Source organism: Acinetobacter sp. A2, assembly GCF_048537555.1.
Classification (GTDB): domain Bacteria; phylum Pseudomonadota; class Gammaproteobacteria; order Pseudomonadales; family Moraxellaceae; genus Acinetobacter.
This window is the reverse complement of the sequence record NZ_CP183239.1, coordinates 1,672,470-1,903,155: the sequence shown is the minus strand read 5'-3', so window position 1 is coordinate 1,903,155 and position 230,686 is coordinate 1,672,470. Positions and strand designations below refer to the sequence as shown.

The following is a 230,686-nucleotide window of genomic DNA, read 5'->3' as shown; positions in this document are numbered from 1 at the left end:
GAGGCGACTACCAACAATGGTGATCAGTTTAGACACAAACTCAGGGAAACTGCGGTCTTGCAATAACACGTGTTTGTTTAAATTGACAATCAGTTTGGCTTCAGGATATTGAGTAATAAAGTTATGTAATTGTTTACATGCCTCTACCAAAATCCAGCGATCTAGCTTAATCGAAAGCTCAGGATCTTCTGCCAACTCAATCAGTCCTGCTAAGCTTTTCCATTCACTATTAAAAATAAAGCCACTGGTCACTTCATAAGTGTAAAGGTTGGTATCTTGCTTATCATACAATTGCTGATATTTCAGGTGGATTTCACCACGATCCAAACTTTGACGTAATGCAGTAATAATCGCAGGTTCATTAAATGACTGTGGAACTACAGCAGATTCAATCGCATTTAAATTAGATTCACCAAATGACAAGTCTAATGCTAAACCTGAATTATTTTGATCTTGTGGGTTTGGTAAAGCATTGGCGAACCCTTGACTAATTAGCTGTTCAAAATTAGTTTCATCTCGAATATCTTGATTTAGCAAGATATAGCCAATTCGTAAATTTAAAGGATAGGTGTGCTGATCTACCGTGAGTAATTGCGGCTTGGTCAGTGAATTCAGGCCAATCAGTTTAGACTCTAAAATTGCAGTAGATTCAGCTTGGAATAACCCGACAACCAAACCATTACCCACTGTAAATAATGGCACATTGGTTTGTTCTTTTAAGAAGGTCTGAATATTGGCAAAGTAGTTTTTTGTGGTCAGCCAATCTGCTTGGAAAATAGCTTCAGGACAATTGGCCAAAGAGAACACGACCAAAGCATTTGCAATGGAGGGTTGTTTTGCCAAGGTGCGATTGACCAATTGATAGGTACTTTGCTTTGCTGCAGGCTTTTCACTTGTAGATGCCGCAGACGATGCAACATTTGCCGTAGAGGTTTCATTGTCTATGGTAATTTGCAAAGCATCGTCATCTGTTGCGGCAATAAACTCTACTTTAAGTGGATTTTGCTTGGCCAATAATGGATTTTGACTGTGAATGTCAAAACGACCATGGTCAAACTGCCCTTGACTGACTTTCTTAAAACGGAATTTAAAGTCGGTTACATCTTCAGGCTGTAACAGATCGAGTAGGGGTAAGCCGATAATGTCATCTTCAGTTTTTAAACCAAACAGTTGTAAATATTCTGCATTGGCTTGTACGTGAATACCTTCTTGAATAATCGCAACAGCTTTGTTGCTGTCTTCCACCAAAGCCTGTGCCTGAATCTGTGCATTTTCAAGCTCAGTCATCAGTTGTTCTTGTGACTGCTGTAAGCGGCTAAAAGATAAGGCGCGAATTAAACCAAAATAGAAGCGTTCTGGAAAATCTAGATTGACGATGTCATAAATGCCTTTACGAATATAGCTTGTATATTGCGTAGTATCATAGTCATCTGGTCTGAGCAGCAAAAGGGGCAGATTAGGTTGTTGAGAAGCACGAATTAAAGTCAGTGCCTGATCAACTTTAAGGTCATAAGCACGACCGAAAATGACTAAATCCCAAGTCAAATGTAGCTGTTTTTCAAAATTTTTAATGTCATCTAAAAGAATAGCCTGAACACGGTGCTCATTGGCAGTGAGTTGTTCACAAATTTGGTTAAAACGTATCTGGTTGTCATCGATTATGAGCAAACGCGTTTCAGTACGTTTTAACTTTTTAGACAAGAGTGGATTTCTCACTTTAATGCTTCCCATAAATCGTTATTTTTAACTTCATTCACTTGCTTTTGAATAAAACTATCTAAGACAGGCTGTCGTTGGTCATTCAACAACTCAAAATCAAAGCGCATAAAACTTTGGGTAATCAGGAGAGGTTTGATTAAGAAAACTTTGAGTTCTTCTTCCCCTAAGCGTAATTGTACGGTTTGTTTATCGCGCAATAGTTGAATACCTGGCAAAACTAGGCTGGTGCTGACATCTTCAGCATCTGTACTTTGTACCAGTAATGCTGGATGGTAATGTCCTGTGTGTCGATCGGTTTTTACAAAAACAGCACAAGGGAATAGCTCTTGGGTTAAAATTTCCAAGCCAAGTTCTAAACTTTTTTCGGCAGATTGTTTAATCCAACGAATTACACCGCCACGCCATGGACTCTGATTATTTTCTTGAACTAAAATGAATTCGCCTGTTTTTAAATTTTTTGGTGTTTCGCCAGTCCATTTGATTCGGTAACCATTCACGCTAATGTCCAAAACATCGGCATTGTAAATTTGTTTGGTTTCACGATCTAAAGTTTTGATTGAGCTAATGTCTACCGATGAATTGGTGTGCATAGCATTGACAAAATGGCTTTCATTTTGGAATTGGTAGTTATCACCCAATACCAGTGTTTCGTTAAAATTCTTACCATTAGACAAATAAAAATGTGCAACGGTTAAACCAAAACAAATTTTAATCTGTGCAGAATATTCATAACGCTCATGCACACGCTCTGCAGTATTGGTCAAAATATTGTGCAGATGGAAATGCAAGGCAGGAGTGAGGAATAACCTCTCATTGCGTGAAAAATGTTCACCTTTGCGTCCCTGATTTTCATTTAAATGATCAAGTAAGGCTTGGGTAGAGATATAAATATCAGCGTTAAAACCATTGTTTTGGTGGCTGTTATATATTGGCGGATGATCTTTGCTTGAATCTACCACATAACGCGAAAGCGTGGTTTCTTTGGGTAAAATCTGAACCAATTTGGCCCAATCAAAACTGCATAAATACAAGCCTTGAATTTCTGCCGGACGAATTTGATGTGTATTAAAAATTTCCAACAAAATCAGTTGGGCATAGGCCTGAGCAATACTTACAAGTTGGTGCTGTGTACCTTGTAATTGATTAATATTATTTAAATAATAATGTTGTTGAATTGCAGTATCTAAAAGTTGATGTGCAATAACCCATTGATTAGGCAATGAGGGGCTATACAACATGTGTTGTTGGTAGCGTAGCAAAGCCAATTGTTGCAGTGCATAGTAGGTTGCTAAAATCCGAGCTGTTTGTAAGTTTTTCTTTAAGTTAAAGGCGAATAATGAAAATTTTTGCTGAGTGAGTTGTTGATGGCTGCGTCGCGCAATATCAATATACACTTTGGAAAAATGGCTACGTAATAACAAGGCCAATTCAATAATATGATCATTACGATCACTGCTAATCAAAGCTTGATTGAAAAAGTGTTTTTCCAAGCTAGTCAGCACATTTTCAAGTGTCGGATGAATAGCTTGAATTAAATCAAAACGTAAAGTTTCCTGACATTTCAGTTCAGAAATTTCTAAAAGGGCATTGAACAGGGCCTGAGAAGAATCCCCCAATTGTAAAATGGATAGGTCTGCTGCCCACGCCTGAATGCTTTTAACCGTATTTTGACAAAAACTCAATTGCTCCAGCTTTAGTTCGCTGGGAACCTGAAAAAGATCTGAAGTATTCATGTTCATGGTTGTTATTTAACTCAATAAGTTGAAACCCCAAAAAGCGGTGTCTTGTTTTTTTCGCCCGCAATTTCCCTAACGAGTTTAGGAACGAGATAGCCTGGCAAGTTCGCTAAAAGCTCTTTATAAATATGATCAATGTCAGATGACATTAGATCAAAATGATGTGCTCCTTTTACTTTATCTAACACATGTAAATAGTAAGGCATCACCCCCGCATCAAATAGACGATAGCTTAAATCAACCAAGACCTGAGCAGTATTATTGACCCCATTTAATAATACTGCTTGATTCAGAACGGTGATGTTTTGCTCAACTAACTTAGCAAGATTTGCACAAGTAAAGTCATCTAATTCTGATGCGTGGTTCGAGTGTACCACCAGAATAATACGCAGCCTACTGTTTTTTAGTAAGGAAATCAGCGTTTCATCGACACGGTTGGGGATTACGATCGGAACTCGTGAATGAATTCTCAAAAATTTTATTTGTTGAACAGATGATAAACGCTCAATCCAGATTTGTAATTTACGGTTAGATAGAGTGAGAGGATCGCCACCACTTAAAATCACTTCGTTAATGTCAGGTTGACTTTCGATATAGGCTTTAATGTTGTCCCAATCTTCAGTTTTTGGCAGATTTTCCTGATAGGGAAAGTGTCTGCGGAAACAATATCGACAATGTACTGCACAGGCACCCGTCAGGGTCAGTAAAAAGCGGGATTTGTATTTGTGTAATACCCCAGGTTGTTGATTAGCTTGTTCTTCACCTAAAGGATCGGTCACAAAGCCAGGATGATCTTCAAGCTCTAAATGATGTGGTAAAACCTGAAGTAGCAAAGGGTCGAGCGGATTGCCTTTTTGTATTTTTTGTACAAAAGCGCGTGGTACACGCAATTTAAACTGCTCAGATGCCAAGAGTGCGCCAGAAAGTAATTGCTGTTCAGACAGCTCCAAAATATTTAACAATTCGTGTGGGTCGGTGATCAAGTCACTGAGTTGAGATTGCCAGTTTTGCTCTTGGTACAGGTAATTGATCATGCCAAAAAATTTAAATATAAGAAAAAAGCGGAACAGAAAATACTCAGAAATAGGAGAGTCGTTTTCTAAATTTAAGGGTTAAATTACTGCGTAAAATAAATCTTTAAGATTTAAATCACAGTAAAGCAGTCGATTTTACCGATATCTTGAAGTGATCGGTAGTGGATTTTCATTGCTTCATTATGGCTTGCTCATTTACAATACGCCCGATGAAAAAAAGATGTCGTAGGGCTGCCAATATGTTCAGTATTCGTTTGCGGCTCAAATTACGGCATAAATAGTTAAGTTAGTCAGTTTGGAGTGTGCCAGTCATGGCCTATTATTCTACGAATGATTTCAAGTCAGGCCTTAAGGTTATGCTTGATGGTAACCCATGTTCAATCATGGAAAATGAATATGTAAAGCCAGGTAAAGGTCAAGCGTTTAACCGCGTAAAACTTCGTAACCTTCGTTCTGGTAAAGTTTTAGAAAAAACATTTAAGTCTGGTGACTCATTAGAAGCCGCTGACATTGTAGAAGTGGAAATGGAATATCTCTACAACGATGGCGAAATGTGGAACTTTATGGACCCTGTTTCTTTTGAACAAATTGCTGCAGATAAAACCGCAATGGGCGATGCTGCAAAATGGTTGAAAGACGATTCAAACGAAAAATGTACCATTATGTTGTTCAACGGCGTGCCTTTAACAGTTAATGCGCCAAACTTCGTGGTATTGAAAATTGTAGAAACTGATCCAGGTGTACGTGGTGACACTTCTGGCGGTGGCGGTAAACCAGCGAAATTAGAAACAGGTGCAGTGGTACGTGTTCCTTTATTCGTACAGCAAGAAGAAAGCGTTCGTGTAGATACCCGTACAGGTGAATACCTAGAACGTGCATAATGGTTTATTTATAAACGATTATTGAAAAAGGGGGAGTGATCTAGATCATTCCCCCTTTTTTGTTGATTTGATTATATGGTAAAAGAATAGGTGAAAAATAAAATAAAAGGAGCAACATCACACAAGGAATCTCGGAAATTAAGCTTCATCTCGAAAAATAGTAAATGCTTAAAATGTAAAAATAAAGAGAGAGTGACATGGAATCAGTTCAACCGAAGTCAGGCCTGACTTCAAAAATTATATGGCTCTTGGTTGCCGTACTGGGTGCAGTGTCTTTCGGGATTTTAGCACTCAGTAGAGGTGAACACGTCAATGCAGTCTGGTTGGTTTTAGCCGCAGTCTGTGTCTATAGCATCGCATATCGTTTCTACAGTTTATTTATTGCCACCAAAGTCTTTGAATTAAATGAACGACGTTTAACCCCTGCACATCGTTTGGCAGATGGTTTGGATTATGTGCCGACCAATAAAGGCGTGCTGTTCGGGCACCATTTTGCGGCCATTGCAGGTGCAGGTCCTTTAGTCGGGCCTATTCTCGCTGCACAAATGGGATATTTGCCAGGGACTATTTGGCTTTTGGTGGGCGTAGTGTTGGCGGGTGCAGTACAGGACTTTTTGGTATTGTTTATTTCGACCCGTCGTGATGGTCGCTCTTTGGGTGAAATGGCCAAGCAAGAACTCGGTTCATTTGCAGGTGTGATTGTCATGCTCGGTGCATTGGGTGTGATGGTGATTATTCTTGCTGTGCTGGCGCTAGTCGTGGTTAAAGCCTTAACCAATAGCCCGTGGGGTGTATTTAGTATTGCAGCCACCATCCCAATTGCAATTTTTATGGGCATTTATATGCGCTTTATCCGCCCAGGGAAAATTGCAGAGGTCTCCATTATTGGTTTTGTACTGATGATGATGGGTATTATCTACGGTGAAAATGTAGCACAACATCCCTATTGGGGCCCACTGTTTACCCTAAGTGGTACAGAGCTGACTTGGTGCTTAATTGCTTACGGTTTTATTGCCTCAGTATTGCCTGTGTGGTTACTGTTGGCGCCACGTGATTATTTATCTACCTTCTTAAAAATTGGTGTGATTGCAGGTTTGGCTGTCGGGATTGTATTTGCAATGCCTGAAATGAAAATGCCTGCCGTGACACAATTTATTGATGGTACTGGCCCTGTTTTTGCGGGTTCGATGTTTCCTTTCTTATTTATTACGATTGCTTGTGGTGCGATCTCGGGTTTCCACGCACTGGTTTCTTCAGGCACGACCCCTAAACTGGTCAATAACGAAAAAGACATTCGTGTGATTGGTTATGGCGGCATGTTGATGGAATCTTTTGTTGCCATTATGGCAATGATTTGTGCCACTGTGCTTGATCCAGGAGTGTATTTTGCTATCAATGCGCCTGTTGCCGTTTTAGGCACCACTGTTGAAAGTGCAGCAGAAGCAGTACGCAACTTAGGGTTTGTGGTTAGTCCCGAAGCTTTGACCATTTTGGCAAAAGAAGTGGGCGAAAGTTCAATTCTGTCACGTACAGGCGGTGCGCCAACTTTTGCAATTGGTATGGCACATATCATCACTGAAATTTTTAATAACCGTTCGATGATGGCATTCTGGTATCACTTTGCGATTTTATTTGAGGCCTTATTTATTTTAACTGCAGTGGATGCTGGTACACGTGCTTGCCGTTTCATGGTGCAAGATACAGTGGGTATTGTGATTCCTGCAGTGAAAAACTCACATAACTTCTTTGGTAATTTGCTGGGTACTGCGGTGGCGGTAGCAGGTTGGGGCTTCTTCGTCTATCAAGGTGTGGTCGATCCACTAGGTGGTATTAACAGCTTATGGCCACTGTTCGGGATTGGTAACCAGATTTTGGCAGCGATGGCGCTTATTTTAGGTACAGTCATTTTGTTCAAAATGAAAAAAGAAAAATATGTTTGGGTCACTATCGTTCCAACCGTTTTCTTATTCATTACCTCAATGACCGCAGGTTGGCAAAAGATTTTCCACGACAATCCTAAAATTGGTTTCTTGGCGCAGGCAGACCGTTTCAGTGCAGCAATTCAGCGCAATGAAATTTTGGCACCTGCAAAAACAGTGACCGAAATGCAAACGATTGTGATGTCCAATCAAATTAATGCTGTGTTATGTGGCTTCTTTATGATTGTAGCTTTTGTGATGTTATTTGCTGCAATTGGAGTGATTCGTCGTGCATTGGCAAGTCCAACGCCAACTGTTAATGAAGCTGAAGCGATTTATCGTGATCCTGAAACCATTCAACCAAATGGCGGCCATTAAGGAGCAATTACATGATTAATTTAAAATTTGCACAACATGGCAAAACCGTGGTGTATAAAATTATTAAAATGACCATTATGTCGCAAAAGGATTTGATTCTGAATCCTAAAAACTGGTCAAGAATTGCAACACTTTGGCAGCGTTTGCAACAAAGCTTTCGTTTGATGGTAGGTGTGCCTGATTATCAAAATTATTTGGAACACATGCAGAAGCATCATCCAGATTTGGAAGCCATGGATGCCAAAACTTTCTATCGCTATTGTGTCGATGCACGTTATCCATCGGCCAAAGGTGGTTTGAAAAAATGTCCTTGTTGATGGCTGTTTAGTAGTTTCAGCAGGTTGAGCGGTGTTTTGAAAAGTGCCTGAAAGGTGAATCAGAATATCTCTAGGATTTCTTTGGAAATTTAAGAAAACGGTGTATGTTAAAACATACGCCGTTTTTTATTGGGGAATAGGGGGAGTGACTGTGATTTGGGGTAAGGAAAAAGTTCAAACGCAACAACACACACAAACACAGCAGCAACTACAACAACAAGTTGAATCTTATGCCGCCAAAATTCAGTCGTTCTTGACTGAAATTAATACGATTATTTTAGATAAAGAACAACAAACCAAACTTGCATTGAGCTGTCTACTGGCAGGTGGGCATGTGCTTTTTGAAGATTTACCTGGTTTGGGTAAAACCACCTTATCTAGTGCTTTGGCACATTTGGCAGGGCTGAAATTCCAACGTATTCAATTTACCAATGACATGCTGGCCAGTGATGTGATTGGGGTGAATATGTTTAATCAAAAAGAACATCAATTTGAGTTTAAACAAGGTCCAATTTTTACCCAAATTTTATTGGCCGATGAAATTAACCGTTGTTCGCCTAAAACTCAAAGTGCCTTACTCGAAGCCATGGAAGAGGGTGCAGTTACGGTAGATGGCGTACGTTATGTATTGCCACAACCTTTCTGGGTAATCGCCACGCAAAACCCGCTGTTTCAAAGTGGTACTTATGCCTTGCCTGAATCACAGCTAGATCGTTTTTTGATGCGTTTATCTTTAGGATATCCGTCACGTTTTGCAGAAAAAATGCTGCTACAGCAAAACTCCAGACATGCTTTAATTACCAGCTTGGCACATATTTTTACTGAAACCGAAATTTTAAACTTGCAGAAACTTGTGACAGACATCTACGTTTCAGAAGCGGCTTTAGAATATTTGCTAGATTTGGCTGCAGAAACCCGCAAAGAACGTCATGGTTTATCTACCCGAGGGGTTTTGGCTTTAAAGAAAGCAGCCCAAGCACACGCTTTAATTGAACAGCGTAGCTTTGTAAGTGCCGATGATATACAAGCGGTATTTGTGGCCGTTGCAGCACATCGTATCGGACTCAATGAAGCAGAAGCTTTGCATGTGATGCAACAGGTCAAAGTGAGTTAGTGTCATCATGTTAAAGCAGGCATGGCAAAACTGGATCAATTCACGCTTTAAATTTGAACGAAGCAAAACCCTTCAGCAAAAAGATATTTTGGTGTTTATCTATCAGCAAGGTTATTTGTATTTGGTACTAATTTTGATCACCTTCATAGCAGGTGTGAATTATGGCAATAACCTGATATTAGGTTTTTGCTTTTTGATCAGTGCCATTTTATGCATTAGTTTTTATTTAACTTTTAAGCAATTACATGACTTGCAGATTGAGGTGTTGACCACAGAAGTGGGGCAAGTCGGTGAAGCTTTGCAATTACAATTGCATTTCAAACAAGACTTTGCCCAAGCACGTTATTTATGGATTAAGATAGACACACAATTAGAAAAAGTCCTGATTCAAGAACTGAAACAACAGCATCAACTGACCATTTATGCAGAGCAACGAGGACGACTGGATTATCCAAATCTGCAAATTTACTCGGTTTATCCTTTTGGCTTAGTACGTGCGTGGACGTACTTAAACTTGACTCGTCATGCTTGGATTGCACCACGTAGCATGTCTTTTCGTGCTGAAAATAAACAGCAACAGCAAAGCTTTCAACCTGACTTAGATGAATTTCGTGAGCTACGTGATTTCCAAACGGGCGATTCTTTACAAGCCGTATCGTGGAAGCAAGCAGCACGTGGTCAAGGTTTGTATGTCAAAGTATTTGAACAATATCAAGACCAGCATCATATCGATATTGCTTATGAACACATGCCTGCAACATCGCATGAAGAAAAATTAAGTTTGATGATGGGTTTAGTAGAGCAATGCGAACAACAACAGTTGATTTATGCCATGTTTTTACCACATGCGACGCTTGAAAAAGGGATAGGCGAGCGACAGTTTAAACAGGCTAGAATCCTTTTGGCACAGGCTTAATGACGATGCATATATCAATTCAGCAATCGATTTTACTCAGTTTATTTCTGATTTTAATCGCACATCTGCAGTTTAGTCCGTTGGCGTTGAGTGTAATTTTTGCCCTCATGTGGCTGATTTTGTTTGTGCATTATCGAAAAAAAACAGCACGTATTTCTAAAACCTTAACCTTTGCTTTGACCATTGCTGCATTAATCAGTATTTTTCTCAGTTATAAAACGCTGATTGGTGTAGATGCTGGAGTGGCATTATTAAGTACATTCTTATTTGCCAAAGCCTTAGAAAGTCACAATAAACGCGACCTGATTATTTTATTTAACTTTGCTTTATTCGTAAGTGCGAGTTCTTTTTTATATAGCCAAAGTATGTGGATGACGGCAATCGTCATTTTATGTTTATTGAGCTGTTTGATTGGATTGTATCGGATTCAGAAAAGTGAATTTGCTGATCCCTTACGCAACACGACTAAGCAAGATGCCAAAAATGATTTAAAGCATGTCGCTAAATTTATTGCATACGCTTTACCATTTTTTCTGTTGCTGTTTTTGTTTTTTCCACGCTTACCCCCCTTGTGGCATGTACCTATACCGGATGCCAAAGGCGTGACAGGAATCAGTGACACGATGTCACCTGGAGATATTGCCGAATTATCGCAATCTTCTGCTTTGGCGTTTCGTATTGTGGGAAATATGCAGCAACTTCCGCCACGTTCAAAACTTTACTGGCGGGCGATGGTGCTAGATCAATACGATGGCCGTACCTGGACCAGTAATTTTAGCAATCACCAACCAATCCAAGCCACGCAATTACAGTCCGAACAAACGAAGTTTGAATATCAATACATTGCAGCAGACCCACGGGTGCAATGGGTGATGGCATTGGAAAAATCTATACCTAACCAACAGGGTTACTTGTTGCGCCGTGACTGGAGTATTATTCCACAGCGGCAAAGTGGCAGAATTCAACCGATAGCTCTGCAGTGGGTGGGTGATTCAGCACAAATTCAGGGTGATCATGGACAGCATGAGCGTTATCGACAATTTAGTCAGCGCTTAAATGTTCAAGTACGCACTCAATCTGATCCGCAGGCACAGCAATTTGCCATGCAGATGTTTGCCCAAAGTCAGCAACAGCCTGAACGCTACGTACACAATGTGTTGCAATGGTATCGTGATCAGGGCTTTAGCTATACCTTGAAACCTGGAACATTGGGACAGCATCGGGTAGATGAATTTCTGTTTCAGTCCAAGCAGGGTTTTTGTGAACACTATGTTTCTAGTTTTGCTTTGCTGATGCGCTATGTTGGAATTCCTGCGCGTGTGGTGGTGGGTTATCAGGGAGGGGAACTGGCACCTGATGCACAAAGTTGGGAAGTGCGCCAGCAAGATGCACATGCTTGGACAGAAGTGATGTTGAATCAGCAGTGGGTGCGCATCGACCCGACGGCAATTATCGCTCCACAACGTATTGATGGAGGCATACAAAACCTGATGGCCGAAGATCGCACTATATTGGGCGATAATGCGCAAATTTGGCAGTACCAACATTCAAATTTGATTCGCAATTTGCGTGTGTGGAGTGATTACGCCAGTTATCAATGGCAGAGTAAGGTGGTGGGCTATGATGCAACATCTCAACGTCATTGGTTTGGGCGATTGGGTTTGGATTCGAGTTATGCATTGGTGATCGTGCTAATTTCGGGTATTGCGCTGTTGTTACTCGCATACTTTGGTTGGATTTATTGGAAAAAGCATCAGAACAGTTCTAGGGTTGATCGAGCTTTGCAGAGGTTTTCCAAAACTTTACCATTGGAGTTACAAAAACAGGATGCTGAAACTGTAACTGCGTGGATGCAGCGCTTGGCAGAGCTTGTGGATGATGATGAGCAAGCAGCTTTTAAGCGGCTTGCTTTGTGGTATCAACGCTATATTTATGCTGTGGATTCTCAGCCTGTTTCTGAATCGTTATTTTTTGATTTGCTTAAAACTTGTGCGGATGCTTTAAAAAAGCGTAGAAAGGACTTGTCTTAAAAAACAAAACTGAATATGATGCGAAGCACTTTAGGCGTATAGCTCAGTTGGTTAGAGCGCTACGTTGACATCGTAGAGGTCTCCAGTTCGAGTCTGGATATGCCTACCATATATATCAAAGGTTTGCAAGGAATTTCATGTACTTGCAAGCCTTTTTTTATTGCCTTTAGCTTGTTGCATATGTTGTCAAAGTTGCTATTTAGATACACTTAAAACTTAATTTGTGTCAGGATTTGTGTCAGAAAGATCAGTATAAAAGCATCACCTCCGTATCAACCGCTCCCAACAGCCAGGAGTATTGAACTCCCCAGTGACCTAACAATATCCCTAATTCTTGGAATATTCGTATTATTTTAAAAGTGAGAATCCAAGTTCTTCATCAACATGGCAACACCCTCAACATCCAACAAAACAACCAGCAGCTCAGCACCCATGGAACAGCTTTAATATCGGCAAAGATGCCGCAGTTAACTTCATCCAGCCGAATCAAAGTGCAGTCGCCATTTTGAGTTGGAACTACAGAAGAGGAAAGAGGAGTCTATATCACAGTCATCTCAAGAAATTGCTCTTGAAGTACAAGTTAACCCTGAATATTAAAGTCAAAAATGTATCAAAGCAGAAAATTTCTATGGAGCAGCTACCAAATACATGCTTAGATTGCGACATTTAATCAAGTCTGAATTGGCAGAGGGTGGCTCTATTTTTTTAATCTTTGTGCAATACAGCTTCATAATAGTGCAACTGCATTTAAATTGAATCAAAACTTACCATTCAGCCTTATATTTAGTGTGATAAAACCTTAAAAACGTAATACTAAATTGGCATGCCATTTGCTTTTCTTAAGCCTAATAAAGTGATCTAGGGTTCCGATACATGAAAACTCATGTGTGTCTGAGACCGAGAGTTCACGGCTTAAGTTTCAAACTCAAGCTACACGGAGGGATAAAAGCCCGGGAGGTAATCCGTAACGATTGGGGGAGATGCATATGAGCATAACAACTTATCATGAAGATCAGGTTTTGTGGACTGAACGCTTACCGGGTGGACATCACTGGTCAGCACGCATTCAGCGTGGCGCCGTATTACAACTAAAATCCTTAGGCAAACATGCCAACGTATCCCTGTTCTGTGTCAATGCTGAAGACAAACTGGAACGTTACAACATGCCAGACAGTCTGAAAGGCCAACATACCGCATACCTGACAGCAGGGAATGTACTGTATTCCGATCTGGGTCGTGTGATGGCATCCATCGTTAAAGATGAAGCTGGCTGGAATGATACCTTCTGTGGTCCATCTCGTCCTGAACAGATTGAAAAACAGTTTGGCATCCGTAGCTTCCAGGATGCCCGCAATGACATGTACCAAAGCGGTTTAGATGGTCTGTTAATTGAATTATCTAAATTCTCACTCGGTCAGACTGACCTGAGTGCAACCGTCAATCTGTTCTCTAAAGTTACGCCAAATGATGCCGGCGCATTGTCTTATGTGCCTTCAGACAATACTGATCAAATCATTGAACTGCGTTTTGAAATGGATTGTCTGGTGTTCCTGTCTGCTGCACCGCATGGTCTGGATAACAGTGCGGAATATCAACCGGCTGACATCCAGTTATCTTTGTTTAAAGCCAATAGCTTAGGCAAAACCGATATCTGTCGCGACTCCTGTCCACAGAACCAGCGTGCATTCCAGAACAACGCACGTTACTACGCACTTTCTAACGTTTAAGGCAGGAGAATAACCATGACAGCTCTACAACAATTCGAAAAAACCGTACTTAGCGAAATCTGCCCTGCCGGTGAAGCATGGATGTGCGAAGTCAAAAAAGGCCAGTATTTCCGTATCATCGATTTGGAAGGGAATCAGGCAGTCGATACCTTATTTATCTCGGCTAAAAATCCGGAAGAGCGTTATAGCGCAACCGATACGCTGGCGATTAACCAGCAGATTTATCTGGAAAAAGGCACTACTTTATACAGCAACTTTGGCCGCGCTATTGCCGTAATTCATGATGATAACTGCGGCCGTCACGATACTTTAGGCGGTGCATGTTCATGTGAAAGTAATACAGTTCGTTATGCATATGACAAATACCCGATGCACAGCTGCCGTAACAATTTTATGTATGCGCTGGCAAAACATCCAGTGGCAAAAAAACATGGCTTAAACGTGCGTCACATCGGTCCAAACATCAACTTCTTTATGAATGTGCCTGTGACTGCCGATGGTCACCTGAAATTTGATGATGGTATTTCTGCACCAGGCAAATATGTGGAAATCAAGGCCGAAATGGATTTGATCGTGCTGATTTCGAACTGCCCGCAGTTGAATAACCCATGTAATGCCTACAACCCGACACAAATCCAGCTAGTTGTGCGTGAAGGCGAGGAGGCTTAAGTCATGTTTAATAAAGTTCTGATTGCCAACCGTGGCGCGATTGCCTGCCGCGTGATCCGTACCCTGAAAAAACTGGGGATTCAATCTGTAGCCGTTTATTCAGAAGCAGACCGTGATTCACTCCATGTGACTTTAGCCGATGAAGCGGTGTATATCGGTGAAGCACCTGCCAGCCAAAGCTATTTAAATGTCGATAAAATTTTAGAGGTAGCTAAACAAACTGGAGCACAAGCGATCCATCCGGGTTATGGCTTCTTGTCTGAAAATGCTGAATTCTGTGATCTGTGTGAATCACAGGGCATTGCTTTTATTGGGCCAAACTCTGCGCAGATGCGTGCCTTTGGTCTTAAACACACTGCACGTGAACTTGCGATTCAAGCCAATGTACCGTTACTTCCGGGTAGTCAGTTATTGGCGGATGAAGCTGAAGCCTTAACAGAAGCAAATCGTATTGGCTATCCTGTGATGCTTAAAAGTACTGCGGGTGGTGGCGGGATCGGCATGCGTCTGGTCTGGAATGAAGCTGAACTGAAAGATGCCTATGCAACCGTGTCTTACCTGGCACAAGCCAACTTTAAAGATGCAGGTCTTTATTTAGAAAAATTCGTACAAAATGCGCGTCACATCGAAGTGCAGATTTTTGGTGATGGTCAAGGCAAGGTGATTGCACTGGGCGAGCGTGATTGTTCCGTGCAACGCCGTAACCAGAAAGTGATCGAGGAAACCCCAGCACCGCACATTAGCGATGAGCAACGTGCCTATATCCAGAATGTCGCGATTCAGCTGATGGAGTCAGTGAACTACCGTTCTGCGGGTACAGTTGAATTTGTCATGGATACCGACACACAAGAATTCTACTTCCTTGAAGTCAACACCCGTCTGCAAGTGGAACACGGCGTGACGGAGCAAGTCTTTGGTGTGGACCTGGTGGAATGGATGGTGACATTGGCCAGCGGTGACTGGACGGCTCCAACAGCGCAACTGGAATCCAAAGGTCATTCGATTCAAGTACGTCTCTATGCCGAAGATCCAATTAAGAACTTCCAGCCAAGTGCCGGTCTGCTGACCTATGTCGAGTTTGATGAGAATGCACGTAACGAAACCTGGGTCGAAACTGGTTCCAATGTGTCGTCTTTCTATGATCCGATGATTGCCAAAATCATTGTCACAGCAAATGATCGTGACGCAGCCATTCAGGCGATGACTGATACACTGGCGCAAACTCAAGTTTCCGGTATCGAAACCAACCTGGAATATCTGCAAAATATCATCGACTGTGAGGTATTTAAAGCCGGCACACAAACCACACGCTTCTTAAATACCTTTGAGTGGAAAACTCAAAAGATTGAAGTGCTACAAGCCGGCATTCAAACCGCAGTACAAGATGTCACAGGTCGTTTGGGCTATTGGGATGTCGGTGTGCCGCCATCGGGTGCGATTGATCCATTATCACTGAATGTCGCAAACCAGTTGCTTGGCAATGCCTATAACACTGCAGGCTTAGAATGTACGCTACAAGGTCCGACTTTAAAATTCCATTGTGACAGCCAAATTGTACTGGCAGGTGGCGATATGCCATCTACACTAGATGGTGTTCAAGTTCCAATGTGGCAGACCGTCAATGTGCGTAAAGGTCAGATTCTCAAATGTGGCAAAATCGCGACAGGTTGCCGTACCTATATCGGCATCAAAGGCGGTTTGAATGTGCCTGAATATCTCGGCTCACAAGCGACCTTTACTTTAGGTCAGTTTGGCGGTCACGCAGGTCGTAACTTATTGATTGGCGATATGTTACCGATTACTGCATTTACAAGTGATGAAGTCAAAGTACTGGCACCTGAACAAGTTCCAACATTCAGTCATGAATGGGAAATTGCGGTGATGTATGGTCCACATGGTGCGCCAGACTTCTTTACCAAAAATGACATCGATACCTTCTTTGCCAATACTTTTGAGATTCACTTTAACTCTAGCCGTACCGGTATCCGCCTGATTGGTCCTAAACCGGAATGGGCACGTGAAGATGGCGGTGAAGCAGGTCTGCATCCATCCAATATTCACGACAACGCGTATGCGATTGGTGCGATTGATTTCACTGGTGATATGCCAATCATTCTCGGTCCAGATGGTCCAAGCCTCGGTGGTTTTGTCTGTCCAGCGGTGGTGATCAACTCTGAACTGTGGAAATTGGGTCAGCTCAAAGCCGGTGACAAAGTCAAATTTGTCCCTGTTAGCTATCACCAAGCCAAACTGCTGAATGAAAAATATCATGCGCAGCTAGAAGCGCTGGATACTCAAGACGTTTCATTTAATGAATCCTTCTATCCAGAACTGGCTATGCTGAAAAATGCTGTACTGGATACCTTAAAAGGTGAAAATGGTGCGCCGGATGTGGTGTATCGCCCAGCAGGTAACAACTATCTGCTAGTGGAATATGGTGAGCTGGTACTGGATCTGAACCTGCGTTTCCGTATCCATGCCTTGATGCAATGGGTTCAAAAACAGAATATTCCGGGCATTATCGACCTGACGCCAGGCATCCGTTCACTGCAAATTCATTTTGATTCGATCAAGCTGGATCAGCTCGACTTGCTGCGTCTGTTGCAAGTGGCTGAAACTGAACTGCCTGATGTCACTGAAATGGAAGTGCCATCACGTACCGTGTATTTGCCACTGGCTTGGGAAGATTCCCAAACCCAACTGGCAACCGAACGCTATATGCAAACTGTGCGTCCAGATGCACCGTGGTGTCCGGACAATATCGAGTTTATCCGCCGTATTAATGGCCTGAAAGATAAACAGGCAGTCAAAGATGTGGTGTATAACGCGAGTTATTTGGTGATGGGGCTGGGTGATGTGTACCTGGGTGCGCCTGTAGCGACGCCACTTGATCCGCGTCAGCGTTTAGTCACAACGAAATATAATCCGGCGCGTACCTGGACACCTGAAAATGCAGTGGGTATCGGTGGTGCGTATATGTGCGTGTATGGTATGGAAGGCCCTGGTGGTTATCAGTTCGTGGGTCGTACTACGCAAATGTGGTCGCGTTACCGTAAAAATGTCGACTTCGAGCAAGGCAAACCATGGTTACTGCGCTTCTTTGACCAGATCAAGTTCTATGAAGTGTCTGAAGAAGAACTCATGCAAATGCGTGAGGACTTTAAGGCAGGCCGTCTGAAACTGCGTATTGAAGAAGGTGTGTTGAACCTGAAAGAGTACAACCAGTTCCTGACTGACAATGCCGACACCATTAGCAAGTTTAAGGCAACGCAACAAGCGAACTTTGAAGCGGAACGCCGTCGCTGGCATGAAGCTGGACTGGCGGAATACGTATCTGAAAGTCTGGATGCGGTCGATGATGGTGAAACGGTTGCCATTCCGGATGGTGGCTGTGCAGTGGAATCGCATATGCCGGGTTCGATCTGGAAAATTGAATGTCAATCAGGGGATATTGTGGAGGAAGGTGCAACGCTTGCGGTGATTGAAGCGATGAAGATCGAGATTCCAATTATTGCACCTGAACGTATGAAGGTTGAAGCGATTACCATTGAAAAAGGGCAAACGGTAAAAACGGGGCAGGTGTTGTTTACGTTGGCACCTGTGGCTTGATGAAATCGAAATAAAAAGACCGCTTAGGCGGTCTTTTTTATATAAATATCAAATTGATAAATAAGGAATAAAAGAATATGTATTAAACGATCAGACACAGATAGATTGAGTTTATCGGTACTTATGCCATGGCAGACATCATTTCTAACATTCCAACCATTTTGTTCTGTGAGTACTGTACGACAATAATATGAAAAGTCATTTGAAAATATTTCGATGAATGCAGCATTTGCTAATAGGCGATCAAGTGTTACTAATTTATACCCACCAGATCTGTTAGGTTCATAAACAGTGACAGAATTGAGTTCTAAAATTTTTCTGACTAGGAATTCAATTTGAGGAATTATTAAATGTATGAAAGTGATTGCATCCTCTCTATAATATGCATCTATACCCAATCTCAAGATTTGTTTATTGTCTTCCGCAAATAAAGGAAGAGTATATAAATAACCTAAAAATGAATCTGTATCTTTAAGATGATCTTCTTTTAATTGATTTAAAGCTGCATGTAATTCAATGGAAATTTTTGGAGCAGCAATATCTTCAGCCTGTTGCTGAAATAGATTTCCATTTGGATCTTCTTCCAATGACTTCACAGTAGCCACCTTTCTTCCATTATGATCTAAGTAAATTTTATTTGAAAAAAACAACTGCTGAAAAAAAGAGCCACTTGTCTTATTTTGTAGGTTGCTTTCAGTTGTCTGTTTTTGGGGGATAAAAAATGGAAGAGTTTTACCCAAACATTCTCTTAAGTTATCCGATTTGAGCTGATTTAGTAACTGATCAATTACATTATGAGGAATTTTGACTGGAGTTGATATTTTCTGTAAGAGTTGCGTTTGTTGAGGAGATATTCTCTGAATTTTTTCCATAATTACAGAAGCTTCAGCATACCTACCATTTTTTATATATTGACCATGTAAAATTTCATAGTCACTAATTTTAAGAATAGCATTTTTTCTATTGGTTCTCAGCTCTACAATTTCGGCAAATATTGCTAATACTTCAGTAATTTTAGATTGATCGTCAATACTTCGGTAATAGCTTAAAAGAAAATTCACGGCTTGTTGGCTTACATAAGGTTCAGTACCTCGTAGTGGCGTTTCACGCACACTTAACTGTTTTAGACGAGTTAATCGATCGAACATCTCATCAATAATTTTCTGTTTAAGTGTGTCATTTAAATATTTACTTTTCCCTGCTATAAAAAGATCAAAGCAGAGTCCCCAAGTTCCACATAAGTCATCTTCAGCAATCTGAGGTTCAATTTGTATAGCTAGTTCAATAATTTCTTTTACTAAGTTTTCTTGATTTTTGGAGCTAGCAATAACATAAGCACGTTTTATCAGACTATATAAATATCTATCATAAGTGACTAAACGTTTTTGAATAATTTCGATTAATGATTCTATATAACGAATTAGTTTTGGGAATTCTATATTTTTTTTAGTTACTAGATAGCTGAACTCATAAATGAGCCCAAAATATCTTGCTTTCATTAAAGGGTTGTCGGTGATATCTGCACGCTCATTCCAATATTCGATCATTTCTTCTGTTAAGCCAGATAAGTTAACATGTGAAAAATATGGAGAACCTTCGTGGTCTATATCGTATGAAGTAGATTCATGTATTCCGAAAGCCATTCTTTCATATTCAAGTGGCTTATTATTTCCACCTTTTGGAATTTTAAAAATTACTTTACCAATATCATCAATTGAGGCGCAACTCTTAGAATTATCTAACTGGTTAAGAATTTCTTGTATGTATTTAGACATATGTTTTGTTATTAATGATGACCGTATGAACTTACTTAAAATTAGTAATATCATGAAATAAAATTCATGTCTCTTTAATCTATAAACCTAGATAAGCATAAATCATAAAAAGATGTATCAAAGACCGCATAAAACGGTCTTTATTTATGTAAGAATCTTATAACTTCACCAACTCCACTCGACGATTTTTCGCCTTACCATCTTCACTCGTATTATCTGCAACAGGCTGAGTATCCCCAAAACCTTTAGCGGTTAAACGGCTGCTTTCAATACCTGCTTGGGTCAGGGTTGCAACCACACTTTGCGCACGCTGATCAGACAGCTTTAAGTTATGAGCTGCATCACCGGTATTGTCGGTATGACCATAAATACCCAGTTTTAAATCCGGGTTATCTTTTAATAAAGCAACAATCTGTTCAATTTGCGCTTGAGAGTCCGGTAAAATCTCAGCTTTATTCGTTGCGAAGTTAATCTGTACGCTCACTTTATTGTCTTGATCCAGACTTTGTTTTAGTGCACTCGAAGTCAGTGCTTTGGCAGTGACATTTAAAGGCTTGGATTCAGCCACCATCAGCGAAATATAATTGCCAGATTGGGTTAGCTGGAACCATGCGGTCTTATCTTCCTGGCGAACTACATAAGTCTTGGTCGGGTAGTTAAAAATATCACCCAGGCCAGCATAATACTGCACCTGAAAATCCTTAGGAATTTTCTCAATGATATCTTTGGGAATCTGGCTATTGGCAATTTCTACACCGCCCAAATCCTTGATCACACTCTCCAGATTACGCTGAATTTCTAAAAAATTGCCTTCTTTATATTCCGGTTTCGAGGTAATGCCTGAACTGAATAATTTGCCTTCAACCCATTCCAGTTGCTGTCCTGTCCAGAATGGAACGCGCTCAAAATTGCGCTGCTCAGTATTTTGATAGATATAACCGTCTGGCAGGGAAATATAAGGAAAGTCACCGAGTGTCGCTGTGCTGAGTGGAATTTTACTGATGTCAAAAGCTTGTGCCGGTGCCGTTTCGGCAGCTTGCGTGGTATCTTCCTGCTGGATTTCGGTTTTGGAGGTTTCTGCTTGCTCGGTTTTGCTACATGCCGCAAAAATAAAAGGCATACAAAGAATGGCAGTACGAAGGAGAGTGGAAGTCTTCATTAAATTTCCTTATTGTTCGGGCATTTTTATGGAATTTATTGTATAGAAATTCACCTGTAGTGCAAATTTTAATCGAAACCTAAATCTGAGCGGCTTTAGTATTCATAATTAAAGCCAGAGAAGAGTAATTGGTGAAGATTCCATTATCAAAAACTGTACCATAAAACCCCATTTTGATATCGTTTTGGTGCAAGTTTGATCACTCTTGGCGCATAAATATTTTAGACACATTTTGTAGCATTTATTAAGTTTCAACTAACTGTTTTAAATCAATTTTTTAATAATAAAAAACTCTTTATATTTGGCATATTTTCTGCTTTTATTTATATACCGAATTAAAAGAGGAGAGCATATTACTTGAAGAACCAGACGCAATTCTCGATCAATCCATCATGTCTAAAAATAATTACAGTACATGATTAATTTAACGGCCTCTTGGTGAATTAATTCACTCATTTTGATTCCAAATAAGCCCCATAACCGTTGATGGGGCTTTTTTTGAGCTGCATTTCTGCCTTTTCTCCTCGTAATTAGCAAATTTCCCTACCTAAAACTGGCACGTTTTCTGCATTTCCCTAAGTAATACGAAATTTACATTCAGTAATACCGAGGAGATGCGCATGAATAATCAAAGCAAAAAAGCCAAGCTGCATCCATTTGCCCAATTTTTAATTGAACTGCTTAGCGTTCGCGCCGGGCTTTATGTCAAACAGGATTCACTCAAGGAAAGCAGACGTGTCTAAACCGAAATTGGCACGAATCAGTATCACCGTGCCGGAAACCACATTACAGGCCATGGATCAGAAAATTGTCGAGCAGCACTATGAAAGCCGCTCGCAGGCCATTGTCGACATGATTAACCGCCACCTGATTGATGAACTGGTTTCTCGTGATGAAGTCATGGTCGGTACGCTGACCCTGGTCTATGACGTCAGCCTGAAACCGTTACGTTCCCAGCTGGTCGATCTGCAACAGCAATATCTGGAACAGGTGATCAGCTCGCTGCATATCCAGCTGGATGATCAGAAAGTCCTGCAAGTGATGCTGATGCAGGGGGTAAGCAGTGATTTAAAAGAAATTAGTGAGCAATTTATTGCATTAAAAGGTGTGCTGAAAGGACACCTGGAACTGATGGATGCCGTGATGCCTCCCATTCCCCAAAATACCAATAAAGGAGTATTGTCATGAATACTTTATGGACAATTCAAGACTGGCAGAACGCCTACCAACAGCAGCAGATTCAGTTACAGGACCTGATCGATTATGTAGCATCATTTCAGAATGATGATCATGCCTGGATTTCAATTGCATCTGCAGAACAATTACAAGCACAAATTGATGCCTTAACAGGAAAATCACCAGCCGAATTGCCACTCTACGGTATTCCATTCGCAGTCAAAGACAATATTGATGTTGCCGGTTTCTATACCACTGCAGCCTGTAAAGAAGCTTCTTATCTCGCAACTAGCGATGCCACAGTCGTCGCTAAATTAAAAGCTGCCGGTGCTGTTGTCGTAGGTAAAACTAACCTAGACCAGTTTGCAACAGGCCTGGTCGGTGTACGTTCACCCTACGGCGCAGTAAAAAACAGCTTTAACCCGGAATATATCAGCGGCGGTTCAAGTTCGGGTTCATCAGTCGCGGTGGCCAATGGTCAGGTACCATTTAGTTTAGGTACCGATACAGCAGGTTCAGGCCGTGTACCGGCAGGACATAACAATATTGTCGGTTTAAAACCCACCAAAGGCTGGTTTTCCACTACGGGTCTGGTACCTGCGTGCCGCACCATTGATGTGATTTCGGTATTTGCTTTGACTGTGGATGATGCCTGGCAAGTGGCGCAAGTCATGCAAGGTTATGATGCCAGCGATGATTATTCCCGAGCACATCCTCAGAATGTTCCGAGCCAATTTTCCAAAGGCAAAATCGCCATTCCCGATACGCTGGAATTTTATGGCGATGCCGAAACTGAAAAGGCATTTCAACTGGCAATCGAGCGCGTACAAAGCTTGGGTTATGCGGTAGAGCCGATTGATTTTATGCCATTTCAGCAACTGGCATCAGCCCTGTATAATCGCTCTTGGGTTGCTGAACGGACCAGTGCCGTTGAAAAAATGGTAAAACGCGAGCAGACCCATGCCGTGATTGGTCAAATTATTGCACAGGCAGACCAGTTCAGTGCGGTCGATGTCATGCAGGATGAATATGAGCGCGCCCGACTCAGCCGCATCATTCAAAATACCTTGGCGGATTATGATGCCTTGATGGTGCCTACCGCACCGACCATTTATCGCATTGCAGAGGTAGAAGCGGATCCTCTGGTTAAAAACAGCCACATGGGCGCTTATACCAATTTTGTCAATTTTGCTGATCTGTCAGCTTTGGCATTGCCAAATAGCATCCGTGCCGATGGTTTGCCAACCGGTGTGACCTTTATTGCACCCGCCTGGATGGATGAAGCACTGGCCAAATTTGGGCAAAAATGGCAGCAGGCGAGTCAGTTAAATCTGGGAACCTCTGCACGTAGCTATGAAAAAACCACGGAAATTTCATCAAGTCATAGCGTCAAACTGGCTGTGGTGGGGGCGCATCTAACTGGTATGCCACTGAACTTTCAGCTGACCAAGCGTGGTGGCACGCTGATCAAGCAGACCCGAACCACTTCGCATTACAAACTTTATGCTTTAAAAAATACCACTCCGCCAAAACCTGGCCTGCAATACCATGAGAAAGGTTCTTCAATTGAAGTCGAAGTCTGGGACATTCCGCGTGCACTGTTTGGGGACATTGTTGCAGAAGTGCCGGCACCGTTAGGTATTGGCAATGCCCAGTTGATTGATGGTACATGGGTCAAAGGCTTTATTTGTGAAGGTTATGCGCTTGGAGATGCTACCGATATTACTCATTTTGGTGGCTGGCGCGAATTTATGAAATCAAAACAACTTTCAAATACTAAATTTAAATGTGAATGCATAGGGGAAGTCACAAAATGATCAAAAAAGCACTGATGTCAGTCTCTGTACTGTCTGTAATTTTATTGGCAGGTTGTGACAATACTGCCAAAGTTCCTGAACCGAATGCTAAGGCTGAAGGTAGTGTAAATACCAAACCAATTACGATCGGTTATAGCGACTGGCCAGGTTGGGTGGCTTGGCAAGTAGCGATTGAAAAAGGCTGGTTTAAAGAGGCAGGCGTAAACGTAGAATTTAAATGGTTCGATTATTCAGCTTCGATTAATGCTTTTTCAGCGAATCAATTGGATGCTGTATCGGTATCCAATGGCGATAACTTGGTCATCGCATCAGGTGGTACCAAAGGTATTATGGTCATGGCAACGGATTATTCAGCAGGGAATGATGTCATTATTGCAAAAAATGGCATTAACTCGATCAGTGATCTGAAGGGCAAACAAATTGCGGTTGAGAAAGGTCTGGTCGATCATCACTTATTAAATACAGCACTCGATGATGCTCAAATTGCACAAACTGATGTAACACTGATTAATGCTGTCACCAATGAGCTACCTCAAGTGTTCTCAAGCCCTGACGTTGTTGCTATTGCTGTTTGGCAACCTGTGGCAAATCAAGCGCTCAAATCTGTTGCAGGCTCAAAAATTATCTATTCTTCGAAAGATAAACCAGGCCTAATTTATGACACATTAACTGTGAATATGACGCATTTGTCTGCGCACAAAGAAGAATGGAAAAAAATCATTCAAGTCTGGGATAAAACGGTGAAATACATCAATGATCCTGCCACGCGTTCAGATGCTTTAGCCATTATGGCAAAACGTGTAGGTCTTGATGCAGCTCAATATGCCCAGTTCATTGATGGCACCCATTTATTAGATTTGGCAGCCAACAAGAAAGTTTTTGAGAAATCACAAAACTTTGACTCGATTTATGGCTCTAGTTATCACGTCAATGAGTTTAACTTTAAAAATGGTGTTTACACTACCAAGGTGGATGTGGATGGGGTGATTTATCCAGATTTGGTGAATGAATTACCATAACGGATACACATGGTATCTCATACTAAAGAATAGCGTCTCAAGGCGCTATTTTTTTATAATAATTTTCAACAGTTTATTTTCATCATTTATAATTTACTCAACATAACAGCAAAAATGGTAAGTTTGATGAAGGATTCAATCGCATTGTTTAATCAGATGCAAAATCTTCTCGACCTGAATCCAGCATTACGTAACACCGCAGAGCAGAAATTAAAGTCTTTATTTCATGAATTAGAGTACATACAGCAACAAGAAGAATTGCCACTACGTCTGAGAAAAATTCAAGAATTAAACAATCTACATTTTTTTGTCGATGCTTATCAACGTGGATACAAATGGAGCAGTATTCAAGTTGAAGCCTTATTAGACGATATTTATGAATTTGGCACAGATAAGGAAAAATCAGATGATTATTATTGCTTACAGCCGATTGTGATCAAGAAAAGGCAGATTGATGGTCAGGATTATTTTGAACTGATCGACGGTCAGCAACGTCTAACTACCATTTACATCATCTTGAGTTATCTCACCAAAGGTTCATTTTTTGAATTACGCTACGAAACTCGTAAGCAAAGTACTCAATTTCTAAATAAGCATATTTTTCAGTTGGCAAATCGCAGTGAAGCGACCTTTGATGAATACGTTGAGCATGATCCAGAGCTGAATAATATCGACAATTATTATTTCTTTAATGCCTATAAAACAGTTCAAGCATGGTTTAAAGCCAAAGCGCAAATCGCACTGGGGATTCGAGAGGAGTGGATCAATACTTTATTAGATGCAACCAAAGTGATTTGGTATCAAGCTGAAAGTCAAAACAATGAACTTGATGATAAAAAACAATCTATTGCGATTTTTCAACGGATCAATCAAGGTAAAATTGCACTAACAAATGCAGAATTATTAAAAGCTTTGTTCCTCAATGCACTTAAAGCGCCAAAAGAAGGCACTAGCGCAGAAACGTTTAAGATTAGACAATCTGAGTTGGCAAACCAATGGGACATGATTGAGCACACCCTACAAAATCCTGACTTTTGGGCTTTTGTTGCACCACATCAGCAAACCAACATCTATACCCGAATTGAACTCTTGTTTGATTTAATCAGTGGAAAATTTGTTGCATCTAAATCCTTGTCATATCAGCAGATACTTCAAAGAAAACAAGAATATTATACCTTTCAATACTTTGTAAAAGAGTTAAGCAATCCTGATCAGACCGTGACCGCGCTATGGAAAAAGCTTCAACAAGGATTTTATCGTTTAAATGAATGGTTTTCAGACGATGAAAGCTATCATCTGATTGGCTTCATTATCGGTCAAAGAATTAAAAGTATTAGTGAACTTTGGACACTTGCAGATAGTCAACGTGGGCGCGAAGAATTTCAAATTAAATTAAAACAGATCATCGCGCAGCATATTCGAAAATGCTTTGGACAAACCCAATCAACCGATCCAAAACAGCCTCTGATATTTGAAGATTTACATTATCTTGATCATAACCCCTCGATTATTTCATTGATTTTACTACTCAATCTTGATTTACATCGCCAACAAAACACACGTTTTCCATTTAAGTCCTATTATGCAGAACATACCATTTGGAGCTTAGAGCATATCCATGCGCAAAACAGTGACATGAAGGACATTAATCTAGAGCATTGGTATAAAGAACAACAGGATCTTTTAGCTCAGACCACGGCTCAAGATATTTCGAGTGAACAAAAAGCGCAAATTTCACAAGCACTTGAAGTTTGGAATGCAGTTCAGACAGCTGAAACTTTAAAAAGCTATGTTGAGTTACAACAGCAGTATCTACAAAACGTCATAGAGCAAAGAACGCATAAATTAGACAATTTATGTTTATTGGAAAAACGCGATAATTCAGTTTTAAGCAATAAAGGTTTTTATAAAAAACGTAAAGCGGTGATGGATTTACAAAAAATAGAGCGTCGTTTTATTCCAATCGCAACACAGTGGGCATTTGCAAAATATTTTAATCCTGACGTAGAGGATTTTACCATTTGGAATCAAAAAGATCGTAATGCGTATCGTGTAGCCTTAATTCAGTGCTGGGAATATTATCAAGAACATTTATTTACAACAGCAGCGAGTGGTGAACAAGCATGAAATACAATTTTTGGTCGCTCATTGCTGAATATTCAATTCGAATTCCTGTCATTCAACGGGATTATGCGCAAGGTCGTCTGCATCCTAAAGTAAATATCATTCGACGTAGTTTTATTGAAAATATTTTGCAGCATTTAAACATGCAATCACAACTCGAACTTGATTTTATTTATGGGGCACAGCAAGAGGGGCATTTGGTCATCCTTGATGGTCAGCAACGTCTTACTACTTTATTTTTATTACATTTTTATTTGTATAGCCTCCAAATGTCAGTCGATCATGAGCAACGCGCTTATTTCAAAAAATTTAATTATGAAACACGACAAAGCACAGGGGATTTTTTAGAAAGTCTGATTGAGCATCACCATATTTGTTTACCCGATCAAAAACAGCAAAAAACGATCTCTATGCGTATTAAAAATGAGGGATGGTATTTTTCAGTTTGGGATTATGATCCGAGCATTCAAGGAATGCTAAACATGCTGGATGAAATTGAAGCGCAAATCAGCAAAAATCATGTTCAAGCTGAGCAATTATGGCAGCGATTAACTCAAGAGTTATGCATCAGTTTTCATTTTTTAGAGATGAAAGACTTTAATCTAAGCGATGAACTTTATATCAAAATGAATGCTCGAGGTGTGCATTTATCTGAATTTGAGAACTTTAAAGCTTGGTTAAACCAAAAAATACCGAGCGAATTTGCTGCAAATTTTTTCCATTGTTTAGATCAACAGTGGACAGATCTATTTTGGTCACTTAAACCTAAGCATCAAGAAAATATTGACGATATTTTATATGAATCTTTTAAAGTCACATGCAGCGGTTTGCTGGCATTGATGCTGAGTCAACAGGCAGATAAAAAAAATTGGGATACAAACCCGCACGCTTTATTGATTGATGATTTAAGAAAAATCATCAACCATGATCTGCAACAAAAGGCATATATAGATGTAAAACGCTATGATGAACTGTTTTATTTGAAACATTGTCAGCAGTTCTATGGCTTTATGAATTTTATTTATGTTTTAAAACATGATTATGTTCAGATCTTTAATCATATTCAGCCGTATCTGTTTGAAGATAAAAAAATCGTCTTACAGCAGTCTTATCAAGCATATATTTTGCTCTTTAATGTCTTTATTTACTGTCAACAGAAAGCTTATCTGGATATCAAATCAATCCAAGAAGATTTAGCGAAGCATCACCAACAATTTTTAGATTATTTTAATATTTCACGCAGAATTGTGATGAATCATGTGCACAATAATTTGAATGATTATGTTGAAAGTATTGCAGCTTTATCTCAGTGGGCGCAGGCAATTGATTTAAACAATGTTATTCAGAGTGTCGCCGTATTTAATGATTTTAATATCAAAATGAGTCAAGACTTTGCTCAGCAAATACGAGAAGAAAAGTATAAGGCTGAATTGATTATTAAAGGTTGGAATCAACAGCAGTTAGAACGTATTGCAGATCAAAAGGTATTTCATGGTCAAATCCAGTTTTTACTCGATTGGAGTCTGGATCCAGACACTACTGCACATGAACAGAAATTTATTCAATATGCAAATAAATTAATCAATTTATTTGAATGTAGTTTGGCAAAAGAAGATGCTAACGATCATTATCTTTTACAGCGCCTGTTATTGTGCTATGGAGATTATTTGCCAAAACGAAGCAGTAAATATACGTTTTGCCAGATGAATTTAAATGGCGACGCTCGATCACACAATGAAAATTGGCGTTTGGTTTTTAATCAAGAAACCATATATATTGACGGTCAAGTTTCAACCTTGCCATTCCTTCAGCAACTTTTAAATGATTTACCTGTGGAGTTTTCACGACAGGATATCATTGAAAAGATAGACACTAAAAAACAAATAATTCACGATTGGCGACGACTTTGCATTGATTATCCGCAAACAATCACGTACACCAAAAACAAATTATTGGATAAAACAGCAACAGACATTCATTTAATTCATCAAGAAAAGCGTACACGGTTTGTTGAATTAAGGAGTTATTGTTTAGGAATCAAACTACGTTCCGTATTTAAAGAACAGTATGCGATTGATTATAAAGACAGCCTATTTGTAGAGTTTCCTAATAGTGTTGAAATTAAAAATGATCAGTTACACCTTTACATTCGCTATGACAGTACAACTGATCGTTTTAAAACTTTTGCTTATTCATCAGCAGGTGATGAACGCATCATCATAGAAAAAGCCTTAGACAAAGATGCCGAGATCTTAGGGGTAATAAATGCATTTACAGCCATTTATCTGTCTAAAGATGCGTGCTCTGAGAAAATACATGAATAATGGCAATACCTGCAATGATAAAGCTTAGTCCAATCATGGCTGCGACATCCAAATGCTGTTTAAAGAAAATCCAGCCCACCGTGGAGATAAATACAATCCCTGCACCTGACCACATGGCGTAAGTCATCCCCATGGGAATGCTTTTCATGGTGAGTGAGAGGAAATAAATCGCGATCAGATAACCAATACACGTAATCACGGTGGGTTGCCACACCGTAAAACCTTTGGATGCATTGAGTGCAGAGGTCGCGATGACCTCTGCCACAATTGCAATCAGTAAATATAAATAAGCCATTGATATACCATTCTATTTACTGCTGCTCACTTTGGTCATTCGCGGAATGACAGGTAAGTCAGCCAATGCAGGATCAAGCTCATCTTCTTCGGCATGAACTAAACGATCAACTTTCTGACGGAGTTTCTTAAATTCAGGCGTGAGCATGACTTCAGGATCACGTGGACGAGGCAAATCTACTTCAATAATTTCTTTGATTTCACCTGGATTGGCTTTTAGTGCCACGATACGGTCAGCCAATAAAATCGCTTCATCCATATCATGGGTCACAAAAATAATGGTGATATCAATGTTTTGCCACAAATCCATCAAATGACGCTGCATTTTTTGTCGTGTATGTGGATCGAGTGCACCAAAAGGTTCATCCATCAATAAAATTTTCGGTTGATTCACCAAAGCCCGAGCAATCGCGACACGTTGCTTCATCCCACCTGAAAGTTGGTGTGGATATTGATTTTCGTATTTTTCTAAGCCAATGATATTAATCCATTCACGGGCTTGCGCTTCTGCTGTGGGGTTACTTTGACCTTTCATTAAAGGGCCAAACATCACATTTTCTTTCACGGATTTCCAAGGGAAAAGGGTATAGCCTTGAAACACCATGCCACGTTCTGGACTCGGGCCTTTAATTGCTTCGCCATCCACCAAAATTTCACCACTGGTATATGGGTCTAAACCCGCAACAATACGGCTAAATGTCGATTTACCACAGCCAGATGGCCCAATCACACAGATAAACTCACGGTTATGAATTTTTAAATCAATCGCATTTAAAATAGTGCGTGTGCTTTTGCCATGTTGAAAAGACTGGGTTAGTTGTTTGGCTTCTAAAATCACAGGACGCTGATAAATGGCATCAAAATACTCACGTGTACTGACTTGATTGTTATCCATTAGATTGCTCCTGCTTTCCATTTAAATAGGCGTTGACCAATTTTCATTAAGATCAAATCACATACCAAACCAATGACACCAATAATCAAGATTGCAGCAAAGACATTGTCAAAGTTTTGGTAGCGAGCTTGTTGTGTAATAAACCATGTTATCCCTGATGTACTTCCGATCAATTCAGCAACAATCAAATAAGTCCATGCCCAACCAAGTAGCACACGTAAATTACGATAAATTTCAGGTAAGGCAGCAGGAATTACCACATGAATTAAGCTTTTGAGTTTATTGGTACCTAAAGTAAAACCTGCTTCAATGAGGCTACGATCAACCAAACGTGTTGTATTTGCGATCAATAAAATTTGTTGAAATAAAGTACCAATAACAATAATGGCAATTTTTGGTGCATCGTTGATCCCTAAAATTGCAACAGCAAGTGCACCGAAGGCAGGGGCAGGCAAATACCGAAAAAACTCAACAAATGGTTCGGTGAGCTGTGAAATTTTATTGGAAAAACCACATGAAATTCCCAATGGAATTCCGATCAAGGAAGAGATGAAAAACGCGGTAAAGACCAATTGAATACTGTGCCATAAGCTTTGATGAAACCAAGGAGCATTGGCTTGTGCAGGTGGCGTGGTAAATGCTGTCACCAAGGCTTTTGCAACTTCGTGAGGGGCTGGTAAATAAATTGGATTGACTAAGATGCCTTCAGGTGGTGCAAGTCCTGCATCTACGGCTTTTTGTGCTTCGGCATAATAAATACTTTTATCAATACGGCTGTCAACTTGTAGGTAGCTTACGCTGCCTGATTGCGTAATTTGGACTTGTGGATGCCAGATAAATGGCAAATAACTGACTGCACACCAAATCAGAATTGGTATTAAAAAAGACCCCAAGCCAAGTAACATTTTGTTTTTTTGACTGAGTTCGCGTGCAACATAACTCATAATTGCTGCCCCTCAATATTACAATTTTAATAAAACGTAATACTGTGAAAGCAAAATAGATGCCAAATAAACTATGGCAATGCATCGAAGTGCAAAAATATTGGAGTTTCAGGAAATTTGCAAATTGATGAGACTGATGACTGTCCATAAATAGTTACATGCGTGATATTCATACTGATCAAGGTAGCAAGTATAGAAACAATATTTAAAACATAGGGGAAACTGTTTATTGATTCAGCAAATGTACGCTTACATGTCAAGCTCTGGGTATGGTAACAGGAGACAATCATCAAAACTGATTGAGTGTAAGCAAGCGCTTTTAGTTTTAAATCCTTGACTTGAAGTGGCATATTTTAGAGCGTAAGCCTGAGTGAGAACATGGTTTCTGGGTATTTTTGAGGGTATTAAGTGCTACCATACAGTTGAGAAGGCACTTATTTAAAACGGTAACTAATATGCTCAGGTTCATATAGCAATTTAGGGAGCAGTTCTATTTCTAAATAAAAATTACACCTCACATAATTTTTGCTAATATGTATTAAAATTGTTCACCAAAAGTAAATGGCATGAAACACATCCTTATTCCTGTGCTGGTGGTATTGGTGGTCGTGTTGGGTTACTTGGTCTATCACGAAGAAGCAAAGCGCAAACAGACCGAACTCAATCAGGTTTTGAATGAATCGGCAAATTTATCGCTCAAAAAAGCGGTTAGATCTGAAGTGCCAACCAAACAAGAAACTGATTAAAATTTATAGACTTCAGCTATACAGAGTGAATTACTTAATTTATCAAAGGATTGTGGCTGTCATTTCATCGTAAAAATTTAACTTTAATTCAAAAAACTGGAAATTAAAAAAAATCTCTATGGTATAATTTGCCAATTCAAAAACTCAATCAAGACACATTAAGTGTAGTTGGGTGTCTGATTGAATGGGGTAAAAATGAATAAGGCTGCATAAATGTTATGCGGCTTTTTTATTTACAATCTTGAAAATTGTATCTTGTTAAAATCAAACGCTTGATTGTGAATTAAGTTTATTTTTACTGCGTACTTTTTATGCGGCACTACCATTATTGCAACACAAAACAAGTTTGAGTAATGACTTAAGGTTTGTGCATGTTACTATTCAGTTCAATTACAGGGGCTAGGTCATGACGACTCCTAATCCATCTTCGGCAGGAATGCTTGAGCGCTTGTTTAAACTTAGCGAAAACAAGACCACATTCCGCACCGAGCTTTTGGCGGGTGTAACCACATTCTTAACCATGTGTTACATCATTATTGTCAATCCGATGATTTTATCTGAAACAGGGATGGATCATGGCGCGGTCTTTGTCGCAACCTGTTTAGCCGCTGCAATTGGCTGTTTGGTTATGGGGATTATTGCCAATTATCCAATTGCGCTTGCACCGGGCATGGGCTTAAACGCTTATTTTACTTATTCTGTATGTTTGGGTATGGGCGTGCCATGGCAAACCGCATTGGCTGCAGTCTTTGTTTCAGGGATTATTTTCATTGCCATCAGCATGTTTAAAATCCGTGAAGCGATTGTCAATGCCATCCCGATGTCATTAAAATTGGCTATTGGTGGCGGAATTGGCTTATTCCTTGCCTTAATCGCACTCAAAAATGCAGGTGTTATTGTTGATAATCCTGCAACTTTGGTTGGTTTAGGGGATTTAAAACAACCTTCAGTTTTACTGGCATTGTTCGGCTTTTTAATGGTGGTGGTGATGCATCACTTTAAAGTTCGTGGTGCGATTATCATCAGCATTTTAGTCCTCACTGCTATTTCAACCGCGTTAGGCCTGAGCGAATTTAAAGGCGTTGTAGGTGAAATCCCTTCTATTGCACCAACATTTATGCAGATGGATTTTGAAGGTCTGTTTACGGCTAGCTTAATTGGTGTGATTTTTGTCTTTTTCTTGGTCGATTTATTCGACTCTACAGGCACGTTGGTTGGGGTTTCACACCGTGCAGGTTTGTTAAAAGATGGCAAACTTCCTCGTTTGAAAAAAGCCTTGTTTGCTGACTCATCTGCAATTGTAGCGGGGGCAGCATTAGGTACTTCATCCACCACACCTTATATTGAATCTTCGGCAGGGGTTGCTGCGGGTGGTCGTACTGGTTTAACGGCAGTTATTGTTGGTCTACTATTTATTGCCTGCTTGTTCTTAGCTCCACTTGCACAATCTGTGCCTGGCTTTGCCACAGCACCTGCTTTGTTATTTGTAGGTGTGTTGATGATTCAAGGCATTGTACATATTGATTGGGATGACATCACTGAAGCAGTTCCTGCATTCTTAACCGTGGTGTTTATGCCATTTACCTATTCAATTGCCGATGGCATTGCGATGGGTTTTATTAGCTATGCGTTAATTAAATTACTTACAGGCAAAGCGAAGTCTGTGCCGTATATGGTATGGATTATTGCAGGATTGTGGGCCTTAAAATTTGCCATGTTTGGCGGTTAATATTCTCAAACAGCAAAAGGGTGTAAACTCAGTTTGCACCCTTTTTTCTTTCTTAAAATCTCCCATAAAATAGCAAAACAGGATGAAACATGAACCCATTAGAGCTAATTCGTGCATTGCCTAAAGCAGAATTGCATGTGCATATTGAAGGTACTTTTGAACCTGAACTGATGTTTGCCATTGCACAGCGCAACCAAATTGAAATTCCTTATCAGTCGGTAGAAGAAGTTAAACAAGCCTATAATTTTCATAATTTGCAGTCTTTTTTAGATATTTATTATGCAGGTGCACAAGTATTGGTGCATGAACAAGACTTTTATGATTTGGCGTGGGCTTACTTTGAAAAATGTGCTGCAGACCGTGTGGTGCATACTGAAATGTTTTTTGACCCACAAACCCATACTGAGCGCGGTGTACCATTTGCAACGGTCATCAATGGTTTACAACGTGCTTGCGATGATGCACAGACAAAATTAGGCATCAGCTCGCATTTGATCATGTGCTTTTTACGCCATTTGAGTGAAGAGGCGGCCTTTGAAACTTTAGAGCAAGCATTACCTTATAAAGATCAGATTATTGCTGTGGGCTTGGATTCGAGTGAAGTGGGGCATCCGCCTGCAAAGTTTGAACGTGTCTTTGCCAAAGCACGTGAAGCAGGTTTTTTAGTGGTGGCGCATGCAGGTGAAGAAGGCCCAGCAGAATATGTCTGGGAAGCATTGGATTTGCTTAAAGTAAATCGTATTGATCATGGCGTACGTTCAGAAGAAGACCCAGTGTTATTGCAGCGTTTAATTGCAGAAAAAATGCCACTCACGGTATGTCCGCTAAGTAATTTAAAGCTGTGTGTGGTTAATGACATGGCTCAGCACAATATTCGTCGCTTATTGCAACAAGGGGTGAAAGTCACAGTCAATTCTGATGATCCATCTTATTTTGGTGGTTATATGAATGATAACTTTATTGCGATTAACCAAGCTTTAGATTTAAGCAATGATGAACTGAAACAATTGGCAATCAATTCTTTTGAAGCCTCGTTCATTTCGGCTGAAGAAAAACAAAAATGGATAGATCAAATTCAGGCATTGGCTTGAACTTAATGTAATGCACACGATGTTAGATCACAAAAAAAAGCAGCTTGATTGAAGCTGCTTTTTGTAGGTCAGTGTTATGAATCGTTTAAAATTAAAGTTCTAGTTTGATGACTTGCCTTGTTGAGTCATACTGCGGAGTACGTCATCTTTATCAATAAAATGATGTTTCAGTGCGGCAAGCACATGACCGACCACCATTACACCTGCAAACCAAGACAAATAAGTATGTACAGGTTTTACAATGGCCAACAGCTCAGGGTTTTTATCCAACAAAGCTGGAATTTCAAATAAATACAGTACAGGCACAGGTTTACCTACGCTCCAGCTAAATAAACAGCCTGTAATTGGAATGGCAATCAGCATGAAATACAAACCCAAGTGCCCCAAATGTGCCAGAGTTTTTATGAATGGTGACATGCTGTTTGGCAGTTGTGGCGCAGGGTGGGTATAACGCCAAAATAGACGAATCACCATTAAAAATATAATAGGTGTGGCAATATTCTTATGTAAGGTAATTACATCACCTTTAAAGCTACCATCTGACTCATAACTTAAAAAATTACCACTAAAAAAGCCAACTGCCCATGCGGCAATAAATATAACTGCCATCAGCCAATGTAAAACTTGTGCGGTACGGGTGTAATACTGATTTGTCTGTTTCATGCTATGTTTCAGAGCAAAATTGATGTTTGCATGCTAAACAATGCGTTATAGGCAAAAAAGCACCTGTGTGCAACGGAGTGTTGAAAATCTGCAACGCTGCTGAAATGAGGCCAAAAAATAGTGATGGAAATAACAAATCACTATTCCTTCACTGCTGAAGTTTAGGCACAATAGCGGCATTGTAATGATCATCAGATCAAATGATCCTTAATATGGGAAATCTTTATGAAAAAATTACTTGCTGTATTGGCACCTGTAGCATTGGTTTTATCTGCATGTACCACAACCACGGGTACAACCACATCTGCACCAACAGCGACACAACAACTAGGCATGGCTGCAATTAAAATTGCAATTAATGCGAAATGTGTCACTGAGCTAAACAACATTCCTGCATGGCATACTGCAACTCGTGTAATGACACCAAATCAGAAGCAAAATATTCAAGCTGAAATTTGTGGCTGTGTGAGTGAAAAAGCACCACAAAACGTGACTGCAGTTGATTTGGCAACTGCTGCGATTGATCCTGCTGCACGTGCAACAATTGTGAGCAATGCAGTGTCTAGAACCATCAATGCCTGTGTAGCAGAAGCGGTTAGATAAGCTCATTCACTCAAAACTCAATATAGGCACATTATTGTGCCAAAATAGGCTGAATATTCAGCCTATTTTTCTGGAACATAGACATGAAAATTGCAGGTGTAGATGAAGCAGGGCGTGGACCTTTAGTAGGTTCCGTGGTTGCTGCTGCTGTCATTTTAGATCCGAATAACCCAATTGAGGGCTTAAACGATTCTAAAAAACTAACTGAAAAGAAACGTGAAAAGTTGTTTTTTGAAATTCAGGAAAAAGCACTGGCTTGGGCGATTGCAGACGCTTCTGCTGCCGAAATTGATGAATACAATATTTTACAAGCATCTTTGTTGGCGATGCGGCGTGCGGTAGAGGCACTTGCGATTCAACCAGCACATGTATTAGTGGATGGCAATAAAATTCCGCCGGGTTTAAGTATGTCATGCGATGCTGTTGTAGGGGGGGATGCTTTGCATCCAGAAATTTCTGCAGCCAGCATTTTAGCTAAAGTGGCGCGTGACCGTGAAATGATACTACTTGATCAAGAGTTTCCGCAATTTGGTTTTGCTAAACATAAGGGCTACCCAACCAAAGCTCACTTTGAAGCAATTGCCCAGCACGGTGTGATCGCTGCGCATCGACGTAGTTTTGCCCCAGTGCGTAAAGCGCTGGAATTAATGGAAAACTCACAGTAAGTTTCATGCAAAAATGCTGGAGATTACATTAAAAAACGTGTCACTTTGAAAAGCATACAGTAGAAAAATTTAAAGCGGCTCAATGGCCGCTTTATATTCAATCACATTTAATCGCTTAACGATTAAAGTCATTTTGTGAGTAGTTATCTTCTTCAAATGAAGGTTGATAATCTTGATCAAGGTGCTGTAAGTGCTCATGCATGGCACGTTCGTGTTGAATACGTTGATAAATTTCTTCACGATGAACCGATACTTCTTTCGGGGCATTTACACCAATACGAACTTGGTTACCTTTCACACCAAGTACAGTCACGCTGACTTGGTCCCCAATCATTAATGTTTCTCCGACACGTCGGGTCAGAATCAGCATGTTTATCTCCTTGCAAAATGCTAAACCTGCATTGATTTTTTAAAGCAAATTAAAAGTCACAACCACATAAAAAACAATTAAATTTTATCAGAATGTACCATTATTCATTTTATAAGATACACATCTGCCAAAATTTATAAAAGCATGTTGCTCAATATAACAGAGCCACTATAAAAAAAACTATAGTGGCTCTATTTTTTTGTACTTTTTCGCAAAATTTGTCAGACAATTACATTTTCTGACAGGGTGTATTAAGCGCGTGCGCTAGACTCGCCACTTTCACGATCTAGACCAAATACAGTGTGTAAAGTACGTACTGCAAGCTCTAAATAGTTTTCTTCAATAATGACTGAAATTTTAATTTCAGAAGTAGAAATCATGAGAATGTTGATGCCTTCATCTGCAAGTGCAGTAAACATTTTGCTTGCAACACCTGCGTGTGAACGCATACCTACACCTACGATAGATACTTTTACGATGTCGCCTCGTGTAGCGACTTCACGCGCACCAATTTCTTTGGCAGTTGCTTCAAGAATTGATTTTGCTTTGGCAAGTTCGCCACGGTTTACGGTAAAAGTAAAGTCAGTTGTACCATCTTCTTCTACGTTTTGGATGATCATGTCAACTTCAACATTGGCAGCGCCAATAGGTGACAAGATTTTAGATGCAATACCTGGCTCATCAGGCACACCTAAAATAGTTAATTTTGATTCGTCACGGTTAAACGCGATACCTGAGATGATAGGTTGTTCCATGTTGTCTTCCAATTCAGTAGTAATGAGTGTGCCGACATTTTGTTTAAAGTCTTCGTCGAATGCGCCATCATCGTCATTATCAAAACTTGATAATACACGTAAAGGGACTTGGTATTTACCTGCAAATTCAACCGCACGAATTTGTAATACTTTAGAGCCTAATGACGCCATTTCTAGCATTTCTTCAAAAGAAATACGATCTACTTTTTTAGCTTTTGGTGCAACGCGTGGGTCAGTGGTATATACGCCATCTACATCTGTGTAAATTTGACATTCATCTGCTTTTAAAGCAGCAGCCAATGCAACGCCAGAAGTGTCTGAACCACCGCGACCTAAAGTTGTGGTATTGCCTTCAGCATCGAAGCCTTGGAAACCAGCAACTACAATCACACGACCTGCATCTAGGTTTTCAGTCAATACATCGGTATTGATTGATTCAATACGTGCTTTGGTAAAAGCGCTGTCAGTTTGAATACCAACTTGGCGACCTGTTAGTGATTTTGCTGCAACGCCAATAGAGTTCAGCGCCATCGCTAACATTGAAATCGTTACCTGTTCGCCTGTAGACACCATTTGGTCTAGTTCACGCGGGTCAGGGGTTTCGGTAATGGCTTTCGCGAGAGCGAGTAGGCGATTGGTTTCGCCACTCATGGCAGAAACCACAACCACTACTTGGTGGCCATGATCATGCCAGCGCTTCACACGACGAGCAACATTTAAAATGCGCTCGGGGGTACCCATTGAAGTACCGCCATATTTTTGAACGATTAGTGCCATAGTTGTTCCATATAAGCCATGACCCTGAATTACCGGTTCAGGGTCAGTTACACAAAAAGTGAAGTTATTTTGCCGCAAGCCAAGCAGTTAAATCTGCCATTACTGTTGCAAACTTCTCGTTAAGTGGCGCGCCACCTTGTGCCAAATCAGGTTTACCACCACCTTTACCACCTAGCTCTGTAGCCAAGTGTTTAATGATGTCACCTGCTTTAATCGTAGCAGTAAAGTCTTTTGCAACAGAAGCGATTAAGCTGACTTTATCGTCTTCTACACCTGCAAGTACAATCACTGCATTGTCGAGTTTAGATTTTACACCGTCGTGTAAGTTACGCAGTGATTTTGCGTCCATACCTTGAGCCGTTGTAATCAGCGTTTGACGACCCGCAATCTCTTGAACTTGGCTTAGAAGTTCTGTTGCTTGGAAGTTTGCCAATTTTTGATTGAGCTGTTCAATTTGTTTTTGAAGGCTAGAGGCAGTGTCGACCAAACTGGTGACTTTTTCTAAAGTCTGGTCTTTTTGCGCTTTTAATAATGCATTGATGCTGCTGATGTCACGTTCAGTTTTTTGAACGGCATCAACGGCTTTGCTGCCTGTAATCGCTTCAATACGACGCACGCCAGCTGCAACACCACCTTCAGAGATGATTTTGAATAAGCCAATATCGCCCGTACGTTTTACGTGAATACCACCACACAGTTCAATCGAGAAGTTTTTATCTTCGATCATAGAACCCATAGAAAGTACGCGAACTTCATCACCATACTTTTCGCCAAATAGCATCATCGCACCTTTGGCTTTCGCTGCTTCAATGTCTAATAGTTCAGTAGACACGGCAGTGTTGGCAATGACTTCTACATTGACCAAGCGCTCAATTTCTTGCAATTGCTCAAATGACACAGGTTGGTCATTGGCAAAGTCAAAACGTAAAATGTCAGAGGCAACCAATGAACCTTTTTGTTGTACATGCGCACCCAAAACTTGACGTAGGGCAGCATGTAACAGGTGTGTTGCAGAGTGATTGCGTGCAGTTGCTTCGCGGATATCTGCTTTTACAATGGCTTCGACCGTTTGCGCAGCTTTTAGGCTGCCCATCGTCACAATACCTTGATGGACAAATGCACCGCCAGATTTTTTGGTGTCTTGAACTTCAAAAATACCTGTTTCGTTTTTGAAGAGTCCTGTGTCGCCAATTTGACCACCGCTTTCTGCATAGAAAGGCGTTTGATTCAGTACGATTAAGGCTTCATCGCCTTCAACGACTTCATCAACTTGCTCACCATCTTTATAGATTGCGATGATTTGACCTTCGCCTGCAGTAGCATCGTAACCATCGAATTGAGTGTCACCTTCAATTTTCACAATCGAGTTGTAGTCAACAGCAAATTTACCTGCGTCACGTGCACGTTGGCGTTGTGCTGCCATTTCAACTTCAAAACCCGCTTCGTCAATGGTCAATTCACGTTCACGCGCAATGTCTGCTGTTAAGTCAGTCGGGAAGCCGTAAGTGTCATACAGTTTAAATACGACTTCGCCTGGAATTACAGAGCCTTTCAGTTGCGCTAATTCACCTTCAAGCAATTTCAAACCTTGCTCAAGTGTTTTGGCGAATTGCTCTTCTTCTTTCAGAAGTTGCGCTTCAATACGTGCTTGTTGTGCTGCAAGTTCAGGATAGGCATCACCCATTACTTCAATGAGTGGCTTCAACATTTTATGGAAGAATGAACCTGTTGCGCCTAATTTGTTGCCGTGACGTACTGCACGACGAATAATACGACGTAAAACATAACCACGACCTTCGTTAGAAGGGTTTACACCATCGGCAATTAGGAAGCAGCAAGAGCGGGCGTGGTCAGCTACTACTTTAAGTGAAGCAGGGTAGTCTACAGGTTTACCAGTTTGCTGTGCAGTTGCCTCAAGCTCAGTTGTGTCTAAACCAATAATTTCTGCTGCATTTTTGAGTAAGTGCTGGAACAGGTCAATTTCGTAGTTTGAATTCACATGTTGCAATACTGCAGAAATACGTTCCAAGCCCATACCTGTATCTACAGAAGGTGCTGGAAGCGGGTGTAATACACCATCTGCAGTGCGGTTGAACTGCATAAATACGTTGTTCCAGATTTCAATGAAACGGTCGCCATCTTCTTCAGGCGTGCCTGGTAAGCCACCCCAGATATGATCGCCATGATCATAGAAAATTTCAGAACAAGGACCGCAAGGACCTGTATCACCCATTGCCCAGAAGTTATCTGAAGCATATTGGCCGCCTTTGTTGTCGCCAATACGGATAATACGAGATGCATCTAAACCAATTTCTTTGTTCCAGATGTCAAACGCTTCATCATCGGTATGATAAACCGTGGCATATAAACGGTCTTTCGGTAGCGCCAACCATTGTTCGCCTGTTAGAAACTCCCAAGCAAATTTAATCGCATCACGTTTGAAGTAATCACCAAACGAGAAGTTACCTAGCATTTCAAAGAAAGTATGGTGACGTGCGGTATAGCCTACGTTGTCTAAGTCGTTGTGTTTACCGCCTGCGCGCACACATTTTTGAGAAGAGACAGCACGTACATAATCACGTTTTTCTAGCCCAAGGAAACAGTCTTTAAACTGGTTCATACCCGCATTGGTAAATAACAAGGTTGGGTCGTTGGCGGGTACTAGAGAACTCGATGCGACACGTGTATGCCCTTGCGATTCAAAGTAACGCAAAAATGCTTCACGAATTTCAGCTGATGTCATAAAACGAGTACTCACAACCAAGTCACTCCATAATTTCCGATTTGGCTAAACGCAAGACAGTCTGACAAAAATAATTCTTTTGCTGTCATGCAGGCTTAAAATTTTAAAAACGCCAAATTATAACGGAAAAAGCCATTATCACCAATCATTTTAGTGTGAATAGATGACAATTCTGACGCAAACTTTGTTGCGATTACGCAGAATAAATCTTTGCAATAGAAGATGATGAACATTTACATTCAAAGTAAGTGCTTACTGCGGGTCACGGAGTATGCCGAACTGCCATAAAGCGGAATGCAGAAAAGTTAAGAAAACGTAGATGTGCGGTAGAAAACCAAAGCTGATATTTTAATTTGCCGAATTAAACAACAAATTGCGTGAAAATTCGCAGAATTGATCTGATTTTTTTCAGTAGTTGAGCAAAATCTATTAACATAGCACTGCTTAAATTTTGATTTCATTATGAAAGGATCAGTCATGCAACGAGTGGCAATCAATGGCTTTGGTAGAATCGGGCGCAATGTGCTGCGGGCTTGGTTTGAAAATCCCAAAGACTTTCATTTTGAAATCGTGGCCATTAACGATATTGCCGATGTCGAAACTTTGGTGCACTTGTTTAAATATGACAGTACCCACGGTCGTTTTAAAGGGCAGGTCGAAATTAGTCTTGAAGATGAACAGGTTTTTCTGAATATTTCTGCGGGCTTGGCACAACTCAAAGTTCAGGTGCTGAATCAGGCGCAACCTGCACAGTTACCGTGGCAATCACTGAATGTCGATGTGGTTTTGGAATGTACAGGTCTGTTTCGTTCACGTGAAGCTGCGACCCAGCATATTACTGCGGGCGCCAAACGTGTCATTATTGGTGCAGCCCCATTCGATACTGTCGATGCTGCGATTGTCTATGGTGTCAATCATCACGAAGTCAAACCCACAGATCAAATTATTTCCAGTGTGTCGTGTACCACGCAGGCTTTAGTGCCATTGGTTAAAATTATTGATGATGCTTTTGGCATTAACACGGCTTTAATGACCGAAATTCACGCAGTCACAGCAGATCAAACTGTGCTGGATCAGGCGCACCGTGATTTACGTCGTGCCCGAGCATCAGGGCAAAATATTATTCCAACCACTTCATCTGCTTTGGGTGCATTAAAACAGGTGATGCCTAAAATGGCAGATCGGATTGATGGCTATTCTATTCGTGTGCCGACCATCAACGTCGCTGCAATTGACTTGACTTTTATTTCGCAGTCACCCATTACGGTGCACAAATTAAATCAGGTGCTGTGTGCTTCGGCCGCGCATGATTATGCAGAAATTATGCAAGTGACCGATGAGCCCTTAGTGTCGAGTGATTTTAATCATTCGCCTTATTCATTAATTGTCGATTTAAGCCAGACTATGGTGGTAGGGCATCAGGCCAAAGTTTTTGCGTGGTATGATAATGAATGGGGCTATGCCAACCGTTTACTCGACTTGTGTGAATCTTTTAGTCAGCGAGCGGCGTGATTTTTAGCTTGTACGGTTTGCTATACAAAGCCGCTAAAGCATGTAATAGTGATGGGTGTTTAGATGAAAATCCGAAGTTAATTCATTGATGAATATAACAAATTTAGCCTATAAGATTGAAAATAGAGTAGTGGGATGATGATTGTTTTATTGTGGGGATTTATTCTTTTGTTGGCGCTAGCCGTGATTTTTTTGATTTGGTTGCAATTCAGAAATCAGGCAGACAGCAACTCCGATGTGCAGCACCAACAACAATTGGAACAGAAAGTGTTGCATTTGGAAGAAAACCTGAAAAAGACGCTAGAAATTATGCAGGACTTGGCTAAAAAAATGCAAGTTCAGCAAGATGCTTTGGATAAAACTGTACAAAAAACCACGCAGTTAGAAATGCAGAATGCAGAGTTGGTCAATTTGTTAGCCAAAGCAGTTAAAGCGAATCAGAACTTTTAAAGAATTGCATTTTAATATCGTGTTGAATCAAGCTTTTTTTTACCGCATATTTCAGAAAAAGTCAGGTGCATGAGCAAAAGTATCATGCTAAACTAGGAGAAATCGGGTGTGCTCCCGATTTTTTTATGCGGATTCGTTCCGCGCAAACAAGAATTTAGGTTTACAACATGCCCATTTCAGAGACATGGTTATTACCTGATGGTGTAGCTGATGTATTACCAGAACAAGCGCAAGTCATTGAAAACTTGCGTCGTAAGTCACTGGATTTCCTCGCATCTCGAGGTTATCAGTTGGTGTACACGCCATTCATTGAATACATCGAATCTCTATCTTCTCTTTCAGAATCGAATCAAGATTTAGACCTTGCCACATTTAAAGTCATCGACCAACTTTCAGGTCGTTTACTGGGTGTGCGTGCCGATATGACGCCACAAGTGGCACGTATTGATGCGCATGTACATCCTGTGGATGGCGTTGCACGTTACTGCTATGCAGGTACAGTTTTACATACTAAACCACAAGGTTTTAATACCACACGTGCGCCGTTGCAATTGGGTGCAGAATTATTTGGTTCAGACAGCATTGATGCCGATGTAGAAATGGTTGATTTGATGATCAGCCTACTACAGGAAGCGGGTCTGGCCGATGGCGTGCATTTGGACTTAGGTCATGTGGGTCTGTTCCGCAGCTTGGTTCAACAGGCAGAGCTAAGCAAAGCGACTGAACGCCAATTGTCAGATTTATATCAGCGTAAAGCATTGCCAGAACTGGCTGACTTTACTCAAGATTTAAACTTTGGTTCAGATTTCTATGCCCTAGGTCGCTTTGCCAGTGATTTAGATGCCTTACAAGCCAATTTAAGTGCTACAGTATTGGAAAATCCTGAGTTTAAGCAGGCTTTTGATGCAGTGAAAGCAACACAGGCTGAAATTCAGGCACGCTGGCCAAATCTACATATTGGTATTGATGTGGTAGAGCTACGTTCATATCACTATCACACTGGCTTAATGTACGCAGTGTATGCGCCAAATCGTGCTGCGCCATTGGCTCAAGGTGGCCGTTACGATGGTATTGGTCAACACTTTGGACGTGCACGCCCTGCAACAGGTTTCTCATGTGACTTGTTTGTATTAAGCGCAGGCCGTTTTGAATCAGCAGCCGTTGTGGTTGCACCTAAGGGTACTCAGGCAGATTTGCTTGCTGCGGTTCAGCAAACTCGTGCGCAAGGCTTTAGTGTAATTCAATTGTTGGGCAATGATGATTTAAACTCAGTTCCATACGCAACGCACCAATTGGTACTTGCAAATGGTGAGTGGACTGTCGAAAAAATTTAATCGCCAAGGCATGTTTCATGTCGCAGGTCTTGGTTTTCAATTTTAACAGCATGATGTAATGAGGCTATTATGGGCAAGAATGTTGTGGTACTTGGTACCCAATGGGGCGACGAAGGTAAAGGTAAGATCGTCGACCTGCTCACAGATCAGGCGGCGGCAGTCGTTCGTTATCAAGGCGGACACAACGCAGGCCATACTCTCGTGGTTGGTGGTAAGAAAACTGTATTACACCTCATTCCATCAGGTATTTTACGTGAAAACGTACTGTGCTTAATTGGTAATGGTGTTGTACTTTCTCCTGAAGCACTCATTAAAGAAATGGGTATTTTGGAGCAAGAAGGCGTGCCAGTGAAAGAGCGTTTACGTATTTCACCAAACTGTCCGCTTATTTTGCCAAACCACATTGCGCTTGACCAAGCACGTGAGAAAAAACGTGGTAATGCCAAAATTGGTACTACAGGTCGCGGTATTGGCCCTGCTTATGAAGATAAAGTTGCACGTCGTGCGATTCGTGTTGCTGACTTGGTTCGTGGCGGTGAAGCATTACGCGCTCAATTGACTGAATTATTGGACTATCACAACTTCCAATTGACACAATACTACGGTGTTGAAGCAGTTCAGTTAGATGAAGTTTTAGCGCTATGTGACCAATGGCGTGAAGTGATTGCACCATTAGTGGTTGATGTAACGACTGAAATTCATAATTACCGTAAAAACGGTGACAACATTATGTTTGAAGGTGCGCAAGGCTCATTGCTTGATGTTGACCACGGTACATACCCGTATGTGACTTCATCGAATACAACTGCGGGCGGTGTAAGCTCAGGTTCAGGCTTAGGTCCATTACATTTAGACTACGTTTTAGGGATTACCAAAGCTTATACCACACGTGTTGGTGCAGGCCCATTCCCAACTGAGTTGGTGTATGACGCAGCAAATGACGTAGGTGATGCGATTGGTAAACACTTAGGTACCGTGGGTCACGAGTTTGGTGCTTCTACAGGTCGTCAGCGTCGTTGTGGTTGGTTTGATGCCGAAATTTTACGTCGTTCAGTGGATGTAAACTCACTTTCTGGTATCTGCTTGACCAAGTTAGACGTATTGGACGGTTTAGAAGAAATCAAAATCTGCGTAGGTTATGAAAATACCGATTCAGGTTGCGTAGGTTCTTCTGATGCGCTTGCATACGAAAACTTAAAGCCAATTTATGAAACAATGCCAGGTTGGTCTGAATCAACTGTGGGCGCGACCAGTGTAGAACAATTGCCTGAAAATGCAGTGAACTACATCAAACGTCTTGAGCAGTTAATTGAATGTCCAATCGACATTATTTCTACAGGTCCAGACCGCGCAGAAACGATTGTATTACGTCATCCATTTGATGCTTAAGTCGTTGTGCTTTAGCATAGCATTTAAGCTCTGATGATGTATTCAGCCCTGTCTAAATGATGGGGCTTTTTATTGCTGTTGTTTCAGTTTCAATAGCGACTCATTTTTGGAAATATTATAGATGATGCTGAGTGAGTTGTTTTTTCAAGACTAAAGTTGCAGATGACTGGCGCTGTGCAGAGCAGGGTGGCTTGTTACAATGGCTTTAGAAAATTAAATTTAATTAAGGTTATGCAGGATGCATAAAAATATTACCAGTACGATTTTTTATTCTTTATTGTTTGCGATGGGCGGCGCACCGACCATTGCCATGATGCTGATTTTATCGCAAAAGCATGATCCGAATATTATGTATCAGGCATTTATTGGTTTAAGCGTTATTTTTGCCTGTATTTTGGTGCCACTGATTCTGATTCAAAATGCTTACCTACTCTACAAACGTAAAAATCCAGAAATGGAAGAAAAAGTAGAAGTAGTGTCTAAAATTTACTTGGGTTTAAATGTTTTCTGTTTAGTATTTTGGTTGTGTTATCAATTTCTTTACTGAGGCAGTTATTGATCGCTTAGACATACAATCTGTACACAGCTTGGGCGTTGTTTACATAAATGATATGATTATGAAGTGATTATAGATTTAAAGCCTTGAATTGATTTCATATAATTGATTGGTATGAAGATAGCTCGCAAGGCGGAGATTATTATAATGAACAAAAAACTGATGTTAAGTTTATGTGCCGCAGGCGCAATCACAGTTTCAGGGTGTACCACTGTTGCAGACATGGCGGGTGCAGATACTGCGACCCTAAATGCAACTGCAACCAAAAGCTATAACGAAATGGTGCAAGATGCACGCAATAAAAATCAGTTAGACACGAGTTCAACCACGTATAAACGTATCAATACTGTGTTTCAGCGTTTGATTCCACATGCCAACCAAATGAACCAAACTGGTCAGCCTTTCCAGTGGCAATTGGCGGTACTCAAATCTGATCAAGTCAATGCTTTTGTCGCACCAGGCGGTAAAGTAGTGTTCTACACAGGTATTGTGAATAAACTGAATTTAACCGATGCCGAAATTGCCGCAATTATGGGGCATGAAATGGTGCATGCCTTAGAAGAACACGCGAAAAGTAAAATTGGTGCACAGGCCTTAACCAATATTGCCTTGAACGTAGGTTTAAGTGCAGCAGGTAATAACGTTGGTCAATTGGGTGCAGCAGCAGCACAATTGGGTACGCAAATTGGGATTGGCTTGCCATATTCGCGTAATTTGGAAGGTCGTGCCGATCAGGGCGGTTTAATGCTGATGGCACGTGCAGGTTATAACCCGCAAGCTGCTATTACCCTTTGGGAAAAAATGAACAAACTTGAAGGTGGCGGTGGTGCATCGTTCTTGTCAACACACCCATCGAACAGTCAGCGTATTGAAGCAATGCGCAAAAACTTACCTGCAGCTCAGGCAATTTATAACCAAAACCGTCGCTAAGATAATATCGGTCAGTAAGACAGATGAATAAAAGAAAGGATGTGCATGGAAATGCGCATCCTTTTTTTAAAATTTTTGACTTTAAACAACATAAAAATGGTGCGTTATAGCTGAACTTATGTTTTCAATTTAAACGCCAGCTCACTTATTTATTTCAATTTCTAATTTTATTTTAAAGCAGTGCTTAAAATGAAATTAGGGTGCTGGATTCGGTTGCTGACGATGAATAGCTTCAATGCCCTGTAGCACTTCTTCAGATAAATTGACATCAAATGCATCAATATTTTCTTTAAGTTGTGCCATAGTAGTTGCTCCAATAATAGTACTGGTCACAAAAAATTGTTGCTTAATAAAGGCTAATGCCATTTGCGTTAAGCTCAAGCCATGCTGCTCTGCAAGTAGGGCATATTGCTCTGTGGCCCATTCACTTTCAGGGTTGCTGTAGCGGCTAAAACGTGAATATAAAGTGACGCGTGCACTGGCAGGACGTGCGCCGTTGCGGAATTTACCAGTTAAATAGCCAAAAGCCAAAGGAGAGTAGGCAAGTAGTCCTACACCTTCATAATGGGCAATTTCAGACATGCCAATTTCATAGCTACGGTTGAGCAGGTTATAAGGGTTTTGTACGCTGACGAATTTGCTTAAACCAAGCTGTTCTGCCAAGTGTAAAAACTTCATGGTGCCCCATGGAGTTTCATTGGATAGACCGATATAACGAATTCGCCCTTTTTCAATTTCCTGCTGCAATGCAGTTAAGGTTTCGGCCAAGTCAGTGACTTCCTGGGTATTCTGTGCTTCTGGGTTGCCATACCCAAGCTTGCCAAAAAAGTTGGTTGGGCGTTGTGGCCAGTGTAGTTGGTATAAGTCGATATAATCGGTTTGTAGGCGTTTTAAATTGCCATCCAAGGCTGAGCGAATATCTTGCGCATTAAAGCGGGTTTTGCCATCTCGTATATGGCTACCACCTTGTGATGGCCCTGCAATTTTTGAGGCTAGAAATATTTTGTCACGTCCGCCACGTTGGTGCAGCCAGTGACCAATCATGGTTTCAGTCGCTCCTTGGGTTTCTACTTTGGGTGGAACAGGGTACATCTCTGCGGTATCCCAAAAATACAAGCCACGTTCCAAGGCATAATCCAGTTGTTGGAAGGCATCTGATAGCGTGTTTTGCTCACCAAAGGTCATGGTGCCCAAGCAGATTTCTGGAACTAAAATACCCGTCTTTGCCAATGGTTTAAATTGCATATTGCCTCTCGCTCAAGATTATATTTATGAAGTGATGTTATAAGAGGCTAAACCATTTTGAACCGTTTGTGGCAGTTAAAATTGCTGATGCTTTGTAATGGTCGTAAGAATTGTATTTTTATATTTGAAAATGGCTATAAGTTTTATGCAGGCAATAAAAAAGCAAATCCGAAGATTTGCTTTTTACTTAGCATGAGTATGGCTTATTCGTCATCAAAGTCGCCATCAGTGGCTTCATTTTGCTCCAAAGAAGCATCAAAAATTAGAATGGCTTTACCATCAGTTTCAATCATGCCTTGCTCTTCAAGCGTTTTCAGTACACGACCAACCATTTCACGTGAACAACCCACAATACGGCCAATTTCCTGACGTGTAATGCGAATCTGACGACCATTTGGTAAAATCATAGCTTCTGGCTGTGCAGAAAGGTCAATCAAACAACGTGCAATACGACCAGACACATCAATAAAGGCAAGGTCAGTCACTTTACGTGTAGTATTTTTTAGGCGACGTACCAACTGTGCAAATACTGCATAGCTTAAATCTGGATATTGTTTGCTAAGTTCGTGGAAATTTTCGTATGTAATTTCCGCAATTTCACACACATCACGTGTACGAACTTCTGCAGTACGTTGTGGATTTGATTCAAACAGGCCCATTTCCCCAAAAAAGTCACCTGGATTCAAATACGCAACCACAATTTCACGATCATCATCTTCGCGAAGAATAATTGATACTGAACCTTTTAAAATCAAATACAACGATTTAGATTCAGTCCCCGCATCAACAATAGTTGTCCGTTTTGGATAACGGTTGATGTACGCACGTTTTAATAATGCTTTCACCGAGTCCGGCAGTTGCCCTGGGGACAATGCATCGGTGCTAAGCTGCGAAAAGTTTGAAGTCATGCTAACGGTTCCGAAAATGGATAAATAATAGATCGCACAAGACCTAGTCTGAACTTGTCACACAGTAGAGATGAAATTCCTTATCAACTCAAGTTATGTTAGTGTACAAATACCCGTGTAAATTTATAGCTTTTTTTAGGTAGTTGCAATGCAAACAAGTGTTCAATGGTTAGAGAACGTTGCTTTTGAAGCCAAATCGGAAAGTGGTCATTCTGTAGTGATGGATGGATCTGCAGAATATGGTGGTGAAAACCGTGGACCACGTCCTATGGAACTGATCTTAATGGGACTTGGTGGGTGTGCTTCGTTTGATATTGTGACTATTTTAAAGAAATCGCGCCAAGAAGTGACCCATGTGGAATGTCAGTTGAAGGCTGAACGTGCCGATAGCATCCCTGCAGTTTTTACTAAAATTCACTTACATTTTGTGGTCAAAGGCAAGGCAGTCAAGGAAAAGCAGGTTGCCAAGGCTGTTGAACTTTCTGCAGAAAAGTACTGTTCTGCAAGTAAAATGCTGTCAGATGGTGGTGTAGAAATTAGCCACGATTTTGAAGTTATCGAACAAGAATGAGTTATGACTAGATAGTCAGTCAATGATTGGTATTTTATGCCAATCATTGTTTCAAATTGTATATTTCACCACTTCCTCCTTATTAAATTATTGATATACAACTGTATATTGATTAAATCCACATTATAAAAAATTACCAGATTAAACTTGAAATCTACACTAATCAGTCCAATATTATTACTAAAATCTATCTGTTAATTTTAATTAAGATTTTGAAAAATATATAAAAATTTAATTGAAATTTACATCAGCGTTCCCATATATCCATCAAGTACACAATTTGTTGTGAGGAATAACAAGAATGCGTTTTGAAAAGTTTACCAACCGCTTACAGCAAGCCCTATCTGATGCCCAGTCTCTCGCGATGGGGAAAGACCATACCGCCATTGAGGGTATTCATTTATTAGCGACTTTGCTTGAAGAAGCGTCCAATATCAGCTTATTACAACAAGCAGGTGCAAATTTGCGTGATTTGCAAAGCAAGTTACAGCAAGCGATTGCCGATGCACCAACTTTGGCCAATCCAACAGGTGATATTAATTTAAGCCCAGAAGCGGTTAAAGCGCTGAATTTGGCAGACAGCTTTGCCCAAAAAGCAGGTGATGAGTTTTTATCGACCGATTGGGTAATACTTGGTTTGGCTGAAGTGGGCGCAACCAAAACACTACTTAACAGTGTGGGTGTGACTTCAAACAGTTTGCGTAGCGTGATTGACAAAATTAGAGGGGATGAAAAAGTCATGAGCAATAATCACGAAGATCAACGTGACTCACTCAATAAATACACCATTGATTTAACCGAACGTGCGTTGGCGGGCAAGCTAGACCCAGTCATTGGCCGTGATGATGAAATTCGCCGTACAGTTCAGGTGTTGTCACGCCGTACCAAAAATAACCCTGTGCTTATTGGTGAGCCGGGTGTAGGTAAAACGGCAATTGTTGAAGGTTTGGCACAGCGTATTGTGAATGGTGAAGTGCCTGAAAGCTTAAAAGGCAAACGTGTTTTATCTTTAGATTTAGGCTCGTTATTGGCAGGTGCGAAATATCGTGGTGAGTTTGAAGAACGCCTGAAAGCGGTACTGAAAGACTTGGCCAAACAAGAAGGCGAAGTCATCTTATTTATTGATGAATTGCATACGCTTGTGGGTGCGGGTAAAGGTGATGGTGCAATGGATGCAGGCAACATGTTGAAACCTGCATTGGCACGCGGTGAGTTGCGCTGTGTAGGTGCAACGACTTTAGATGAGTATCGTCAATATATTGAAAAAGATGCTGCTTTGGAACGTCGTTTCCAAAAAGTATTGGTAGATGAGCCAAGTGTAGAAGACACCATTGCAATTTTACGTGGTCTGAAAGAGCGTTATGAAGTGCACCACGGGGTGAAAATTTTAGACTCTGCGATTATTGCAGCCGCTAAAATGTCGCATCGTTACATTACAGACCGTCAGCTTCCTGACAAAGCCATTGACTTGGTGGATGAGGCCGCTTCACGAATTAAAATGGAGCTGGATTCTAAACCTGAAGCTTTAGATAAATTAGAGCGTCGTTTGATTCAGCTAAAGCTGCAACTTGAAGCAGTGAAGAAAGATGAAGATGCTGGTAGCCGTGCCGAAGTTGCGCATTTAGAAAAACAAATTATTGAAGTTCAGAAAGAATACAATGATTTGGAAGAAGTCTGGAAAGCTGAAAAGACCTTAGTTGAAGGCACCAAGCAAATTCAGACTCAACTTGATCAGGCGCGTATGGCATTGCAAAAAGCACAGCGTGAAAATGACTTGGCTGAAATGTCACGTTTGCAATACGGTGTGATTCCTGAATTGGAAAAACAATTGGCGCAAGATGAGTTGGTTGAAGAGAAAGAAGAGCCAAAATTATTGCGTAACAAAGTGACAGACAATGAAATTGCAGAAGTGGTCAGTGCTGCAACGGGTATTCCTGTATCGAAAATGCTGCAGGGTGAGCGTGAAAAACTGCTGAACATGGAAGACTTCTTGCATAAACGTGTTGTTGGGCAAGAAGAAGCTGTGGTAGCAGTGTCGAATGCAGTACGTCGTTCACGTGCAGGGCTGTCTGACCCTAACCGCCCAAGTGGTTCGTTCTTGTTCCTTGGCCCGACAGGGGTAGGTAAAACAGAACTGACCAAAGCTTTGGCAAACTTCTTGTTTGACAGCGATGATGCCATGATTCGGATTGATATGTCTGAATTTATGGAAAAACACTCAGTGAGCCGTTTGGTTGGTGCACCTCCAGGCTATGTGGGTTATGAGGAAGGTGGGGTACTCACCGAAGCAGTCCGTCGTAAGCCATATAGTGTAGTGTTGTTTGATGAGGTGGAAAAAGCCCATCCTGATGTGTTTAACATCTTGCTGCAAGTGTTGGATGATGGGCGTTTAACCGACTCTCAAGGCCGTGTGGTGGACTTTAAAAACACCGTGATTGTGATGACCTCTAACCTTGGTTCGCATGATGTACGTGAATTGGGAGATCATCCAAGCCGTGAGGAAGTACGCACCGTGGTAATGGCTGCTGTATCACAACATTTCCGTCCCGAGTTCATTAACCGTATTGATGAATTGGTGGTGTTTCATTCACTGGAAAAAGCACAAATTCGTGGTATTGCCGATATTCAATTGGATCGCTTACGTGCACGTTTAAGCGAGCGCGATTTGAGTTTGTCGATAGACGATTCTGCGTTTGATCAATTGATTGATGCAGGTTTTGACCCTGTTTATGGTGCACGTCCATTGAAACGTGCAATTCAGCAACAAGTTGAAAATACGTTGGCGCAAAAAATCTTAGCAGGTGATTTTGTTGCAGGCGATACGATTTTAATTAAAGCTGAAGCAGGGCAATTGGTGTTTGAGAAAATGAAACTCAGCTAATGCTGCGTCTGTTAATTATTTTAAGAAAACCCAGCTTCGGCTTAATGCCAGTCAGTTAAGAAATTGACTGGCATTTTCTTGGATATTTTTGTGCTTTAATTTTCACTACTCGCGGACATTGCCTTTTCCTTTTTTCAGGTAATACAAATATTTTAGATTGTTCAAATAATTGTGCTAAATGTTTGGGTAGATTTCCTGCTGATTCTAAAGGTGTGTGCCTTAAGATATTGATAATACTCATAGATGCAATATGGAAACTGATCCTTAAAGGACTCACCTTTGCATGTTCAGCGATAAACCTCATCTGTCTTCTTAAGATATTATAAGCAATAAATACCCCCCACAATTCTTGATAGACCAAATCAGGTTGTTTGCTTCTTAAAATTCTTGCATCCTGTAAATCACTTTTAATTTCCCGATAACACATTTCTATTTCCCAACGCTGGATATAAAGCATTGCAAGGTCTTTGAATGGATAAACTTTAGAATCTGTTAATGATGTAATGTAACGTCTTATTTTTCCTGCATATTCAACTTCAATTAAACGTGCTTCCCAATAGTCACCCAATGACGGATTTATCTTTTTTGCTCTTGCTGAAACAGGCATTTTGATCTGAAAGTCATGGGCCGCATTATGATGAATCACTTCATAACGCAGGTTGTCCTTTGCTCGCATCAACCAATGACTCTCTTCTGCCTGAGATTGCCAACTCACTAAAAAATCAGCAGAGAAGTAAGCACGATCAAATAGGGTAATACTGCGAACTGGTGCTTTTAATTGACTGGCTAAGGTTAATTCACCTTGATCCATACTGCCAATTTGGGCATCAATCATTTCATGTGTATTGGTATTCACCAGGCAAGTCGCTCTGACTTGTGGGTAAGGGGCAGCTGCTGTTTTGCCTTTGGATGAACCAAAGTGCTTAAAGTTTTCTTCTGTATGAGGCATAGACCAAACCACACCATCTACAGCACAAACGCATAGACCGTGAAAGTTGCTATATTGTTGTTGTGAGTCTTTAAACCATGCCTGACTTAATGTCGAAAATAAAGCACTCATGGGCTCTAAGCCTAAGCGCTGTCTTGCTTGTACGGATGCACTCGGTACACAGTATTCTGCCGTACCGAAAACAAGTTGCAATTGTTGAACCACATACCAAATCGGTTGATTTCGAAATAGAGCAAGTCCGATTACCAGCCAAACAACATGTTCAGCAGGCAGTTTTCTTTTTCGAATTGATGCTTTACCTGTTTGGTTTAAGCAATCTTCAATCCAGTTTAAATCAATCAATTCACTGAATTGTGAAAGTGAAGGTAGGGTTTGTTTTAATGTTAAATCTAAATTCTGAGATAAATTCATAAAAAAAGAGCGTATTTACATACGCTCTTTTTACAGTATTTTAACTTTTTTTGCTTAACTGACTGGCATTACAGCTTCGGCTGGGTTTTTTGTAACTGACAATTTAGGTCACATAAGTAAAATTTTTGGTTAAAAATGACAGCTATTTTAATTATTTTGTGATGGATACTATATTTAAGTGATTTATTTGCAAAACAATTATCTTTTTTTTGTTTAAATTAATTATAATTTTTGTTCAATAAGAATAGATAAATTCTGAGCAGAATCTATGTCAAAAATAGTATGGGGTGGAATGGGGCTTGTGGTGTTGGCGGGGGCTGTCGCTGCGGGCAATTTGTATGCCGATAAAAGTCTAAATGCGCATTATCAGCAAAGTTTAAAACCTGCACCGAATATGAATGTGCAATATACAGATTATAAAATGGGCGCTTTGCAAGGCTCTGCAAAATGGAATGCGAGCTTTGTACCTGACCCATGTAATGCCAAAGAAAAATTAGTGTTTAATGGTGACGATCAAATTCAGCGTACATGGAAAGGCTATACCATTCATTCACAACTTGATTTAGTGCAGGGAACGGGTGCATACGCTGAATTTTTTAAACAGCCTTTGAAGGTGACGACTCACGTCAATTGGCTTGGGGTATCGACCACACAATTAAAAACACCTGTTATAGAAAAAAAAGAGGGTGCGTTTCATACTAAAATTGAGCCAATGCAAATTGAGTTTCAGGCCAAACAAGTACAGGGACAGCATAAAATCTTAAATATGAGTCTTGATTTGCCAGCCTTAAGCATACGTGATGAATTTGGAAATACCCAATTGAAAGGTATGCATTTTAAAACCAATCAAGCCTTGAATGCTCAGGCTTTAGAGCCAGGTTATTTCCAATTTAATATTGCTGAAATGCAGCGCCAAGACCGTGAAGCACACGCTTCAGGGCAAATGAAAAATCTAAGTTGGCGTATGGATACGCAATTGCATGAACGTACAGTTGATATTCAATCCAAATTCAAAATTGCTGAATTGGGTTTAGACAATGTACCCGCAATGCAAGATTTGCAGTTCAATTGGGATGTTAAAGACTTACAACGCACGAAAACGCAGACCTTCTTTGATATTATTCAAAAACAAAGCAACTCCTGCTTAGAAGCAGAAAACTTTGAAAAAGATGCAAGACAGGCAATGATTGCAATCATTAATGATGGTTTTAAGTTTGAATCGAAGCACAATCAGCTGAAATTAGGTACTGGTAGTATTCAGGCAGATGTTGTTGGCAAAGTGATGCCAGGGCATCAGACCACCTTAGAAGGTTTGGCAAAAATGTTCCCAAGCTTATTAGAGGCACAAACCGATGTAAGCTTTAATAAGCAAGTGGTTAAAACCATGATGAATAACTATATGCGTGCAGCAGGTAAAAGCATGTCAGATCAGGAGCTGGAGCAAATGCTGAGTGCGATGCAAAGCAGCCAGCAAATTCATCGCGATGGTGATGAGTTTAAATTGTCTATGTATTATCAATATGGTGAAAAGAAGTTTTTAACACCGCAATAATTTATCTATTGCTTAAAACAAAGCCTGTTCAATTGAACAGGCTTTGTTTTATCAGCAATTATTTTACTTAAACAGGTAGATGCTGGATTTTCCAAGCACGGTGGATTTTAGTGTTACGTTTGAAATCTGGACCAATGGTTTCATGGCTAATTTCTTGCACATCAAACATAGCTTCAATTTCTTCATCCATTTCAAAGCCACGGTAATTGTTAGAGAAGTACAGCGTGCCGCCTGTGGTTAGACGGTTCATGGCACGCTTAATTAAAGATACGTGGTCACGCTGTACATCAAAGGTTCCATAGAATTTTTTGGAATTCGAGAAGGTTGGCGGGTCAATGAAAATTAGTTCATATTGCTCATGGCCTTCCTTGAGCCATTCAAAACAGTCGCTAGCAAAGAATTGATGCTGTTCATCTGCATGGTCTACAGTCAAACCGTTCAGTACGAAGTTTTCTTTAGACCAGTTTAAATAGGTGTTAGATAAATCGACACTGGTGGTGCTTGCAGCCCCGCCAAGTGCAGCATGCAAACTTGCAGTTGAGGTGTAACTGTATAAATTTAGGAAGTGCTTACCACGTGCTTCTTTGGCAATGCGTAAACGCATTTGACGGTGGTCTAGGAATAAACCTGTATCTAAATAATCCGTCAGGTTGACCAAAATTTTCGCTTGACCTTCTTGCACGATAAAACGCTTAGAAGCAGTACTTTGTTTGGTGTACTGATTTTTACCTTCTTGGCGGGCACGTGTCTTAATAAATACAGCATCACGGCCTAAGCCCGTTACAGCACGAATTGCTTGTAATGCAAGATTAAAACGCTTTTTGGCTTTTTCAGGATCAATTTTTTTCGGTGGTGCATATTCTTGTACGTGCAAACGATCGCCGTATAAATCGACTGCGACATTAAAATCAGGCAAGTCTGCATCGTATAAACGTAAGCAATAGACGTTGTCTTTCACAGCCCATTTTTTCAGGCTTTGCATATTTTTCTGCAATCGGTTAGTGAAGTCTTCTGCACCTTCAATCGGTTCAAATTGCTGAGGTTGCCAGTCAGCTAAGAATGGACGTGCTACTGTTGCAGGTTTGATTGTCCCAAAACGTACGTAAATTGGCAGTTTACCATTCATCAAACGTAGAATTTGAGGGTCATTAAATGCCAGTACATCGGCTTGTTCGACCTGTGCAGCAATTACAGCTGCTTTTTGATTTGGGAAATGTTTTTGCAATAGGGCAGATAAGCCCAAATACAAGGCACGGTTCGAGGCTTTATCACCTAAACGCTCACCATAAGGTGGGTTGGTGACAATAAAGGCTTTTTTACCTTCCGCCTGGAAATCTGGCCAGTCGGCCAAAGTGCGTTCTTCAATTTGAATCTGATCGAGCAAGTTTTCAAAACCGGCAGCAATAATATTTTGCTTGGTGGCTTTGACTGCTTCCCAGTCTGCATCAAAAGCATAGAATTTAGGCAGCGGTTGTTGTAATGCTGTTTGATGGCGTTCTGCTGCTTCAGCTTTAATGTTCATCCATAATTCATGGTCGTGACCTTGCCAACCATTAAAACCAAAACGACGTACTAGACCTGGCGCACGGTCAGTCAGCATCATTAAAGCTTCAATAATAAAAGTACCTGAACCACACATCGGATCTAAAATGATGTCAGGCTGAATGTGTTGTAATTGACCTTTTTGCAGAATTGCTGCTGCAAGATTTTCTTTGATTGGCGCATCGGTCATAAAACGACGATAACCACGTTTATGCAACGAGTCGCCCGATAAATCTAAACAGTAGGTGTGTTCAGTTTTCCCTGCTAAAACATACAGCGTAATTTCTGGCTGTTTGATGTCGATGCTTGGGCGTTTGCCCACAGCGTCCATAAATGAATCCACTACGCCATCTTTAACGCGTAAAGTTGCAAACTGGCTATTTACTTTAATGTCACGTTCGATATGCAAACGCACTGCAAATGTACTTTGTGGTGCAAAAATCAGTGACCAGTCAAAGCTAAGCGCACCTTCATAGAGCTCTTCGGCAACATCGCGTGCATCGTGACTGAATTCAATTTCATGGGTATGAATAGGGGTGAGTACCCGAGAAGCCAGACGTGACCACATGCAGACACGGTAGGCATTTTCGAGTGTGCCTTTGAAAATTAAACGACCCGGTAAACGTTCGATATTTGGAATACCTAAACCTTGCATTTCTTCTTGAAGTAAGGTTTCAAGTCCATCTGCACAGGTGACCCAATATGTAGAAAGACGGGGTTTCGAATTCATGAAAATTTCCAAAAGCAATTCAGCAATCGGCTATTTTAACGTATTTTGTGTGGTAAAACTTAGTGATTTAGCCTGAATTCAGCAGAATTTTAAACAGTGTTGAATAAGCATCTTGGTTAAATTCTGCAGTCATCATTGATATAGCGAAAATTTACACATTAGATCTGAGTTAAGTTCATCACATTTTATGCTTAACGCTTTTTATTGGTTTTTAGATATCTGAATATTCACATGATTGGTACGCATCTTGCTAATACTTGGTGGCATGAGTTCAAGCTGCAAATACACATCGTATTTGCGTGCGTAAATGTGAGTTGCATACTGAACATCATGCAAATGAAAAAAGCATTTTAAAAGCAAAAAAATTTAAGGGGTTATATTCAGATGAGTACATTGCATGCGCTTGGTCAAAGTGAACTTTTTTCGGTTGCGACTTTAATTTATACCCGTTTAAGACGTGTGAGTGGACGTGTAATAGATGTGATGTATTTAGTGGAAAATACCGATTATGCACGTTATGTGGTGCAGTTGGCTTTGGCGACACAAGACGCCGAACTGCATCATCATATATCCCGTTTGGAAGCAATATTAGTGAAATTGGCACCGCAGTATGATCTTGGCAATGATATTCAAAATGATCTGAGCATAGATAAAAAAGAAGATAATGAGGAGCTAACAGACAGTTTAGAAGAGACGCACGAACCAACAGAAGAAGAAATTTATCAGGCACAGGTCGCACACCATTATATTGGTGCATTACGCTAGAAGGCATTTGGCGTCGAGCACTCGATTTGCTTCCAAAAAGATCTGAAATTTGAAGTGCAAAGAGAGTGCTGAGTTTTAGCAAGCGAGTTTTTTCATTGAAAGTCTAGATGTATTGCACTGACTTAATTTTTAAAATCATCTATTTCTTTTGTTGAAATCACGCCAACGGGCACTGCTTTGGCAAATCAATTTCTGTATAATGCGTTAACTTAACGTATAAGGAATCTCTCATGCATTTGGCGGCATTGCATACTCCGAGCCAGATTCAATTGAATAAAGATGGGCATTTAAAACACTTTTTGACCATCGAAGGTCTTTCCAAAGAAACCCTTACTAAAATTCTGGACACAGCACAGTCCTTTTTCAACGAACAAAATCAACTGATCACCAATAATTTGCTGGAAGGGCGTACGGTGATGAACTTGTTCTTCGAAAACTCTACCCGTACCCGCACCACATTTGAAGCCGCAGCCAAGCGTCTTTCTGCCAATGTACTCAATATTGATATTGCCCGTTCAAGTACCTCTAAAGGTGAAACTTTACGTGATACTTTGTGGAACTTAGAGGCGATGGCAGCGGATATTTTCGTGGTACGCCATTCTTCTTCAGGTGCGGCACATTTTATTGCCAAAACTGTATGCCCAAATGTTGCCATTATTAATGCAGGTGATGGCCGTCATGCGCATCCGACTCAAGCCATGTTGGATATGTTGACGATTCGCCGTGAAACACAACGTCCTTATGAAGAATTAAGCGTGGCGATTATTGGTGATATTAAACATTCACGTGTTGCACGTTCTGATGTGGCAGCCTTACAAACTTTAGGCTGTAAAGATATTCGCGTGATTGCACCGAATACCTTATTACCTTACGGTTTTGATGAATATGGCGCTGGTGTGCGTTTATTTAACAAAATGGAAGATGGCATTAAAGATTGCGATGTAATTATCACCCTGCGTATTCAAAATGAACGTATTGATTCGCCTGCACTCGCTTCACAAGCCGAATTCTACAAAATGTACGGTTTAAACAAAGAGCGTTTGGCACTTGCCAAACCAAATTGTATTGTGATGCATCCTGGCCCAATGAACCGTGGCGTAGAAATTGATTCGAGTATTGCCGATGGCCCTCAATCGGTGATTTTAAATCAGGTGACCAACGGCATTGCGGTGCGTATGGCGGTATTGGCTTTGGCGATGCAAGGTCAGTTGCAAGAACAAGGTTTGATTGACGCGATTGCGGTATAAGGAAAAAGTCATGGCGATTGTAAAAATTGAAAATGTACGTGTGCTTGACCCAATCCAGCAAATTGACCGTGTGCAAACGGTATATCTTGAAAATGGCAAATGGGTTGCAGAAAGTGCAGATATTAGCGAAAGCATTGATGCCCAAGGCCAATGGCTCATGCCAACCATGGTAGATTTATGCGCACGTTTACGTGAACCTGGTCAGCAACAACACGGCACGCTCAAATCTGAAGGCAAGGCTGCCCGTGAAAATGGCATCCTGCACTTATTTACCCCACCTGATTCTAAACCGATTGTGCAAGATAACGGCGCACTTATTCATGGTTTGGTCGAAAAAGCCATGTTGGATGGCGGCATTTATTTAGAAGTAATTGGTGCACAAACTCAAGGTTTAAACGGCAAGCAGCCTGCCAATATGGCGGGACTGAAAAAAGGCGGCTGTAGTGCAGTGTCCAATGCCAATGCGCCTTTTGAAGATGATGATGTCGTGATTCGCACACTGGAATATGCTGCAGGTTTGGACATGACCGTGGTGTTCTATGCCGAAGAACCGCAAATTGCTAAAGATGGCTGTGTGCATGAAGGCTTTATTGCATCACGTCAGGGTTTGCCAATGATTCCAACTTTGGCAGAAACCGTGGCAATTGCTAAATATCTACTCATGATTGAAGCTACAGGTGTACGTGCACACTTTGGTTTATTGTCATGCGGGGCATCAGTTGAGCTGATTAAAAATGCCAAAGCCAAAGGTTTACCAGTGACTTGCGATGTAGCGATGCATCAATTGCATTTAACCGATCACATTATTGATGGCTTTAACTCTTTGGCGCATGTGCGTCCACCATTACGTTCAGAGCAAGACAAAGACTTGTTACGTCAAGGCGTAAAAGATGGTGTGATTGATGCAATTTGTACCCACCACGAACCATTAAACAGTTCTGCCAAAATGGCGCCATTTGCTGATACCTTGTCGGGTTTCACTGCCTTTGATACCTATATTCCATTTGGAATTCAGTTGATTCAAGAAGGCTTGTTCAGTCCGTTGGAATGGGTGGAAAAAGTGACGCTTGCTCCTGCACGTGTGGCAAAAATGCAAAGTCGCTGGGAACAAGAAGCAGGTTGGGTCTTGGTTGATCCTGAAGTGGAATGGACACTGAACAAAGAAACAATTGTGTCACAAGGTAAAAATACGCCTTTAATTAACCAAGTGGTGAAAGGCAAGGCATTACGCGTTTTTACAGCTTAATTTGCTCTGATTGATATTTTATTTTCAAGTTTAGATAAAAGTCAGCTTCGGCTGGCTTTTTTATGCGATTGAAAAATAGAAAGCCAACACTCCGTTGACGCAAATTTCATAACAAAATCAAAACACCACAATTTATTACATTTGTTTAAATTTTAAGCATATACACTAAAAAACAACTTGAAAACAAAGACAAAAAAGAGGGCTGTATATGCAAACAGATTTTATTGACCTACTCAAACAAAGTGTCTCATCTATTGTATTAGAAGGGGAAACCCAGCATTTGCTTGAAAAAAATCAGGCACTGAATAGCTTTTATCCCATTTTATTGTCTATTTTGAATTCACGTCCTGAATTAATAGATAATTTGCTTCGACAGCTTAACCCTCGTGTGGGCGATGTCTTTGGTTCAAACTTGTCTTTAAAACAGCAGTTTATGGATATGGTGAGTGGCACAGCACCACAAGCCGAAATTGAAAATACACTGAATCGTTCAATTGCACCTAGCTTAAACTTTCTTGAAAATCAGGCAGGCTCATCAGACCCAGTTGCGATTCAACATTTATTGCAAAACAATTTAGATTCAATTCAGGCAGCTTTACCTCAATGGGCAACAGCATTATTGGCGGCTTTAGGCGTAAATAATGCTGCAGGACAGACGGTGCACCAAGCGCCAGAAGTGGTTGTGGCTGAACCCATAGAAGAACGTCGTTCGTGGTTATTGCCAATTTTGGCTTTAATTATTTTAATTGGCTTATTGGCATTTTTATTCCGCGCATGTAGTGATCGTGATCAAGTCCCTGCAACCACGCAGACACAAGTGGCAGCTAATCAGGCTGCAATGTTACAAGTCAGTACGGGCAGTGATGGCAATTTAATTACCTGTCAAATTTTGCTGAATAATCCAAGCTATATGGAAATTCTACAAAAAGAGGTGAAGCAAATTTTCAATCATCCAACGGGTTGTGGTGCGGAAAATTATGCAAATTATCACTCAGAGTTTATTGATCAAGACGTTATTCCGAGTGTTTTAAAAATGCTGAAGGGTGTACCGAATGTCAATTTAAATTGGGTAGGTAATCAACTTTCAATTCAGGCAGCTAATCCTGCTGATGCAGAGCGCTTGGCGAGTCAAATCCGTCCATTGGCTAAAAACATGACGGTGGTAACTCAGCAACCGGTAGAAACTGCGCAAACAGATGTCAATCATGCTGTTACTACAAGTATTAGCAATGCTGAACAGGCTTTAGCTGCGATTAATCCTGACAATATTCAAGCCTTGGATATTGCGACTGCATTGAACATGCAAATTATTAATTTTGACTCTGCATCTACACAAATTCCAGAAGCCAATAAGTCTATTTTAGATCAGGCTGCGGTATTGATGCAGCGTGCATCACAAGTTCATTTAACGGTCAAAGGGCATACCGATGCCGTGGGTGATGCCAATGCCAATAAAACCTTGTCACAACAACGTGCGCAGGCTGTGATGGATTATTTGGTATCACGTGGTGTAAACCCAGGTCAGTTGCAAGCAGTTGGCTTTGGGTCAGAACAACCAATTGCTGCCAATGCAACCCCAGAAGGTCAATTTAAAAACCGCCGTATTGAGTTTGAAGTATCGAATGTAGATACAGGTACGGTGCGTAGTGTGGAAGATGCAGGTGTAGTGGAACAGAAGGTAGCACAACCTTAAAAACGGTTTCATTTTCTTGTAGCATTGACTTTGTACTCAGCCTTTACTTTGTGAAGTGAGGGCTTTTTTTATTGCTGATTAATATCGAAAAATTATTAAAATATCAAAATTGAAAATAATTTTTATATGATTTTTTGTTCAGTAGAACGTTTTCATAAATCAAAAATTAATCATAAATGATCAATTCAATGATTATTGGAAGTCCCTGTTCCTTAGGGAAAAGGTTAGGATGAGGGGGGACTGAATTATGCGCTTAAACGGATGTATGAAAGATGTTTAGTAAAAAGTCTGAGAGTCAATATAAAATAAAACCTCTCCTCAGCAAGTTTTAAAGCATTGCCTCAAAACTTGCTGAGGAGAGGGGGATTAAAAGGCAGAAAGTACATTAAGCCGCTATTTTTTCTAAGGCTACACCTGTAACTTTTTGAATTTCATCAAAGCTGACATCAGGTGCAAGTTCGACCAGTTTTACCCCTTGTGGAGTAATATCTAAAACGCCTAAATCGGTAATGATACGATGCACCACCGCTTTACCCGTAAGCGGTAAACTGCACTGCGATACAATTTTAGGGGTGCCATCTTTGGCACAGTGTTCCATCAGTACCACGACTTTTTGCACGCCTGCAACCAAATCCATTGCACCGCCCATACCTTTAACTTTCTTGCCTGGAATCATCCAGTTGGCCAGATCGCCAGTTTCTGAAACTTCCATTGCACCCAAAATGGCGATATTGACGTGCCCGCCACGAATCATGGCAAATGAGTCTGCACTAGAGAAAAAGGCGGCACCTTTACGCGCGGTGACTGTCTGTTTTCCAGCATTGATCAGGTCGGCATCTACCGTAGCCTCAGTCGGAAATTCACCAATACCGAGCAAGCCATTTTCAGACTGCAACCAGACATTAATATGGTCAGGAATATAGTTGGCTACCAGTGTTGGCAAACCAATACCTAAATTGACATAAAAACCATCTTCTAATTCTTGTGCGGCGCGCTGCGCCATTTGATTACGCGTCCAAGCCATGTGATTAAGCCTCCGCCTTTAAAGTCATTTGTTCAATACGTTTTTCTGGAGTTGCATTCAGGACAATGCGATTCACATAAATCCCCGGGAGGTGAATTTCATCGGGTTCTAAATCGCCAATCTCTACAATTTCCTCAACCTCTGCAATGGTGATTTTGCCCGCCATGGCACAGACTGGATTAAAGTTTTGGGCAGTTTTACGGAAAATCAAATTGCCAGCCTTATCTGCTTTATAGGCTTTAACTAAAGCGACATCTGCCGTTAAGGATTCTTCTAAAATATAGTCTTTGCCATTAAATTTACGGACTTCTTTGCCTTCTGCAATGACCGTACCAACACCTGTAGGAGTGAAAAATGCAGGAATACCTGCACCGCCTGCACGTAATTTTTCAGCCAGTGTACCTTGTGGGGTGAGTTCGACTTCCAATTCGCCATTTAAAAATTGGCGTTCAAATTCTTTATTTTCACCGACATAAGACGAAATCATTTTTTTGATTTGTTTGGTTTCAAGTAATAGACCTAAACCAAAACCATCGACCCCTGCATTATTAGAAATGCAAGTTAGTTGTTTTGCGCCTGTAGCTTTGAGCGCGGCAATCAGGGCTTCTGGAATGCCACATAAACCAAAACCGCCAACCGCTAAGGTCTGTCCATCCTGCACCACACCATTTAATGCAGCTTGTGCGCTGTCATATACTTTATTGGACATTTGTCACCTCTATTTATTTTCTATACGGCATTCACTTGCCGTTGCATTTGTTGCTTATAAAGCATTGTTCATACAGATTTGGGCTTTAAGCACAGGCCTTTTGCCAATAAGCATTGGCATAGTTGGAGGGATTGTTGCGCTGCAATACTTCGCTGATATTACGGCTAGCCTGCATTAAAGCATCCACCTGAATACCCGTTTCAAAGCCCATGTTGGAGAGTAGATAATACAAATCCTCAGTCGAGACATTGCCCGAAGCACCTTTGGCGTATGGGCAACCGCCTAGACCGGCAATGGATGAGTCAAATACCCGAATGCCTTGTAAGAGTGACTGATAAATATTGGCAATCGCCATACCATAGGTATTATGGAAATGACCTGCCAGAACTTTGGTATCGACTTGTGCCAAGCAAGCATTCCAAACTTTTTGTACACGGTCTGGGGTTGCTGTGCCAATGGTTTCACCCAAGGACACTTCATAACACCCCATGTCCAATAATTGCTGAGTGACTTTAGCGACCTGTTTCGGCTCAATTGCACCTTCATAAGGGCAGTCCACCATACAAGATACATAACCACGTACTTGAATATCATGTGCTTTGGCGAGGCGCATCACATCACTAAACTTTTCCAGACTCTCATCAATCGAACAGTTGATGTTTTTACGGGTAAAGCTTTCAGAAGCTGCGGTAAAAACCGCAACCTCTTTGCAACCTACTGCTAAAGCCGACTCAAAACCTTTTAAATTTGGCGTGAGTAAACTGAATTGAATGTTCGGGTCTTTGGGTAACTCGGCAAACAGCACATCGCTGTCTGCCATTTGCGGTACCCATTTAGCTGAAACACAGGAGCCAACTTCGATGTTTTTTAAACCCGTTTGCATTAAATCCAAAATCAGGTTTTTGCGGTCTGCCAATGTGAGTGGTGTTTTCTCATTTTGCAGACCATCACGTGGTCCAACTTCTACAATTTTGACAAATTCAGTCATGCAACTTCCTCCGTCAAGGCTTCAAACTCGACCAGTTCATCACCGGCTTTGACCTGATCACCTGCTTGGAAATATGAGCTTGCCACAATGCCATCAAAAGGTGCACGAATTGAATATTCAATTTTCATGGCTTCAAGGGTCATTAACACATCATCTTTTTTCACACGAGCATTGGCTGCGACCAAGACTTGGGTAATCACACCTGGCATTGGTGCGGTCAAGTTGTTGTCATTGTCTTGTTGATCATCACCTTTAAAATTAGCTTGCACATAGCCAAACACATGGCGCTGACCATTTTGGAATAGGGTGATGCCTTGGGCGTTTTGATTGAAAGCCAATTTTTGTTGCTGACCATTCACACAAAGCTGTAGACGATGCGCATCTAAAAGCTTGCCCTGAACGTTCAGTGTTTGCCCATTGAAGTGTGCTTCAAAACCTGATGATTGCGGTTTTAATTGAATTTTGAGTGTTTGGTCATTGCACTGTAATTGCACTGTATGGGCGTTTTGTAGGTTTAAACGCCAGAAGAGATCTTTTTGCCAAACAGCGCTATTTGCCGCTTTGTTGTTTTGAATACGAGACAATACTTCAATTAACGCAGCAGCAACAATCGTTTCGGTAGCCACTTCAGGTTTTGCATTAAGTAAAAATGCTTCCTCACGTTGAATAAGCCCTGTATCCAAATTGGCATTTTTAAAAGAATCACACAGCACTAAGCGATCTAAAAAGGCAATGTTGTTGCCCAAACCATCGACATGGAACTGACCTAAAGCATGGTGCATTTGTGTTAATGCAGCTTCACGGTTTTTGCCCCAGACAATCAGTTTGGCAATCATTGGGTCGTAGTAGGTGCTGATTTCATCACCTTCGACAATACCGCTGTCTACGCGCACAGCATCATTTTGCTCTGGATAATGCAGGTAGCTGATTTGACCAATGGCGGGGATAAAGCCTTTTTCTGGTTCTTCGGCATAGACACGTGCTTCGAGGGCATGACCGTGAATTTGCAATTCATGCTGCTGTTTTGGTAAGGGTTCACCAAAGGCCACTCGCAATTGCCATTCTACCAAGTCCTGTCCTGTAATCATTTCAGTGACTGGGTGTTCTACCTGCAGGCGGGTATTCATTTCCATGAAATAAGCTGTACCATCTTGCTCGACAATAAACTCGACAGTGCCTGCACCCACATAATTCACGGCACGTGCAGCATCAATCGCAGCTTGGCGCATGGTTTCGAGTTTGTCTTCTGGCATTTTAGGCGCAGGTGCTTCTTCAAGCACTTTTTGATGACGACGTTGCACCGAGCAATCACGCTCGAATAAGTGCACATAGTTGCCGTGAGTATCGCCAAAAACCTGAACTTCAATATGGCGTGGCTGAATCACATAGCGTTCAATTAGTACATCTTCATTGCCAAAACTAGAGCGTGCTTCACTCTTACATGAGGCAAGTGAGCTCAGAAAGTCTTCACTGCGTTCAACCAGACGCATACCTTTACCACCACCGCCTGCGCTGGCTTTAATCAATACCGGATAGCCAATGCTGTCGGCTTGTTGCTTTAAGAAAGCTGCATCCTGATTGGTGCCGTGGTAGCCCGGCGTTAGTGGCACGCCTGCTTTTTCCATTAAAGCTTTAGAAGTGGCCTTAAGCCCCATTGCTAGAATGGCTTCAACAGGCGGGCCAATAAAGACAATATTGTTGTCTTTACAGGCAAGGGCAAACTGGTCATTTTCAGACAAGAAACCATAACCGGGATGAATGGCTTGCGCACCGGTACTTTTAGCCGCCTGAATAATACGGTCAACTTGTAAATAACTTTGTGCCGCAGGGGATTCGCCAATATAAATGGCTTCATCTGCCAGTTTGACATGCTGTGATTGTGCATCAGCATCTGAGTAGACTGCGACCGTGGCAATACCGAGTTTTTTTGCCGTACGAATCACACGGCAGGCAATTTCACCACGGTTGGCAATTAAAATCTTTTCAAACATAGTGCGATCCTTCTTTTATTATGCCGTGGTCTTGATCCAAGCCGGGCTTTGTTTATTCAAAAATGCATTTAAGCCATTTTTCGCCTCATCTCCTTGGCGAATATGCGCAATATGCTGTGCAGTTTGTTGCAATAAGTCTTCGGTCAAGACTTGCTGATTGACCATCTGAATTAGTTGTTTAGAGGCATGCTGTGCGTCTGGGCCACCCAGTAAGAGGGCTTGTACAATGTCATCAATTTTGCTGTCTAGCTGTTCTGGTGCTGCCACTTCATGTGCCAAACCAATCTGCTGAGCCTGTTCTGCAGAAATACGTTCTGCCGTTAAAAAGTAGCGGGATGCCTGACGTGCACCAATGGCACGAATTACATACGGACTAATCGTGGATGGAGCCAGTCCTAAACGTACTTCGGATGTAGCAAATTTGGCATCCGTGCTGGCAACACAAATATCACAGGCAGAGGCCAAGCCCATACCACCACCAAAGGCAATGCCATGCACGCGGGCAATAGTCGGCTGCTTTAAAGTGGCTAAACTTTGCAGCATTCTCGCCAGTTTTAAGGCATCGGCTTGGTTTTCTGCTTCAGAGGCTTGACCTGCCTGTTTCATCCAGTTCAGGTCTGCGCCTGCAGAGAAGCTTTTGCCGCGTCCAGCTAAAATTACGACACGCACATCCTCACGCGTATTCAACTGCAGAAAGCAGGCATGTAATTCTTCAATCACTTGGGTATTGAAGGCATTGTGAAGCTCCGCACGATTAATCCAAACCGTAGCCACTTGATTTTGCTGTTCGAGTTGTAAAAATTGATAATCCATTTTGTCACCTCTTACATGCGGAACACGCCAAACTTGGTCGGTTGGATTGGGGCATTTAGAGCAGCAGCCAAACTTAAAGCCAACACTTCACGCGACTGAGCAGGATCAATCACACCGTCATCCCATAAACGTGCAGAAGCATAATATGGATGACCCTGACGCTCGTATTGATCACGAATTGGCTGTTTAAATTGGTCTTCTTCTTCTGCCGACCAGCTACCACCTTTGGCTTCAATCTGGTCGCGTTTTAATGTTGAAAGAACACTCGATGCCTGTTCACCACCCATTACCGAAATACGGGAGTTTGGCCATGTCCACATAAAGCGTGGCGAGTAGGCACGACCACACATGCCATAGTTACCTGCACCAAAAGAACCACCAATCACTAAAGTCAGTTTAGGTACATTGGCTGTCGCCACCGCCATCACCAGTTTGGCACCATTTTTGGCAATGCCTTCATTTTCGTATTGGCGCCCCACCATAAAGCCTGTGATATTTTGAATAAATAGCAGGGGAATGCTGCGTTGGGTACACAGTTCAATAAAGTGTGCGCCTTTTTGTGCCGACTCGGAAAATAAAATGCCATTGTTGGCAATAATTCCGACAGGCATACCATAGAGTTTGGCAAAACCCGTAATCAGTGTCGTACCAAAGCGTGCTTTGAACTCATCAAAACGTGAACCATCGACGATGCGGGCAATCACTTCACGTACATCAAATGGTTTACGTGCATCAGTCGGTACAATGCCATACAGTTCAGAGGCATCAAATAACGGTGCTTCTACCTGCTCTGGTTGTGGGTTTGGCTTTTTGTTTAAGTTCGCCACAATGTTACGGGCAATCGCCAAGGCATGTTCATCATTTTCTGCCAAGTGGTCTGCCACACCTGAAAGGCGAGTGTGCACATCACCACCACCCAAGTCTTCACTTGAAACGACTTCACCGGTAGCTGCTTTTACCAGCGGTGGGCCGCCCAAGAAGATTGTCCCCTGATTGCGTACAATAATGGTTTCATCTGACATAGCAGGTACATAAGCGCCACCTGCAGTACAGCTTCCCATCACCACTGCAATTTGGGCAATACCCATGCTCGACATGCGGGCCTGATTATAGAAAATGCGTCCGAAGTGATCACGGTCTGGAAAGACTTCATCTTGTAGCGGTAAATATGCACCGCCCGAATCGACCAAATAAATACAAGTCAGGTGATTCTGTTCGGCAATTTCCTGTGCGCGTAAATGCTTTTTCACAGTCAGTGGATAGTAAGTTCCGCCTTTTACAGTGGCATCGTTGGCAATGATCATACAGGTCACGCCATTGACCTGACCCACGCCTGCAACTACGCCTGCAGCAGGTACATCATCCTGATAGACCTGATAGGCAGCCAACTGACCAATTTCAATAAATGCGGTACCAGGATCAATCAGGTGATCAATCCGTTCACGTGGCAGCAATTTGCCACGGTCTAAATGTTTTTGGCGTGCCGTTTCACCACCACCCAAAGCAATTTTTTGGACTTTTTCTCTCAGGTCATCGACCAATGCTTGCATAGCAGCCTGATTGTTTTTGAACTCGTCGCTGCGAATATTAATTTTGCTCTGTAATTGATTCATGCCAACATCCTTGTCTATTTTTGTGATTTATTCTTTAGGCAGTTTCGTTAAACAGTTCACGGCCAATCAGCATGCGGCGAATCTCTGAAGTACCTGCGCCAATTTCATAGAGTTTGGCATCACGCCATAAACGTCCTGCAGAGAATTCGTTGATATAGCCATTGCCACCCAAAGTTTGAATGGTTTCACCTGCCATCCAAGTGGCTTTTTCTGCTGCATATAAAATTGCACTGGCTGCATCTTTACGTAAACTGCGGCTGTGTTCAGCTTTGTCACATTCTGCGCCTACGGCATAAACGAGTGCTTTACATGCCAGCCAAGTTGAATACATATCGGCAATTTTGCCTTGCATCAGCTGAAACTCACCTAGTGCCTGACCAAACTGTTTGCGCTCATGAATATAAGGAATCACGGTGTCCATGCAGGCATCCATAATGCCTAAAGGACCAGCACTTAAAACAGCACGTTCATAGTCTAAGCCGCTCATTAATACTTTTACGCCATTGCCTACACCACCCAAGACGTTTTCTTTGGGTACTTCTACATTGTCAAAGAATAGTGGATAGGTATTCGAGCCACGCATACCCAGTTTATCTAAATGGCTGCCATGACTAAAACCAGGCATATTTTTTTCAATCAGGAATGCCGTCATGCCTTTGGCACCTGCTTGTAAATCAGTTTTAGCGTACACCACCAAAACATCGGCATCACCACCATTGGTGATCCACATTTTTGCGCCGTTAAGTAAGTAATGATCGCCTTTATCTTCTGCTTTTAGCTTCATGCTGACGACATCTGAGCCTGCATTGGGTTCAGACATAGCCAATGCACCGACATAATCACCTGAAACTAATTTTGGTAAATAGCGCTGCTTCTGTTCTTCTGTCCCATTTCGCTTAATTTGGTTCACACATAGGTTAGAATGAGCACCGTAAGACAAACCAATGGATGCTGATGCACGAGAAATTTCTTGCATGGCAATGATGTGAGCCAAATAGCCTAAGTTGGTGCCGCCGTATTCTTCACTCACGGTCAAGCCAAGTAAGCCCATATCGCCAAATTTTTTCCAAAGCTGGGCAGGGAATTCGTTATCACGATCGACCTGTTGTGCAATGGGTGCAATTTCTTTTGCACAAAAAGCAGCGATTGAATCACGCAGTGCGATTAAGGTTTCATCCAAACCGAAGTCTAAGCTTTGTAAATTCATGTATTCATCCATCCTGAGGTTATATTTGTTGTTCCTAAAACAAGCATTATTGTTGTGCTTAGGTTCTAACATACATCGAAAATTTAAAAAAGTGAACTAAAATTCACAAAATGATTTACAATTCATTTTATCTGGTTGAGAATAAGATATGAGTTATAAAAGATCATCATTGATGCAGGAACGTATGGAACAAAATCGCAATGCGATTTTAGATTCTGCTCGTGAACTTATTGCTCATGGGGGCTTTAAAGAAGCGTCTATACAAGCCATTGCAGAACGCGCAGGCGTGTCTACAGGTTTGGTGTATCGCTACTTTGAAAATAAAAGTCAGATTCTGATTGAAGTTTTATCGGCTGCTATTCGTCGTGAAGTTGAAATTTTGGACCACATTGCGAAGTCAGATTTAACGCCAAAACAAAAATTGCAAAAATCAGTTACAACTTTTGTGAAGCGTGCGATGAACAGCCCCCAATTGGCGTATTCGTTAATGTTCGAGCCTGTAGACCCAGAAATGGAACATGAGCGTTTTCGCAGTAAACAATTGATCAAACAAAGCATCAAGGAAATTTTGGCTGAAGGAAAAGTCAATAGTGAGTTTGATTTTGAAGATTTAAACACTGCAGCTTTAGGTGTGGTTGGATCCATGACCTTTGTGGTGATTGAGCCTTTGAATCCTTCTCGCAATGTAATGTTTGATCAAAATTATAAAGATTACTTTGTCAAACAAATTGCCGATTTTTGTGTGAATGCAGTGCGGAAACAGGAAGGAGGGAAATAAGAACAACGCACAGAATAGGCAAAAAAGTAATCGTCGTCATAGAACAATTAATAGTGTTGGAAAACAGAATTACAAAGAATCAAGGAGATCGATTCAATGACACAAGTACGGTTAAGTTATGCCTATGGCACCAGTAATCAGCCTTTGTTAGGTATGACTATTGGTGAAAAGTTTGATCAGGCTTGCCAGCAATATGCAGATCAGGATGCTTTGGTAAGCGTGCATCAAAATGTGCGTCTGACCTATAAGCAACTGCAGCAACAGGTCAATGCCTTTGCCTGTAGCTTATTAAAACTCGGTTTTAAGAAAGGTGACCGCCTTGCCATTTGGTCTCCGAATTGTGTGGAATGGACAATCACTCAATTTGCAGCCTTCAAGGCAGGGGTGATTTTGGTCAACTTGAACCCCGCTTATAAAAGCAATGAATTGGAATTTGTGCTGAACAAGGTTTCCTGTAAGGGTTTGGTTATTGCATCGCAATTTAAAAGCACCAATTATCAGGAAATTCTCACCAAAATTGCGCCAGAGCTGTGTCAGGCAGACAACAAAGTCCTCAATGCTAAGCGATTACCACATTTAAAGCATGTGATTAAAATTGATGAGCAGAGCCATACAGGTATTCATCGTTTTCAGGATTTACTACCAAGTCCAACCACGCACATGCTGAAAAAGCTAGATCAAATTGCCAGTGAATTGCAGTTTGATGAAACCATCAATATTCAATTTACCTCAGGCACGACAGGCAATCCGAAAGGTACCATGCTGACCCACAACAACATTTTAAATAATGGTTATTTTGTGGGAGAGGCGATTCATTTAAGTCCGCAAGATCGTGTATGTATTTCAGTGCCGTTATTCCACTGTTTTGGGATGGTGATGGGCAATTTGGCCTGTATCACACATGGCTCAACCATGGTCTATCCATCCGCAGTGTTTAATCCACTCGATACCTTAAAAGCCATTCAGCAAGAAAAATGTACGGCTGCTTATGGTGTGCCAACCATGTTTATTGCCATTTTAGAGCATGAGCAGTTTGATGAATTTGATTTGTCTAGCTTGCGTACAGGCATTATGGCAGGCAGTCCATGCCCGCAAGAAATTATGCAACGTGTGATAGACCGCATGCACATGTCACAAATCACCATTTGTTATGGCATGACCGAAACAGCACCTGTGAGCGCACAAAGTTCGACGGATGATTCGGTAGAACGCCGTGTCAGTACAGTCGGTCGAGTGCATCCACACTTGGAAGTTAAAATTGTGGATGAAGATGGCAAAGTTGTACCCCGTGGGCAATTAGGTGAATTATGTGTGCGCGGCTATTCGGTAATGCTAGGCTATTGGGATGAACATGACAAAACCCAGGAAGTCATTGATGTTGCACGTTGGATGCACACAGGCGACATTGCAGAAATGGACGATGAAGGCTTTGTGAAAATCAAAGGTCGCATTAAAGATGTGGTGATTCGTGGTGGAGAAAACTTATTCCCGAAAGAAATTGAAGATTTCTTATATACCCACGATGCAGTTTGTGATGTGCAAGTGATTGGTGTGCCAGATCATCGTTATGGCGAAGAGCTGTGTGCCTGTATTATTTTGCATGAACACCATGAATGTACCGAAGAAGCGATTCGTAAATATTGTGCAGAACACATTTCGCACAATAAAGTCCCACGCTATGTACGCTTCTTTAGTGAATTTCCAATGACTGCTTCAGGCAAGGCACAGAAATTTAAATTACGTGAATTTATGCGTGAAGAGTTGAATTTAAAGGAAATCGCTTAAGGTCTTTATTAAGACAATAAGCGGTGCATCCGCATGTTATGTTGTCAGTACACACCCTTTATTTCTTGTGTGGAGATAAAGGGTAAATAAAATCAAAAATATAGCGTCTGCTCAATAGTGAAAAGATACCGCAAAGTATAAGAGCGAAGCGCAATGATCAAGGATGAAAATGATGACCGTACGTAATGATTGGACCCGAGAAGAAATTCAGCAGTTATATGAACAGCCTTTTCTAGATTTGGTCTTTGAAGCACAGCGTATGCATCGCCAACATTTTGCTGCCAATACTGTACAAGTCAGTACCTTATTGTCCATTAAAACAGGCAAATGCCCTGAAGACTGTAAATACTGCTCGCAGTCTGCGCATTATGATTCACAACTAGAAGCTGAAAAACGCATTGCCGTTGAAAAAGTCATTCAAGAGGCCAAAGAAGCTTTAGAATCAGGCTCTTCACGTTTTTGTATGGGCGCTGCATGGCGTAACCCACATGAACGTGATATGCCTTATGTGTTGGAAATGGTACGTGAAGTAAAGGCACTGGGTTTAGAAACCTGTATGACTTTAGGCATGCTGAATCAATCTCAGGCAGAGCGTTTAAAAGATGCTGGCTTGGACTATTACAATCACAACCTCGACACGTCGCGTGAATATTATCCTAATGTGATCAGCACTCGCAGCTTTGACGATCGTTTAAATACCTTAGACATTGTGCGTCAAACTGGTATGAAAGTGTGTAGTGGCGGTATTGTTGGTTTAGGTGAAGACACCCAAGACCGTATTGGTTTATTGCATGAATTGGCGACATTGCCATTACACCCTGAATCTGTGCCGATCAATATGTTAGTGCCGATTGAAGGTACACCGTTGGCTGAAGTAGAAAAACTAGATGTGATTGAGTGGATTCGTACCATTGCGGTTGCGCGTATTATTATGCCAAACAGTTACATTCGTTTATCAGCAGGGCGTGAATCATTGTCAGATTCAGATCAGGCTTTGGCCTTTATGGCAGGTGCAAACTCTTTATTTTCAGGTGAAAAGTTACTCACTACACCAAATGCAGGCGAAGGCAAAGACAAACAACTATTCCAAAAATTAGGTTTAGTCCCAGAACGTGCCAAACCAACCGTTGCAGAATTATCTGTAGATGCAATGGCAGTGGCTTAAGCCGCTTTTAAAAAAAATATTAAGTTTTGATGTTAGTAAATTAAATAAGAATCATGTGATATGGCAAAAGATTTTCACAGTGCAAACGTGGTTGCAGGCTATGACAGTCATATTCGGAAACTCATTCCTGGCTATGAATTGGTACATCAGCAACTCAATGCGATTTTAAGCAGTCATTTGCCTGAAAATGCACAGCTTTTAGTAGTGGGTTGTGGCACAGGTTATGAGTTGCAGTATTTGTTGCAGCAGCATCCGCAGTGGCAATTTAGCGCAATCGACCCATCTTTAAGTATGTTGCACCAGGCAGAAAAAAATATTCAGTCTGTGGCAGGGTATGAACGTGTCCGTTTTATACAGGCAGACACGCAGCAATTTGCTCAGCAAGCACAGGTAGAAAACTTGCAGTTTGATGCGGCATTAGCGATTTTGGTGGCGCATTTTGTACCTGTGGCAGAAAAAAAATCATTCTTTCAAGATATTTACCAAACATTAAAACCTAGGGGTATTTTATTAAGCTATGATCTGATGCAGCAGACTGAAAACATTGAACTACGCTGGATGCAAAACTTGGCACTAGAGAGTGGTTTAACCGTGCTACAGGCAGAAAAAATGATTGCACGACTGGCCGATGATTTTCATTTAATTTCTGCAGAAGCACAGCAGTCATTACTCACTCAAGTGGGTTTTAGACAGTCTAAGACCTATTGTCAAATTATGAATTATTATGGTTTTTTTGCGCAAAAATAGGTTATAAATAATGTGATTTAACTATTAATCTTAATGCTGCGAGCAGCACTCTAAATCGTATCCATATAAAAATATTCGTATCAGGGAAAGAGGAAAAAATGTCAGCATATTACACTTTACTTAACCGTGAACAGCATGCAGATGGAAGCTGCACTACGCACTATCGTTCCAATATTCATGCACAAGGTGCGTGGAATCCGCATGAGCAGCACATGGCACCTGCAACGGGTATTTTATGTGCAGAACTAGAACAGTTTATGCCACGTGATGATATGCGAATTGGTCGGGTCAGTTTAGATATTTTTGGCTTAATTGCTGCTGGGGAGTTTACGATCACTACCCGTATGATTCGTCCAGGCAAAACCATTGAACTGATTGAAGCTGAAATGTGTGCCGAAGGGAAAACCTGTATTGTGGCGCGCGCATGGAAAATGAAAACCTCAGACACACGTGCAATTGCAGGGCTAGAAGACTTACCTGTAGAAAACCCTGAATATTTGGCCAATTGGGATGGTATGCGTTGCTGGCCGGGAGGCTATATTCAAAGTATTGAAACCCGAGCACATTTAGACCGTCGTGCAGGCAAGGGCATTGTCTGGCTAAGAAACCAATTGGAAATGGTTGAAAATCAAGCTACATCTAGTTTTGTTCGTTTAATGGGCATGGTAGATACCGCCAATGGGGTCGTACCACGTCTAGATCCAAATGAAGGTTGGGGTTTTCCAAACTTGGATTTACAAATTCATTTACATCGTTTACCGCAAGGCGAATGGTTGGGCTTGGAAGTGACACAACAATATGGTGAAGATGGAATCGGGCTGACCAGCGGAATTTTGCATGATACCCAAGGCCCATTTGGGCGTAGTGAGCAGATTTTAACTTTGCGTCAATTTTAAAATTGATGCGCGCTTAAACAAAAACATCAGGACGAATTGCTTCGTCCTTTTTTTATTGGCATGCTTGAGCAAATTACTTCACTTAAAAAGTTTATGCGTATTAGTTTGATTGGTGCAGGCCGTGTTGCACACCATTTGTCCCATGTTTTAAAAGCACAGCATCAAATTGTGCAAATTTATAGCCGCAGTCTGGACAAGGCACAGCACTTGGCTACGCAAGTTGGTGCAGCAGCAATTGCGCAAGTTTCTGAATTAAATGCAGAAGTTGATTTGGTGATTATTGCTGTAAGTGATCAGGCCATTGCACAGGTGATTCAGGATATTCATCCTTATTTAAGCCATGCTTTGGTTGTGCACACTTCAGGCAGTACCAAGTTAGATGTTTTGCAACAACATCATGCGCGTTCAGGGGTGTTTTATCCTTTACAAACTTTTAGTTTGGAGCGTGAAATTGATTGGTCACAAACGCCATTATTTATAGAAGCTGTATTTTCCGAAGATCAGCAGGTTTTATTCAATTTGGCAAATAGCCTAAGTAGTCGTGTTTATGCCTACACTTCAGAGCAGCGTTTGAGTTTGCATTTAGCTGCCGTATTTGCTTGCAATTTTAGTAATTATTGTTATGACATGGCTAAACAAGTGGTGGATGCAAAACAAGTGGATTTCAGCTTGCTGTACCCCTTAATTTTGGAAACTGCACACAAAGCCACACAAAATGAGCCTCGTCACATGCAAACAGGGCCTGCCATGCGTGGTGATCAAAATATTTTAAAGATGCATCAGGACTTGTTGGCAGCGGGGCAGCAACATGCACTTGCCGAAGTTTATGCGCTTATGAGCCAACAGATTTTAGAACGACATCAATCTTAGTCGTTTCTTAGTCAGTCTTTTGGATTTATGCCATAAAACTAACCCAGATAAAAAAATGCTTCCGAATGGAAGCATTTTTTTGTTGTAGAAATTAGCTGATTTTCTTGAAGATAAAGTCGTTAATTTTATGGCCCGCTTCAATTCCACGACGTTCAAATTTGGTTTGTGGACGCCATTCAGGGCGAGGGTAGCTATTGCCTTTACCTGCCAAGTTTTCTAAACGTGGGCGATTGTCCAATACATCTAGCATCCATTCAGCATACGGTTCCCAGTCAGTTGCTGCATGGAATGTACCGCCTAGCGCTAGTTTTTGTTCGACCAATTCCATGCGTTCATGGGCAACAAAACGGCGTTTGAAGTGACGTTTTTTCTGCCATGGATCAGGGAAGTAGAGTTGAACAGTATCAATGCTGTTGTCTGGCATTTCACGAAGGACTTGAATGGCGTCTGCATCCAAGACACGTAAGTTGCTTAAACCCGCTGTGCCTGCTTCATAAACGCACTGTGCAATCCCTGGAATATGGACTTCAATACCGACAAAGTTACGCTCAGGATTGGCTTGAGCCATCAGTACCAAAGAACGACCCATACCAAAACCAATTTCTACTGTCAGTGGGCGTTCAGGGTGTTCAAAGTGCTGACGTAAATCGCCAACAGGGTATTCCAAAATTAAGTGACCGTATTGTTCCAAGGCACTACGCTGTGACGTATTCAATGGTGATGAACGGCGCATGAACGTTACAATTTCACGATGCTCGTTGAGGTTGTCCAGCTCGACAACGTGCTGGTCTAATTGATCGTTCGACATAATTCTGGCAAATCTAATAAATTCGAATGCGGTATTTTAAGTCCTGAGCCATTGAAGTCAAATTTTTTCGCTGATTTTCCGCAGTGAGCCTTATTTTGTAAATACATCGGATTTATCTTGCATACAAAAATGCTGAATCATCAAGATTCAGCATTAAATTAATTGGCATCCAAACTGTTAAGTAATTATGAATGAGCACTGTATTGATCAATTAAGGTATGACTGGCTTCATTCAAACCAATAATATGCACTTTAATCTGTTGATCTTTAAATTTTTTCACCACAGTATTGAGCATATTTACCGAAGTAATATCCCAAATATGGGCATGGGTTAAATCAATGGTGACATTGCTGATGTCTTCTGAAAAATCAAAAAACTGATAAAACTTTTCAGAACTGCTAAAGAAAACTTGCCCTGAAATGACATATTGGCGGGTATGTTCACCCAATAAAAATGAGCTGACTTTAACTTCGCTTTCCAGTTTATTGACCAAAAATAATGCCGAAAGCAACACGCCAATAAAAACACCTAAAGCAAGGTTATGGGTGGCTAAGACTACAATCACCACGGCCAGCATAACAATATTGCTTTGTTTGGGGTGCTTCTTAAAGTTGCGGATGGAATCCCAGTTAAAGGTGGTAAATGACACCATAATCATGATTGCAACCAAGGCCGCCATTGGAATATAAGCCAGCCAGTCTTTTAAAAACACCACCAAACACAGTAAAAATACACCAGCAGTCAGTGTGGAAAGGCGTGTACGTGCGCCAGAGCTGACGTTAATAATCGATTGTCCAATCATGGCACAGCCTGCCATTCCGCCCATAAAGCCACTTACTATATTGGCATAGCCTTGACCACGACATTCCTGATGTCGGTCACCTTCTGTGCCTGTGGCTTCATTTACAATGGTGGTGGTCATCATGGTTTCTAATAAACCCACCGTAGCTAAAGTAATGGCATAAGGAAAAATAATTGATAAAGTTTCAAAATTGAGAGGAATATCTGGTATTAAAAATATAGGTAAGGTATCTGGAAATTGTCCCAAATCATTTACGGTTCGCATATCTGTACCAAGCAATAATGCAACAACACTTAGCACAATAATGCAGACCAAAGGTGAGGGGATGCTTTTACCAATTTTAGGGATATACGGAAACAGATACACGACCGCTAAACCCAAACCTACAAATAAATAGCCTAAGCTATCCATTTGTGATAATTCAGGCAGTTGTGCCACAAAAATTAAAATTGCCAGCGCATTTACAAAGCCATATACCACCGACTGTGATACAAAACGCATGAGTTTAGCGACTTTGAAGTAACCTGCGATTACCTGAATAATGCCTGTGAGTACTGTCGCAGCCAGTAAATATTGCAGGCCGTGCTCTTTTACCAAGGTAATCATCAGCAATGCCATTGCCCCTGTTGCTGCAGAAATCATGGCAGTACGACCACCAAAGAAAGCAATCGTAACCGCAATACAAAATGAGGCATATAAACCGACTTGTGGGTCGACACCTGCAATTGCAGAAAAAGCAATTGATTCAGGAATCAGCGCCAAGCCAACCACTAATCCTGCCAATACATCGGTACGGATATTGGAAAACCATTCTTCTTTTTTCAGGCTAATCACAATCAAAATTTCATGAAACTTTAAAGGGCTGTATGTTAAAACATCTTTAGATAAAAAAGCAGGTTAAACAGACTTGAAAAAGCCTTTCGTTTGCAGGATAGTCAAAGCGTAAGAACTTTTAAAACATTTATGCTTTTTTGCAATTTATAGGTTCAATCACTTGCAAGTTGATGCCAAGCGATTTACAACAGAGATAGTTATATAACAAGGATCAAATATGAAGCTTTATTATTCCCCTGGTGCAAGCTCTTTGGCAGCCCATATTATTTTAAATGAAGTCAATGTCGATTTTGATATAGAACGTGTGGATTTAAAAACCCATAAAACAGAAAAGGGTGTGGATTATTACGAAATTAATCCAAAGGGTTATGTGCCTGCTTTAGAAATTAACCCGGGTTTAATTTTGACTGAAAATGTTGCACTTTTACCATTTTTGGCGCAGCAAGACCCTAAGCAAGATTTAATTCCGCCATCAGGTTTAGGGCGTGCGAAAGTTTTAGAATGGTTAGGATATCTCAACTCAGAATTACATGATGCCTACGCAGTATTTTTTGGTGCGCCTTTAGATGCAGAAGCCAAAGAAAAAGCCTATGCAGAAATTGATCGTTTATTAACGTATATTGATCAAGCCATTGCGGCATCAGATCATGAGTATTTAGTAGATGATAATTTTGGCCCTGCCGATGCGTATTTATTTGTGATCACCAACTGGTCAAACTATATCGAGCATGATTTAACCCCATATAGCCATGTGGTAGAAATTCGTAATAAAGTGGCCGCACGTCAGTCGGTACAAATTGCGATGCGTGATGAAGGTTTAATTCCTTAATTGGTTTTAAGCACTAAAATCACATAATAAAAAAGACGTTAAGTACTCACTTAACGTCTTTTTTATTTGGCTGACACGGCTTATTTAAAGAAATAACCCGTTTCAGGCGAGCTGGCATTGGCCATACGTTTACGTGGCATACGGCCTGCTAAATAAGCTTCACGGCCTGCTTCAACCGCTTTACGCATAGCAGAAGCCATCAATACAGGGTTTTGTGCTGCTGCAATTGCAGTGTTCATGAGTACGCCATCACAGCCTAATTCCATGGCAATCGCTGCATCACTGGCTGTACCTACACCTGCATCCACCAATACTGGCACTTTGGCATTTTCTTTAATAATAGAAATAGTGTGTGGGTTTAAAATACCCAATCCAGAACCGATCAAGCTACCCAATGGCATAATGGCCACACAACCCATGCTTTCCAGTTCTTGTGCCACAATTGGGTCGTCTGATGTGTAGACCATGATCTCAAAACCATCGTCAATCAGCGTACGCGCAGCTTTTAATGTTTCGGTGATATTTGGATAGAGTGTTTTTTCATCACCCAATACTTCCAGTTTTACCAAGTTGTGACCATCGAGCAATTCACGCGCTAGCATACAAGTACGCACGGCACTATTGGCATCGAAACAGCCCGCGGTGTTGGGCAAAATGGTGTATTTTTCAGGTGGAATCACTGAAAGTAAATTGGGTTGATCAGGATGTTGCCCAATGTTTACACGACGAATGGCAACCGTGACAATTTCTGCGCCACTGGCTTGAATCGCCAAATCAGTTTCGGTTAAATCTTTATATTTTCCCGTACCCACCAACAAACGTGAATTAAAGGTACGTGAACCGATTTTAAATGTATCTTGCATGGGTGCTCCAGATTAGCCGCCACCAACGGCATGAATAATTTCAATGCGGTCTTCATCGCAAATAGGGGTTTCGGCAAGTTTGCTTTTGGCAATAATTTTCTCATTTTGCTCGACTGCAAAGCGTTTGCCTTCTAGGTCTAATGCTTGAATGAGTTGCAGCAGCGTTGTATGAGTGGTCTGTTGTGCTTCGCCATTCAGATAAATTTGCATGACAGAGAGTCCATTTTAAAATTGCTAAAATACATACACTTTATTTGGCATATTTCATGGCTTGCCACGCTAAGCTTAGCCAGCCTGCAATCATGAGTGCGCCACCAATCGGGGTAATCATGCCCAAGCCACGGACTAAATCCAATGCCATGATATAGAGTGAACCGCAGAAAAATAAAATGCCGAGCTGAATGAGAATAAAACTGGCTTTAATAGGAAGTTGTGGAATCACTTTGGCCAATATGCTCAATGCTAAAAGTCCAAGGGCATGATAGAAAAAATAATCTGTTGCAGTTTGCCACCAAAGCAATTGCGCTTCAGTTACGCGGGCCTTTAAGCCATGTGCACCAAATGCACCGAGCATGACTGCTATGGCTAAATTCAGGGCAGAAATTGCAATCCACATACGCAAATTGACCTATTTAATTTTGCGCTTAACCTTAGCACATTTTTAGGGGCGGGAAAATCTGAGATTTGCCTGCCTGAATGTAGCTGTACCAATCAAAGACAATAAAAAAGGGCAGACTGCCCAATTTTATTTGATGCTTATTTTTCGCCTATAGCTCAAGCCATTTATGAAATGTAAAAAGACTTTAATCAGTTAGATGACATTGCCACTTTAATTTTTTCCATAGCATTTTTTTCAAGCTGACGAATTCGCTCTGCAGAAACATTATATTCTGCCGCCAATTCATGTAAGGTAGATTTATCATCATCCAACCAGCGACGTTGTAAAATATTACGTGAACGATCATCCAACTGTTCCATAGCTTCATGCAGAGCAGAGGTGCTTTGTTCTTCGTAATCTTCGTTTTCAACCAAACGTGCAGGGTCGTAACGGTTATCTTCTAAATACAGCGCAGGTGCAACATAGGTTGAACCTTCATCGTCATCATCACCTTGTGCTTCAAATGCAGCATCATAAGCGGTTAAACGACCTTCCATTTCCAAAACTTGTTCAGCGGTCACATTTAAATCATTGGCAATAGATTGCGCTTCTTCTAGCGTCAATTTTTTGCTGGATTTTTTGAGGCTACGCAAATTAAAGAATAATTTACGTTGCGCCTTGGTCGTGGCAATTTTGACAATACGCCAGTTACGAATTACATATTCGTGAATTTCAGCTTTAATCCAGTGCACGGCAAAGGACACTAAGCGTACACCCATATTAGGGTCAAAGCGTTTTACCGCTTTCATTAAGCCTAAGTTGCCTTCTTGAATTAAATCACCCTGTGGTAAACCATAACCCGCATAACTACGTGCAATATGCACAACAAAACGTAAATGTGACATGACCAACATTTTGGCTGCGTCTAAATCTTGATCGTAATAATAACGTTCGGCTAACTCTTTTTCTTGTTCAGCCGTTAAAATTGGAATTTGGTTAACAGTACTAATATAAGCCCCGAGATTTACACCTGGTGCAGATAATGACAGGGGCATCAACTGATTGCTGCTGTCACTCATGAGATCTCCTTATAGGATTGGGTGGGTAAAATAACCGATGTCTTTATCTTAATGCCAATATTCTACTTAAATAAGGAAAATTGGTGTAGATATGTAAATCTTTATACGATAAAGGGCTAGGTATAATGGTGTTAAAATGGATGCACAATCAATAAGATTGACTAATCACGTAGCATTTGGCTTGGCAACATGAATCACATAATGAAACTCGTTTGCCGAAATTTGACTGGCTGTACACTGGTATTGATGCAACTGACAATAACGTGTGACATCCTGCTGGCTATGTGGGTCAGAAGACTTAAGTAAAAATAGAACAGCATCTGAATTTTTAAGTGCACGTTTCAACATCAGTAAGGGCATTGGACAGGGTTGTCCCATAGCATCAATTACAGTGGTGGGGGGTACAGAATCACACAGCATTGCGGTATAAATTCGCCTTAAAAAACAGAACGATCATACTAGCAAACTTGGCAGGAAATCCCAAATAAATTTCATCTGAAATAGAATGTTAGTCAATGTTTGGAGTGTAAATAAAATAAGGAGATTTTAGTGCATTATTTTATGCAACATTTTTGACATATTTGACCGATCAAAATAGTGCTAAGTCACTTATCAGAAATAAAATTTTCCCAACTGTTCAAATCATTTCAATCTGAACAAGATAAATCAAAAAAAATCTATTAATTGTCATAAACCCGTGTTAAGCTCGATGCGTATTTAGGATTTTAGATAGACAATTGTTGTTTGTCGCCCTATTACAAATGGATGTAACCGGGATTTTGTTAATAGTTATACAGAATGATTACAAGCTTAGAAATAAAAATATTTTTAAACTTTGTTTGCTCTGCTGTTTGCAACACCGGGTGGTCCTTCTTTTTAATCAATGAGGATTAACTTATGACAGCTCGTGAACAAGGCGTAGTTAAATGGTTCAACGACACTAAAGGTTTTGGCTTTATTCAACGCAATGGCGGTGACGACGTATTCGTTCACTTCCGTGCGATTCAAGGTGAAGGCCACCGTTCACTTCGTGACGGTCAACGTGTTGAATTCAGCGTAGTTAAAGGCCAAAAAGGCTTCCAAGCTGAAGAAGTACAGCCACTAGACTAATCACTCGATTATTCTAAAAAAGACGCTCCAATACTGATTGGGGCGTTTTTTGTTTGTATTTCTGTTTATAATAGGTCAGTTTTTTGTCAGAAAAAGTTCGAGCGCATATTTATGTCATCTGGTTTTGAAACCTTAAATTTACATCCGCAATTGAAACAGGCTATTGATGCTTTAGGTTTCAAGGAAATGACGCCTATTCAACAAAAGGTTTTAAAATTTACTTTGGCTGGACATGATGCCATTGGTCGCGCGCAAACAGGTACAGGAAAAACAGCTGCCTTTTTAATTAGCGTCATTAACGATTTATTAAATAACCCAATTCAGACTCAGCGCTACCGTGGTGAGCCTAGAGCTTTAATTTTAGCCCCTACGCGCGAATTGGCTTTGCAAATTGAAAGTGATGCAAAAGAATTAACCAAATTTACCAATTTAAATGTGGTGACTTTGTTGGGCGGTGTGGATTTTGATAAGCAAAAAGCACAGCTCGATAAAAACTTTGTTGACATTATTGTGGCAACACCAGGACGTTTGATTGATTTTGTAGAACAAAAAGAAGTCTGGCTAGATCAGATTGAGTTTTTAGTGATTGATGAAGCTGACCGTTTGTTAGACATGGGCTTTATTCCATCAGTTAAGCGGATTGTGCGTTATTCACCACGTAAGGAACAGCGTCAGACTTTAATGTTCTCTGCGACCTTTAGCTATGACGTGTTGAACTTGGCTCAACAGTGGTTATTTGAACCTGTTACAGTCGAAATTGAGCCTGAAAAGAAAACCAATGCCGATGTAGAGCAACGTGTTTATATGGTCGCAAAAACCGATAAATACAAATTGCTCGAAGATATTTTGCGTGACGAGCCAATTGAAAAAGTTATGATATTTGCCAACCGCCGTGATCAGGTGCGTAAGTTATATGACCATTTGAAACGAGATGGTTATAAAGTGGTGATGTTGTCAGGTGAAATTGCCCAAGACAAACGCCTAAAAATGCTGGATCAGTTTAAAAATGGTAAACATAACATCATGATTGCAACAGACGTTGCAGGGCGTGGTATTCATGTCGATGGTGTATCGCATGTGGTGAATTTTACTTTACCCGAACAGTCAGATGATTACGTACACCGTATTGGTCGTACAGGGCGTGCAGGTACACGTGGTGTCAGTATTAGCTTCTTATCGGAAGATGATGCGTTTTACTTGCCTGAAATTGAAAAAGCCATTGGGCAAAAATTACCGCTTACACGTCTAGATGGGTATTGCTAATCTGCACTTTGCTAGTCAGAACAATTGTTTGATCTGGCCAAAGTCCAAAAATATAAAAAAGTCGCTCTACAATTGAGCGACTTTTTTCTTTATAGATAAATTTTTTAGTTGACCATCAAATTGATTGATGTTGATACAACTTATTTTGCCTGACATCTAAATGTCAGAACAGTTTGGTAGTCATCATCACGGGCAATATCGGTATTACGACCTGCAATAGTGCCAAGCACAGTGGCTGCAGCCTGAATCATCTGTCCTGTTTGTTCATCGACCACTCCTTTGAGCGCACCGTTGTAGTTGGTCTTTTCATCTACCAACACAGGGGTAGCACGACTACCGCAGGTTTTATTGGCAGCACTAATGGCATTATTCTTGGCAATAATATTGGACTTACCTAAGCCTGTAACCTCATACAAGTTGTTTTCTTTTTGAATGGCAAGTGAGTTGTTGGGTGTGGTAGCACAGGCAGTGAGGAAAGCGAATCCTACAAGGCTAGAGAGGGCTAGTATTTTTTTCATATCAACCTCGAAATTAAAAACGTATGCATACGGAGACTTTTAAATATCTTTCATTTAATTTTCTGGTTAGCCTTTATGCAGGCATGAATTAGAATGAAAAATAAGGCTTTGATCAAGTTGAGCATATTCTGTAGTGCTTTGAATGAAGACTTTGTATAAAAAATGCAGTTGTCTGTATGGATTACATTGAGATTGTCTTGACCCAAGAGATTGCAAATTACACGTACGAAATAGCGCAAAATTTTGAGTTTATGCTAATCTTAACTGAGCTTTTTGAAATAGTTATATAAGTCAATGACGGATACAGTGGCAGAAATCGTTCATCAACACATTCATCAACGCCAATCAATCGGGCAGTTGGTTGAGCCAGCACCGAATGCTGCTCAGCTTGAAATGGCATTTCAGGCGGCTTTAACCGCACCCGATCATCATCGTCTAAAACCTACACGTTTTGTGGTGATTGCTGCTGAACAGCGTGCAGCTTTTGGTGAGCTACTTTCTCAAGCTTTGGCAGATATGGGCGAAACAGATGCGATTCAATTGGAACGGGTTAAACAGCACCCGTTTCGTGCGCCCATGTTGGTGCTGGCTTTAACACAGTTTCAAAACCATGCAAAAGTGCCGCATTTTGAGCAGACTTTAAGTACAGGGGCTGCTGTGCAGAATTTTTTACTGTCTTTACAGGCACAGGGCTTTGCTAGCATGTGGCGTAGCGGGGCAGTTGTAGAATCAAATTTACTCAAGCAAGCGCTTAACTTAAATCCAGATGACTTAATTTCGGGCATTATTTATGTGGGAACTGCAGCCAAAGCCATTCCTGCGCGTGCTGAATTAAATACACAAGCTTACGTGAGCTATTGGAACGCATAAGTTTTATTTTTAGGATATAACAATAATGTCAGAATTAAATTTTGCCGATTTGGTCGAACCTGTTGTGGTAGATCGTAAAACTGCACTGCGCATTACAGTTTTGGGTGGTGGTAGTTTTGGTACAGCTATGGCCAACACCGCTGTGCGTAACGGTTGCGATACCATGATCTGGATTCGTGATGAAGCGACTGCCAAAGAAATAAATGAAACGCATATTAACCGACGTTATTTACCTGACTTTAATTTAGAACAGGGTTTAAGAGCTGTTTCGGATTTGGAAACCGCAGTACGTGACCGTGATATTATTTTAGTGGCAATTCCGAGCCACTCATTCCGTGATGTGCTGCGTCAAATTAAACCTTTTATTAGTGCGCAGGCCGTGGTGTCTTTAACCAAAGGGATTGAAGCCAAAACTTTTAGTTTTATGAGCGATATTATTCGTGAAGAACTGCCTGAAGTGCCTTATGGTGTGCTGTCTGGACCAAACCTAGCCAAAGAAATTGTGGCAGGACAGCCAGCAGGAACGGTTATTGCCAGTCATTCTGAACTGGTGCGTTATGCAGTGCAGCAAGCTTTACACAGTGCTTTATTCCGTGTTTTTGCCAGTGATGATGTCAACGGGGTAGAACTCGGTGGTGCACTTAAAAATATTTATGCAGTCGCAATGGGGATGGCTGCAGCTTATAACGTGGGTGAAAATACCAAGAGTATGATTTTAACTCGTGCATTGGCAGAAATGAGCCGTTTTGCGGTGAAACTTGGTGCAAACCCGTTGACCTTCCTCGGCTTGTCGGGGGTTGGAGATTTATTTGCGACCTGTAGTAGCCCGCTGAGTCGTAACTATCAGGTTGGTTATGCTTTGGGTAAAGGTAAAACTTTAGAGCAAGCCACCGAAGAATTGGGACAAACTGCCGAAGGGATTAACACTATTGTTCAGGTGCGGGCACGCTCGAATGAGTTGGATGTATATATGCCGATCACTTGTGCGCTTTATGAAGTGATTTTTGAGGGTGCACCACCGATGACGATTGCTTTGTCTTTAATGAAAAATGGGCATCGTAGCGATGTGGAATTTGTCTTGCCACATCATCAAGTCTAGTTATGGGTTCAATGCTATAAAGTGCTATGACTTGCAAAAACTTGTATGGAATATGACAGTTTGGTGAACTGAATTGTCATATTCTCAGGTTATACTGTGCGTTATATACAACCAGATAAACCTTAAATTTGCGCCACCCAATAAGGAAATAATATGCAACTGACACTTGTTCGCCACGGTGAAGCCGCTCCTGCGGTTATGGGCAATGATCATCAACGTCCATTGACTGAGCGTGGTCATATTCAAGCACAAGAAACAGCAGATTATTTAAAAAATATCATTCAACCTGATGTATTTGTAGTTAGTCCATTGGTGCGTGCACAGGAAACCTTGGCGCATTTACAGCAGTATTTTAAAGATGTACCTGTGGTGGTGTGTAATGCCATTAAACCTGAAGATGATGCAAAAGTGGCAGTAGAATGGTTGTCGCAATTGCCGTATGAGTCGATTGCGGTGGTGTGCCACATGAATGTGGTGGCTTATATGGCCGAGATTTTAACTTTAGAATCGTTTAATCCATATCAATTGGCAGAAGCGCGTATTTATGAACAGGCCGTGATTGCTGCGGGACTTTCAACCCAAATCAAAAGTTTTATTCCAAACGCATAAAATAAATGTATAAAATCAAACAAAATTAATGGTAGAACGATAATAATGCTGTATTTATGGATGCCTGAAGCTAATGGGGTTTGGCAATGGTCAACAGGGGAACATTGGACGCAGGCCGATCATCTTGAGGCTTTGATTCAGGCATTACAGCCTTTTCAAGGGCAAGAGACGGTGGTGTTTTTTCCAAGCCGTGATGTTCAGATCATGCAGCAAACATTGCCTAAAGCGCAATATAAGCAGCTTGGTGCAGATGGGGTAAAGTATCTTTTAGAAGAATATACGGTATTGCCTATAGATACGATGAAAGTCTTGCATCATTTTCAGCAACCTGAACAGATCACTGTGCTTGGCATGGCAAACAGTACACTGGAAACCTATTTGAACGTGCTGAATTTGCTTCCTGTTAAAATCAGTGCATTGTTGCCTGATTTTTTAATCTTGCCGCAGCCTGAACTAGGGCAAACCGTTATTGGTCATATTTGTGGGCGTTTGCTGGTACGTGAAACTGAATTTTTGGGCTATTCAATAGATGATCTGGCATTGTACTTAGATTATCAAAGCGCTGAACGAAACTATAAAATTAGTAATTTCAGTGCTGAGCAAATGCAAAGTATTGAAGCTTTTGCGACTCAAGCACAATTGGAAAGTTTTCATTACACTGTGCCTGTACTAAAAAAAGCCAAGCAGCATCCATTTAACATGTTGCCTAAAGCCAAACAGGACACGGGGCTTTCGGGCTACTGGAAAGCCTGTGCAGCAGTGCTATTGGGTATTTTGATTGTACAATTTAGCTACGATGCTTTGCGTTGGAGCAAACTTAAAAAAGTAGCCGATCAAACTGCAATTCAGGCCATAGACCAATATAAATATTGGTTTGGTGAGAATAGTCGTGTGACTGAGCAAAATATTCAAAGTCAGTTTGAAAGTCATTTACGCCTGAATCAAAGTGCCGATACGCGAGCCTTACAATTGTTAAGTCGAGTTGGGCCTGTGTTAATGCAAAATCAGATTGTGGCCAATCGGGTTAGTTTTGATGCCAATAGTTTGAATATGGAACTCAATGCGAGTTCAGCAGTCTCTTTGCAGGCCTTAACCCAGCAATTGAATCAGCAGGGCTTCAAAGTGGAATTGGGGAATATTCAGCCGAGCAGTACAGGTGCAGTAGGATTGGTGAAAATACAATAATGAAAGCCATGGAAAAAATATCAAGTGTGCTGGATCAGCGTGTTGAACAGATTCAGGATTATTTAGACCGTTTAAGTACGCGAGAGCGGATTTTGGTAATTTTTACCACAATCTTTGTTTTGGTCGCAGCGGTGGGTTCTGCCTTGTGGTACATGCATGCTGCTGCTGAAAAACAGCAAAAACGGGTGAATGATTTAAAAGACCTGATTGTGATGATGCAAAGCAATGTAGTTACCATGAAGCCTACCAATGACTCACAGTTAAGTGCTGCCGAAAAAATTCAGCGAGTGGCACAACAGCAGGGGCTATCGGTCGTATCACAGCAAAGTGGTGAGCAAATGCAGTTGGTGGCTAGTCATGAAAACTATGCTGTGTTAGCAAATTTCCTAACTCAATTGGCACAAATGGGTTTAAGTATTCAAAAAATGGAATTAATTTCTGAAGCAGGGCAGATTAAATTAACAGCGACAGTGCAGTAATTGCCCAAAATAAAGTTTGAAAGGCGGAAAATAAAGCCGTGTCAAGCATAGCGTTTTGACTGGGCAAAGCCTATAATATGGCGACTTAGAAAGCAGTAGACTTTTGCAGATATGTTGTATTCTCTAGCCCGCCCGTTGTTATTTTCTTTAGCACCTGAGCGTGCGCATGAGCTGACACTATCACTATTGAAATCAAGCCATAAAATGGGCTTGATGCGTCAAAAGACTGTTGCAAAACCCGTGACATGTATGGGAATTGAATTTCCAAATCCAGTGGGTTTAGCTGCAGGCTTAGACAAAAATGGTGCGTATATTGATGCCTTGGCTGGTTTAGGCTTTGGCTTCATCGAAATTGGCACCATTACGCCACGTCCTCAAGCGGGGAATCCACATCCGCGCTTATTCCGTATTCCGCAGGCCAAAGCCATTATTAATCGTATGGGGTTCAATAATGATGGGGTCGATCAGCTAATTGAGAATGTCAAAGCGGCAAAATTCAAAGGAATTTTAGGGATTAATATTGGTAAAAATGCCGATACTCCTGTAGAAAATGCAGCAGATGATTATCTGATTTGTTTGGAAAAAGTCTATAACTATGCGTCTTATGTTACGGTAAATATCTCATCACCGAACACTAAAAACTTGCGTAGTTTACAAAGTGGTGATGCACTGACTGAGTTATTGCAAACGTTAAAACAACGTCAGTTGGAGTTGGCTGAAGAGCATCAGCACTATGTGCCGCTAGTGTTAAAAGTTGCCCCAGATTTAGATGCAGAAGATACTCAATTCATTGCCAAACAATTGTTGCAATTCAAAATTGATGGTCTGATTGTGACCAATACAACTTTGTCTCGTGAAGGTGTAGAAAACTTACCACATGGTGATGAAGCAGGTGGTTTGTCTGGCGCACCTGTGTTTGAAAAAAGCACCGCATGTTTGGCGGCTTTTTCAGAAGCACTCAAAGGTGAAATTCCTTTAATTGGCGTAGGTGGTATTCTTTCAGGCGAACAGGCGCTTGCTAAAAAAAATGCAGGTGCATCTTTGGTTCAGGTGTATAGTGGCTTGATCTATGCAGGTCCTGAACTGGTTCAAGATTGTGTGAACGCATTCTAAGCTCATGAACGCCATTGATATCGTTATTCTGATTCTCTTGCTCATTGGAGGGCTGAACGGTTTGCGTCAAGGATTTATTAAAGCCTTTGCGAACTTGGTCGGGTGGATTTTTGCCCTGATTGTTGCGGCAAAATATGCCACAGTCCTCGCACCTTCAATGTCAGCGCTGAGTAGCGATCCAGTGGTGCAAAAAATTGCAGCCTTTGCCTTTATTGTTTTGGTGATTGTGGTACTCACTTGGATTGTGACCGCCATTTTAAACAGTGTATTAAAGAGTTTAAAACTGGGGCCATTAAACCGTTTGGCAGGTGGCGCATTTGGTACCTTGAAAGGTTTGCTTATTGTCCTTATAACTATTCAGGGGATTGGTCCTTGGGTAGAAAGTTCTCCTTACTGGAAACAATCTAAATTCGTACAAAGTTTATTGCCGTATGCACCGTGGGCAACTGAATTGTCTAAAGACGCTGCCAATGAGGCTTTACAGCACATCAAGTCGAAAGATGCAGCGCCATCTTCCGATGTAGCATCTGACGCAAAAGAGAATACATCTGGCGCAGATGGCTCAACGAATAATCCTTTTTATTAATCCTAGCTGGTCTGCGAGGTTGCTATGTGTGGAGTTGTTGGTATAGCTGGTAAATCACCTGTTAACCAAATGTTGTTTGATGCATTAACGATGTTACAACATCGTGGACAGGATGCAGCTGGGATCGTAACTTGCCACAATGGACGTTTGTTCTTGCGTAAAGATAACGGTATGGTACGTGATGTGTTCCATACACGCCACATGCGTGCGTTACAAGGGAACTATGGCATCGGTCATGTGCGTTACCCGACTGCAGGTTCTTCAAGCAGTGCCGAAGCGCAGCCATTTTATGTGAACTCACCGTACGGGATTACTTTGGCTCACAATGGTAACCTGACCAATGCTGAAGAAATTCATGAAGATCTGTTTAAAACAGATTTGCGTCACATGAACACAGACTCTGATTCAGAAGTGTTACTAAACGTATTTGCCCATGAGTTACAACATCGTGGCAAATTAAGCCCAACACCTGAAGATATTTTTCATGTGGTTAGCCGTGTGCATGAGCGTTGTAAAGGTGCTTATGGCGTAGTGGCAATGATCACTGGTCAAGGTTTGGTTGGCTTCCGTGATCCAAATGGTATTCGTCCACTTATTTATGGTTCGCGTGAAACAGAACAGGGTATGGAATATATCATCGCTTCAGAATCTGTTGCGATTACTGCGCTAGGCTTTAAAGTAGAACGTGATATTGCGCCTGGTGAAGCTATTTTTATTAATGATGCAGGTGAATTATTTAGCCAGCAATGTGCAGCCAATCCAGAATATCGTCCATGTATTTTTGAATATGTGTACTTTGCACGTCCAGATGCAACCATTGATGGTATTTCAGTGTATAAAGCCCGCCTTAAAATGGGTGAAAAATTGGCACATAAAATTACCCGTGAATGGGGCGAACAGCACGACATTGACGTAGTTATTCCAATTCCAGATACATCGCGTACTTCTGCTTTGGAACTGGCAAATACCTTAGGTATTAAATTCCGTGAAGGTTTTATGAAAAACCGTTATATCGGACGTACCTTTATTATGCCGGGTCAGCAATTGCGTAAAAAATCTGTCCGTCAAAAACTTAACCCTGTAGAGCTTGAGTTTAAAGGCAAAAATGTCCTATTGGTGGATGACTCGATTGTACGCGGCACGACCTGTAACGAAATCATTCAAATGGCACGTGATGCAGGTGCAAAAAAAGTGTTCTTTGCTTCTGCAGCACCTATGGTGAAATATCCAAACGTGTACGGTATCGATATGCCAGCTAAAGACGAGTTGATTGCTTCAAATCGTGATGTTGAGCAAATTCGTGAAATTATTGGCGCAGACCGATTAATCTTCCAAGATTTGGATGATTTAAAACAAGCGGTGCGTACGCACAAAGTCCCAAATTTAACTGAGTTTGATTGCTCGGTATTTGATGGTGTTTATGTGGCTGGTGGGATTGATGAGGCGTATTTAAACGATCTTGAACAAAAGCGTAACGACTTAGCCAAAAAAGGCAAAGATGGCTACATTGATGTCAATATTGATGCTGCATCAGTTGACCTCACAGGTGTAAAAGAGAGCTAATCATTTTTCTGATTACCTCACAGAGAAAAGCGGGAAATTCCCGCTTTTTTCATTTATGATGGGTGGGTCAAATACAATGTAATTCAGGATGTTTACATTGAAGGCTGTGAGTAGTTACTTGATTAAAAATAAAAATATGATTTGGTCTGCAATCTTGTGTCTGGTTGCAGTGGCTTTGACGTTGTTTATCTTAAATACCGTATTAGGGCTTTTGGTCTATTATGTGGACTCCACACAATCCATCTATTGGCACAGTCTGAGCCCGTATTGGATTACGTTGCTGCTCTTAATTATGGCGCTTTCCATTATTTTGGAATTTTATGTCTTTCGCTCAGGCGGACATTCGCTTGCGAAACAACTTGGCGCACGTCGTTTAACACAATTTGAAAGTACACCTGAAGAAAGCACGGCATTAAAAATTACTGAACAACTGGCAGATACTTTTCAAATTCAAATTCCAACAGTTTATGTTTTGCCAGATGAGATTGGTGTAAATGCTTTAACTGCAGGCTTTAGTGATAAAGATATTGTAATTGTTTTGACTTGGGGCGCATTACAAAATTTAGATGAGCAGGAGCTTTATGGCTTATTGAGTCATGAGTTTAACCATATTTTAAGTGGTGAAACCATTGATAACACTAAGCTGAAAATTCTTTACAGCAGTTTAACCACATTCAGTAAATGGGGCAGCAGTATTGCCAAACTGGGTTTTGGTCAGCACCGTGATGCACCGCCACATAAGCTTGCTACATTTTTTGTGGCCGTAGGTGGCGGTATTTGGCTAATTGGCAGTTTAGGTGTACTTATTTCTCGTCTAATCAAATACATTAGTTTGAGTGGGCGTACTTTTAAAAATGATTTAAAAACCAAACGCCTGATTCAAAACAATGCCAATATTCAAACCTTGTTGCGCATTTATGTACACCATGCGGGTTCGCAAATTCACAGTGAATATTCTGAATCAATTTCTCACATGTGTTTTGCCAACTCATTGAGTCCGCAAAGTTGGATGAATATTCACCCAAGTATTGAGGCGCGTATTTTTGAGTTAGATCCAACTTTGGTGCAAGACTTACAGTTGGAAAATCTGAAACGCTTACGCAATCAGCCTTTATTTAGTTTGTTTCGTTCGCTTGAAGAAATGAACGCAGAATATTATGCACCTTGGAGTTCCCCACAACCTTTGCCATTGCTGCGTTTATCACCCATTAGTTTTGCAATTAATGACGCAATTAAGCCGCTAAAACCTGAGATTCGCAACAATATGCCACGTCCTGAACTGATTCAACGTGCTTTGCAAACAGCAACGGGTTCACGAGAAGTAATAGTGGCTATTTTAATGATTCGTCAGTACCGTGAGTTTATTCCTGCAGAGGCGGAGGTTAGCCGTGCCATAGTCGATGCTTTACTGAATTTGGATGGGCGAGTACACATTTCAATTTTTCACGAAGCTTGTCGAAATATTGGGGGCATGCCTGTGAGTATCGCACGGCAGTTCTTGACCAAATTAGCGCGTATTATTCAAGAAGATGGCGAAATCGGCCTGTTAGATGCGTTGCTGTTGGAGCGAGTAAAGTTTGAGTTGCATTTATTACCTTTGCATACGCCTACTGCCTTGCATGAGGTTAAGCCGCAAATTGTCCGTTTGATTGATGCTTTATTGCATGTGCAGCAAATTAACAGTGTGAATCAGTTAGATGTACGTGAACGCATTTTGGAGCGTGTTTTAACTGCAGAAGAACTTATTGCTTATGAAGAAATTTCTGATGAACCCATCGATTTATCTGAAATTTTAAATGACATGGCAGGTTTGTTATTACGTGATCGCTTGATTGTTTTAGGTATTGCAGAAATCTGTTTGTGGAGTGATCGTATTATTACTCAAGATGAGTTGGACGTTTTGGAATTGTTGTATTGGCGACTTGGGTTTAAAACAGAAGCAATTGTCGAGCAAATGCAGAAACAAAATAGCCTGATTATCGTGTAATAACGGCTTAAACATGCGCAGATGTTAAGTCACAATATTAGCTACTGTTAGAGAATTGCTTTGAGGAAGGTAGTGGGTTAAAGAAAGCACAGCATTGCTTGGGCTTTCTGGTTAGAATAGCAACTGAGTTAAGCACATCAAAATTATAGGTGATGATAAAACATGATTGGGCATCAACGTGACATTTTAGCCAGCCTAGGAATCGATATTTGGGTTTCTAGAACAGCTGTGTCGCAACATTTGCCACAATCATCTGTATGGCGTGATCAAGCTGTACCAGAGTTACAGAGTGAAATCATTGTTCCGACTGCAACAGTTGTGTCAGAACCAGATATCAAACCGATACCTTCGGAACCGCGAGACGTATTAGCAAAAAAAGCAACAGTCACTCCAGAAGTCGATGCGACTAAACAGGTTGAAGCCGAGCCTGTAGTTGAAGTGCGTAGCATGCTACACATCGACGCTTTTAGTATTGAGGCTTTACAGTTAGCAGATTGCTTGATTCTATGCGACAGTACTGCTTTGAGTGCGGAACAACAACAGTTATGGCGTAATATTCAATTTGCGATGCAGGCGCAATATCATGCTTTGCAATGGCCTTTCGCTTTGGAAATATTACAAGATGGTATTGGTGTAGAAAACTATGTACAAGGTTTTGTCGATGCGTTATGCACAGATAAGCATGTCATCAGCTTAGGTACAATACCGCATTTTAACTCTGCACAATGTCAAACTTTAGCAGGCTTGCAAGAGATGTTAGATCAGCCACTGTTGAAAAAACAGTTGTGGAATGCCATACAAGCCAAATCCATGCAAAATCAAGCTTAAGCCAATTTTCATACTCAAAACTTATATTGACGTCATTACAGCGATAAAACAGGGATAATCATGCGTAAAAAAGTGGTGGTATTTAGTCAGCTTGATGCAGAAATTTTAACTCAGCTTGAGCAGGATTATCAGGTGGTGCAGGTGAGTCCTAAATTGGGCGATGTGAACCAGCAACTGCTTGAACATGTACAAGATGCAGATGGTATGATTGGCGCAGGACGTTTGCTGAATCAGCAAAATTTACATACCGCAACTAAACTCAAAGTTATTTCTAGCGTGAGTGTCGGTTATGACAATTACGACGTTAATTATTTAACCCAACAAAAAATTTGCCTATGTCATACCCCGCATGTGTTAACAGAAACGACAGCTGATTTAGCCTTTACCTTACTGATGAGCGCTGCCAGACAAGTACCGCATTTAGATCAGTGGACCAAGCAGGGTCATTGGAAACGCACAGTCGGTGCAGCACAGTTTGGGCAGGATATTTATGCCAAAACCATTGGTATTATTGGTTTGGGGCATATTGGTGCCGCTATTGCACGACGTGCTTTTCACGGTTTTAATATGAAAGTGGTGTACCACAATCGCCGTGAAAAAATGGAGGTGGCACAGGCGTTCAATGCAGACTATTTAAGCCTAGATGAATTGTTGCAACAGTCAGATTTTGTAGTTTTAGCGGTCGATTTAAATGCGGACTCTAAAGCACTCATTGGTCAGCGTGAATTGGATTTAATGCAGCCACATGCGGTATTGGTTAATATCTCTCGTGGTTCAGTAATTGATGAGCAGGCTTTAATTCAGACTTTGCAAGCAGGTAAAATTTTTGCGGCAGGTTTAGATGTCTATGATAAAGAACCACTGCAAGAATCACCATTATTTGAGTTGGATAATGTGGTGACCTTACCGCATATTGGTTCTGCAACAGCGGCAACCCGTCAAAAAATGGCTGATTTAGCTTATAAAAACTTGGTAGATGCACTAGAAGGACGTCGTCCACACTATGTGGTCAATCCTGCTTGCTATACGCTTTAAAGCCAAGAAGCGTATTAAAAATTGATAACACATCATTGCAAATACGTTCATTTTTCAATGTTATAGTAAATCACTATACAAAATATGTATTTGAGATGAACCCTTGAAACGCCTATTACTCGTTTGCGGTCTAAGCTTAACCAGTCTCACCACTGCACAAAGTGCCAGTTTGGGTGCCACTCCACAATTTAATGTGCCTGAAATAGGCAGTGGTGTGGGGCTGATTGATCAGCAAAAAGAGCGCAGTATTGGTGAAAAAGTCTATCGGGAAGTACAGCGTAAAATGCCTGTAGCGCAAAACCCGTGGCTTGAAGATCAATTGTTCAATACATTCTCACACTTACTCAGTCAAACTCAACTAGGGCAGCCAATTGGCTTACTTATCATTAATGATCCGCAAATTAACGCTTTTGCTGTTCCTGGTGGATTATTTGCCTTAAATACAGGCTTGATTAATTCTGCACGGAATATGGACGAAGTTGCAGGGGTGATGGCACATGAAATTGCGCATGTATCTCAGCGACATTATAGCCGTTCACAGGAAGCATTTAAGGGGCAAGGTTTGTTGGCACTGGCAGGTGTTGTGGTCGGTGCTTTAGTTGCCTCACAGGCGGATGGTGATGCAGGTGCAGCGGTGATGATGGGTTCTCAAGCGGCATTGATGGATCAACAATTGACTTATAGCCGTAATCAAGAGCGTGAAGCAGACCGTATTGGCATGCAATATATGTATAGTGCGGGGTATAACCCACAAAGTATGGCAGACTTTTTTGAGGTGATGAACCGTACCACCAGTCGTGTGAGTTTTTTACCTGACTTTTGGTTTACCCATCCCTTAACGACAGAGCGTATGAGTGAAGCACGTTTGCGTGCTAATCAATTGCCTGCAGTGCAGACATCATTACGAGATGAAGATTTTGAAATTTTAAAACTCTACAGTTTAGTGCTTTCGCAGCAAGCGACAGAACAACAGTTGAAGGCTTTTGCGACTCGGAATAATTTTGCTGCACATTTGGCTTTAGCCTATTTTTATAGTCAACAGGGCGATTTTGTTCTGGCGCAGCAAAGTATTGAGCAGGCTAAAAGTCATAATCGTTTACATAATTTATTGACACTTATTCAAACTGACATTTATTTAGGGCAAAATAAAATTGATTTAGCACACAAGACCATTAGTTCACCTGCGCGCATTATGCCAGAAAATCGTGCCTTAAATTTTAAGTGGGCTGAAGTGTTGATTCGTCAGAATCAGTCAGCACAGGCGCAAACGATTCTGCAAGGTTTTTTAAAGAAAAATCCACGTGATTTATCGGCATGGAATTTAATGCAGCAAGCGGCAAATGTAGATCGGGCATCGCCACTACGCACGGTAAATGTGCTACGGTATCGCGCAGAGGTGCAATATTGGTCGGGCTGGGAAGAAGAGGCGATTAAGTCGTTATTACATGCACAGCGCTTAGCTAAAGATAATCAAGCTATGTCGGCAAATATAAAAAACCGCGTGACCGAAATGCAAAGAGAACGACAGTTAAAAATATAACTTTAAAGGTATAAGTTGAACCAATAACAATAAATACAAGGAGTTTAAAATGATTGAGGGACAATGTTTATGCGGTGCGGTGTATTATCGTTACCATGCCGAAATTGAAAAAACAGTATTGTGCTTTTGCCAGCATTGTCGTCGTGCACAAGGGGGTATTTTAGGTTGGAATAGCCCAGTTTCCCGTGAAAAATTTGAAGTGGTTCGTGGCTTAAAATATCTGAAAGAATATTTTCATAGTCCCAATAAGGCGCGAGTATTTTGTCAGGAATGTGGGAGTCCAATTTATTCCTATCGACTTGATTTACCCGATATTATTCGCTTGCGTTTAGGGACTGTGACGCAAGGTCAAATCCCTGAACCTTCTGAGCAGGTTTTCACACAATACAAACCAAACTTTCTGACAATTGCATCGTGTGAGTAGTACTTGACGGAGCATACAGTGCTAGAATAAAACCGAAATTGCGTGATGTTGTTGTTGAATGAAAATGAAAAAATATATTTATTTATGCCTAACTTTGGGGATGTTATTACCGACGGTCTATGCTGCGAGTGCGGAGCAATATGTGATGGCAGTTGAAGAAATTAATGCACAATATAAGCAAGATACCCGACAATTTTTACGTGGCTTAAATCCACAGCAGCAAGGTTTTAGTGCACAGCAGCAACAGCAGTTTTGTGGTATTGTGAGCCGTTATGTTGATCGTTTATATCAGGCAGCCGATGAAAATCGTGCTTATTTAGACCGTCGTTATCAAAATATTAATAAACAGGACGTCATTCAGCAGGTGAGTTCATCTAAAGAAATGCAGTTACTTAATAAATATCAGGTAAAGTGTGATTTAAAATAAGCAGTTTTCGAGGTGAGTGCAAAGGCATTTCAACCTTCAATATAAACTTTATCCAGTCAATGATAGAGATAGGTAAACAAAAAGATCAAACAATGTGGGATGGGAATATATAGCATATTCACTATGCAATTTAAAGATCAGCTCAGAAAGCCTGAGAGATAGAATGTTTCAGCATAACAATACTAATTCAAGTTCATCAATATTTTGAAAAATATGATTTTGGTCATTTAGCTTAATTTGGCTTTAATTTTTGCAGATACTTGCGCAGGATCGGCGCGCCCGGCTATGAGCGGACGCAGAGAGTTCATCACCTTACCCATATCTTTCATGCTAGTAGCTTGTTGCGCTTCAATTGTTTGCGCAATCATGGAATCAAGTTCTTCCTCAGTCATAGCTTCTGGTAGAAATTGAGATAAAACCTCAATTTCGGCTTGTTCCTTACTAGCTAAATCTTCTCGGCCAGCGCCTTCAAAGGCTTTAACCGATTCTTTACGTTGTTTAATTTGTTTCTCAATGACCGCAAGAACCTGAGTATCGTCAAGCTCTTTGCGCTCATCAACTTCAATTTGCTTAATTGCCGCCTGTAGACTACGAATTACCGTTAACTTATCCATTTCTTTCGCGCGCATAGTCGCTTTTAAAACGTCAGTGATTTGGTTTTTTAAAGTCGACATTATTTAATCCAGACAGGCAATCACAAATTAATTAGTAAAGGCGAGTAGTACGTACTGATTCACGCGCCAATTTCTTTTGGTAGCGTTTAACAGCAGCAGCTTTTTTGCGCTTACGTTCTTGAGTTGGTTTTTCGTAGAATTCACGCTTACGTACGTCAGCTAAAACACCTGCTTTTTCGCAAGAACGTTTGAAACGACGGATAGCTACGTCTACTGGTTCGCCTTCTTTCAATTTAACTTGTGGCATGAAGAATCCTCATTAAGTTATGGATAAGACCTGGGCGAAATTGCCCACGATCACAAGTGAAGGTCAGTATTTTACTCATTTACATCTCATATCACAAGTCTATAATAGGTTTCGCAATAGAATTGATACAGGTTATAGGCAATTTAATGATCGTTTTAGGCTTAGAAACATCTTGTGATGAAACAGGACTCGCCCTGTATGACAGTGAGTTAGGTTTACGTGGACAAGTGCTGTACAGCCAAATTAAATTGCATGCAGAATATGGCGGAGTGGTACCTGAACTGGCTTCACGTGACCATGTGCGTAAACTTATTCCATTAATGAATCAATTGCTTGAGCAAAGTCAGGTCAAAAAATCTGAAATTGATGCAGTGGCTTATACTCGTGGACCTGGCTTGATGGGGGCACTCATGACAGGCGCATTATTTGGGCGCACTTTGGCATTTGCCTTAAATAAACCTGCAATTGGTGTGCATCACATGGAAGGGCACATGCTTGCGCCATTGTTGTCTGCCACACCACCAGAATTTCCTTTTGTAGCGTTATTGGTTTCGGGTGGTCATACTCAGCTCATGGCCGCCTATGGTATTGGGCAATATGAACTGTTAGGCGAGTCGATTGATGATGCTGCGGGCGAAGCCTTTGACAAAGTCGCAAAAATGATGGGCTTGCCGTATCCAGGCGGGCCAAATATTGCCAAACTGGCGGAACAAGGTAATCCATTGGCATTTGAGTTTCCACGGCCAATGTTGCACCAAGGTTTGGAGTTTTCATTTAGTGGTTTAAAAACTGCAGTTTCAGTGCAAATGAAAAAACTAGGTGATGAAAACCGTGATGCGGATATTGCAGCTAGTTTTCAGGAAGCTGTGGTGGATACGCTAGTCAAAAAATCAGTGAAAGCCTTAAAACAAACACGTTTAAAACGCTTAGTGATTGCAGGTGGAGTAAGTGCAAATACGCGTTTACGTGAGCGTTTAGAAGCAGATTTAGCGAAGATTCGTGCTGCAGTATATTACGCAGAGCCAGCATTATGCACCGATAATGGTGCGATGATTGCTTTTGCAGGTTATCAGCGTTTAAAGGCAGGACAGCAAGATGGTTTGTCTGTGACGACCACACCACGTTGGCCAATGACAGAATTGACCAATCCGACCGCAGGTTAGGTATTTAGTTGAAAAAAACAGAGGCCAAGATTAAGCCTCTGTTTTTTTATGCTGCAATTGAAGTTCTGCTCAATAACGAAGATTTAGCGAACTGCATCCATTAAGCCTTTGGTTAAGTCCTGCATCATGCCATTCATAACAGCCATACCTGCATTGTTGCAGTTTTCCAACTTCTTGCCTTCTAGTGCTTTGCCTTTGTTGGCTTCGGCTTCACATTTTTGTAAAACCTTTTTTGCCTCATCTAGGTTTTCTGCATAATATTCCTGCGTTTTCACTTGGGTACATCCTGCAAGGGTGGTGATTAAAGCTACCGTCAGCAACATATTTTTGAAATTAAACATTATTTTATAACCGTTGTTTGTTCTAAAGAGACTTCATCTTAAGTGATAAGTTTGCTAAAAAATAACCAAATTGACTAAAGTTGACCATTTTAAGTCAAGCTAAACAATTGTAATTTATTGTTTATTATCTTCAGGTTGTGCCAATTATTTAAATCTAAGCATATAAATTTCAGAGCTTTTTGTGCTCTTATCTTGCAAATTTTAAAAATAAAGCAAATAACTGACAGCAGTGCTAAATTCTGTGAATCCTGTCCAATTGTGGTGTTTTAAATTATAAATTATGATTTTAAGTCTATGTTTAATAAAAAAATAATGAGATAAAATGCGATTTAAAAATACATTTTGCATCACTTGTGTGATGGGGGCAATGTTATTAACCGCTTGTGAACAGGCGGAGTCCATTCATCAAAATACCTCATCGGTGAGTCATTCAAATTTAGAAATGTCATCCAACACTGATAGTTGTTCAACTTCAAGTCATACGGTCATCACCCACGATTCAGGTGTATCTTCCGATATTGCTGTAACTGCCCCAGAAGAAGTCTATGTAGGTGAACAAACTGTGGAAGCTATGCAAGCGCATGGCGAAGAGTTTTATGCAGAAACTTTGGCACGTATTGCTGCTGAACAAGGTCAATAACGGTGGGTTTTAATTCAAGGGTTACTGCCTAAAGAAATGCAGCAACCCATAAATTTTTACATAGATTTTAGTTGCTGTGAACCAATCCAGTGTTTAGAAAATTGATAAGCGGCACGACCTGAACGCTGTCCACGTGCCTGACACCATCTTAATGCTTCTGCACGTACTTCGGCGGTCATTGGCATTGCTGCTTTTTGTAAATAGTGTTCTACAATTTCCAAATACAGATTTTGATCCATTGGATAAAAGGACAACCACATACCGAAACGGTCAGACAGCGAAATTTTTTCCTCAATCGCTTCTTGTGGATGCAATTCGGTATATTGCGGTACATCAACACGGGTGACAGGTGTATTTTCGTGCATAAATTCAGGTAAAAGATGGCGGCGGTTACTGGTCGCATAAATAATAAAATTACTTGAACCTGATTGTAATGAACCATCTAAAACACTTTTTAAACTACGATAATTTTCATCTTCTGCGTTAAAGGCTAAATCATCACAATAGACAATAAATTTTTCTGGACGATGCTGAATGATTTTCTGAATTTCAGGAAGTTCAGATAAGTCATCACGTTCAATTTCAATTAAGCGTAAGCCTTGGTCGGCATACTTGGTGAGCAGGGCACGTACAATAGAAGATTTACCAGTCCCGCGCGAACCTGTCAGCAAGACATCATTGGCAGGTAAGCCATTTAAAAACTGCAAAGTATTTTGAATGACTTTTTCTTTTTGTTTTTCAATGCCTTTTAGGTCATCCAATTCCATTTTTCGTGGTTGCTGTATGGCAATTAACTGCTGGTTTTGCCATTTAAAAGCAATTGCTGAAAAATCAGGCTCTAGTTTTAAAGCGGGTAAGCTTTGCTGTAGTTGTTGGAGTACATGCGAAAGTGATATTAAGATGTTGTCGGGTAAATCTAGGTTTGCCATGATAGTTCAGCTTTATAATTGCAGAGCGAAAAGTACAGTTTAAGACTAGCGCAATTGACCTAGGTTTGCCAATTGCGGTACTTACTTAGTCATTGACGCATGTTATTATTTTTAAGATATTGTTGTGTATAGTAGGCATCGGCAAGCGTAGTGCTGCGAATAAACCAACGGATTGAGGGACGCTATGTTATTTAAAGATTTCACCGAAGAGGTTAATCCGCACCAAGCCTATCGTATAAAAAAATTAAAGCGCGAAATTTTAAATGCAGAATCCTATGAAGAGTGGAAAAGTATTGCCATAAAAATAGATGAAGAATCTGGCGCGCAAGAATGGAAATATGACAATAGTTCGCCATATTTTGATGCAGAAATCATTTCGCATCGATTAAATCTTTTACGCCGTTACCGCACGACAGAACGTAGTAGTGACCTGATTTATATTTTACGTGAAGGCTTAACCTTCGATATTGCCAATATTGCCCATCCTATGTTGTTTACTGCCACTTATGTTGGTACCAAAAAAATCATTGAAGATTATGTAGAAGAAGTCAGTAAAAGTTTGGCCTTTGTGGCTTCAGAAGCGTGTCAAACTTTAACCCGTGCTGAAAAAATTGCCTTTTTTGAGCAGTGTCAAACTGCGTACGGTCAGCCTGCCTTAATGTTTTCGGGTGGTGCGACTTTAGGTCTGTTTCATACGGGTGTGTGTAAGGCTTTGCTTGAGCAGGACTTAATGCCCAAAGTGCTGTCTGGTTCAAGTGCAGGCGCTATCATGACGGCAATGCTGGGTATTGCGAAACCTGAAGATGTAAAACAAATTTTAGGTGGAGAATCTTTTTTCCACGAAGCATTCCAATTTAGGCAAATGCGTGAAATTCTGAAAGGGAATGGCGGTATTGCCAATGTGCATTATTTAAAAAAATTCCTGATTAAAAACTTAGGGGATACCACCTTTGAAGAAGCTTTTCAGAATTCAGGTTTACATATAAATGTGGCCGTGGCGCCATATGATGCTTCACAAGACCCGCGCATTATGAATAGTTTTACTGCACCGGATTTATTGGTGTGGAGTGCGGTGCTTGCATCTTGTGCCGTGCCCATTTTATTTCCACCAGTGCGATTAACCAATAAGCGTTATGATGGCGAACACACCCCTTATATGGGTAAAACCCGTTGGGTAGACGGTAGTGTACGCAGCGATTTCCCGCAGGAAAAAATGGCGCGTTTATATAATATTAATTACACCATTGCCAGTCAGGTGAACCCGCATGTGGTTCCTTTCATGCAAGATGATATCAAGCGCTATCGTAAAGATATGCTAAGTTGGCCAGAACGTATTATCCGCCGACAGGGGAAAGTGATTAGCCGTGGTGTGATGGACTTTGTTCGCGAGCGTGCAGGAGCTGTGCCACCTGTACGCCGTTTGTTAGATCATGGTTATGGCATTGTCGATCAACGTTATTATGGCGATGTCAATATTGTTGGAAGTTATAACCTGCGTCATTATAGTTATATGCTGCAAAACCCTAAACCGCACTTGTTCAAAATTTTACAGCGTGAAGGTGAGCGGGCAACTTGGCCAAAAATTTCCAGTATTGAAACGCATGCCCGTGTAGGCAAAACTTTGCAACATTGCCTAGAATTATTGCATGCTCAAAATGACACGATTCCAGAGAAACGTACTGGCGCAAGTGTTGTTTAATTTTTTTCAACTTGCCGATATTGCACAGTTTGAATTGTGCAGTAAACCTCAAAGTTTATTGTATGGGCGGCATTTATATCGTTTTGAATATCAAAACCAGTTTTATTGGCTGAAAGCTCAGCAACAGGGGGGTCATCCTACTGTTGCAGAAGGTTTTAGGCGTGAATATCAGTTTTATCAGCTACAGCAACATTCAAAACATGCTTTTTTACTGCCGTGCGTGCTGATGGATCAAGAGCCTATTCATATTCAGCAACAAGAGTATACGCAGGCGTTAATTTTGCCTGAAGCAATGCCTGTATTGCAGATGGATGGTCTACCTAAGTATCTTGATGAAACCAAAGCGATATTATGGCAGGTGCTTGATGCGGTAGAGCAGTTGCATCTTTTGGGTTGGATTCATGCCGATTTGAAAGCTGAACATATCGTGCAGTTTGATGGGAAAATCAAACTATTGGACTTCGAACAAGCACGGCATATTACGGATAATCCACAGCAGCGTCTGACCGCAACGCCACGTTATATGGCACCTGAGTTATTTCAGGGGCAGCCTAAAACTAGGCAAAGTGATATTTATGCCTTGGGCATAATTTTTTATGAATGGCTGACACAGCAACGCTTACAAGCCAGTAGTTACCAAGATTGGGCATATTTACATTGTCAAAGATTCAATTTAGATAAAGCTGAGCACATAACTGCCTTTTACCCTTTACTCAAGGCAATGCTTGCTAAGCAATATTCACAACGTTGCGCCAATATTTCAGCGTTAAAATTATGGCTTAGTGGCTGAATATGTTTAAGAAAAAAACAAAAAACAATTTTTTGTTTTTTATTTAAACAGTCATTATGCTTTTTTATAAAAAAGGCTTGTCATGAGGAAGTGATCTCTATAATATACACAGCCATCGGGGACGTGGCGAAATTGGTAGACGCACTGGATTTAGGTTCCAGCGCCGCGAGGTGTGAGAGTTCGAGTCTCTCCGTCCCCACCACTTAAATATCAAGTACACTTGATTTTAGGTTACAGAGGATTGGTGTAATGGTAGCATGACGGTCTCCAAAACCGTTCGTCAAGGTTCGAATCCTTGATCCTCTGCCAAATTAAATCCAACACTAAGTTGGTACCCGATGTTGGGGACGTGGCGAAATTGGTAGACGCACTGGATTTAGGTTCCAGCGCCGCGAGGTGTGAGAGTTCGAGTCTCTCCGTCCCCACCATAAATTAAAGAGCAAGGCATTGACCTTGCTTTTTTATTGCCTTAAATTTTTTGAGTCCATCACAAGGGCAAAAGGGCATATAAGTATAAAAAAAGCCCATAAGCATGTTATGGGCAAGATCATTGAGTGAAATGAGTTGATTAAATCTGTTTAAATTCTAATTTTTGCATCCTATCAAGTTCAACCGTTATTGCTTTAATTAAGCTTTTAAGTGATCTTCAAACTCCTCGCCTAATTTCATGGCCAAAGCGTTACCTGAAAGTTCACAGGTCACCAAACCGTACTCTTTTTGAAAACTAAAAGTAAAACCGTGTCCATCTGCTAAGTTTTTAACTGAATAACCTAACTTTTCTAACCAAATACGAAACGCAATTAAATTTTTTGCTTTCACAACCTTTTTCACGAGAGAACTCCTCTATATCCATTTATTTATTAATAGGGATATTGCGTGAATTTTTAAAGGGCAAAAATGTATTTCTGCAGATATTTTTAGAAAGCTTTGTGCAAAATAAATACGAAGTTCATTGTTTGGAAAGGATTATGAAAAATGATGAATTTTAATTAATTGATATTGAAGTAATTAATTTTTGAGTTGGTGGTTGATACAATACCTAAATTTTTGACCAAGATATGACTTGGAAATATTTTGTTAATTATTTGCATTTATCTTTGTGCTACTCATGTTAGTAATTAACGCTATCCAAAACGATAGGCGTTCTAAAAGTACTAACACGGGCAAAATAAGAAATTAGATTTTATACAGCAAGCCATTGCAGCAGCAGTAAATAAGTGGGGATTTGTTTATACTGGTGCCTGATTGAAATTTTAAATTTGAATAATATGACAGTGCCCAGTATTGAACAGCAAGTGATGAGTATGGTTGAAAATATGCGTGTACAGGGGCAAGAGGCTGTAGCCGTGATGCTCGGTCATGAAGACTGGCTGTTGTTTTCTTCACAATCAAAAGTGGCTTATACGCCTTTTGGCAGTGCACGCCGTTATCAGCCTGCATTGTCAAATTTATTATTAGTACGCGTGGATGAAATGCAGGCCTTACGTGTGGTAACGCAAACCCAGTTGGATGAGTTCGCGGCAAGCCATCAAATTTTATAAGCAATCTGTGTTGTGTAATTGAACATCGAGATGACTTATAAATCCATTTAAAAATTATCTTTCAATTCACGTAATTTTTGAAACTCTTGGACGCTTTCTGCTCTTAAAAATGGATTGGTTTCGAGTTCCAATTCAATACTGCTTGGCAAAGTCGGTTGATTCAGCATACGCAAGTTTTCAATATGTTGATAACGCTCCTGAATTGCCAAATTTTCAGGTTCTACATGCAGCGCAAATTTTGCATTGGTAAGGGTGTATTCGTGGGTGCAATACACTTGGGTTCGTGGTGGTAAAGCAGCTAAACGATTGAGCGATTGGTACATTTGCTGATGTGTACCTTCAAAAACTCGCCCGCACCCCATTGCAAATAAGGTGTCGCCGCAAAACAAGACATCTAGCTCATCTATAAAATACACAATATGCCCAAGGGTGTGCCCAGGCACGGCAATGACATCTACAGATAAATCATAAAACTGTACTTTATCTTGATGTTGTAAAGGGTGGGTGATAAAAGGAATCTTACTCAGTTCATCGCGTGGGCCATAAACTGGCAAGTTGCGTTCTGCAATGAGTTCAGGTACACCGCCAATATGGTCTTGATGCCAATGTGTCAGCCAAATTTGTGCAATCTCTAAGCCATGGCTTTGGCAAAAATCTTCAACGGGTTTGGCATCGGTAGGATCGACTACTACCACTTGTTTACTGTCACAATGTTCAAGCAACCAAATATAATTTTGTGAAGGTTTTTGCGCATCAATAAGATGAACTTGGTAGTGCATGCTCAATTCCTAAAATTTTAATCGCTTGTTGCTATTACAGCATGCTTTCGCTAGGGAGTAAAAGCTTAGCTTTTATGTTGGCAGCATAAGCCATATTTGTTTCATTCTGATTGTGAATCAGGTCGTAATACTCATTTAAGAACATAAAAAAATGCCGTGATCAACACGGCATTTTTTAAACAATTATTTAAGCGACTTAGCGAATTTTTGCTAAGAAACGGCCTAAACGCGTCATTGCTTCACGTAATTCATTTTCTGCAGGTAAGAACACAACACGGAAATGGTCTGGTGTAGGCCAGTTAAAACCTGTACCTTGCACTAACAGTACTTTTTCGGCTTTTAGTAAATCCAACATTAATTTTTCGTCATCTTCAATCGGATAGACGTTTGGATCTAATCTTGGGAAGCAGTACATCGCACCTTCAGGTTTCACACATGACACGCCTGGAATTTCATTTAGCATTTCCCAAGCAATGTTGCGCTGTTCATATAAACGACCACCTGGACGGATCAAGTCATTGATAGATTGATAACCACCCAATGCTGTTTGAATCGCATATTGTGCCTGGTGGTTGGCACACAGACGCATGGAAGCAAGCATGTCCAAGCCTTCAATGTAGTCTGCGGCACGTGATTTATTGCCTGTAATGGCCATCCAGCCTGATCGGAAGCCTGCAATACGATATGATTTAGACAAACCGTTGAATGAAATACAGAGCTGATCACCTGCCAGTGCAGCTACAGCAACGTGCTCAATACCGTCATAAATGATTTTGTCGTAAATTTCATCGGCAAATAAAATCAGGTCATATTTTTTAGCCAGTGCAACAATTTGTTCTAAAACATGACGCGGATAAACCGCACCTGTTGGGTTGTTCGGGTTAATGATGACAATACCACGTGTATTTGGCGTGATTTTGCTTTCCATGTCGGCAATGTCTGGGTACCAGTGGTTTTCTTCATCACATTTATAGTGAATAGCAGTACCACCCGACAAATTCACCGCAGCTGTCCATAATGGATAGTCAGGCATTGGCACCAGCATTTCATCGCCATCATCCAATAAACCTTGCATCGCCATAACAATCAGTTCAGACACACCATTGCCGATATACACGTCATTCACGTGCATATCAAAAATGCCTTTTTGCTGATAGTACTGACAAATGGCCTTACGTGCAGGAAAAATCCCTTTAGAGTCGGTATAGCCAATTGCATTGGGTAAGTTCAATGCAACATCATTAATAATTTCCTGTGGAGCTTCAAAACCGAATGGGGCGGGGTTGCCAATATTCAGTTTAATAATTTTATGACCGGCCTCTTCCATTTCATTGGCCGCTCGTAACACAGGTCCGCGAATGTCGTAGCATACATGCTCGAGTTTTGATGATTTTTTTATTTCGCGTGGAGTCGTGTTACCAAGTACGGACATAGTTCCATCCAATGATTTTAAGATTAACAAAATATAGATTACTGAAATATCACAATCTATGCTGAAATTTAGCTAGATATTTTGCAAGCTCTAGCGTAAATATGGAAGTACTGAAGCATGACACTGAATGTCAAAGATTTAAAGGAGTTAGTGATGGGAAAACTCAATAAAACAGACCGAGAATGGCAAAGAGAGTTATCACCAGAGGAGTTTCGGATTACACGACAAAAAGGGACAGAGCCTGCGTTCACGGGGAAATATTGGAATACTAAACAACAGGGTGTGTATAGCTGCCGTTGTTGTGGCACAGCGTTGTTCTCATCTGAAACAAAATATGACAGTGGCAGTGGTTGGCCTAGTTTCTATCGTCCAATTCAGCCTGGAGTAGTTGAAGAGCACCATGACAGTTCACATGGTATGCAACGTACAGAGATTGTTTGTCATCATTGTGACGCACATTTAGGGCATGTTTTTGACGATGGGCCACAACCGACAGGATTGCGTTATTGCGTCAACTCGGCTTCATTAGAACTTAAAACACAAGAAAAAAATGATGAGGGAAATTATCCATGACTAGCATTTATCAGTTTGAAGCTGAATTATTAGACGGAGAAAATAAAGCTTTTAGTGATTATGAAGGCAAGGTGCTATTGATTGTGAATACAGCCAGCAAATGTGGTTTTACCCCACAATTTGCGGGTTTGGAAAAATTGTATCAACAATATAAAGACCGTGGTCTTGAGGTATTAGGTTTTCCATGCAATCAATTTGGCGGGCAAGACTCTGGCTCCAATGAGCAAATAGGGAGTTTTTGTCAAAAAAACTATGGGGTCAGTTTTCCCATGTTTAGTAAAATTGATGTGAAAGGCCCAGAAGCACATGCAATTTTCCGTTATTTAACCAATAACAGTAAGGGGATTTTAGGCAATGGAATTAAATGGAACTTTACCAAGTTTTTAATTGGCAAAGATGGCAAAGTCTTAAACCGTTTTGCTCCGACAACTAAACCTGAAGATTTGCAGGCGGAAATTGAAAAAGCTTTGGGCTAATTAATAATATTAAAAATATGTATTAGATAGAAAGACCTTTCGAGGTCTTTTTTGAATATTAATAAGATTAAGTTGTTGTAAAATTCATATTTAAATTATTTATTATGAAAATATTAAAAACAAAGAAATGCCTAAGCATTTCTTTTGCACTACGGATTAATATTTTACATCAATCGTATAAGTGTCTTTATAAATACCAGCCAATTGTGTTGCTTTTACTTCTTCTGCAAGCTTAACATTTAATTTAAAGGTATCTACAGATTGACCTTTGAATTCAGGGCCAGTTGCGTATTGAATTGGTACATTTACATTATTTGGACCAGTGGTAGTAATTAATGTTTTTAATTGCACATTCTTATCAACTGTATGAACTACATTTGATTGGAAGTTGTTGTAGTTAGCAGATTTGTTTGTAATTGTATAAGGTGTATTACAAGTAACACTATAGCTAGTATTACTAGCAGAACCATTTGGGTTAAGGTTTACTACTTTGTTTGGAATAGAAATTGTACATAGTTTAGGTACATTTAGTGAAATTTCAATTGAACCTGTAGCTGTTTCAGCTTGAGTGAATGCACACGCTGTTAAAGCAAGTAACCCCATAGACATTTGTTTGATTTTCATGTTGCGTCCTACGCATTTAATAATTGAGATGGCAGAATATTTAAAAAGTTAATCTGTGAATATCCCTAAAAATAGGTATTTGTTTGCTGAGCTAAATAAATATAATGATGATACATCGCTGATAGAAGTATTTTAAGATTTCTAAAATTGCCGTGTTATTAGTGGAAATTAAAGCTGTTTATTTGACTCAAAGTATATCGAATAGGGTGTTCTCGTGTTTTTTTTAAGAAAAAAAATTCAAGTTGTATTGGCTTTATCTTTATGTTCTTTTTATGCGCCTGTATGGGCAGATATTACCATTTCACCTGTACAACTCTACATCACTGGTGAGCGTGGACAGTCAAGCACAACCGCAGTAATTAATTCAATGGGTGAAACATCTGAACGTACCTATGAGATTGAAGTTCTAAAATGGGAACAAGATCAAAATGGGGAAGATGTACTTACACCAGACCATACTTTAATTGTTAATCCTGAAAATTTTGTTTTAAAACCAGATGCAAGCCGTACAGTTCGTTTTGGTTTTAAACAGAATATAGAATCTATGCAGTTGAAAAAACAAGAAAGTTGGAGAGTTAGATTTGTTGAAATTCCATCTGTATTAAACCAAACAGGTGTAAATATTGCTTTAAATTTTAGTCTCCCAGTATTTGTTGGCAATGGTTTCAAACCAGATATGGTGTTTAATCTAACTAAAAACAATAAAAACGAATCAATTTTAGTTGCTAGAAATAATGGTACAGCCCATTTTCAGTTAACCAACTTTTCTATTCAAGATAAAAGTAAAAAAGTTGTAAAGGATGTTAATGTACTTAAATATATTTTACCTCAGCGTGAAACAAAAATTAATTTAGGTAAATTTAATCCGCAAAAAATTAAAGAATTAAAGATTAACATTGCACCAATTTCAGATCGTCCATCTATGTCTTTTGATGTTCAAGAGATGTAAAACCGATGTTTAAGAAATCAATATCTGCAATGCTTGCTATTTATCTTTCAAGTTTATATATTCCGTATACTCATGCAAATGAAAAATTAAATGAACAAGCAGATGAGAGTATTTGGGGTTTGTGGATTAATGGTGTAGATCAGCATAAAGATATTATTTTAACTGTTATGCACAATAATAAATATATTGAATGTAGTTCTCTAAATACCGATATTTTTGATATTTCCAAGTTTGAAAAGTTTGATGATAATTCTAAGCTATGTTTATTAGATGCAAAAAATATAATTATTGATTCAGATGAAGATGCACAAATTATTAAATTAAATATTGGTTCAATGTATATGAAAAACCAATACATAAATAATATAAATAATGGAAAGCAGCCACAATTGCCGGGCTTGGGCGGTTTTATTGATTATGAATTATTTTCTGAAAAGAGTAAAAATTTTCAGCGTAGTAGTGCCATGACAGATTTTGGTATTTTTTGGCGTAATGCTTTATTGACGCATACACATTTATTTGAAAACTATTCTAATCATACAGAAAATGATAAGTTCACTCAAACACGTTTAAGCACGAATATAACATTTGAGTTTCCAAAAAAATTTACCAGTTTACAATTGGGTGATGCCGTTAGTCCTTATTCAGGCGTAGGTCAGCCCTATTACTTTGGGGGGGTAAAATGGGGGACAAATTACAGCTCTAGACAAGACTTTGTTTATTGGAATACACCTGCACTGCGTGGAAGTGCTTTGGTTCCCTCAAGTGTTGATTTAATTATTAATGGTAATAAGGTTTACAACACGACTGTCAATCCGGGTGAGTTTTTAATTGATAGTGGTATCAATTTTAATGGCATGGGTAATGCTGAATTAGTGGTGCAAGATGTACTTGGTAATCGCACAGTTCAAACAATTTCGATCTTTGTAAATGAAAGATTACTAAAAAAAGGACTGAGTAATTATAGTATTGCGACAGGAAAATTACGTTATAACTATAGCGAAGAAAGTGATGATTACCGTGATTGGTTTGTTTCTGGTTATTTGCGTAGAGGGGTGACAGAAAAGCTTTCTTTGGGTGGCGTCATTGACTATAGCCGTGATTTAAGTAGTGTGGGCATGCTGTGGACGCAATATCTTAATTCTATAGGGCTGTTTGAGCTTAATTCAGTCTTTAGTGATTCTAGTTTTGGTCAGGGATACAGTGTTAGTACTGAATTTAAAAGAGATCAAGGTCTGTATAGTATAGGGCTAAGATCGCAGCACTATAGTCCTGAATATCGTATGCTTGGTATGGATGGGCAAAATAATACGTATTTACCCAAACAAGAAAATATCGCTTATGTCGCTAGGACTGCATTACCTATATTGGGTAATGTCTCACTCAATTATATTGAAAAAAAATACCACAATCACGCTGAAGTTGATGATCAAAAAATCTTGAATATTCGTGCAAGTAGAACGCTATTTGATGATCTGAATATGTCATTAAGCTATGTACATGATATGAGTCAAGCTGAAGATCATCGTGTTGATTTAGCACTGAGCTACCGTTTTAGTCCCAAACATACAGCCTACTTAACACAAAATCATACCGATTCAAGCTACCTAAGTTTGATTAAAGATACCCCTGCATCTACTGGTTTTAACTATTCTGTGGGTACAGGCTATTTATATGATCTAAATGAATTTTCGGGGCATGTTAATGGTCATTTAAAAACCCAAATTGGTGACTTAAATCTGCAGTATTTGCAAACGGGTCAAACTGAAAGTTATCAATTTGCCATGAATGGCGCCGTGACATGGTTAGATCGTAGTGTGGCTTTAACGCGTTCTGTTGATCATGGATTCTCCTTGGTGAAAGTTGCAAATAGTCCAAATATCGATGTTTATCGGAATGATATATTTGTAGGAAAAACCAATCAGAAGGGTGAAATCTTTGTTAATGATTTAATCGCTTATAGCGACCAGCATTTATCTTTCGATCAAAACCAACTCAATATCGAAGATCAGATCACAGATGCAAGAAAGACCATTATGCCGTTGAACAAACGTGGCTATGTTGTGGAATTTCCTGTCATACAGACCAAGGCAATTTCAATTGAACTGCGTGATCGTGCAGGGGCTAAATTACCTAAAGGTAGTCAAATTATCCTGAATGGGAATGCTGACGAAATTTACGTGATTGGCAGTAAAGATACAGCAACTTTATATGGGGTCAAAAATGGAAAGCAGCATTTAAAGGTCAGCACTTCTGCTACTCAATCTTGTCAGGTTGAATTTGAAATCACAGATATTCATCAGGTGAATACACCAATCAGCTTAATTTGTAAGTAGGTCGCATTATGAAAAAACAACAAAAAAATATATTTCTGATTCTGCTGTTTAGTGGCTTTAGTATGGTTTCCAGCGCAACTTTGGCAATGTGCCGTATGTCAGACATTGGCGCAGGGCAGATTCGATTGCAGCCAGTTTCTGGCAGTACAAGCACGACTGGTGTGAGTGTGGAATGTGACCGTATGTTTACGATTAAGTTTGATAGTCAAAATATGCTAAATATGAATGGTGAGAGTATGTTGAAAGGTCAGCATCTTTCTTATGCGGGGAAGAATAATCATATTCGCGTCAAATACAGCTTGCATGGCGATGCAGGAATGTTATGGCAGAAGAATGTCCTGCAACATAAAAAGTCTAAACATCATTATATTATTAAAGCAGAATTACAAAATTTTAATGCAGCTCGAGTTCGTGCAGGCGATTATTCAGATCGCATTATGATTACGGTAGATTATTGATATTCTAATTGAATTTTTAAAATACTATTGCTCTATGAAATAGAGCAGTAGTATTTTATAGTGCAGCGTATGTTTTATAAAACCGCTTTCAGACGTTGAATCACTTGTTCGCATTGCGCTAGATCTGCGACTAATGCCAAGCGTACATGATTTTCCCCTGGATTGCCTTGTGCGGTATCACGTGACAAGTAACGTCCAGGCAGTACCTTAATGTGTGCTTTTTCCATGAGCATTTTTGCAAATTTTTCATCATCTTCTACCTGAAGCCAATAATAAAAACCTGCATCGGGTTTTTTCAATGGAAGCAAATGCCCCAATTCAGTTTGGAATAGTTCAAATTTGGTACGATATTGTATGCGATTATCTTCGACGTGTTGCTCATCGTCCCATGCAGCAATAGACGCTAGTTGATGTTGCACAGGCATCGCAGCACCATGATAGGTGCGGTATTGCAAATACGGTTTTAATAAGGATGCATCACCTGCAACAAATCCTGAACGCATACCTGGTAAATTAGAACGCTTAGACAATGAATGAAATACGATACAGTTTTTGTAATCATCGCGTCCAAGTTCAGCACAGACTTCTAGTAAACCAGTTGGCGCTTGGTCAAACCATAACTCTGAATAACATTCATCGGATGCAATTACAAAACTATATTGATCTGACAATGCAATCAGTTTTTTAAATTGTGCTTTAGACAGTACTGCACCTGTTGGATTGCCCGGTGTACACACAAATAACAACGCTGTTTTTTCCCAGACTTCAGCAGGCACAGCATCAAAATCACCTAAATAACCATTGGCTTCGGTACAATTGATGAAATATGGCTTGGCACCAGCCAGTAAAGTAGCACCTTCATAAATTTGATAAAACGGATTTGGCATGACCACATAAGGTGCATCTTCACGTTGAATCACTGCCTGAACAAATGAAAAAATTGCTTCGCGTGTACCTGAAACAGGCAAAACTTGAGTTTCAGGATTCACTTGGTTTAAATGAAAACGCTGGGTGAGCCAATTGGCAATACTTTGGCGTAATTCAGGTAGACCTTTACTGTTCGGGTAGGTCGATAAGTGCTGAAAATTATCAATAATGGCCTGTTTGACAAATTCAGGTGCAGGATGCTTAGGTTCACCAATAGACAGTGGAATTAACGGTAGATTTGCAGGTTGTACATCTTGAAAGAGTTGGTTTAACTTTTCAAAAGGGTAAGGGTGCAAGAGAGATAAACTCGAGTTCATGAATGTTCCGTTAATTGAAGTTAGTGTTGACCACAGACCTGATTAGAGGCTTCATCCAAAGCAGATTTCAGCTGCAAGGCAAAGGTATCCGCTTCAGCATGGGTCATGGGTTGCCCATCTTTTTTGGTGACAAAGAAAATGTCTTCTGCACGCTCACCAAGTGTGGCAATTTTGGCAGAGTGAATATCTAAGCCCTGCATCATAAACAGACCACCAATTTTGGCGAGAAGCCCCGGGTGGTCAAGTGTGGCAATTTCCACCATGTTTTGATTGAGGGCTGTATTGAAAGTAATTTCAACAGTATTTTCAATATCAAAATGGCGTAATTGACGTGGGATACGACGTTGCATCAAACCTGGGTATTTATCCGACTGACTTAGTGCATCGATCAGTGCATCAATAACCATTTTTTCACGCTCAGGATCGGTCAGGAGTGTGCCAAATCGGTCTAATACAACATAAGTATCTAAACTAAAGGATTTAGTCGCGGTAATAATCCGTGCATCCTGAACATCCAAATTCATTCGGTCTAAAATGGCCACAGTAGTGGCAAATAGGTTGGGTTGATCTTGGGTATAAATAAAAATCTGTACTGCATCTTGTGCTGATTTTCGGTGCGCACGCATGAGCACTAATGGTGCATGATTATCGCCATGCTCCAAAATTGCGCGGGTGTGCCATGCAATTTCATCGGCAGATTCTTTCAGGAAGTATTCATCGCCCAGTTCTTGCCAGACTTTTTCAACATCGCTGAGTGAAAAATCATTTACCAAAATTTCACTGGCTGCAAATTTTGTGTCTTCAATCAACATTTGATAATCGACTGGACGGCCTAAACCTGAACGAATCACATCCCTTGCCTGTGTGTACAATTGACGCATTAAGGATGCGCGCCAAGTGTTCCAAAGGGTAGGGTTGGTGGCATTAATATCGGCAACAGTTAAAGTGTACAGATAATCTAAATGCTCCATATCCCCCATTTTTTCGGCAAATTCTTTGACTACGTCAGGGTCTGAAATATCTTTTTTCTGTGCCGTGACAGACATTAATAAATGATTTTTGACTAGCCATGCGACCAAGTTGCATTCACGTTCGGTAAACCCGTGTTTGCGACAAAATTCGATGGCATCGACAGCACCAAGCTCGCTATGATCTCCACGACGGCCTTTGGCAATATCGTGGAAAATTGCAGCTAAATAAATAATGTCACGACGTACTAGACGTTGGAACACAGAGCTAACCACAGGAAAGGCTTTGGCAAACTCAGGCTCTTTGAAGCGGCTCAAATTACGCACCAACAGTAAGGTGTGAGCATCTACCGTATAAATATGGAACAGGTCATATTGCATGAGACCTGTAATTTGCCCGAATGCAGAAATGTAATTGCCTAATACACCCAAGCGCTTCATTGTCACTAATGTTTTATATAAACGATGTGGTGAGCGCAAAATGGCCATAAAAAGGGCTTGATGTGCAGGGTCATCTCGGAAACTTTGATCAATACGCTTTGCGGCCAATGCAAGTAAGCGTAAAGTACGTGCACGAATCCCTTTAATTTCTGGGCGATTGGCCAGTAAATAGAAAATTTCTAAAATCGCACTTGGTTTTTCTGAGAAAATTTTATGGTGCTGAACTGCAAGCTTGCCATCCACCAATTTAAAATTTTCATTAATTTCTTCAATTTGGCGTTCGTAGTTTGGCAGGCGTGGGGTAATTACAGATTCATTAAAATAGGCCAACAACATTTCATTCAGGGCAGAAACCTGCTGTGCAGAGCGATAATAACGCTTCATGAATTGTTCAATTGGGTAGTTTGGTGGTTTGCCTTCTTCACGGACATAGCCAAAAGTGGCAGCGATATCACGTTGATAATCAAACAATAAACGATTTTCATCACGCTTGGTCAGGCGGTGCAAATGGTGGCGAATTTCCCATAAAAAGCTTTCAGCTTCTTCAAGTACACCTAATTCAAACTCAGAAATAAAACCTAAATGCACCAAGTCATAAATACGATTGACCCGAAAATGTCGTTTAGCAATCCAACCAATTTGGTTAATGTCACGGATGCCGCCTGGGGCATTTTTAATATCAGGTTCTAGATTGCTTTCCGTGTCATTGTGCTGTGCATAACGCTTGCTTTGTTCCTGCATTTTGGCATCAAAAAAGGTTTTATCTGTCCAAGTTTGCGAAACAATACGACGTGGCCATTTTGCCAGTTGGGTGTTACCAGTAATTAAACGAGCTTCGATCAGGGCAGTAGCGACTGTTAAATCGCTAGTAGCCTGAATCACACAGTCTTGAATGGTACGTACGCTGGTTGCAGGTTTGAAATTACCGACATCCCACAATGATGAAATAAAGGTCGAGATCAGTTGCTCTTGTTCTGGGCTAATGGCATCTTCCGACAAAATCATAATGTCTACATCGGAATAAGGCAGCATTTCTTTGCGCCCATAGCCACCCACAGCAAATAGACTTAAATCAGTTTGATCCAATTCAGCGTGTTGCCACAAAAATGTCAGGGCTTCGTCTATCAGATTGGAACGTGCCAAAATCACTTCACGGATGGATTGTCCATTTTCAAAACATTGTTGTAGCTGATTTTCGACATCTGTACGCCATTGGTTAATCGCTTGAATGTCATGGTTGCTTTTCACATAGTTCAGCAAGGGTAATGTATTGATCATGGACAATTCCGTTATGCAATGACGAGCTTAATTCTGATTTTCGTTTAAATGAACGCTAACACTGTTTGCAGTGTGTTGAGCCAATTCGCGCGCTTGCGCCGTGGTTTCTGCACGTGCTGTCGCAACTCCCATACGTCGGCGCTCAAAACCTTCAGGCTTCCCAAATAAACGTAAATCTGTATCGGGATGAGCTAATGCAAGATTTAGGCCAGAAAATGAAAGATTATTGGCATCGACACCTGCATAAATCACGGCACTGGCTGCCACACTATGACGTGCAGTGTTGACAGGCAAACCTAAAATGGCACGTGCATGTAATTCAAATTCACTCTGAAATTGTGAGGCCAACGTCACTAAACCTGTGTCGTGCGGACGTGGCGATACTTCACTGAACCAGACTTTATCGCCCTTCACAAACAGCTCTACACCAAAAATTCCGCAGCCGCCTAAAGCAGTTGTCACTTTATGGGCAATGCGTTTGGCTTCAGTTAGGGCGGCTTCAGTCATTTGCTGTGGTTGCCAGCTTTCTACATAGTCGCCTGAATCTTGACGGTGGCCAATTGGGTCACAATATGAAGTTTCGATAGCACCAGTTTCTGGGTTTTTGGCACGTACAGTTAATAGGGTAATTTCAAAATCGAAATCAATTTGTGATTCAACAATCACAGTGCCTTGATTGACGCGTCCACCTGTTTGAGCATATTCCCAAGCGGCATCTACTTCATCAAAACAAGTTACTCTTGACTGACCTTTACCTGAAGATGACATTACAGGTTTAACAAAGTTTGGATAGCCAATATCATCACAGGCGGCACGGAAAGATTCCAAAGAATTGGCGAAGCGGTAAGCCGAGGTTGGCAAACCTAATTCTTCTGCAGCTAAACGACGAATTCCCTCACGGTTCATGGTCAAATTGACGGCTTTGGCAGAAGGAATGACTGTGGCGATGTTTTGTTCTTCAATTTCAACCAAGACCTGTGTCGCAATCGCTTCAATTTCAGGCACAATTAAATTCGGCTGGATTTTTTCAATCAATTGTTTTAATTCTGTGGCATTTGCCATATTCAAAGTATAGGCATAATGTGCGACTTGCATGGCAGGCGCATGGTCGTAGCGATCGGTGGCATGTACTTCTACGCCCAAACGTTGTAGTGAAATTACCACCTCTTTACCGAGTTCCCCCGAACCCAATAGCAAAACTTTAAAAGCAGAAGATTGAAGGGGAGTACCAATGGTCACGCTCATGTGAATCGTCCTTGCTAAAGTGGGCTTTTAGCATAGCAGAACTGTTCTATGAGTTAAGCCCTGTTTGCAATAAAATCATGATTTTGTCATACAATTTTATGGCATTCAGTGGCTTAGCGGTGATGTCACTGCATTTGAAATAGATGATTTCGGGTTTCAAAGTTGTTTAATTTAAGCTGTCCTAGAAACTAAAAGGTATATAGGTGTAAATCAGACCGTAGGTCAGGGCTGCGGTTAAAGTTGCAGGAACAATTTTCTTAAATTTAAAATATAAGCCCGTGAGTACCAAGAAACCGACCAGCATGGCAAAACTTTTATTTGGTGTTTCTAGCAAAGGCGGTAGTGTTGCGACTACGAGCATGGAACTAATTGCGGCAATCCCGATGCTGCCTAAGGCAATTTTGAGCCATAAAGCGCCACGTTTTTGTGAGCCTTGCTGAAACTTTTGAATCACAAAAAAGGGCCCGAAGCGCGATGCGAAGTTGGCAATCCCCACTAAAATACCAACCAAGATTATTTCTAAACTCACGATTTTACTCCTGTATGTTCAGGGTCGGGTTGTTTCAACACATAGTGTTTAAATAAGCCTGCCAATATGCCCGAAGATATGCCAATAAAAATTGCAGCAGATAAGTCAATGAAATAACAAGCAATGGCAGATACAACAATGGTGATACCCACCACAAAAGTATGTTTCTTTTCAAAAGCTGCCAGTAAAAAGCTTAGGAATAAAGCAGGCAATAAAAAGTCGAGCGCCGCCTGTAAAAACTGTGGCATTTTAGTGACTTGATCGGCAAATAAGCCACCTAATAACGAACCCAACGCCCAAGACATCCAGCTAAATAGACTGAGACCTAACATCCATGATTCAGACCATTCCTGTCGCCGTTGTGAGAGTTTAATCATGCCTGAAGCAAAGACTTCATCGGTCAATCCCCATGACCAAATTGCAGTTTTTTTCAGATTCAGCCGATCTTGAATCAGGTTTTGTAGTGCGGGGCCATAGAGTAAATGCCGAATGTCTAAGGCAATCACTGTTAGTGCGGTCATCCAAATAGATGTGCCGCTACCGAGCAAGGCCACCACCAAAAACTGGCTTGCGCCAGCATACATAGAGCAAGATAAAAATAAGGCTTCCCATGCGGTAAAGCCGAATTGTGTGGCTGAAACGCCAAAGGCAAAAGAAACAGGCAGGTAGGTAAAAATAATCGCTTGACTATCTTTGGCACCTTGCCAAAAACTGGCTGTAGAAGCAGTTTGTATATTGTGTACGGACACGACACACCTTGAGGGAGAAAGTTGAACGATGGGTCAAATCAAGATTGTGTATTATACTTGAATTCACTAGCATAATGCCGAATTGTTTGTATGGGCGAACCGATATGTTGAAATTGAAAACACCTGTAATGCTGCTGGCCTCAATTCTATGCAGTAGTGTGTTATTGCAAGCGTGTAGCAATGACAACGACCCGCAAAAAACTGTAGAAATTAAACCTGCGCCAAAACTTACCAATGATGCGACTGTGTATGCACAAAAAGCATGGGAGTTAATGAACGAGGTTGAACCTTATGTTTACCGTAAGCAGCGTAATTTGATTGAAGACAAGGTGCGTAAACCTGCCCGTAAACTCAGTACAGACTGGCGCATTAATGTCAAAATGACAGACTCAGTGACCGAAGGGAAATATGCACTGTGCCGTAAAGCATTAACCAGTTTGGAAATTTGGGCGCGTGCGACGATTGACAGTTCAAGTAGCCTAGCGCAAAAACAAGCTGACTATGAACGTGATAAAAAGCAATGTGCAGATGCCTTAGCTCACCCTGAACTGGGCAATACTGACCCGAAACAGAAGGGGAATGTGGTGCAGTCTTAATTAATTTTACGAAGAATCTTGTATAAAAAAACCTCGATCAAGTGATCGAGGTTTTTTTATTGTATCTATGACTGGCTTATAGAATGAAAGCCATTCAACAATTCAATTTAGACATTAAAGCGGAAGTGTAAAACATCACCATCTTGTACGATGTAAGTTTTACCTTCTAAACGCCATTTACCTGCTTCTTTCGCGCCTGCTTCACCGTTGTATTGAACAAAATCTTCGTAAGCAATACATTCAGCACGAATAAAGCCTTTTTCAAAGTCAGTATGAATCACGCCAGCAGCTTGTGGAGCTGTTGCACCAACTTTAACAGTCCATGCACGTACTTCTTGAACACCTGCAGTGAAGTAAGTCTGTAAGCCTAACAGCGCATAACCTGCACGAATGACGACGTTCAGACCAGGTTCTTCCATGCCTAAAGCTTCTAAAAATTCTGCACGGTCTTCATCTTCAAGTAGTGAAATTTCGGCTTCAATTTGGTTGCATAAAGGTACAACAATCGCATTTTCTTCTGCTGCAAGTTTTTTTACTGCTTCTAAGTGCGGGTTATTTTCAAAACCATCTTCTGCCACGTTGGCAATATACATAGTTGGTTTTAAGGTCAGTAGACCAAAGCCACGTACTAATTTACGTTCATCATCATCTAAATTGGCAGCACGGGCTGGCTTGCCATCATCCAATAAAGGCTGAATTTTTTCTAAAACAGCTTTGGTTGCAACTGCTTCTTTGTCACCACCTTTGGCAGATTTTGCTAAACGGGTCACCGCTTTGCTAACAGTTTCCAAGTCCGCTAAAGCCAATTCGGTATTGATGGTGGCAATATCATCTAATGGGTCAATTTTACCATTTACGTGAATCACGTTTTCATCTTCAAAGCAACGGACTACGTGTGCAATGGCGTCGGTTTCACGAATATTCGCAAGGAATTGGTTACCTAAACCTTCACCTTTCGATGCACCTGCAACTAGACCTGCAATATCCACAAATTCCATAGTCGTTGGTAAGACACGTTGTGGTTTTACAATTTCTGCCAATTTGTCTAAACGTGAATCTGGCACAGGAACAATACCTGTGTTTGGTTCAATGGTACAGAACGGGAAGTTTTCCGCTGCAATTGCAGCTTTGGTGAGTGCATTAAAAAGTGTAGATTTACCAACGTTTGGCAGGCCCACAATACCGCAATTAAAACCCATGAATAACTCACAACGTGTTATATAAAAATTAGGCACGATTTTACATGAAAGGGCAGATAAAGTCAGGTCATCGGCATGATGTTTCTTATGAAGTGATCATTTGCAATGTTGATGTTGAAGTGCAGGATGAAAATTGACCTGATTTAGCTGACTGCTTTGCCCGAATTTTGAATAAAAAGTACATTGTATTTAGAAGAGGCCATGACTAAAGTATGACAAACACCGCAAGTGTACTGTTTTGAATATTTATAGCTTAAAAATGGAGATTTTATGCGCATCTTGTACCAGTTTCCTTTATCTCATTTCTGTGAGAAAGCTCGCTGGTTATTGGATCATAAAGAATTAGATTATGATGCGCAGAACTTAATTCCTGGTGTGCATCGGGCCTTTGCACAATTAAAAACAGGACAAAATAAATTACCAATATTACGTGATCAAGAGCGCTGGATTGCAGATTCTACGCAAATTGCTCTCTATCTTGATGATGTTTATCCAGAACATACTTTATTACGCAGTGATGCCGAACAATATAAACATGCACTGGCAATTAATACTTTGGCAGATGAATTAGGTCAGCATGTACGCCGTTGGGGCTTGGCTCATGCCTTATCTGAAAGTGAAGAACCTTTGGAAATCCTAATTGGTGAAAAAGGCTATTTGCGTCAGTTTTCTAAATACTCTAAGCCAATTATTAAAGCTTTGGTGTCTAAGGGTTATCAGCTCGATCAAGATAAAGTAGCAGAATCTAAACAACGTATGGATGAATTGATTGTCATTTTAAATCAGCATTTGATTGATAATCACGGACGTTATTTTGTGGGAGAGCGTTTGGGCTTGGCAGATATTTCGGTGTGTTCAATGCTTGCCCCTATTTTAGAAATTGCTGGAACGCCGTGGGAAAAAGAGCATGGTGAAATGATTTCAGCTGAGTTTAAAGCCTATCAAGATTATCTGTTGGATTTGCCATTAGGGCAGTATGTATGCCGTATTTATAATACTGAGCGTAATGCACGTGTCGATTGGCGTGGAATATAAAACTTAGCAAAAAAATACGCGCATTGAGCGCGTATTTTTTTGTGTCTTGTTGAGTAGAATTTAGAACAGTGAACTTGCATTGTTGAGATCGAAATTTTGTACCAAGTTTGGCAGTGTCGCCAAATCAAATTGAGTATCTGACGTTCCGCCAGTCAAGCCACCTAGTGCATCGCCTAGGGCAGGGATTAATTGATCAAGATTGATGTCTGAGCTGGTATTTGATGATGCACCTTGTAGCAAATCACCAAGATTTAAGTCAGCACCAGAAATTAATTGATCAAAGCCATCAGTTAAACTATCCAAACTGAAACCATCTGTAGGATTGCTATTTAGATTATTTAACAAGCCTCCAAGGTCAAAGCCATTGGCAAGCTGACCTTCAGGGTCAATGAGTGCAACAATCGGTTCGAGTGCGCTGATGACATTGTTTAGGTCGCTTGAAAGGGTGAGCAGTGATGGATTATTTACAAAGTCCAATACCACTTGAACGCCATTTAATACGTCATATAGCGTACTTACAATTTCAGCTTGATCGGTATCTAAAATATCGCTGTTCGCTAAAATGTTGAGTAACGGATTAACACCTTTGAGGACATCAGCCACTGTTTCAGGGATATTACCTGAACCAGCAGAAGAAACTGCTGACACGAGTGTGGTTACACTACCCACAACGATAGGTAGGACTTGAGTCAGTTGAGCCATATCAATATCTGAATTTCTGGTATCAATTGAAGCAAGTAATGGCATTAGGTTTTCAGTCAAGCCTTGTGCAATTGTACCAATATCAAAACCACCTGAACCGTTGATTAGGCCACTCATTAGCTGAATGATAGAACCAATATCTGCTGAGCTTGAGCTGTTGCTGATCAGGTCTGTTGCTAATAAGTTCATTGAACCTGAATCTAATAAGCCAGCATTACCCATTAAGCCACTTGCCAATTCAGCAATTTGTGCAATATCAATATCGCCATTGCCTTGAATTAGACCACCAACTAGGCCTGAAATAGCACCGATATCTACACCGCCTAAGCCTGCAATTGCACCGATATACACACCGCCTAAACCACCGCCGATGTTGCTGCCAATTAAACCGCTAGCCAGTTCAGCAATTTGCGCAATATCAATATCGCCATTGCCTTGGATTAAACCGCCAACAACTTGGGTGATTTTTGCAATATCTAAACTGCCTGTATTGCCGCCAATTAAACCACCGACCAATTGGGTGATTTTTGAAATATCTAAATCATTGCTATTGCCGCCCATCAATCCACTCAGCAAATTGGTGATAGACGCAATATCAAAACTACCACCATTCGATTGGGTCAGTTTACTGATTAAGCTAGAGAGATCTAAATTTGTATTTGAGCTTGAAAATTGGCTAATTAAATTAGTTAGGCTAGTGCTATCCAAACTACTGCCAGAAAGTAAACTTTTTAATAGTGAATCAAGAGTAGGCGCTGTGGTAGTCGTGCCAGTGAGGTTGTTGAAAAAACCAGAAATTGTGTTTGTTAAAGAACCACCACTTAGAAGTCCATTAAATAAAGAGCTGGTTTGTGTTTCTACGGTAAAAACAGAACTAATTTTATTTTTAAACAAGCTTAAGGATTTAAAAGCCATGACGATTCCTTGTGTTTTTATTGATTTTTGTTGTGCAGCATTATGCTTATAGTCGAGCGCATCTGTTTTAATATATTTCTATACACTTGTAAAAGATAGACGGTTATATTCAGCTTGAAGTTTTATGTGTATGAAACCTTAGCTAAGGCTTTATTACTTTAATTTTTTTAAAAACAATGTGTTGGGGATGGCTTCCGTTTATCCGATTGTAGAGCTAAAACGATGAACTTTCAAGAATGCAGAATTTGGTTTATATAGGGAATATAAATTTTCAATAATGGTGAATAATTTGAAAATTTTTTAAGTATAATTAATCAATATTACAAATATTTATCTTATAAGTTTGAGTACCTGAGAAAATGGAACTAGATCGTTTCGATAAGCATATTCTAGAAATTTTAAGCAATGAAGATGTGAACCTCAATGAACTTTCTGAGCGTGTGAATATGTCGGTCAGTTCGGTACATCGTCGTATTAAAAGTCTGATTGACCAAAACATTATTTCAGGTTTAAAGCGTGAAATTAATTATCAGAAATTAGGCTTTAGTTTACATGTGTTGTTGCAGGTGTCTTTAAGTAAGCACGATACTGACATTTTTGCTAAATTTTTAGATGAATTGGAAAGTATTCCTGAAGTGATTCGGGCATTTTTAGTGACAGGGCAGACAGCAGATTTTATTGTAGAAGTTGTGGCACGAGATATGGAAAATTACAGTGAAATCTTATTAAAAAAAATTGGTAAAATTGAGCATGTTGCGGGCTTGCATTCCAGTTTTGTGATTAAAGAATATGATGTTTTAAACTGTCATGGCTTATTAAACAAAGTTTAATTAACGTAAAACTTAGGCATAAAAAAACGCACATATATGTGCGTTTTTCAATGAAATGGTTCAATATTAATACTTAAGCATCTAATTGAGCCAACACTTCATCAGAGAATTCTACGTTGGTATATACGTTTTGAACGTCATCCAAATCTTCAAGCATATCAATCATTTTCATGATTTTTTTCGCTTGGTCGATATCTGTGATGTCAGCTTTGGTTGATGGGCTCATCACCACTTCAGCATTATCAGATTTTAAACCTGCTGCAGTTAATGCATCTTGAACTTCACCAAACGCTTCTGGGGTGGTAATGACCAAAATACCATCTTCAGACACTTCAATATCTTCTGCACCAGCTTCTAAAGCCACTTCCATGACTTGATCTTCTAAAGATGCATCTTCAAATGAAATTTCGCCACGTTTTGTGAACAAGAACGCCACTGAACCATTGGTCCCTAAGTTACCATCAGTTTTAGAGAAACAGTGACGTACATCTGGCACAGTACGGTTCAAGTTATCAGTCATGGTTTCAACGATAACCGCAACACCACCAACGCCATAGCCTTCATAAGTGACTTCTTTTAAGTCATCGTTATCTTCACCACCAGCACCACGTTGAATGGCACGGTTAATTACGTCACGTGTCATGTTTACAGACAGCGCTTTTTCTACGACTGCACGTAGACGAGGGTTGCTTGCAGCATCAGCACCGCCAAGCTTTGCAGCTGTTGTTAATTCACGAATAAATTTGGTAAACAACTTACCACGACTCGCATCTTGTTTGGCTTTACGATGCTTAATGTTGGCCCACTTGGAATGACCCGCCATGCGAAATTGCTCCTTACAGATTGGCCGTATGCCTATCAAAATTGCGCCCATTCTACCATAAGCCCTTTTTTTAGATAAAGAGTAGGGCTTTAGGTTTTTTAAGCGTTTGTTTGGGCGTTTCTGGGCTCGGGAATGACAATATCCAAACCGACATGTTCTTTGTAAAGACGCTGGATGAGCGCCATATCGTGATCTAGTTCTGTCGGATAGATTTTACCAAAAATCCCGCCTTGTTTAGTTTGTGAATTGGCATACATTAAAACAATAGGCACTTGAGCCGCTTTGGCGATATGCCAAAAACCTGTACGGATAGGTTTACGTGTTTCGCCAGTTTTGGCGCGAGTGGCTTCGGGGGCAATGACCAGATTGAAATGCTCATTTTGCTCGAACAATTCCACCATTTGCGACACGATATCTTTACTAGATTTACGGTCAACTGGAATGCCGCCTATTTTTTCTAGAATGGGTTTAAGTGGCCCTTTAAATAGTTCTTTTTTTATTAAAGTATGAATTTTGATGTCATAGATTTGAAAAAGTGCGAGGGAGAGCACAGCATCCATCGTAGAGGTGTGTTCAAAACCAACAATCACCTGTTTGTTTTCGAGGACGTTGGGTTTAACCTGATATTGCCAGCCTGCAAGTTTGAATGCAGATTCGCCTAAAAATTTTTTCAACATAGATGTAACAGCAGATGAATTTGGAAATGCATAATTTCTGCTTGTTTCCTATAAGAGTCAACAGAAATATTGTGTGAAATATCCTGATATCAGACTATGTGAATATTTATAGCCTTTAACTTTTATTGGTTTTTGCTCTAAGTGTTTTAATTTTAATATTAAAAAGATATGAATTGAGCGAAATTAAGTCTTAAATTGAGCAAAAATGCACTATTCAATTAATATATAAGGCATTAGACTTTGGTCGTAATTGATGATGATTTTATTCACCATTTCACTTGTCTATAGACCATGGAAGGATTATAAAGTGACTTATTTTTCGACTTTTCTTGTTGCATTGATTGTGTTGCTTTTAGTTTTGCTTTGGTCAATGTTTGAGTTATTTTTAGAATTGCGTAAAGAAAAGCGTTTGAAGTTACACCGTACGATGTTTAGAAAGGTGAAGGTGTAATATTTAGTTGAATATATTGAATTCACTTCTAAATTTTTCTATTTGCTGACTATCTATACAGCTATTTTTGAAAGTGCTTGTGTTTTAGAAAATTCTTCGCTAGTATTCTTTGCGCTTAAACTTGTTGAAAAACAACTAATTTAGCAATCTAGGGCCTATAGCTCAGTCGGTTAGAGCAGCGGACTCATAATCCGTTGGTCCCCAGTTCGAGTCTGGGTGGGCCCACCATATAAAACAACCACTTACGTTTACTAATCGTAAGTGGTTTTTTGTTTTTTAAAATTAGTAAGCAAATAGTAAGCAAAATGAATCAACTTAACTAAAAATTTTCTAGAGTTTATTTTAAGTTCGATTTTTAGTTAAGATTCATTTGTTGAGTGCCGCAAGTTCAAGCTAGGGACTATTTATAAATTGGCTGATTTCGGGGTGTGTAAGCAAGAAGTTTTCTTCTTTCTTCGATAAATTTTTTATATCTTTATCCCAGGACCGTTCTCGAGATTCTCTCCAACTAAATTGTCCTATGCTAGGTCTACTATACCCTATAACCTTTATTACAAAGATTTGTTCAAAAAGTTCATCAAATAAAAGAACATGGGAACGATCTAGACAGCCATTTACTATTAAAAGACCACATAAACTATTAAGAATTACAGAATAACAATCATTAACCAAACGGTGGCTACCAATGATATATCCCCAGCGATGAAGTAAATACAATGCAGAGAGGCTGTCTAGTGATTGAAATTGAGCAACATGTACTAGAGCTTTTTCATCAAATTCTTTTATTGAAAAATTTTCTTTATCTAACACCGGGGCTGTTATGAAAGTGGGTAATTGCTGCAATTGGATTAATAGAGATTCTTCATCTTGTGGGCAATTTTTCAAGTTATTCCAGATTTGATGATTTAAAATACCTGATGAGCCATTAACTTTTGAGTCAACAATATCCATCCACTCATTTTGGGGAGTGGAAAGACCGTATCTATATCTTTTAAATAAATTATTGTCTTGATTCTTATCAGTATCCTTGTATAAAAATTTTGTAAAAGCATAGTCTGATTTAATTCCCTCAAAGTATTTCAATTGATTAAAACAGTAGTCATACCACGTAATTGTTTTTGCATATTCTATTCGTGATCTAGGATGGCGCCCCACAGTTGCTCCTATGAGAATTTTTAGGGTAAAGAAAAATATTTTTTCTATACAGTATTTGTACCCTAAAAAAGATGTTTTGATAAATCAAAAGTTATCAATAGGCATCAAAATGACTGAAAAACTGTTACTTACAACTGCTGAAGCTGCTCGGCTTTTAGGAATGCAACCACAAACTCTCAGAAAATGGGCGATCTATGAAAATGGTCCTGTCGTTCCAAAACGACATGGTCGTTTATTGCGTTGGAATCGTAATGAAATTTTGCGTTTCGCTGGCGAGATTAAATAATTAATACCACTATCCAAGCTTGATAAAATTTTCAAGCTTGGAAAATTGGAATAAGTTACAGAGACTTAGTAGATTCATAAGATGAACAATCCATTAAAACATGATATTAAAATTGTAAATATGCAGGATATTGAAGCTACTTCAATTAAATGGCTTTGGTCAGGATGGCTACCCTTGGGCAAGATGACAATTTTGGCTGGTGCGGGTGGTTGTGGTAAAACAAATCTTTCACTTGCATTAATTGCAACTATTACAAGAGGTGGATCTTTTCCAGATGGTAGTCAATGTGAAAATTTTGGGAAAGTTTTAATCTATTCAACAGAGGATGATCCAGCAGACACATTAAAACCTCGGCTACTAGCCAATGGTGCAGATATTAGCAGAGTATCTTTTATTGCTGGGCGTGCTAATCAGCAAGGTAAGTTAGAACCATTTGACCCGGCTAAAGATTTTCCTAAAATTGAGCAATATATTAAGACAAATCCAGATCTCAAATTATTAATGATTGATCCTATTGTTTCTGCTGTAAGCGGAGATATGAATAAAGCCAACGATGTCAGACGGTCATTACAACCCTTGGTTGATTTAGCTAATCAATATAGTTTCGCAATTTTGGGGATCACTCATTTTGCCAAAGGTAGCGTAAACAATAATCCGGCAGATAGAATCTTGGGTTCTCAAGCGTTCAGTGCATTGGCTCGCATGGCCTGGAGTGCAGCTCGAAGAGAAACTGAGAGTGATTATATTTTGGTACGAGCAAAAAGTAATATTTCAACACTTGATGGTGGTATACGCTATCAGCTTGAGTCTGTGATGGTTGCGGAAAATATTGAAACAACCAAAACCACTTGGTTTGGTACTATTGAAGGCTCTGCTAAAGAGCTATTAAATAGTGCAGAATTGATTGGTGGTGATAGTGGTTCTGTAGTTGATACAGCAAAAGAGTTTTTGACTGAGTTGTTAAGTACTGTTGAGAAAATGTCTTCTAAAGAGGTTCAAGCTCAAGCTAAGGAAGCGGGTTTTAGTTCAGCATCCATTCGTCGCGCACAAGAAAGATTGAATATTAAACCATTCAGGCCTCACGGCGAAAAAGGTTGGTTTTGGTCATTGCCTAAAATTCATAGATTAGACGAGCCCAGCAATTTTTAATCCCAAATTCATCCATTGAACAATATGATTAAGTTGGACAATATGGTGGTAAGTAATTGAAATATATTGATATTCATATTGCTCAAAATAAATAAGTTTGAGCAATATGATGAATAACTTGAAATGACTTACAAATCATTTGGTTATAGTCAATTTGTTCATGTTGATCAACTTTCTCTAATAGAGGTTGGATAGTTCACTTTGTATCTAAATTCACTCCAAAGCTCATCATAAACTTCATGAAAGTTGATGAGTCCATATTTATTAAAACCATATCTTTCAAAAAACTGATTATCAATAAAGTAAGTAACTGCCTGATAAGTATTAAGGTGATCAGCTACACTAAGTTGATGACAAAAATAATGATCCTAGACAGTATCGTGGACAACCAGCCCCTCTAAACTTTTAATATATTTCTGTTCAAAGGCTTCTGGACTTAACCAGCCGTTTGCAGAATGTCTTCTGACTCGATTGTAATAAATTTCAATATAGTCAAACAAGACAGCATTCGCTTCTTTTCGAGTCGAAAACACACTGCCATGTACCACATGACCTTTTAATGTATGAAAGAAGCTTTCAGTCACTGCATTATCCCAACAGTTTCCACGTCTAGACATACTCTGAGTACAATCATTTTTCAGTAACAGCGCTCTAAAATCACGACTACAGTACTGTGAGCCTTGGTCCGAATGAACCATAACACCAGTTGGATAACCCTGACGAGCCATTGCATAGTTAAACGTATCACACACCAACTGGCGGTCTATTCGATGGCTGGTTTGCCACCCCACGATACGACGGCTAAATAAATCTAGCATCACACATAAATACAACCAACCTTCTTTAGTGCGGATATAGGTAATGTCTGTTGTCCAGACTTTATTAGGCTGAGTAACTGTAAATTGGCGATCCAACAAGTTGGGTGCTGTAGGCAAACGATGGGTTGAATCAGTCGTATGCTTGTATTTACGTGCAATCCTGCTACGTAAACCAAGCTTTTTTAGCATCCTTCCAATAGTACGTTCGCTCATGTTGTAACCTAAATCATGCATGTCATGTACTAATGAAGGTGCACCCAATCGTGCATGATGCTGCCAATATACGGCTTTTAAGTCATTATATTTCTGTGCCGTATTGGCTTGACGTTTTCGCCAGGCATAATAGCCTGAAGTGCTGACACCTAGGTATTTACAGGCAGAAGATACGGTGACTTCATTCATATCTAGATCTTGAATTACCGTGTACTTTTCTTGGCATGATCTGTTAGAAAGTACACATGCGCTTTTTTTAAGATGTCATTGGCTTCCTTGAGCTGTTTGACTTCTTTCTCTAATTCCACGATCCGCTGTTGTTCTGGTGAAAGTTGACGTTTGCTTGAACCTGCCGGATTGGTTTCACGAATCCATTTATCTAATGTTGAATAACCCACACCTAATTTCTGGGCGATTGCAGCTACAGACTCGTGTGAGTTTGAAAGTGCATAATCAATCGCTTGCTGTTTAAATTCGGGACTAAAACGTTTAGCCATTTCTTGAATCTCCAAAGATTAAAGTTACGTTATCTTTAGAGGGACGTGCTGTCCATTATTTTGTCTAGGATCATAACTATTAAATTGAATTTGGAGCTCCGTGGCTTCAATAATCCTCGTTGCAATCATTTTAGAAATTTGACGTACATTTAAATTTCGAATTGCTGGGTGGATAGAAACAGGAAGGTGGCTTGGAGAGTTGCTCATAATAGACTCCTAAAGTGAATTTACTTCAATGGTCTGTTATGAAAGAATGCAAATGTAAAACGTCGAAATTTTACATTCTTTCATTTCAGTGTCTTGAGATGAAAAAGCATGAGTACAGGATTGTCGAGATCTTGTACTCATGCACATACAATATTATTCATATAAATTTCCTCCTTTAATTTCTTCTGAAGATGTCTTTTTGACGAAATAGACAATAAAATACTGTCAATATATATATGCAAACTTGTCTAAATAGTCAAGTTTATATTGTCGATTTATGGTGTTTTATGTTGATTAAGATGAATTCTGAGCTGTTTTGTAAAAGGCTCAAAGAAATAAGAACCCAAAGGAAAATGACACAGCTGGATATTTCTGAAAAAACAGGGATTCCATCGACCTCAATTTCCCATATTGAAGCTGGCTCTCGAAAGCCGTCTTTGGAAAATTTTTATAAGCTCATTGTTGTTCTGAATGTGTCTGGTGATTATCTCTTAGGGCGTACAGATCAATATTCAGATTTAGGTACTGATCCTATTGCAAAATCCATTCAAGGTTTGCCTGATTCAGAGAGAGAAATGATTGAGAAGTTCATCTTATCTTTGCAAAAAGCATAACTTCAAAAATATTGCTCAAAATATTGAGCAGATTAATTTATAGATTGATTCGGAAAAATTATGAACCTCACTGAATTAAAACAGTTGGAAGATCAACTTTGGTCAGCGGCAGATAGCTTACGTGCAAATACAGACTTGAAACCTAATGAGTATTCAACTCCTGTGCTTGGCCTCATTTTCTTAAAATTTGCAGACAATAAATATAGCGCAGCAGAAGAGGAAATCCTAAAAGAGGTACAACAACCTATCGGAGCAGGTCGTAGTGGTGCCCCACAAGCTCCAACTCTGGAAATGATTAAATCTATAGCAATTAGTAAGGTGGGTTTTTACTTACCCGATAATGCTCGTTATAAATATTTATTAGAGTTGCCTGAGACTGAAGACTTAGCCAAAAAAATTAAAGAAGCGATGCAGGCGATTGAAGACCATCAAGATGATTCGAAGTCTAATCTGAAGGGGATATTGCCTAAAGAATATTATCAAGCCTTCAACCGTCGTCCAGAAAGTCAAGATGCATTACGTGGCTTAGTACGTGGTTTTTCAAATATTCCTGCAGATGCTTCAGGCGATGTATTTGGTAAGATTTACGAATATTTCTTAGGTAAATTCGCACTTTCTGAAGGTTCGAAAGGTGGTGAATTCTTTACACCAACTTCTGTTGTACGTCTAATGGTTGAAATGATCGAGCCATATAATGGTACCGTTTACGATCCAGCTTGTGGTTCAGGCGGTATGTTTGTGCAGTCTTTGCAGTTTATGCAACGCCGTAAAGAGCACAGTAAAAAGTTAGGCGAAGCTGAAGATAACAATCACCTTTCTGTGTATGGTCAAGAAAAAACGCTTGATACTGTAAAGCTTGCCAAAATGAACTTGTTCGTAAATGGCCTTAAAGGTGAAATCCAGCAGGCAAATTCTTATGCAGAAAATCCATTTGATGGGTTTGGAAAATTTGACTATATCATGGCAAACCCACCATTTAATGTGGATGATGTCGCGCTTGCAACGGTTGAAAAAGATCCCCGTTTTAATACCTATGGTTTGCCGCGTAATAAGACCAAAGCTAAAAAATCGGATGATAATGCCAAGATCGAAACAGTTCCAAATGCAAACTATCTTTGGATTAATTTATTTGCGACTTCTTTAAAGAATGCACAGCAAGCTAAATTATCAAATAGTGGTCGTGCTGCTTTGGTTATGCCGAACTCAGCTTCAGATGCCCGTAATTCGGAAGCAGATGTTCGTCAAACGCTGATTGAGAATAACTTAATTTATGGCATGTTGACCCTACCATCAAATATGTTCTATACGGTAACGCTACCTGCAACGCTCTGGTTCTTTGATAAAAATAAAAAGGATGACAAAATTTTGTTTATTGATGCTCGAAACATCTTTAGACAGATTGACCGTGCGCACCGTGACTTTACAGATGAGCAGGTACTAAACATTGCCATGATTAGTAAGCTGCATAAGGGGCGTAATCATGAATATATTAGTTTAGTGGATGATTACTTTAGGCAAGGTATGGCAAAACTTGAGGCAACTGTTCCTCATGTAGAGCCAAGCTTTAAAAAACTCAAAGATGCGCTAAAAGATGAGGCAGTGATTGTTAAAAGTGTTGATCTACTCAATCAGCATTGGCATGCCTTAAAGCCTTTAAAAGAAAGCTTTGATGCTTACGTAAAGGAATTTCCAAAAGTAATTACAAAAGGCTTAGTTTCTAATCTGAATGAAAAGCAGAAGGGATTAAGAGCAAGTTTTACGCCGTTCTTTAAAGCCATTGCTGATGAAGCCAAAGTTTTAGACAAAGCCATTCGTGAAAAAGAAAAAGCACACAATGAGATAGTTAAACAGACGCGTGTTGAAGTTGCTGAAGCGAAGGAAAATGACAATAAAGATTTGCTTAAAGTGAAGGAAGCTAAGCTTAAAGACTTAAATGCTTTAACGGCGGACATTAAAGAAGTGAAAGCTTTGCTTGCGGATATTAAAACTGACCGCAGCGAAGCCGAGTATTTCTTTAATCATATTTCATGGTTACAAGAACGTTTCCCAAATGCTGAATATGAAGATGTGACGGGGCTTTGTAAGTTGGCAACGCCTGATGAAGTAAAAGAGCAGGATTACTCTTTAAATGCAGGGCGTTATGTTGGCGTAGTGATTGAAGAAGATGGTCGAACTGAAGAAGAATTTCAAGAGTATATGCTAGATTTAAAATCTGAATTAACTAGCTTAACAAATGAATCCATTGAATTGAGCCACTTAATTAATAATAACCTAACGATGCTTTTAGGAGATTGATGTGAATTTTAATTTTATATCAATTGGAAGCTTAATTGATTCTAAAGAGGCATCATTACAAACAGGTCCTTTCGGAACTCAATTAAAAGCCAGTGAATATGTAGAGTTTGGAACACCGGTTATCAATGTAAGAAATATTGGATTTGGTGACATTAGAGCTGACAATTTAGAATACATAACTGACTTTAAAGCTGAGCAACTAAAAAATCATATTCTATTTAAAGGTGATATTGTTTTTGGTCGAAAGGGGGCAGTAGAGAGACATTCATATATTCAAGATGAGCAGGTTGGGTGGGTTCAAGGTTCTGATTGCTTGAGACTTCGTTTAAACACTCAAGAGGTAGATTCTAGATTTTTGTCGTACTATTTTAAGACACAGCCTCATCAAGATTGGATGCATGCTTTGTGTGCTTTCGGTGCAACAATGGCCTCATTAAATCAAGATATTGTTCGTCGAATTTTATTCCCATGTCCTTCAATACCTGTACAAAGAAAAATAGTAGCTATTCTTTCTACATACGATGACCTCATTGAAAACAATAAAAAACGTATCCAAATTTTAGAAAATATGGCTGAAGAGCTATATAAAGAATGGTTTGTGCGTTTCCGTTTTCCTAATTGGGAAAATACAGAGTTTGAAAAAGGTGTTCCGAAAGATTGGACATATGTAAACTTATTAGAATTAGCTGATATTACCTATGGCTATGCTTTCGACTCCTCAAAATTTAATACTGAAGGTATTGGTAAAAAAATTATCCGTATTCGTAATATCCCAATATCAAGATCTTCAGATTATACGGATGAAGTACCACATGATAAGTATTTAATCCAAACTGGCGATTTTTTGGTTGGAATGGATGGTGATTTTCATATGAATCGTTGGTTCGATGAAGAAAGTTATTTAGTTCAGCGTAGTTGTCGCATTAAATCCAAACTTAATATACATAGTGCTTACATTAGGCAAGCTATTAAAGCACCGATACATTTTTTTCAATCGACAATATTAGGTGCAACAGTAGGGCATTTAGGTGCGAAACATTTAAATTCCATTGAGATATTAATTCCGAATTCAGAACATGAGAGTTTATTTTTAGAGTTAAATAGGTTAGATGAGCTTATTTTAAATTTAGAACTTCAGAATAGGAAATTAGAGGTGATGAGAGATAGTTTATTGCCTAGACTAATTTCAGGAAAACTATCAGTGGAAAACTTAGATATTCATTTTCCACCATCAATGCAAGAACAGTAAGTTATAAAAAATAGACGTATTTAGAGGGATAGAGGGGATCAATTGTGGCGAAAGTAACACGTAACTTTATTAGTGAAGATGACATTGAACAAGCAACCATTGGTGTTTTAAAAACTGAATTCGGTTATCAGCATCTCAACTGCTATACCACCGATTCAAGTGACTTAAATGATGGTTCAGGTCGTAAAGACAAAAAAGATGTCATCTTAAAAGAACGTGTGATTGCTAAATGTGTGCAATTGAATCCCCAAGTTCCTCTAGAAGTTATAGAAAATGCTGTATCTAAATTGATGGAGCGCCGTGGTTCAATGTCGGCGATTAAAGCCAATATGGAACTCTATGCAGATATCCGTAATGGTGCATCTATTACTTATGAAGATGTCCACGGCGAAAAGCATGAAAACGAATTTTTAAAACTCATAGATTTTGAACATCCTGAAAATAATGAATTTTTGGTAGTCTCTCAGTTATGGATTCAATCGACAGGACGCACGCCAAGAACAGCTTATCGCCGTCCAGACTTGATCCTATATGTAAATGGTTTGCCACTCGTATTTATTGAGCTTAAAAATTCAAATGTAAAGCTCAAGAATGCCTTCGATGACAACCTAAAAAATTATAAGAATGATATTCCTCAACTTTTTTTAACTAATGTTTTTTGTGTGCTTTCAAATGCAACAGATACAAAACTCGGGAGCTTTACGGCGGAATGGGAGCATTTCTTTAACTGGTTACGTGTAGACCAAGAAAAGGAAAAGGTCAATAAAGAAGAGATTGAAGAACAAGGTACCAGTATTGAATACTTGCTGCGTGGTTTATGTCGTCCAGAACGTCTTTTAGATTATGTAGAAAACTTTATTTTATTCCAAAATGAAAAATATAAAATTATCGCCCAAAACCATCAGTTTTTAGGGGTAAATCATGCCTTCCAAAACTTTTTAAAACGTGATGAGTTGAAAGGTCGCCTTGGGGTGTTTTGGCACACACAAGGTTCGGGTAAAAGTTTTTCGATGATTTTTTATGTCAGAAAGATTTATCGTAAGGTCACGGGTAATTTCAGTTTTGTTGTGATTACTGACCGTGAAGACTTAGACACACAGATTTATAAAAACTTTATATATACACAAGCTGTCACAGAAGCTGAAGCAGCACAACCTAAAAATAGTACTCATCTTCGAACCTTGCTAAGTCAAAATACCAAGATTGTATTTACTTTAATTCAAAAATTTAGATATGAGAAAGGCCAGGAGTATCCACAACTATTTGATCCATCTGAGCGTGAAGTCATTGTGATTGTCGATGAGGCGCACCGTACCCAATATGAATCACTTGCTGAGAATATGCGTAAAGGCTTAGACGGCGCACATTTTCTTGCTTTTACAGGTACGCCAATCCTTAAACAGAAGAAGACAAAACAATGGTTTGGTGAGTACGTTTCGGAATATACCTTCCAACAGGCAATTGAGGATAAGGCAACATTACCACTCTTTTATGAAAAGCGTGTCCCTGAGGTATTATTGCAAAATGATGATCTCAATGAAGAGCTTGCTGAAATTCTGGAAGATGAAGAGCTGAATGATGCTCAGAAAGAAAAGCTTGAGCGTAAGTTTTCAACTGAGTTGGAAGTGATTAAGCGAGATGATCGTTTGGATCGTATTGCTGAAGATATTGTGTACCATTTCCCACGCCGTGGGTATTTGGGTAAAGGTATGATGGTCGCCGTAGATCAATTCACGGCAGTAAGGATGTACGACAAGGTTTCAAAACTTTGGAAACAAGAGCTTAAAAATTTACAAACACGAATTCATAACTCTAAAAATGATATTGAAAAACACCGGTTGAAACAGCGCCAAAAATATATGAGCACCGTACAAATGGCGGTAGTGATTAGTGATCCTAGTTCGGAAAAAGAGCGTTTTGATAAACAAGGTTTAGACATCCAGCCACATATTGATCGTCTCAGTAAACTTGACGTCAATGGGGCAGATATCGAGGATAACTTTAAAGACCCAGAGCACCCATTACAACTCGTCTTCGTGTGTGCAATGTGGCTTACAGGATTTGATGCACCCACTGTTTCAACCCTGTATCTAGATAAGCCTATGAAAGGCCATACGCTGATGCAAACGATTGCGCGTGCCAACCGAGTGACTTCCTATCGCATTAAGAATACAGAGGGTGAGCTGGTAGAAAAAAGAAATGGTGAAGTCATTGATTATTACAACGTATTTAGGAATCTAAAAACAGCCTTAAAAGATTATGGTCAAGGCACCGGAGAAGATGGTGAAACAGATGCTCCAGTTCAGGATAAAACAGTACTTTTCCAAATGTTGGATGAAGCGATTACAAAGACATTAGAGTACTGTGAATCTAAAGAAATTGATCTGAATAAAATATTGGAAACTCGTAATGAGAGCGGTAGCACGTTTAAAGAGAATGCTTTATTTGAGCAATATGCAGATCAATTATTAGAAAAAGATGAATATCGTAAAACCTTCAATGTTCATTTTAATACAGTTGCAGCTTTATATGAGGCATGTAAACCGAATATATTGGCAAAACCTAGACCAATTGTATCTGTTATTCAATTCTTACATGGTTTTATTGAAGCGATGATTGAGCGTCAGGATCTTGAGGAATCAGGTGCTGCAGTCATAAGCTTATTAGACCGAAGTGTCATCGTAAATGAAGATACTGTGAAAACGGTGAAGGATTTTAAAGAAAGCTATAGTTTGATTCACGGTCAAAAATGGGATTTGAGTACGATTGATTTTGATAAGCTGAAAGAACAGTTCAAAGAAACCAAGCATAAGAATATTGCAATTGCAGATATGCGTGCTTTTCTTGAGAAAAAAATTATTCAAATGTTAAAACAAAATGGTGGTCGTATTAACTTTGCTGAACGTTACCAGCAGATGATAGATCGTTATAACTCTGGTGCCACGGCGACGGAACAGTTGTTTGATGAACTGCAGAAATTTACAAGAGGGTTGAAAGAAGAAGATCAGCGTCATATTAGAGAAGGTCTGACTGAAGATGAGTTAGAAATTTATGATCTACTCTTAAAAGACAAGCTAACCAAAGATGAGCAGCAACAAGTGAAGTTGGCTACTAAGGACTTAATGAATACTCTCTTGAGTACAACCCCAAAAGTACTGGTTCAAGATTGGTGGAAAGATGCTCAACAAAGTGAAATTGTAAAAATTGAAATCTCTAAAGTTTTAAATGTCGATTTACCTGAAAGTTATGACTTCATCATGTTTACTGAGAAAGTGACTAAAGTTTTTGATCTAGTAAAAACCTTAGCTATGAATGATGATAAGTGGGTGAGTTAAAAGGAATTATAAGATGAATCTTAAAGAGGATATGGATTTAGTAAATCAGCTTTTTGAGAAGATGCTACTTATATAGAATTTGGTGAGATAGATCGTAAATACACATGATATTACTCATAATTAAATATTGAGCAGTATAAAAGTTAAATAGCACAGATAGAGCTTTATGAAAAAAAACGAAGAGTCACTGGATATCACCGGGCAGAGTATTTCTTATTTTCAGGGCGCATGGAACCAAGTACAGGGTGATGCTTTAAACCAAGCTTTGAGTGAGTATAGTAAAGGGATAAAAGATGCAATCTCTTATAAAAATGGGGGATTTACCAGTCAAACAATTGATGTTCAGCAAGGGTTTGCAGCGGAAGCACATCATGCAAGCTCATTTAATATTGAAGCTGCAGCTAAGGGGCATAATAATCATCGGGCTACACTAGATGTTGGAATGCATAACGATCCTGTCGCAGATATCCATGTAGTAACGCCAGATGGTACAACGAAACATCAAGTTAAATTTTATAAAGATGGTGAAAAGACAGCAGGTGCACTATCACCAGAAAAATACGATGGTGTTGGTAAAATTGTACCAAAAGATCAGGTTGACTCTGTAAAAGCAGCGTCACGTAAACAGGCTCTGAGAAATAAAGAAATACGTCCTGAAGTATCTAAGAGTTATCAGGATACTGCTGATAATGCGACAGATAAACTGACATCGAGTGATGGCAAAGTGTCTAGCACAGGTCTGAACCGAAAGGGGGAAGGTAGTGCTGAAGAGTTGGTACACGAAACTAAAAAAAATCAAGAAGGGCCAGAATACAAAGATAAGCAACGTGTACGTTCTGAGTTTAACGCAATGCAATATCGTAATGCAGCAAAGGCAGGAGCGATTGGTGGTGCTGTTAGTGAGTCAGCAACGATTTTGCTAGAAGTTTTGCGTAGCGATGACCCTTTAACTATGGATCAGTGTATGGAAATTGCACAACGTGTAGTAGCTAGCTCGGTCAAAGGGGCTGGTAATGCGTTGTTGGTCACTAGTATTCAACATGCAGGCCAAGCCATGGTTGATGCTGCAACTCAGCAAACGGGTAAGGCGATAGGGCAAACAATCGGAAAGCAACTTGTTAAAGGCAACGTTGCAGCTGCCGTAGCCCAAATTACATTTCAGCTAGCTCAAAACATCTATAAGTTTTCAAAAGGTGAAATTGATAATCTTCAATTTGCTTCATCGACGATTGGCAGTACTGTACAGGTCGTTGGTAGCAGTTTGGCATTTAGCTTGGGAGTGGGTGCTAGTTCTTACCTTGGGGCTGTTATACCAGCAGCAATTTCTGGTTATGCAATTGGAGGAGCCACTTTAGGTGCACTAGGTGTAATGGCTTGTGGCACTGTATTTGCGATTGGTTTTGCAGTTGCAGCTGGCGCATATGTTAATCATTTTTCATCTAAGGGTATTGCAATTGCTAATACTGATTTGAAATCAGCGCTTGAATTACTCAATGGTGGACAAATCGATCTTTCGACCTATGTAGGAAAAGTTGGCAAGCTATCTGAATTGAATTTTAGTTGGAGTGACGTGTTACCGCTGAGTGGTGCTATATCTGTAATTTCTGAATACGGTGTTCGTAAGAATCAATTGCGAGCTGTTCAAAGTAGTATACATGCCCAACTTGATGCTCTGCCTGAACAAGAGCGAGCAATGATGGAAGAGTTAGCGAAACAATATGGAAATGCGATTATAGCCATCGATCTACAGTATGAAGAGGCTAGATCGAGCATAACAGAACAAGCATTTGATCAGTTTGATGCAATGAGTAAAGATCTCAATCAACATCTTGAAATACAGTATTTAATGTTTACCTCAGTACGTAAGAGCTATATCGAGCATACAGAGCTAATGGACATTGAGCTACGCAAGCAACAACAAGATCTAAAACGTTCAGAAGCTTTTTCAGATGAACTTGAAGAGCTACAAAATAAAATCAAAGATTTAGCTATCACGGATCAAACAGATGCAACTATAAAGCAGGTGATGCAAAAAACGATTCTCACACGTATGGAAATACTTATTCCCCATAGAACTGGCTGGGATCAAGCCTGTGAATTTCTAGAAATGCAGTAAGGGGGGATTATGATTTTTAAAGCCATTGCCCATTGGTGGGCTAGCTCAAAGTTGGAAAAAGAAGAGGCTCGTACCAAGTCTTTAATCCGTGAGTTAGATCGTGAAAAAGAAGTTGTAAAACAGCGACTTCAAGTTAAGAGAAGAGACTATTCGGAGAGGATTCAATCTCATCAAGAAAAGAGAAATAAAGAGCTTAAAGAACATATTGAGTTTATGAATCAACAATTAACTATTACAACTGGTTATTTGCCTAAACTTAATAAATTTCAAGATATGATGTTTAGTTGTGTGGATTCTTGGATGTATATGGATCTCTACCAACAAGAGCTAAATATCCTTTCAAAAAAAATAAATAATTTATTTTCCACAATTAATTTACTCGATGCTTATATGTTTGAGCTAAAGAAGTTATCTCAGAGTCAGGAAAGACACGCATGGAGAGAATTAACAGCCAAGCGAGAGCTTACTGTTAAAAACGATTTTATTTTAAAAACGAATGAACGTATTGAGCGTACCTCTAAATCTAACTACGAAGAGTTTAAAAATGAGCTTAGACGTCTTCAAAGTCATCGTAGTGCGCTTTTAAAGCAAGTTAATCAGCTACGTGCAGAACGTAGTGATTTATCTGTAAAGAAAAAGGAGGCTGAAGAAGAGCATAAAGCTAATAAAAATACTCTGAAAAAAGAGTATGAGCTATGTGTTGATACTTGGAGTCAAATTGCTAAGAAGTTTGAGGCTTATTACGCATTCAAGGAGTGTGATCTTGAACAGGTTAATATGTGGATGAGGGGACTTAGTGAAGGTGGAACATTGACAGAAATTAGACAGATAGTTTTGAAAATGGCAAATGAAGATGTAGAACGTGCTACTCAAAACTTTAACGAGATTAAAAGCGAATTCCAACTGTATAAACGTCGAGTTCAAGATGCACATGACACTAAGGAATATCCAGATAGTTTTTCTAGGGATAAAACCAGACGTGATTATTTAAAAATAGAGCACAATGAAGCATTTGATGAAAGAAAAAAACTTATGGATGCTCGAGCATTTTTATATACTCGGCGCGATGAATTGAAGGGTTATATTGAGCGTATACAACCATTGCATCCAGATGCTGGGATTGATTCGTTATTTGAAATGCTATTGCTAGATCGTGCTTTTGATGCCTGGTCGATCTTTGGAATCAATACAGCTACACAAAAACGTAAATATTGGGAGGAGAAGAAAAACAGGAGTGAAAAATATGTCTAAAGTCGAATTACAGTTTTATTGGAGATATTTTGCGATTGAAGAAGCTGTCTTTGCAGTCACGAAAGCAGTGATGAATGGATATAACACCAAAGACACACTTACTTCAGCGTTACCTCAGTTCTCGCTTCATAGAATTGCTTTAGCTATCGATCTCCTGATCACAGCAGATATGTTGGAAAATAATCTTGGTGAACTCACTATCCATACAGATATGAATATTATCTTTGAATTGCTGAACAATAAATTTGAGTTGCCTTTAACTATGGATGAGATACAGACCCCAGGTATACGCCGTTTACTTCTTAATAAATTGGGCTGTAAAAATCCTGCAGGGGTAGAGATGCTTCTAAATACAAAATACGTCGAGGCATAAATGGGTCTACATAATTCTCAAATGTGCGATGAAGCAAAACAGGCAATTGACTTTATTGATCACATTGATCATTGGTTGGAATATCTTACAGAGTTGCTTGTTAATGTTGATCGGGCTACTAGAACCAAGCTTGAGCGTCAAATACGGTGCTTGTTAGGTTTCCGTGCAGGCACCAATTGTAATATTAATCATAATCGAATCCTGCATTATTATTACAACAATAACGCCGTTGATGGAGATAAGCTTTTTTCTTTAATAGATGATCAATCTAATATTGATGTTAATAAAAAAACAAATAAACAAGCCTTAAATGCACAAGAAAAAATTGATGAGTTTATTGCTGAATTTCAATCACGTGAATGCTCGTCTATGTCTATTTGTGCGACTCAGCCAATACAGAACAGCTATGAACCAAATGATGCTGCATTTAAGTTGATTCAAAAAGCTTTGGCAAGCGAAGATCTCTTTTTTATCCAAGGTCCACCAGGAACGGGAAAGACGACAGCAATTGTAGAGATAATTCTGCAACTAATTAAGGCTAAACCCAATGCTCGTATTTTGATTAGCTCTGAAACACATGTGGCTGTCGATAATGCAATAGATCGTCTGTCGAATGAAATTGCTCAAGAGCTTATAAAATCAATTTTACGATATCCAAAATTTAGTATTACTGAATTCGAGTCTGAAAAAGCTCGAGAGGCAGATGCTCTGACACGAGCAGATACTCTTTGGCATCAGGCTTATGGCGTAGCTCCAGAACTGACTATGGAATTATGGAGTGAGCTAAATGCATCTAAAACCAATAATGATGACGATGTTGTATCCATTGCTCGTTGGCAAGCACGGAATTTAGCAGAAATGCACCAAGTGATAGGTGTTACGTGTAATCAGATCGACCATTTGATGGATAGTGAAAGTCAGATGTTTGATTTAGCAATCGTTGATGAATGTTCGAAGGCAACTATGCCTGAATGGCTTATGGCTATGAGTGTTGCCAAGAAGTGCATTTTGGTTGGTGACCATAAACAACTACCTCCTACCTTTTGTACAGAAGAATCGGAAGTCCTAGAAAAAATGGACGCACAAAAGGAATGTTTAATTCGTAATGGTGTAATTGAGCGCTTATTCGATAACTTGCCAACTAATATGAAAGGAACATTAGGAAAGCAATTTCGAATGCTTCCACACATTGGTCAATTTATCTCTAATCATTTTTACAAAGGTGAGTTAGATCATTATAGAACAGAAACTAATCATGAATTTCAGGAGTTTGGTTGGCTTACGTATAAGTCTCAGGGATATCGAGTACCAGCACAAAGAGGTAAGGAAAAGAAAATCTTGATCAATGAATTTGAGATAGACATTATCTTGAAAAAATTGACTGAAATGAGTAACCGCTTAAAAAATAATTCAGTAAAGAGAAAGATTAGCGTAGCACTTATTACACCGTACCGTGCTCAATGCAAAGCTATACGTCAAGCATTAAAGAAATGTGATTATAGTGAGCTACTTGCAATAGAGGTTGATACTGTTGATGCGTTTCAAGGACGCCAAGCTGATGTTGTTTTCTTCTCGTTTGTACGTAACATTGGTCCTGCAACTTTTTATGCTGATGACCGTCGTATTAACGTGGCAATTTCACGGGCTCGTGATGCAGTGTATTTAGTAGGCGATATTAATTATATCTCTAGTAAGAGTTTACCTGTACTTGATGCCCTCGTCGAATTACCTATCTTGAGTACATACTGATAGCTAAATACTGTAATTAAGCTGGTTAAAAGTGTGATGTTAAATCGCAGGAAGTAAATTTTATTATTTTCAGAGAATTGCTTTAGTCCGTGCATCAGTTATTTAGTAGACAGGTTGATCCTTACATTATGAAATTGTTAAAAATACGGAAAACTATGTCTGATCCTAGCCAAAATAATGGAAAGGGTGAGAAGCTTACCTAACACTCAATAAATTTGGTTTAGGGTGAGATGAAGATCTTTTTGATAAAGATTATAGGTATATTTAATTACGTTACTTATCACTTGATATGTTGATAAAAATTGCAAAATAGAGGGCAAGCGTGAATACAACTTTAATGATAGAACCAATGAATATCCAACAATTGTTGGATAAGAATTTTTTTATTCCGGCCTACCAACGAGGATATAGATGGACTCCTCAACAAATTAATGACTTTTTAAATGATATCAATCAGTTTGAACCTAAAAGAAATGAAAAAAACGAAGAGTCTTGGTATTGCTTACAACCTTTAGTTTTAAAAAAAATGTCTGATTCATCAAAATTAGATAATGACTTGGAGGTAGAAAAAGATTGGTATGAGGTTATTGATGGACAACAACGGCTTACGACTATTTTTTTAGTGATTCATTATATAAACCAAATGTGGAAAGGGATGTTTAAATTAAATGAATTTTCATTAAGTTATCAAACACGTAAATCTAGTACAGACTTTTTAAATAATTTAGTAATTGATATTTCAAGTGATAAGGATATTATTAATAATCAAAATATTGATTTTTTTTATATTAGTACATCCTATCAAACTATCCATCAATGGGCATTAGATTTAAACAAAAAAGGTAAGCTAAATCCAGGAAAGTTGGAGTCAAATTTTGTCCATAGCACAAAAGTGATTTGGTATGAAACTGATAGTGATTCGGTAGATGTTTTTACTCGTTTAAATGTCGGGAAAATTCCACTAACTAATGCAGAGTTGATTAAGGCATTATTTTTAAATAAAACTAACTTTATTGAACTTAACGATAAAGATAAGGCTAAAATAAGATTGCAACAGATTGAAATTTCAACGGAATGGGATCGCATGGAATATGCCTTGCAGAATGATTCGTTCTGGTATTTTTTAACTGATAAAAAAGTTTTGACTACTCGAATAGACTTAATTTTTAACTTAATATCTAAAAAGACAATTCATCATGATGAATTCTTCACTTTTAGATTCTTTTCAGAAAAATTAAAAAAAGATAAAATCAAAGACATATGGCGTGAAGTTAAGCAATGTTTTCAAACACTTGAGGAATGGTATCAAGATCGAAAACTATATCATAAAATTGGTTATTTGATTGCTATCGGTTATAGCATTAATGAAATTTATGAATTAAAAAATTCAAAAAGCAAAATGGAATTTCTTAAGTTAATAAATAAGAAAATACTCGAGTATTTACCAGATGATGATTTAAGTGAGTTGCAATATGGATTTGATAAAATACGTCATATTTTGTTATTTCATAATGTACAAACTCTATTAAATAATCAAAATGAAACCACAAGATTTCCATTTGATCGTTACAAAAAAGAAAAATGGGATGTTGAACATATTACTGCACTTGCTGACCAGCCACCAAGATCTGATCAGCATAAGAAAGATTGGATAAAAGAAATTTTGGATAATAGTTCAAATTTAAACTTAGATTCTCAACTTCAAAATAAACTACTTGAGGTTCAAAGTGATTTATCACAGTTTGATGAGTTTTTTATTCAATTTATGGAGTCATTCCAAGATCAAGGTTTAGATGTTAACTCTATTGATAATCTGGTTTTGTTAGATTCTTCAACCAATAGAAGTTACAAAAATTCAGTATTTCCTATTAAAAGAAGGAAAATTATTGAAAGAGAGAAAACTGGTACATTTGTGCCTATCTGCACAAAAAATGTATTTATGAAATTTTATAGCACTGATGTAGAGCAAATGAGTTTTTGGGGAGAGAAGGATCGGGAGCAATATTTAACTGATATTGAAGAAACAATAAATTCTCTCAAACAATCTTAATTTGCATAAGGAATTATACAGTGTTAAATAAAAAAACCGCAGAAAAAATATCTTTTTGGAATCTTATTCAGTCTAGCAAAATTGAAATTCCAATTATTCAACGTGATTATGCCCAAGGGCGTTTAGAGCAGGAAAAAGTCAGAACTCGTTTTCTAAATGCACTTCATACTTCATTAAATGAAGAAAAATTTATTGAGCTAGATTTTGTTTATGGCAGTCAAATTGATGATGCTTTGCAACTTTTAGATGGACAGCAACGTTTAACAACTTTGTTCTTATTGCACTTTTATTTTGCAAATAAAGATCAAGTTGATATAAATTTGAAAAACAGACTGTTAAATTTTAGTTATGAAACTCGTATTAGCTCACGAGAGTTTTGTGAATCCTTAATTAAGGATACTTTTGATTTTTGTAACTTAGAGAGTAGTGAAAAAATATCTGAATTGATCACTGATAAGCCTTGGTTCTTTTTATCATGGAAGCAAGATCCTACGATTTCTGCTATGTTGAACATGCTAGATGCTATTCATGCTAAGTTTTATAATATTCGAAATGGATGGAGTAAACTCACAGAACAAAATGTGATTCAATTTTATCATCTAGATTTGGATAATTTTGGTTTATCGGATGATCTTTACATTACCATGAATGCTCGTGGAAAGGCTCTTACCTCATTCGAAAACTTTAAGGCACTATTAGAAAAACAAATTAGTGATGAGGCTTGGGAAAATAAAGACACTGAATTTAATCAAAAATTTTCCTTCAAAATAGATAATCAATGGACAGATTTATTATGGAATTATCGTAGTAAAGATAATTCCATTGATGAATATTTTTTACAATTGATTTCTAATCTATACTTAATAAATAAAAAAGATTTAATTAATATACAGAAATTGGCAGCCTATCCATCTGCTTTAATTTCTATTCCTTTTGATAAAAGTACATTTGAATATTTAGTAAATAGTTTAGACAAATACGCTGATATTGATTTTAGTGCAATTAATACTGTATTGAGTAATTTGAAGTTTTTAAACCTTAAAGATTTAAAAAGTGACTCTGTTTTTAATAATTTTTTTGAGCTCATTGCAACTTCGACACACGTTACCTATCCACAACGAGTGATGTTCTATGCACAAACTTCTTATTTAATTTCCGAATTCGAATTCTCAATAGAATCCTTTTCAGATTGGATGCGTGTTATTCGAAATATTGTTAATAATTCAACAATTGATAACGATGATTCTTTTTTAAGTGCTTTAAACTTGGTGACAGAGTTAGTACCAGGACAAGATAAGATTTATCAATATTTGCAGGATAAATCTATTTCTTCAAAATTCGCAACTAAGCAAGTTGAAGAAGAGAAATTAAAGGCTGCATTGATTATTCAGTCTGAAAATAATCGAAAGGCAATTCATGATTTGGAGGACACTTTATTCTGTCGTGGAAGTATTAAAATTTTCTTAGAGTGTTTTAAAGAGTTTGATTATGAGAATTTAAATATATTGCGAAAAAATGTCGTAGAAAAATACCTATCTGAAAAGGATATTTCTAACGACTTTAGGCGTGCATTATTAACTATTGGTGATAATAAATTCTACAAATATTGGTGGTCTATTTTACATGCAGTATCTGCACCTAAGCGATGTTTAATAGCGAATACTGAAGATTTAAAATTTCTATTTAGTCGTGATTCAAGTTATTTAAAAGAGCTTTTTAATTTATTGATGAAAAAAGATCTGGGAGAAATTATTACTGACTATAAAATTCCTCTAGATATGCCGAATTGGAAGAAGCGTTTAATTACTGAGCCAAATTTGTTGGACTATGCAAAACATCATTATATTGCGATTAAAGATGACGAGTCTTGTTGTTGGCTGATTCCACAAAGTCGAGTTGCTAATAGTGATGTCGGACGTTTGAAATGTAGATTAATTACATAAATAACAGGATAGGCGTCTATCATCAGTGAATTTGCTGATAGACGCTTTTCATTATTATGATATAGAAATTAATTCTTTTACTCGATTAGCATTAAAAAAATCAGCGATTTCATTTAAAAAGATACGACACCCTTCATCTGCTTTTACATAGCTTTGATCTAATTGAGCACCATGTTTTAACATCAGATCGACAGCATAAGCATTATCTTTTTCAACAGCTAAGATGAAAGGTGTATAACCTTTGATCGGATGCTGAGCCGTATTTTGATTTGGATCTGCACCATATTGCAAAAGTAACTCGAAAATCTCATAAGCATCACAAATTTTCTTGTCTCCAAGAGAAATTCTTTTTACTTCCTCAAATAATACTTTTCTTGGATCATTGTGTGGGAGCTTTTGAAGCTGATTATAGCTTTCGATATCACTACCTCCATTAGAATGACGTCTAATAGAATCTGCAAGGTATTTATCATTTGTTTGTTCAACTTTATGGCCATTTAACATGCTGATTACACTTAAATTCTGATAAAGCATTGAAATACCGTAAAGGCTAGTAATATTGGGATTAGCGCCATTTTCCAATAACAATTTTGCAAGTTTTGGTAGGTTCTCTTCCACAGCTAGATTTAAAGGGCAGGTCTGCTTTTTAGAAGTACGTATATTTAATAAGGTTTTATCGAAACCAGACTTAAATACAAAGCTAATGAAATCTAGTACTTCATCTTCTCGAGAAAGAATATATCTTAGTGCTAACAAGATGACTGTATCATTTGTTGGTGTTAGCTTATTTACATCTGCACCATATTTAATTAGTTGTTTAGCGGTAGAAAAATCTCCGATAGCTACAAAGTAGTGAAGCTGAGGCCATTTACGTCTTTGTTCAATATCAATGTAAATGTCCTTATTCACTTTTTTGAAGTCAGGGCTAATATCCATAGGAACTGCAAGGCTACCTATTTTAGGAATTAACTTATTAATTTCCGTACCTTTGTCACTAAAAGTCTCAGCAGTGAAATATTTAAAGAATCCAACTAGGGTTGCTTCTTTTTCCCATTCTTCAAAAACAAATTCTGTTTTGAAGCGGTCAGGGCGTTCGATTGGATCAAATATTCCAACTTTAAGTTCAAATTGGATAGCTAAATTTGAAATCTTTCCAATGAGTTTATTTTGGCTAGGTACTAGTGAAGCAATGCAAAGCATTTCATTTAGTAATACTTCTAAATAACGCATATCACGATATAACAGACCTTCTAAACACTGCTCATATTCAGTGAGTGCTTCCTTAAATTGATATTGATATACCAAATTAATAGCTTTAGCCCAATGTATATATGGGAGGAGATGGCCTACTTCTTGATGTTCAGTAAGGTATTTATTGATTTGGTCTACCATCAATATATTAAGTTGAAAAGTTGTTTCACTTATTGAGCTATATACCATTGATGCTAAACGAGTATCAGTTCGATTAATACGTTTGACTTGCTCTCTATCAAAAAACACCTGAGTTAATTTTTGATATGAAAGAGGGATCTCCATCAAAAAAGGAAAATGTGTTTGTGCATTGGCAATAACCATAGCTCTAAATGTTAGTGCTTGCGTATCGTGTTGCGAAATACGGTATGACTTCAATTTTTGATTATGTTGCTCCGCTAAAAACTGAATAAAGTTTCCATGTTGCAATGAGAACCCATATTTAATTTTTAAGGCTTGTAGTAAGCGCGCAAAACACAATAGTTCATAATGTGCTTGCGATGCTTCATTACTGGTTAAAAATAAGCGCTTTAATGTTGATGGCGTAGGTAAGGCATCTGGGCGACCAAATTTACTAATGTAATTTTTATCATCAGGACTTAAAACGTCACTTTCCAAAAAGTGAGCAAAGTTTTGGTCAGTATTTTTTAGGTAATCTAAGCTTTCTTGAATAAAGTTTTGACCTTTCCAGTGCTTGGCGATCCCCATTTGTGTAATGCAAAACGTTATGAGTTGATGTAGTGATGGAACTAAGTAATTTGACCATAGGGAGATACGAATAGACTCAACATTCATCAATGAGGTTAAGCGAGCGTGTAATAGCATTGCATTATAGCGGTCTAAAACATTACGTTTAAGCAATGTTATGAATTGTAAATCTGTACGATCAGAAAATGCTTTTGGGCATAACTGATCTAAAAATAAGTCTACATCATAGTGTGAAGTGAATAGTTTGTTTGATGAACCATCTAAGTGTTTAGAGTCTGTCTCCGAGAGTTGGCTCTTGGTATCCATGTGACTAAATAAATCACGAACAATTTCTATAGTTGTTGGAAAGGTATTCTTTGGCATTGTAAAGCTCTGCGTATATCTGTCTTAAAGTTTAAATAGGCTTTTCGGTCACTAGGTGTACCTGGTATCGTAATCTTCTGTATTTGGTTTACAAGCAAAAAATCATGTTTTTTACCAGGTCTAAAAGATGCGACACCATCCTTAATAAGTTGCCGAATAAATTTGTTCAGCTCTTTGTCATTACTGTACTTTTTCATCGGTAATCCTGGATTAAGGGGATTGCTCCCCTTAATGATTATTTGGCATTACCACGACCACCACCTGATGGGCGACCTGTTGTACTTGGCCAATTGCCACCAGGGCCAGGATGGGATGATGGTGGGCGGTTGTATTGAATGTGCATGAGGTATTATCCTTCGTGTGCATAGCGAAATTGCTATGAATCGAAGAATATAGAAATGCAAGATTTTCTTCTTCTGAGAGAATGGAGTTTAATTTTTAAAAAGAGACGAAGCTATTGTGCTCCTTAAAAAAACCACTTTTAGGTGGTTTTTTAATTTCTAGGTCTTTTGTTTAGACTAGGTATTATTTACCCTTCAGGTTTTGTGTGACCACTCTCTAAAGAAGTAATGAATCTCTCAATCATTCTACGTTCTACTTCAGGTAATTTTTGTAGAGTATTCATAATGGGATCTACACCGGAAGCACTCATTTTTTCACTGCGTCCAAGTATGTAATCTGCTGATACATTGAGCTCGACAATGAGTTTATAAAAATTTTCAAGAGATGGCTTACGCGAGCCCGACTCAAAATGTGCAATTGAAGTTACGGGTATTCCAGTTTTTTCAGCTAATTCTTGCTGTGTTAGTTTTCGTGTCTTTCTAACTTCTTTCAATCGAATTTTAAAATTATTCGACTCTAATTCAAATGCCATAAATACCGCCAAATAGACAATAAAAACTTGACGTTATAGTCATGTTTTTATATAAATATACACATAGTTTAGAGGCTAACTTGTTAAATCAGAAGCGACTAAATCATTACTTGATAAAAAATTAGATATAGAAGGTCAAACAGTCATGATGAACTATTCTTCGAGTCGTACTTCGACATCGATGCATCCAAGTATTCGTCATCTGAATATTCGAAATATTGCTAAAATAGTCGCCTCGAAAATTATTTGTAATACACAATTACAGCTGCAATATAATCCTGATTTTTGTAGGCAACTAGGCGTATCTAGCGATCTCAATACGCATATTGCCGTTGCATACTTTATCGATGATCGCTACTTTGAACATTACGGTTTTCAGTCAAAAGAATTAATTAACTTTTCAGATATTTATGCTCAACTGCTAGATGACTTTTATGAGTTTTCAGGCTATCAACCAGATCAACTATGATCTGGTTGCAACGGCGTACACACGATCAATAAAACGAGCATGCAATAGCGGAACACAGCTAATGCTTTAGCATTTTTTTGAGATACTAGTTCTAGCTTAAAGGAATTATTTAAACTGCTGTTGATACCGTCAGATTGAAGATTAAATGACAGTCGTTCCATCAGCTTTTCCTCACAGATTTCAGAAGATATTGCAATCTGCCAACAGCTTGCTGGAAATAAACCATAAATCCCTTTTAAAAAACGATTTGCTAGTCTTACATCATTCGATTTAAAGATTAATCCAGCGTGTGAAATATTCGCTTTCGTCTCAAAAATATGTATCGCATCTAAGATATTTGCATCATCACGTCTCAATTCATTGAGCTGTTTAAAAAAATATTCCAATAAACTTTTGTCCTCTGCAGTTTCAAGGTGCGGAAGTATGCGCTCTGATTTATCTGCATCCATGATGAAACGTGGACGATTCTTACGATTTTTGAGCTGTTTGAGCCTGATTATATTCCGTTGCCATAGCATGAGTTGTTCTATCGGAAAATCGTATTGTTGCGCAAGCAGTTGCGGTGTATATGATTGATCTAATTTTTTGAGAATTTTTGCGATTAGAGGGAATGGATAAGCTGACTTACTCGTTCCATAAATAAAATCGTTGTCCTCTGCTTGAACTAAATCAGCTTGAATCTTAGCTGTGTTGATGTATTCATAAGGCGTTGTTATAGATTTTATTTTTATTGTTCGTGCTATTTGTTCATCGTAATAACTCAGCGCTATTTGATGTTTTTGTGGTGGTTTTAAGCGAGGACAAATCTTATGAATAACAGCTCGATCAATAAGTGGGTCAAATTTTCTTAACTGGTAACCGGCCATCAGGTAAGCTAGATGCAAATAGCTCCTAAAGGTTTCAGTTGGGTCTATGTGGCCCAATAAATGGGCAAGTAGATACCAAGAGTTTTGAGGTGTGTTAGAGCGTAAGAGCTGACTACGAATCAAGTTGTAATGCTCATGTGAATAGTCAGTGAAGGTTGTTACAAATTTGTAGTCCATGGTCAAAATCATGGCTAAATTGTTCGTCGCACTATGTCGCAGCGAGTGAAAGCTATAGCAATGATTTGGCAAAATAGCATCAAGTAACTTTTGAAAAGGCGTGGTGACCAAGTAGGGTTTGATACGTCCCGCACTATTCCAAAGAGTAAATAGGTAGTCATTGGATGAATAAGCGCTACGACGTGCCTTGCAGTATTGCTGAAATTTAAGATGTTCTTCTTCGCTTAGTAAAATTTGAACGTTGAGATTACGCTCAGCACTATCCGTTTTAAGAAAATGCTGTTGATGCTTCGCACGATATGGACGTATCCAAATTGAACTCGCTTTGACACCTTCCACATCCTTGATTCGCATACCGAGGATTTCATTAATGCGCATGCCCGTACGAAAAGCTATCGTATATACGATACTCAGCATTTCTAAATCATGTGCGGTGTAGCTGGAATGTTTATATTGACTAAGCTGACTGAGTAGATATTGAAAAGTTTTTCCTGAGATAATTTCAGCTTTGGGTGAATGAACACGTAGTCCCGCACCGCTCAAAGGGAACGATTCAGCATTAAATAGCATCTGTTGGAATTGATGGAATCGTTTTAGGAGATCGAATTTTTGTGATCTAGATTTGCCTACCCCAGTTAACATACGGCTATAAATCGTTTCTAAATGATTATTGAGATTAGGTTCTTCTATAAAATCATTACTGTGTAGCAACCATATTTCAGCAAGTTTTGTGTAGTAGCTATATATTGAGCTATGACGAATTTTTTGCTGTTGAGCGACATAGCGTAAATACTTATTATGATCGAGCTGATAAAGCCTACAGATCGATTCGATATCATCTACGGCAGGATGAAACAAGCTATATAACCAAAGTCCGAGCCGCTTCGCATTTTCTGGAAGATGGTCCTGCTGGTTCAGTAAGAAGTTTCGTAGCTCCACTGTGATCTGATCACTATTTCTAAAAAATTTTAAAATTTGTTTATGCAATCCAATCAATGAATCTAGAGAATGATCTTTGCAGGATTGTTCTTCTTTTTCTGCTGAATTTATTATTTTAGGCAGAGGTTCTTCAGCTTTTTGTGAATCGAAAATAGCTAAATGAGGCGTGAGATAACGTTTAAACGCACTTAGACTTAAGCCACAAGTCTCAATCTCTTCTGATAAGCAAAGACTTAGCGCAGGACTTAAATCAACCATTTCTAGTTGCATCCATGACTGACTAGCCATCTCTAAGAATTGTTTGAATTGCTTTGGGCTTAACGGAAGTGCTAGTGCTTTAAAAATACAATTGATATACGTGTAACAATCAGATTGGATATCAATTTTTTGTGTTTTAAGTCTCGCAATCCATAGCAGTGTTAACCGGTCGGGCACAAAATTTCTAGATTTTCTTAAGGGACATTTAGGGTCATATAAATCACCATACTGAGGTGAGAGTGGTTCTAGAAAGATCAGGGGGATCTGTATTTTTGGAATCTGATCAATCGAACTTTGCTGTTTTAAGTGTTCGAGCAGAGCTTCAAGGCTAGAAAGGCTTGATATCCCACCATACAGAATTGCGCAGATCAGTATATTTCCAATGCTTTCATCGGCAGTAAAGTCATCCGTCGTATACCAGTATCTTAAAAGTTTTTCTTTGATCAGTGAGATGGATTTAGATTGTTCTAGCCAAGTCTCATTGAAAAGCAATGGCGTGCGTTGAATAGAGACGAGATGTTGAGTAGGTAGTGGTAAGTCTGCATCATTTGTGTGATTGTATTGAATAATACGTTTACGGAATTGCTGATAAAACGTCTTTTTTAGAGCAAAACTATATTGATGTTGATCCAAGTGTTGGCTAACTTGCTCAAAGAGCGTGACTATACTTCCTGACCGCTGTGCTTGCTGTAATTGCTCGAACGACAGAAACTCATCGATGATCGCTTGAATTTGTATACGCTCTTTAATTCGCTTTTGGTCTCTGTTGTTAGCACGGCGTTCATGTGCATACTTTGTTTGTTTAGGCATGTTCGTACATTCCATCAATATTGTAAAAGTTCTGCATTTCATTGAGATGAGTTGCGATGGTTCTATATTGTTGAAGAGACAGGCTTGAGAATTTTTGCCCCATTTCTTGTTGATTTTGTTCATGTCCAAACGTGGCTAAAATTAAATTTTCATCTGCTTTTTCGGTGAGATATGCACGAGCTGTATGCCTAAGCCAATTTGCGTGGTTGAGCTGCATCACATGAGTAAATGAGCTTATAAGATGGGGGCTAAGCTCTTGCCATTCGCCATGTTGATAAACACTCAACAGAGGCTTTTTACTGCTTAAAATCTCTTGAATGTGTGATTGATGCTCTGGATGCAGTTGTTGGAATTCTCTTAAATAGCCAATAAATTGACGGACTTCTTGAACTGCAAAATCACATAACGGGATTAAGCGACCATCATTTATTCTTGAGTGAATTTCTTTATCCGAGACCCAAAGCCATTGCTGTTTTAAATCGAAGTTTCGTAAGAACCCAGGGAATCCATTCACAGGTCGAGCCGCTGTAAAAAGCAATAAAATATGCCAAAGCCAAATGTTGTAGTGATTGAACATCTCCAGCATTTGGCTACTGTGTCGGGCTTGAATGATCTGATGTTGTAAGTAGGCAAATATAGCCGTTACTGTTGCAGGCTTGGGAGCTTTACAACTACCAAATCTAAGCTCGGGATCGGAAGTAAGATGAATTTTTTTTGCTAAATCACGAGACAACTGTTCTACCGTGCTTTGGTAATTCTGTTGCAGGCGGTATACCGGATACGAGCAATATGAAATAGACACCGATCGATTGGCATCTATGCCAGTCAGAATGTCAGCGAGTTGCTCGTTATTGGTATGTCTATAAATACAATGATGTAGTAACACACTTATTTTTTTGGTTGATAACGATGGAATAAAGAGTTCTTCACGGCATTTCTTTAATGCTTGATTGACTTGCTCTTGGCTCACAATTGGAGACTGTTTTAGACCGTCTACTAATTCTTTAATGAGTGGTAAATCGAAATAGGTCACTTGATTGAGTAATTGATTTTTATATTCAAAGTCAGCATTCTCAAATAGCGTGAACTTGGAACGTATAAAATATTGATCGTTTTCTAAAATGATCTTCTGTCGTTTATTCAGTGCATAGCGCTGTTTGGACTGTAGATATAACCATTGCTCAATAGGAACACCACTCAGGAAACTGAGTAAGATAAAAAGATACGCTTTATTTTTTTCTGGATGAGCCAAATACACTTGATGGCAATGCTCTACCAATAAACTTAAGCTATTGAAGTCTGGATAATGCTTACTACAGCTAAAATTATGTTGCTGTCTAATGATGTGTTGTTGTGTCAGTTTACTTACTTGATGTTGCAAATAACTCGATTGGCTTGCTAACGGCGATACCTGCGCTGTATTGAGTGAGTATTGCTGATTTGGCTGTTCATCCTGTAGTTCCTCATAAAATAGAGTTGGATGCTGTTTCTGGGGCATGTCGTATGGACAGTATAAAATTGCACTGTGCTCATCAAGATAATGTGGATCATCGATGTGCTTAGGTGGTGCTGAGTAATTTTTCTTGGGTTTAAGTGCTAAGACATACTCATAGAATCGTCGTATATCAAGCAGCAATAGATATTGAAAACGATTGAGCTTAGAGTCGTTTTCTAATTCTCGTAAATTCTTTACGAATTGCGCTAATGGAATTTCATGGCTAGGTAGTTGGTTCCATAACCATAAATATTCCTGTTGATACTTGCTCAGCTGTTGTCCTTGTCGTGATACGGCATAAGCTTCGTTCGCTAATCGAAATCTATCAAGAACTTTAATAATCGTGTTTTGATGGTCTTTTTCGCCCTTATTAGGGATAGATTTAAGAATACAGGCTGCATGTAAATTATTCACAGCCCATCGTTGTATGACAGCATATTCATGCTGATCTACTGAATAGAGATAGGCACAGATTGGATGTTTAGAAACACTTGAGGGTCGAGGCAGTTTTGTTGGGAGTTCAAACCGAGAGTCTGCATCGAAGCTGATGGTGGTATTGAATAAGGATTTTAGCTCAGGGATTAAGACAGCATGTATTAAGTGCTGTGCGATAGTATTTTGATAGCCCTGATCAAACCATTCATGATCTAGCATTCGTTCAATGATGTTTTCAATTTTCATGGGTTAAATTCCAAAATTGTGATGCACATGGTTGTGCGCTCGTGAGTGCTTTACATTTATTTTTGAGTGCTTGAATTCGTAGATCGTGAGCGCCGTTGATTTGTTTTTGGCGATAAAGCAGTTGATTACGGCTACAGTCGATCAGCTTAGCGAGCAGGTCTAGAGAAAGACTGCATCTCGGCTTGTCATAAAGCTTTTGATTCACATCGTAAATTGCTTGTTTCGATAGCGACTGATTTAAGTTTTGAAGTAGCCTATCGGGGTTAAGAACCTGTGGATTGATCTTAAGCTCAGTCATTAGCTTAAAGAGTGAGTTGCTGAGTTGATATTGAACCTGAACGAGGTCTATATCAGCTTCTTGAATGGGACGGGCTTTAACTCGAATGTTTTGTTGTTGTGCCATATAAACAAGCAGAAAGTTATCTGTTGCGAATAACTCAGCTTGAGTAAGCTTAGTAGTAGACACTAGGTTTAGGTCATGCTGAAAGTGTGTTGGCAGTTGTGATGCATTTAAAATCTGGGCATAGCATTGGTAAATTTTGAACAGAGGCGGGTAAGGGCGGATTATGCCCCCCTCGCAATAAAACGCTCTTTGACTGGCTAGTGGAGTATTTACTTTTTTTGTAGGCTTCATTTATTCGCCCTCCTGATGTTTTTAATTTAAATCAAGAAGGACAAAAAATTTTAATTCTTATAAAAAGGTCAAGAAATTGGTTATAAATGTGGATGGTTTTTGATGAATTTGAAAAATTCAAAGTGGGTGAAAAATAGGGCGTATTTGGAATTTTTATTTTAAGTTATTGATTTTATTTGATGCGTATGTGACTGGTTTCATCGTGTTTTGTATTATCCATGTTGCAAAGCGACCGAAGCAATTGAAACGTCCGGTGCTTTACAAGCCTGAACGATCTGCTGTTTAAATTCAGCACTGTATGTTCTTCGTTTTTTCGCAAGAGATGCGATGGATGTCTGGTGATTTGTAGTCATAAATTTTAGTCCCCACTTGTTTTTAAGTGGGGACTAAATTAAGGCTTATAGGATGAATTCATAAGGTGTGTTCAGCGGACGCTTACTGTAAAGGCGTCAGGTAAGAATTAGGAAGGCGAACAACAGTGAACTGCCGCTCAAGTGTCGAAAGTACTCAAATGACATCAAAACCGGGGATGGAAGTTACCCCGCGATGGCTTTGTTGCACAAAGATTTCATAACTATATGATTTTAAAAGTTTTTATTATTTTTATGATCCAAAATTAAATTTATTTAAATCAGATGCTTACATATTTATGCAACATAGCCGAGTTGAAGCAACAGATCAAATCTAAATCAGATTTGAAAAATAATTACGGTGGATACTGTCCTGTGGTAATAACTCTAATAAACGCTGTACCGCATCAATTCGGTCATGTGTTTGCCCAATAATTCTTAATAATTGATCGATATCCTTTATTTGATAGATCAACTGGCTTAAACGGGCATCAAAACAATGTCTCCAAGTGCTGAGTAAAGGGCTTTCTGATTTAGAGAGAAAGCTACCTTTATATAGCGAGAATGTACTGGAAATAAGATTTGCATTTAATGATTGTTCAGCACGTAAAAAATCACATTGGACTTCACAGCTAAGCCTATAAATGCGAGCCTCAATTGAATGAGGTAATAGGCTACGAAGTTGTGAAAGCTCAGCCTTTAGGGTTTTTAGGCTGACACTACGCTCACCATAAAGGGCATAGTGTAACTCTTCTAAGCCAATGCCATGGGGATGCAAAGCTAAAATGCAAAGTATTTCAATTTGACGGTGACTCAAGTTTAAAGTTTGCCCATTAAATTGAACCCAAGGCGAACCTAGCGCTTTAATGTATAAAAAATTTTGCTGTTCAAACTTTATGGCACGCTGTATTAAGTCTGCACAGCGTTCCACAGCAAGAATGCCTAGAGGGGTATGTTTTTTATATTTTGTGGAAAGATTGATAATGCCATGAAATTGACCTGAAGTCGGATCCCAGATAGGTGCTGCATAACAGACCCAATCACGAACGCTGTCCATTTGGTTTTCATGAGAATAGACGCAACTTGATATTTGGCTGTTTAACACCATACCAATCGCATTGGTTCCAACTGCCTGTGTAGACCAATGTCCGCCCTCAATAAAATGAACTTGTTCAGCAGAAGAAAGCATCGCTGAACTACTCCATGTCCACAAGAGAGTCCCGTGATGATCTGTAAGACCAATCGCCATATCTGAATCATTTGCTATTTTGAGTAAATCTGCATAATTATGCTGAATAGAACGGCGGAATAAAGACGTTTTATTTTCTTGAGGCAATGCTAAAACAGGGGCAGCATGCACAGTAGTTTGATTAATTAAATGGGTTGTTTGCAGCTTTTTTGCAGGTGCTGTATTGAACAGGTTCATATCATATTCCTTTATGATGAGACTGTAATATTTTAAAACTTTTAGAAATAAGCTTCCAAATTTATAGTGATTTACGTCATTTCTTCTTGCTTCGATTTTAAATGCTTTTATCTTTGCTTGATTAAATCATATCTTTTGGCTTTACCAGTCCTTGAGTTACTTTAAAAGGGTTCTTATGGGCTGAAAATGACTATTTCCATCTGAAATGTTAATAAACGTAACCGTCATATTTATCAATGAAGCATGTAAATAATGAAAAGTCATTCACGTATATATGGGGCAGGTACAGACTCTCCATAATACTGACGGTCTGCAAAATAACTTGATCGTACTAATGGCGCACTCCAAATATTTTTAAACGCTAAGCGCTCTCCATGTGTTTGATAATGCTTAAACTCTTGCAACGTAACAAAACGATGAATTGGCGCATGAGACTTAGATGGCTGTAAGTATTGACCGATTGTGACATAGTCAACGTGGTAATCTTTCAAATCATTTAATAAGACAATAACCTCAGCCTCGACTTCTCCTAAACCGACCATCAAACCGCATTTGGTTGGAATATCGGGACAGTAGTGTTTAAATTTCTTGAGTAAATCCAATGAATGCTGATAGTTAGAGCCTGGTCGCATGGCTTTATACAGACGTGGCACGGTTTCAATATTATGATTAAAAACATCAGGTGGGTTTTGGCTCAGAATCTTCAGGGCAATATCTGCACGACCACGAAAATCAGGAACCAAAATTTCTATCAGAGTCTCTGGACTGGTTTGACGAATTTCTCGAATGCAATCTGCAAAATGCTGTGCACCACCATCTTTTAAGTCGTCTCGATCAACAGAAGTAATCACGACATACTTTAAGTTTAGATTCTTGACTGTTTCAGCCAGATGCTTTGGCTCATTAGTATCTAGGATATTAGGACGACCATGTGCGACATCACAGAATGGGCAGCGTCGAGTACAAATATCTCCCATGATCATAAACGTTGCAGTCCCTCCGCTAAAGCATTGTGGCAAATTGGGGCAGGCCGCTTCTTCACAAACCGTATGTAGTTCCTGTTGTCGTAATAAATCCTTAATGATTTGAACTTCCTCAGGTTGACTAATTTTAGTCCGAATCCATTCTGGCTTTTTCGGTGTCGTTTCCGTTGGAACAACTTTAATTGGAATACGCGCCATTTTTTCAGCGCCACGTAGCTTCTTTCCAGTTAATACTGTGTTATTTAAATCCATTACAAACACTCCATCATTTAAAATAATTAATATATACCCTGATATTAAATAAACTGATTTAAATGAATTAATAATATTAAAACAGGGCAAAAAACTTATCATATAAAACAAAGGTTGGTTAAAGGTTTGTTTTTGTATGTGATTGAACTATTGTAAAATTTTACAAAAATTTTTAATTTCATAACCTTCTGTTTTTAATATTTATCTCATCTTTTTATGGATTATATTTTTTTAGTCTAATATGAAATTAAGTAAAAATATTCTTATATAAATATACGATTTAAAAATCCAATTATTCAATTTTGGATTTTCTTTTAAGCGTAGTAAATAAGGAACAAAGATATGCAATTAACGGAAGAGCAATTGCTAGCAGCATACAAAAGAATGCGCGACATTCGTGAATTTGAGGATCGACTTCACGATGAAAACAATACAGGTGATATCCCAGGTTTCATCCATCTCTATAGCGGTGAGGAAGCTGTTGCAGTAGGGATTTGTGAAAATTTAACAGATAAGGACTTCATTACATCAACACATCGTGGTCACGGACATTGTATTGCTAAGGGCTGTGACATTCACGCCATGATGTTAGAAATTTTTGGCAAAGATGATGGTTTGTGTCGTGGTAAAGGCGGCTCAATGCACATTGCGGATTTAGATAAAGGCATGCTCGGTGCAAACGGTATTGTAGGTGGTGGTCCACCTTTGGCTATTGGGGCAGCTTTAAGTGCTAAAACACTCAAAAATGGTGGGATTGGTCTATCTTTTACTGGTGATGGCGGTTCAAATCAGGGCTTAACTTTTGAAGCCATTAATATGGCTGTTGTGTTAAAGCTTCCTGTCATTTTTGTTTTTGAAAATAACGGTTTTGGTGAAGGTACTGCACATGATTATGCCGTAGGCAGTAAAGATATTGCAGGCCGAGCAGCAGGTTTTGGCTTACCCGCTGAAAAAGTAGATGGAACAGACTTTTTTGCTGTGTATGAAGTTGCACAAAAAGCCATTGAACGTGCCCGCCGTGGTGAAGGCCCGAGTGTGATTGAAACGGTAACTAACCGATTTTATGGACATTTTGAAGGTGATCCAGGGCTTATCCGTTCTAAAGAAGAACTGGATTACGTCAAAGAACATAAAGATCCATTGAAAATATTCCGCGAAAAAGTCAAAGACAAAATTGACGAAGCCAAACTCGATGCGATTGACGCCCAGTCTAAAGCCAATGTAGACGATGCCGTTGCAAAAGCACGCGCAGCTAAGTACCCAGAAGTCTCTCAGTTACTTACTGATGTTTACGTCTCTTACTAAAGGAATAGTAGAAAAATGCCAAATAAAAGTTATCGAAACGCGATTAAAGAAGCAATTGAATTAGAAATGCGCCGAGACCCAAGTGTCATTGTGGTCGGTGAAGATGTTCGTGGTGGGCATGGTGGCAAAAATACCGATGATAATAAACTGGAAGGTTTTGGCGGTGTACTTGGTGTAACCAAAGGCTTATGGACTGAATTTGGTTCTGAACGAGTCATTGATACGCCAATTACAGAATCAGCGATTATTGGTATGGCGGCAGGGGCTGCTGCAACGGGTTTAAGACCTGTGGCAGATTTAATGTTTATGGATTTTTACGGCGTGTGTTATGACATGCTGTATAACCAAGCAGCTAAATTTCGCTACATGTTTGGCGGCAAAGCCAAAGCGCCACTCGTTGTACGTGGCATGATTGGTGCAGGTTTTTCCGCAGCAGCGCAGCATTCTCAGTCGCCATATAACGTGTTTGCCTCAGTGCCTGGTTTAAAAGTGGTGGTGCCTTCAAGTGCCTATGATGTAAAAGGGTTGTTGATTCAAGCCATTCGAGATGACGACCCAGTAGTCTTTTGTGAACACAAGTTGTTGTACGACATTAAGGGCGAAGTGCCAGATGAGTCCTACACTATTCCTTTTGGTGTCGCAAATTACACCCGTGAAGGCACAGATATCACCATTATAGCCTTAAGTTTGATGGTGCATCGTGCCAATGAAGTCGCTGATAAGCTCGCAAAAGAAGGCATTTCGGTTGAAGTGGTTGACCCTAGAACCATTTCACCATTAGACGAAGATGGCATTTTAGAGTCAGTAGCTTCAACAGGTCGTGTGGTGATTGTAGATGAATCAGCAGCACGTTGTGGTTTCGGACATGATGTGGCTGCGCTTATTGCCCAGAAAGGCTTTCATTATCTTAAAGCACCAATCGAATTAGTCACTCCACCACACTCACCCGTACCATTTTCACCAGTACTAGAAAAAGAATGGCTACCTAGTGTAGAACGCATCGAACAGGCTGTACGCAAGACGTTGGAGGCTTAGGATGAGCGAAATTAAAACTTTAGAAATCCCAAAATGGGGTTTGTCCATGGAAGAGGGTACGATTGCCCAATGGCTGATTGAGGAAGGTACCCAATTTAGTAAAGGACAGGAAATTTGTGAAATTGAAACCACAAAAATCGTCAATGTATTGGAGGCACCTTTTGATGGCCTGCTACGAAAAATTATTGCTAACGATGGTGACACACTGGTCGTAGGTGGAATCATTGCAATTTGTGCAGACGCTCAAGTTTCCGATGCAGAAGTTGAAGCATTTGCACAGTCTTTAGGTGGAACACCTGCTGTAACTGAAAATAAAGCGGTAGCAGCGGTTCCTGAAAAAGTCGATGTGGCTCAAGTTGAAACCAAAGTACAAGCTGCTCCTAAACAGAACAGTGTTGGTAATGGATCAAAAGCGGTGACTCAGGGCGGATATTCTATTCCTGATGAGTTACAAGGCTACCAACAAAGCGATGATATTTTTGCAACGCCACATGCCTTGAAATTGGCTGAAAAGCATAATGTAAACTTGGCTCAGATTACGGGTTCTGGACGTGAAGGCCGTATCAGTGTTCAAGATATTCAGGCCGCAGTTCAAGCTGCTGGTGGTTCTTGGCCAGATGTACGTCATCAAGCCAGCACGAAAGCCGCGAAATCTAAAGCAGATGATAGTGATGTTCTAGCGACACCTGTTGCCCGCCGTTTGGCAAGACAATGGGGCATTAATTTGCATGATTGTCGTGCATCGGGTTCACGTGGACGAGTCTGTAAGGAAGATGTTGAAGCTGTATATCAACGTGAAAACCCTGTACAAGCTCAACATGCTGATCATGCGCATCCAGCAGAGTCCGCAAAATTCACTACTGTAGCTATGAATGGTATGCGTAAAGCAATCGCTGCACGGCTACAAGCGGCAAAACGCAATGCACCACATTTTCGCTTAACGATAGACTTAAATGTTGAGTCGGTTCAGGTTTTGCGTCAGCAAATTAACAGTACTGTACCGCAAGTCAAACTGTCCATTAACGATATGCTGATTAAAGCTGCTGCTGCTGCACTGATTAAAGTTCCACAAGTTAATGTTCAGTTTGATGAAGAGAATCAGCAGATTTTACAGTTTGAACAGGCTGATATTTCGGTTGCTGTAGCCATCGAAAATGGACTGATCACGCCAATTATTAAAGCAGCGAACCGTAAATCTTTGGCGCAAATTTCCAATGATATGCGTGATCTGGCGACACGTGCCAAAACTGGAAAATTGGCACCTGATGAGTTTCAAGGGGGCAGTTTCAGTATTTCCAATTTAGGCATGCTTGGTATTCAACAGTTTGATGCCATTATTAACCCGCCTCAAGGTGCAATTCTAGCCTTAGGTGCAGCAGAGAAACGTGCTGTCGTTGAAAATGATGAGATTGTTGTTCGTGAAATGGTGACCGCAACATTGTCTTGTGATCATCGTGTCATTGATGGTGCGTTGGGTGCTCAATTCTTATCGGCATTTAAGCAGTTTGTCGAAAATCCTGCATTAATTTTGGTGTAGGAGGAATAGTCATGTCAGATACACAATTTGATCTTGTGGTTATTGGTGCTGGTCCTGGAGGATATGTCGCTGCGATTCGCGCAGCGCAACTGGGATTAAAAACGGCAATCGTTGAAAAACAACACTTAGGCGGAGTATGTCTTAATTGGGGATGCATTCCAACCAAGGCATTATTGAGCGGGGCTGTGCTTGCGCAGCAGTTCAAACATGCAGGGCAGTTTGGCTTTACGCTTAACGCGATTGATTTTGATATTCAAAAACTGGTCCATCATAGCAGACAGGTTTCTGAGCAACTGGTGCAAGGTATCGGTCAACTATTGAAAAAAAATCAAATCACTGTTTTTAACGCAGCAGCCCAGTTTATTGCCAAAGAGCAATTAGAGCTTACAGATGCGAATGGTCAAAAACAGCAGATTTCTGCACCGCATATTATTGTCGCAACAGGCGCACGTGCGGCCAATTTGCCTCATATTCCTGTAGATGGCCATCAGGTCTGGAGTTATAAAGAGGCTTTAGTTCCAGAACAATTACCAAAATCTTTACTAGTCATTGGTTCGGGTGCTATAGGCAGTGAGTTTGCAAGCCTATACCAAGACTTAGGCTGCCAAGTCACCTTGGTTGATATTGCAAAGCAGATTCTTCCTAGCGAAGACATTGAGGTTGCGAAGTATGTACAAAAGCAATTTGAACAGCAGGGTATGCAGGTTTTAACCGAAGCGATTGTAAAAAAAATAGAAACTGATCAGGCTCAAGTACATTGTCATATTGAAACTGCCACAGGTGTACAAATCATTACTGTTGAAAAGGTGCTTTCAGCTATTGGCGTGAAACCAAATGCTGAAAATCTTGGCCTAGAAGCTTTGGGAATTGAATTTGAGAATGGTTTTATTAAAGTCGACTCATGGTGTAAAACCAATGTAGTGGGCATTTATGCAATTGGTGATGTCGCAGGCGCACCGTGTTTGGCACACAAAGCCAGTCATGAAGCCATTCTTTGTGTGGAGAAAATTGCAGGCCTAAGTCATGTACATGCTTTAGATCGTACACAAATTCCGGGCTGTATTTTTACCCATCCGCAAGTGGCCAGTATTGGTTTGACAGAACAGAAAGCGAAAGCTGCGGGCTTGAATATCAATGTGGGTAAGTTTCCTTTGCAAGCCAATGGTAAGGCATTGGCTTTGGGCGATAGCGCAGGATTTGTTAAAACCATTTTTAGTCAGGAAACAGGTGAATTGTTGGGTGCTCACATGGTTGGGCATGAAGTCACCGAACACATCCAAGGTTTTGCGATCGCAAAATATCTAGAAGCAACCGATGAAAGCTTAGCACAGGTCATTTTCCCTCATCCTACTTTATCTGAGGCGATGCATGAGTCGGTCTTGTCTGCGATGCAACGTGCAATTCATATCTAAGGAGTCGCAACATGCCTAGAGGTTTAAACAATAAAGTTGCATTAATTACGGGTGCGGCACAAGGTATTGGACGCGGTATTGCCTTACGTTTAGCACAAGAAGGTGTTCATATTGGATTGGTCGATCTTCACCAAGAAAAGTTAAATACTGTTCAACAAGAGGTTGAAGCCTTTGGCGTAAAAGCCACCACATTTATTGCGGATATTTCAGATCCAATACAAATCAGTGACGCTATTAATCATGCAGAATCGACACTTAATGGTTTTGATATCATGATTAATAATGCAGGTATTGCACAAGTCAAAGCTTTGGCAGAAGTAACGCCGAGTGAATTTAACCAAATTATGAACATCAATGTCGGTGGTGTACTTTGGGGGATTCAAGCCGCAGCAAATAAATTTAAACAACGCCAACAGGCTGGAAAAATTATTAATGCATGCTCAATAGCAGGTCATGAAGGTTTTGCTTTACTCGGTGTTTATTCGGCAACTAAATTTGCAGTTCGTGCATTGACGCAAGCTGCGGCTAAAGAATATGCCAGTGCTAAAATTACGGTAAACAGCTATTGTCCGGGTGTTGTTGGTACAGACATGTGGGTCGAAATAGATCAGCGGTTCTCTGAAATTACAGGTGCACCAATTGGTCAAACGTATAAAAAATATGTAGATGGTATTGCTTTAGGACGTGCTGAAACACCAGATGACGTGGCTGCATTAGTTGCATTTTTAGCCAGCGAGGATGCAAACTATATTACAGGTCAGTCTATTTTGACAGATGGTGGAATGGTTTACCGTTAATATCAACAGGCTTTGTTGCACAAAGATTTCATAACTATATGATTTTAAAAGTTTTGATTATTTTTTTATCCAAAATTAAATTTATTTAAATCAGATGCTTACATATTTATGCAACAAAGCCGATATTAATTAGTTTTTCATTAAAATTTTGATTGAGTGATACTCATAGACTGGGTAGGATTGGAGCAATTTAAATTTCATTCACTTTTTTGTTCATTTATGAAGAATTTTTTTTATCTGTCAACTTTAGTATTTAGCAGTTCTTTTATTTTAGGAAATGTAAGTCATGCTTCAGAGTTTAATGGTTTTAAAAGCTTAGATGTTGCTCGTGATAATGTACGTTTGGGTGCTTTATGGCAGCAAGGTACAGGTCCTATAGGGCTAGAAACATCAAGGGATAACACTATTACCTCAAAGTCATTTAATGGATATGATATTCAGAAGAATTTTGATCTTGATGTAACAGCTAGTATTTATGGACTTTTAGGCATTTCACCAAAAATTCAAAAAAATGTAAAATTGAATTTAGAAGGGGTAGAAGTTGTTACAGTTAAAGATTTAACTCAACTTAATATCACGAATGGTAATAATATTATTTATGAAGCTTTAAGAGTAAAAGGTTTCACTCTTGATATAATCAATGATGCAAATGCTGAAATTGAAACAGCTATTTTAGAAAAATTTGGCAATAGTACGATTAGTGCCGATAGTAACTATAATAAAAAGATCTCTGTACACGACAAATTTCACAGAACCCTTATCCTATCAGGATTCTGCTTTCTTAAAATTGCCAAAATTTCCTTAAACTCTTCTTTTTTCCCAAAACCAATTAAACGCTGAATCGCCATTTGAACATAGTCTAAACCATAGCGAAATAAACTCATTGAGAGTCGTCCATGCTTCTTTATTTTTATCGCTTTTTTTTGATTATGTTGCCATTCACCCGTTAAGTAACACCAACAGAAGCTTATAGCTAACACCGCAATCAATTTTTTCACTCGTCTAGGGTCTGTCAAGCGCGTATTTTCAAGATTAAACCCGCGTCCTTTGAGACAACTGAATAAGGTTTCAATTTCCCAGCGTAATGCATAATCCTGAATAGCATTGGCATTAAACTGAGGAGAAACGACGAGTAAAAGCTCTCCATTTTCTAACTGTAGTGCACTTATATATAGTTTCACCCGACCAACCAAAATCCGTCGTTTACGACATTCAATTTGACCAACTTTAAGATGGCGAAATAAATCACTAATTTTATGATTCTTTCCTAAATGATTGGTGACAATGAAGTTTTTTTAACACGAATGCAGAAGTTGATGTCTTGTTCAATTAACCATGTAAACCACTGCTCACCGATAAACTCTCTGTCTGCGAACACATTCACAATACGGTCTTTACCAAAAATGGCTATAAAGCGTTGAATCAAAGCAATACGCTCTTTCGTATCTGAATTTCCACGTTTATTAAGCAATGTCCAAAGGATAGGTATCGCTATTCCACGATAAACGATTGCGAGCATCAGGATATTAATATTTCGTTTTCCCCATTTCCAATTGGTTCTATCTAAAGTCAGTTGCACTTGGTCGAATGAAAACATATTGAAAATCAACTGAGAAATTTGACGATAATCAAAATACTGACCTGCAAAGAAGCGCTGCATACGTCGATAAAATGATTGTGGTAAACACTTGATGGGCAAGGCTTTAGATGCAGAAGAAAGATTACATGTTTGCTTTAAAATAATCACAAGCATGATGAGCGCAAAGCACTTTAAATGTGACTTGTTCCATTTTAGAGATTTGTTTAAGATAAGATATAACTCATTGAGATGTGTCATAGTATTCGTCGTTAGAAAACAATTATTGTGACATTATTTCAATGAGTTATCTATTTTTGTCGTGTACAGAGCGCTTCATCAGAAAACTGAAGGAACCTCCATTGAATCGAACTAATATTTTTTTTGGTGAATCGCATTCTGACTGGTTGCCTGTCAGAGGCGGAGAATCTGGTGATTTTGTTTTTCGACGTGGTGACGGGCATGCCTTCGCGAAAATCGCACCTGCTTCCCGCCGCGGTGAGCTCGCTGGAGAGCGTGACCGCCTCATTTGGCTCAAAGGTCGAGGTGTGGCTTGCCCCGAGGTGATCAACTGGCAGGAGGAACAGGAGGGTGCATGCTTGGTGATAACGGCAATTCCGGGAGTACCGGCGGCTGATCTGTCTGGAGCGGATTTGCTCAAAGCGTGGCCGTCAATGGGGCAGCAACTTGGCGCTGTTCACAGCCTATCGGTTGATCAATGTCCGTTTGAGCGCAGGCTGTCGCGAATGTTCGGACGCGCCGTTGATGTGGTGTCCCGCAATGCCGTCAATCCCGACTTCTTACCGGACGAGGACAAGAGTACGCCGCAGCTCGATCTTTTGGCTCGTGTCGAACGAGAGCTACCGGTGCGGCTCGACCAAGAGCGCACCGATATGGTTGTTTGCCATGGTGATCCCTGCATGCCGAACTTCATGGTGGACCCTAAAACTCTTCAATGCACGGGTCTGATCGACCTTGGGCGGCTCGGAACAGCAGATCGCTATGCCGATTTGGCACTCATGATTGCTAACGCCGAAGAGAACTGGGCAGCGCCAGATGAAGCAGAGCGCGCCTTCGCTGTCCTATTCAATGTATTGGGGATCGAAGCCCCCGACCGCGAACGCCTTGCCTTCTATCTGCGATTGGACCCTCTGACTTGGGGTTGATGTTCATGCCGCCTGTTTTTCCTGCTCATTGGCACGTTTCGCAACCTGTTCTCATTGCGGACACCTTTTCCAGCCTCGTTTGGAAAGTTTCATTGCCAGACGGGACTCCTGCAATCGTCAAGGGATTGAAACCTATAGAAGACATTGCTGATGAACTGCGCGGGGCCGACTATCTGGTATGGCGCAATGGGAGGGGAGCAGTCCGGTTGCTCGGTCGTGAGAACAATCTGATGTTGCTCGAATATGCCGGGGAGCGAATGCTCTCTCACATCGTTGCCGAGCACGGCGACTACCAGGCGACCGAAATTGCAGCGGAACTAATGGCGAAGCTGTATGCCGCATCTGAGGAACCCCTGCCTTCTGCCCTTCTCCCGATCCGGGATCGCTTTGCAGCTTTGTTTCAGCGGGCGCGCGATGATCAAAACGCAGGTTGTCAAACTGACTACGTCCACGCGGCGATTATAGCCGATCAAATGATGAGCAATGCCTCGGAACTGCGTGGGCTACATGGCGATCTGCATCATGAAAACATCATGTTCTCCAGTCGCGGCTGGCTGGTGATAGATCCCGTCGGTCTGGTCGGTGAAGTGGGCTTTGGCGCCGCCAATATGTTCTACGATCCGGCTGACAGAGACGACCTTTGTCTCGATCCTAGACGCATTGCACAGATGGCGGACGCATTCTCTCGTGCGCTGGACGTCGATCCGCGTCGCCTGCTCGACCAGGCGTACGCTTATGGGTGCCTTTCCGCAGCTTGGAACGCGGATGGAGAAGAGGAGCAACGCGATCTAGCTATCGCGGCCGCGATCAAGCAGGTGCGACAGACGTCATACTAGATATCAAGCGACTTCTCCTATCCCCTGGGAACACATCAATCTTACCGGAGAATATCGTTGGCCAAAGCCTTAGCGTAGGATTTCGCCCTCTCCCGCAAACGACCCCCTTTTATCTACACTAGATTTAAAACAGTTGAACGTATGAAAGAAGCTGTTTCTCAAAATATTCAATCAGACAACTTGAGCCATCAAAACGCCATCAAGAACAAGGAAGAACAAAAAGCCCGAATTAAAAAATTCCGTGATCAGTTAGAGATCGGGACGATCTTATATACCTCATGGGGATATGAGCAAACAAATGTAGACTTCTATCAAGTTATTGAGAAAAGCCGGGCATATTGTGTCATCCGTGAACTTAAACAGGCTTATGATGCAACAGGTTCAATGCAAGGTTATGTTGTGCCTTTACCGAATGAATTTACCAGCAAAGAGCCAATGAAAAAAAAGATCATGGATAACTATATCGTGATTCATCAGTCTGCAAATGCAACAGTATTAGATTTTGAATTATTGCCGACAGGTACAAAAGTTTATAAACGCTGCTATACATCATCATACGCATAAAACAGTTGACCCCCTGAAGGGGGTCAATTCACTACAGAGGAAAATATGAAGCATTCAAAATTAATATATAAAGATTGGCAATTATATTTAAGGCTCTTATTTGAAAATAAATAGGGGTAATAGTCACCCGCATTTTTTTGATGTTTAGATTTCTAATGCTTCAAAAAAATGCGGTTCATTGCGTATCATATAATGAATATTAAGGAACTGAAAAAATGAATAATGCTCAATTCAAAATTGAATGCTTCAGAAATGGTTTATATAGCCCAGAGCAAATAATTGAATTTTACAAGGTAGTCCACACGGAAGAAACTAAGTACAATAGCCGTGATGCTCAACTTTGGATTAATGGGAAAAGCTCTAGGGAATATCAAATTGACCCTAAAGCAATTCAAATTGTAGATATGCTTAATGCAATCAGATCGGAAGTAATTGCAAAAGAAAAAGAGCGTATAGAACTTGGCAATCCAAGATATAAATATCTATTCAAAGGTGAACAAGCACTATGGTCGGAGCATCAGGAATTTATAAATTTACCTGTCAATTTTTATAATTCAATAATGGTTGAGCTAGGTAAAAAAGATTTAATTTATTTTGAATTTTCAAAAAAAGATATTGAATCCTAAACGATAGAGCAGAGCAAAGTGTCTACTTTGCGAACTGAAAAATCTGAAAAATCCTCCCTTCTCTGATTACTGTTGAATGGGGCAAGCGAAGCAGACAAAATCTGTGATTTTGGCTAGCTGACCGCAGACCCGCAACTACTTCCATGTTACCTATAAGCGGGATTAACAAAGCAATCCCGCAGGGTTGCGACTGAAAAAAATTAAATTATATTTTTACCAGTTTGAATATTCTTTAATTTGTAGAGCCTGAATTATCAACTAGAGTTGATTTAGATTTTTTTGATTGTTCCCGATCAGCAATAAATTTGTCACCAGCAATTTTTAAACTGTCAAAATGTTGGGGATTGGATTTATATGATTCAAGAGCCTTTAAAAGAACACCAGTAATAATTCCTTTATCTTCAGTTGGGAAATCTACTATTTCAAAAAGCGCACCAATTGAAATTAATTTATGTTCACGTTTTTTGCGATCTTTAACTTGAGCAGCTTGAGCATCTTTTTTCAAACTAGCTAAAAGTTTTTTTTCATCTTCCTTAATTTTTTCTAATTCTAAACGTGCTTTATGTTTTTTAAATTCATTTTTCATTACACGTTCAAATGAACTAATTTGCTGCTTTGTTGGTGAGCCTGATTCAATACTTTTAACAAGTGACAAAATTAAATCTTCAGTTTGGTTTCTATTCTCTAATCCCTTCAAACGAGAGATTTCATCAGTTACAAACTTTTTTTGATCTTCAGTAAATTTTAGATTTTCGATAGCCATTGCCACTTCCTCATTGTCAATATTTTTAAATCATAGCATAACTAAAAATAGAGGAAATCTATTACAGCACTAAACAACAAAAATCATATTAAATTATTAATTTCTGACTTTTACAATTAAAGAAATATTTATTCTGAGTATGACTTGAATTGAAAAATATTTAGCCAGGTGATCATTTTTTATAGGATTTTTAAAATTTTAAAATTGGCTTTCAGTCCTTTAGTTTAAAAAATATCCTAATGTCTATCTAATAACAAAAAATTACAGTTTATAGCTTAAAAAAATCCTTATTAATCGTGTCACTTATAGACCCTCAGATTTGGGGTTTCTGAACTATGGGTTATCACCTTGTAGCGAATATATATTGAAGTTATCATGACAACAGCAGTTGGAATGTGCACGCTTCCGCGTTTCTCTCCGAGAAACAAAAAAAGCAGATTCAAAATAGGCGAATTATGGCGATTTATCACTTATCAGTTAAATCAGGTAGGCAATACGGTTCTTCGGGAAGTCGAGGGGCAAGCCATTACGCTTATATAAATCGTGAAGGTAAATACAAAAGAGAAGATTTAGAAAATATAAAATCAGGAAATTTACCAAATTGGGCTAAAGATGCTGCTCATTTTTGGAAGTCAGCAGATAAGAACGAACGCATTAATGGACGTATTTATACTGAATTGGAAATTTCATTGCCTAGAGAATTGAATAAAGAACAACGTGAAGAATTAGTACAGGAATTTGTAGATAAGACTTTAGGTAAAAACTTCACATATTCCTATGCAATTCATAGCCCATTAGCAAGTGATGGTGAACAAAATCCTCATATTCATTTGATGTTTAGTGAAAGAAAATTAGATGGTATTGATCGTGACGAAGTACAACACTTTAAACGCTACAATCCGACTAATCCTGAAAAGGGCGGGGCAGGTAAAGATCGCTATTTTTCATCTAAAGTTTTTGTGGCAGATACACGCTTATCATGGGCTAACCATGTAAACGATTTTTGCGAAAATTTAGGTCTTGATGCTCGTATAGATCATAGAAGTTATAAGGCTCAGGGGCTTGAATTATCCAGTCAAAACTTCAGGGCTGATTATGTTAGTAATCATAAATATTTCATTAATGAAAATATAAAAAATATACGTCATCAAAATGGCGAAATTATTATTGAGCGTCCTTCGGAAGTTATTAGAGCTTTAACTTCTAATCAGTCTGTATTTACTGCCCGTGATCTTGAGCGTTTTGTTATGGCTCATACTGACAGTCAAGAACAATATCTTAAAGCCTATGAAGCTGTAATGACTTGTCCTGATATGGCAATGTTGTTTGGGAAAGATAAGGTTGTATTCTCATCAAAAGAATTGGTCGGAATTGAAGATTCTATTACTGCATTTATCTACAATGCCAATGAGCAAAGTCGAGTACAGAAGCCATTTAATTTAACTGAAAAATTCACTTTAAATGCTGTAAAAATTGCTGATAAAAGAACATTCAATAGAGAGCAAGAAGCAGCCTATTATACTTTGACTTCTACTGATCGAATCTCATTGCTAAATGGTTCGGCTGGTACTGGTAAGTCTTATGTTCTTAGTGCTGTTTCTGAAGCCTTCAAAACTTCAGATTATAAAGTTCATGGTATTGCTTTGCAGGCAATTACAGCTAGAGCTATTTCTGACGATTGTAATATTCCAAGCAGTACAATTGCTTCATTCCTTGCCCGATATGAAAGTGGTAATTTTGAGATCAATAATAAGACTGTCTTGATCTTAGATGAAGCGGGGATGGTCGGCTCAAGAGACATGCAAAAACTTCTCATGATCGTAGAGAAGCATGATGCTCAAATAAAACTTGTTGGTGATAGTTATCAGTTAAGTGCTGTTAGTGCTGGTTCTGCTTTTGCTCATATTCAAGATAACCTTGATAAGAAAAATATTGCTTCATTAGAAAATATACAACGACAAAAATATGCGAAGGAATCAGAGAAAATGATTGAAGCATCTAAGTTGTTATCTAAGCATGAAGTTGACAAAGCATTAGATATTTATAAGACCATTAATGCTGTTAATGAATATGAATCTCACGATCTAGCACTAGCCAAAACTATTAAATCTTGGAGTGAAGATTCTAGCGAAAATAAGTTAATGCTTGCTCATTCAAATAATGATGTGAATGAATTAAACCGCATGGCAAGAAATGTATTAATTAAAAATGGTCAACTTTCTGCTACTGGTAATCATGTTAAAACTGCTTTCGGTGATATTGAAATTACTGTCGGAGAAAAAATTGTATTTAAGCAGAATGATTCAAAATTAAAAGTTAGCAATGGTGAAACAGCAAAAGTAATCGGTTTTGAAAAAGATAATCTTAATAACATTAAATTTATGATGGTTCAGTCAGATAGAAATAATGAGATCATTAAAGTAGATTTAAATGAATACAACCAATTTAAATATGGTTATGCAAATACTATTCACTCATCACAAGGTATGACTGTTGATAATGCCTATATTGTGGCGAGTGAGAACATGAATGCTAATTTAACTTATGTTGCTTTGACCCGACATAAACATAATGTCGAAATTAATTATTCTGCTATGTCGTTTACCACGAATGAAAAAGAATTCGTTAAACGTCCAGATGGGAAAATCTCATATGATCAGAATTACAATCCTGTTGAAAAAGAAGTTACACCTTTTGAAAACTTCAAAAAAGTTCTAGGACGATCAGAAAAGAAAGAATTTTCTACAGACTTCACTTTAGTAGACAAGCAAGAAAAATTGATCAAAGCATATCTGCAAGATCACCGCCACCATATTGAAGATAAGCGGGAGATATACGGAATTAACTCGAAGATACATGCTTTAACTTCAGAGAATCGTACATTCACGAAGGAAGAAATTGTTACCGAGGTTCGTGCGAATCTTAAATCTAAATCTATTTTAGGTGATGAGATCGGTAGCATTAGAGGTATGAAAATTGCAAAAGGTGAGCTTCTCAAACTTGAGGAAGGGTTACAGATCAAGACTGGATTCTTTAAGAAAGAAACCTTTGAGAAGGGAACAGAATTAAAGGTTCTTGATGCCTACAAGATGAAAGATAAACCAATGATTAAAGCTCGAATCAATGATATGGAATATGAGATTCCATTTGAAAAACTTTCTGTTAAGTATTCAGATCGGTACTTCACAGAGTTTAAAGATCAGAGCGCACACCGTTTTACTGCCCGCAATAAAACTGAAGTTTATAGCGAGTACCGTGAGCAGTTATTGAAGCAAAAGATTACTGCACCGGAAGAAAATTTGAATGCTCCTAATCACAAGATGAAGCTGCAAAGCAATCTTAATACTACCCCTAGAAATACACCTAGAATCTAACTTCACCTGGCATAAGCAAGTGAAAATAACAAACCATAAAAGACTTTTTAATGAGTAAAGATGATCATGATAAATTTGTATTATTCCTGATAGTTGTAGGCTTTATCGTGTTAGTTGTTTGCGGTCTTGCGTGGCAGGGAGCAGGCATCTTTAACTTGCCTTTCACAGTGATGCTATGGACTATCATTAGATTAATTATCGTGGTATCGCTTGTATTTATTACTGGAAAATTCGGTCTATCAAGAGAGTTTACTTTCCCCGCAGCAGCAGTAGGTTTAGCTTTTAGTTTATTCCCTGTCCTTGATCATATTGCGTTAGGTTATTCTGCTAAAAATTTCTATGAAACCACTAATTTTATGGGGCAAACGGTTCGGGAATTTGGTGCCAGTAAAATTACGGTCTGGTGGGGTTCGATTTATGCCAAAATAGCCTATGCTAGCCTTGCAGGTTTAATTGGATATGGTGTTAAGGTCGCCACTGATGATTAAAAAAGAAAAACCAACTTGAAGTTGGTTTTTTTGGCACTGTTGCAAATAGAGATTTGAGTCGATGATGTTCCCTTTAAAAAGTACTTAGAGACCGAAAACCCTGTTGATTAGACACACTTCACCCTGAGGCTGACCATAATAAAATGACGATGCTTGTCCTTTACGTAGTGCACGCATGACTTCAATACCTTTAATTGTGGCATAAGCCGTCTTCATAGATTTGAATCCTAATGTGGCCCTGATGATCCGCTTTAGCTTGCCATGATCACATTCAATCACGTTATTTTTATACTTAATCTGCCTGTGCTCAAGGTCTGGTGGACATTTACCTTCCCGTTTTAACCGTGATAAAGCACGTCCATATGTGGGTGCTTTATCCGTGTTGATCACTTGTGGAATTTGCCACTTCTTCACATTATTTAAAATTTTTCCAAGAAAACAATATGCTGATTTGGTATTACGTCTAGAAGAAAGATAAAAATCAATGGTATCGCCACGTTGATCGACTGCACGATACAGATAAGACCATCGTCCATTCACTTTTACATAGGTTTCATCAATATGCCACGAGCTCAGATCTGTAGGATTACGCCAATACCAGCGTAAACGTTTTTCTATTTCAGGAGCATAACGTTGAACCCAACGGTAAATAGTCGTGTGATCAACATTCACACCCCGTTCGGCCAGCATTTCCTGCAGTTCACGATAGCTAATGCCATATTTACAATACCAGCGCACAGCCCAAAGAATGATTTCGCCCTGAAAATGCCGACCATGGAAAGGATTCATATGCTGCACCTTTAGCTAAAACAGTCTTCAGCTTACCATTCGTGGTTATTTGCAACAGTGCCGCTGACGCACACCATCGCCCACCGGGTGGGTCGCTATCTGGAACGGCAAGGCCTGCTGGAACGGGATGTCGAAAACAGCTATCTGGCCTCGGATGCGGTGGATGACGACCCGATGACACCCCTGCTGGGGCACTCGATCACTTACCGTATCGCTGTCGGTTCACAGGCGGGGCGAAAGGTGTTCACTTTGCAAACTCTGCCGACCAGTGGTGATCCGTTCGGTGACGGGATTGGCAAGGTAGCCGGGTCCAGCCTGCACGCCGGCGTGGCGGCCAGGGCCGATGAACGCAAGAAGCTCGAACGGCTGTGCCGGTACATCAGCCGCCCGGCGGTATCCGAGAAGCGGCTGTCGTTAACACGAGGCGGCAACGTGCGCTACCAGCTCAAGACGCCGTACCGGGACGGCACCACGCACGTCATTTTCGAACCATTGGATTTCATTGCAAGGCTGGCCGCCCTGGTACCGAAGCCCAGAGTCAACCTAACCCGCTTCCACGGGGTGTTCGCACCCAACAGTCGGCACCGGGCGTTGGTCACGCCGGCAAAACGGGGCAGGGGCAACAAGGTCAGGGTGGCTGATGAACCGGCAACACCAGCACAACGGCGAGCGTCGATGACATGGGCGCAACGGCTCAAGCGTGTTTTCAATATCGACATCGAGACCTGCAGCGGCTGCGGCGGCGCCATGAAAGTCATCGCCTGCATTGAAGACCCTATAGTGATCAAGCAGATCCTTGATCACCTGAAGCACAAAGCCGAAACCAGCGGGACCAGGGCGTTACCCGAAAGCCGGGCGCCACCGGCTGAGCTGCTCCTGGGTCTGTTTGACTGACGAGCCTGAAGGCCAACGATACCAATCAAAATGCTGCGTTCACAGCGCCGCGGCAGGGATCCGCCGTGCTGGTTGTCGGAAAAGGAGCCGCTAGTGGGAAAGAGGAGGGTAAATTTTCAGCGTTGCTGGCTCCCCGTCAGCCGGATTGGGTTGCATCGCAGGGGTGTCGAAAGAGTCAACTGCGGTCCAAAGCTGTTGGACTTGGGTGAAAAGGGCGTTTATTCTTCCTATACGTCGATCGATTGAATGAAGGACATATACAATCATTTCTCCGACATTTGGTTATGGAGCGAAAAGTTTCAATATCTTATCAAAACCAGGCAATCAATGCGATTAAGTTTTATTACGAACGTGTTTTGGGTGGACAACGGAAAACATATTTCATCGAAAGACCAAAAAAAGAAAAAACACTTCCTGTTGTGATGAGTGAAGAAGAAACCATTCGGGTACTACGCGCTATTGAAAACGTGAAACACAAGGCTATTCTGATGACTATTTATTCGGCAGGTTTGCGCATTTCTGAATGTATAAACCTGAAAATAAAAGACATTGACTCCAAGCGCATGCAAATTCGTATAGAATAGTCAAAAGGAAAAAGAGGTCGTTATACCATTTTATCTGAGAAAACATTAATTATTTTAAGAACATACTTTATGGAATATAAACCAAAAGATTATTTATTTGAAGGTCAAAAAGGTGGCGCATACTCAAGCCGAAGTATTCAAAACATTTTTAAAGCAGCTGTTTTAAAAGCAAAGATTCAAAAGGAAGTTACTGTACATACCTTACGACATAGCTTTGCAACGCATTTGCTTGAGAATGGTACGAGTTTACGTTATATTCAATCGTTGTTAGGTCATTCAAGCAGTAAAACAACTGAGGTTTATACACATATTACCACCAAGGGAATGGAACAATTAAAAAGTCCGATGGATTTGTTAGATATATAGAAAGGATTTGTATATTTGAGCAAAACTTAACAAAAAGCACTATGAATATAAATCCTTTTGAGAGAGTAGAAACGAACGGTAAACGGTTGAAAACGGATTTGTCACTGATAATGAAAGGTTTAGCAAAATAAGATATAGTGGATATATACGCCATTTGGCGTATAGCCACTTGTTATGTGCCATTTTTGAATGACAATGCGAATAGATACAGACAAACAAATGAATTTACTTAGTGATAAGAACGTTGCAATAATTGGTGGTGGACCCGTTGGACTGACTATGGCAAAATTATTACAGCAAAACGGCATAGACGTTTCAGTTTACGAAAGAGACAACGACCGAGAGGCAAGAATTTTTGGTGGAACCCTTGACCTACACAAAGGTTCAGGTCAGGAAGCAATGAAAAAAGCGGGATTGTTACAAACTTATTATGACTTAGCCTTACCAATGGGTGTAAATATTGCTGATGAAAAAGGCAATATTTTATCCACAAAAAATGTAAAGCCCGAAAATCGATTTGACAATCCTGAAATAAACAGAAATGACTTAAGGGCTATCTTGTTGAATAGTTTAGAAAACGACACGGTTATTTGGGATAGAAAACTTGTTATGCTTGAACCTGGTAAGAAGAAGTGGACACTAACTTTTGAGAATAAACCGAGTGAAACAGCAGATTTGGTTATTCTTGCCAATGGTGGAATGTCGAAAATAAGGAGCTTTGTTACCGACACGCAAGTTGAAGAAACCGGTACTTTCAACATCCAAGCTGATATTCTTCAACCGGAAATAAACTGTCCCGGATTTTTTCAGCTATGCAACGGCAACCGATTAATGGCGGGACATCAGGGCATTTTATTGTTTGCCAATCCCAATAATAATGGTGCATTGTATTTAGGAATTAGTTTTAAAACGCCCGATGAATGGAAAAATAAAATTCCCTTAGATTTTCAGGACAGAAACAGCGTTGCCGATTTTTTATTGAAAAGATTTTCCAAATGGAGTGAAGTTTACAAACAATTAATACGTTCGGTATCAACATTTCAATGCTTGCCCACAAGGAAATTTCCTTTGAACAATGATTGGAAAAGTAACCGTCCATTACCCATAACAATGATTGGCGATGCTGCTCATTTGATGTCGCCTTTTGCAGGACAGGGTGTAAATACGGGATTATTGGATGCTTTGATATTGTCTGAAAACCTTACAAACGGAGAATTTACAAGTATTGAAAATGCCATCGAAAACTACGAACAACAAATGTTTGTTTATGCAAAAGATACGCAGGACGAATCGACAGAAAACGAAACCGAAATGTTTAGTCCCAATTTTTCGTTTCAAAAATTATTGAATCTATAAACAGTAAGAAAAAACGGCTACTAACAAGCAGTTTTGCAATAGTGGGGCAGAAGTGCAAAATTGAACTTGTGTGCTTCTATCAACTTTTGTACATTAGCTGCCAGTTTAAGATGGGTGCATTTGAGTATGCCCAAAGGAGCCCGCAAGTATGCGCAGGACGAAGCCAGTAGCCGCGCCGATGGTGGCGCGGGTCTATCTGCGCGTCAGCACCGACGCGCAGGACTTGGAACGCCAAGAGGCGATCACTACGGCCGCGAAGGCCGCCGGCTACTACGTCGCCGGCATCTACCGTGAGAAGGCATCCGGCGCACGCGCCGACCGGCCTGAGCTGCTGCGCATGATCGGCGACCTACAGCCCGGCGAGGTGGTCATTGCCGAGAAGATCGACCGCATCAGCCGCCTACCTTTGCCCGAGGCCGAGCGCCTGGTGGCCTCGATACAGGCCAAAGGCGCACGCCTGGCCGTCCCTGGCGTGGTCGATCTATCCGACCTGGCGGCCGAGGCCCAGGGCGTCGCCAAGATCGTGCTGGAAGCCGTGCAGATCATGCTTTTTCGCCTGGCCTTGCAGATGGCCCGCGACGACTACGAGGACAGGCGCGAACGCCAGCGCCAAGGCATTGAGTTGGCCCGCCAGGCCGGGCGGTACAAGGGCCGCCGTGCTGATCCGAAGCGCCGCGCCCAAGTTGTCGCGCTGCGCAAGTCCGGCTACAGCATCAACAAGACCGCCGAGCTGGCCGGGTACAGTGCGGCCCAGGTGAAACGGATATGGGCCGAGGTCAGCCAGGCCGAAGCGAAGCAGCACGGCGCGTTCGTGGAGGACGCATTGACGGAAGCCGATGCCCTGGCCGCTGTCGGCCAGGATGAGCGCCAGGAGGAAAGGGCATGAAGAAGCCGAACCAAGACGACGAGCCGTTTTTCATCACCGAGGAGATTGCGGCCGAAATGATCGCCGGCGGCTATGAGTTCGAGCTGCCGCCCATTCCTTGCACCATCCGCCTACGCGACGTGCTGGAGCGCATGACCGATGCTGAGCTAGCATTGCAGCCGGGCGAGATCGCCGACCAGGAGCGTGAACGCTGCCGGCGCAAGCCGTGTTCAACCTCATGATCTGGTCATGGTATTTTTCATGGCACTGAGCCTGATAGTTCTTGCAAATTGTTGTCACTAAAGGGTTTTGTGTGCTTGTTTACAATCGAGTGGGAGTGACGGGCACTGGCTGGCAATGTCTAGCAACGGCAGGCATTTCGGCTGAGGGTAAAAGAACTTTCCGCTAAGCGATAGACTGTATGTAAACACAGTATTGCAAGGACGCGGAACATGCCTCATGTGGCGGCCAGGACGGCCAGCCGGGATCGGGATACTGGTCGTTACCAGAGCCACCGACCCGAGCAAACCCTTCTCTATCAGATCGTTGACGAGTATTACCCGGCATTCGCTGCGCTTATGGCAGAGCAGGGAAAGGAATTGCCGGGCTATGTGCAACGGGAATTTGAAGAATTTCTCCAATGCGGGCGGCTGGAGCATGGCTTTCTACGGGTTCGCTGCGAGTCTTGCCACGCCGAGCACCTGGTCGCTTTCAGCTGTAAGCGTCGCGGTTTCTGCCCGAGCTGTGGGGCGCGGCGGATGGCCGAAAGTGCCGCCTTGCTGGTTGATGAAGTACTGCCTGAACAACCCATGCGTCAGTGGGTGTTGAGCTTCCCGTTTCAGCTGCGTTTCCTGTTTGCCAGCCGGCCCGAGATCATGGGGTGGGTGCTGGGCATCGTTTACCGCGTCATTGCCACGCACCTGGTCAAGAAAGCGGGCCATACCCACCAAGTGGCCAAGACGGGCGCGGTCACCCTGATCCAGCGTTTTGGATCGGCGCTCAATCTGAATGTTCACTTCCACATGCTGTTTCTCGACGGTGTGTATGTCGAGCAATCCCACGGCTCAGCGCGTTTCCGCTGGGTCAAGGCGCCGACCAGCCCAGAGCTCACCCAGCTGACGCACACCATCGCCCACCGGGTGGGTCGCTATCTGGAACGGCAAGGCCTGCTGGAACGGGATGTCGAAAACAGCTATCTGGCCTCGGATGCGGTGGATGACGACCCGATGACACCCCTGCTGGGGCACTCGATCACTTACCGTATCGCTGTCGGTTCACAGGCGGGGCGAAAGGTGTTCACTTTGCAAACTCTGCCGACCAGTGGTGATCCGTTCGGTGACGGGATTGGCAAGGTAGCCGGGTCCAGCCTGCACGCCGGCGTGGCGGCCAGGGCCGATGAACGCAAGAAGCTCGAACGGCTGTGCCGGTACATCAGCCGCCCGGCGGTATCCGAGAAGCGGCTGTCGTTAACACGAGGCGGCAACGTGCGCTACCAGCTCAAGACGCCGTACCGGGACGGCACCACGCACGTCATTTTCGAACCATTGGATTTCATTGCAAGGCTGGCCGCCCTGGTACCGAAGCCCAGAGTCAACCTAACCCGCTTCCACGGGGTGTTCGCACCCAACAGTCGGCACCGGGCGTTGGTCACGCCGGCAAAACGGGGCAGGGGCAACAAGGTCAGGGTGGCTGATGAACCGGCAACACCAGCACAACGGCGAGCGTCGATGACATGGGCGCAACGGCTCAAGCGTGTTTTCAATATCGACATCGAGACCTGCAGCGGCTGCGGCGGCGCCATGAAAGTCATCGCCTGCATTGAAGACCCTATAGTGATCAAGCAGATCCTTGATCACCTGAAGCACAAAGCCGAAACCAGCGGGACCAGGGCGTTACCCGAAAGCCGGGCGCCACCGGCTGAGCTGCTCCTGGGTCTGTTTGACTGACGAGCCTGAAGGCCAACGATACCAATCAAAATGCTGCGTTCACAGCGCCGCGGCAGGGATCCGCCGTGCTGGTTGTCGGAAAAGGAGCCGCTAGTGGGAAAGAGGAGGGTAAATTTTCAGCGTTGCTGGCTCCCCGTCAGCCGGATTGGGTTGCATCGCAGGGGTGTCGAAAGAGTCAACTGCGGTCCAAAGCTGTTGGACTTGGGTGAAAAGGGCGTTTATTCTTCCTATACGTTGTCGGCAGCGGGCCAAAAAGGAATACGTCCATGCCCATCGAGGTGAAACCGGCTGTGAGCGCGGGTTCAAGCATATAGCCCGACAGGCGCGTATCCTTGCCGATCACGACACGATGGCGGTGGTCACCGCGACGAAAGACACGGCCAGCCGCCATGCCGACGCGCAAGGCGGTTTCCGCCGTCATCGCGCCTTCGTTGGCTTTGCCACGAATACCGTCTGTGCCGAAATATTTGCGCACCATAAGGTCGATTATCCTGTCGTCGGGTCGCCCTCAAAGGGGACATGCCTGCTGAACCGCGAATATAGAGAAATATCCCGAATGTGCAGTTAACGAATTCTTGCGGTTTCTTTCAGCGCCGCCAATACCGCCAGCCCGTCGCGCAAGGGGCGCGGCTCGTGTGTGCGGATGAAGTCAGCTCCACCTGCGGCGGCGGCAAGCTCTGCAGCGAGTGTCGCGGCCCCGACATCCCCCGGACCACGGCCTGTGAGCGCGCGCAGAAAGGATTTGCGCGAAACAGACAGAAGCACCGGCAAATCGAAGCGCAGCCGCAATTCATCGAACCGCGCCAGCACCGAGAGCGAGGTTTCGGGAGCAGCCCCCAGAAAAAACCCCATGCCGGGATCAAGGACAAGGCGGTTGCGTTTGATACCGGCACCCGTCAGCGCCGCGATGCGCGCGTCAAAGAACGCCGCAATGTGATCCATGATGTCGCCAGCGGGTGCCTCGCGCCGATCTGCCTGCCCGTCTTGCACCGAATGCATAACGACGAGTTTGGCAGATGATTTCGCCAATTGCGGATAGAACGCAGCGTCTGGAAAACCGCGAATATCATTGAGATAGGCCACACCACGCGACAAGGCATAGGCTTGCGTCGCGGGTTGATAACTGTCGAGCGAGACGGGAATGCCATCTGCCTTGAGCGCGTCCAGCACCGGCGCGATACGCGCGATTTCTGTGTCGGACGAAACAGGCGCGGCGTCGGGATTGCTGGATGCCGGACCGAGGTCGATCACATCTGCCCCCTCGGCCATCAGCTTACGCGCCTGCGCAATGGCTGCGTCTGGCGCCAGATACCGGCCTCCATCGGAGAAACTGTCCGAGGTTATGTTGACGATGCCGAAAATGATGAGCGATTTATTCATGGGGGCTTCTATAATAATCTCTGTACACGACAAAAATAGATAACTCATTGAAATAATGTCACAATAATTGTTTTCTAACGACGAATACTATGACACATCTCAATGAGTTATATCTTATCTTAAACAAATCTCTAAAATGGAACAAGTCACATTTAAAGTGCTTTGCGCTCATCATGCTTGTGATTATTTTAAAGCAAACATGTAATCTTTCTTCTGCATCTAAAGCCTTGCCCATCAAGTGTTTACCACAATCATTTTATCGACGTATGCAGCGCTTCTTTGCAGGTCAGTATTTTGATTATCGTCAAATTTCTCAGTTGATTTTCAATATGTTTTCATTCGACCAAGTGCAACTGACTTTAGATAGAACCAATTGGAAATGGGGAAAACGAAATATTAATATCCTGATGCTCGCAATCGTTTATCGTGGAATAGCGATACCTATCCTTTGGACATTGCTTAATAAACGTGGAAATTCAGATACGAAAGAGCGTATTGCTTTGATTCAACGCTTTATAGCCATTTTTGGTAAAGACCGTATTGTGAATGTGTTCGCAGACAGAGAGTTTATCGGTGAGCAGTGGTTTACATGGTTAATTGAACAAGACATCAACTTCTGCATTCGTGTTAAAAAAACTTCATTGTCACCAATCATTTAGGAAAGAATCATAAAATTAGTGATTTATTTCGCCATCTTAAAGTTGGTCAAATTGAATGTCGTAAACGACGGATTTTGGTTGGTCGGGTGAAACTATATATAAGTGCACTACAGTTAGAAAATGGAGAGCTTTTACTCGTCGTTTCTCCTCAGTTTAATGCCAATGCTATTCAGGATTATGCATTACGCTGGGAAATTGAAACCTTATTCAGTTGTCTCAAAGGACGCGGGTTTAATCTTGAAAATACGCGCTTGACAGACCCTAGACGAGTGAAAAAATTGATTGCGGTGTTAGCTATAAGCTTCTGTTGGTGTTACTTAACGGGTGAATGGCAACATAATCAAAAAAAAGCGATAAAAATAAAGAAGCATGGACGACTCTCAATGAGTTTATTTCGCTATGGTTTAGACTATGTTCAAATGGCGATTCAGCGTTTAATTGGTTTTGGGAAAAAAGAAGAGTTTAAGGAAATTTTGGCAATTTTAAGAAAGCAGAATCCTGATAGGATAAGGGTTCTGTGAAATTTGTCGTGTACAGAGTAAAAAGATACAAGTAAAGGCTGATAATCTGTTTGTTGCTTATCGTGTAATAACTATAAAAAATGCGAGAGTTAAAGAAAAAACAAAGAAAATTACTGATAAACCTGTAAAATTAGATGGTTATACTTTTAATATTTATCCTGATAAAGCAATTTCATGTATGTGTCCAGGTATTGGAAGTGCTGTTAGTTTGGCTGCTTCAGCAACTTGCCGAGCTAAAAATCCATTAACAATTGTGGCTGAAAATCCTAAATTAGGAAATATCAATCAAGGTGGATTGCATTTAAAGGTTACTCAAAGTTGGGAAGCACCTTTACAAGCACCGATACGATTAGATTATAGACAAAAATCAGGTGGAATAGAAGTTGATTTGCTACGTGTAAATGCATATGTAAGTAATATGATTTATAAGTCTTGTCTTCGTTTAGAAGATTACCAGTTATCGGAAGAGTCATCTTTAAAACTAACAAAAATTCGCTATGAGTTAACTCCTCTTAAACGTCCACAGGCTCCAGGATGGTAATATTAAAAAACAACAGCAGGTCGACCTGAATCTATAATAAAAAAGCGTGCTCTCCTGAGAGCACGCTTTTTTATTATGTATACCTTTTAGTATGCTAAATATTAAATGTTTATAAAAACTTCAATAGATCTCTTTCATAAATCAAAAAACGATCTTCTTTTTGGTTGATATTTGCACTCCAGATTTCTTGGCATTCATGCATAATCTGCGGATGAAATACATCGATTCAAACAAGCTTTCTGATCCTCAGTTCAAGCGATACACGGGCATCTCATGGTCAACCTTTGATTTAATGGTTGAGCAATTGAAGAAACATGTCCCTGCCAAAGGCAGACCGCCCAAGTTAAGCCTGGAAGACCAGGTTCTGCTCTGTCTAAGCTATTGGCGTGAATACCGAACATTGTTCCATGTCGCAACAAGTTATGGCGTGTCAGAGCCCACAGCCTCAAGAATTGTCCGTCATGTTGAAGACTGCCTGATTCGGTCCAATCTCTTTAATTTATCCAAAGATTTACCCGAGGGCGAAGGCATCGATTGGAATGTTGTGATCGTGGATGCCACAGAAATTCCAATCCAAAGGCCTAAAAAAACAGAAGAAAAGCTATAGCGGCAAGAAAAGACCCACACCTTCAAAGTACAGGCCATCATTCATTATCAAACTCAAAAAATCCTGAGTTTATGTACCAGTCGCGGTGCAGTGCATGATTTCGAGTTATTCAAACGCAATTTAAACCAGATTCCTTTTGGGGCTTTTATCCTTGCAGATAAAGGCTATCAGGGGATTTATGTGTTGTATCCGAATAGCCTGTTGCCATTAAAAGCCAAAAGACACTGTAAATTGGATCCTGAATTGAAAATCTATAATCAAGAAATCAATAAAAGAAGAATCGGAATTGAGCATGTATTTGGCAGCCTGAAAACCTTCAAAATCCTTGCTGAGCGTTATCGAAATAGAGGTAAAAGGCTTGGTTTGAGATTCAATTTAATCGCTGGAATCTACAACTTGGAACTGAGCAAAAATGATTTATGAAAGAGGTCTAATTAGTTATATTGTTTTAAATAAAATCGGCTTTGTTGCATAAATATGTAAGCATCTGATTTAAATAAATTTAATGTTGGATCAAAAAATAATCAAAACTTTTAAAATCATATAGTTATGAAATCTTTGTGCAACAAAGCCTTTTTGAAAACAACGTAGTTTTGTTAAATTTTGTGAAAAATTTGACACGGTGCTATAATTGCGAACCTGATAATTTGTCAATTTTTTAAACACTGATCACGATGATGCAACTCCACGTATCCCACTTAAATCTAAGTTCGATTGATCAAAAGTTATCAGCTATAGAATACATTCCTGCGATGCAACGCCGACGTTTGTCTCGTCTGGCAAAACTGGCTTTGAATTGTGCCATACAAGCTTTAGATGCCTGCAATGTCGATTATATTGTTTGGGTGTCGCAATATGGTGATGAAGCCAAAACGCTGAATATATTAGAAGATGTCTTGAGAGGGCAAACGCCTTCACCGACTCAATTTTCAACCTCGGTACATAATGCAATTTCAGGCTTATATTCTATTTTATGTCAGGATGCGACACCTGCGACCAGTTTGGCAGGTTCGTGGAATGATGGGTTGATTGAAGCTTATGCATGGTTAAAAACAAGGCCAGAAGCCTGTCAGGTTTTGCTGGTGTATTATGATGAAGCCTTGCCTGAAATGTATATCGAGCATCAGCCATTTTCTGCTTTTGCGATGGCAGCGATGATTTCATTAGCGCCTGCAAATTTGATATTGATGCCAAAGCATACGAATGCAACGCCAGCCTATCAGCAAGCTTTAGCATTTAACACGTTTTGGACTAATCCTGAGCAAACTGAATCTGAAGCGTGGACGAAATGCTGAAATTAAATCGAATCAAGCAAAAAGCCAACTATGCATGGCGGGTTGGGGCGACAGGATTTAGCTTTGCCAGCTTTGGCTTAGGCGGTGTGGCGATTGGCGGTTTGGTTGCCCCTCTGGTTAAGCTGAGTTCGTCTGATCTGGATGTCCGAAAACAGCGCACTCAAAAGGTGATTAAACACAGTTTTAAAGGTTTCACCGAAATGATGGTGAAACTGGGCATTATGACTTATACGGTTGAAGGTTTAGAGAAATTAAAAAACAGTCAACAGGAGTTGGTGATTGCCAATCATCCGACACTGATTGACGTGGTGGTTTTAATTGGTTTAATGGAGCAAGCAAACTGTGTCGTTAAGCAGGCACTGTGGTCAAATCCATTTACCAAAGGTCCTGTGCAAAGTGCGGGCTATATTTTAAATGCGGGTTCTGAACAATTTATTCAGGACTGTGTACACAAATTGCAGCAGGATCATGCCGCGTCCTTGTTGATCTTTCCTGAGGGAACAAGAACAGCAAAAGGTGAGCAGTTGAACGAGTTTCAGCGCGGCGCAGCCAATATTGCACTAAGGGCAAGGGTACCGATTCGGCCTGTGCTAATTAGCTGTACGCCCTCGACACTCACCAAAAACGAAAAATGGTATCACATTCCAGAACAGCCTTTTCATATCCATGTAAAAGTCTTGGATGCGATCCAAGTGGAAGACGTATTGGATGACGTAACGGTTAATCCAAAAAATGTACGTCAATTAAATCAACAATTACAATGGTTTTTTAACCAAGAGTTATCCCTAAATGACGAATCTTGCTGATGAATTAAAGCAAATGATTATTGATGTCCTTGCCCTTGAAGACATCAGTATTGAAGACATTGATACAGACGCGCCTTTGTTTGGCGATGGTCTAGGTTTGGACTCGATTGATGCCCTTGAATTAGGCTTGGCATTGAAAAAACGTTATGGCATTCATTTGAATGCAGAGTCTGCAGAAACCAAAGAACATTTTAAATCAATTCAAAGCTTAGTGGCTTTGGTTGAAGCACAGAAAACAGCATAAGAGGTTGCTATGCTTGCACAAGAAACCGTGTTAGAAAAATTACGTGAATGGATGGAAGAGTTGTTTGAAATTGCGCCTGAAGATGTGCAATTAGAGTCAAACCTAGCTTCAGACCTCGATGTTGACAGTATTGATGCCATTGATTTGGTGGTAAAAATTAAAGAGTTGACAGGCAAACAAGTCAACCCTGAAGATTTTAAAAATGTGCGCACCATTCAAGATGTGGTGGTCGTGATTCAGAATATGTCAGTTGCATGAACAACATCTTAAAAGGGGTAGCAGGGATCGGTTTGATCCTCTATCCTTTTTTTGTCGCTTATGCTTTGGCACATGGACAGTATGTCTGGGTCAGTGCGGTATTGATTGTACTGGGCATTTTACGTCTCTTGAGTAAGGGCAATGCCCTGCTGTGGCCATTGACAGGTTTTGCCATTTTATGTGGCGGGCTGAGTTTGATTTTAAAAGATCATGCGTGGCTTAAACTCTATCCTGTCTTTATGAGTCTTGGGGCGCTGTTTATTTTTGCCAGCACCTTGATTCGACCGCCTTCAATGATTGAGCGTTTTGCACGTTTGGCAGAGCCTAATCTGCCAGAAGAAGGAGTCGAATGGACCCGTCAAGTGACCAAAGTTTGGTGTGGTTTTTTTTGCATCAATGCGGTCATTGCCCTGATCACTGTTTTCTTTGCACCGATGAAAATTTGGGTGATGTATAACGGCTTGATCTCTTATGTCTTGATGGGTGGATTATTGCTGGGTGAATTTGTGTTGCGTAAACGCCAGCAACGACTGCATCAGGCACAGAAATAACAGCATTTCCGTCAGGGCAGCTGAAACAGTGGTCTCGAACTATAGCGATTAGAAATACGGTTTTTAAAAACAAATTTTATGTCTTGTCATTTTCAACACCATCTCCATTCATCGCGTCCCTTGTGTATTCATGCGGACTCAAGTTTTGTTTCCTTTCACACTTTTTGGTTGGATGTAGCTTTACAGGCTACGCAAATTCAGCAGTTGGAACAGCCAGTATGGGCGCTTTGGCAAGAAGACAGTTATGAGTTTTTAGTATTGTTGTTTGCAGCCTTACAAGCAGGTAAGCAAGTGCTGTTGCCGCCGCATCGGGTCAGTGACTTAGAAAAAGAATTGGCTGAACAGCAGATTTATTTTTTACAACGTTTGCCGTCGACAGCCACGCCAACTTTTGAGCTTCAATTTGATGCTACCTTTCTCAATCAGGCACAGCTGTATTTTTATACTTCGGGCTCAACAGGGCAGCCGAAAAAGATTCCGCGCACCTTGCAACAATTGTTCAATGAAGTCTGTGGTTTAGAAGCCAGTTTTGATTTGCCTGAGCAGGCGATCGCGATTGCTACGGTGAGCCATCAGCATATTTATGGTTTGCTGTTTAAGTTGTTGTGGCCTTTAGCCAGTGGACGCAGTTTCTATCAGAAACAATTGGCTTTCCCTGAAGATGTGGTTGATCTTCAAAAGAAAATTGCCCATTTGCAACTGCCCAATTACCTCATTTCAAGTCCTGCATTGTTGAAGCGCTGGACCACAGATGTAGTGTTGCAAGACTGCCATCGGGTCTATTCCTCTGGTGGAAAGTTGGATGCAGGCGTGCGTCCTTTGCTGAACCGTCCCATTACCGAAGTGTTTGGTAGTTCTGAAACAGGCGGGATTGCTCACCGTCAGGCAGATGATGCGCTATGGACTCCCTTTGCCAATGTCGAAATTAACTGCGCCGAGCAACAAGAGTTAGCCGTTAAAACCAATCATGCCTTTAGCATGGATTGGATTTTGACTGGAGATAAAGTGCAGGTCGTGGATGCAAATAATCCCAAAAGTCCATTCCAACTATTGGGGCGTTTGGACCGTATTGTCAAACTGGAAGAAAAGCGGTTAAGTCTCGATGCGATTGAAGTGAAAATCGCTGAGTTGGCAGAAATACAGCAGTGCCATGTTTTAATTCATGAAAAAGAACAGCGTCAGATTTTGGCGGTGGTAGCGGTGCTGACAGTGGATGCAAGGGTGCTGCTTATCGAAAAGGGCAAAGCTGCCTTTACCGCACAGCTGAAAAAACAATTACAACAGAAGCTGGAAAGTATCGCGATTCCGCGGCAGTGGCGGTTCTTAACGCAAATGCCACAAAATGCACAATCGAAGCTGAATAAACAGTATTTAAAATCACTCTTTCTGCCGATGACCTTGCCTGTGGTATTGACACAGCAGTCTCAGGATATGCAGATCAGTTATGCTTTGGAGTTTGTGCCTGAGCTGGAATGCTTTAAAGGGCATTTTCCGAACTTTCCGATTTATCCGGGCGTAGGGCAAATTGGTTTTATCCAGCATTTTGCCAAACAAAATTGGGTGGATTTACTGTGGTGCAATGGTTTTGAGCAATTAAAATTTCAAGGACTGATCCAACCCTATCATACGGTGGAACTGGTGCTCAGCCGTAAAGCGCATAAGGTCAGTTTTGAGCTGAAAAATCATGACAAAATATTGGCATCAGGACGTTTGCTGTTTGCTATCCCTTCAGACGTTTAAGCCGAGAGAAAAAATGAAACACTGCTTTGTGATTCCTGTGTATAACCATCCACATTATTTGGCTGCGTTACTGTCACATTTAAGCGCTTTTGAGTTACCCATCATTATGGTGAATGATGGCAGTGATGCCGATTGTACGGCGGTATTACATCAGCTTACGCAGGACTATCCAAGGGTCGATTTGGTTGAACATACCCACAATCAAGGGAAAGGGCAGGCGGTGATCACGGGGCTCAAACATGCCTTTCAATGCGGTTATAGCCATGCCTTGCAACTCGATGCCGATGGACAACATGACTGGCAGGATGTGCAACGCTTTTTAGACACCTCTATCCAGCACCCCGAAGCCATGATTATTGGTCAGCCGATCTTTGATGCGACTGTTCCCAAAAAACGTCTCTATGGCCGTTATGCAACGCATATTTGGGTGTGGATTAACAGTCTGTCTTTTGAGATTAAAGACAGCATGTGTGGCTTTCGTGTCTATCCTCTAGCGCAGACAGTGAACATTCTAAACACTGCCAAGTTTCAACCGCGGATGGGCTTTGACTCGGAAATTTTAGTGCGTTTGAAATGGGACAATGTGCCGTTTATTAATCTGCCCACGCATGTGATTTATCCTGAAGGTGGTATTTCACATTTTGATGTGTGGCGTGACAATTTGGGCATGGCGCGCGCGCACAGCCGCTTGTTGGGTGGCATGCTGCTGCGGTTCCCCAAACTGATTTATCAGAAAGTCAAAGGTTAAGGTGGTCAGAGAAATATATGCAGAAATGGAGCGCCGTGAAAGAACGGGGCGGGATGTTACCGCTAATGCTGATGCTGGGTTTCTACCGTTTGGGTGGGCGTTGGCTGTGCCGAGTCATCTTATACTTTGTGATTTTATGGTACTGGCTCTTTTCCAATACTGCGCGTCAGGCTTCACTGTTGTACTTAAAAAAACTGCATCATTTTGCAGGTGCGCAGTCGCCGTTTCAGGCTGAGCCGCAGCTGTGGCACAGCTATACGCATTTGATGCAATTTGGCGAATGTATTTTAGATAAAATTGAGGGCTGGCTCGGGCATATTCCTGAGCAGAACTTAAAGCTGCATGGTCATGCGCACTTTCGTTCGCACTATCAAAAAGGTGCGGTGATAGTGGTGTCACACTTTGGCAATATTGAATTGCTGCGCGCCGTCAAAGCAGAGCATCCGCAGAAAATTAATGTGTTGGTTTATCAAAAACATGCTACCAAGTTCAATGCATTTTTAAAAAAACTGAATGAACATGCCGATGTTAATTTGGTTTCGGTGGATGAGTTGGGAATTGAAACAGCAATGATTTTACAGGATAAGTTGGATCAAGGTGAATGGGTGATTGTGGCAGCAGACCGCGTACCCGTGCAGTCAGATCGTGTACAATCGGTTGCTTTTTTAGGAGAGCAAGCGCTGTGGCCACAGGGTGCATGGATTTTGGCCAGTTTGTTGAAAGCTCCTGTGTTGGCAGTGTTTTGCTATCGAGTTGATACACATTTTGAAGTGCATATTCATCAAGTGGCGGAGCAGTTGAACTGGCCGCGTAAAGAGCGTTTACAGGCCATGCAACAGACCACAAGACAGTATGTGCAACTGTTGGAACAGCATTGCATACGAGCGCCCTATCAATGGTTTAATTTTTATAATTTTTGGAATAAAGGATAAGTCTTGTGTTAATTGTTGGGGAAACTCCGCTCAGTATTGAAGATGTTTTGGCTGTAGCGCGTAAAGAAAAACAGGTGGTATTGCCTAACTCTGCTGAATGGACAGCATTGATTCAACGCGGTGCAGATTTCCTCGATCAGCTGTTGCAAGACGAAGGCGTCATTTATGGCGTGACCACGGGTTATGGAGACTCGTGCTTGATTGAAATTCCAGCCCACCAAGTGCATGAGCTGCCGCTGCATTTGTCGCGTTTTCATGGCTGCGGCATGGGGCAAAACTTAGACTTAACTACCGCACGTGCTGTCGTGGTGGTGCGTTTATGTTCTTTGGCACGCGGCTATTCGGGTGTCTCGCATGCCTTGTTGCAGCGGTTGGTCTGGATGCTGAATGAAGATGTGATTCCGGTGATTCCATCTGAGGGTTCGGTCGGTGCCAGTGGTGACTTGACCCCTTTGTCTTATATCGCTGGGGCATTGGTCGGTGAGCGCGATGTGTACTATCAAGGCCAGATCGTGCCGATTGCACAAGTGTATGCCGAAAAAGGCTTGCAGCCTTTGGTGATGCGTCCTAAAGAAGGTTTGGCCCTGATGAATGGTACAGCGGTTATGACTGCGATTGCCTGCCTGAATTATAAAAAAGCCGAACAGATTTCTTTTGCCAGTACTTTAATTACTGCATTGAATGTTTTGGCTTTAGAGGGTAATCCAAGTCATTTTGATGAAGTCCTGTTTGCACAAAAACCACATCCGGGACAGCAACATATTGCAGCGCAGTTACGCGACTGGTTAAACAGTGAAGTACAAACCGAACACCAAAGTTCACGCTTGCAAGACCGTTATTCATTGCGCTGTGCACCGCATGTGATCGGGGTGTTTGAAGACTCTAAACTGTGGCTGCGTCAGTTTATTGAAAATGAGCTGAACTCAAGCAATGACAATCCATTAATTGACCCAGTCAACCTGCGGGTACTGCATGGTGGGCATTTCTATGGCGGACATATTGCCCAAGCCATGGATAGTCTAAAAATCATGATTGCGAATATTGCTGACCTGATGGATCGTCAATTGGCGCAGTTGGTGGACTATAAAATGAACAATGGTTTACCGCGTAATTTAACTGGTTCAAGTCCTGAGCGGTTACCGCTGAATCATGGCTTTAAAGCAGTGCAAATCGGGGTTTCGGCATGGACGGCAGAAGCCTTGAAACAGACACTCGCTGCGTCGATTTTCTCACGTTCAACCGAATGTCATAATCAAGACAAAGTCAGTATGGGCACCATTGCCGCACGTGATGCTAGCCGTGTCATTACTCTGACCGAACAAGTGATTGCAGCACTCAGTTGTGCAGCAGTTCAAGCAGTTAAACTTAAAGGTGTAGATACAGAACTCAGCCCTGTTTTAAGAGCATTTCAATACTGGGTGCTTCAGAGCTTCACCTACGTAGCGGAAGATCGTCCTTTGCAACAAGAGCTTCAAACGCTGGTCAATCGTTTTGATCATTTAGAACTGTTAGACAGCATTGCTGTTCAATATTTATAGGAAATGAGCATGTATGCTGATGTAATTATTGAAGTGCCTTTTCATGACGTCGACACCATGCATGTGGTGTGGCATGGGCATTATTTAAAATATTTTGAAATTGCACGTTGCAAACTGTTAGATCAATTTCACTATAACTATAACCAAATGCGCGACTCGGGTTATGCATGGCCTGTCATTGAAAGCTATGTGCGCTATGTACAAGGCATCGAATTTGAACAGAAAATTCGTGTGCGCGCTGTTTTGAAAGAGTGGGAAAATCGCTTGAAAATTGAATATCTGATTTTTGATGCGGTCTCGGGTAGAAAGTTGACCAAGGGCTTTACTTCGCAAGTGGCAGTTCATATTGAAAAGCGTGAAATGTGTTTTCAATCCCCACAGGTGTTGTTGGATTGTTTAAATGCATGGCCTGAGTTTAAGGCGGAGTAATGCAAGCATGATTCGATACAAATTCTCCACGATGATTTTCGTTGCGTGTACAGCCAGTGTGATTACTTCGCTTGCTCCCACAGCGAATGCACAAAATACTGAATTGAATCAGGTATTTGCTCAGCTTGGCGCAACGCCTGTGGTGCGTGCCCAATTTGAGCAGCAGAAAAAACTGGCAGCATTGAATAAAACCTATGTGTCCAAAGGTACTGTGCTGTTCAGCAAAAACCAAGGCGTGCTGTGGCAGATTCAAAGTCCAGTCAAGGCCGATTTGGTGGTGACAGCGCGTAAGCTGGTACAAAAGACGCATCGCACGTCCAGTCAAATTGAAGTCGATAAGACTCCTTATGGCTCTGTAGCGACGATGTTTTTACAGTTGATGTCGGGCAATGAAGCGGCGCTCGCTAAAAACTTTAATGTGGTGTCTGCCAATTACAGCCCAACGCAGTGGAATGTCAGCTTAACGCCGAAAAGCAGTCTATTTAAAAAGCTTTTTGTCCAAGTCGATGCGCAAGGTCAGCGTTATGTGGACCGTATTACCATTTTGGAACAAGCCAATAACCGCACCATCATTCGTTTTAGCCAGCAAACGGCTCAACCTCAAACTTTAACGGCTGCGGAAAATGCGCTTTTCCAATTGGCAAAATAAATTTAGCGCTCTGTGGTTGTTGGTACTGTGTGTCATTGCTTTGGCACTGGGCGTGGCTTGGCTGAATAAAGGCATCAAGATTGAGACCAATATTTTTGCTTTGCTGCCTGAAGCCCATCAAGATGCTCATCTGGAACAAGCACAGCAATATGTGAGTCAGCAGTTAAATGACAAAGTTTTTGTGGTGTTGGATGCCAAAACGGATCAGCAATTAGAACAGGCAACACGAGCACTTAAAACCCAAGCTAATCAAAGTCAACTGTTTTTACCTGTTCGTCCACAGCTTGACCCCGATCAATTTGCCCAAGCGCTGTATCAGCACAAAGCAGGGCTATTATCCAAGACTGATCAGCAGCTTGTGCAGGGGCAGGACTATGCTGCGTTGATGGAGCAGGGCTTATTACAACTGATGAGTCCGGGCATGCCGATTACGGCTGAAATGCTCAAGCAAGATCCTTTGCTGTTGTTTCCGCGCTATGCAGTGGGGTTAGGTGCTTTACAAAGCAATGCCGATATCAATTTAGAGCAGGGCTTTGCCACGATTCGTGATGAGCAGGGCATCTCGCGCCTGATGGTACTTCAGCTCAATAACAGCCCCTATAACATTGCCTACCAAGAGCAGACCGCTGCATTTATCCAAAATATCAATCAGCAACTCAACCAGTTGCAGGTCAAACCGCACTGGACAGGTACGCTGCTGTTTGCACAGTTCGGCACTAACTCTGCCAAAGAGGAAATTTCCACCATTGGAGTGGGTTCGACCATCGGGATTTTGCTTCTAGTCTGGTTTGGCTTCCGTTCGATACGACCCATGCTGACGGAAATGGTTGCAGTCGGCACAGGCAGCTTGGTGGCCTTTGCTGTGACCTATTGGGTTTTTGGCGAAATTCACCTGATGACACTGGTCTTTGGTGCCAGTCTGATTGGGGTCTGTGTCGATTTTTCATTTTACTTCATGGCCATGCAGTCTCAGCACCGACAGATCGATGGATTTACTGTTCTAAAGCCGTTATTGCCGAGTCTATTTGTGGGGTTAATGACCACGCTATTGGCCTATGTGGTGCTTAGTTTTACCCCATTTCCGGGCTTTAAACAGATTGCAGTCTTTTCTATGGTTGGACTGAGTGCCGCATGGGTGACCAGTATTTTACTGCTGCCACGTTTGCCTGCGCTGAATGCGGAACCTGCGATACGTGCACTGGGCTTTATTGGCAAAGCGCGTAGTTATGTGCAGAGCCACAACAAGCTACGTTATGGCATGATTGCATTGATTGTACTGGTGACGGGTAGTAGTCTCACCTTGCTGAAAAGCAATGATGACATCCGTAATTTACAAAGTATGGATGCCACTTTAAAGCAGGAAGATCAATATATTCGTTCACGTTTTATGCAGCAGCAAAGCAGCGAATACTTTGTGGTACGGGGCAGAAGCTCAGCAGAGTTGGAGCAGCGCGAACAGCAACTACTGGCAGAGCTTGCGTCCTTGCAACAGGCTGGTAAGTTGGATGCTGTACAAGCTTTAGGGCAGTGGATTCCATCGCTTGAGCAGCAAAAAAAGAATGTTGAAATGTTACAGGCGATTCCTCAGCCGGCTTTAGTGGAATATGCGCAAGCGTTGCAGCTCAACGCAGCGGATATTTTAAACTGGCAAGCGCATTTAAAAGACCAACCGTTATTGACCGAAGCGGTCTTTAAAGATCATCCTCTGCATTTTTTGCAGATGAGTCCGACACAACGTTTGGTGATGCTGCAAAATGTGCATGACGTCAAAGCCGTGCAACAGCTTGAAAATGCGGATGTACAACTGTTACGCCCCGTTCATCAACTGTCTGAATTGTTTAAACAACACCGTGAGCAGGCACAGTGGCTATTACTCAGCGCTTTGCTGATTTTAGCCATTGGCTTAGGGGCACTGTATGGCAAAAAATCCATTCTGCCTTTGGTGTTGCCTGTCAGCATGGCCTTAATGACCACGTTTGCGATTCAAGCATGGCTGGGTGTCGAGATTAATTTATTCAGCATTATGGGTACCTTCCTGATCATTGGAATTGGGGTGGATTATGCTATTTTCTACCGCCATGGACATGATCATCCACAAGTGGTGGGTATGGCTTTGTTTCTGTGCATGATGTCGACGTTCTTTGGTTTTGGTTTGCTGTCCTTTAGTCATACTTATGCCATTCACAGTTTTGGCCTAACAGTGTTGCTGGGCGTTATTTTTTCATTTATTTATGCCACACTTTTTACATCCTCCGATGCGAAACATGTGGTGGTTCAACAATATCAGCCAAAGAGCTGAGTCAAAGGGTACAGTGCAATGAGCACCATGCAACAGACAGATGTTTTAATTATTGGGGCGGGACCATCAGGCAGCTCGGCTGCAGCTTTGCTGCGTCAAAAAGGTTACCAAGTCACGGTCATCGAAAAGCAATATTTTCCGAGGTTTTCCATTGGTGAATCTTTATTGCCGCAGTGTATGGTGTTTTTGGAAGAAGCGGGTTTGTTGGAGACCGTTCGCGCACATGCCGATGAATATGCCTTTCAGTTTAAAAATGGCGCGGCTTTTTTAAGAGGTACGCAGCGCAGTTTTTATGACTTTACTCAAAAGTTTAGCGAAGGTCCAGGCACTACATGGCAGGTAAGACGTGCCAACTTTGACCAGCTTTTGGCACAGCAAGCCGAAAAAATGGGCGCAGATATCCGTTTTGGTCATGAAGTTTTGGCGGTCGATGTGGCATCTACACAACCGATTTTGACGGTGAAAGGTGAGCAAGGCAACGACTACCAAATTCAAGGCAAATTTCTATTGGATGCCAGTGGTTTTGGCCGAATTTTGCCGAAGTTTCTCGACTTAGAAAGTCCATCGGACTTTCCAGTGCGCCGTGCGGTCTTTACCCATATTGAAGATGGTTTGTTGAATGACCCTGAGTTTGACCGTGAGAAAATCTTAATTACCGTGCATGAAAAAGACCATCGTGCGTGGTATTGGCTAATTCCTTTTGCCGATGGGCGGTCTTCATTTGGCGTCGTTGCGGAGCAAGATTTCTTTGAAAAATATGGTTATGACGGTAGTGCAGATTATGATTTAGAAGCCTTGCAAAAACGTATTTTGGCCGATGATGTCAGTTTGTCGCATTTATTGCGCCATGCTAAGCATGATACTCCTGTACGTACTTTGGTGGGCTACTCTGCCGATGTTAAACACTTGGCATCTGAAAACTATGCACTACTGGGCAATGCTGGCGAGTTCCTCGATCCTGTCTTTTCTTCAGGGGTAACCATTGCCTTAAAATCGTCTAGTCTAGCTGTGCCATTGGTCGAGCAAGTGTTGCAAGGTCAGAAGGTAAACTGGATGGAGCAATATGAAAAACCGCTACGTAAAGGCATTCAAGTGTTCCGTGCCTATGTCGAATCATGGTATTCAGGTGAGTTTCAGGATGTGGTATTTTCGACTCAACAGGATGAAAAAATCCGCCGTATGATTGCTTCCTTGCTAGCAGGTTATGCGTGGGATGCAAGCAACCCGATCCATCGTAATGCCAAGCAACGCTTGAGCACTTTGGCCGAATATTGCCGAGAAGAACAACCGCAAAAAGAGTCGCTAACTGATGAAACTTGAGCTGCGTTTTAAAACTGTCAGTTGGGTTTTAGCCAGTGCTCTGCTTTGTAGTGCCTGCCAAAGCTTGATTCCCAAGGCGCAGGGGCTCGCGACCCCACAGTGGGTTGCGCAAAATTATCAACGTCAAGATCAAATCGAAGTACAGTGGAAAACCCAGAGTTTCAGCTTTTTACTGTATCAGCAACAACGGGGGCAGTCGCTTGACATGTTGGCACTGAGCCTCACAGGACAGCAGTTGTTTAAGCTCAGTTTTGATGGTCAAAAGGTCGAAGCTGAACAGCTCATTGATCCAATGAAAAGATTACCTTTTGATTATGTAGTGCGTGATATTCTCTATGCCACATATCCAAATTTTGCTGCCTTACATACAGCTCAAAATGCGGTCGTGCAGAAAGACGATACCATTTATATACAGCAGCAACCCGTGTTGAAAATTCAGCAAAATGAAGGAGCAATTAAACTGGATAATTTGCAAGTGCCTTATCAAATGATGATCAGCACGGTGAGCAATACTTTAGAAGATGATCAAGATGACCATCATGACTAAAAATCTACAGCATGTTTCAGCCGTGGGTATTCAGTTCAGTGCGGCGCTGTCGGCTTTGGGACAAAATGCCGCTGAGCTTCAACATGCCTTGACCAACCCTGAAAATACCCTATCGCAACGAGGAGATCTGATTGCGGGGCGTTCGGTCTGGGTCGGTGCATGTGATCAAACCTTAGTTCAAGCAGTGCCTGAAAGCTTGAACGGTGTAGACTCACGGAATCTACGCTTTGCGCTGACGGCTCTGGCGCAAATTGAAACTGAAATTCATGCTTATACAGCACAGTTTGCTAAACAACGTCTTGCTGTGATTGTCGGTACTTCAACCTCAGGCATCGCGGATAATGAGTCTGTCTTAAAAGTCCAGTTTCAACAGTCTGTACCGCAGTCTGTACAGCACCAAAAACAAGAAATGGGCAGTTTAGCGGAAGCCTTACAACAGTATTTGGGCTGGGAAGGGCCAGCCTATACCATTTCTACCGCTTGCTCCTCGGCAGCTAAAGCACTGGCGGCGGGGCAACGTCTGCTGAATGCAGATCTGGCTGATGCTGTCTTAGTAGGTGGAGTTGACACCTTATGCAAGCTAACCTTAAATGGTTTTGATAGTTTAGAAAGCTTATCGAACGGAATTTGTCAGCCCTGTGGAGCCAACCGTGACGGCATTAATATTGGTGAAGCGGCAGGATTGTTTTTACTGTCCAATGCGCCTGCCCCCGTGATGTTGTTGTCGAGTGGCGAGTCAATGGATGCATGGCATATTTCAGCACCGCATCCAGAAGGAATAGGGGCTGCGGAGGCGATGCAAAAAGCTTTAGACGCTGCACAGCTTGAAGCAGGCGATATTGGATATTTGAACTTACATGGGACTTCTACACCGCAAAATGATGCGATGGAAATTAAAGCGGTACAGACCGTTTTCTCAGATACAGTTGTGGCCATAAGCAGCACCAAACATAAAACAGGACATTGTCTAGGGGCCGCGGGTGCAATCGAAGCTTTTATTTGCCAACAGGTTTTATTAGATCAATCCTGGTTACCGCTACATCATGCAGATGAATTGGACGATGCTTTGGCTGGGCAAAACTATGTGCTTACACCGCATTTAGCTGCACCGATTCGCTATGCAATGAGTAATTCTTTTGCTTTTGGTGGCAGCAATATCAGTTTAATTTTTGGGAAGGCTTTACCATGATGGATGCAGTACAGTTTATTCCACATGCAAAACCGATGGTTTTCGTGAGCCATTTGATTGAAGCCAATGATGAATTTGCTATTGCAGAACTTCACATCACACCTGATTTGATGTTTTGTGAGCCAGAAGGCTTGCCCACCTGGAGCAGCATTGAGTTGATGGCGCAGACCATTAGCGTCTATGCCGGTTATAAAGGAAAAACTCAGGGCTTGCCACCGAAAATTGGCTTTTTATTGGGAACGCGTAAAATGCAGTTGCCTTGTGCCTATTTTAGTTTGGGCACAACCGTGCGGATTCGAGTAGAACAAAGTTATCTGCACGAGGGTTTGGGGCAGTTTCATTGTGAAATTGAATATCAAGAACATCGGTTCAGCGCCATGTTGAGCGTATTTGAGCCTGAAAATATGAATGAAATCATCGGGAAATTAGTGTGAACAGAAGAATTTTAGTCACGGGTTCGAGTCGTGGGATAGGTAAAGCGATTGCTTTGGAGTTGGCAAAGGCAGGCTTTGATGTCACGGTCCATGCCCGTTCAAGACAGTCTGAGGCCGAAGCGGTGGCTCAGGAAATTCAAGCGCTTGGACAGGCCAGTCATGTACTGATGTTCGATGTGAATGAGCGTGAAAAAATTGCCGCTATTTTAGAGCAAGATATAGCACAGCATGGTCCTTTTTACGGTGCAGTGCTGAATGCAGGATTAACCCGTGATGGTGCTTTCCCCGCACTGACTGATGAAGACTGGGATGACGTGGTCTCGACCTCTCTGAACGGTTTTTATAATGTGTTGAAACCATTGATGATGCCAATGATCCGCTTGAAAAAGGGTGGACGTATTGTGACATTATCTTCAGTGTCTGGAATTATGGGGAACCGTGGTCAGGTCAATTATAGTGCTGCCAAAGCAGGCTTAATTGGTGCGACCAAAGCATTGGCACTAGAGTTGGCAAAACGCAAAATTACGGTGAACTGTGTGGCTCCGGGCTTGATAGAAACCGAAATGGTCACAGAGGAAGTCAAAGAACATGCCTTGAAAATGATTCCGATGCAACGTATGGGGCAGGTGGAAGAAGTCGCTAAAGCGGTAAAGTTTTTATGTAGTGATGATGCCAGTTATATCACCCGCCAAGTGCTTTCAATTAATGGAGGCCTGATCTAATGAAACGTGTTGTTGTAACAGGCATGTCTGGGATTACTTCTTTGGGTGAAACCGCAGAGCAAATTTTTGAGCAGTTTACACTCGGTAAAAGTGGCATTCGCTATATGCCCGATTGGGAGATCTATCCTGATTTACGTAGTAAATTAGCTGGTCCAGTTGAGTCATTTACTGTACCGAAGCATTTTAACCGTAAAGTTACTCGTGGTATGGGGCGTGTTGCCTTAATGTCCACGGTATGTGCTGAAAAAGCATTGGAAGACGCAGGTTTACTCCATGCTGATATCTTAAGAAGTGGCGATGCAGGCGTGGCTTTTGGTTCTTCTGCGGGCAGTGTGGATGCTGTGCGTGAGTTTGGTACCATGTTGCTTGAGCATAATATGAGTCAACTCAATGCCACGACCTACATTCGTATGATGTCACATACCAGCGCGGTCAATATGACGGTGTATTTTGGGCTAAAAGGTTTAACGCTGCCGACCTCAAGTGCGTGTACTTCCGGTTCGATGGCCATTGGACAAGCTTATGAAGCGATTAAATACGGCAAGCAAACTGTGATGATTGCAGGTGGAGCAGAAGAGCTCAGCGCTGCGGGTTCAGCTGTGTTTGATGTACTGTTAGCGACCAGCGTTCAAAATGATCACCCAGAGAAAACTCCGCGTCCCTTTGATGCAAATCGGGATGGTTTGGTTGTTGGTGAAGGTGCAGGCTGTTTGATTTTAGAAGAATATGAACATGCTCAAGCACGTGGAGCGACTATTTATGCTGAGATCATCGGTTATGGTAGCAATACTGATGGTCAGCATGTGACGCGACCTGATTCTGAGATGATGGGACGCTGTATGCAATTGGCACTGAAAGATGCACAGCTTACTGCTGCGGATATTGATTATGTTAATGCACATGGCACTTCGACTGATCAGGGTGATATTGCTGAATCACAAGCAACTGTGCGTATATTGGGTCAAAAGCCAATCAGTTCATTAAAAAGCTATTTTGGTCATACTTTAGGTGCATGTGGTGCAATTGAAGCATGGCTCAGCATTGAAATGATGCAACGTAATCAATTCGTGCCAACTTTAAACTTAGATAACATTGACCCTGCGTGTGCGGAATTAGATTATATTTGTGGTGATATTCGCCCGATGTCAGCAAAAATTATTATGACGAATAATTTTGCCTTTGGTGGCATTAATACATCATTAATTTTCAAAAATAATATAGACCATAACTGAAACAGAGGGTAAAAAATGGGGTTTAAAAAAACACTATATATCTTATCAGCAGTGAGTATGCTGGGATTAACAGCTTGTAGTACTGTAAAAATTTCTGATTATCCGCAGCGGCAATTAATGACAGCAAAATATGCGACTGCGGCTGATATTGTGAACAATATTCGACTTGGTGTTGGGCAAAATGCGCGCACTGGTTGGGTAGTTGAACAGGCAGATCAGACAAAGGTAGTTGCGGGTTTAACCCGTCGTAGCCATTATTTACAAGTAACCTATCTCATCTCAGGTAATCAAGTCAGTTCACAAATTACAGGTAGCCGTAATCTCGATCAACGTGGTAATAAAATTCATAAAAATGCGATGGCATGGAAGGCACGTTTAGATAATTCGGTATTTACACAACTTTCAAAAACGTTAAATTAAATAAGAGAGCAATTACTATGAATATTAAGCAATTTGGCTTCACAGCTATTCTGGGGCTAGCTGCATTTACATCAGCACATGCAGCTGACCAAATGCATGATTTCAATTTCCAAGAAGCTGTAAGCCGTGCTGTTGCTGATGGGGTTTTGGATGGTTCAGTAAAATTTTATTTGGCGGGAACCAAGTCGGGCGGTAAGGTGATTGAAAAAGGCTTAGTGACCAATAAAAAGACCAATGGTTTTGCCAAATCTGCGGAAAGTTCATGTGATCATGTACTTCGTTCGGCATTGATTCAATTTCAAAATACAGCCAAAGCCAAAGGCGCCAATGCGGTGACCAATCTGGTGAGTTTCTATAAGTCCAATGAAACACGTAGCACCACGACTTACCAATGTGCGAAAGGTACGGCATTAGCAGGGGTGGCATTAAAAGGTGACTTAGTAAAGTTCTAATATGGTCTGATAGCATGGTCTTTCTAGAAACAAGAGAAAGACCTTATCTGACTGGATTGGTCGCTGCGGTGTGGAACTGGAACCTTTGGCCAATGCTTTAAAAGAGGTGGTGCTGCAACAGCAGGTGCTGCATGCCGATCAAGCGCCGGTCACCATTGTTAGCGGCAGTGTAAAAATGACCCCCTAATGGCATTTAAAAACTGCCCCCCCTTGGTTAATATAGCGGTCATTTTGGACTGCTCAACATGTTAACTTTGGAGCAAGCAGTGACAATCCAAATACTTCATCAGCAAGGTAAATCTATTAAAGCTATTACTCGTGAACTGGGGGTGTCCAGAAATACCGTACGTAAATATTTACGGCAAAACACCACACCTCAGTATCAGCGTATACAGCCTAGAATAAGTATCCTTGACCCATATAAAGCCTATTTACTCCAACGGGCTTTGTTGCATAAATATGTAAGCATCTGATTTAAATAAATTTAATTTTGGATCAAAAAATAATCAAAACTTTTAAAATCATATAGTTATGAAATCTTTGTGCAACAAAGCCCCTTGAACACGAAAGTGAAGTGATTTTGGTCTATCCGTATCTAGCAGGAAAGTTTGATCAGCCTTTGGATGATTTTGGTTTTAGGTATACAAATGGTGCAAAGCTTAGGGTGGTGCCTTTTAATTTAGATGAGCCACAAAATTTCAAAATAATTTAGTATTTTATTTTGTGAGGTTAGTACCATATTTGGGACTTAAGTCTAATTTTTAGTTAGATAGGTCCCAATTTACGTACTTATCGTTTGGCGTGATTAGGCAAGTATTTATGGGTAATATGCCTTTATTCATTGAGTTCTACGAGTCTTTGTAAAACCTGTTCCGAAAATGGGAGCCAGTAGTTCCAAGATTTATATTTAGGATTATACGAGCCACGTCCTTCATGCATCCACTTTTTAAACATAGCAATGATTTCAGGGTTGTATGTACTATTCACGGATATCATACCACTCGCAAAATGGCGAACGTTGATGTGCATGCCTTTAACTGTAAATTTATAGTCCTGCCAACTTGAAGCGGTACTTTGTTGTTTCGAAGTTGGTTCTTGCAGGGCTGTGAATTGGGTACAGGTAATAGACTCTTGCTGCTTACTGATTTGCTCTGTAGGGAATGGATAAACCCATCTTCTATTATCTAGGTTTTCGAGGATTTGCTGTTTGGCTTCGATACTTGGAATTACAATATCACTTTTAAGAAGTGGTGATAAATCGATTTCAATACATTTTGATTTAAAAACCTCAATGCGTTTTAGTTTCTCGTCATCAATAAAATGAGTGACTGCGATCTCAATTAAAATAGGTTCGCCATCAAAATATCCAACTAAATCTGGACGAATTAAACCGAGAGAAAATTCAGGTAATACTTTTTCAAATGTCCACCATGCTGCTTCATTATCGGAATTATGTAAAGCAGGAAGCATGAGGCCCATAGATTCAAGAATGACTTCTTTGGCATATTTATGTAGGACAGATTCTGGATTAATCGTACAGCTTTCTTTATTGCTTGCATGTGCAAAGTGATGTTCTTTAATTTCACCTTTACGTGCAATAACAGTTTCACCACATTCAAAGCAGGTACATTGGCATGCAAGTCCACGTTCAACATCTTTGATATCGACCAATTTTTTATTGTCGTCCAAAGCAATATACATAGTCATGATTAAAATCCTTAAGGAAGTTGATTTACTCATTCACTATGCTTGTGATCTAATTGTCCTAACACCGTATAAAGGGGAGATACGGGTAAAATGGGGGGGTTAAGTGTCTGAATTAAAATTAAAAGTTTTTATTTTATTAGATGAGATTTTAAAGAAAGACTTAGCAGATAATAGGGCATACGATTGCTTAAAAGTAATCTGTAGCGCATCGATTGAAGCTTTAAATGCTCAAAAAGAGGAACCAATAACGTATACCAGATATCAACTAAAACTCATTCTTGATGGTCAGCAATCTGTTGCATCGATGGATTCTAAAGATCTAGGGAAGTGGATGAGTGACAAAAAATTAAGTGCATACCTTGATCGTGTCATCACAAAATATACTAAAAAATTTGAAGAGATTGGTTATATTCCAGTGGTAAAAACCAATGATACAATTGGAGGAAAAGGGAATGAGCGCCGTTATTGGTTAAATATTACAGAATATTCTCAGACCCAAAATGAAGAGGATCAAAAGCTTGATGAAGATAAAATCACTTATGAACGGGTAGATCCTTCAGAAATTAAATTGTCCTGGTTTTACCAGTATATTTTTAGAAATGGTGAAATAAAAAATAAAAGTATAAGAGGACTGTTTATGCTGATAGTTCTTTTTGGCGGTTTTATTTTATGGTCTTTATATGTTTGTGCATTTTCATTAGTTTTAGTGCGTGAAGGACAAAATTTCACCACTCTTGATCTGTTACTTATAGTCTGTCTAGTTGGGTTTTCTTACCTATCATTCAAATACTGGTACATTCCGTTATGGAATTTACCAGAGCATCGTGTCATTAAGGCACCTATGACGTTTATTTCACTTAAGGAAGATCATGCTGATATTGAGATGTATCGTGATAGAGAGCGGAATCAATTAACTCGAGTAACTCGGTTTAGAGGGACATGTCCGATTTGTTCAGCAGAGGTTGTACTTAGAACTGGTCAACCTGATCATAATTTGCCATTAGTTGGACGTTGCGTAGAAAGTCCTTTTGCGCATGTGTATAGCTTTGATCGCGTGCTAATGATTGGGAAGCAGTTAACTCAGTAATCATATTGAAATTAAGGGTGATCATTTAAATTAATGAACTATTCTCCTATTTTGACAATCAATACAAATCAAAAGAATCATGTTTATGTGGTTGGTGATTTACATGGTTGTTATAGCCTTTTGATACAAGAGCTCAAGAAAATAAATTTTGACTTTCAAAATGACGTACTGATTTGTACAGGTGATCTTGTAGATCGAGGCGAAGAAAACTTAGCCTGTATCTCCTTATTGGATGAACCCTGGTTTTATACCGTGCGTGGTAATCATGAGGAAATGTGTATCAAGTCAGCTCATGATTCTAAGATAAAAGATATTCATGCGCGTAATGGAGGGGAATGGTTTTATCAGTTATCACAGATACAGCGGCTAGAAATTATCGAGCGTTTTAAGCAGTTACCTTTGGTTATCGAAGTTCAAGTGGGACATAAAAAGATTGGTATAGTGCATGCTGATATAGATATCCATGAATGGAATACTTTTAAACAAGATATTAGTCAAGGTGACTATAAGATCTCGGGTATAACTTCTGCGTACAGCAATGCATTATGGGGAAGGGGGCGTATTCGTCAGCATTCCGCTCACTATGATATTGTTGAAGGTATTGATGAAATTTATCTAGGACACACCATTGTAAAAGAACACACTAAAATCGATAATTGTCATTTTATTGATGTCGGCTCTTCTTTTACCAAGAAGCTTTGTATTTTAAAAATTCAGTGATCTTGGTGATGTGGTAGGGGAGTTTGGTGGTGAAAAAAGTTCAATTGATCAAAAAAACAACATTTGAATCGTGTATCCTGACTTGTATCCTAAATTTTTATATTAATAATTAATCCATTAAAAACAATAGGGTAGGTGAATGTTTTCGTCCGTCTGGGCCCACCATATAAAACAACCACTTACGTGTACTAATCGTAAGTGGTTTTTTTGTTTTTAGATTCTGGTAAGCAAATAGTAAGCGGAATGAATCAACATTATTTTCCATTGGCTTTGATAAACAAACGATTTAAAAATAGAGTTTTCTGTAGGTACTCAAATTAAAGTGACAATTTGGTGGGTATAGGGCGGCCTAATATGGGCTATCACCGTCGTAGTTTGGTGGAAACTCAAAGGCCATGTATCAAATTATTAGGAGATAAGCTGACGGCAAGACATTTTTAAAGTCAGGTCAATGAAATTCATGCGCGTGTAGTAGTTCTGAATAGATTTACGGAATTGGGTAGACCTCACACCCAAGTTATCACTTAAATTTGAATGAATTGGGGAAAACTCAGCTTTTGAATGTCTATGCAACAAAGCAGCTTGAATTAGTTTTATCGTGCGTGATGGAACAAAACTATCAAACTGACAATAAAATAGAGGTTCACCGCGTTTTAAAATCAAATCTTTAGAAGTGTCATGCCATTCAAATGCCCACATCAATGGTCGAGGCCAAATGTGAATCCGAAAATGTCCACCAAAGATTGTGCTTGGTAATGGATTTTCATGGTAATGCCAAAGGCATCCAGTTAGGTGATATACACCACTTCATCAGCTATAAATCAATAAAGCAGTTTCAACGTGAGCATACGGTTAACTTATCTTGCCAAGCTATCCTATAAGTCTTAATTTGGTTTCCACTTAAAAACAAGTGGAGATTTAATCTACGAGCATGGATCTATATTCTGCAACACCTCCCGTTGCTAAAAACGTAGAACATATAGCAAAGAATTTAAACTCAGCATTGTAAAAGCCGTTAGGGGGTATTTTACAATGCTGCTAACACCTGCAAAGATCCTAAAACCTTGATTGCCTCGGTTGCATTGAAGCATGGTCTTAATACCAACCTCGTCAGCCGCTAGATCAAAATCTTCAGTCATCATGATGGTGTCGTGCAGGATCCTGTTTATGTGAAGCCAGCATTAATTGCTTTGCTTTATACAGCTGCGATCAGTCAACCTATTGATGTGATGATCACCCTGCATATCACTGTGCCGCATACCAATAACGTGAGCCAGTTAAAATGGCAGGCATCAGAAATACCTGCCTTGGCAGAATTACTCAAGGCGCTGGCAATATGATCCTTATCGATGAAATTTGGCTTTCTACCCAGCCGATGGGCATGTGTGCGGGGATGGGTACTGCTATGGCTCAGGTGCTGTGAGCCTTTGGCTACATCAAACCACATTGTGCCTACCTGTTCTGTAATGAATGTGGTCATCGCATGAAAGTGCTAGTGCATGATGACCTGGGCATCTGGCTCTGAGCCCGACGGTTGGAACAAGGCAAATTTCACTTGGTTTAAGTTCACCAAGGTGAAACAGTAGCTCTCAGTCCAGAACAGTTACAGGCACTGATCCGAATATGGCTTAAACCAGCATGAAAAAATTGAGTAGTCAATAAAAACTTAAAAATTTGCACAAGAAAGTGCATTAAAAAATCTTTTAAGTGTAACTTCCATTTGGAAGTTACACTTTCTGTTTTGTTAATTGTATTAACTCAAAATAATCCAGATAATAGACTTCTTGTGTTAGTCAAATTTTAAATAGCCGAAAGCTATATTTTATGAGGTTTTAGCCAATTCAAAAATTAGATAAAACTATACTTTCGCAAGAGATCTAATATATATTATAAAAATTTAGCTTCAAATTGATTTGCAAAACTCATAATCAAGATTAGAAAACACCTGTCTATTACGTTTATATTCACCTGTATGTTCATATTGAAGTACACCATTAGCATCATATTCTTCATGATGTATAATTGCAGAATCTTGTTTGCTACAATTAAGTTGTACTTGTTCATATTGAAATCTAGTGGCTTCACTATTATTTTTTACAGACATTACATAATAGTCATAAGCATCAGGATATTTTTGATTTACTTTTACAGAATTTGGTTTCTTAAAAACATAATAAGCTATTACTTTAGGGGTATTGCCATCCATAAATTTATCGTAATTTGAATAGGCTTTGTTGCACAAACCTATCTGTAAAGGCTTTTTCAGCGATATAATTTTCAAATGAAGAAGCCTACACACAAAATCTACCGCACAACCAATTGGCCCGCATATAACCGAGCACTCATGAGTCGCGGAAATATTGCCATTTGGTTTGATCCTGCTACGCAATGGTATGCTCCATCAAAAGGCAAACAAGGGCGAAATCAAACCTACTCCGACGCAGCTATCCAATGCTGCTTAATGATTAAATCCTTATTCCATCTATCTTTACGTATGGTCACTGGCTTTGTGCAAAGTCTGATTAAACTTTGCGGATTAAATTGGACCGCACCAGATTACAGTACGCTTTGTAGAAGACAAAAGCATATTGATATTGCAATCAACTACCAAAAAAGTAGCGATGGGCTGCATCTACTCGTAGACTCTACAGGCATGAAGTTTCTAGGTGAGGGCGAATGGAAACGCAAGAAACATGGAGCTGAATATCGTCGCCAATGGCGTAAACTACATATTGGTATAGATGCCAAAACCCTACAAATACGCGCTATTCAGCTCACAACCAATAATGTCAGTGATTCACAGGTGCTTGGTGATTTACTTAATCAGATTCCACAAGATGAGCAGATTGACTCTGTTTATACCGATGGAGCTTATGACACCAAGCAATGCCGTCAGGTCATTGCAGATCGGCAAGCACATGCGGTGATTCCACCTAGAAAAAATGCGAAACCATGGAAAGATACAAAGAGTAGCTCGCTAGAGCGAAATGAATTACTTCGAACAGTTAAACGTTTAGGCAGGACATTATGGAAAAAATGGTCAGGCTATCATCGCCGCAGTTTGGTGGAAACCAAGATGCATTGCATCAAATTATTAGGCGATAAATTAATGGCAAGAAGCTTTCCTAGTCAGGTGAATGAAATTCATGCACGTGTAGCAGTCCTCAACCGATTTACGGAATTAGGTCGACCACTTACCCAAGTTACGCCTTAAATTTGGCTCAATTAGGGGCGCTTTGCATTTCAAATCTTTGTGCAACAAAGCCCTGTAAAAGTATGGGATATAGTGGAAAAAATGGATGTAAACCTTAAATGAGTTTAATAACGAAAAACATATATTTAATTAAACAGTGATGAATGGCTAATGATTAATGGTGCAGGTTTTTTTTCTTTATTATTTTTACTTATCCCTTTAAATTTTTTAATAAGTAAAAAAATATTAAAGAAAAGAAAAATTTTTTTTAATGTGATTTTATTGTTGAATTTATTTTTTACTGTTTATTGCTTATTACTTATTTTTTATTTTTTTGGCTTAGTGATAGAGGAGCAAGATTATAATATAGTTCATGATTTTTATTTAAATTATGATTTAATTTTGATTTTTATTTCAGGGGGAGTGCAAGTATTAATTATGCATATGATTTTTAAATTTTTCTTTAAAGATGAATATTTAAAAAATTTCATTACTTTTTTAATGCTTTATTCTGCACCTGTAATTTTAATGATTTTAATTAAAATGTATATAGATTATGTCTGATCGAAAATGAAATTTTTTGTTACACAAAAGAAGATCTATTCAAGATTATTTATAATACACCCACAGGAAAAAGACCAGATCCATCAACTTATTTGAGTCCTGCTTATATTAAGGACTGGAATGATTCTTGGAGTGAGGGGGCAATTCGATTTGCTTCGAAATCACAAGTTGAAAAATATGGAACCATTGGTTCGAATGAAGCCTTCGTGATTCCAAAGACTGTATTTGATAATTTATTAAAAGAGTCTAATGGAAATTTAGCTTACATTGAAAAAAAATTAAGCTTGTCAGATGGTTATCTTTCATCTAATTCAACTGGAGCATATTTGATTAAGCAGCAGGATGGATTTGAAGTTAAACTTCCTACAGGAAATGAAGGTGGTGCAAACGTTCAATGGCTTCCAGGAGGTAAAACTTTAAATGGAACTAGGGAAGGAATTTTGGATCTAAAAAATAGCGGTCTTAAATTTGAGGAAGTAAGTTGACAGAAATAACTAATCATGCGAAAAAGTTTTTTTAGTTAACAGATGTTCACACATGCCTCGAATTGTTTCTGTACCACTTAGTTTAGAACAGCGAGAACGACTCATTTTTCTGGCCAAGCATGCAAAACATTGGCGTGAAAGACAACGTGCCCAAACTATTCTCTGGCTTTCTGAAGGTAAAAGTGTTGCGGAAGTTGCCACTCTACAAGAACGTATCCCAGAAACCATAAGGCTACAACGCCGACGTTGGGAATTGTATGAGTTTGAATCGATTAAAGAAGGTCATCGCTCAGGTCGGCCCAATACATTGATCTCAGACTATCAGGCAAAAATCCTAGATTGGGTCAATACAAGTCCACTCAATGCAGAACAAATCCGAGTCAAACTACATGAAGAATACGAAGTGTCCGTGTCTGTTGAAACCATTCGTAAGTTTTTACGTGATTCAGGTATGGTCTTCAAGCGTACCCGTCATAGCTTGAAAAAAAAGAGATCCGATTGCATTTGAACAAGCAACACAGCAGATTGAAAAATTACGAGAGCAAGCGGCACGTGGTGAAATTATATTAGGTTATGTTGATGAAACAGGGTTTTCATCTACACCTGATAACCGCTATGCGTGGACAAAGATAGGTGATGTTCATGCGGTTGATGCAATAAGATTAAAACGAGTTAATGTCATGGGGTGTTTGCTTTCAACGGGGAAACTGGTGACAAGTTGTTTACAAGAGTCAGTTACAAGCACTTGGTTTTATGCCTATTTAACTGGAATAGCTCAACAAGTAAAACAGACTTATAACCTTCCATTGGTTCTTATTGTTGATAATGCCTCGATTCATAGAAGTAAAAAGATGGCTGATTACAGAGAGCTACTTAAAAGTAACTTTTCGACGAATTTGTATTTTATTCCAGCTTATAGCCCTGAGTTAAATCGAATCGAGATGGTATGGAAGCAGATGAAATATTATTGGCGAGATTTTCAAGTCATGACAGCTGATAAAATAGAGCAATGGGTGGAGAGAGTATCAAACCAATTCGGAAAAGAATACATGTTTACTTTTTAATGACAGCTTAATGCATCATTCCTGTTTTTAACAGTTTAAGGAAATGACACAGTTTTTTGAACACTACCCTTTTTTATTTAAGTTAGGCCACCTGACCTAACGGGTTAATCTTATCATAGTACATTGCTTCATAATCAAAAGGCGATACATAACCCAGTGCACGGTGTACACGTTTTTTATTGAACCAATCTACCCAGTTGAGTGTCGCAAGTTGTACATCCGCTAAACCTTGCCAATCTGCTTTTAAATATTCAATCACCTCTGTTTTGTATAAGCCATTCACCGTTTCAGCCAAAGCATTATCGTATGAATCACCCGTTGTACCGACTGATGCTCGTAAATTTGCTGCTTCTAAACGATTGGTATAGCGAATAGAAAGATATTGAACACCTCTATCTGAATGATGAATTACATTCTTTGGCATGCCTCGATCGTGCAATGCTTGCTCCAATGCATCGAGCACCGTATCTGTATTCATCCGTGTAGATACTTTCCATCCAACAATTGCTCGTGAGAACACATCAATAATAAATGCGGTGTAGACCCAGCCAGAATTGGTTTGAATATACGTAAAGTCACTGACCCATAATTGGTCAGGTCGATCAGCACTAAAATTCCGTTTCACTAAATTACCTGCCCGTTTTTGATCATCTCGGCTACGGGTAGTTTGTTTGTTCTTACCACGCCAAACACCTTGTATATCTAGCTTTTGCATCAATCGAGCAACTGTACAACGTGCAATAACATAACCCTCACGTTTCAATTGTTGCCAAACTTTACGTACACCATATCGACCTGAACTTTCTTTCCAAATTCGTTGAATTTGTTCAGCATGATGCTCATCATGTAGATCTCGTTTCGCTCGATGTTCTGGATTGTCAGCGAGATCTAAAGTTCGGTAATAGGTTGAAGCTGCGATCGGTAAAATCCTACAAATCGCATCAACACCATATAAGTCTTTATTGTTATGGATGAAATCCACCATTATTTGTGTGGGCGGTCGAGCTCCGCCTGGGCGAAAAAAGCGGCTGCTTTACGTAGAATTTCATTCGCACGTTGCAGTTCTTTATTTTCGCGTTCGAGTTGTTTGATACGTTCTTGGTCTGAAAGCTGCTGTACTTTAACTGGATTTTGTTTATCTAAATATTTTTGATACCAAACACGTAGTGTTTCAGGAGTACAGCCAATCTTAGGAGCTATTGCTGTGATTGCAGCCCAATTCGATGGATAATCTTTTTCGGATTCAATCAATAATTGAACCGCTCTTTCTCTGATTTCAGGGGTATATTTTGGTTTTGTCATTGGAACATTCTCTCAAGAAAGTTGGTCTCCGACAAACCCGGTACGGTTCAATAAAAACTTTTCTTGATGAAAGTCAAATCTATGAATTCATACTATAAGCCTTAATTTAGTCCCCACTTAAAAACAAGTGGGGACTAAATTTATGACTACAAATAATCAGACATTCATCGCATATCTTGTGAAAAAACGAAGACCTCACACCCAAGTTGTTACTTAAATTTGAATATATTAGGGGGAAATTAGCTGTTGAATCTTTATGCAACAAAGCCATTTTCATATATATTTAACTAAGAATTAATTATTCGATTAAAAAACTTTCTTTTAATCTGGCTTGGAGAATGGAATTGCTTGTTACCCACTATAAGCCTTGGATCATGATCATACTACTGGTTTTAGCTGTCAGTTTTGCTACATATCGCTGGTGGCAAGGACCATTGCTGCCTAGTTATGAAGTCGTATCTAGTCCATTGATTCAAACAGTTGTCGCTTCAGGACGGGTAGAGAAAGTATCTCGGACTCAGATTGGTAGTGAAATTACAGGGGTTGTTCTTGAGCGATTGGTTCAAGAGGGAGATCGGGTCTCTCGAGGGGATATTCTTTTAGTACTGAAATCTGATGAAATTTCAGCGCAAGTGCGGCAGGCAGAAGCTGAATTAAAAGAACTCGAAACCACTAGACGCCCGCAAGCAGAAGTTGATTTAGCGAATGCCAAAGTACAATTAGAACAGGCTCAAAGAGAGGCGTTACGCAGACGAAATACCGAATCAGGAATATTATCAGCAGAGGAAAGGGAGAAATCGATAGAGGCAGAAAGACTCGCCCGTAATAATTTGGAATCAGCTCGATTAAAAGTTGCTTCACTTGCCCCAAATAAAGTTGAAGAGACAAAATTACGCGAACGACTCGCTGCACTACAAGCGCAACTTGCCAAGACCAAAATTCGTGCAGAAGTTTCAGGTATTATTTTAACGCGTAATGTTGAGCCAGGGGATCTGGTACAACCGAGTCAGACTCTCTTCACTATTGCACTGGATGGTGCGACTGAAATACGAGTGCCATTTGATGAACGAAATTTACCACTGCTGGCTTTACAACAAAAAGCCGCAGTGATTGCAGATGCCTATCCAAATCAATCTTTTCCTGCCCATATTAATTTTATTGCTCCAAGTATTGATGCTCAACGTGGCACAGTAGACGTCCGATTAACAGTTGATCCAGTCCCAGGTTTTCTGCGTCAAGACATGACGGTATCGGTAAATGTTGAAACCAACAAGCGCGAGCGAACCTTGGTCATTCCAAATGATGCTTTAAGCAGTATAAGTGGCAACAAGGCTATGGTTATTTTAGTAAGAGATAGAAAAATTCAACGTCATCCTATCACACTGGGTTTACGTGGTTTGGTTATGTCTGAAGTTGTAGCTGGAGTGAAAGAAGGTGATCACGTCCTTACCGATGCAGAATCAGTGCTTAAAGATGGAACTCGTGTCCGAATAGAGAAAACTAAACGTGTTTTCCAGAGTCAAACGGATCAGAAAAATAGCAAAAATGAATTACCGGTGAAATTCGATTGAAAAACTTTTTTAGGCGACTTTGGACCGAGTGGACCATCGCAATCAGTTTTTTGCGAGAGGGTCGCACACAGTCGATGATGATTACCATTGGCGTCGCGGTGGGGGTAGCGGTCATTGTGTTCATTAGCGCCTTAATTCAGGGTTTACAATCGAATATTGTAGAAAGGACTTTAGGGACACAAGCGCATATTCGTTTGCTCTCACCAGATGAGGTGAATCATATTGTGCCACCAGCAGCAGGAACACTTCAGTTGTTACTAGAAGATCAGCGTGCACAACGCTTACGTTCTATTAATAATTGGCAGCAGATTACTGGGACTTTAGATCATTTACCGGTGTTGACTGCGGTTTCTCCTGTGGTCTCTGGTCCTGCATTTGTACAGCGCGGAGATGCAATTCAATCTGTTGCATTGGTTGGTATCAACCTTGAACGTTATCAACAGATTATTCCGTTGAAGCAATATATGGTGAGTGGTGAATTACGGGTCAGTGCGGATAATGTATTAATTGGGCGTCAATTAGCCAAAGATTTGGGTGTGCAAGTCGGGAGCAAATTAAGATTAGATACTGGGCAACAGAAAAATGCAGTGGTGAATATCTCTGGAATATTTGAACTGGGCGTGCGTGAATTGGATGCGCGCTATGTCTATCTGGATTTGAAACAGGCGCAATCTTTACTTAATTTGCCTGGTGGGGTCACAGTGATTGATCTGACGATCCAAGATATTTTTCAGGCGGAGCAAATTGCCTCACAAGTTGGACGCCTGGCTGGATTAAAAGCAGAAAGCTGGATTGAAACCAATGCTCAATTAATGAATGCGATTACCGCTCAAAGTCTTTCGACCAACATGATTATTGTTTTTGTAGGGATTTCAGTCGCTTTTGGAATTGCCAGTGTGATGTCGGTGAGTGTGGTGCAACGGACTCGGGAAATCGGTATTTTACGTGCAACTGGGGCTACACAAACGCAAATTTTAAGAGTTTTCTTATTTCAGGGAGCAATTTTTGGTCTGCTTGGTTCGATGCTTGGTAGTGTTGTCAGTTATTGTCTAATTTGGGGATTTAATCAGTTTGGTCCTGGCTTGTTTTATATTTCGATTTCAATCAAGCTTATCTTGTCAGCATTATTCTTGGCGACTTTAACGGGAGTTTTGGCTGCTGCAATACCATCCCGTCGGGCTGCTGCACTCGATCCTGTGGAGGCAATTCGTCATGTCTGATTCATCTGAGGAAGTACTACGTTTAGAAGCATTGCGAAAGTCCTATAATGTTGGGCAACCTAATGAAGTGGAGGTATTACATGGAATTGACCTGTGTATTCAACGGAATGACTTTGCTGCATTAATTGGTCCTTCTGGTTCAGGCAAAAGTACTTTACTGAATATTCTTGGCTTATTAGATCAGCCTAGCTGTGGTGAGTTGTACTTGTTGGGTCAGGCAACAAGTCGTATGGATGATAGGGCTCGGACAGCATTACGTGGCAACAGTATAGGTTTTGTGTTTCAATTCCATCATCTTATACAGGCCTTTACTGCCTTAAATAATGTGCTTATGCCATTAATGCTGAAGCAAGGTAAGCCAGATCAATCTGCGTTGCAATATGCCCATGAATTATTGGCCGCTGTAGGGTTAGATAAGTTCGCTGACCGTAAACCCAATGAGCTTTCTGGAGGGCAACAGCAACGCATAGCGATTGCACGTGCACTGATTACTCAGCCTGCACTATTGTTGGCCGATGAACCGACAGGTAATCTTGATACTCAAACTGCTGCGGAAATGTTTGAATTATTTCGTAAAGTTCATCGCGAACATGGCTGTGCAGTATTATTGGTGACTCATGATCCTAGATTATCGGCAACCTGTGATCGAACCATTAATTTGGTGGATGGGAGAATTCAGAGTGATTCCAAAAAATGATATAAGCTCAGTGTGGATGTGAATCACGTATCTGGGAAAAGCAGTTCAAAGCATATACCTTCTGCGCTATTAATCGCCTGATACATCCCTTGATGAAGCGTCATAATAGATGCCACAATGGATAGTCCCAAACCACCTGTTTGATGATAACTTTGTCTACTGGAACTGCATTGATAAAATCGCTCAAAGATATGCGGCAAATGTTCCGGGGCAATTTCTAAACCACTGGTCACGACCGATAGCGCAATCATAGGCAGTTTGTTGATGATCTTTCGATAGCTATGCACATAAATAGTCCGGTGCTTGCCGCCATGAATCAGGGCATTGGAGAGCAGATTATACAGAGCTTGTTGTAACTGTTCTGGATCTGCCAATAGCTCAGTTGCCTCAAGCTTTAAAACAAAATTGCAGTGTTGTTCTTCGGCTTGATACTCAAAAATGCTGAAGATATTTTCTATAAAGGATTGAAGTTGGATTTTTTGTCTGTTTAAGCAAACCTTCTGCGCATCTGCACGTGCCAGAAATAACATGCTGTCAATCATTCTTTTTAAGCGTTGATAGTCCTCTAGGTTGGAAATCAGCACTTCCTGATATTGTACGGGACTGCGTTCACTCATGAGTAAAATTTCGGTTTGTCCTATTAAATTATTCAATGGTGTTCTAAATTCATGCGCAATGTCTTCTGAAAAACGATTCAGCTGGCTATATCCCAGCTCAATACGGTCGAGCATGGCATTGATATCGGAGGCTAGTTGTGCAATCTCTTGAGGGGGATAGGGCAGATTGAGTCGCTGTTCAAGTTGCTGAATATTTATCGCATGGGTTTGTTCTCGCAGGGTTCTTAATACTTTTAATCCCAGATGGCTAGCAATAGCACAAAGGATGAAAATCGCCAAGATACCTGTGAAAACATAAATGACAAGGCTCTTTTGAAAAGGTGCAATGATGCCTAAACGTTCAGACCACTGTTTGCCTGCAATTAACAGATACGGCTGGCGATTAATTTGAATAGTTTTCCAGGCAATGCGGGTGGGATAAGCATGCGCCGATAAATCTTGGAATTGAATTTGGGGCTGATGGGTAAATTCAGGTAGAGGAATGCCAAGAGGATTAATGCTGATCAGCGCCTGATCACCCTGAATCAATAAAAACAAATTATCCTGATTTCCCAACATGTTTTGATACAGCTTCGGGCGAGCGATAATCTGTTCAATATTGCTACTGTCTTGTAGTAATATTTCCAGTCGCTCAATTCGCTCAATCAAAGCCCTATCTTGCTGAGCAATTAAAATCTGGTTGATACCCAGATAGGTCATAAATGCTACACCGCACAAGACCATTGCAGCACACCCTGTAACCAAGAGTGTTAATCGGAGTTCTAGCGAACGAATCGGTTTCAACATTATTTCTCTGCCGAAATTTTATAGCCCAAACCGCGAACAGTATGAATTAACTTTATATCATGTCCCTCATCAATTTTACTACGTAAACGCCTTACCGCTACATCAATAAAATTGGTATCGGTATCAAAATTGATCTGCCAGACTTCAGAAGCTATTTGCCTGCGCGTAATAATTTCATTCGGATGGCGCAGCAGAAAGCGCAAAAGGTTGAATTCTTTTCTACTGAGTTCTATCGACTGCTCGTTACGCCAGACTTTATGATGGATCAAATCCAATTTCAGATTGGCAATTTCTAATTGGTTTTCCTGTGCATACTGCTGGCGCCTAAGTAGACTTTTAATTCGGGCCAGTAATTCAATATAAGAAAAAGGCTTGGCCAGATAATCATCGGCGCCCAGTTCCAAACCTTTGACCCGATCAATCACCTGATCTTTTGCTGTAAGAAAAATGACCGGAATTTGGGAAAATTGTCGCAAGACTTTCAGGACTGCCCAGCCATCAATATCGGGCAACATTACATCTAATATGACTAGGCTATATGCATGCATCTTTAACTTTTCCAAACCTTCTAGTCCTGAATGGACGCATTGTGCCTCATAGCCAGATTCATTTAACCCTTTAACCAGATATGAGGCGATCTTCGCTTCATCTTCGATAATTAGAATACACATTTTGTTCAGACTCATTTTAAAGATGACAACTTTGTAATGTGATTGTCATCCTTCAAATCATTCAGGTTGTATAAGATTTTTAAAACTTAATTCAGGGCAATCATGATGAACAAACTCAAAGGGCTTATTGCAACAGTAATGCTGATGAGTAGCAGTACTTTTGCACAATCCGTTCAATTCAATCAAGTTTATTCACTTGATTCTCAGTCAGCACGAACTCTTACGGATGCTGCGGTGACTGCGTGTCAAAAAATACAGCACAATATCGCTGTGGTGGTGGTGGATCGGGGCGGAAATACGTTAATGGCAAACAGGCATGAAACTGTCGGACCGCATAATTTGGGCGCAGCTGAAAAGAAAGCCTATACCGCCTTATCGACCAAAACGGCGACTATGTTGTTAAGTCAAAATGCCAATGAAAACAAGGATGCAAAAAATTTAACCACCTTATCTAATCTACTGCTGTTGGGTGGCGGCCTACCTGTGAGTTATGAAAATCAGGTGGTCGGTGCCATTGGCGTTGCCGGAGCAGGGGGTGCAAAAAATGACCATTACTGCGCTGAAACAGCTGTTAAGTCTATTTTCAATCCTTAAGGAATTCATCATGTTTAAAAAATTATTGCCACTTTCAACACTATTGTTGACCTCAATGACTTTCGCACAAACTAACCCTTTAAGTGTGCATGTGTTGAATCTAGAAAATGGTCTACCCTCAGCTCAAGTCGAAGTGGTACTCGAAAAAAGTACTGGGAATAAATGGGTGAAGTTAAATCAGCAATATACTGGTCCTAATGGCCGTATTACTGGATTGTTTCCTGAAAATCAGAAGCTTGAAGCCGGTATTTATAAAGTTACTTTTAAAACTGAGGACTGGTTTAAAAAAAATAAGCAAGATACTTTCTTTCCTGAAGTTCCTGTAATTTTTAAGGTAGATGGAAGTGTCAGCCATTATCATATTCCTCTACTTTTAAGTCCTTATGGATATTCGACTTATAGAGGTAACTAAGACTTAACAGGGCTAGTTTAACTAGCCCTTTTATTCGTGCTGAGTCCGTAAACTAGAGAAAAATCACAAAAAATTCATGATCGTATTATTATGCTTTTAATCAGTTCAAACTTGATAAAGCTTATTGACGCTTCATGATGATTAAAAACGAGAATGGTATGAATCAATTTTCTGAAAAAGACTTATCTAGAATTATAGAAATGGCTTGGGAAGATCGAACCCCTTTTGAAGCTATTTTATGTGAGTATGGTTTAAATGAAGCCGCGGTGATCCGCTTGATGCGGCAAAATATGAAACTCAGTAGCTTTAAAATGTGGCGTGCACGCATGACTGGTCGAAAAACCAAACATCTGCAGCTGCGTTCACCCGAAGTGATACGGGCCTATTGTTCACGGCAATACAAGCGTTTCTAAGCGTTTGATTTTGACCGCTGTCTGGACTCACGTTTACATCGTTCAGAACAGTATCTGACTTCCTCCCAGCAGCGTTGCCATTTTTTGCGCCAAGTAAAAGGACGCAAACAGTGCATACAGATTTTTTCAGGAAAATGCTGTTTTTTCATCGTTTATAACTCATTGATCCGGCTAAGAAGCTGCTGGGCATGGCTGATGATTTGCTGCCGATCTTTCAGTTTGTCCAGCTGCCGATAGATCATACCCATACGTGGATGCGTACGGAATGTCACCTCATGCCGGCTCATAAAATACCAGTACAGGCTGTTGAACGGACAGCTGTCTGGCTCGGTACGGGTTTTGACATTGTAGCTGCAGTGCTTGCAGTAATCCGACATCTTATGGATGTAATTACCCGAAGCGGCATAGGGTTTACTAGCCATCAAGCCGCCATCGGCATGCATCACCATGCCCAGCGTATTCGGCAGTTCCACCCATGCATAGGCATCGGCATAGACTGCCAGATACCACTCACTGATCTGCTGTGGGTCTACACCAGTTAATAAAGCAAAATTACCAGTCACCATCAAACGCTGGATATGATGCGCAAAGGCATGCTGAAAGGTATTGCGGAAACACTCCGCCATACAGTTCATCCGGGTACGGCCAGTCCAGTAAAATTGCGGCAGCAGCGCTGAGTCCTGTAGTGCATTGCGGCTGGCATATTCCGGCATGTACAGCCAGTAAATTCCGCGGACATATTCGCGCCAGCCGAGAATCTGCCGGATAAAACCTTCGACTGCATTTAACGGTGCATGACCGGCATGGTAGGCCGCTTCTGCGGCATCACAGACTTCTCTGGGCAGCAGCAGGCCGCAGTTCAGATAAGGCGAGAGCAGGCTGTGAAACAGTGTGTCTGCTCCCTGCACCATAGCATCCTGATAATCGCCAAAATGCGGCAAACTGTGATCAATAAAATGGTGCAGTGCACGCAGGGCATTGTTGTGCGTGGTGGCCCAGCGGAAATCGTCAAGGCTACCGGGGTGATGGGAAAACTCGCGTTCAACCAGTTCCAGTACATCCAGATCAATCTGATCGCGTTCAAAGTGCAGTGGCGCGGTCAATGGTGGACTGCCTGACCAGGCCTTGCGATTGGCACTGTCATAGTTCCACTGTTGTCCAAGCGGCTGCTGTCCCTGCATCAAGTAGCCGGTCTGCTTGCGCATTTCCCGATAAAAATATTCCATACGGAGTGTCTGGTAACGGCTGGCCCAGTGCCGGAACTGCTCTGGACTGCAGAAAAAACGCTCGTCATTCAGACACTGTATCGGCAGTTGCAGATGCTGGCTCCACTGCTGTTCAATCTGCTGCTGCAAGCGGTATTCTCCGCATTGGGTCATGACCAGTTCTGTGACGGGGAACAGCTGTTGCTGTGCCTGCACAAAATCCAGCAGGCTACGAATCGGACTGCCGGATTGAAAAGCATGATAACGTACACGCCAGCCTTCTGCTTTGAGTTCTTTAGCAAAATGACGCATGGCGCTAAAAATCAGGGCAATTTTCTGCGGATGATGGGCGACATAAGTGGCTTCCTCAACCACTTCGGCCATCAGGATCACATCCCGGGTACGGTCCAGTGCTTTGAGCGTAGCAAGCTGATGATGAAGCTGGTCACCCAGAATTAAACCGAAACGCATAGCCACTCCAGACCTGATCAAAGATAGCGAAGTGTAAATCTAGGCAGTTCAATTTTTTGTGAAAATAAAAATCACCCCACATGTTGAGCCAATTCAACTCGGCTAAATGATCGTCTTGGATTACATACATTGCACAGAAATTATGCTTGCTGCAATAACAAACCGTTCATCTCTATAACGCTAAGCCAGTTGATGAAACTTACTTTTCATGATTTCTGAGTTCATAATTGATGTGAAAATTATGTGATTTTAATCAAAAAGATACAAATTATTATGGTTGTAATTCAGGCAACGTGCGCCTAGTATCTTCCGTGAAGTTACTCCATGTAAGCTTCCTTAGTTTTGTCCCATACACCACCAGTATGGGATTTTTTTTAATCAGGGAATTCTCACGAGCATGCATTCAAAAGCGTATATTTTTAGACAGCAGCAATTGCTGGTGGATGATCATTTCCAGTTGCCGCAAGTGGAAAGACTGCAGCACGACCTGAACCTGTCGGAAAATGGCCAGGTCATTGCACGCGATCTAAAAGAAGATGAAATAGTGCCCGAAGGTTATCAGCTGGTTCCGATCCGGCAGCTGGTGCAAGTCTGGAACAGACCACAATTTGAACAGGCCAGTCGTGCAGTACAGTTACTGGAATGGCGCCGTAACCACCGCTTTTGCAGTAAATGCGGCCATGCCACCCAGCAACATGCCAGCCAGTATGCCATGGTCTGTCCATCCTGTGGCTATAACCAGTATCCACGGGTGAATCCCTGTGTGATTACCATCATTACCCGGGGCAAAGATGAAATTTTACTGGCAAAAAATGCCCGCAATAAAACCCAGATGTACAGTCTGATTGCTGGATTTGTCGAAGTGGGCGAAACCTTGGAGGAGGCAGTACGCCGTGAAACGCTAGAAGAAGTGGGGCTACAGATCAAAAATATTCAATATCTGGCCAGCCAGCCGTGGCCGTTTCCCAGCAATCTGATGATGGCCTTCAAGGCAGAATATCATACAGGGGACATTCAAATTCAGGAAAATGAACTGAGCGATGCGCAGTTTTTCAAATTTGATCAGTTACCCGAAATTCCGTTCAAGGGCAGTATTGCCTATGCCATGATTCAGCATGTGATGCATGGTACCCCTGTGGCAGATGACAGCAAAGAATGGCTTTAACCCGGAAACCAGTCTAGGACTTTTTTAGCAGCACGCCTCCTGAATCACATCATTTCGTCTTCACGCTTTGTTCACATGCTGTTGAGTTATCTTAAGCCTAAAATCAAACAAGGCTAAAAAATGAAGATGCTATTCAAGTCTGTTTTGGCAGCGACAACGCTGGCGATAATCAGCTTAAGCTTTACTACGCAAGCTGAAACGGTTCCACCTCAGGCAGTCGATCAGGTAGATATCCAACGGTATGCGGGCAAGTGGTATGAAATTGCGCATCTACCGATGTATTTTCAGCGTAAATGCGTATCGAATATCTCGGCACAATACACTGTCAATGCCGATCAGACTATGGGCGTATTAAATAGCTGCCGGATTGAAAATGGTGAAATGATCAGCTCTGAAGGGGTGGCCTATCCGCAAAATCAGGGCAACAGCAAACTAAAGGTCAGCTTTTTGCCGCCAGGTTTAAGATGGATTCCGTTTACCAGAGGGCATTACTGGGTATTACGCGTGGATCCGGAATATAAAGTGGCACTGGTCGGTGGACCGAGTACCAAATACCTGTGGATTTTATCGCGTGAACCGCAACTGGATGAAGCCATCTATAAGTCTTATCTGGAGACAGCAAAATATTATGGTTATGACGTGACAAAACTTATCAAATTGCCACATTAGTCTGTTACCCTTTTGCCGAACTCATTAGTCTCTCTACAGTTCGGCTTTTTTTTATTTCACTTCACATAAAATTCATATCTGACTGATTAGACTCATCAAATGGAATAAAGACAGTCGCTTGAAATAGGAAGAGTCCATGTTGAAAAGTCTGATGCGATGGATAGACAGCTGGTCTACACCCACAGCGCCCAAAACCCTGACTGCTGAAAATAGTAAAATTCAGTGGTTCAGAATTTTACCCTTTATTCTACTGCATCTGGCCTGTCTGGCAGTATTCTGGGTGGGGGTATCGTGGTTTGCACTGGGTTTCATGCTCGCATTCTACCTAATCCGCATGTTTTCCATTACGGCCTTTTTTCATCGCTATCTGTCACATAAAACTTTTCAGACTTCGCGTCCGGTGCAATTCCTGTTTGTGTTAATTGGAACTATGAGTGCACAGCGTGGTCCGCTATGGTGGGCGGCCCATCACCGTTATCACCACCGCTATACCGATACACTACAAGATCCACACTCCTCAACACATGGTTTTTGGTACAGCCATGTCGGCTGGTTTTTAAATGAATATAATTTTGCCACGCGTAAAGAAGTGATCAAGGACTGGCTGAAATATCCGGAACTGATCTGGCTGGACCGCTTCAGTTTAATTGTGGTGCTGCTGACCGCGGGCGGGATTTATGCGCTAGGGGAGTGGCTGGCCATCACCTGGCCGCAACTTAGTACCTCCGGCCTGCAATTGCTGGTCTGGGGATTTGTGGTCTCCACTGTGTTATTGCTCCATGCCACTTTGTGTATTAACTCACTGGCGCATCATTACGGCAGCCGGGATTTTGATACGGACGATCACAGCCGCAACAACTTATTCTTGTCCATCATTACCTTGGGCGAAGGCTGGCACAACAATCACCATTATTATGCCGGCAGTACCCGGCAGGGTTTTTACTGGTGGCAGATTGATGTGACCTATTACTTGCTGAAACTCATGTCCTGGCTGGGACTGGTCTGGGGCCTCAAGCCCATTCCGGCACGGATTTATGAAGCCAGTAAAATCGCTCAGGCTCGAAAACATAAAAAAGCTGCTACTGCCGACACTCACACGATTCAATCGAAGGAATCACCATGAAAATTGCAATTATTGGTTCAGGTATTTCCGGTCTGTACGCTGCCTGGAAACTCAGCAAAGTGCATGAAGTCACAGTCTTTGAAAAGAATAACTACTTTGGTGGTCATACCGATACCCATCAGCTGAATATCGAGGGTGAACAGGTTGCGGTGGATAGTGGCTTTATTGTGTTTAATGAGCATAACTATCCGCTGTTTTGCTCGATGCTAAAAGAACTAGGGATTCAATCGCAAAGCAGTGACATGGGCTTTTCGGTGAATAATCAGGTCAGTGGCTTACAGTATAATCCTTCAAAAAAATTCTCGCTGTTGTTCCGACCTCAAAACTTTCTTAATACTGATTTTCGCGCGATGTTGTCGGATCTGTTCCGTTTCTATGCAGCCAATAAAGATCTGGATGTGGAACAGGTCGATACACAGCTCAGTATTGATGATTATTTAAATCAACATGGTTATAGCGATGCCTTTCGTCAGGAACATCTCTATCCGATGTGTGGGGCGCTATGGTCCTGCCCGGTCGAGCAAGCTGGACAGATTCCGTATAAGTTTGTGGTGAGCTTTTTCCAGCACCATCGCATGTTGCAGCTGAAAGACCGGCCATTATGGCTCACGGTCAAGGGGGGATCAGCTCGCTACGTTCGCGCCATTCAAGCCCAGGCGAATATCACCTTCCGCAAAACGGGTGTTCTGCATGTATCCCGGAGTGCCAATGATGTGCTGGTTGAAACGACACAGGGCAGCGAACGTTTTGACTGGGTTGTATTTGCCAGCCATGCTGATGACAGCCTGGAACTGCTGAAAGACCCGACCGCGCAGGAGCTGGACGTGCTAGGCAAGTTCCGCTATCAGGATAACCGCATGGTGGTACATTCCGATACCTCTATCATGCCCAAATCCCGTCGCCAGTGGGCCAGCTGGCATGTACACGTCACGCCGACTCAGGCCACTGAACAGACGCCATTCCAGCACAGTGGCACACATTATGGCTTTAGCTACTGGATGAACCAGTTGCAGAACCTGAACTGTAAAACCCAAGTCTTTGCCACCCTGAATCCTAATTTTGCCCTGAATCCGAAAAAAGTCTGGGTAGAACGACATTACCGTCATCCAGTGTTTGATGCCCCGGCGATTGAAGCACAGCAACGCTGGGTCGAGGTCAACGGCCAAAACCGCACTTCATACTGTGGTGCTTACTGGGGCTGGGGCTTTCATGAGGATGGGGCGCGTAGCGCATCATGGGTAGTCGATCAGCTATTGAAACAGGCCGAACAGGCCGCCTAGGAGCACATGATGCAGATGTATCCACTGGCGATTGCCTCTGCCGA

Annotated in this window: 210 protein-coding genes, 5 tRNA genes, 8 pseudogenes, 1 riboswitch and 1 other annotated feature (2 of these 225 only partly in view); of the genes and pseudogenes, 151 read left to right on the top strand and 72 right to left on the bottom strand. The window is 40.6% G+C overall.

The features are described from left to right. The 3 genes in view from ACNS8M_RS09025 to epmB are tightly spaced (at most 14 nt apart) and all read right to left on the bottom strand, a layout consistent with a single transcriptional unit that may run on beyond the window. Positions 1 to 1,731, bottom strand: partial view of an EAL domain-containing protein gene (locus tag ACNS8M_RS09025; RefSeq protein ID WP_419224756.1) — the 5' portion only. Its footprint begins 396 nt before the window's first position; the window shows 1,731 of its 2,127 coding nt (coding positions 1-1,731); the start codon lies at positions 1,729 to 1,731; its stop codon lies off the left edge, out of view. Next, complete coding sequence (locus ACNS8M_RS09020; RefSeq protein WP_419224755.1) at positions 1,713 to 3,458, bottom strand: GTPase; 1,746 nt, start codon at positions 3,456 to 3,458, stop codon at positions 1,713 to 1,715. Before ACNS8M_RS09020 ends, ACNS8M_RS09025 begins: the two co-directional genes overlap by 19 nt. Before the next feature lie 14 nt (positions 3,459 to 3,472). Next, positions 3,473 to 4,489 carry an EF-P beta-lysylation protein EpmB gene (gene epmB, locus ACNS8M_RS09015; RefSeq protein WP_168461567.1) on the bottom strand — a complete coding sequence of 339 codons (1,017 nt, stop codon included), beginning with the start codon at positions 4,487 to 4,489 and terminating at the stop codon, positions 3,473 to 3,475. Between the two features lie 311 nt (positions 4,490 to 4,800). Here epmB and efp point away from each other — a divergent pair, with 311 nt between their 5' ends. The 10 genes from efp to uca all read left to right on the top strand — a co-directional run bounded on the left by efp (position 4,801) and on the right by uca (position 18,049). Further along, positions 4,801 to 5,370: an elongation factor P gene (efp, locus tag ACNS8M_RS09010; RefSeq protein WP_004971615.1), complete on the top strand. Its 570-nt coding sequence runs from the start codon at positions 4,801 to 4,803 to the stop codon at positions 5,368 to 5,370. Between the two features lie 197 nt (positions 5,371 to 5,567). Beyond that, entirely contained in the window at positions 5,568 to 7,667 is a 2,100-nt protein-coding gene (locus ACNS8M_RS09005; protein WP_168525743.1) for a carbon starvation CstA family protein, read from the top strand. An 11-nt stretch (positions 7,668 to 7,678) separates the two neighbouring features. After that, positions 7,679 to 7,984 carry a YbdD/YjiX family protein gene (locus ACNS8M_RS09000; protein WP_168418202.1) on the top strand — a complete coding sequence of 102 codons (306 nt, stop codon included), beginning with the start codon at positions 7,679 to 7,681 and terminating at the stop codon, positions 7,982 to 7,984. Positions 7,985 to 8,138: 154 nt separating this feature from the next. Then, a complete protein-coding gene (locus ACNS8M_RS08995) occupies positions 8,139 to 9,098 on the top strand; it encodes an AAA family ATPase (protein WP_416240602.1) in 960 nt (319 codons plus the stop codon). A 7-nt stretch (positions 9,099 to 9,105) separates the two neighbouring features. Further along, positions 9,106 to 10,014: a DUF58 domain-containing protein gene (locus tag ACNS8M_RS08990; RefSeq protein WP_168418203.1), complete on the top strand. Its 909-nt coding sequence runs from the start codon at positions 9,106 to 9,108 to the stop codon at positions 10,012 to 10,014. A gap of 5 nt (positions 10,015 to 10,019) precedes the next feature. Continuing rightward, complete coding sequence (locus ACNS8M_RS08985; RefSeq protein WP_419224754.1) at positions 10,020 to 12,044, top strand: transglutaminaseTgpA domain-containing protein; 2,025 nt, start codon at positions 10,020 to 10,022, stop codon at positions 12,042 to 12,044. Positions 12,045 to 12,076: 32 nt separating this feature from the next. Beyond that, positions 12,077 to 12,153, top strand: a tRNA-Val gene (locus ACNS8M_RS08980). 738 nt (positions 12,154 to 12,891) lie between these two features. Beyond that, a riboswitch (guanidine-I (ykkC/yxkD leader) is annotated at positions 12,892 to 13,003 on the top strand. Between the two features lie 27 nt (positions 13,004 to 13,030). Beyond that, complete coding sequence (locus ACNS8M_RS08975) at positions 13,031 to 13,771, top strand: urea amidolyase associated protein UAAP1 (protein ID WP_419224753.1); 741 nt, start codon at positions 13,031 to 13,033, stop codon at positions 13,769 to 13,771. Positions 13,772 to 13,786: 15 nt separating this feature from the next. Next, positions 13,787 to 14,440: an urea amidolyase associated protein UAAP2 gene (locus ACNS8M_RS08970; RefSeq protein ID WP_419224752.1), complete on the top strand. Its 654-nt coding sequence runs from the start codon at positions 13,787 to 13,789 to the stop codon at positions 14,438 to 14,440. A 3-nt stretch (positions 14,441 to 14,443) separates the two neighbouring features. Further along, a complete protein-coding gene (gene uca / locus ACNS8M_RS08965; RefSeq protein WP_419224751.1) occupies positions 14,444 to 18,049 on the top strand; it encodes an urea carboxylase in 3,606 nt (1,201 codons plus the stop codon). 23 nt (positions 18,050 to 18,072) lie between these two features. Here the strand turns inward: uca and ACNS8M_RS08960 are convergent, their stop codons facing one another. Together ACNS8M_RS08960 and ACNS8M_RS08955 are read right to left on the bottom strand one after the other, a co-directional pair. Continuing rightward, the gene (locus ACNS8M_RS08960) at positions 18,073 to 19,824 is read right to left on the bottom strand and encodes a DUF4209 domain-containing protein (RefSeq protein WP_419224750.1); all 1,752 of its coding nucleotides are present in this window, start codon (positions 19,822 to 19,824) and stop codon (positions 18,073 to 18,075) included. 157 nt (positions 19,825 to 19,981) lie between these two features. Next, positions 19,982 to 20,983 carry an OmpA family protein gene (locus ACNS8M_RS08955; protein ID WP_419224748.1) on the bottom strand — a complete coding sequence of 334 codons (1,002 nt, stop codon included), beginning with the start codon at positions 20,981 to 20,983 and terminating at the stop codon, positions 19,982 to 19,984. 620 nt (positions 20,984 to 21,603) lie between these two features. Between ACNS8M_RS08955 and ACNS8M_RS08950 the strand changes: the two genes are divergently transcribed. The 6 genes from ACNS8M_RS08950 to ACNS8M_RS08925 all read left to right on the top strand — a co-directional run bounded on the left by ACNS8M_RS08950 (position 21,604) and on the right by ACNS8M_RS08925 (position 29,443). Further along, entirely contained in the window at positions 21,604 to 21,726 is a 123-nt protein-coding gene (locus tag ACNS8M_RS08950) for a hypothetical protein (protein ID WP_257225439.1), read from the top strand. Then, positions 21,719 to 22,171 carry a CopG family ribbon-helix-helix protein gene (locus tag ACNS8M_RS08945; RefSeq protein WP_099339103.1) on the top strand — a complete coding sequence of 151 codons (453 nt, stop codon included), beginning with the start codon at positions 21,719 to 21,721 and terminating at the stop codon, positions 22,169 to 22,171. Before ACNS8M_RS08950 ends, ACNS8M_RS08945 begins: the two co-directional genes overlap by 8 nt. Then, the gene (gene atzF, locus ACNS8M_RS08940) at positions 22,168 to 23,976 is read left to right on the top strand and encodes an allophanate hydrolase (RefSeq protein WP_419224747.1); all 1,809 of its coding nucleotides are present in this window, start codon (positions 22,168 to 22,170) and stop codon (positions 23,974 to 23,976) included. The genes ACNS8M_RS08945 and atzF overlap by 4 nt, the downstream gene beginning before the upstream one ends. After that, entirely contained in the window at positions 23,973 to 24,995 is a 1,023-nt protein-coding gene (locus ACNS8M_RS08935) for an ABC transporter substrate-binding protein (protein WP_168461259.1), read from the top strand. The genes atzF and ACNS8M_RS08935 overlap by 4 nt, the downstream gene beginning before the upstream one ends. Positions 24,996 to 25,121: 126 nt before the next feature. Then, entirely contained in the window at positions 25,122 to 27,122 is a 2,001-nt protein-coding gene (locus ACNS8M_RS08930; protein WP_419224746.1) for a DUF262 domain-containing protein, read from the top strand. Then, positions 27,119 to 29,443 carry a DUF262 domain-containing protein gene (locus ACNS8M_RS08925; RefSeq protein ID WP_180076545.1) on the top strand — a complete coding sequence of 775 codons (2,325 nt, stop codon included), beginning with the start codon at positions 27,119 to 27,121 and terminating at the stop codon, positions 29,441 to 29,443. The genes ACNS8M_RS08930 and ACNS8M_RS08925 overlap by 4 nt, the downstream gene beginning before the upstream one ends. Here the strand turns inward: ACNS8M_RS08925 and ACNS8M_RS08920 are convergent. From ACNS8M_RS08920 to ACNS8M_RS08910, 3 genes are read right to left on the bottom strand one after another with little or no spacing between them, the layout of a single operon-like run. After that, complete coding sequence (locus ACNS8M_RS08920) at positions 29,409 to 29,738, bottom strand: DMT family transporter (protein WP_168461262.1); 330 nt, start codon at positions 29,736 to 29,738, stop codon at positions 29,409 to 29,411. The two genes, ACNS8M_RS08925 and ACNS8M_RS08920, sit on opposite strands and share 35 nt — an antisense overlap. 12 nt (positions 29,739 to 29,750) lie before the next feature. Further along, positions 29,751 to 30,632: an ABC transporter ATP-binding protein gene (locus tag ACNS8M_RS08915; RefSeq protein ID WP_419224745.1), complete on the bottom strand. Its 882-nt coding sequence runs from the start codon at positions 30,630 to 30,632 to the stop codon at positions 29,751 to 29,753. Further along, the gene (locus ACNS8M_RS08910) at positions 30,632 to 31,576 is read right to left on the bottom strand and encodes an ABC transporter permease (protein ID WP_419224744.1); all 945 of its coding nucleotides are present in this window, start codon (positions 31,574 to 31,576) and stop codon (positions 30,632 to 30,634) included. Before ACNS8M_RS08910 ends, ACNS8M_RS08915 begins: the two co-directional genes overlap by 1 nt. A gap of 566 nt (positions 31,577 to 32,142) precedes the next feature. Between ACNS8M_RS08910 and ACNS8M_RS08905 the strand changes: the two genes are divergently transcribed. The 3 genes from ACNS8M_RS08905 to ACNS8M_RS08895 all read left to right on the top strand — a co-directional run bounded on the left by ACNS8M_RS08905 (position 32,143) and on the right by ACNS8M_RS08895 (position 35,142). Next, positions 32,143 to 32,322: a hypothetical protein gene (locus ACNS8M_RS08905; protein WP_168419532.1), complete on the top strand. Its 180-nt coding sequence runs from the start codon at positions 32,143 to 32,145 to the stop codon at positions 32,320 to 32,322. 406 nt (positions 32,323 to 32,728) lie between these two features. After that, complete coding sequence (locus tag ACNS8M_RS08900; RefSeq protein WP_419224743.1) at positions 32,729 to 34,051, top strand: NCS2 family permease; 1,323 nt, start codon at positions 32,729 to 32,731, stop codon at positions 34,049 to 34,051. Positions 34,052 to 34,140: 89 nt separating this feature from the next. Next, a complete protein-coding gene (locus ACNS8M_RS08895) occupies positions 34,141 to 35,142 on the top strand; it encodes an adenosine deaminase (protein WP_194558812.1) in 1,002 nt (333 codons plus the stop codon). A 99-nt stretch (positions 35,143 to 35,241) separates the two neighbouring features. On the opposite strand, the gene ACNS8M_RS08890 is transcribed toward ACNS8M_RS08895, so the two are convergent. Further along, complete coding sequence (locus ACNS8M_RS08890; protein WP_194558813.1) at positions 35,242 to 35,805, bottom strand: cytochrome b; 564 nt, start codon at positions 35,803 to 35,805, stop codon at positions 35,242 to 35,244. Positions 35,806 to 36,030: 225 nt separating this feature from the next. Between ACNS8M_RS08890 and ACNS8M_RS08885 the strand changes: the two genes are divergently transcribed. Next, positions 36,031 to 36,408 carry a hypothetical protein gene (locus ACNS8M_RS08885; protein WP_168461266.1) on the top strand — a complete coding sequence of 126 codons (378 nt, stop codon included), beginning with the start codon at positions 36,031 to 36,033 and terminating at the stop codon, positions 36,406 to 36,408. A gap of 83 nt (positions 36,409 to 36,491) precedes the next feature. Then, positions 36,492 to 37,073 carry a ribonuclease HII gene (rnhB, locus tag ACNS8M_RS08880; RefSeq protein WP_168461267.1) on the top strand — a complete coding sequence of 194 codons (582 nt, stop codon included), beginning with the start codon at positions 36,492 to 36,494 and terminating at the stop codon, positions 37,071 to 37,073. Between the two features lie 115 nt (positions 37,074 to 37,188). Here the strand turns inward: rnhB and csrA are convergent, their stop codons facing one another. From csrA to alaS, 3 genes are all read right to left on the bottom strand, one after another. After that, positions 37,189 to 37,443, bottom strand: coding sequence for a carbon storage regulator CsrA (gene csrA, locus ACNS8M_RS08875; RefSeq protein WP_004971589.1), 255 nt, complete (start codon positions 37,441 to 37,443; stop codon positions 37,189 to 37,191). 251 nt (positions 37,444 to 37,694) lie between these two features. After that, positions 37,695 to 38,975, bottom strand: coding sequence for an aspartate kinase (locus ACNS8M_RS08870; RefSeq protein ID WP_419224742.1), 1,281 nt, complete (start codon positions 38,973 to 38,975; stop codon positions 37,695 to 37,697). Positions 38,976 to 39,039: 64 nt separating this feature from the next. Continuing rightward, positions 39,040 to 41,733 (bottom strand): alanine--tRNA ligase, encoded by a 2,694-nt coding sequence (gene alaS / locus ACNS8M_RS08865; RefSeq protein ID WP_419224741.1) that lies wholly within the window; start codon positions 41,731 to 41,733, stop codon positions 39,040 to 39,042. A gap of 462 nt (positions 41,734 to 42,195) precedes the next feature. Here alaS and ACNS8M_RS08860 point away from each other — a divergent pair, with 462 nt between their 5' ends. The 6 genes from ACNS8M_RS08860 (at position 42,196) to ACNS8M_RS08835 (ending at position 47,889) form a co-directional block, all read left to right on the top strand. Then, the gene (locus ACNS8M_RS08860; RefSeq protein ID WP_419224740.1) at positions 42,196 to 43,230 is read left to right on the top strand and encodes a type I glyceraldehyde-3-phosphate dehydrogenase; all 1,035 of its coding nucleotides are present in this window, start codon (positions 42,196 to 42,198) and stop codon (positions 43,228 to 43,230) included. A 135-nt stretch (positions 43,231 to 43,365) separates the two neighbouring features. Continuing rightward, positions 43,366 to 43,680, top strand: a complete 315-nt coding sequence (locus ACNS8M_RS08855; RefSeq protein WP_419224739.1) for a hypothetical protein — start codon at positions 43,366 to 43,368, stop codon at positions 43,678 to 43,680. Positions 43,681 to 43,847: 167 nt separating this feature from the next. Further along, on the top strand, positions 43,848 to 45,014 hold the full coding sequence (locus ACNS8M_RS08850) for an ATP phosphoribosyltransferase regulatory subunit (protein ID WP_168542509.1): 1,167 nt from the start codon (positions 43,848 to 43,850) through the stop codon (positions 45,012 to 45,014). A gap of 69 nt (positions 45,015 to 45,083) precedes the next feature. After that, positions 45,084 to 46,403, top strand: a complete 1,320-nt coding sequence (locus tag ACNS8M_RS08845) for an adenylosuccinate synthase (RefSeq protein ID WP_004971574.1) — start codon at positions 45,084 to 45,086, stop codon at positions 46,401 to 46,403. Positions 46,404 to 46,641: 238 nt separating this feature from the next. Continuing rightward, complete coding sequence (locus tag ACNS8M_RS08840; protein WP_004971573.1) at positions 46,642 to 46,950, top strand: hypothetical protein; 309 nt, start codon at positions 46,642 to 46,644, stop codon at positions 46,948 to 46,950. A gap of 156 nt (positions 46,951 to 47,106) precedes the next feature. After that, positions 47,107 to 47,889 (top strand): M48 family metallopeptidase, encoded by a 783-nt coding sequence (locus tag ACNS8M_RS08835; protein ID WP_325781133.1) that lies wholly within the window; start codon positions 47,107 to 47,109, stop codon positions 47,887 to 47,889. Positions 47,890 to 48,084: 195 nt separating this feature from the next. Here the strand turns inward: ACNS8M_RS08835 and ACNS8M_RS08830 are convergent, their stop codons facing one another. Both ACNS8M_RS08830 and crp read right to left on the bottom strand, forming a co-directional pair. Next, a complete protein-coding gene (locus tag ACNS8M_RS08830; protein WP_419224737.1) occupies positions 48,085 to 49,134 on the bottom strand; it encodes an NADP(H)-dependent aldo-keto reductase in 1,050 nt (349 codons plus the stop codon). 203 nt (positions 49,135 to 49,337) lie between these two features. Further along, positions 49,338 to 50,042 (bottom strand): cAMP-activated global transcriptional regulator CRP, encoded by a 705-nt coding sequence (gene crp, locus ACNS8M_RS08825; RefSeq protein WP_167845925.1) that lies wholly within the window; start codon positions 50,040 to 50,042, stop codon positions 49,338 to 49,340. A 148-nt stretch (positions 50,043 to 50,190) separates the two neighbouring features. Between crp and ACNS8M_RS08820 the strand changes: the two genes are divergently transcribed. Both ACNS8M_RS08820 and clpB read left to right on the top strand, forming a co-directional pair. Further along, positions 50,191 to 50,613 carry an OsmC family protein gene (locus ACNS8M_RS08820; protein WP_168418988.1) on the top strand — a complete coding sequence of 141 codons (423 nt, stop codon included), beginning with the start codon at positions 50,191 to 50,193 and terminating at the stop codon, positions 50,611 to 50,613. A 301-nt stretch (positions 50,614 to 50,914) separates the two neighbouring features. Next, positions 50,915 to 53,494: an ATP-dependent chaperone ClpB gene (clpB, locus tag ACNS8M_RS08815; protein WP_168418987.1), complete on the top strand. Its 2,580-nt coding sequence runs from the start codon at positions 50,915 to 50,917 to the stop codon at positions 53,492 to 53,494. 55 nt (positions 53,495 to 53,549) lie between these two features. On the opposite strand, the gene ACNS8M_RS08810 is transcribed toward clpB, so the two are convergent. Then, entirely contained in the window at positions 53,550 to 54,854 is a 1,305-nt protein-coding gene (locus ACNS8M_RS08810; RefSeq protein ID WP_419224736.1) for an IS4 family transposase, read from the bottom strand. A gap of 268 nt (positions 54,855 to 55,122) precedes the next feature. On the opposite strand from ACNS8M_RS08810, the gene ACNS8M_RS08805 reads away from it, so the two are divergent. Beyond that, on the top strand, positions 55,123 to 56,406 hold the full coding sequence (locus ACNS8M_RS08805) for a DUF945 family protein (RefSeq protein WP_419224735.1): 1,284 nt from the start codon (positions 55,123 to 55,125) through the stop codon (positions 56,404 to 56,406). Positions 56,407 to 56,473: 67 nt separating this feature from the next. Here the strand turns inward: ACNS8M_RS08805 and rlmKL are convergent, their stop codons facing one another. After that, a complete protein-coding gene (rlmKL, locus tag ACNS8M_RS08800; protein ID WP_419224734.1) occupies positions 56,474 to 58,678 on the bottom strand; it encodes a bifunctional 23S rRNA (guanine(2069)-N(7))-methyltransferase RlmK/23S rRNA (guanine(2445)-N(2))-methyltransferase RlmL in 2,205 nt (734 codons plus the stop codon). A 384-nt stretch (positions 58,679 to 59,062) separates the two neighbouring features. Here rlmKL and ACNS8M_RS08795 point away from each other — a divergent pair, with 384 nt between their 5' ends. The 4 genes from ACNS8M_RS08795 to ACNS8M_RS08780 all read left to right on the top strand — a co-directional run bounded on the left by ACNS8M_RS08795 (position 59,063) and on the right by ACNS8M_RS08780 (position 63,629). Then, positions 59,063 to 59,443 carry a hypothetical protein gene (locus ACNS8M_RS08795; RefSeq protein ID WP_168542516.1) on the top strand — a complete coding sequence of 127 codons (381 nt, stop codon included), beginning with the start codon at positions 59,063 to 59,065 and terminating at the stop codon, positions 59,441 to 59,443. 230 nt (positions 59,444 to 59,673) lie between these two features. Next, positions 59,674 to 60,690, top strand: a complete 1,017-nt coding sequence (locus tag ACNS8M_RS08790; RefSeq protein WP_168418983.1) for an aspartate carbamoyltransferase catalytic subunit — start codon at positions 59,674 to 59,676, stop codon at positions 60,688 to 60,690. A 10-nt stretch (positions 60,691 to 60,700) separates the two neighbouring features. Continuing rightward, positions 60,701 to 61,936 carry a dihydroorotase gene (locus tag ACNS8M_RS08785; protein ID WP_419224733.1) on the top strand — a complete coding sequence of 412 codons (1,236 nt, stop codon included), beginning with the start codon at positions 60,701 to 60,703 and terminating at the stop codon, positions 61,934 to 61,936. Positions 61,937 to 62,144: 208 nt separating this feature from the next. Continuing rightward, complete coding sequence (locus ACNS8M_RS08780) at positions 62,145 to 63,629, top strand: OmpA family protein (protein WP_419224732.1); 1,485 nt, start codon at positions 62,145 to 62,147, stop codon at positions 63,627 to 63,629. Between the two features lie 385 nt (positions 63,630 to 64,014). On the opposite strand, the gene ACNS8M_RS08775 is transcribed toward ACNS8M_RS08780, so the two are convergent. The 7 genes from ACNS8M_RS08775 to ACNS8M_RS08745 form a co-directional block, all read right to left on the bottom strand. Beyond that, positions 64,015 to 64,653, bottom strand: coding sequence for a CoA transferase subunit B (locus tag ACNS8M_RS08775; protein ID WP_168461283.1), 639 nt, complete (start codon positions 64,651 to 64,653; stop codon positions 64,015 to 64,017). Positions 64,654 to 64,657: 4 nt separating this feature from the next. Further along, positions 64,658 to 65,362, bottom strand: coding sequence for a CoA transferase subunit A (locus ACNS8M_RS08770; protein ID WP_168526165.1), 705 nt, complete (start codon positions 65,360 to 65,362; stop codon positions 64,658 to 64,660). 85 nt (positions 65,363 to 65,447) lie between these two features. Beyond that, a complete protein-coding gene (locus tag ACNS8M_RS08765; protein WP_168461287.1) occupies positions 65,448 to 66,350 on the bottom strand; it encodes a hydroxymethylglutaryl-CoA lyase in 903 nt (300 codons plus the stop codon). Further along, complete coding sequence (locus ACNS8M_RS08760; RefSeq protein ID WP_168542524.1) at positions 66,347 to 68,341, bottom strand: acetyl/propionyl/methylcrotonyl-CoA carboxylase subunit alpha; 1,995 nt, start codon at positions 68,339 to 68,341, stop codon at positions 66,347 to 66,349. The genes ACNS8M_RS08765 and ACNS8M_RS08760 overlap by 4 nt, the downstream gene beginning before the upstream one ends. Positions 68,342 to 68,359: 18 nt before the next feature. Beyond that, positions 68,360 to 69,154 carry an enoyl-CoA hydratase/isomerase family protein gene (locus ACNS8M_RS08755; protein WP_104487408.1) on the bottom strand — a complete coding sequence of 265 codons (795 nt, stop codon included), beginning with the start codon at positions 69,152 to 69,154 and terminating at the stop codon, positions 68,360 to 68,362. 11 nt (positions 69,155 to 69,165) lie between these two features. Beyond that, a complete protein-coding gene (locus ACNS8M_RS08750) occupies positions 69,166 to 70,767 on the bottom strand; it encodes a carboxyl transferase domain-containing protein (RefSeq protein ID WP_168542526.1) in 1,602 nt (533 codons plus the stop codon). Positions 70,768 to 70,801: 34 nt separating this feature from the next. Beyond that, positions 70,802 to 71,974 carry an isovaleryl-CoA dehydrogenase gene (locus tag ACNS8M_RS08745; RefSeq protein WP_104487404.1) on the bottom strand — a complete coding sequence of 391 codons (1,173 nt, stop codon included), beginning with the start codon at positions 71,972 to 71,974 and terminating at the stop codon, positions 70,802 to 70,804. A 148-nt stretch (positions 71,975 to 72,122) separates the two neighbouring features. Between ACNS8M_RS08745 and ACNS8M_RS08740 the strand changes: the two genes are divergently transcribed. From ACNS8M_RS08740 to ACNS8M_RS08715, 6 genes are all read left to right on the top strand, one after another. After that, positions 72,123 to 72,752 carry a TetR/AcrR family transcriptional regulator gene (locus ACNS8M_RS08740; RefSeq protein WP_168542528.1) on the top strand — a complete coding sequence of 210 codons (630 nt, stop codon included), beginning with the start codon at positions 72,123 to 72,125 and terminating at the stop codon, positions 72,750 to 72,752. Positions 72,753 to 72,848: 96 nt separating this feature from the next. After that, a complete protein-coding gene (locus ACNS8M_RS08735; protein WP_168542530.1) occupies positions 72,849 to 74,537 on the top strand; it encodes an AMP-binding protein in 1,689 nt (562 codons plus the stop codon). A gap of 172 nt (positions 74,538 to 74,709) precedes the next feature. Continuing rightward, a complete protein-coding gene (gene bioB, locus ACNS8M_RS08730) occupies positions 74,710 to 75,702 on the top strand; it encodes a biotin synthase BioB (protein WP_419225334.1) in 993 nt (330 codons plus the stop codon). A 60-nt stretch (positions 75,703 to 75,762) separates the two neighbouring features. After that, positions 75,763 to 76,449 (top strand): class I SAM-dependent methyltransferase, encoded by a 687-nt coding sequence (locus tag ACNS8M_RS08725; RefSeq protein WP_168461295.1) that lies wholly within the window; start codon positions 75,763 to 75,765, stop codon positions 76,447 to 76,449. A 98-nt stretch (positions 76,450 to 76,547) separates the two neighbouring features. Continuing rightward, positions 76,548 to 77,345 (top strand): thioesterase family protein, encoded by a 798-nt coding sequence (locus ACNS8M_RS08720; RefSeq protein WP_168419157.1) that lies wholly within the window; start codon positions 76,548 to 76,550, stop codon positions 77,343 to 77,345. 93 nt (positions 77,346 to 77,438) lie between these two features. Beyond that, complete coding sequence (locus ACNS8M_RS08715; RefSeq protein ID WP_168461306.1) at positions 77,439 to 78,215, top strand: Rossmann-like and DUF2520 domain-containing protein; 777 nt, start codon at positions 77,439 to 77,441, stop codon at positions 78,213 to 78,215. 91 nt (positions 78,216 to 78,306) lie between these two features. Here ACNS8M_RS08715 and trmB read toward each other — a convergent pair whose 3' ends face one another. Together trmB and ACNS8M_RS08705 are read right to left on the bottom strand one after the other, a co-directional pair. Beyond that, a complete protein-coding gene (gene trmB, locus ACNS8M_RS08710; RefSeq protein ID WP_168419159.1) occupies positions 78,307 to 79,023 on the bottom strand; it encodes a tRNA (guanosine(46)-N7)-methyltransferase TrmB in 717 nt (238 codons plus the stop codon). 185 nt (positions 79,024 to 79,208) lie between these two features. Continuing rightward, positions 79,209 to 80,660, bottom strand: a complete 1,452-nt coding sequence (locus ACNS8M_RS08705) for a SulP family inorganic anion transporter (RefSeq protein ID WP_168542330.1) — start codon at positions 80,658 to 80,660, stop codon at positions 79,209 to 79,211. Positions 80,661 to 80,877: 217 nt separating this feature from the next. Here ACNS8M_RS08705 and ACNS8M_RS08700 point away from each other — a divergent pair, with 217 nt between their 5' ends. Beyond that, positions 80,878 to 81,489, top strand: coding sequence for a glutathione binding-like protein (locus ACNS8M_RS08700; RefSeq protein WP_168419162.1), 612 nt, complete (start codon positions 80,878 to 80,880; stop codon positions 81,487 to 81,489). 80 nt (positions 81,490 to 81,569) lie between these two features. On the opposite strand, the gene ACNS8M_RS08695 is transcribed toward ACNS8M_RS08700, so the two are convergent. The 5 genes from ACNS8M_RS08695 to ACNS8M_RS08675 all read right to left on the bottom strand — a co-directional run bounded on the left by ACNS8M_RS08695 (position 81,570) and on the right by ACNS8M_RS08675 (position 84,449). After that, complete coding sequence (locus tag ACNS8M_RS08695; RefSeq protein ID WP_004971502.1) at positions 81,570 to 82,352, bottom strand: thiazole synthase; 783 nt, start codon at positions 82,350 to 82,352, stop codon at positions 81,570 to 81,572. A gap of 12 nt (positions 82,353 to 82,364) precedes the next feature. Beyond that, the gene (gene thiS / locus ACNS8M_RS08690) at positions 82,365 to 82,562 is read right to left on the bottom strand and encodes a sulfur carrier protein ThiS (RefSeq protein ID WP_168419164.1); all 198 of its coding nucleotides are present in this window, start codon (positions 82,560 to 82,562) and stop codon (positions 82,365 to 82,367) included. Positions 82,563 to 82,602: 40 nt separating this feature from the next. Continuing rightward, positions 82,603 to 82,968: a DUF423 domain-containing protein gene (locus ACNS8M_RS08685; protein ID WP_419224731.1), complete on the bottom strand. Its 366-nt coding sequence runs from the start codon at positions 82,966 to 82,968 to the stop codon at positions 82,603 to 82,605. A gap of 191 nt (positions 82,969 to 83,159) precedes the next feature. Beyond that, positions 83,160 to 84,029 carry an RNA polymerase sigma factor RpoH gene (gene rpoH / locus ACNS8M_RS08680; protein ID WP_004971496.1) on the bottom strand — a complete coding sequence of 290 codons (870 nt, stop codon included), beginning with the start codon at positions 84,027 to 84,029 and terminating at the stop codon, positions 83,160 to 83,162. Positions 84,030 to 84,194: 165 nt separating this feature from the next. Then, positions 84,195 to 84,449 (bottom strand): sulfurtransferase TusA family protein, encoded by a 255-nt coding sequence (locus ACNS8M_RS08675; RefSeq protein WP_168419167.1) that lies wholly within the window; start codon positions 84,447 to 84,449, stop codon positions 84,195 to 84,197. A 477-nt stretch (positions 84,450 to 84,926) separates the two neighbouring features. Here ACNS8M_RS08675 and ACNS8M_RS08670 point away from each other — a divergent pair, with 477 nt between their 5' ends. Both ACNS8M_RS08670 and rhlB read left to right on the top strand, forming a co-directional pair. Then, positions 84,927 to 85,139 carry a cold-shock protein gene (locus tag ACNS8M_RS08670; protein ID WP_005177104.1) on the top strand — a complete coding sequence of 71 codons (213 nt, stop codon included), beginning with the start codon at positions 84,927 to 84,929 and terminating at the stop codon, positions 85,137 to 85,139. A gap of 111 nt (positions 85,140 to 85,250) precedes the next feature. Then, complete coding sequence (gene rhlB / locus ACNS8M_RS08665; protein ID WP_168461784.1) at positions 85,251 to 86,402, top strand: ATP-dependent RNA helicase RhlB; 1,152 nt, start codon at positions 85,251 to 85,253, stop codon at positions 86,400 to 86,402. 140 nt (positions 86,403 to 86,542) lie between these two features. Here rhlB and ACNS8M_RS08660 read toward each other — a convergent pair whose 3' ends face one another. Beyond that, the gene (locus ACNS8M_RS08660; protein ID WP_168526356.1) at positions 86,543 to 86,920 is read right to left on the bottom strand and encodes a hypothetical protein; all 378 of its coding nucleotides are present in this window, start codon (positions 86,918 to 86,920) and stop codon (positions 86,543 to 86,545) included. 294 nt (positions 86,921 to 87,214) lie between these two features. Between ACNS8M_RS08660 and ACNS8M_RS08655 the strand changes: the two genes are divergently transcribed. The 14 genes from ACNS8M_RS08655 (at position 87,215) to ACNS8M_RS08590 (ending at position 100,665) form a co-directional block, all read left to right on the top strand. Then, positions 87,215 to 87,790: a nitroreductase family protein gene (locus tag ACNS8M_RS08655; protein ID WP_168526354.1), complete on the top strand. Its 576-nt coding sequence runs from the start codon at positions 87,215 to 87,217 to the stop codon at positions 87,788 to 87,790. 25 nt (positions 87,791 to 87,815) lie between these two features. Then, positions 87,816 to 88,889: an NAD(P)H-dependent glycerol-3-phosphate dehydrogenase gene (locus tag ACNS8M_RS08650; protein WP_168419171.1), complete on the top strand. Its 1,074-nt coding sequence runs from the start codon at positions 87,816 to 87,818 to the stop codon at positions 88,887 to 88,889. Positions 88,890 to 89,042: 153 nt separating this feature from the next. Beyond that, the gene (sixA, locus tag ACNS8M_RS08645) at positions 89,043 to 89,498 is read left to right on the top strand and encodes a phosphohistidine phosphatase SixA (protein WP_168526352.1); all 456 of its coding nucleotides are present in this window, start codon (positions 89,043 to 89,045) and stop codon (positions 89,496 to 89,498) included. A 45-nt stretch (positions 89,499 to 89,543) separates the two neighbouring features. Further along, positions 89,544 to 90,683: a type II secretion system protein GspL gene (gspL, locus tag ACNS8M_RS08640; RefSeq protein WP_419224730.1), complete on the top strand. Its 1,140-nt coding sequence runs from the start codon at positions 89,544 to 89,546 to the stop codon at positions 90,681 to 90,683. After that, on the top strand, positions 90,683 to 91,162 hold the full coding sequence (gspM, locus tag ACNS8M_RS08635; protein WP_419224729.1) for a type II secretion system protein GspM: 480 nt from the start codon (positions 90,683 to 90,685) through the stop codon (positions 91,160 to 91,162). Before gspL ends, gspM begins: the two co-directional genes overlap by 1 nt. Before the next feature lie 111 nt (positions 91,163 to 91,273). After that, positions 91,274 to 92,275 (top strand): quinone-dependent dihydroorotate dehydrogenase, encoded by a 1,002-nt coding sequence (locus tag ACNS8M_RS08630; RefSeq protein WP_168542320.1) that lies wholly within the window; start codon positions 91,274 to 91,276, stop codon positions 92,273 to 92,275. Positions 92,276 to 92,279: 4 nt separating this feature from the next. Beyond that, on the top strand, positions 92,280 to 92,861 hold the full coding sequence (locus tag ACNS8M_RS08625) for a CvpA family protein (RefSeq protein ID WP_070156001.1): 582 nt from the start codon (positions 92,280 to 92,282) through the stop codon (positions 92,859 to 92,861). A gap of 24 nt (positions 92,862 to 92,885) precedes the next feature. Next, entirely contained in the window at positions 92,886 to 94,424 is a 1,539-nt protein-coding gene (gene purF, locus ACNS8M_RS08620) for an amidophosphoribosyltransferase (protein ID WP_168419176.1), read from the top strand. Positions 94,425 to 94,521: 97 nt separating this feature from the next. After that, entirely contained in the window at positions 94,522 to 96,411 is a 1,890-nt protein-coding gene (locus tag ACNS8M_RS08615; protein WP_419225333.1) for a M48 family metalloprotease, read from the top strand. A 162-nt stretch (positions 96,412 to 96,573) separates the two neighbouring features. Next, positions 96,574 to 97,239: a hypothetical protein gene (locus ACNS8M_RS08610; RefSeq protein ID WP_168526346.1), complete on the top strand. Its 666-nt coding sequence runs from the start codon at positions 96,574 to 96,576 to the stop codon at positions 97,237 to 97,239. Positions 97,240 to 97,299: 60 nt separating this feature from the next. Then, positions 97,300 to 98,274 carry a 2-hydroxyacid dehydrogenase gene (locus ACNS8M_RS08605; RefSeq protein ID WP_168526343.1) on the top strand — a complete coding sequence of 325 codons (975 nt, stop codon included), beginning with the start codon at positions 97,300 to 97,302 and terminating at the stop codon, positions 98,272 to 98,274. Positions 98,275 to 98,377: 103 nt separating this feature from the next. After that, the gene (locus ACNS8M_RS08600) at positions 98,378 to 99,814 is read left to right on the top strand and encodes a M48 family metalloprotease (protein ID WP_419224728.1); all 1,437 of its coding nucleotides are present in this window, start codon (positions 98,378 to 98,380) and stop codon (positions 99,812 to 99,814) included. A gap of 49 nt (positions 99,815 to 99,863) precedes the next feature. Then, positions 99,864 to 100,238 carry a GFA family protein gene (locus ACNS8M_RS08595; protein ID WP_131261337.1) on the top strand — a complete coding sequence of 125 codons (375 nt, stop codon included), beginning with the start codon at positions 99,864 to 99,866 and terminating at the stop codon, positions 100,236 to 100,238. Positions 100,239 to 100,302: 64 nt separating this feature from the next. Further along, a complete protein-coding gene (locus ACNS8M_RS08590) occupies positions 100,303 to 100,665 on the top strand; it encodes a hypothetical protein (RefSeq protein ID WP_168419408.1) in 363 nt (120 codons plus the stop codon). A gap of 227 nt (positions 100,666 to 100,892) precedes the next feature. Here the strand turns inward: ACNS8M_RS08590 and ACNS8M_RS08585 are convergent, their stop codons facing one another. Next, entirely contained in the window at positions 100,893 to 101,339 is a 447-nt protein-coding gene (locus ACNS8M_RS08585; protein WP_419224727.1) for a GatB/YqeY domain-containing protein, read from the bottom strand. A gap of 31 nt (positions 101,340 to 101,370) precedes the next feature. Next, the gene (gene rpsU, locus ACNS8M_RS08580; RefSeq protein WP_001136722.1) at positions 101,371 to 101,586 is read right to left on the bottom strand and encodes a 30S ribosomal protein S21; all 216 of its coding nucleotides are present in this window, start codon (positions 101,584 to 101,586) and stop codon (positions 101,371 to 101,373) included. 146 nt (positions 101,587 to 101,732) lie between these two features. Between rpsU and tsaD the strand changes: the two genes are divergently transcribed. Next, complete coding sequence (tsaD, locus tag ACNS8M_RS08575) at positions 101,733 to 102,749, top strand: tRNA (adenosine(37)-N6)-threonylcarbamoyltransferase complex transferase subunit TsaD (RefSeq protein WP_168419410.1); 1,017 nt, start codon at positions 101,733 to 101,735, stop codon at positions 102,747 to 102,749. Between the two features lie 83 nt (positions 102,750 to 102,832). Here the strand turns inward: tsaD and ACNS8M_RS08570 are convergent, their stop codons facing one another. Then, positions 102,833 to 103,090, bottom strand: coding sequence for an EexN family lipoprotein (locus ACNS8M_RS08570; protein ID WP_168419411.1), 258 nt, complete (start codon positions 103,088 to 103,090; stop codon positions 102,833 to 102,835). 322 nt (positions 103,091 to 103,412) lie between these two features. Here ACNS8M_RS08570 and ACNS8M_RS08565 point away from each other — a divergent pair, with 322 nt between their 5' ends. Then, a complete protein-coding gene (locus ACNS8M_RS08565) occupies positions 103,413 to 103,730 on the top strand; it encodes a hypothetical protein (RefSeq protein WP_178865520.1) in 318 nt (105 codons plus the stop codon). Positions 103,731 to 103,786: 56 nt separating this feature from the next. On the opposite strand, the gene ACNS8M_RS08560 is transcribed toward ACNS8M_RS08565, so the two are convergent. Continuing rightward, positions 103,787 to 104,659, bottom strand: a complete 873-nt coding sequence (locus tag ACNS8M_RS08560) for an ATP-binding protein (RefSeq protein ID WP_168461913.1) — start codon at positions 104,657 to 104,659, stop codon at positions 103,787 to 103,789. Between the two features lie 184 nt (positions 104,660 to 104,843). Between ACNS8M_RS08560 and ACNS8M_RS08555 the strand changes: the two genes are divergently transcribed. The 5 genes from ACNS8M_RS08555 to ACNS8M_RS08535 all read left to right on the top strand — a co-directional run bounded on the left by ACNS8M_RS08555 (position 104,844) and on the right by ACNS8M_RS08535 (position 107,576). Next, positions 104,844 to 106,358, top strand: coding sequence for a DUF3336 domain-containing protein (locus ACNS8M_RS08555; protein WP_168461915.1), 1,515 nt, complete (start codon positions 104,844 to 104,846; stop codon positions 106,356 to 106,358). After that, positions 106,315 to 107,148 carry a serine/threonine protein kinase gene (locus tag ACNS8M_RS08550; protein WP_419224726.1) on the top strand — a complete coding sequence of 278 codons (834 nt, stop codon included), beginning with the start codon at positions 106,315 to 106,317 and terminating at the stop codon, positions 107,146 to 107,148. The genes ACNS8M_RS08555 and ACNS8M_RS08550 overlap by 44 nt, the downstream gene beginning before the upstream one ends. 117 nt (positions 107,149 to 107,265) lie before the next feature. Then, positions 107,266 to 107,350: transfer RNA gene (locus ACNS8M_RS08545), tRNA-Leu, on the top strand. A 33-nt stretch (positions 107,351 to 107,383) separates the two neighbouring features. After that, positions 107,384 to 107,457: transfer RNA gene (locus ACNS8M_RS08540), tRNA-Trp, on the top strand. A 34-nt stretch (positions 107,458 to 107,491) separates the two neighbouring features. Then, positions 107,492 to 107,576, top strand: a tRNA-Leu gene (locus ACNS8M_RS08535). Between the two features lie 199 nt (positions 107,577 to 107,775). Here the strand turns inward: ACNS8M_RS08535 and ACNS8M_RS08530 are convergent. Next, positions 107,776 to 107,979 carry a hypothetical protein gene (locus ACNS8M_RS08530; RefSeq protein ID WP_004971452.1) on the bottom strand — a complete coding sequence of 68 codons (204 nt, stop codon included), beginning with the start codon at positions 107,977 to 107,979 and terminating at the stop codon, positions 107,776 to 107,778. Positions 107,980 to 108,416: 437 nt separating this feature from the next. Here ACNS8M_RS08530 and ACNS8M_RS08525 point away from each other — a divergent pair, with 437 nt between their 5' ends. Next, entirely contained in the window at positions 108,417 to 108,689 is a 273-nt protein-coding gene (locus ACNS8M_RS08525) for a hypothetical protein (RefSeq protein ID WP_168419416.1), read from the top strand. Between the two features lie 47 nt (positions 108,690 to 108,736). Here ACNS8M_RS08525 and gloB read toward each other — a convergent pair whose 3' ends face one another. Both gloB and ACNS8M_RS08515 read right to left on the bottom strand, forming a co-directional pair. Continuing rightward, positions 108,737 to 109,468, bottom strand: coding sequence for a hydroxyacylglutathione hydrolase (gloB, locus tag ACNS8M_RS08520; protein ID WP_168542302.1), 732 nt, complete (start codon positions 109,466 to 109,468; stop codon positions 108,737 to 108,739). A gap of 196 nt (positions 109,469 to 109,664) precedes the next feature. Next, the gene (locus ACNS8M_RS08515; RefSeq protein ID WP_168419418.1) at positions 109,665 to 110,900 is read right to left on the bottom strand and encodes a pyridoxal phosphate-dependent aminotransferase; all 1,236 of its coding nucleotides are present in this window, start codon (positions 110,898 to 110,900) and stop codon (positions 109,665 to 109,667) included. 153 nt (positions 110,901 to 111,053) lie between these two features. Between ACNS8M_RS08515 and msrB the strand changes: the two genes are divergently transcribed. Together msrB and ACNS8M_RS08505 are read left to right on the top strand one after the other, a co-directional pair. Next, entirely contained in the window at positions 111,054 to 111,473 is a 420-nt protein-coding gene (gene msrB, locus ACNS8M_RS08510) for a peptide-methionine (R)-S-oxide reductase MsrB (protein WP_168542332.1), read from the top strand. Beyond that, positions 111,470 to 111,949, top strand: coding sequence for a glutathione peroxidase (locus ACNS8M_RS08505; protein ID WP_168542300.1), 480 nt, complete (start codon positions 111,470 to 111,472; stop codon positions 111,947 to 111,949). Before msrB ends, ACNS8M_RS08505 begins: the two co-directional genes overlap by 4 nt. Positions 111,950 to 112,105: 156 nt before the next feature. Here ACNS8M_RS08505 and ACNS8M_RS08500 read toward each other — a convergent pair whose 3' ends face one another. Then, the gene (locus ACNS8M_RS08500) at positions 112,106 to 112,573 is read right to left on the bottom strand and encodes a hypothetical protein (protein WP_325781442.1); all 468 of its coding nucleotides are present in this window, start codon (positions 112,571 to 112,573) and stop codon (positions 112,106 to 112,108) included. Positions 112,574 to 112,787: 214 nt separating this feature from the next. Between ACNS8M_RS08500 and ACNS8M_RS08495 the strand changes: the two genes are divergently transcribed. From ACNS8M_RS08495 to ACNS8M_RS08485, 3 genes are read left to right on the top strand one after another with little or no spacing between them, the layout of a single operon-like run. Continuing rightward, positions 112,788 to 113,522: a molecular chaperone gene (locus tag ACNS8M_RS08495; protein ID WP_419224725.1), complete on the top strand. Its 735-nt coding sequence runs from the start codon at positions 112,788 to 112,790 to the stop codon at positions 113,520 to 113,522. A 5-nt stretch (positions 113,523 to 113,527) separates the two neighbouring features. Continuing rightward, positions 113,528 to 115,858, top strand: a complete 2,331-nt coding sequence (locus tag ACNS8M_RS08490; protein ID WP_168526470.1) for a fimbria/pilus outer membrane usher protein — start codon at positions 113,528 to 113,530, stop codon at positions 115,856 to 115,858. A gap of 8 nt (positions 115,859 to 115,866) precedes the next feature. Further along, the gene (locus ACNS8M_RS08485; RefSeq protein WP_168526472.1) at positions 115,867 to 116,316 is read left to right on the top strand and encodes a hypothetical protein; all 450 of its coding nucleotides are present in this window, start codon (positions 115,867 to 115,869) and stop codon (positions 116,314 to 116,316) included. 74 nt (positions 116,317 to 116,390) lie between these two features. Here the strand turns inward: ACNS8M_RS08485 and dapC are convergent, their stop codons facing one another. From dapC to ACNS8M_RS08460, 5 genes are all read right to left on the bottom strand, one after another. Beyond that, positions 116,391 to 117,560: a succinyldiaminopimelate transaminase gene (gene dapC / locus ACNS8M_RS08480; protein WP_168461923.1), complete on the bottom strand. Its 1,170-nt coding sequence runs from the start codon at positions 117,558 to 117,560 to the stop codon at positions 116,391 to 116,393. Between the two features lie 20 nt (positions 117,561 to 117,580). Next, positions 117,581 to 120,247: a [protein-PII] uridylyltransferase gene (glnD, locus tag ACNS8M_RS08475; RefSeq protein WP_168418622.1), complete on the bottom strand. Its 2,667-nt coding sequence runs from the start codon at positions 120,245 to 120,247 to the stop codon at positions 117,581 to 117,583. Positions 120,248 to 120,274: 27 nt separating this feature from the next. Continuing rightward, on the bottom strand, positions 120,275 to 121,492 hold the full coding sequence (purT, locus tag ACNS8M_RS08470) for a formate-dependent phosphoribosylglycinamide formyltransferase (protein ID WP_419224724.1): 1,218 nt from the start codon (positions 121,490 to 121,492) through the stop codon (positions 120,275 to 120,277). Positions 121,493 to 121,673: 181 nt separating this feature from the next. Continuing rightward, on the bottom strand, positions 121,674 to 122,021 hold the full coding sequence (ygaH, locus tag ACNS8M_RS08465) for an L-valine transporter subunit YgaH (RefSeq protein WP_168418620.1): 348 nt from the start codon (positions 122,019 to 122,021) through the stop codon (positions 121,674 to 121,676). Continuing rightward, on the bottom strand, positions 122,018 to 122,755 hold the full coding sequence (locus ACNS8M_RS08460; RefSeq protein ID WP_419225332.1) for an AzlC family ABC transporter permease: 738 nt from the start codon (positions 122,753 to 122,755) through the stop codon (positions 122,018 to 122,020). Before ACNS8M_RS08460 ends, ygaH begins: the two co-directional genes overlap by 4 nt. Positions 122,756 to 122,874: 119 nt before the next feature. Here ACNS8M_RS08460 and ACNS8M_RS08455 point away from each other — a divergent pair, with 119 nt between their 5' ends. Continuing rightward, positions 122,875 to 123,366, top strand: a complete 492-nt coding sequence (locus ACNS8M_RS08455) for a hypothetical protein (protein ID WP_168526478.1) — start codon at positions 122,875 to 122,877, stop codon at positions 123,364 to 123,366. 107 nt (positions 123,367 to 123,473) lie between these two features. On the opposite strand, the gene ychF is transcribed toward ACNS8M_RS08455, so the two are convergent. Next, entirely contained in the window at positions 123,474 to 124,565 is a 1,092-nt protein-coding gene (gene ychF, locus ACNS8M_RS08450) for a redox-regulated ATPase YchF (protein ID WP_168418617.1), read from the bottom strand. A 270-nt stretch (positions 124,566 to 124,835) separates the two neighbouring features. Between ychF and ACNS8M_RS08445 the strand changes: the two genes are divergently transcribed. Then, a complete protein-coding gene (locus ACNS8M_RS08445; RefSeq protein ID WP_168418616.1) occupies positions 124,836 to 125,600 on the top strand; it encodes a glutathione S-transferase family protein in 765 nt (254 codons plus the stop codon). A gap of 60 nt (positions 125,601 to 125,660) precedes the next feature. On the opposite strand, the gene ACNS8M_RS08440 is transcribed toward ACNS8M_RS08445, so the two are convergent. Next, positions 125,661 to 127,217: a hypothetical protein gene (locus tag ACNS8M_RS08440; protein WP_419224723.1), complete on the bottom strand. Its 1,557-nt coding sequence runs from the start codon at positions 127,215 to 127,217 to the stop codon at positions 125,661 to 125,663. Positions 127,218 to 127,576: 359 nt separating this feature from the next. Between ACNS8M_RS08440 and ACNS8M_RS08435 the strand changes: the two genes are divergently transcribed. After that, positions 127,577 to 128,047, top strand: coding sequence for an Lrp/AsnC family transcriptional regulator (locus tag ACNS8M_RS08435; protein WP_168418614.1), 471 nt, complete (start codon positions 127,577 to 127,579; stop codon positions 128,045 to 128,047). Positions 128,048 to 128,120: 73 nt separating this feature from the next. On the opposite strand, the gene ACNS8M_RS08430 is transcribed toward ACNS8M_RS08435, so the two are convergent. Both ACNS8M_RS08430 and ACNS8M_RS08425 read right to left on the bottom strand, forming a co-directional pair. After that, positions 128,121 to 128,870: a YebC/PmpR family DNA-binding transcriptional regulator gene (locus ACNS8M_RS08430; protein WP_168418613.1), complete on the bottom strand. Its 750-nt coding sequence runs from the start codon at positions 128,868 to 128,870 to the stop codon at positions 128,121 to 128,123. 98 nt (positions 128,871 to 128,968) lie between these two features. After that, positions 128,969 to 129,547, bottom strand: coding sequence for a 1-acyl-sn-glycerol-3-phosphate acyltransferase (locus tag ACNS8M_RS08425; protein ID WP_419224722.1), 579 nt, complete (start codon positions 129,545 to 129,547; stop codon positions 128,969 to 128,971). Positions 129,548 to 130,149: 602 nt separating this feature from the next. Between ACNS8M_RS08425 and ACNS8M_RS08420 the strand changes: the two genes are divergently transcribed. Then, positions 130,150 to 130,226: transfer RNA gene (locus ACNS8M_RS08420), tRNA-Ile, on the top strand. Positions 130,227 to 130,391: 165 nt separating this feature from the next. Here the strand turns inward: ACNS8M_RS08420 and ACNS8M_RS08415 are convergent. Next, complete coding sequence (locus ACNS8M_RS08415; protein ID WP_419224721.1) at positions 130,392 to 131,153, bottom strand: hypothetical protein; 762 nt, start codon at positions 131,151 to 131,153, stop codon at positions 130,392 to 130,394. A gap of 109 nt (positions 131,154 to 131,262) precedes the next feature. Between ACNS8M_RS08415 and ACNS8M_RS08410 the strand changes: the two genes are divergently transcribed. Next, entirely contained in the window at positions 131,263 to 131,439 is a 177-nt protein-coding gene (locus ACNS8M_RS08410; RefSeq protein ID WP_419224720.1) for a helix-turn-helix domain-containing protein, read from the top strand. 81 nt (positions 131,440 to 131,520) lie between these two features. Further along, the gene (locus tag ACNS8M_RS08405; protein ID WP_419224719.1) at positions 131,521 to 132,588 is read left to right on the top strand and encodes an AAA family ATPase; all 1,068 of its coding nucleotides are present in this window, start codon (positions 131,521 to 131,523) and stop codon (positions 132,586 to 132,588) included. A gap of 368 nt (positions 132,589 to 132,956) precedes the next feature. On the opposite strand, the gene ACNS8M_RS08400 is transcribed toward ACNS8M_RS08405, so the two are convergent. Continuing rightward, a protein-coding gene (locus ACNS8M_RS08400; RefSeq protein WP_087514482.1) for an IS3 family transposase occupies positions 132,957 to 134,116 on the bottom strand; the annotation gives its coding sequence in 2 pieces (ribosomal slippage) (positions 132,957 to 133,882 and positions 133,882 to 134,116; 1,161 coding nt in all). A gap of 24 nt (positions 134,117 to 134,140) precedes the next feature. After that, complete coding sequence (locus ACNS8M_RS08395) at positions 134,141 to 134,323, bottom strand: hypothetical protein (RefSeq protein WP_419224718.1); 183 nt, start codon at positions 134,321 to 134,323, stop codon at positions 134,141 to 134,143. 287 nt (positions 134,324 to 134,610) lie between these two features. On the opposite strand from ACNS8M_RS08395, the gene ACNS8M_RS08390 reads away from it, so the two are divergent. From ACNS8M_RS08390 to ACNS8M_RS08345, 10 genes are all read left to right on the top strand, one after another. Then, positions 134,611 to 134,937, top strand: coding sequence for a helix-turn-helix domain-containing protein (locus ACNS8M_RS08390; RefSeq protein ID WP_419224717.1), 327 nt, complete (start codon positions 134,611 to 134,613; stop codon positions 134,935 to 134,937). A gap of 84 nt (positions 134,938 to 135,021) precedes the next feature. After that, positions 135,022 to 137,232: a type I restriction-modification system subunit M gene (locus ACNS8M_RS08385; protein WP_419224716.1), complete on the top strand. Its 2,211-nt coding sequence runs from the start codon at positions 135,022 to 135,024 to the stop codon at positions 137,230 to 137,232. Between the two features lies 1 nt (position 137,233). Next, positions 137,234 to 138,481 carry a restriction endonuclease subunit S gene (locus ACNS8M_RS08380; RefSeq protein WP_419224715.1) on the top strand — a complete coding sequence of 416 codons (1,248 nt, stop codon included), beginning with the start codon at positions 137,234 to 137,236 and terminating at the stop codon, positions 138,479 to 138,481. 44 nt (positions 138,482 to 138,525) lie between these two features. Further along, positions 138,526 to 141,816, top strand: coding sequence for a type I restriction endonuclease subunit R (locus tag ACNS8M_RS08375; RefSeq protein ID WP_419224714.1), 3,291 nt, complete (start codon positions 138,526 to 138,528; stop codon positions 141,814 to 141,816). 166 nt (positions 141,817 to 141,982) lie between these two features. Beyond that, a complete protein-coding gene (locus tag ACNS8M_RS08370) occupies positions 141,983 to 143,932 on the top strand; it encodes a hypothetical protein (protein WP_419224713.1) in 1,950 nt (649 codons plus the stop codon). A gap of 9 nt (positions 143,933 to 143,941) precedes the next feature. After that, a complete protein-coding gene (locus ACNS8M_RS08365) occupies positions 143,942 to 145,183 on the top strand; it encodes a hypothetical protein (RefSeq protein WP_419224712.1) in 1,242 nt (413 codons plus the stop codon). Then, on the top strand, positions 145,176 to 145,556 hold the full coding sequence (locus ACNS8M_RS08360) for a hypothetical protein (RefSeq protein ID WP_419224711.1): 381 nt from the start codon (positions 145,176 to 145,178) through the stop codon (positions 145,554 to 145,556). Before ACNS8M_RS08365 ends, ACNS8M_RS08360 begins: the two co-directional genes overlap by 8 nt. After that, the gene (locus ACNS8M_RS08355) at positions 145,557 to 147,305 is read left to right on the top strand and encodes an AAA domain-containing protein (protein ID WP_419224710.1); all 1,749 of its coding nucleotides are present in this window, start codon (positions 145,557 to 145,559) and stop codon (positions 147,303 to 147,305) included. 322 nt (positions 147,306 to 147,627) lie between these two features. Continuing rightward, positions 147,628 to 149,355: a DUF262 domain-containing protein gene (locus tag ACNS8M_RS08350; protein WP_419224709.1), complete on the top strand. Its 1,728-nt coding sequence runs from the start codon at positions 147,628 to 147,630 to the stop codon at positions 149,353 to 149,355. Between the two features lie 20 nt (positions 149,356 to 149,375). Continuing rightward, the gene (locus ACNS8M_RS08345; RefSeq protein ID WP_419224708.1) at positions 149,376 to 151,298 is read left to right on the top strand and encodes a GmrSD restriction endonuclease domain-containing protein; all 1,923 of its coding nucleotides are present in this window, start codon (positions 149,376 to 149,378) and stop codon (positions 151,296 to 151,298) included. Positions 151,299 to 151,352: 54 nt separating this feature from the next. Here ACNS8M_RS08345 and ACNS8M_RS08340 read toward each other — a convergent pair whose 3' ends face one another. Next, entirely contained in the window at positions 151,353 to 153,620 is a 2,268-nt protein-coding gene (locus ACNS8M_RS08340; RefSeq protein ID WP_419224707.1) for an ankyrin repeat domain-containing protein, read from the bottom strand. A gap of 529 nt (positions 153,621 to 154,149) precedes the next feature. Further along, positions 154,150 to 154,494, bottom strand: coding sequence for a helix-turn-helix domain-containing protein (locus ACNS8M_RS08335; protein ID WP_005090874.1), 345 nt, complete (start codon positions 154,492 to 154,494; stop codon positions 154,150 to 154,152). Between the two features lie 145 nt (positions 154,495 to 154,639). Between ACNS8M_RS08335 and ACNS8M_RS08330 the strand changes: the two genes are divergently transcribed. Beyond that, the gene (locus ACNS8M_RS08330) at positions 154,640 to 154,963 is read left to right on the top strand and encodes a hypothetical protein (protein WP_005090872.1); all 324 of its coding nucleotides are present in this window, start codon (positions 154,640 to 154,642) and stop codon (positions 154,961 to 154,963) included. Here the strand turns inward: ACNS8M_RS08330 and ACNS8M_RS08325 are convergent. From ACNS8M_RS08325 to lipA, 6 genes and pseudogenes are all read right to left on the bottom strand, one after another. Then, positions 154,954 to 158,013, bottom strand: coding sequence for a tyrosine-type recombinase/integrase (locus ACNS8M_RS08325; RefSeq protein ID WP_005090869.1), 3,060 nt, complete (start codon positions 158,011 to 158,013; stop codon positions 154,954 to 154,956). The two genes, ACNS8M_RS08330 and ACNS8M_RS08325, sit on opposite strands and share 10 nt — an antisense overlap. Beyond that, complete coding sequence (locus ACNS8M_RS08320) at positions 158,006 to 160,189, bottom strand: hypothetical protein (RefSeq protein ID WP_005090867.1); 2,184 nt, start codon at positions 160,187 to 160,189, stop codon at positions 158,006 to 158,008. Before ACNS8M_RS08320 ends, ACNS8M_RS08325 begins: the two co-directional genes overlap by 8 nt. Beyond that, the gene (locus ACNS8M_RS08315; RefSeq protein ID WP_005090865.1) at positions 160,179 to 160,823 is read right to left on the bottom strand and encodes a hypothetical protein; all 645 of its coding nucleotides are present in this window, start codon (positions 160,821 to 160,823) and stop codon (positions 160,179 to 160,181) included. The genes ACNS8M_RS08320 and ACNS8M_RS08315 overlap by 11 nt, the downstream gene beginning before the upstream one ends. A gap of 218 nt (positions 160,824 to 161,041) precedes the next feature. After that, positions 161,042 to 161,176 (bottom strand): annotated as a pseudogene (locus tag ACNS8M_RS08310) (transposase); the annotation flags it as partial. 331 nt (positions 161,177 to 161,507) lie between these two features. Beyond that, positions 161,508 to 162,599 (bottom strand): transcriptional regulator, encoded by a 1,092-nt coding sequence (locus tag ACNS8M_RS08305; protein WP_419224706.1) that lies wholly within the window; start codon positions 162,597 to 162,599, stop codon positions 161,508 to 161,510. Positions 162,600 to 162,859: 260 nt separating this feature from the next. Continuing rightward, entirely contained in the window at positions 162,860 to 163,834 is a 975-nt protein-coding gene (lipA, locus tag ACNS8M_RS08300) for a lipoyl synthase (protein ID WP_092818107.1), read from the bottom strand. Between the two features lie 342 nt (positions 163,835 to 164,176). On the opposite strand from lipA, the gene ACNS8M_RS08295 reads away from it, so the two are divergent. The 6 genes from ACNS8M_RS08295 to ACNS8M_RS08270 all read left to right on the top strand — a co-directional run bounded on the left by ACNS8M_RS08295 (position 164,177) and on the right by ACNS8M_RS08270 (position 170,760). Beyond that, on the top strand, positions 164,177 to 165,139 hold the full coding sequence (locus ACNS8M_RS08295; RefSeq protein WP_075166713.1) for a thiamine pyrophosphate-dependent dehydrogenase E1 component subunit alpha: 963 nt from the start codon (positions 164,177 to 164,179) through the stop codon (positions 165,137 to 165,139). 15 nt (positions 165,140 to 165,154) lie between these two features. Further along, on the top strand, positions 165,155 to 166,174 hold the full coding sequence (locus ACNS8M_RS08290; RefSeq protein WP_048881927.1) for an alpha-ketoacid dehydrogenase subunit beta: 1,020 nt from the start codon (positions 165,155 to 165,157) through the stop codon (positions 166,172 to 166,174). 1 nt (position 166,175) lies between these two features. Continuing rightward, the gene (locus tag ACNS8M_RS08285) at positions 166,176 to 167,711 is read left to right on the top strand and encodes a 2-oxo acid dehydrogenase subunit E2 (RefSeq protein ID WP_075175506.1); all 1,536 of its coding nucleotides are present in this window, start codon (positions 166,176 to 166,178) and stop codon (positions 167,709 to 167,711) included. Between the two features lie 11 nt (positions 167,712 to 167,722). Further along, positions 167,723 to 169,123, top strand: coding sequence for a dihydrolipoyl dehydrogenase (gene lpdA / locus ACNS8M_RS08280; protein WP_104500146.1), 1,401 nt, complete (start codon positions 167,723 to 167,725; stop codon positions 169,121 to 169,123). A gap of 11 nt (positions 169,124 to 169,134) precedes the next feature. Continuing rightward, the gene (locus ACNS8M_RS08275) at positions 169,135 to 169,920 is read left to right on the top strand and encodes an acetoin reductase (protein WP_075166716.1); all 786 of its coding nucleotides are present in this window, start codon (positions 169,135 to 169,137) and stop codon (positions 169,918 to 169,920) included. A 219-nt stretch (positions 169,921 to 170,139) separates the two neighbouring features. Next, positions 170,140 to 170,760, top strand: coding sequence for a hypothetical protein (locus tag ACNS8M_RS08270; protein WP_419224705.1), 621 nt, complete (start codon positions 170,140 to 170,142; stop codon positions 170,758 to 170,760). Here ACNS8M_RS08270 and ACNS8M_RS08265 read toward each other — a convergent pair. Further along, a protein-coding gene (locus ACNS8M_RS08265; protein ID WP_085940648.1) for an IS4-like element ISAba1 family transposase occupies positions 170,667 to 171,757 on the bottom strand; the annotation gives its coding sequence in 2 pieces (ribosomal slippage) (positions 170,667 to 171,217 and positions 171,217 to 171,757; 1,092 coding nt in all). The two genes, ACNS8M_RS08270 and ACNS8M_RS08265, sit on opposite strands and share 94 nt — an antisense overlap. 101 nt (positions 171,758 to 171,858) lie before the next feature. On the opposite strand from ACNS8M_RS08265, the gene aph(3'')-Ib reads away from it, so the two are divergent. The 4 genes from aph(3'')-Ib (at position 171,859) to ACNS8M_RS08245 (ending at position 174,688) form a co-directional block, all read left to right on the top strand. Then, positions 171,859 to 172,662, top strand: a complete 804-nt coding sequence (aph(3'')-Ib, locus tag ACNS8M_RS08260; protein WP_001082319.1) for an aminoglycoside O-phosphotransferase APH(3'')-Ib — start codon at positions 171,859 to 171,861, stop codon at positions 172,660 to 172,662. Further along, positions 172,662 to 173,498, top strand: coding sequence for an aminoglycoside O-phosphotransferase APH(6)-Id (locus ACNS8M_RS08255; RefSeq protein WP_000480968.1), 837 nt, complete (start codon positions 172,662 to 172,664; stop codon positions 173,496 to 173,498). Before aph(3'')-Ib ends, ACNS8M_RS08255 begins: the two co-directional genes overlap by 1 nt. Before the next feature lie 141 nt (positions 173,499 to 173,639). After that, the gene (locus tag ACNS8M_RS08250; protein WP_000656635.1) at positions 173,640 to 174,062 is read left to right on the top strand and encodes a hypothetical protein; all 423 of its coding nucleotides are present in this window, start codon (positions 173,640 to 173,642) and stop codon (positions 174,060 to 174,062) included. Positions 174,063 to 174,277: 215 nt separating this feature from the next. Beyond that, positions 174,278 to 174,688 (top strand): hypothetical protein, encoded by a 411-nt coding sequence (locus ACNS8M_RS08245; RefSeq protein WP_001057867.1) that lies wholly within the window; start codon positions 174,278 to 174,280, stop codon positions 174,686 to 174,688. A gap of 232 nt (positions 174,689 to 174,920) precedes the next feature. Here ACNS8M_RS08245 and ACNS8M_RS08240 read toward each other — a convergent pair whose 3' ends face one another. Next, positions 174,921 to 175,451, bottom strand: a complete 531-nt coding sequence (locus ACNS8M_RS08240) for a conjugal transfer protein TraD (RefSeq protein WP_000963725.1) — start codon at positions 175,449 to 175,451, stop codon at positions 174,921 to 174,923. A 455-nt stretch (positions 175,452 to 175,906) separates the two neighbouring features. Between ACNS8M_RS08240 and ACNS8M_RS08235 the strand changes: the two genes are divergently transcribed. Together ACNS8M_RS08235 and ACNS8M_RS08230 are read left to right on the top strand one after the other, a co-directional pair. Then, complete coding sequence (locus ACNS8M_RS08235; protein WP_005119228.1) at positions 175,907 to 178,825, top strand: AAA family ATPase; 2,919 nt, start codon at positions 175,907 to 175,909, stop codon at positions 178,823 to 178,825. A gap of 50 nt (positions 178,826 to 178,875) precedes the next feature. Then, on the top strand, positions 178,876 to 179,313 hold the full coding sequence (locus ACNS8M_RS08230) for a hypothetical protein (RefSeq protein WP_000030933.1): 438 nt from the start codon (positions 178,876 to 178,878) through the stop codon (positions 179,311 to 179,313). An 84-nt stretch (positions 179,314 to 179,397) separates the two neighbouring features. Here the strand turns inward: ACNS8M_RS08230 and ACNS8M_RS08225 are convergent, their stop codons facing one another. Next, positions 179,398 to 180,102, bottom strand: coding sequence for an IS6-like element IS1006 family transposase (locus ACNS8M_RS08225; RefSeq protein ID WP_001067784.1), 705 nt, complete (start codon positions 180,100 to 180,102; stop codon positions 179,398 to 179,400). Positions 180,103 to 180,165: 63 nt separating this feature from the next. Between ACNS8M_RS08225 and ACNS8M_RS08220 the strand changes: the two are divergent. The 6 genes and pseudogenes from ACNS8M_RS08220 to ACNS8M_RS08195 all read left to right on the top strand — a co-directional run. Next, positions 180,166 to 180,996 (top strand): annotated as a pseudogene (locus ACNS8M_RS08220) (IS91-like element ISCR2 family transposase); the annotation flags it as partial. A 284-nt stretch (positions 180,997 to 181,280) separates the two neighbouring features. Further along, positions 181,281 to 181,946: pseudogene (locus ACNS8M_RS08215) on the top strand (tyrosine-type recombinase/integrase). A 189-nt stretch (positions 181,947 to 182,135) separates the two neighbouring features. Further along, complete coding sequence (locus ACNS8M_RS08210; protein ID WP_024160783.1) at positions 182,136 to 183,302, top strand: tetracycline-inactivating monooxygenase Tet(X3); 1,167 nt, start codon at positions 182,136 to 182,138, stop codon at positions 183,300 to 183,302. Between the two features lie 148 nt (positions 183,303 to 183,450). Further along, the gene (locus ACNS8M_RS08205) at positions 183,451 to 184,188 is read left to right on the top strand and encodes a recombinase family protein (RefSeq protein WP_001366550.1); all 738 of its coding nucleotides are present in this window, start codon (positions 183,451 to 183,453) and stop codon (positions 184,186 to 184,188) included. After that, positions 184,185 to 184,409: a hypothetical protein gene (locus ACNS8M_RS08200; RefSeq protein ID WP_000743213.1), complete on the top strand. Its 225-nt coding sequence runs from the start codon at positions 184,185 to 184,187 to the stop codon at positions 184,407 to 184,409. Before ACNS8M_RS08205 ends, ACNS8M_RS08200 begins: the two co-directional genes overlap by 4 nt. A 210-nt stretch (positions 184,410 to 184,619) precedes the next feature. Beyond that, on the top strand, positions 184,620 to 186,113 hold the full coding sequence (locus tag ACNS8M_RS08195; protein WP_001120888.1) for an IS91-like element ISVsa3 family transposase: 1,494 nt from the start codon (positions 184,620 to 184,622) through the stop codon (positions 186,111 to 186,113). Positions 186,114 to 186,288: 175 nt separating this feature from the next. Here the strand turns inward: ACNS8M_RS08195 and ACNS8M_RS08190 are convergent, their stop codons facing one another. Both ACNS8M_RS08190 and sul2 read right to left on the bottom strand, forming a co-directional pair. Continuing rightward, on the bottom strand, positions 186,289 to 186,591 hold the full coding sequence (locus tag ACNS8M_RS08190; RefSeq protein ID WP_000251875.1) for a phosphoglucosamine mutase: 303 nt from the start codon (positions 186,589 to 186,591) through the stop codon (positions 186,289 to 186,291). 86 nt (positions 186,592 to 186,677) lie between these two features. After that, positions 186,678 to 187,493, bottom strand: a complete 816-nt coding sequence (gene sul2 / locus ACNS8M_RS08185; protein ID WP_001043260.1) for a sulfonamide-resistant dihydropteroate synthase Sul2 — start codon at positions 187,491 to 187,493, stop codon at positions 186,678 to 186,680. Between the two features lie 89 nt (positions 187,494 to 187,582). On the opposite strand from sul2, the gene ACNS8M_RS08180 reads away from it, so the two are divergent. The 26 genes and pseudogenes from ACNS8M_RS08180 to ACNS8M_RS08055 form a co-directional block, all read left to right on the top strand. Continuing rightward, a protein-coding gene (locus tag ACNS8M_RS08180; protein WP_085940648.1) for an IS4-like element ISAba1 family transposase occupies positions 187,583 to 188,673 on the top strand; the annotation gives its coding sequence in 2 pieces (ribosomal slippage) (positions 187,583 to 188,123 and positions 188,123 to 188,673; 1,092 coding nt in all). 178 nt (positions 188,674 to 188,851) lie between these two features. Next, positions 188,852 to 189,214, top strand: a complete 363-nt coding sequence (locus tag ACNS8M_RS08175) for a hypothetical protein (RefSeq protein ID WP_168370458.1) — start codon at positions 188,852 to 188,854, stop codon at positions 189,212 to 189,214. Between the two features lie 211 nt (positions 189,215 to 189,425). Beyond that, on the top strand, positions 189,426 to 189,821 hold the full coding sequence (locus ACNS8M_RS08170) for a transposase family protein (protein WP_075166718.1): 396 nt from the start codon (positions 189,426 to 189,428) through the stop codon (positions 189,819 to 189,821). 36 nt (positions 189,822 to 189,857) lie between these two features. Further along, positions 189,858 to 190,244, top strand: coding sequence for a transposase (locus ACNS8M_RS08165; protein ID WP_213032874.1), 387 nt, complete (start codon positions 189,858 to 189,860; stop codon positions 190,242 to 190,244). Between the two features lie 251 nt (positions 190,245 to 190,495). After that, complete coding sequence (locus tag ACNS8M_RS08160) at positions 190,496 to 191,116, top strand: beta-ketoacyl synthase chain length factor (RefSeq protein ID WP_075166810.1); 621 nt, start codon at positions 190,496 to 190,498, stop codon at positions 191,114 to 191,116. After that, positions 191,110 to 191,922: a lysophospholipid acyltransferase family protein gene (locus tag ACNS8M_RS08155; protein WP_075166721.1), complete on the top strand. Its 813-nt coding sequence runs from the start codon at positions 191,110 to 191,112 to the stop codon at positions 191,920 to 191,922. The genes ACNS8M_RS08160 and ACNS8M_RS08155 overlap by 7 nt, the downstream gene beginning before the upstream one ends. Beyond that, positions 191,906 to 192,166, top strand: coding sequence for a phosphopantetheine-binding protein (locus tag ACNS8M_RS08150; protein WP_005090854.1), 261 nt, complete (start codon positions 191,906 to 191,908; stop codon positions 192,164 to 192,166). Before ACNS8M_RS08155 ends, ACNS8M_RS08150 begins: the two co-directional genes overlap by 17 nt. A 9-nt stretch (positions 192,167 to 192,175) precedes the next feature. After that, on the top strand, positions 192,176 to 192,424 hold the full coding sequence (locus ACNS8M_RS08145; protein WP_005090852.1) for an acyl carrier protein: 249 nt from the start codon (positions 192,176 to 192,178) through the stop codon (positions 192,422 to 192,424). Then, positions 192,421 to 192,975 carry a septation protein IspZ gene (locus ACNS8M_RS08140; RefSeq protein WP_005090850.1) on the top strand — a complete coding sequence of 185 codons (555 nt, stop codon included), beginning with the start codon at positions 192,421 to 192,423 and terminating at the stop codon, positions 192,973 to 192,975. The genes ACNS8M_RS08145 and ACNS8M_RS08140 overlap by 4 nt, the downstream gene beginning before the upstream one ends. A 78-nt stretch (positions 192,976 to 193,053) precedes the next feature. Continuing rightward, the gene (locus tag ACNS8M_RS08135) at positions 193,054 to 194,715 is read left to right on the top strand and encodes an AMP-binding protein (RefSeq protein ID WP_131261655.1); all 1,662 of its coding nucleotides are present in this window, start codon (positions 193,054 to 193,056) and stop codon (positions 194,713 to 194,715) included. Between the two features lie 13 nt (positions 194,716 to 194,728). Next, positions 194,729 to 195,463, top strand: a complete 735-nt coding sequence (locus ACNS8M_RS08130) for a glycosyltransferase family 2 protein (RefSeq protein ID WP_070153995.1) — start codon at positions 194,729 to 194,731, stop codon at positions 195,461 to 195,463. Positions 195,464 to 195,480: 17 nt separating this feature from the next. Next, positions 195,481 to 196,395 (top strand): acyltransferase, encoded by a 915-nt coding sequence (locus ACNS8M_RS08125; protein ID WP_104500148.1) that lies wholly within the window; start codon positions 195,481 to 195,483, stop codon positions 196,393 to 196,395. A gap of 5 nt (positions 196,396 to 196,400) precedes the next feature. Beyond that, positions 196,401 to 197,933, top strand: coding sequence for an HAL/PAL/TAL family ammonia-lyase (locus ACNS8M_RS08120; protein ID WP_104494806.1), 1,533 nt, complete (start codon positions 196,401 to 196,403; stop codon positions 197,931 to 197,933). A 9-nt stretch (positions 197,934 to 197,942) separates the two neighbouring features. Beyond that, a complete protein-coding gene (locus tag ACNS8M_RS08115; protein WP_005090845.1) occupies positions 197,943 to 198,362 on the top strand; it encodes an acyl-CoA thioesterase in 420 nt (139 codons plus the stop codon). Between the two features lie 7 nt (positions 198,363 to 198,369). Continuing rightward, positions 198,370 to 199,011 carry a LolA family protein gene (locus ACNS8M_RS08110; RefSeq protein WP_419224704.1) on the top strand — a complete coding sequence of 214 codons (642 nt, stop codon included), beginning with the start codon at positions 198,370 to 198,372 and terminating at the stop codon, positions 199,009 to 199,011. Then, the gene (locus ACNS8M_RS08105) at positions 198,986 to 201,310 is read left to right on the top strand and encodes an MMPL family transporter (RefSeq protein ID WP_104500149.1); all 2,325 of its coding nucleotides are present in this window, start codon (positions 198,986 to 198,988) and stop codon (positions 201,308 to 201,310) included. The genes ACNS8M_RS08110 and ACNS8M_RS08105 overlap by 26 nt, the downstream gene beginning before the upstream one ends. A gap of 18 nt (positions 201,311 to 201,328) precedes the next feature. Continuing rightward, positions 201,329 to 202,630, top strand: a complete 1,302-nt coding sequence (locus ACNS8M_RS08100; protein WP_419224703.1) for an NAD(P)/FAD-dependent oxidoreductase — start codon at positions 201,329 to 201,331, stop codon at positions 202,628 to 202,630. Continuing rightward, complete coding sequence (locus ACNS8M_RS08095; protein WP_419224702.1) at positions 202,620 to 203,177, top strand: DUF3261 domain-containing protein; 558 nt, start codon at positions 202,620 to 202,622, stop codon at positions 203,175 to 203,177. Before ACNS8M_RS08100 ends, ACNS8M_RS08095 begins: the two co-directional genes overlap by 11 nt. Next, complete coding sequence (locus ACNS8M_RS08090; RefSeq protein WP_419224701.1) at positions 203,170 to 204,366, top strand: beta-ketoacyl-[acyl-carrier-protein] synthase family protein; 1,197 nt, start codon at positions 203,170 to 203,172, stop codon at positions 204,364 to 204,366. Before ACNS8M_RS08095 ends, ACNS8M_RS08090 begins: the two co-directional genes overlap by 8 nt. After that, positions 204,363 to 204,800 (top strand): hypothetical protein, encoded by a 438-nt coding sequence (locus ACNS8M_RS08085; protein WP_005090833.1) that lies wholly within the window; start codon positions 204,363 to 204,365, stop codon positions 204,798 to 204,800. The genes ACNS8M_RS08090 and ACNS8M_RS08085 overlap by 4 nt, the downstream gene beginning before the upstream one ends. Beyond that, entirely contained in the window at positions 204,797 to 205,522 is a 726-nt protein-coding gene (locus tag ACNS8M_RS08080; protein ID WP_005090831.1) for a 3-ketoacyl-ACP reductase FabG2, read from the top strand. The genes ACNS8M_RS08085 and ACNS8M_RS08080 overlap by 4 nt, the downstream gene beginning before the upstream one ends. Then, positions 205,522 to 206,754, top strand: a complete 1,233-nt coding sequence (locus ACNS8M_RS08075; protein WP_127799697.1) for a beta-ketoacyl-ACP synthase — start codon at positions 205,522 to 205,524, stop codon at positions 206,752 to 206,754. Before ACNS8M_RS08080 ends, ACNS8M_RS08075 begins: the two co-directional genes overlap by 1 nt. Positions 206,755 to 206,811: 57 nt before the next feature. Beyond that, entirely contained in the window at positions 206,812 to 207,174 is a 363-nt protein-coding gene (locus ACNS8M_RS08070) for a hypothetical protein (RefSeq protein ID WP_227515218.1), read from the top strand. 17 nt (positions 207,175 to 207,191) lie between these two features. Beyond that, entirely contained in the window at positions 207,192 to 207,626 is a 435-nt protein-coding gene (locus tag ACNS8M_RS08065) for a hypothetical protein (protein ID WP_005090826.1), read from the top strand. Between the two features lie 34 nt (positions 207,627 to 207,660). Beyond that, positions 207,661 to 207,786, top strand: a pseudogene (locus ACNS8M_RS08060) (IS66 family transposase); the annotation flags it as partial. 85 nt (positions 207,787 to 207,871) lie between these two features. Next, positions 207,872 to 208,069 (top strand): annotated as a pseudogene (locus ACNS8M_RS08055) (helix-turn-helix domain-containing protein); the annotation flags it as partial. A gap of 391 nt (positions 208,070 to 208,460) precedes the next feature. Here ACNS8M_RS08055 and ACNS8M_RS08050 read toward each other — a convergent pair. Then, positions 208,461 to 209,333: a competence protein CoiA family protein gene (locus tag ACNS8M_RS08050; RefSeq protein WP_411688639.1), complete on the bottom strand. Its 873-nt coding sequence runs from the start codon at positions 209,331 to 209,333 to the stop codon at positions 208,461 to 208,463. A 103-nt stretch (positions 209,334 to 209,436) separates the two neighbouring features. Between ACNS8M_RS08050 and ACNS8M_RS08045 the strand changes: the two genes are divergently transcribed. The 3 genes and pseudogenes from ACNS8M_RS08045 to ACNS8M_RS08035 all read left to right on the top strand — a co-directional run. Continuing rightward, positions 209,437 to 210,420: a hypothetical protein gene (locus ACNS8M_RS08045; protein WP_104988736.1), complete on the top strand. Its 984-nt coding sequence runs from the start codon at positions 209,437 to 209,439 to the stop codon at positions 210,418 to 210,420. Positions 210,421 to 210,453: 33 nt separating this feature from the next. Beyond that, entirely contained in the window at positions 210,454 to 211,140 is a 687-nt protein-coding gene (locus ACNS8M_RS08040; RefSeq protein WP_104988735.1) for a metallophosphoesterase, read from the top strand. Between the two features lie 357 nt (positions 211,141 to 211,497). Then, positions 211,498 to 211,668, top strand: a pseudogene (locus ACNS8M_RS08035) (IS5/IS1182 family transposase); the annotation flags it as partial. Between the two features lie 51 nt (positions 211,669 to 211,719). Here ACNS8M_RS08035 and ACNS8M_RS08030 read toward each other — a convergent pair. Next, a pseudogene (locus ACNS8M_RS08030) lies at positions 211,720 to 211,961 on the bottom strand (hypothetical protein); the annotation flags it as partial. 110 nt (positions 211,962 to 212,071) lie between these two features. Between ACNS8M_RS08030 and ACNS8M_RS08025 the strand changes: the two are divergent. Then, positions 212,072 to 212,480 (top strand): annotated as a pseudogene (locus ACNS8M_RS08025) (transposase). A gap of 563 nt (positions 212,481 to 213,043) precedes the next feature. Here the strand turns inward: ACNS8M_RS08025 and ACNS8M_RS08020 are convergent. Further along, complete coding sequence (locus ACNS8M_RS08020; RefSeq protein ID WP_419224700.1) at positions 213,044 to 213,346, bottom strand: hypothetical protein; 303 nt, start codon at positions 213,344 to 213,346, stop codon at positions 213,044 to 213,046. Between the two features lie 75 nt (positions 213,347 to 213,421). Between ACNS8M_RS08020 and ACNS8M_RS08015 the strand changes: the two genes are divergently transcribed. From ACNS8M_RS08015 to ACNS8M_RS07995, 5 genes are all read left to right on the top strand, one after another. Beyond that, on the top strand, positions 213,422 to 214,354 hold the full coding sequence (locus tag ACNS8M_RS08015) for an IS5-like element IS17 family transposase (RefSeq protein ID WP_419224699.1): 933 nt from the start codon (positions 213,422 to 213,424) through the stop codon (positions 214,352 to 214,354). Positions 214,355 to 214,504: 150 nt separating this feature from the next. Beyond that, positions 214,505 to 214,897: a hypothetical protein gene (locus tag ACNS8M_RS08010; protein ID WP_180073145.1), complete on the top strand. Its 393-nt coding sequence runs from the start codon at positions 214,505 to 214,507 to the stop codon at positions 214,895 to 214,897. 92 nt (positions 214,898 to 214,989) lie between these two features. Next, positions 214,990 to 215,382 carry a hypothetical protein gene (locus ACNS8M_RS08005; RefSeq protein WP_286423178.1) on the top strand — a complete coding sequence of 131 codons (393 nt, stop codon included), beginning with the start codon at positions 214,990 to 214,992 and terminating at the stop codon, positions 215,380 to 215,382. Between the two features lie 52 nt (positions 215,383 to 215,434). Continuing rightward, positions 215,435 to 215,890 (top strand): helix-turn-helix domain-containing protein, encoded by a 456-nt coding sequence (locus ACNS8M_RS08000; RefSeq protein ID WP_004973749.1) that lies wholly within the window; start codon positions 215,435 to 215,437, stop codon positions 215,888 to 215,890. Continuing rightward, positions 215,880 to 216,446 (top strand): IS630 family transposase, encoded by a 567-nt coding sequence (locus ACNS8M_RS07995; protein WP_121533679.1) that lies wholly within the window; start codon positions 215,880 to 215,882, stop codon positions 216,444 to 216,446. The genes ACNS8M_RS08000 and ACNS8M_RS07995 overlap by 11 nt, the downstream gene beginning before the upstream one ends. Positions 216,447 to 216,528: 82 nt before the next feature. On the opposite strand, the gene ACNS8M_RS07990 is transcribed toward ACNS8M_RS07995, so the two are convergent. Then, positions 216,529 to 217,748 (bottom strand): IS3 family transposase gene (locus tag ACNS8M_RS07990; RefSeq protein WP_419224698.1). Its coding sequence is split into 2 segments (ribosomal slippage): positions 216,529 to 217,472 and positions 217,472 to 217,748, totalling 1,221 coding nucleotides; the frame shifts between segments, so codons are not numbered across the junction. Next, positions 217,357 to 217,473 (bottom strand) — a sequence feature (AL1L pseudoknot). It overlaps the preceding gene by 117 nt. A 338-nt stretch (positions 217,749 to 218,086) precedes the next feature. Between ACNS8M_RS07990 and ACNS8M_RS07985 the strand changes: the two genes are divergently transcribed. Genes ACNS8M_RS07985 through ACNS8M_RS07975 form a run of 3 tightly spaced genes read left to right on the top strand, consistent with a single transcriptional unit; the run spans position 218,087 to position 221,236 of the window. Further along, positions 218,087 to 219,319, top strand: a complete 1,233-nt coding sequence (locus ACNS8M_RS07985; RefSeq protein ID WP_171502409.1) for an efflux RND transporter periplasmic adaptor subunit — start codon at positions 218,087 to 218,089, stop codon at positions 219,317 to 219,319. After that, positions 219,316 to 220,539 (top strand): ABC transporter permease, encoded by a 1,224-nt coding sequence (locus tag ACNS8M_RS07980; protein WP_078194314.1) that lies wholly within the window; start codon positions 219,316 to 219,318, stop codon positions 220,537 to 220,539. Before ACNS8M_RS07985 ends, ACNS8M_RS07980 begins: the two co-directional genes overlap by 4 nt. Beyond that, complete coding sequence (locus ACNS8M_RS07975; RefSeq protein ID WP_286423393.1) at positions 220,532 to 221,236, top strand: ABC transporter ATP-binding protein; 705 nt, start codon at positions 220,532 to 220,534, stop codon at positions 221,234 to 221,236. The genes ACNS8M_RS07980 and ACNS8M_RS07975 overlap by 8 nt, the downstream gene beginning before the upstream one ends. 23 nt (positions 221,237 to 221,259) lie before the next feature. Here ACNS8M_RS07975 and ACNS8M_RS07970 read toward each other — a convergent pair whose 3' ends face one another. Further along, a complete protein-coding gene (locus ACNS8M_RS07970; protein WP_155756615.1) occupies positions 221,260 to 222,642 on the bottom strand; it encodes a heavy metal sensor histidine kinase in 1,383 nt (460 codons plus the stop codon). Beyond that, complete coding sequence (locus ACNS8M_RS07965; RefSeq protein ID WP_005177241.1) at positions 222,639 to 223,310, bottom strand: heavy metal response regulator transcription factor; 672 nt, start codon at positions 223,308 to 223,310, stop codon at positions 222,639 to 222,641. Before ACNS8M_RS07965 ends, ACNS8M_RS07970 begins: the two co-directional genes overlap by 4 nt. A 105-nt stretch (positions 223,311 to 223,415) precedes the next feature. Here ACNS8M_RS07965 and ACNS8M_RS07960 point away from each other — a divergent pair, with 105 nt between their 5' ends. The 3 genes from ACNS8M_RS07960 to ACNS8M_RS07950 all read left to right on the top strand — a co-directional run bounded on the left by ACNS8M_RS07960 (position 223,416) and on the right by ACNS8M_RS07950 (position 224,729). Beyond that, positions 223,416 to 223,904: a GlcG/HbpS family heme-binding protein gene (locus ACNS8M_RS07960; protein WP_171263817.1), complete on the top strand. Its 489-nt coding sequence runs from the start codon at positions 223,416 to 223,418 to the stop codon at positions 223,902 to 223,904. A 10-nt stretch (positions 223,905 to 223,914) separates the two neighbouring features. After that, entirely contained in the window at positions 223,915 to 224,316 is a 402-nt protein-coding gene (gene uraH / locus ACNS8M_RS07955) for a hydroxyisourate hydrolase (protein WP_004981585.1), read from the top strand. 158 nt (positions 224,317 to 224,474) lie between these two features. Beyond that, the gene (locus ACNS8M_RS07950; RefSeq protein WP_125281824.1) at positions 224,475 to 224,729 is read left to right on the top strand and encodes a TIGR03643 family protein; all 255 of its coding nucleotides are present in this window, start codon (positions 224,475 to 224,477) and stop codon (positions 224,727 to 224,729) included. Here ACNS8M_RS07950 and ACNS8M_RS07945 read toward each other — a convergent pair. Together ACNS8M_RS07945 and ACNS8M_RS07940 are read right to left on the bottom strand one after the other, a co-directional pair. Further along, positions 224,726 to 224,845 carry a DUF2256 domain-containing protein gene (locus ACNS8M_RS07945; protein ID WP_236162469.1) on the bottom strand — a complete coding sequence of 40 codons (120 nt, stop codon included), beginning with the start codon at positions 224,843 to 224,845 and terminating at the stop codon, positions 224,726 to 224,728. The two genes, ACNS8M_RS07950 and ACNS8M_RS07945, sit on opposite strands and share 4 nt — an antisense overlap. Before the next feature lie 36 nt (positions 224,846 to 224,881). Next, positions 224,882 to 226,405: a cryptochrome/photolyase family protein gene (locus ACNS8M_RS07940; RefSeq protein WP_168397579.1), complete on the bottom strand. Its 1,524-nt coding sequence runs from the start codon at positions 226,403 to 226,405 to the stop codon at positions 224,882 to 224,884. Positions 226,406 to 226,802: 397 nt separating this feature from the next. Here ACNS8M_RS07940 and nudC point away from each other — a divergent pair, with 397 nt between their 5' ends. From nudC to ACNS8M_RS07915, 5 genes are all read left to right on the top strand, one after another. Then, complete coding sequence (nudC, locus tag ACNS8M_RS07935) at positions 226,803 to 227,570, top strand: NAD(+) diphosphatase (protein WP_168397580.1); 768 nt, start codon at positions 226,803 to 226,805, stop codon at positions 227,568 to 227,570. Positions 227,571 to 227,690: 120 nt separating this feature from the next. Beyond that, entirely contained in the window at positions 227,691 to 228,239 is a 549-nt protein-coding gene (locus ACNS8M_RS07930) for a lipocalin family protein (protein WP_168405431.1), read from the top strand. Between the two features lie 136 nt (positions 228,240 to 228,375). Next, on the top strand, positions 228,376 to 229,362 hold the full coding sequence (locus ACNS8M_RS07925; RefSeq protein ID WP_168396084.1) for an acyl-CoA desaturase: 987 nt from the start codon (positions 228,376 to 228,378) through the stop codon (positions 229,360 to 229,362). Beyond that, the gene (locus tag ACNS8M_RS07920; RefSeq protein ID WP_419224697.1) at positions 229,359 to 230,642 is read left to right on the top strand and encodes an NAD(P)/FAD-dependent oxidoreductase; all 1,284 of its coding nucleotides are present in this window, start codon (positions 229,359 to 229,361) and stop codon (positions 230,640 to 230,642) included. Before ACNS8M_RS07925 ends, ACNS8M_RS07920 begins: the two co-directional genes overlap by 4 nt. Before the next feature lie 9 nt (positions 230,643 to 230,651). Then, positions 230,652 to 230,686: the beginning of a DUF1365 domain-containing protein gene (locus tag ACNS8M_RS07915; RefSeq protein WP_180024909.1), read on the top strand. 760 nt of this gene lie beyond the right edge of the window; only the first 35 of its 795 coding nucleotides appear in the window; the start codon lies at positions 230,652 to 230,654; its stop codon lies off the right edge, out of view.

Excerpts from the sequence above, each read along its gene's own strand:
- ACNS8M_RS09020 (WP_419224755.1), bottom strand. The coding sequence starts at position 3,458 with ATGAACATGAATACTTCAGATCTTTTTCAGGTTCCCAGCGAACTAAAG.
- epmB (WP_168461567.1), bottom strand. The coding sequence starts at position 4,489 with ATGATCAATTACCTGTACCAAGAGCAAAACTGGCAATCTCAACTCAGT.
- efp (WP_004971615.1), top strand. The coding sequence starts at position 4,801 with ATGGCCTATTATTCTACGAATGATTTCAAGTCAGGCCTTAAGGTTATG.
- ACNS8M_RS09005 (WP_168525743.1), top strand. The coding sequence starts at position 5,568 with ATGGAATCAGTTCAACCGAAGTCAGGCCTGACTTCAAAAATTATATGG.
- ACNS8M_RS09000 (WP_168418202.1), top strand. The coding sequence starts at position 7,679 with ATGATTAATTTAAAATTTGCACAACATGGCAAAACCGTGGTGTATAAA.
- ACNS8M_RS08990 (WP_168418203.1), top strand. The coding sequence starts at position 9,106 with ATGTTAAAGCAGGCATGGCAAAACTGGATCAATTCACGCTTTAAATTT.
- ACNS8M_RS08985 (WP_419224754.1), top strand. The coding sequence starts at position 10,020 with ATGCATATATCAATTCAGCAATCGATTTTACTCAGTTTATTTCTGATT.
- ACNS8M_RS08975 (WP_419224753.1), top strand. The coding sequence starts at position 13,031 with ATGAGCATAACAACTTATCATGAAGATCAGGTTTTGTGGACTGAACGC.
- ACNS8M_RS08970 (WP_419224752.1), top strand. The coding sequence starts at position 13,787 with ATGACAGCTCTACAACAATTCGAAAAAACCGTACTTAGCGAAATCTGC.
- uca (WP_419224751.1), top strand. The coding sequence starts at position 14,444 with ATGTTTAATAAAGTTCTGATTGCCAACCGTGGCGCGATTGCCTGCCGC.
- ACNS8M_RS08960 (WP_419224750.1), bottom strand. The coding sequence starts at position 19,824 with ATGTCTAAATACATACAAGAAATTCTTAACCAGTTAGATAATTCTAAG.
- ACNS8M_RS08955 (WP_419224748.1), bottom strand. The coding sequence starts at position 20,983 with ATGAAGACTTCCACTCTCCTTCGTACTGCCATTCTTTGTATGCCTTTT.
- ACNS8M_RS08950 (WP_257225439.1), top strand. The coding sequence starts at position 21,604 with ATGAATAATCAAAGCAAAAAAGCCAAGCTGCATCCATTTGCCCAATTT.
- atzF (WP_419224747.1), top strand. The coding sequence starts at position 22,168 with ATGAATACTTTATGGACAATTCAAGACTGGCAGAACGCCTACCAACAG.
- ACNS8M_RS08935 (WP_168461259.1), top strand. The coding sequence starts at position 23,973 with ATGATCAAAAAAGCACTGATGTCAGTCTCTGTACTGTCTGTAATTTTA.
- ACNS8M_RS08930 (WP_419224746.1), top strand. The coding sequence starts at position 25,122 with ATGAAGGATTCAATCGCATTGTTTAATCAGATGCAAAATCTTCTCGAC.
- ACNS8M_RS08925 (WP_180076545.1), top strand. The coding sequence starts at position 27,119 with ATGAAATACAATTTTTGGTCGCTCATTGCTGAATATTCAATTCGAATT.
- ACNS8M_RS08920 (WP_168461262.1), bottom strand. The coding sequence starts at position 29,738 with ATGGCTTATTTATATTTACTGATTGCAATTGTGGCAGAGGTCATCGCG.
- ACNS8M_RS08915 (WP_419224745.1), bottom strand. The coding sequence starts at position 30,632 with ATGGATAACAATCAAGTCAGTACACGTGAGTATTTTGATGCCATTTAT.
- ACNS8M_RS08910 (WP_419224744.1), bottom strand. The coding sequence starts at position 31,576 with ATGAGTTATGTTGCACGCGAACTCAGTCAAAAAAACAAAATGTTACTT.
- ACNS8M_RS08905 (WP_168419532.1), top strand. The coding sequence starts at position 32,143 with ATGAAACACATCCTTATTCCTGTGCTGGTGGTATTGGTGGTCGTGTTG.
- ACNS8M_RS08900 (WP_419224743.1), top strand. The coding sequence starts at position 32,729 with ATGACGACTCCTAATCCATCTTCGGCAGGAATGCTTGAGCGCTTGTTT.
- ACNS8M_RS08895 (WP_194558812.1), top strand. The coding sequence starts at position 34,141 with ATGAACCCATTAGAGCTAATTCGTGCATTGCCTAAAGCAGAATTGCAT.
- ACNS8M_RS08890 (WP_194558813.1), bottom strand. The coding sequence starts at position 35,805 with ATGAAACAGACAAATCAGTATTACACCCGTACCGCACAAGTTTTACAT.
- ACNS8M_RS08885 (WP_168461266.1), top strand. The coding sequence starts at position 36,031 with ATGAAAAAATTACTTGCTGTATTGGCACCTGTAGCATTGGTTTTATCT.
- rnhB (WP_168461267.1), top strand. The coding sequence starts at position 36,492 with ATGAAAATTGCAGGTGTAGATGAAGCAGGGCGTGGACCTTTAGTAGGT.
- csrA (WP_004971589.1), bottom strand. The coding sequence starts at position 37,443 with ATGCTGATTCTGACCCGACGTGTCGGAGAAACATTAATGATTGGGGAC.
- ACNS8M_RS08870 (WP_419224742.1), bottom strand. The coding sequence starts at position 38,975 with ATGGCACTAATCGTTCAAAAATATGGCGGTACTTCAATGGGTACCCCC.
- ACNS8M_RS08860 (WP_419224740.1), top strand. The coding sequence starts at position 42,196 with ATGCAACGAGTGGCAATCAATGGCTTTGGTAGAATCGGGCGCAATGTG.
- ACNS8M_RS08855 (WP_419224739.1), top strand. The coding sequence starts at position 43,366 with ATGATGATTGTTTTATTGTGGGGATTTATTCTTTTGTTGGCGCTAGCC.
- ACNS8M_RS08850 (WP_168542509.1), top strand. The coding sequence starts at position 43,848 with ATGCCCATTTCAGAGACATGGTTATTACCTGATGGTGTAGCTGATGTA.
- ACNS8M_RS08845 (WP_004971574.1), top strand. The coding sequence starts at position 45,084 with ATGGGCAAGAATGTTGTGGTACTTGGTACCCAATGGGGCGACGAAGGT.
- ACNS8M_RS08840 (WP_004971573.1), top strand. The coding sequence starts at position 46,642 with ATGCATAAAAATATTACCAGTACGATTTTTTATTCTTTATTGTTTGCG.
- ACNS8M_RS08835 (WP_325781133.1), top strand. The coding sequence starts at position 47,107 with ATGAACAAAAAACTGATGTTAAGTTTATGTGCCGCAGGCGCAATCACA.
- ACNS8M_RS08830 (WP_419224737.1), bottom strand. The coding sequence starts at position 49,134 with ATGCAATTTAAACCATTGGCAAAGACGGGTATTTTAGTTCCAGAAATC.
- crp (WP_167845925.1), bottom strand. The coding sequence starts at position 50,042 with ATGACTTCAAACTTTTCGCAGCTTAGCACCGATGCATTGTCCCCAGGG.
- ACNS8M_RS08820 (WP_168418988.1), top strand. The coding sequence starts at position 50,191 with ATGCAAACAAGTGTTCAATGGTTAGAGAACGTTGCTTTTGAAGCCAAA.
- clpB (WP_168418987.1), top strand. The coding sequence starts at position 50,915 with ATGCGTTTTGAAAAGTTTACCAACCGCTTACAGCAAGCCCTATCTGAT.
- ACNS8M_RS08810 (WP_419224736.1), bottom strand. The coding sequence starts at position 54,854 with ATGAATTTATCTCAGAATTTAGATTTAACATTAAAACAAACCCTACCT.
- ACNS8M_RS08805 (WP_419224735.1), top strand. The coding sequence starts at position 55,123 with ATGTCAAAAATAGTATGGGGTGGAATGGGGCTTGTGGTGTTGGCGGGG.
- rlmKL (WP_419224734.1), bottom strand. The coding sequence starts at position 58,678 with ATGAATTCGAAACCCCGTCTTTCTACATATTGGGTCACCTGTGCAGAT.
- ACNS8M_RS08795 (WP_168542516.1), top strand. The coding sequence starts at position 59,063 with ATGAGTACATTGCATGCGCTTGGTCAAAGTGAACTTTTTTCGGTTGCG.
- ACNS8M_RS08790 (WP_168418983.1), top strand. The coding sequence starts at position 59,674 with ATGCATTTGGCGGCATTGCATACTCCGAGCCAGATTCAATTGAATAAA.
- ACNS8M_RS08785 (WP_419224733.1), top strand. The coding sequence starts at position 60,701 with ATGGCGATTGTAAAAATTGAAAATGTACGTGTGCTTGACCCAATCCAG.
- ACNS8M_RS08780 (WP_419224732.1), top strand. The coding sequence starts at position 62,145 with ATGCAAACAGATTTTATTGACCTACTCAAACAAAGTGTCTCATCTATT.
- ACNS8M_RS08775 (WP_168461283.1), bottom strand. The coding sequence starts at position 64,653 with ATGGCTTGGACGCGTAATCAAATGGCGCAGCGCGCCGCACAAGAATTA.
- ACNS8M_RS08770 (WP_168526165.1), bottom strand. The coding sequence starts at position 65,362 with ATGTCCAATAAAGTATATGACAGCGCACAAGCTGCATTAAATGGTGTG.
- ACNS8M_RS08765 (WP_168461287.1), bottom strand. The coding sequence starts at position 66,350 with ATGACTGAATTTGTCAAAATTGTAGAAGTTGGACCACGTGATGGTCTG.
- ACNS8M_RS08760 (WP_168542524.1), bottom strand. The coding sequence starts at position 68,341 with ATGTTTGAAAAGATTTTAATTGCCAACCGTGGTGAAATTGCCTGCCGT.
- ACNS8M_RS08755 (WP_104487408.1), bottom strand. The coding sequence starts at position 69,154 with ATGGATTATCAATTTTTACAACTCGAACAGCAAAATCAAGTGGCTACG.
- ACNS8M_RS08750 (WP_168542526.1), bottom strand. The coding sequence starts at position 70,767 with ATGAATCAATTACAGAGCAAAATTAATATTCGCAGCGACGAGTTCAAA.
- ACNS8M_RS08745 (WP_104487404.1), bottom strand. The coding sequence starts at position 71,974 with ATGAATTTACAAAGCTTAGACTTCGGTTTGGATGAAACCTTAATCGCA.
- ACNS8M_RS08740 (WP_168542528.1), top strand. The coding sequence starts at position 72,123 with ATGAGTTATAAAAGATCATCATTGATGCAGGAACGTATGGAACAAAAT.
- ACNS8M_RS08735 (WP_168542530.1), top strand. The coding sequence starts at position 72,849 with ATGACACAAGTACGGTTAAGTTATGCCTATGGCACCAGTAATCAGCCT.
- bioB (WP_419225334.1), top strand. The coding sequence starts at position 74,710 with ATGACCGTACGTAATGATTGGACCCGAGAAGAAATTCAGCAGTTATAT.
- ACNS8M_RS08725 (WP_168461295.1), top strand. The coding sequence starts at position 75,763 with ATGGCAAAAGATTTTCACAGTGCAAACGTGGTTGCAGGCTATGACAGT.
- ACNS8M_RS08720 (WP_168419157.1), top strand. The coding sequence starts at position 76,548 with ATGTCAGCATATTACACTTTACTTAACCGTGAACAGCATGCAGATGGA.
- ACNS8M_RS08715 (WP_168461306.1), top strand. The coding sequence starts at position 77,439 with ATGCGTATTAGTTTGATTGGTGCAGGCCGTGTTGCACACCATTTGTCC.
- trmB (WP_168419159.1), bottom strand. The coding sequence starts at position 79,023 with ATGTCGAACGATCAATTAGACCAGCACGTTGTCGAGCTGGACAACCTC.
- ACNS8M_RS08700 (WP_168419162.1), top strand. The coding sequence starts at position 80,878 with ATGAAGCTTTATTATTCCCCTGGTGCAAGCTCTTTGGCAGCCCATATT.
- ACNS8M_RS08695 (WP_004971502.1), bottom strand. The coding sequence starts at position 82,352 with ATGCAAGATACATTTAAAATCGGTTCACGTACCTTTAATTCACGTTTG.
- thiS (WP_168419164.1), bottom strand. The coding sequence starts at position 82,562 with ATGCAAATTTATCTGAATGGCGAAGCACAACAGACCACTCATACAACG.
- ACNS8M_RS08685 (WP_419224731.1), bottom strand. The coding sequence starts at position 82,968 with ATGTGGATTGCAATTTCTGCCCTGAATTTAGCCATAGCAGTCATGCTC.
- rpoH (WP_004971496.1), bottom strand. The coding sequence starts at position 84,029 with ATGAGTGACAGCAGCAATCAGTTGATGCCCCTGTCATTATCTGCACCA.
- ACNS8M_RS08675 (WP_168419167.1), bottom strand. The coding sequence starts at position 84,449 with ATGCTGTGTGATTCTGTACCCCCCACCACTGTAATTGATGCTATGGGA.
- ACNS8M_RS08670 (WP_005177104.1), top strand. The coding sequence starts at position 84,927 with ATGACAGCTCGTGAACAAGGCGTAGTTAAATGGTTCAACGACACTAAA.
- rhlB (WP_168461784.1), top strand. The coding sequence starts at position 85,251 with ATGTCATCTGGTTTTGAAACCTTAAATTTACATCCGCAATTGAAACAG.
- ACNS8M_RS08660 (WP_168526356.1), bottom strand. The coding sequence starts at position 86,920 with ATGAAAAAAATACTAGCCCTCTCTAGCCTTGTAGGATTCGCTTTCCTC.
- ACNS8M_RS08655 (WP_168526354.1), top strand. The coding sequence starts at position 87,215 with ATGACGGATACAGTGGCAGAAATCGTTCATCAACACATTCATCAACGC.
- ACNS8M_RS08650 (WP_168419171.1), top strand. The coding sequence starts at position 87,816 with ATGTCAGAATTAAATTTTGCCGATTTGGTCGAACCTGTTGTGGTAGAT.
- sixA (WP_168526352.1), top strand. The coding sequence starts at position 89,043 with ATGCAACTGACACTTGTTCGCCACGGTGAAGCCGCTCCTGCGGTTATG.
- gspL (WP_419224730.1), top strand. The coding sequence starts at position 89,544 with ATGCTGTATTTATGGATGCCTGAAGCTAATGGGGTTTGGCAATGGTCA.
- gspM (WP_419224729.1), top strand. The coding sequence starts at position 90,683 with ATGAAAGCCATGGAAAAAATATCAAGTGTGCTGGATCAGCGTGTTGAA.
- ACNS8M_RS08630 (WP_168542320.1), top strand. The coding sequence starts at position 91,274 with ATGTTGTATTCTCTAGCCCGCCCGTTGTTATTTTCTTTAGCACCTGAG.
- ACNS8M_RS08625 (WP_070156001.1), top strand. The coding sequence starts at position 92,280 with ATGAACGCCATTGATATCGTTATTCTGATTCTCTTGCTCATTGGAGGG.
- purF (WP_168419176.1), top strand. The coding sequence starts at position 92,886 with ATGTGTGGAGTTGTTGGTATAGCTGGTAAATCACCTGTTAACCAAATG.
- ACNS8M_RS08610 (WP_168526346.1), top strand. The coding sequence starts at position 96,574 with ATGATTGGGCATCAACGTGACATTTTAGCCAGCCTAGGAATCGATATT.
- ACNS8M_RS08605 (WP_168526343.1), top strand. The coding sequence starts at position 97,300 with ATGCGTAAAAAAGTGGTGGTATTTAGTCAGCTTGATGCAGAAATTTTA.
- ACNS8M_RS08595 (WP_131261337.1), top strand. The coding sequence starts at position 99,864 with ATGATTGAGGGACAATGTTTATGCGGTGCGGTGTATTATCGTTACCAT.
- ACNS8M_RS08590 (WP_168419408.1), top strand. The coding sequence starts at position 100,303 with ATGAAAAAATATATTTATTTATGCCTAACTTTGGGGATGTTATTACCG.
- ACNS8M_RS08585 (WP_419224727.1), bottom strand. The coding sequence starts at position 101,339 with ATGTCGACTTTAAAAAACCAAATCACTGACGTTTTAAAAGCGACTATG.
- rpsU (WP_001136722.1), bottom strand. The coding sequence starts at position 101,586 with ATGCCACAAGTTAAATTGAAAGAAGGCGAACCAGTAGACGTAGCTATC.
- tsaD (WP_168419410.1), top strand. The coding sequence starts at position 101,733 with ATGATCGTTTTAGGCTTAGAAACATCTTGTGATGAAACAGGACTCGCC.
- ACNS8M_RS08570 (WP_168419411.1), bottom strand. The coding sequence starts at position 103,090 with ATGTTTAATTTCAAAAATATGTTGCTGACGGTAGCTTTAATCACCACC.
- ACNS8M_RS08565 (WP_178865520.1), top strand. The coding sequence starts at position 103,413 with ATGCGATTTAAAAATACATTTTGCATCACTTGTGTGATGGGGGCAATG.
- ACNS8M_RS08560 (WP_168461913.1), bottom strand. The coding sequence starts at position 104,659 with ATGGCAAACCTAGATTTACCCGACAACATCTTAATATCACTTTCGCAT.
- ACNS8M_RS08555 (WP_168461915.1), top strand. The coding sequence starts at position 104,844 with ATGTTATTTAAAGATTTCACCGAAGAGGTTAATCCGCACCAAGCCTAT.
- ACNS8M_RS08550 (WP_419224726.1), top strand. The coding sequence starts at position 106,315 with ATGACACGATTCCAGAGAAACGTACTGGCGCAAGTGTTGTTTAATTTT.
- ACNS8M_RS08525 (WP_168419416.1), top strand. The coding sequence starts at position 108,417 with ATGACAGTGCCCAGTATTGAACAGCAAGTGATGAGTATGGTTGAAAAT.
- gloB (WP_168542302.1), bottom strand. The coding sequence starts at position 109,468 with ATGCACTACCAAGTTCATCTTATTGATGCGCAAAAACCTTCACAAAAT.
- ACNS8M_RS08515 (WP_168419418.1), bottom strand. The coding sequence starts at position 110,900 with ATGTCCGTACTTGGTAACACGACTCCACGCGAAATAAAAAAATCATCA.
- msrB (WP_168542332.1), top strand. The coding sequence starts at position 111,054 with ATGGGAAAACTCAATAAAACAGACCGAGAATGGCAAAGAGAGTTATCA.
- ACNS8M_RS08505 (WP_168542300.1), top strand. The coding sequence starts at position 111,470 with ATGACTAGCATTTATCAGTTTGAAGCTGAATTATTAGACGGAGAAAAT.
- ACNS8M_RS08500 (WP_325781442.1), bottom strand. The coding sequence starts at position 112,573 with ATGAAAATCAAACAAATGTCTATGGGGTTACTTGCTTTAACAGCGTGT.
- ACNS8M_RS08490 (WP_168526470.1), top strand. The coding sequence starts at position 113,528 with ATGTTTAAGAAATCAATATCTGCAATGCTTGCTATTTATCTTTCAAGT.
- ACNS8M_RS08485 (WP_168526472.1), top strand. The coding sequence starts at position 115,867 with ATGAAAAAACAACAAAAAAATATATTTCTGATTCTGCTGTTTAGTGGC.
- dapC (WP_168461923.1), bottom strand. The coding sequence starts at position 117,560 with ATGAACTCGAGTTTATCTCTCTTGCACCCTTACCCTTTTGAAAAGTTA.
- glnD (WP_168418622.1), bottom strand. The coding sequence starts at position 120,247 with ATGATCAATACATTACCCTTGCTGAACTATGTGAAAAGCAACCATGAC.
- purT (WP_419224724.1), bottom strand. The coding sequence starts at position 121,492 with ATGAGCGTGACCATTGGTACTCCCCTTCAATCTTCTGCTTTTAAAGTT.
- ACNS8M_RS08455 (WP_168526478.1), top strand. The coding sequence starts at position 122,875 with ATGTTGAAATTGAAAACACCTGTAATGCTGCTGGCCTCAATTCTATGC.
- ychF (WP_168418617.1), bottom strand. The coding sequence starts at position 124,565 with ATGGGTTTTAATTGCGGTATTGTGGGCCTGCCAAACGTTGGTAAATCT.
- ACNS8M_RS08445 (WP_168418616.1), top strand. The coding sequence starts at position 124,836 with ATGCGCATCTTGTACCAGTTTCCTTTATCTCATTTCTGTGAGAAAGCT.
- ACNS8M_RS08440 (WP_419224723.1), bottom strand. The coding sequence starts at position 127,217 with ATGGCTTTTAAATCCTTAAGCTTGTTTAAAAATAAAATTAGTTCTGTT.
- ACNS8M_RS08435 (WP_168418614.1), top strand. The coding sequence starts at position 127,577 with ATGGAACTAGATCGTTTCGATAAGCATATTCTAGAAATTTTAAGCAAT.
- ACNS8M_RS08430 (WP_168418613.1), bottom strand. The coding sequence starts at position 128,870 with ATGGCGGGTCATTCCAAGTGGGCCAACATTAAGCATCGTAAAGCCAAA.
- ACNS8M_RS08425 (WP_419224722.1), bottom strand. The coding sequence starts at position 129,547 with ATGTTGAAAAAATTTTTAGGCGAATCTGCATTCAAACTTGCAGGCTGG.
- ACNS8M_RS08410 (WP_419224720.1), top strand. The coding sequence starts at position 131,263 with ATGACTGAAAAACTGTTACTTACAACTGCTGAAGCTGCTCGGCTTTTA.
- ACNS8M_RS08405 (WP_419224719.1), top strand. The coding sequence starts at position 131,521 with ATGAACAATCCATTAAAACATGATATTAAAATTGTAAATATGCAGGAT.
- ACNS8M_RS08395 (WP_419224718.1), bottom strand. The coding sequence starts at position 134,323 with ATGAGCAACTCTCCAAGCCACCTTCCTGTTTCTATCCACCCAGCAATT.
- ACNS8M_RS08390 (WP_419224717.1), top strand. The coding sequence starts at position 134,611 with ATGTTGATTAAGATGAATTCTGAGCTGTTTTGTAAAAGGCTCAAAGAA.
- ACNS8M_RS08370 (WP_419224713.1), top strand. The coding sequence starts at position 141,983 with ATGAAAAAAAACGAAGAGTCACTGGATATCACCGGGCAGAGTATTTCT.
- ACNS8M_RS08365 (WP_419224712.1), top strand. The coding sequence starts at position 143,942 with ATGATTTTTAAAGCCATTGCCCATTGGTGGGCTAGCTCAAAGTTGGAA.
- ACNS8M_RS08360 (WP_419224711.1), top strand. The coding sequence starts at position 145,176 with ATGTCTAAAGTCGAATTACAGTTTTATTGGAGATATTTTGCGATTGAA.
- ACNS8M_RS08355 (WP_419224710.1), top strand. The coding sequence starts at position 145,557 with ATGGGTCTACATAATTCTCAAATGTGCGATGAAGCAAAACAGGCAATT.
- ACNS8M_RS08340 (WP_419224707.1), bottom strand. The coding sequence starts at position 153,620 with ATGCCAAAGAATACCTTTCCAACAACTATAGAAATTGTTCGTGATTTA.
- ACNS8M_RS08335 (WP_005090874.1), bottom strand. The coding sequence starts at position 154,494 with ATGGCATTTGAATTAGAGTCGAATAATTTTAAAATTCGATTGAAAGAA.
- ACNS8M_RS08330 (WP_005090872.1), top strand. The coding sequence starts at position 154,640 with ATGATGAACTATTCTTCGAGTCGTACTTCGACATCGATGCATCCAAGT.
- ACNS8M_RS08325 (WP_005090869.1), bottom strand. The coding sequence starts at position 158,013 with ATGCCTAAACAAACAAAGTATGCACATGAACGCCGTGCTAACAACAGA.
- ACNS8M_RS08320 (WP_005090867.1), bottom strand. The coding sequence starts at position 160,189 with ATGAAAATTGAAAACATCATTGAACGAATGCTAGATCATGAATGGTTT.
- ACNS8M_RS08315 (WP_005090865.1), bottom strand. The coding sequence starts at position 160,823 with ATGAAGCCTACAAAAAAAGTAAATACTCCACTAGCCAGTCAAAGAGCG.
- ACNS8M_RS08305 (WP_419224706.1), bottom strand. The coding sequence starts at position 162,599 with ATGAACCTGTTCAATACAGCACCTGCAAAAAAGCTGCAAACAACCCAT.
- lipA (WP_092818107.1), bottom strand. The coding sequence starts at position 163,834 with ATGGATTTAAATAACACAGTATTAACTGGAAAGAAGCTACGTGGCGCT.
- ACNS8M_RS08295 (WP_075166713.1), top strand. The coding sequence starts at position 164,177 with ATGCAATTAACGGAAGAGCAATTGCTAGCAGCATACAAAAGAATGCGC.
- ACNS8M_RS08290 (WP_048881927.1), top strand. The coding sequence starts at position 165,155 with ATGCCAAATAAAAGTTATCGAAACGCGATTAAAGAAGCAATTGAATTA.
- ACNS8M_RS08285 (WP_075175506.1), top strand. The coding sequence starts at position 166,176 with ATGAGCGAAATTAAAACTTTAGAAATCCCAAAATGGGGTTTGTCCATG.
- lpdA (WP_104500146.1), top strand. The coding sequence starts at position 167,723 with ATGTCAGATACACAATTTGATCTTGTGGTTATTGGTGCTGGTCCTGGA.
- ACNS8M_RS08275 (WP_075166716.1), top strand. The coding sequence starts at position 169,135 with ATGCCTAGAGGTTTAAACAATAAAGTTGCATTAATTACGGGTGCGGCA.
- ACNS8M_RS08270 (WP_419224705.1), top strand. The coding sequence starts at position 170,140 with ATGAAGAATTTTTTTTATCTGTCAACTTTAGTATTTAGCAGTTCTTTT.
- ACNS8M_RS08255 (WP_000480968.1), top strand. The coding sequence starts at position 172,662 with ATGTTCATGCCGCCTGTTTTTCCTGCTCATTGGCACGTTTCGCAACCT.
- ACNS8M_RS08250 (WP_000656635.1), top strand. The coding sequence starts at position 173,640 with ATGAAAGAAGCTGTTTCTCAAAATATTCAATCAGACAACTTGAGCCAT.
- ACNS8M_RS08245 (WP_001057867.1), top strand. The coding sequence starts at position 174,278 with ATGAATAATGCTCAATTCAAAATTGAATGCTTCAGAAATGGTTTATAT.
- ACNS8M_RS08240 (WP_000963725.1), bottom strand. The coding sequence starts at position 175,451 with ATGGCTATCGAAAATCTAAAATTTACTGAAGATCAAAAAAAGTTTGTA.
- ACNS8M_RS08235 (WP_005119228.1), top strand. The coding sequence starts at position 175,907 with ATGGCGATTTATCACTTATCAGTTAAATCAGGTAGGCAATACGGTTCT.
- ACNS8M_RS08230 (WP_000030933.1), top strand. The coding sequence starts at position 178,876 with ATGAGTAAAGATGATCATGATAAATTTGTATTATTCCTGATAGTTGTA.
- ACNS8M_RS08225 (WP_001067784.1), bottom strand. The coding sequence starts at position 180,102 with ATGAATCCTTTCCATGGTCGGCATTTTCAGGGCGAAATCATTCTTTGG.
- ACNS8M_RS08210 (WP_024160783.1), top strand. The coding sequence starts at position 182,136 with ATGACAATGCGAATAGATACAGACAAACAAATGAATTTACTTAGTGAT.
- ACNS8M_RS08205 (WP_001366550.1), top strand. The coding sequence starts at position 183,451 with ATGCGCAGGACGAAGCCAGTAGCCGCGCCGATGGTGGCGCGGGTCTAT.
- ACNS8M_RS08200 (WP_000743213.1), top strand. The coding sequence starts at position 184,185 with ATGAAGAAGCCGAACCAAGACGACGAGCCGTTTTTCATCACCGAGGAG.
- ACNS8M_RS08195 (WP_001120888.1), top strand. The coding sequence starts at position 184,620 with ATGCCTCATGTGGCGGCCAGGACGGCCAGCCGGGATCGGGATACTGGT.
- ACNS8M_RS08190 (WP_000251875.1), bottom strand. The coding sequence starts at position 186,591 with ATGGTGCGCAAATATTTCGGCACAGACGGTATTCGTGGCAAAGCCAAC.
- sul2 (WP_001043260.1), bottom strand. The coding sequence starts at position 187,493 with ATGAATAAATCGCTCATCATTTTCGGCATCGTCAACATAACCTCGGAC.
- ACNS8M_RS08175 (WP_168370458.1), top strand. The coding sequence starts at position 188,852 with ATGTGTCCAGGTATTGGAAGTGCTGTTAGTTTGGCTGCTTCAGCAACT.
- ACNS8M_RS08170 (WP_075166718.1), top strand. The coding sequence starts at position 189,426 with ATGAAATACATCGATTCAAACAAGCTTTCTGATCCTCAGTTCAAGCGA.
- ACNS8M_RS08160 (WP_075166810.1), top strand. The coding sequence starts at position 190,496 with ATGATGCAACTCCACGTATCCCACTTAAATCTAAGTTCGATTGATCAA.
- ACNS8M_RS08155 (WP_075166721.1), top strand. The coding sequence starts at position 191,110 with ATGCTGAAATTAAATCGAATCAAGCAAAAAGCCAACTATGCATGGCGG.
- ACNS8M_RS08150 (WP_005090854.1), top strand. The coding sequence starts at position 191,906 with ATGACGAATCTTGCTGATGAATTAAAGCAAATGATTATTGATGTCCTT.
- ACNS8M_RS08145 (WP_005090852.1), top strand. The coding sequence starts at position 192,176 with ATGCTTGCACAAGAAACCGTGTTAGAAAAATTACGTGAATGGATGGAA.
- ACNS8M_RS08140 (WP_005090850.1), top strand. The coding sequence starts at position 192,421 with ATGAACAACATCTTAAAAGGGGTAGCAGGGATCGGTTTGATCCTCTAT.
- ACNS8M_RS08135 (WP_131261655.1), top strand. The coding sequence starts at position 193,054 with ATGTCTTGTCATTTTCAACACCATCTCCATTCATCGCGTCCCTTGTGT.
- ACNS8M_RS08130 (WP_070153995.1), top strand. The coding sequence starts at position 194,729 with ATGAAACACTGCTTTGTGATTCCTGTGTATAACCATCCACATTATTTG.
- ACNS8M_RS08125 (WP_104500148.1), top strand. The coding sequence starts at position 195,481 with ATGCAGAAATGGAGCGCCGTGAAAGAACGGGGCGGGATGTTACCGCTA.
- ACNS8M_RS08115 (WP_005090845.1), top strand. The coding sequence starts at position 197,943 with ATGTATGCTGATGTAATTATTGAAGTGCCTTTTCATGACGTCGACACC.
- ACNS8M_RS08110 (WP_419224704.1), top strand. The coding sequence starts at position 198,370 with ATGATTCGATACAAATTCTCCACGATGATTTTCGTTGCGTGTACAGCC.
- ACNS8M_RS08105 (WP_104500149.1), top strand. The coding sequence starts at position 198,986 with ATGCGCTTTTCCAATTGGCAAAATAAATTTAGCGCTCTGTGGTTGTTG.
- ACNS8M_RS08100 (WP_419224703.1), top strand. The coding sequence starts at position 201,329 with ATGAGCACCATGCAACAGACAGATGTTTTAATTATTGGGGCGGGACCA.
- ACNS8M_RS08095 (WP_419224702.1), top strand. The coding sequence starts at position 202,620 with ATGAAACTTGAGCTGCGTTTTAAAACTGTCAGTTGGGTTTTAGCCAGT.
- ACNS8M_RS08090 (WP_419224701.1), top strand. The coding sequence starts at position 203,170 with ATGACTAAAAATCTACAGCATGTTTCAGCCGTGGGTATTCAGTTCAGT.
- ACNS8M_RS08085 (WP_005090833.1), top strand. The coding sequence starts at position 204,363 with ATGATGGATGCAGTACAGTTTATTCCACATGCAAAACCGATGGTTTTC.
- ACNS8M_RS08075 (WP_127799697.1), top strand. The coding sequence starts at position 205,522 with ATGAAACGTGTTGTTGTAACAGGCATGTCTGGGATTACTTCTTTGGGT.
- ACNS8M_RS08070 (WP_227515218.1), top strand. The coding sequence starts at position 206,812 with ATGCTGGGATTAACAGCTTGTAGTACTGTAAAAATTTCTGATTATCCG.
- ACNS8M_RS08065 (WP_005090826.1), top strand. The coding sequence starts at position 207,192 with ATGAATATTAAGCAATTTGGCTTCACAGCTATTCTGGGGCTAGCTGCA.
- ACNS8M_RS08050 (WP_411688639.1), bottom strand. The coding sequence starts at position 209,333 with ATGACTATGTATATTGCTTTGGACGACAATAAAAAATTGGTCGATATC.
- ACNS8M_RS08040 (WP_104988735.1), top strand. The coding sequence starts at position 210,454 with ATGAACTATTCTCCTATTTTGACAATCAATACAAATCAAAAGAATCAT.
- ACNS8M_RS08020 (WP_419224700.1), bottom strand. The coding sequence starts at position 213,346 with ATGGATGGCAATACCCCTAAAGTAATAGCTTATTATGTTTTTAAGAAA.
- ACNS8M_RS08015 (WP_419224699.1), top strand. The coding sequence starts at position 213,422 with ATGAAGAAGCCTACACACAAAATCTACCGCACAACCAATTGGCCCGCA.
- ACNS8M_RS08010 (WP_180073145.1), top strand. The coding sequence starts at position 214,505 with ATGATTAATGGTGCAGGTTTTTTTTCTTTATTATTTTTACTTATCCCT.
- ACNS8M_RS08000 (WP_004973749.1), top strand. The coding sequence starts at position 215,435 with ATGCCTCGAATTGTTTCTGTACCACTTAGTTTAGAACAGCGAGAACGA.
- ACNS8M_RS07985 (WP_171502409.1), top strand. The coding sequence starts at position 218,087 with ATGGAATTGCTTGTTACCCACTATAAGCCTTGGATCATGATCATACTA.
- ACNS8M_RS07975 (WP_286423393.1), top strand. The coding sequence starts at position 220,532 with ATGTCTGATTCATCTGAGGAAGTACTACGTTTAGAAGCATTGCGAAAG.
- ACNS8M_RS07965 (WP_005177241.1), bottom strand. The coding sequence starts at position 223,310 with ATGTGTATTCTAATTATCGAAGATGAAGCGAAGATCGCCTCATATCTG.
- ACNS8M_RS07960 (WP_171263817.1), top strand. The coding sequence starts at position 223,416 with ATGAACAAACTCAAAGGGCTTATTGCAACAGTAATGCTGATGAGTAGC.
- uraH (WP_004981585.1), top strand. The coding sequence starts at position 223,915 with ATGTTTAAAAAATTATTGCCACTTTCAACACTATTGTTGACCTCAATG.
- ACNS8M_RS07950 (WP_125281824.1), top strand. The coding sequence starts at position 224,475 with ATGAATCAATTTTCTGAAAAAGACTTATCTAGAATTATAGAAATGGCT.
- ACNS8M_RS07945 (WP_236162469.1), bottom strand. The coding sequence starts at position 224,845 with ATGCACTGTTTGCGTCCTTTTACTTGGCGCAAAAAATGGCAACGCTGC.
- ACNS8M_RS07940 (WP_168397579.1), bottom strand. The coding sequence starts at position 226,405 with ATGCGTTTCGGTTTAATTCTGGGTGACCAGCTTCATCATCAGCTTGCT.
- nudC (WP_168397580.1), top strand. The coding sequence starts at position 226,803 with ATGCATTCAAAAGCGTATATTTTTAGACAGCAGCAATTGCTGGTGGAT.
- ACNS8M_RS07930 (WP_168405431.1), top strand. The coding sequence starts at position 227,691 with ATGAAGATGCTATTCAAGTCTGTTTTGGCAGCGACAACGCTGGCGATA.
- ACNS8M_RS07925 (WP_168396084.1), top strand. The coding sequence starts at position 228,376 with ATGTTGAAAAGTCTGATGCGATGGATAGACAGCTGGTCTACACCCACA.
- ACNS8M_RS07920 (WP_419224697.1), top strand. The coding sequence starts at position 229,359 with ATGAAAATTGCAATTATTGGTTCAGGTATTTCCGGTCTGTACGCTGCC.